Consider the following 224552-nt stretch of genomic DNA (forward strand, 5'->3'; position numbering starts at 1 on the left):
ACATCCGGGCGCTTTCTTCAGGTGTGGCCACCCCGGAATCGATGGTGTGGTAGTAGGTCCACAGACCATAGGAAGGATGGAGCTGCTGCGTGCCCAGGACGTCGCGGTATTCGGCAAAGGCGCCCTGGTCCGGCATCCACAGGTAGGCGCGCATGGCTTGCGCAATCAGGTCCGCTTCGCGCTCATATGGCGCTGGGTCCTTGCCGATCAGGCGCGCGATGCGGGCGGCGCTGCGGTTGGCGTAGACGTTGTAGGCGGACGAGTAGGCGACGCCGCCGCCGTTGTAGTAGATGTCGTCGCTGGCCCAGATGGTCGCGTAGGCTTCGTACAGCGGCAGCTTGCTGTCGCCGAATTCGCGGCGGAACAGGCGGCGCTCCCAGGCCAGGTGGCGCTCGATCACGGGCCATACCTCTCGCGCGTATCCGACGTCGCCGGTCCAGAGCAGATGACGGAACAGGGCGTCGATGAAGACCATGTTCATGTCGTAGTGGGAGTTGGAGAGGTCGCCATTGCTGTGCAGGGCGGCTTCGTGGCGTGCCAGATTGTTTGCCGCGTCGGCCGGCGGCAGCGATGGCGGAATGGGGCTGGTGTTCTGGCCTGTTGTCCAGTTGTCGAAGTTGCGGCGCGCGCGGTCGTGCCAGCCCAGCGCGTCCAGTGCGTAGGGACCGCGCCAGCCGAGCAGCCTGGCGCGCCAGGCGATGGCGCCGTGCATGATCGCTCTTGTTGTGCCGTCCCACAAGGCGTCGGCGGCAACGTTGAGCGCGCCGGCGGCGGCGTTTATATATGCGTCGGGCGTGTCGATGCGGACTTTGCTGCGCAGGGCGTCGAAATGCTGGCGTGTTTCAGCGAGCAGGGACGGCAGTTGGGCGCGCGTGTAGACGGCATCGCGCGTCATTTCGAGCGGACGGACGTCGCGCGGAGCCCCGGCGGTAACGGCGGAGTAGGTGTCCAGCTCGCGCGCGACGGCGGTGCTGCCTACGCGCTGGAGGGAGAGCAGAAGTGGCGCACCATTGCGCAGCGGGGCGCGGCCGACGAGGACCGGCGCGGCGGGTCCGGGCGCGACAGGCGCATCGGCGCGAAGCAGGGCGGGGAGGTCGTTCCACGATGCGGCGTCGGCGAGGTGCTGGGTGGCGCCGGCGGGGACGATGCCGGCGATGGTGGCGGCGCGGCTGGCGAGGACGAAGCCATCCTCGTGCGGCGCGATGACGTTCTGTTTTGCGAAATCGGAGCGGAACTGGAAGAACTGGGAGATGGGGACGCTCTCGGTGCCGATGTCGCCATCGCGGCGTCCGCGTTCGCCGTTCACGCCGCCGTAGACCCAGACCAGCTCAGTGCCTGCTGCGACGCCGCTCGCTTCGGCGCGCAGGATCAGGCCCTCGGTGCGCGCGTAGGCCAGCACCGCCAGGCGCAGCACGCCGCGCGGGCCAAGCGCAGGATCGCGGATCTCGTATTGCAGTTCGCCGGGACGATACCGGAAAACTGTATCGCGTGCGGAATGCAGCCATTGCACGCCGGCCGCGCTGCGCACTGCCAGGCGCAGATTGCCGCCGCGGCCGGGCAGGTAGAGCAGGAACTCGGGCTTGTCGCCGCCATCGACGCGAAAGGCCGTGTGGCCGCCATATAAAGAGCGGTTGAAGAACTCTGCACCATTGTGGTTCACGAAGTCCGCGCCATCGGGACGATAGCGCAAGGGCTGGCCTGCGTCGCTTGCGAGATTGGGGCGCAGCGCGACGGCGGCGGGAACGTACGGAGTAGGCGCGGACGGCGCGGCAGCACAGGCAGTGAAGGCAGCAAGAGCAGCGCATACAAGGCACACGGCGCGCGCAAGATTTTTCATCGCATTCCTCGAAAACGGGCAATGCGATTGATGATAGCGGGGGGAGGTGCAGCGGCATGCTCATCATGATGAGCAAAGAGAGGTGGTGCCCGAGGCCGGAATCGAACCGGCACGCCTTGCGGCGGCGGATTTTGAGTCCGCTGCGTCTACCAATTTCACCACTCGGGCAATTCAAATGCGCCGTGCATTATTACCGATTTGATCAGTGTGGGCAAGCCGGAGTGAATACCTTTCTAATAAAGGCACTTAACTCAGCGTCGTAACGCTATGAGGTGCAGTCGCCGCATTGAAAAAAATCAAGAGCCCAACGGCTAGCCAGTGCTCAATCGCGGGGGTAGATTGGAAGGGCTGTCCTGCACAAGAAGACGGCTCTCCCACGTGATGCAGATGCTGAATCGGAGGGTGAAAACATGAATCACGTAGTCCTGAAAGTGCTGGCACTGACTGTGCTGGCGGGCGTATCGACTGTCGCTGCAGCCCAAGACCAGGCAACCGTTCAGGTGCCTGCAAGCGCACAGCCTTCCTACCGTTTGGCCCCGCAAGAGTTCTACAACTATGAACAGCGGTACTTGCTGGATAACGGTCTGGCGCTTCAGATGTCCCAGAAACGCCATCGCTACTACACATCGCTGCGTAACCAGCAGCCTGTCGAAGTTTACCCGATCGCGCCGGGCGTATTTGTCTCGTCGCTGGGTACCAGGCTTGAGTTCAGGGACGAGGGCGACATGATCGTCATCACCCATCTTGATCGGCTGCCCTATGCCGGCACGCTGAACATCGATAAGGACCGTGTCTTCGTCGTGACGAGATAGGTCCCAAAGCCGATTGCAGTTCATCGACGCGCCGTGCGTTTATCCCCCGGAATTTGCGGTTCGTCGCTTCCAGCTGCATGCCTGCCGCATCGTTTGCTACCTTATCACTGTCCCCGCACAAAAGAAGAGGCGGGGTCGACCAGGCAACCATTCGGAGAAGATGATGAAAAAAGTACTGTTCAGCGCCCTGGCAGCGCTCGCCCTGACCGGCATGGGTTCCGCTTTCGCAGCAGATCCACAAGACGCAACGGTCCAGATCCGCGCAAGCGGCGACTACAAACTGGGCGTCAGTGAGTTCGACGACTACGCCTTCACCTATGGCCTGAGCACCGGCCAGAAAATCAAGTTCACGCGCTCCGGCGGCCAGCATTTCTATGCCCAGCTGAAGAACCAGACACGTGAACCCATGTATGCCGTATCCAAAGGCGTGTTCGTGACTGCGAGCGGCGCCCGTGTAGCATTTGGTGATGACGGCGACCTGGTCACGATCAACAACTTCGAACGCATGCCGATGGCAGGCGTATCGGGTACCAACGTGACTGTCGTCGCCAGCCGTTAAGGTTGATGGTGGCGCGGTCCGCCCGGCGGGCGGGCCGCACGCCCGCTATATTTATGCGGCCTGCTGCAGCGGAATGGGATCGAGGCGCTCTTCAAGCAGGACGAAGATTTCGTCCTTGGACAATACATAACGGTCCATCAGTTCACCTTTGATCGATTCCATCACCGCGCGGTAGTCGCCGATTGATTTCAGCGTCTGGCTGTACAGCTCATCGGCCTTCGCTTCGAGCTGGGACAGGCCGTGATCGGCTGCAGTCTCGCTCTTGAATTTGCTGTAATCGAGCTTGGAACGCGAGTACATCGACAGGCGGTTGACCATCGTGTCCAGCATATTGGTGGCCTTCTCGATATCGTTCTGGCTGCCCACCGAGATACCGCGTGCGCCGTAGAATAGTTCTTCCGCCGCCACGCCGCCGTACAGCTGCATCACATCGCGCTCCAGCTCTTCCAGCGTGCGCAGCGACATGTCGTCGCCGGCCGACAGCACATAGCCCAGCGCATTCAGCTTGGATACGGACTCGGTCGAGATCTTCAGCAGGTGCGACTTTTCCTTCACTTCGGCCAGCGGCATGCCTACGCGCAGATAGGGGTCGATCTGCATGAAGAAGTGACCCAGTTCGTGCAGGGCGATGCGCTCGCGCTGGCGGGTCTTCTCGGCGGTGGTGGCACGGTCGGTCAGGCCGATGGTGGCGCGTTCAAAGGCGCGGAACATCAGGTCGGTATTGATGACCTGCTTGTCCTGGATCGACAGCAGCGACGCGCGTTCCACCACGGTTTCCAGCAGCGCCGGGCTGAGGTTGTTGGTGATCTCGGCAACCTGTTCCAGGTCCATATCGTTCCAGTCGACCAGGCCCTTCTCCTTGCGTTCCAGGAAGGAGCGCAGCAGTTCGCGGCGCTCGGTCTTGTTCGGCAGGCGGAAGTTGATCTTCACGCTGAAGCGGCGCAGCATCGCTTCATCCATCTGGCTGTTCGAATCGTCGAAGTTGGAAGCGACGACCCAGATCACGCCGGCGCCTTCCTCGCTCTTCACGCCATCGAGCAGGCCAAGCAGGGTGTTGGCGGTATCGTCTTCCCACTTCTTTTCGCCGCGGCCGCGCGGCATGAACAGGGCTTGGGCTTCGTCCAGGAAGATGATGCAGTTGCCGCGTGCGCAAGCCTTGCGGTACAGAGCGTTCAGCGCTTTGGAGCCGCCGCCCACATAACCCGATTCCAGCGCCGAACCGGAGGCCTGGATCAGCGGATAGTTCAGGCGCTTGGCCAGGTAGCCGGCCAGCTTGGTCTTGCCGGTACCGGCAGGGCCGGTCAGCATTACGTTGAATGGCTTGTCAATATTGTGCTGCTTGTACACTTCGCGGTTGCGGATCATGTCTTCCAGGTGCAGCACTTCCTGCTTGATGTCGTCCATGCCGATCAGGTCATCCATTGAGCCTTTGAGCTTGTCCGGCGTGATCACGGAGGCGGACATGCCCATGCCCGGCAGGCCGAACTTCAGCACGAACAGCAGCAGGCCGATGACGAAGATGTCAAAGGCATGGCGCTTGACGAAGGTGGTCACGCCAGCCATGGCGCCGCCTTCATCCTCCAGCACGCCCTTGTGGGCGGCCAGGTACTCGTCCCTGGCAATCGCGTAAGGCAGGTTATTGCGCAGCAGCACTTCGCGTTCCAGGCTCAGGTGAGAGGTCGACGGCACCACCACCACATGCAGCTGCGGCGAATCCTTGTATTTATAGATATAGCGCGGCGCTTCAGACAGCGGGCGGGCGATCAGCAGGTAATCCAGGCGCTCGCGCTGGGCCACCAGGCCGGTGATCTCGGAAATATTCTGCGACCGCACCACCGGGCTGGCATCCTGCGCCGAGTCACCCCGCAGCAGGGCGAATGCAATGGCTGCAACCGTCAGCAGACCCAGGGTGATGCGCACCATAGGATTCTTGAGCGCAAGCTGAAGTTTGTAGATGTTGAACATGACTCGACCGAATAAAAACAGATGAATGGTCGCGCGGGAGATTGGGCGCGGAGAAGTGTGCATGCCGAACGGCAACGCGTCGTATATGTGGACTATACCGGTGTCCGCAAGCCTTGTGTCCAGTGCTTACGAAAAAAATTTTGCCCCGCAACAGGCAAAAATGTCATTTGTAATCAGTTATCTACGCAGAATGACAAGGACTATTTCTGCTCTGTCCAGTTTTCGTATTTGCGTTCCAGGCGGGCGAAGCTGCCGTCGCGGCGCATGGCGTCCAGCGTCGCGTTCATGCGCTCGATCATCGCATCCGGCACGCTGGTATTGCAAGCCAAATAGACTTTCACGCGGTTGAAAACGAGCACGGGGACGATGTCCGGCGCATAGCGCGCCAGCAGGCTGGCGCTGCTGGCGCTGCGCATGCTGACGGCCCACAGGTCGATGCGGTCGACCATCAGTTTCTTCGGGTTGGATTGATCATTCGGCACGGGATCGACATGGAAGCCGCGGGCGCGCAGGTATTCATCGCGCGAGTCGCCGTTGTAGGTGCCGATGCGCAGGTGGCGCGCATCCTCCAGCGTGTTGAGGTGAAACTTGTGGCCAGCGCGGCCAAGCAGCAGCCACTCCGCTTCGTCGGTCGGGCCGACCCATTTGAACTGCTTTTCCCGCTCCGGCGTGCGGGTGGTGGAATAGACGCAGGTATAGGCATCGCGCTGCGCCATCATATAGGCGCGTTTCCAGGGCAGGATGCCGATCGTATATGTGATGCCGGAACGCTGCAGCATTTCGCGGATCTTTTCGCCTTCGCGGCCGATGACTTCGTTGCCGGACCACAGTGCTGGAGGGCGGCGACAGTTCGGCCGTGATGGTCAGCGCGGGCATGGGCGGGGCGGACTGCGTGTGCGCCGTGATTGCCATTGCCAACAATATTGCAGATGTTGCCATACCGCCCTTATCGATTCCCTTGCGCAACAGAATAGCAGTTGCCCAGATGACCGGGCAACTGCGGACTGGTCAGGGCTGGCGGCGGTACAGGCGGAAACGCTCGACGCGATCCGAGGCGCGGCGGCCTTCCCACAGCAGTTGCCACTGCGGGCCGGGGGATGGCGGCTGGGCTTTTCCTTTGATGCTAAGTTGCAACAGTAGCAGCTTGCACTGGCCGCCCTGCACGCCGACGAAGGGGAAGCGGGCGTAATAGGCGAAGGAGGCGCGCTGCGGGGCGCCCATATTGCTTTCGACGCAATCGGTGTCGCCCGGCAGCACGGCTGCGGCCTGGCGCGCCACGGTCGCGTAGCTCTTGCTGTAGTTCACGTGCGGCAGGAACAGCGTCATCAGCAGGATCCAGATCAGGATCAGGCCGCCCGACGACAGGACGACGGCGCGCCACAGCACGGTGGGGCGGCGCGAGATGCGCCAGTGCACCAGCAGGAACCAGCCGGCGGTCGCGCACAGGGCGAGCAGCAGGCCGGGCAGGTTCAGCTCGGGCTCGTAGCCGGGGATCAGTTTCAGCACATTGTGCGCCAGCTTGGCCGGCCAGCCGGAGAGCTGGGCGTACCACATCAGCCACAGGAAGGCAGCGAGGAAGGTCAGCACCATCACGCTGAACCAGTCGATGGCGTTGATGGCGCCGCGCTTCATGGTCAGCAGGCCGAAGGCGGCCATGATGGCCAGCGGCGGCAGCAGCATCAGCAGCTGGCCCTGCTCGGGATTCGGATGCAGCAGCACCAGCACGGTGGCCACGGTGACGAAGGTGGTCGGCACCACGATATGCAGCAGGTTGCTCTGGCGGCGCCAGGCCCACACGGCCCACAGGGCGAAGGGCCAGGCGGGCCAGAAGAACCAGACGCCGACGCGGAAGAAGGTACGCAGCGATTCGGCTGTCGGGCTCAGCTGGGCCAGGTTCCAGGCTTGCCAGGCGGGCAGCGGCGACTGGCCGTAGGGCTGGGCCATATTGGCGGGCAGCAGCCATAGCAGGGCGATGGCGGCGGCAATGGCGGCCGTGCACAGCAGGTCGCGCAGCGAGCGGCCGGCGGGGAAGGCGAGGAAGCGGGTGCAGGCGTACAGGGCCACCAGCACGAAGGCGGGCATGACCCAGCCGCGCGCCAGCGTCATCAGGCCGAGTGCCAGGCCGATCAGGGCGGCGTTGCGCAGCGAGGGCAGCTCCATATAGCGCACGGAGCGGTACAGGGCCAGGCCCAGCAGGGCCGTCATCAGCGGCTCGGACGTGGTTTCGTGGCTGTGCACGAGCAGGCCCAGGCTGCCCAGGTAGATCAGCACGGCGGCGTCGGCCAGGGTGCGGCCGAAATCGTCCGGCTCGGGCTGGCCGCCGAAGGCCAGGCGCAGCGGCTGGGCTTCCGGGCGGCGGCCCAGGTTGAAGGTGGCGAACCACAGGGACAGCACGCCCAGCAGGAAGACGGCGATCGTCGCCACACGGGCGCCGCCCACGTCGCCGATCAGCCAGCCAAACAGCTTGATGCCGAGGGCGCCGAACCAGAAGGCCAGCGGGCCTTCCTCGGGCTGGGGCAGGCCGGCGATATTGGGCAGCAGCCAGTCCTGCCAGCCGCCATGGGCCATGGTCCACATGATGCCGAAACTGGCCGCGTCGTCATTCTTCCACGGTTCGCGCCCGATCAGTCCCGGCAGGATATAGAGCATGCCGAGGGCGAAAATGGCCCAGCGGGGCAGGGTGCGTGTGGCGGAGGCAGGTAGACGGACTGGCTTCATCGGTCTTGGTTTTTGTTATGAAAGCAGGAGTATGACTGCTAAACGGTTTGCGGGCGTAAAAAAAGGCAGCCGCAGCTGCCCTTTTTTCGGTGCGACGCGCTTAGGCGTTGGCAACGGCAGTCTTGGAACCGACTTTGCCGAACTTCTGGCGGAACTTTTCCACGCGACCGGCGGTGTCGACGATCTTGTGCTGGCCGGTGAAGAACGGGTGGGACTCGGACGAAACTTCAATCTTGACCAGCGGGTACTCTTTACCGTCGTGAGTGCCGGTTTCGCGGGTCTGGATGGTCGAACGGGTCACGAACTTGAAGTCGCACGATACGTCGTGGAACAGGACTTCGCGGTAATCTGGATGTGCGTCTGCTTTCATGCTTTTCTCTCAATTTTTGGTAGCCAAACAGCACTTCGGCGGTCTGTGTTGCCTCTTGACCCGATTGCTATCCACTTGCCAGGTTTAAATGAACCGGGGATTATACACGAAAACCCAGGGCGAAAGCAGGTGGCAGCCACGATGTGGCAGCCACCCGTTCCGCGCCGCGTGCCAGGATGGCAGTGGGTTTTAGCCGCCGCGGCGCATCATGTCGAAGAACTCGGTGTTGGTCTTCGTCGCCTTCATCTTGTCGAGGATGAACTCCATCGCTTCGATCTCGTCCATCGAGTACAGCAGCTTGCGCAGGATCCAGATCTTTTGCAGCTGGTCGGCCTTGATCAGCAGTTCTTCGCGGCGGGTGCCGGACTTGTTCAGGTTGATCGACGGGTAGGTGCGCTTTTCGGCCAGGCGGCGTTCCAGGTGCACTTCCATATTGCCGGTACCCTTGAACTCTTCGTAGATCACGTCGTCCATGCGGGAGCCGGTTTCGATCAGGGCGGTGGCGACGATGGTCAGCGAACCGCCTTCTTCCACATTACGCGCGGCGCCGAAGAAGCGCTTCGGGCGCTGCAGGGCGTTGGCGTCCACACCGCCGGTCAGCACCTTGCCGGAGGCAGGGATCACGGTGTTGTAGGCGCGCGCCAGGCGGGTGATGGAGTCCAGCAGGATCACCACGTCCTTCTTCATTTCGACCAGGCGCTTGGCCTTTTCCATCACCATCTCGGCGACCTGCACGTGGCGGGTGGCCGGTTCGTCGAAGGTCGAGGCCACCACTTCGCCGCGCACGGAGCGCTGCATCTCGGTCACTTCCTCGGGACGTTCGTCGATCAGCAGCACGATCAGGGTCACGTCCGGATGGTTGGCCGTGATGGCGTGGGCGATGTGCTGCAGCATGACGGACTTGCCGGACTTGGGCGAGGCCACCAGCAGGCCGCGCTGGCCTTTGCCGATCGGGGCGATCAGGTCGATGATGCGGCCGGTGATGTTCTCGGCGCCATTCATGTCGCGTTCCAGGCGCAGCGGCTCGTTCGGGTGCAGCGGCGTCAGGTTCTCAAACAGGATGCGGTGTTTGGAGGCTTCCGGCGATTCGCCGTTGACCTTGTCTACCTTGACCAGGGCGAAATAGCGTTCGCCGTCTTTCGGAGTGCGTACTTCGCCTTCGATGGAGTCGCCGGTGTGCAGGTTGAAGCGGCGGATCTGCGACGGGGAGATATAGATGTCGTCCGTCGATGCCATATAGGAGGCATCGGGCGAGCGCAGGAAGCCGAAGCCATCCGGCAGCACTTCCAGGGCGCCGTCGCCGAAAATCTGTTCGCCGGCTTTGGCGCGCTTCTTCAGGATGGCGAACATCAGCTCCTGCTTGCGCAGGCGGGCCGCATTGTCGATATCCAGGCTAATGGCCATTTCCAGCAGCGCCGAAACGTGCATGGCCTTGAGTTCAGATAGATGCATAAATGTTTGAGTGTCCCGCGACGGGAAAGTAAAGGTAGGGGAGGGAACTGCGTGGAAAAAATTATTAAAGAGGAAAGGTTTTTGGGCCTTTCCCCGCCATCCAGGCGGTACTGCGGGCGCAGTGCCGCCTATCTTACTTAAATATTGCTGTCAATGAAAGAGGTCAGCTGGCCTTTTGCCATCGCGCCGACTTTTTGTGCAGCAGGAACGCCGTTCTTGAACAGGATCAGGGTCGGGATGCCGCGGATGCCGAACTTGCCCGGCACGACCTGGTTGCTGTCCACGTCCAGCTTGGCGATGGTCAGCTTGCCGTCGTATTCCTTGGCCACTTCTTCCAGGATCGGGGCGATGCTCTTGCAAGGACCGCACCACTCGGCCCAGAAGTCCACCAGCACGGGGCGGTCCGCTTTCAGTACATCGGCTTCGAACGATGCATCGGTAATGTGTTTGATATTGTCGCTCATGTTAAGTCCTTAATAGTAGTTCGCCCGGGATTATCCCTTGCCGTTATCGCCCATCTGGAGATGAACTGCACTAATTCAATATTGGAATAAACAAGAGGGAATCAGGGCGGGTAATGGAACAAATAATAACCTATTTTTTCCATTTGTGTAGTTACCCCGCCACGGTCCGCACTCAAACGGTGCGCTGCGCCGCCGCCTGCACCAGCAAGTCGGCCAGCACCGAGGGCGGCACCGGCTTCTTGCAGGCGCCGATAATGCTCAGGCCCTGGGCCGAGGCCAGCGTTTCGGCGGCCTTCAGGATGCCGAGTCCATGCCGGACAGCAGGATCACGCAGCCGCCGAAGTGGCTGTCGGCCGCCAGGCGCAGGAATTCGATGCCGTCCATCTCGGGCATGGACAGGTCGCAGATCAGCAGGTCGGGGCGGAACTGCGGCAGGGTCTTCAGCGCCGCGCGCGCATCGCTTTCGCTGCGCACGTTGAGCTGGCCCAGGTCTTCCAGCATGTCGGCCAGCAGCGACAACATGAAGGGGTCGTCATCCAGTAGCAGGATGCGCAGCGGCGTGAGGGGAGTATGTTCAGTCGTCATCAGCAAAAGTGGTGTTATTCATGATGTGTTCGCTGACCCTGGCCAGCAGGGGCCACAGCTGCGCCAGCAGGGCGCGGGCGCTGGCCTGCTCCTCCTGCGGCGAGGCGCCGGCCAGCTGCTCCAGCGCCTGGCAGCGCTCGGCGATGCCGAAGGCGCCCACGGTGCGCGCCGAGGACTTGATGCGGTGGCCCAGCTCGCGCACCTTCTGCACGTCGCCGGCATCGAGCGCCGTTTCCATTTCGTTGAAGCCGTCCTCGGTGGTCTGCAGGAACTTGAAGGCGAACTTGCGGATCTTGTCCGGATGGTAGCCAAGCAGCTGGGCCAGCACGGACAGGTCGACAATCTCCGGATCGCCCGCCAGCATGGGACGGAAGCTGCGGTTTTTGCGCGGCGGGGCCGGGCGCGGCGCCTCGGCCGCGCTGCGTTCGGGCAGCCAGCTGGCGATGGTGCTGTACATCAGGGCCGGCTGGATCGGCTTGGTGATGAAATCGTCCATGCCGGCATCCAGGCAGCGCGCGCGGTCCTCGTTGGTGGCGGTGGCCGTCATGGCCAGCACGCGGGTTTCGGCCAGCTCGGGGTCGGCGCGGATGCGGCGCGTCGCCTCCAGGCCATCCATCAGCGGCATCTGCACGTCCATCAGCACGCAATCGAAGGACGCCTGGTGCAGCAGGTCGAGCGCTTCGGCGCCGTTGTTGGCCAGGCAGACGGAGGAACCGGCTTCCTCCAGCATTTCCAGCGCGATCTGCTGGTTGAAGGTATTGTCTTCCACCAGCAGGATGCGGGCATCCTTCAGCAGGCCCATGACGGTGGCCTTGCGGGTGGAGGCCATCAGCTCGGCGGCCGCGTCCTGCACCTCGCTGATCACTTCGGCCACGGGGCGCTGCGACACGCCCAGGCGCGCCGTGAACCAGAAGGTGGCGCCTTCGCCCGGCGCGCTCTGCACGCCCACCTCGCCGCCCATCAGCTGCGCCAGCTGCTTGCAGATGGCCAGGCCCAGGCCGGTGCCGCCATAGGCGCGCGTGGTGGAGGTATCGGCCTGCTGGAAGGACTGGAACAGGCGGTGCTGCTCCTGCTCCGACAGGCCGATGCCGTGGTCGCGCACTTCGAAGCGCAGCACGCAGTGCTGGTCGTCGCCCACCACCTTGCGGATGGCGATTTCGATCGCGCCATTCTCGCTGAACTTGATGGCGTTGTTGGTGTAGTTGATCAGCACCTGGCCCAGGCGCAGCGGGTCGCCGCGCAGCACCTTGGGCAGGGCCGGGTCGAGCTCGAATTCCAGCGTCAGGCCCTTGGTGCCGGCCTTGGGCGCGACCACCGTGGTCAGGGTCTGCACCACGTGCTCGATGGAGAAATCGGTCTGCTCGATTTCCAGCTTGCCGGCCTCGATCTTGGAAAAGTCGAGGATGTCGTCGATGATGCGCAGCAGGTGCTCGCCGGCGAAGCGGATCTTTTCCAGGTAGTCGCGCTGCTGGGGATCGAGCTCGGTCTTCAGCGCCAGGTAAGCCATGCCGATCACGCCATTCATCGGCGTGCGGATTTCGTGGCTCATATTGGCCAGGAACTGGCCCTTGGCCTGGCTGGCTTCCTCGGCGATCTTGCGCTGCTCCTCCAGCTGCGCGGTGCGCTGGGCCACGCGCTCTTCCAGGTGCTCGTTCAGCTCGCGCAGCTGCTGCTCGGTATGCTTGCTGTCCGTCACGTCCAGGCACATGCAGATCAGGTAGGCGGGCTGGCCCTGCTCGTCGTACACGGGTTTCTTGAAGGTGCGCAGGCGGCGCTGCTGGCCCAGCGTGGCATTCCACACCGTTTCCTCGTAATCGATCTGCACCCGGCCGGCAAAGGCTTGCCGGTCCTTCTCGTGGAATTCAGCCACGTCGGCCGGCGCGTGCAGGGCGCTGTAGTCGCCCCCGTTCAGCTCCGCGAAGCGGTAGCCGAACAGCTGCTCGCTGGCGGGGTTCATCAGGAGCATGCGGCTGTCCGGGTCCTTGATGAACAGGCCGATGGGCAGCATGTTGATGATCTCCTGCAGGCGCTGCTCGTTGCGCCGCAGCTCGTCCTCGATGCGCTTGCGGTAGCTGATGTCGGTCAGGCTGGCCACCACCATCAGGCTGGCGCCGTGCTCGTCGCGCATCGGTTCCGCGTTGACGGAAAGCCAGCTGGTGCGGCCATCGGGATGCGGCACGCCCATCACCACGTCGCGCACCGACTGGGCCGAGGCGAGCGCCTGCAGCACCGGATGCTCGGCCGGCGCGAAGGGCGTGCCATCCTCGTGGATGCCGGGCCACTGCGGCACGCCGCGCGCGGCGGCGCGGCCCAGCAGGCGGGCGGCGGCGGCGTTGCTTTCGACCACGGTGCCGGCGCTGTCCAGCACCACCAGGCCGTTGGTGACGGCATTGAAGACGGAGGCCAGGCGCTGGCTGGAATGGCGCAGCGCGATCTCGGCCAGGCGGCGGTCGGTAATGTCGGTGACCATGGCCAGGGTGCCGGCGTAGCTGCCGTTGTCGGCATTGATCTGGGTGGCCGAGAGCAGGCCCCACAGCGTCGAATGGTCCTTGCGGTGGAAGCGCACGTCGGCCTGCTCGGGCTGGCCGGCGTGGCGCTGCGGCTGGCCGATGCGGCCGTGGTGGTCGGGATCCATGAAGTCGCGCATGGGGCGGCCCAGCATTTCTTCCGGCTCGTAGCCCAGCATGCGCGCCATGGTCGGGTTGACAAAGCTGGTGCGGTCTTCCGCATCGGTCATCCAGATGCCTTCGGCGGCGGTCTGCACGATCAGGCGGTAGCGCTCGGAGCTGGCGTGCAGCGCTTCCTCGGCGCGCTGGCGCTGGGTCATGTCGCGCACCGACAGCACGGACAGGCCCTGGCCCGCCATCTGCATCGGCGCCAGGTGCACCATGGCGGGGAAGTAGGTGCCGTCGTGGCGGCGCGCGGTCAGCACGCGGCCCGGCATCTGCGGCCGCGAGAACAGCTCGCGCGGGCGGCCGGGCGCGCCGCGCATCACGTCCCGGCACCAGCAATTCCATCGACAGGCCGGCCATCTGCCCTTCCGGATAGACGAAGCAGCGCTCGCAGGCGGTGTTGGCCTGGTGCACGCGGCCGTTGCGGTCGGCCACCAGCATGGCGCCGGGCAGCGCTTCCAGGATGGCGGCCAGGCGCGCTTCCTCGGCCAGCACGCGGTAGGAAATGTCGCTGATGGTGCCGGACAGGCGCAGCGGCCGGCCCGCCGCATCGCGCGCCATCACCATGCCGCGCGCCAGCACCCATTTCCAGCTGCCGTCGCGGCAGGCCATGCGGAATTCCATCATGAACGGGCCCTGCTCGCTGGCCGGATCGTCCAGCCGGGCGGTATCGTCCAGCACGCGCTGGCGGTCGTCCGGGTGCACGTGCACCGACCATTCCTCGGGATTGCGCGGCGTCAGTTCCTCCGGGCGGTAGCCCAGGATTTCGCAGTAGCGCGGCGACAGGTGCAGCAGCGGCTTTTGCGGCTGCCAGTCCCACATGCCTTCGCCCGAGCCTTCCAGCGCGAAGTGGGCGATGCGCTCGGCATCGTCGACGCGGTCTTCGGCGCCGCGCAGCGCGCGGCTCAGCTTGCGCAAGCGCCAGGCGGCTGCCAGGGCCAGCGCGGCCAGCACGGCGCCCACCGCATATTCCCAGGGCGGGGTGGCGTTGCTGGCGCGGTAGAGGAAGCCGTCCAGCTGGAAGCCGGGCGGCAGCATGCCCAGGCTGGCGTAGGTGTCGGCAATGGCTTGCCAGCGCACGGGGTTGCTGTAGCCCAGCTCGATCAGGTTCTGCTCCAGCAGGGGCGCGGTCTGCTGCGCCTCGAAGATCAGGTGCTCGCGCGAGCTGCGGTCCGGGTAGCGGGCGCGGATCAGATCGGCGATCTCGCCCGGGTGGGCCATGGCGTAGCGCCAGCCTTTCAGGGTGGCGGCGCGCATGGCGCGCGCCCGCGCCGGGTGCTCGCGCAGTTCGCTTTCGGTGGTGTACAGCACGTCGCCGTAGAAATCGATGCCGGCGCTGCGCGGGCTCAGCATGTCGTAGCTGACGTTGGCGCGTTCCAGCACGAAGGGGGCGCTGGTGGTGTAGACGGACATGGCGTCCACTTTGCCCTGCAGCAGTTCATCATAGCTGTAGCTGTGCGCGCGGATGTCCAGCTGCTCCGGGCGCACGCCTTCGCGCTGCAGGTAGGCCAGCGCTTCATGGTCGCCGGGCGAGAGCATCAGGCGCGCGTGGTTCCACGGCACGCGCTTGCCGTCCGGGCCGCGCCGCACCGCCAGCGCGGCGGCCGAATGCTGGAAGATCGAGGCCAGCACCACCACCGGCTGGCCGGCCGCGCGCCGCAGCAGCAGGCCACTGGCGCCGACGCCGTATTGCGCCTTGCCGTCGAGGACGACCTGGGCCGGATCTTCGCCGGGCTTGGCTTCGAGCAAGGTGACGTCCAGGCCCGCTTCGCGGTAATACCCTTTATCCTGGGCGGCGTAATAGCCGGCAAACTGGAACTGGTGCTGCCACTTGAGCTGTATCGCGACCTGTTCTGCGCCATGGCCCGGGGCCGCGCTGCAGACGAGCACCAGCACAGCCAGCAGGCGACGGACAGGACGCAGTGTTGGGCAGCGGCGTGGCGACAAGGGCTAACCTTTTTCGGCTTGGTGCGGTCAACTATAGCATCGATGAAATGGCTTATGGCATTTCCCCGCGGATGGAGAAATTAAGTGAAATCATTCTGCTGAAAGGTGTCTCAATTTTAACACTTACGCCTGTTGTGGTTTGCAATCGGCCGGCTCAGGCCCCGTTGCCGGGGGCGAAACTACCGGCGAACTGGTAGCGGTGTCCCGGGTGCCACATAGTGGCGATCGAGGCCACCTTGCCGGCCGACTGGGTCTGGCGCTTGAGCACCAGGCAGGGCTGGCGCGCGTCCATCGACAGCATGTCGGCGATGTCGCGCGGGGGCATCAGCGCTTCCACACTGTAGCTTGCGCCCTGCAAGGGAGCGGCCGCCATCAGGTATTCATTCGGCGTGGTGTGGGTGAAATCCTGTTCCATGTAGCCGGGCGCGCACTGCGGGTTGACCCAACGGTCCTCGACCTGGATCGGCACGCCGTTCTCGAAGTGGACAATGATGGAGTGGAACAGCGGGTGGCCGGCCGGCAGGTCGAACTGCTTGGCCAGCAGCTCGTTGGCGCGCGCACGCTCGAGCTGCTGCAGGCTGGAACGGTGGGCGTGGCCGCGCGCCCGCACTTCGTCGGCAATGCTCTTGATTTCGAGCAGGGTAGCCTGATATTTTTGCTGCGCCACGAAGGTGCCCGAACCCTGGCGCCGCGTCAGCACGGCTTCGGCGGTCAGTTCGCGCACGGCGCGGTTGACGGTCATGCGCGAGACGCCGAATTGCTTGACCAGGGCCTGCTCGGAAGGGATCACATCGCCTTCTTTCCAATGGCCGGCGGCAATTTGCGCCAGCAGGTAGTCCTTGATGCGTTGAAAGATGGGAGTATTGTTGTCTTGCTGTGGTTGGTCGTCCAAACTTTTCTCCGGGCGTCTGTGCCTTGCAATTCTAGCATCGGGGGGCCGAATTCAAAAGCAAGAGCCGGAGTGCGGCGGCGGGACGGCCTGCCTATGATGGGCACATCGATTGACTACGCGGAGCAAGGCCATGAGCAAGTCCAAATACCTGAACGACGAGATGCGCTGGGCGGCGGTGCAGCGGCGCGATGCGGCCGCGGACGGGGAATTCTTCTATTCCGTGCGCAGCACCGGCGTGTACTGCCGCCCGTCCTGCGGGGCGCGGCCGGCGCTGCGCGCCAATGTCGCCTTCCACGCTTCCACCGCCGACGCCGAGGCGGCCGGCTTCCGCGCCTGCATGCGCTGCAAGCCGGACCAGCCGCCGCTGGCCGAGCGCCACGCGGCCATGGTGGGGGAGATGTGCCGCCTGATCGACGCTTCCGAGTCCGAGCCGGACCTGGCGGCGCTGGCCGAGGCGGCGGGCATGAGCCGCTTCCATTTCCACCGCATTTTCAAGTCGGTGACCGGCCTGACGCCGAAAGCCTATGCGGCCGCGTCGCGCAAGCAGCGCATGCAGACCGGGCTCGCTGCCGAGGCTTCGGTGACGGATGCGATCTATGCGGCGGGCTTCAATTCCTCCGGCCGCTTTTACGCGGCCACGCCGGGTGCGCTGGGCATGACGCCGTCCGCCTTCCGCGCCGGTGGCGCCGGCGCCCGGATCCGCTTCGCGATCGCCCAATGCTCGCTGGGCGCCATCCTGGTGGCGAGTACGGAGAAGGGGATATGCTCGATCCTGATGGGCGATGATCCTGAGGCTCTGGCGCGCGACCTGCAGGACCGTTTTCCCAAGGCGGAGCTGGTCGGCGCGGAGCCGGAATATGACCGCCTGGTGGCGCAGGTGATCGGCTTCGTCGAGGCGCCCGAGATCGGGCTCGATCTTCCTCTGGATGTGCGCGGGACGGCGTTCCAGCAGCGCGTCTGGCAGGCCTTACGCGAGATTCCGGCCGGGCGCACGGTCACCTACAGCGAACTGGCCGAGATCGTCGGCGCTCCCCGCGGCGCCCGCGCTGTGGCCGGCGCTTGTGCAGCCAACGCGATTGCCGTCGCCATCCCCTGTCACCGGGTAGTGCGCAATGACGGTTCGATTTCCGGCTACCGCTGGGGCGTCGAGCGCAAGGCCGCCCTGCTCGAGCGCGAGGGCGCCAAATGACGGCCCGCGCCGCCAGCCAGGTGCCTGCCACTTTCGTGGCTGGCACCAGCTTTTCGCCTTTGGTTTTCGACTGGCTGCAAATCGAGGCCGATCTGGACGCCTACGGCTGCGCGGTGGTGCGCAACGTGCTCTCGCCGGAGGAATGTGCCGTGCTCGCATCCTGCTACGCGGAGCCCGCCCTGTTCCGCAGCCGCGTCGTCATGGAACGCCACGGCTTCGGCCGCGGCGAATACCAATACTTCCGCTATCCGCTGCCCGACCTGATCGCCGAACTGCGCGAGCAAATGTACCCGCCACTGGCGCGCATCGCCAACCGCTGGTACGAAGCGATGGACCTGTCGCCGCGCTTTCCGCCGCACCACGCCGACTTCCTGCGCCGTTGCCACGAAGCGGGCCAGACGCGACCTACGCCTTTGCTGCTGCAATACGGCGCCGGCGACTACAACTGCCTCCATCAGGACTTGTACGGCGATCACGTCTTCCCGCTGCAGGCAGCCTTCCTGCTTTCGCGTCCAGGTGTCGACTTCGAAGGCGGCGAGTTCGTGCTGACCGAACAGCGCCCGCGCATGCAATCGCGCACCGAAGTCGTGCCGCTGGCGCAGGGCGATTGCGTGATCTTTCCTGTTTTCCACCGCCCCGTGAACGGGACGCGCGGCGTGTATCGCGTCAACATGCGCCACGGCGTCAGCCGGTTGCGCGCCGGCCACCGCCACACCCTCGGCATCATCTTCCATGACGCGGCCTGACGGGGAGTAGAGGGTGTATATCTCGATTTCGCGAAACTCCTTAAACGTCCTTATTCCTCCTCAAACCTCCATTTTTTTACTTATTTCTACTCAAATTGGAAGCGCGCACGCTGTCAGCGCTCAGCCATTCGGTCGTGCCTGGAAACAGCAACCAAATCGATTTCCATGCGTTGCAGCCATAGCCATGGGCGGCGCTCGCAAATCGCGCCGGCGTAGTGGCCTGCCCATCCGCAACGAGCGTGTCGCCATCCACTCGCGCGACAAATTGCTGTTTGCGAACCACGGTGCGCAGCACAGTCCCCGTTGGCAGAAACAACGATTTCCACTGATAACCGTGCAGTGATTCGAGAGGTTCTATGCTTCGCGCCGCCTGATCTGCCGCGATCCAGGCGTAGAGAGCCTGGCCGACAATCTCGGCCAGCGGCGTCTTGATGCCATGCTCGTCCATGTGCTTCGAGACATCCATGAAGGCCTGCATCGGTGCAGGCACGTTCCAAATGAAGTTATCCATGCTGGTCTCCCGGTTGGTTCTTCAGCTTGGATAAAAAAAAGGAGGAATAAGTTCAATCAAGGAGGTTTGAGGAGGTTTAAGGTCGTTTAAGGAGAATCCCGAAATCGAGACATACACCCCATATTCCCCGCAGCGCGCGCGAAAAAACGGCCCGCGCAGGCGGGCCGAAGGTGGTACAGGAGGAGGGGGCTCAGGCGCTCAGTCGCGCCAGCGTGAAGAGGGCGAGGGTGACGACGATCGCGCCGCCGATGCGGGTGGCGATCTGCGCGAACGGCATCAGTTGCATGCGGTTGGCCGCGGTCAGGATGGCGACATCGCCGGTGCCGCCCTGGCCGCTGTGGCAAGCGTTGATGATCGCCGCTTCGATCGGATACATCTTGAGCGCGCGTCCCACAAAGAAGCCCGTCACCATCAGCGTCGCCACGGTCGCCACAATCGTGACCAGATTGACGACGGTGAAAGCCGCAACCAGTTTTTCCCACGGCGTCATTGCGGCGCCGATCGCGAACAGCAGGGGATAGGTGACCGCCGTCGAGAAGAACTTGTAGACAACACTGGAAGCCTGCTGCAGTTGCGGCGACACCACGCGCCCCAGTTTCAGCAGCACCGCAATAAACAGCATCACCACCGGCGCAGGGAATTCAAACAGCTTGTGCGACATCACGCCGACCATGTACAGCGAAATCGCAGTCAGACCGGCGGACGCGATCTGGCCGATGTCCACCGAGCCGGCCGGCAGTTCGGCCACGCGCAACTCCTGCTCAACGCCCGGTTGCAGACGGCCTTCGCCGGTCAGGTGCGGGAAGCGCTTGCCGACGAAGTTCAGCGCTCCGGACATCAGGATCGCGCTCAGGCTGCCCAGCATCACCGGCGGCAGCACCTCGGCAAAGACATCGCCCTGCGCCACGCCGAGAATGCCAGCATAGCCGATCGACAGCGGAATCGCCCCTTCGCCCACGCCGCCCGCCATGATCGGGATGACGATGAAGAACAGCGTATGGTGCCAGCCCAGTCCAAGCGCGGTGCCGACGCCAGTGCCCACCAGCGCCGCCGCGACGGTGCCTGCCGCCAGCGGTGCGAAAATCTTCAGGAAGCCCTGCACCAGCACCGTGCGGTCCATGCTGAAAATGCTGCCCACGACGATGGACGCGATGAACAGGTAAAGGAAGTTGCTGTTCTTGGTGAATTCGGACACATTCTTCAGCAGCACCGGCGGAATCGCGTGCATGTACACCAGGAAGGACGGCACGAAGGTCGCGAAAATCGCCGCCGCGCCGATGTGGCGCAGCACCGGCAGGCGCTTGCCGAATTCTGCGCAGGTGAAGCCGCCGATCGCCAGCACGGCAATCGACACCGAAATATCGGTCGGCACCTTGCCCTGCACGACGAAGCCGGCGATCAGCGCCGCCAGCAGGAAATAAGATCGGCAGCGGTATAAGGCCGACGCGCATTTCCATCGCGCGCCATGCATACATATGCCAGGGCGTCTTACCACCGGCCTGGCGGGCGCTGTCTTCGAGGTTTGGGCCGGCGTCGGTGGATGCCGGCTGTTGGGGTTTGGCGGCGTACATTGCGTCTCCTGTTGCTATGTTCTGATGACGGCACTGTACTAAACCAAGCTTTCATTTCGCTTTCCCCTACGGCAGTTCGCGCGAAGAATATGGGTCAATCGAGTAGGGATAATGCTGGTCGAGGAAGCCTTCCTGTGCGCGCACACGTTCGATCCACGCGCAAACATGAGGGAAATCAATCAGCGGCAGGCCCGCTTCATCGGCGCGGTGCGTATAGGCAAACAGTGATATATCGGCAATCGTGTAGTTGCCGCCACAAATAAAGGGCCGCGCGGACAGCTCGCGATCGAGGATGTCCAGCGCCTTCAGCCCGCCTTCGCGGCGCATGTGTACCAGCGCCTCGGGGCGGCGCGCCAGCTTGCCCGTCATCGTCCAGTGCCGCAGCGATGCAATCGCGAGTACATAGTTCTGCTCAAAGGACATCCACTGCTGCACCCTGGCCGCCTCGAACGGATCGGATGGCAGGTAGCGCGTGCCATGCGCCAGATAAGTGAGAATTGCGTTCGATTCCGCCAGCACGCGCCCGTCATCGAGCCGCAGCGCCGGCACCGCGCCGGTCGGGTTCACGGCCAGGAATTCGGGACGCTGGCCGTCGCCCTCGAAGATGCTGACCAGCTCCGTTCGGTAGGGCAGCTGCAGGTGGTTGAGAAGCAGGCGCACCTTGTAGGCGTTCTGCGATGGGAGGTAGTCGTATAAGGTCATCATGGTGAATACATTGGACCACGCCCGCATTTTCGCTACACTCTGCTTCTTGCTTTCGAATTCCACAAGGAGACCACGACAATGCCCTTCCGCCGCACGCTGTTCGCCGCCGCCGCGATCGCCGCCACAAGCTGCGCCATCGCTGCCCATGCCGGAACCGTCATCGAAAACGCCAACGGTTACACGCTGAACGCCAACAACCAGCTGGTGCGCTTCACCGCGCTGGCCTTTGACGACAAGGGCCGCATCGTCGCCGTCGGCAGCGCCAGGGAGGTGGCAAGGAAAGCGATGGGCTACACGCGCATCGACCTGCACGGCAAGACCGTGCTGCCCGGCCTGATCGACGCGCACGGCCACGTGTTTGGCCTGGGCAGCATTGCCACGTCCGCGGAACTCTACAGCTCAACCTCGCTGCAAGGCGCGCTCGATGCGATCGGCAAGTTCGCGCAAGCCAATCCGGGCCGCGCCTGGGTGGTCGGCAATGGCTGGAACCAGGAAATCTGGAAGCTGGGCCGCTTCCCCACCGCCGCCGAACTGGATGCCGTGGTCGCCGACCGCCCGGCCGTGATGCACCGCGTGGACGGCCACGCCATGTGGGTCAACAGCAAGGCGCTGCAACTGGCCGGCATCGGCAAGGACACCAAGGACCCCGCCGGCGGCAAGATCGACCGCGACGCCAACGGCAACGCCACCGGCCTGCTGGTCGATAATGCGATGGAATTCATCGACAAGGTCATGCCGCCGCCCACCGAAGCCGAAGCGCGCGGCATGCTCGATGGCGCGCTGAAAGCTCTGTCCAGCGTCGGCCTGACCAGCGTGCACGATGCCGGCATCGACGCCAAGTCCGACCGCCTGTTCCGCGACTACGCCGACCACGGCAAACTGACCACGCGCGTCTACGCCATGATCATGGATACCGGCGCCGACTTCGACCAGCTCTCGAAAAACGGCCCGCTGAAATCCTACGCCAACGACTTGTATGCGCTGAGCGCCGTGAAGCTGGTCAGCGACGGCGCCCTCGGCAGCCGCGGCGCCGCCCTGATCGAGCCATACAGCGACGACCCGCACACGCGCGGCCTGCTGTTCTATACCGACGGCGACGTGCAGCAGAAGATCGCCAAGGCCGCGAAAGCCGGCTACCAGGTCAATGTGCACGCCATCGGCGACGCCGGCAACAAGCAGGTGCTGGACGGCTTCGCCAAACTGGGCGCCCAGCCTGAAATGCGCCACCGCATGGAGCACGCCCAGGTCGTGCAGCTGAAGGACATCCCGCGCTTCAGGCAGCTGGGCATCGTGCCCTCCATGCAGCCGACCCACGCCACCTCCGACCAGAACATGGCCGAACAGCGCGTCGGCCACGAACGCATCAAGGGCGCCTACGCCTGGCGCACCTTCCTCAAGCAGGGCTCGCGCATCGCCTGCGGCTCGGACTTCCCGATCGAGTCGCCCAATCCCTTCCAGGGCATCCACGCCGCCGTCACGCGCCAGGATATGTCCAACTTCCCGGCCGGCGGCTGGTACAGGGAACAGGCCATGACCCTGCAGGAAGCCTTCCGCTGCTTCACCATCGACGCCGCCTGGGCCGCCCACCAGGAAAAAGCCATCGGCTCCCTGGAAACGGGCAAATGGGCCGATTTCGTCGTCACCGACCGCGATTTGTTCACCGTCCCCGCTGCCGAAATTGGCAAAATAGGCGTACTGGAAACCTGGGTCAGCGGCAAGCAAGTCTACAAAAAGTAAAGCAACCCAAGGCCTAAACCAGGTGGCTGCCACATCGTGGCAGCCACCAGTCTCTGCCTTTGGTTTCAAAAAAATAACAGTTGACTCAGCTTGTCTATACAACTTATCCTGTCTGCATTGGCGGGCCTGCGCGCCCGCTTGTCCACACACGAGGAGATGACATGAGCAACCTGGAAAACGATCCCCGCTACGACGCCACCCGCGAAATCCGCGCCCCGCGCGGCTCCGGGCGCGTGTGCAAGACCTGGGGCGCCGAAGCCGCCTACCGCATGCTCCAGAACAACCTGGACGCGGAAGTGGCCGAAAACCCGAAGCACCTCGTCGTCTATGGCGGCATCGGCCGCGCCGCGCGCAACTGGGAATGCTTCGATCAGATCCTCGACTCGCTGAAAAAACTGGAAGCCAATGAAACCCTGCTGATCCAGTCCGGCAAGCCGGTGGGCGTGTTCCAGACCCACGAGGATGCGCCGCGCGTGCTGCTGGCGAATTCCAACCTGGTGCCGAAGTGGGCCAACTGGGAGCACTTCAATGAACTGGACCGCAAGGGCCTGTTTATGTACGGCCAGATGACGGCCGGCAGCTGGATCTATATCGGCACCCAGGGCATCGTGCAGGGCACCTACGAAACCTTCGCCGAAGCGGGCCGCCAGCACTTCGGCGGCGACATGAAGGGCCGCTGGATCCTGACCGCAGGCCTGGGCGGCATGGGCGGCGCGCAGCCGCTGGCCGCCACCTTCGCCGGCGCCGTGTCGCTGAACATCGAGTGCCAGCAATCGTCCATCGATTTCCGCCTGCGCACCAAATACCTGGACAAGCAGGCCGCCTCCATCGACGAAGCGCTGGACATGATCCGTTTCCACAAGGAGCGCGGCGACGCCATCTCCATCGGCCTGCTGGGCAACGCGGCCGAAGTGCTGCCCGAACTGGTCAAGCGTGCCCAGGCCGGCGGCATGGTGCCGGACCTGGTCACCGACCAGACCTCGGCGCATGACCTGATTAACGGCTACCTGCCGCGCGGCTGGAGCGTGACCGACTGGAAGGCCGCGCAGCAGGACGAGAAGCGCCACGCCCAGCTGAAAGCCGCCGCCGCCGATTCCTGCGCCGCCCACGTGCAGGCCATGCTGGCCTTCCAGCAGTTGGGCGCGAAGGTGGTCGACTACGGCAACAATATCCGCCAGGTCGCCTTCGACCAGGGCGTGCAGAACGCCTTCGATTTCCCGGGCTTCGTGCCGGCCTATATCCGCCCGCAGTTCTGCGAAGGCCGCGGCCCGTTCCGCTGGGTGGCGCTGTCCGGCGACCCGGAAGATATCTACAAGACCGACGCCAAGATCAAGGAACTGTTCCCGCACCACGCCAATGTGCACCGCTGGCTGGACATGGCGCGCGAGCGCATCGCCTTCCAGGGCCTGCCGGCGCGCATCTGCTGGCTGGGCCTGGGCGAGCGCCACATCGCCGGCCTGGCCTTCAACGAGATGGTGCGCAAGGGTGAGCTGAAGGCGCCGATCGTGATCGGCCGCGACCACCTGGACACCGGCTCCGTCGCCTCGCCCAACCGCGAGACCGAAGGCATGCGCGACGGCACCGACGCCGTGTCCGACTGGCCGTTGCTGAACGCCCTGCTGAACACTGCCGGCGGCGCGACCTGGGTCTCGCTGCACCACGGCGGCGGCGTCGGCATGGGCTATTCCCAGCACGCGGGCGTGGTCATCGTGGCTGACGGCACCGACGAAGCAGCGAAGCGCCTGGCGCGCGTGCTGGTCAACGACAGCGGCTCCGGCGTGATGCGCCACGCCGACGCCGGCTACGAATCCGCCATCGCCTGCGCCCAGCGCAACGGCCTGAACCTGCCAATGATCAAATAAAAACCATCGGCCCAAAGCAGGTGTCTGCCACGATGTGGCAGACACCAGGTTCACGCCCTTGGTTCTAAAGAGAGCTACCAATGACCCCAACCCTGACCCTCAAACCCGGCAAACTCGCGCTGACCGAGCTGCGCGCCGCCTGGACCGCCCACGGCAAGATCGCCCTGGCCGCCGAAGCCTACGGCGCCATTAACGCCTCGGCCCAGGCCGTGCAGGACATCGTCGCCAAAGGCGATGCCGCCTACGGCATCAACACCGGCTTCGGCCTGCTGGCCAAGACCCGCATCCCGGACGACAAGCTGGAACAGCTGCAGCGCAACCTGATCCTGTCGCACTCCGTCGGCACCGGCGACCTGATGCCAGACCACGTGGTTCGCCTGCTGATGCTGTCCAAGATCGGCAGCCTGGCGCGCGGCTTCTCCGGCATCCGCCAGCTCGTGATCGACACCCTGATCGCCCTGTACAACGCCAACATCATGCCCGCCATCCCGGTCAAGGGTTCGGTGGGCGCCTCCGGCGACCTGGCCCCGCTGTCGCACATGACGCTGGCCATCCTCGGCGTCGGCCCCGTGCGCGTGAACGGTGAGCTGATGCAGGCCGCCGACGCGCTGAAGGCCGCCGGCATTGCGCCCGTGGTGCTGGCCGCGAAAGAGGGCCTGGCCCTGATCAACGGCACCCAGGCCTCCACCGCGCTGGCCCTGCATGGGCTGTTCATGGCCGAACGCCTGCTCGAAGCGGGCATGGTCACCGGCTCGCTGTCGCTGGATGCGGCCAAGGGTTCCGATTCGCCCTTCGACGCGCGCATCCACGAAGTGCGCGGCCAGCCGGGCCAGATCGCCGCTGCCGGCATCTACCGCCAGCTGGTGTCCAACAGCGCCATTCGCGCCTCCCACCTGGTGGGCGACGAGCGCGTGCAGGACCCGTACTGCCTGCGTTGCCAGCCGCAAGTCATGGGCGCCTGCATGGACCTGATCAACAACGCCGGCCGCACCTTGCTGATCGAAGCAAATGCCGTTACCGACAATCCATTGTTGTTCCAGAACGATGATGGCCCCGTGGTCGTCTCCGGCGGCAATTTCCACGCCGAGCCGGTGGCCTTCGCGGCCGACACCCTGGCCCTGGCCATCGCCGAAATCGGCAGCATTTCCGAGCGCCGCATCTCGCTGCTGATCGACGCCACCCTGTCCGGCCTGCCGCCCTTCCTGGTGCGCGACCCGGGCGTCAATTCCGGATTCATGATCGCCCACGTGACGGCAGCCGCCCTCGCTTCAGAAAACAAGTCGCACGCGCATCCGGCCAGCGTGGACACCATTCCCACTTCCGCCAACCAGGAAGACCATGTGTCCATGGCCACCTTCGCGGCGCGCCGTTTGGACGAAATGGCGCACAATACCGCTGCCATCATCGGCATCGAACTGCTGGCCGCCGCCCAGGGCATCGATTTCCACCGCCCGCTGAAAACGTCGCCGCAGCTGGAACACGTGCACACGCAATTGCGCGCACAAGTGCCGTTCTACGACGCCGACCGCTTCTTCGCACCCGATATCGAAGCGGCCAAGCAGATGGTGCTAAAGGGTGAACTGAGCGCTACCTGCAAGAACCTGTTCACGGCGCTGCATCCGTAAAGAGGAGGGAAGGGCATGGACTATCACTTCAAGGCGGGCACCATCCCGCTGCTCGTGTCGATGCCCCATGTGGGCACCGGGATCCCGGAAGATATCGCCGCCACCATGACGCCCGCCGCCGGCGAGCGGGCGGACACGGACTGGCACCTGGTCCGGCTCTATGGCTTCCTGCAGGAGCTGGGCGCGTCCACCCTGTCGGCGCGCTGGTCGCGCTATGTGATTGACCTGAACCGCCCACCCGAAAACACCAACCTGTATCCGGGCCAGGACACGACCGGCCTGTGCCCGCTCGATACCTTCCACCGCGAGCCGCTCTACCTGCCCGGCAAGCAGCCCACCGAGGCCGAAGTCCAGCGCCGCCTGGCCGCCTACTGGCAGCCTTACCACACGCAGCTGCGCGAGGAGCTGGACCGCCTGTTGTCCGAGCATGGCAAGGTGGTGCTGTGGGATGCGCATTCGATCGCCTCCGTCGTGCCGCGCTTCTTCGACGGCAAGCTGCCGGACCTGAACTTCGGCAGCGCGGACGGCGCCAGCTGCGCCGCGGCGCTGACAAACGCCATCGCCGAATGCGCGCGCGCCGACGGCAATTTCACGGTGGCCGTCAACGGCCGCTTCAAGGGCGGCCATATCACGCGCTTCTATGGCCAGCCGGAGCAGGGCGTGCACGCGATCCAGCTGGAGATGTGCCAGTCCACCTATATGGACGAAACGGCGCCCTTCGGCTACCGCGAAGACCTCGCGGCCCAGGTCCAGCCGCTGTTGCGCCAGCTGCTGCGCACCGCCGCCGATTGGGTGAAACGATGAAGGCCCTGTTCGCGCGCCACGCGCTGCTGCCGGAAGGCTGGCGCAAGGATGTCCTGCTGCAGTGGAACGACCGCGGCAACCTGAGCGCCGTGCAGACGAACGCGGTGGCCGCCTCCGGCATCCCGTCCGTGGGCTACATCCTGCCCGGCATGATCAACCTGCATTCGCACAGCTTCCAGCGCGCGCTGGGTGGCCTGACCGAAAAGGCCGGCGACAGCAAGGATAGTTTCTGGACCTGGCGCGACCTGATGTACCGCTTCGCGCGCAATATCACGCCGGAGCAGATGGAAGCCATCGCGGCCCAGCTGTTTACCGAATGCCTGCGCCACGGCTACACCTCGGTGTGCGAATTCCATTATGTGCAGCGCGCGCCGGACGGCAGCATGTACCCGCGCGCCTCCGAAACGGCGCAGCGCGTGATTGACGCCGCGCGCCACACGGGCATCGGCATCACCATGCTGCCGGTGCTTTACAGCTATGCCGGTTTCGGCGCGCAGGCGCTCAGGCCCGAGCAGGCGCGCTTTCGCACCGATGCGCGCGATGTGCTGAAGATCATCGGCGAGTTGGAACCGCTGCGCGATGTGCAGGTGGAAGTGGGCGTGGCGCCGCACTCGCTGCGCGCGGCGTCCGTGGCGCAGATCCGCGACGTGCTGGAACATTTGCCGAAGGCGCGTCCCGTGCATATCCACATCGCCGAGCAGCAGGGCGAGGTGCAGCAGTCGCTGGAATACAGTCAGCGCCGGCCGGTGCAGCACCTGTTCGACCAGCTGCCGGTGGACCAGCGCTGGTGCCTGGTGCACGCCACCCACCTCAGCGAAGATGAAATTTCTTCAATCGCGCAAAGCGGCGCGGTCGCTGGCCTGTGCCCGACCACGGAAGCGAACCTGGGCGACGGCGTCTTCCCGCTCGAGCCTTTCCTCGCGCAAGGCGGACGGTTCGGCATCGGCAGCGACAGCCATATTTCGCAATCCGCAATCGAGGAATTGCGCTGGCTCGAATACGGGCAGCGCCTGGCGCAGCAGCGCCGCAATATCGCCGTATCCGAACAACAGCGTGATGTCGGCGACTTCTTGTGGCAATCGGCCCTGCAGGGCGGGGCCCAAGCATGCGGCCGGCCGGTGGGTGCGCTGGTCGCGGGCAAGCGCGCCGACCTTATTGTGTTGGATGATGACCACCCGAACCTGGACGGATTGCACGATTCCGAGCTTTTAGGGAGCCTCGTTTTCTGCGGAAATGATAATCTAGTCAAAGACGTAATGGTCGGCGGCCAGTGGGTGGTGCGCGACCAGAAGCACGTGGCGCAACCGGCCATCACCGCGCGCTTCAAGAAGACGCTGGCCGAATTGCGCGAGCTACGATCATGACCAAACTGATTCAGTACGCAAGCCTGCATGCCACGCCGTGGAAGAACGGCGGCGGCAGCACCACCGAAATCACCGTCTTCCCACCCGGCGCCACCTTTGACGATTTCGACTGGCGTATCAGCCTGGCCACCATTACGCAGTCCGGCCCCTTCTCCGTATTTCCCGGCATCGACCGTTCCCTGTCCCTGGTGGACGGCGCGGGCGTGGTACTGGATGTGGGCAACGAGCGCCGCGTTGCGCTCAGCGACCGTGAACCTATCGTCGCCTTCCCCGGCGAGATCGAGGTGCACGCCACCGTCGATGGCGGCATGACGACGGATTTCAATGTCATGACGCGCCGCGCGCAGTGCAACCACCAGCTGGAGCGCCGCGTGGTGCGCGATTTCTCCACCCTGGAGCGGCGCAGCGAAACGACCATCGTGTTCCTGGCCGAAGGCGAGAGCCTGACCCTGATCAGCGGCAGCGAACGTATCTCCATGGTACGCTATGATGCCGCCGTCCTCGAGAAAGAGGATGTGTGGACGCTGGAGTCGGGCCACGCCACGGTCTTCATCGTAGATATTTTCCCCAACGACGAGTAAGCAAAGCATGGCAGCAGCAGCCTGGGACCTTCTGATCACCAACATCCACCTGGCCACGATGGCCGCCCCGGGCGCTGCTCCCGGCGCAAGCTACGGTGAGCTGCGCGACGCCGCCATCGCCGTCAAGGATGGCCGTATCGCCTGGTTCGGCCCCGCTGCCGACGCTTCGGTCCACGGCGCCGCCGCTGAAGTGCGCGACGGCGAAGGCTGCTGGCTCACGCCCGGCCTGATCGACTGCCATACCCACATCGTCCACGCCGGCAACCGCAGCGACGAATTCGAGGCGCGCCTGAACGGCGCCACGTATGAAGATATTTCACGTGCCGGCGGCGGCATCATGTCCACCGTGCGCGCCACCCGCGCCGCGTCCGACGATGAACTGCTGCAGCAAAGCCTGCCGCGCATCGAAGCCTTGCTGGCCGAGGGCGTGACGACCATCGAGATCAAGTCCGGCTACGGGCTCACGCTCGAATCTGAAGCCAAGATGCTGCGCGTTGCGCGTCGCGTCTGCGAAGTGTTGCCGGTGCGCGTGCGCACCACCTTCCTCGGTGCTCACGCTCTGCCGCCCGAGTTCCGCGACCGCGCTGACGACTACGTCCAGCTGGTGTGCGACATGATCCCAACGCTGGCAGGAGAGGGCCTGGCCGATGCGGTGGACGCGTTCTGCGAGCGCATCGGCTTTAGCGCGGCGCAGACCGAGCGGGTGTTCGAGGCCGCACGCACGCATGGCCTGCCCGTGAAACTGCATGCCGAGCAGTTGTCCGACCAGGGCGGCGCTGCGCTCGTGGCGCGTTACGGCGGCCTCTCCGCCGACCACCTCGAGCACCTGAGCGACGATGGCATCGCCGCCATGGCCGCCGCCGGCACGGTCGCCGTGCTGCTGCCCGGCGCCTACTACTTCCTGCGCGACACCACGCCGCCTCCTGTCGCCGCGCTGCGCGCCGCCGGCGTGCCGTTGGCCGTCGCCACCGACAACAATCCCGGCACCTCGCCGATGACGTCGCTGCTGCTGGCGATGAATATGGTGTGCACCTTGTGGCGCCTGACGCCGCTGGAAGCGCTGGCCGGCTGCACCATCCACGCCGCCCGCGCCCTCGGTCTGCAGGACGAAGCCGGCTCTCTCGAAATCGGCAAGCGCGCCGACTTCGCGCTGTGGCGCATCGCGCGCCCCGCCGACCTGTCCTACGCCATCGGCTTCAACCCCTGCCACGCCGTCGTCAACGCCGGCGCCTGGCGCGCCCCCCACCTCGCATCCTCGACCCCCTGGTGACTCCGCCGCCATCCCCCGCCGCACTGTCCGCGCCATCCGGCCGCGCCGCACTGACCGCGCCCGCGTCTGCGCCGACGCCGCTGCACCGAGTAACGCCCACGTCCGCACATTGCGTCGCAATCGCCGCCGGCGCCGCGCTGCGCGCAATCCTCTCCTTGCTCGCCGCCTTCTGCCTGCTGACCCCAGCACACGCCGAAGACAATAAACTGCGTGTGGGATCGAAACGCTTCACCGAATCCTACATCCTGGGCGAGCTGATCGCCCAATCCGCTGGCCACGCCGGGCACAAGCAAGGCCTCGGCAACACAGCCATCGTGCTGGCAGCGCTGAAGTCGGGCAGCATCGACGTCTACCCCGAATACACCGGCACCATCGACCAGGAAATCCTGAAGCGCACCAGGCCCGGCACGCTCGAAGAGCTGCGGCAGGAACTGAGGCCGATGGGCCTCGGCGTCGCGATCCCGCTCGGCTTCAACAACACCTACGCCCTGGCCGTGCGCAACGAGCCCAATGCCCCGCGCACCCTGAGCGAACTCGCATCGCGAAAGGATATGCGCTTCGGTCTCTCCCACGAATTCATCGGCCGCGCCGACGGCTGGCCCGGCCTCGCAACCCGCTACGGCCTGCGCCAGCAACCGCGCGGCCTCGATCACGGCATCGCCTACGAAGCCCTCGCGCAAAAGCAGGTCGACGTCATCGACATTTACTCCACTGACGCCAAGATCAGCCAATACGGCTTGCGCGTCCTTGAAGACGACCGCCGCTACTTCCCCCGCTACGACGCTGTCCTGCTCTACCGGCTCGACGCCGCCGCCCGCTTCCCCCGCGAATGGCGCGCCATCCAGCAGCGCCTCGAAAACCGCATCAGCGCCGCCGACATGATCGCCATGAACGCCGCCGCCGAGCTCCAGTCGCAGCCCTTCGCCGCCATCGCCCGCACCTGGCTCGCCCAGCACCCCGCCGCCGCGCCGTCCACCGCCGCGTCCACGGCCGCTGACGACGCATCAGCCACCGCAACCAGCGCGTCAAACAACGCCGTCCCTGCCAAGCCCCCCGCAAACGACGCGCCGCAAGCACAGCCCTCCGCAAGTCCCACCAAGCCCACCTTGACCGCGAGACTCTTCGCAGAAGACCTCTGGCCGCTCACCCGCCAGCACATCACCCTGGTCGCCCTGTCAGTAGCATTGGCCTGCGCCGCCGGCATCCCCCTCGGCATCCTGGCCGCATACCAGCCAGCGCTGAAGCAACCGGTAATGGCCGCAACAGGCATCCTGCAAACCATCCCATCGCTTGCCCTGCTGGCCATCCTGATCCCGTTAATGGGCGCGATCGGCCCAGGCCCCGCGCTGGTCACGCTCTTCGTCTATGCACTGCTGCCGATCGTAAGAAACGCCTGCACCGGCATCGAAGCCGTGCCGAAGGGGTTGAAGCAGGCAGCCGAAGCGCTCGGCCTGAAGCCCGCGCAAAGACTGCTGCATATTGAATTGCCGCTGGCCGCCCCGGTAATCCTGGCCGGCGTAAAGACCGCAGCGGTAATGAGTGTAGGTACGGCGACGATCGCCGCCTTCATCGGCGCCGGCGGTTACGGCGAACGCATCACCACCGGACTCGCCCTGAATGACAACGACCTGCTGCTGGCCGGCGCCATCCCCGCCGCAGCATTGGCCCTGCTGACACAAGCCGTGTTCGAACTGCTGGAGCGCGCCGCGCAATTGCGTCGCAACAAGTTGTAAGCAACTCTCGGCGGCTGGTAAAAATTTGTAAGTGACGGGGTAGGCAGACTGATCAGCGACTATATTAAAGTCGTTGATTCATCTCCCCAATCCCAACTGACACCTGGGTTTTCCCCACCCACGCAACCACGAGCCGCGTGGGTTCTTTTTGCCCGCAATCAGGAACGCGCCAGTTTCGTCAGCGCATCGCCCGTCACGCGGCACACGCGCCAGTCCGGCAGCACGTCCGCGCCCATCGACTCGTAGAAATTGATCGCGTTCGAATTCCAGTCCAGCACCGACCACTCGAAGCGGCCGCACTTGCGCTCCACGGCCAGCTGGGCCAGCGCGATCAGCATCTGCTTGCCATAGCCGCTGCCGCGACGGTCCTGCTTCACGTAAAGGTCTTCCAGGTACAGGCCCTTCTTGCACAGGAAGGTGGAGAAATTGTGGAAGAACAGGGCGTAAGTCACGACCTCGCCGCCGGTTTCGCCGACGATGGCTTCGGCTACCGGCTTGTCGCAGAACAGCGCCTCTTGCAGCATGGCTTCATTTGCCACCACCAGGTGTTCCAGTTTCTCAAAGACGGCCAGCTCCTGGATCATGCCGAAAATGGCGGCGACATCGTCAGGGCGGGCAGGGCGGATATGCAGATTGCTCATGATGCTTTCTTCAAAGATAAAGTCGGGTTGGCGGCTGGTGCGGACGGCGTACGTAGCGCCCAGGCTACGCTGGCCAGGCACGTACCCATGCCCAGCCACTCCAGCGCGCCGGGACGGAAATTCTCAAGCCGGATAGACAGCAGCACGGAAATCACCGGCGTCACCACGCCGATGTAGACGGCCTTTTGCGTGCCGAGGCGGTGGATCAGCGTGAAATAGCAGGCGAAGGCGATCACCGAACCGAACAGGGACAGATAAAGCAAGCCCGCCCAATACTTCGGCGCCGTCGGCACCACAAAGGACGCGCCGCTGAGCGCAGCCCAGCCGGCCGCCGTCAGCGTGCCCCACAGCATGCCCCAGGCCATGACCAGCAGCACATTGGGCGTGTATTTGCGTACCTTCACGGCCAGCGTGTTGCCGACGGTGCTGAAAATGGTGGCCATCAGGGCCAGGCCGAGTCCCAGCAGGAAATGGCCTGTGCCGCCGGACATGATGTCCTGCAGCGAGGCGGCGATCGAGTGATAGAACAGGATGATCACGCCCAGCACCGCCACGCTGCCCGTGGCATAGGTGCGCAGGTTCAGCGGCGTGCCGAAAAAGAGGCGGCTGCAGATCGGATTCCAGAACACCATCAGCGCGAACAGGACGGCCACCAGGGCCGACACCAGATACTGCTCGGAACTATAGGTAAAGATGTAGCTGAGCCCGAACGTGGCGCAGCCGTGCAGGATGGTCCAGCCCTGCGCTTTCGCAGGCAGGCGCAGCTTGTCGCCGCGCAGCAGGCACCACGCGAACAGCACGGCGGACGCCAGCGCAAACCGGTAAACCACGGACACGACGGGCGCGATTTCGCCCAGTTGCAAGGTAATCGCGTAGAAAGTGGAACCCCAGATCAGGCAGGCAATAACAAAGAGAGCAGAGGAAGGCATCCGGCGAGTATACGTCCTTTCGCCGGAAATTGCCCAAGAGCTACTGTCAGTAAGCCAGGTTCAGGCGGCGGTACAGGACACCCAGCACGAACAGCGGTCCGATCAGCAGGAAACGCAAATCGTCGAAGAAGGAAGGCTTCTTGCCCTCGATCTTGTGGCCGATAAATTGTCCAATCCAGGCCAGCACGAAAATCAGAATACTTAGCGGCAGCACCGCTGGCCGCGGCAGCGCCGCCAGCACTACCAACATCAGCGCCGACATCAGCAGCATCCCGAACGCAAAGTTGCGCGACAGTTTGAAGTAATACACCAGCGCCGCCACCACCGCTGCCAGTGCGAGCAGCGGATGCACGGCCCAGATCAAGCCCAGCAGCGAAAACACGATCAGCGGCACGCACACGCAATGGATCGCTTCATTGGTCGGATTCAGGTGGCTTTCGCTGTATTTCTCCAGCAGGGTATCAATCGTGCGCGCGTCGGACATAGTGGAAGTCTCCGTGTGATTATTGGTATATAGCACTACCGTTCGATTCTACACCTGTACAATGGCCGCATGTCATCCGTTCAGCTCACCGGCCTGGCGCCGGTCATCGACGTCCACACCCGCATCCTTATTCTCGGCAGCTTCCCCGGCGCCGCCTCCCTCGCCGCGCAGCAGTACTACGCCCACCCGCGCAACCACGCCTGGCCGATCCTCGCCGCGCTCACCGGGGAACCGCTGGCAGATCTGCCCTACGCCGAGCGCTTGCCGCGCCTGCTCGCTCACCACATCGGCCTGTGGGACGTCCTCGATGCCTGCGAACGCGAAGGCAGCCTTGACTCAGCCATCCGCAAGCCCGCTGCCAACGACTTCGCCCGCCTGCGCCAGCTCTGCCCCGCCCTGCACACCGTCGGCTTCAATGGCCAGACCTCCGGCAAATTCGCCCCCCAGTTCGCCGCCCAGGGCTACCGCACCCACGTTCTTCCCTCGACCTCGCCGGCCCACGCCGCGTTGTCCTTTGAAGAGAAGTTGCGCTTGTGGCGCCAGCTAATTCCCTGACGGGGTTACGCTGGCTGGCGGCGCGCTAATTGATCGGCTGGACCGCCAGGCGAAGACCCATTGCATTCAAGACCGCGCGCAGGGTCTTCAGCGACGGATTGCCCTGTTTGGACAAGGTGCGGTACATGGTGTTGGGATTTGCGTCAGCCCGGCGCGCGACCTCCTGCACGCCTCCGAATGCATTGCTCAAATATCGTAATGCCATCATGAGGTCCACTTCGTCTCCGGTCGCGAGCACGTCGTTGAGATATTCTGCCGCCAGGGCCGGATCTTTCTGAAACATCTCGATGGTTGCTTCATCATGAGAGCGGTATGTCTTAGCCATTTCTACACTTCCAGTCTCGCAGCATATTGATAGCCGACGCGATATCGCGTTCCTGTGTTCCCTTTGTGCCTCCGCAAGCCAGGAGAATGATCGTCTTGCCGACGAACATTTTAGCTTATAGGCGAATGACTGCAAGACGATGCAATTAGAATCGCATGTGGACAAATGGGATGATTTGATCTGTGTCCCGCCACTGCCAAACAATGCGATGTCCTCGCGTAAGCAAGGTTGGAAGCGGTGGCACGGCAGGGCGCCTGAAAGCAGCGTGCTCGGTGCACGCGCGTCCGCCTACTAGATTGTGGAGCTGCCATCGTTTAGTCCAGCCGTATGCAGAGAAAGCCATGCGGCGGCGGCATCAGCTTCTCTTGATGTGGGCTGCCATGTAATCGAGCAGCAGCCGCACCGCCGGCAGCAGGCCGCGGCGCGATGGAAACACGGCGTGGACGACGCCTCCCTTGGGCTCCCAGCCCGGTATCACATCCAGCAACGTACCGTTTTGCAGATTATCTTCCACCACCATGCAGGGGAGTTGGACGATGCCCACGCCATTCAGGGCCGCCTGCCGCAAGGCGGTCATGTCATCCGTTATGTAGCGCGGACGGTGCCTGACTTGCGCCTCTTCGCCCTCGGGGCCGGCCAGTTGCCAACAGTGATCGCGGATCGGTCCCCAGTCCAGGCTGGGTAATCCCGCCAGGTCCGCCGGCACCACAGGGGGAACGCGGGTCTTCAGGAAATCGGGTGAGGCCACCAGCCGCTGTGGACTGTCGGACAGGACGCGCATCACCAGGTCGCTGTCCTCCAGCGGCGGGAAGCGCACCCTCAGTGCCAGGTCAAGGCCTTCGCCCAGGACATCGACGCGCCTGTTCGTCGCCTCCAGATGAATTTCGACCTTGGGATACTCGGCCATGAAGCTCGTCAGCAGGGGGCCGATACGGTACTCAAGCAAGGCCGTGGGACAGCTCATGCGGATAATGCCTTGCGGCGCTGCGCGCTTGCTTTCGATGACGGCGCGCGCCGCATCGGCTTCGACCAGCACGGCCACGCAGTGCCGGTAGAACTCATGGCCGGTCTCGGTGACCGAGAAGTGCCGCGTCGAACGCTGCAGCAGGCGCACGTCATAGCGCTCCTCGAGGGCGGCAATGCGCCGGCTGAGCTTGGACTTCGGCATGTTCAGGGCGCGGCCGGCCTGGGTGAAGCCGCCGTGCTCGACCACTTTTACAAAGTAGAAGAGATCATTCAGGTCGTCCATTTTCGTTCCGCGCAAAGAACAATGACTGAATTGTAAGCGACTGCGATTGGCTACGGTCCCGTCATTGTTCCTTAAATGGGACAGAGTCTCCAACGGATCGATCTACCTACCCTCACTTTCACTGTCCATACTGTGTTCGTACGGCTTCGGGCCGGAGTGCATGGAGATAGTCATGAAGAGAGTAATCAAGGTGGAAAGCGCAGCCCACCCGCACTGGGTCGGCGACGGTTTTCCGGTACGGTCGATGTTCTCCTACCAAAGCCATGGCAAGTCACTCAGTCCTTTCCTGCTGTTGGACCGTGCCGGTCCGGCCGAGTTCGCACCAACCGGCGGTGCCCGCGGCGTCGGCCAGCATCCGCACCGGGGCTTCGAGACCGTCACCATCGTCTATCAGGGCGAAGTTGCGCACAGCGACTCGACCGGCCAGAGCGGCGTGATCGGTCCGGGCGATGTGCAGTGGATGACGGCCGCCTCCGGCATCCTGCATGAGGAGTTTCACTCTCCCTCCTTCTCGCGCAAGGGCGGCACGCTCGACATGGTCCAGCTGTGGGTCAATCTGCCCGCGAAGGACAAGATGGCGGCGCCGGGCTATCAGGCCATTTCGAACGAGTCAATTCCTTCGGTGCCCCTGGCCGCCGATGCGGGAACGGTGCGCGTGATCGCCGGCAGCTATGCAGGACACCCGGGGCCTGCGCGCACTTTCACGCCCATGGATGTGTGGGATATCCGGCTCAAGGCTGGCGCCACTGTGGAATTGCCGGCCAAGGCAGGCTGGAATGCTGCCGTCATCGTGCTTCACGGAGCCGTGCAGGTCAACGGTGAGGCGCTTGTGGGCGAAGCCCAGATGGCCTTGCTGGATCCGGAAGGCAGCAGCTTTTCGCTGAAAGCGACCAGCGACGCCGTGCTGCTTTTCCTGAGCGGTGAACCGATCGATGAACCGATCGTCGGGCACGGTCCTTTCGTCATGAATACCCAGGAGCAGATTGGCCAGGCACTGGCCGACCTGAGAAGCGGCCGCTTTGGCGCGGCCGGGCTCTGACCGGAACCTTGAAAGGAGCGGACGATATGAACGAACTCCATCAAATTGCCGTGCTGTATGCGAAGCCGGGCAGGGAGGAAGCGCTACGCGACAACCTGATTGCGCTGGTCGCGCCCTCGCGGGACGAAGAAGGCAACCTGCGCTACGACCTTTATGGCGACGTGAACGACCCGCGCCGCTTTATCTTCATCGAAACCTGGGCCAGCGCCGCGGCCCAGCGCCGCCATCACGAGCATGGCCTGCATATTCGCCACTTCCACGAGAACGGCGATGCGGACGTTGAGCGGCGCGAAAGTTTTTACGTTATCGAACCGATAGCGTGATCCCGGGCGGCGGGCGCTATCCCGCCTGCCGCTCACTAAAACCCCTGAATTGAAGGAGACCAGCATGACCAGCGAAGCTATCCGTGATCCGCGCCAGGACCACTTGTTGACCCCGCAGAACGCCGCCTTTGTCATCATCGATTACCAGCCAGTCCAGGTGAATTCCATCGCCTCAATGGACCGCCAGCTTCTTATCAATAACATCGTCGGCACCTCCAAGGCGGCCGTGGCCTACGGCCTGCCGATCGTACACTCGACGGTCAACGTCAAGACCGGCCTGAACAAGCCGCCGATCAACCAGTTGCAAAAGGTCCTGGGCGACTTCCCCACCTACGACCGCACTTCCATCAATTCCTGGGAAGACATCGAATTCCGCAAGGCAGTGGAGGCAACGGGCCGCAAAAAGCTCATCATGACGGCGCTGTGGACCGAAGCCTGCCTGACCTTCCCGGCACTGGATGCACTCAAGGAAGGCTATGAAGTTTTCGTCGTCGCCGACGCGGTGGGCGGCACCTCGGTTGCCGCACACGAGATGGCGCTGCGGCGCATCGAGCAGGCCGGCGGCCAGATGATCAGCGTGGCCCAGCTGTTCTGCGAACTCCAGCGTGACTGGAAGCGCCAGGAAACCGTCCCTGCCTTCATCAACCTGTTCATCGAAACGGGCGGCACGGCAGGCATCCAGTTCAGCTACGACCGCACGGAATAATCGCCGTCCGGCGACCGCGGGCAGGGCGCTTCACCGGTTTGATGCGCCTGCCCGGAGGCTTTATGCAGCAATGATGCGGAACTCAGTCGCCCTGGCGACAGGGCGTACAAAATTGCGTTCGCGCTTCAGTTCCACGATTCCGTAATTGGACATGGTTTTAAGAGTGCGGGATAGGTTGCTGACTTTGCGGCCGGTGGCTTCGGCCAATGCTGAAATTGATTCCGGTTGCGTTTCCATGATCACCCGCAGTAAGGCGCGGTTGTCATCGCTGAGAACTTCCGCAAGAGATTTCATCGACGTGAACCAGACTTTGGGTTCGTCTGGCTTGGGCTTGTAGTCGCCGCGGGCGATTGCCAGAACGCGTTCGCGAATCCTCTCTTGCGGCATGATGCCAATCAGAATTGCTTTCATTACTTTCGTATCTCCAAAAGGATGCGGTCAGCGTCCGCGAAAAAATCGTTGAGCAGTTGCTGGGCATCCTTGAACTCATAAGGTACACCTAAGTCCGAAGCATGACGATGTTTATGATCGAATGGCAGCCTGCGGCCGGAGTATTTGAGTTTCCTGGGCGGTCGTATTGCGTGAGCATTGTCATATCCAAGAAGACGTCTGCCATCCGGGCCGTGCAACGTTAGCGAGTAACGAATGCCGTGCGGTATGGCCGGCGATACCTCGACCTGCCGTGCTTCGATTTTGATCCAGTAGCCATCGCCTTGGTCGAGGACCGAGTCATCCAGGTCCAGCAGCGTGTCGATGACAGGATCACCATTCATAAGTAGTTTATCATCAGCTGATATTATTTGCGCGCGTGGGATGCTAAGTCGGCTGACGAGCTACAAGGGGGCTTGGACCGTCCTCGGCGAAGTTCTTCAAAATTGCCGCCGTCGAACAGGTAGTAGCTTGTTTCGCCCCCTGTCCCGCGCTCATCGCGGCTTCCATGAACTACAAGCAGCCGGCTGTCGCGCCTGAATTCGAGTGGTTGAGAAACGTCAAAACCCCAGTTTGATACCGTGAATGGCAGCCAATAAACGTCGCCAGACTTGGCATCGATCGCCGCCCCCATCACGCAAGATGCACCGCATCCCCAACTCGCCAGCACAAAGTGTCCAGCAAAGTTCGCCCTTCGGCCATCGTACCGCGCAGCCGCATAGTCCTTGAATTGGGGAACAGCGCTGGCGCTGAGGCTCAGCCAGGAGATGCCAACCGCGATAAGTGAATGTGGCCGCATGAGTTAGTACCAATGAATCTTTTCCCAGAATCGCCTGGCAACGGACGCGGACCTGCGTCGACAACGCCTTCGAACTCTGCGCAATCAGCCAAAGTAAATGGCGATGTTGGTCAACCGGTGGTGTTCGATTTGGCGCTTGAGGCAGGATTAGGGCGAAGTATGACGGTCGGCATATGTCCTCCATGGTGGAGCTCTCATCGTAGATCGTCCAAGGCCGGGTCATTTCGAGATGCGGCATATTCAGGCATCTGCCGCATCAAATTTCAGACTATTACCGCGCGGCAGCGGTGTTACTATTGGCGCACATTCACAAGAGGAGCAAGCATGCCCGCCACCGATCCGCGCATCGACGAATACATCGCCAACGCCGCCGAATTCGCCCAGCCGATTCTGCAGCACCTGCGCGCCGTGATACACGAGGCGTGTCCAGAAGTGGAGGAGACGATGAAGTGGAGCATGCCGCACTTCATGTACAACGGCATCCTCGCGAACATGGCCGCGTTCAAGCAGCATTGCGCGTTTGGCTTCTGGAAGGGCGAGCTGCTGCTGTCGGAAGCGGATGACAAGGGCAAGGAAGCGATGGGCCAGTTTGGACGCATCACGTCCGTCAAGGACCTGCCATCGAAGAAGGCCTTAACAGGCTACGTGAAGCGGGCGATGGAGCTGAACGCGGAAGGCGTGAAAGTGCCGTCGCGCGCCAAGACCAAAACCCCGCGTCCGCTCACCGTGCCGGAATACTTCGCGAAGGCCCTGAAGGCGCAACCGGCGGCGAACAAGCACTTCGAAGCTTTCTCCACTAGTGCAAAACGCGAATACGTGGACTGGCTGGAAGAAGCGAAGACCGAGACAACGCGCCTGCGCCGCATGGACCAGGCCATCGAGTGGATCGCCGAAGGCAAGCAGCGCAACTGGAAATACATGAACTGCTAATTGCGGCGCAGCTTTTTCAGCCAGCTGTCCCAGGTTTCGAGCTGGATGAAGGGCTCGAAGGACATGTCAAAGGAAGGCTGTACGGCGCCATCGCCCGCGCGGCCGCCGATCACCACATAATTCACATTGATATCCCGCCCCGCATCGACCCGCAGCGGCAGCCGCGGTCCGCGGAATGAGTTGTAGGCGGGATGCCCCTGTTCGACGCGCTCGCGGATGCGATGCGCCATCGGCGCGGAATTGCGGATACTGCCGCACGATATAGCCCAGCCGCGACGAGATCTGCGCCCGCGCATCATCCAGCGCGAAATCGGTGCCCTTGACCTCGACCAGCGTTACATCCATCTGCGTGCGGCCCGAGAACAGGGCAAAGTCCACGAAGCCGCTGTCGACCGGGAACTGACTGAAGGCGATGTACTCCTCCTCCGGCCGCGCATACAGCTCCGCAATCAGCGACAGATCCTGCGCAATCAGCCGGTGCATTTCCAGCTCGGTCGCGCCATTCGTAATCACGGTGCGCAGCTGCTCCACAGGCACGCGGTGGCGCAGGATCTCATTGCGCCGGTTCAGCACCGCTATGCTTTCCTGGTAGGGACGGTCGATATACGGGTCGATCTGCACCCGCAGCTTTTCGATCTGCGCAGCCAGGCGCACATCGTCCAGCGTATGCCGGTTCAGCTCCGCATCCAGGCAACCCAGCATCGCCGTGACTTCGGCAAAGCTCATTTTCTCCCAGTGCGGCAGCCCATGCACCTCCGACACGCGCGCAAAGGTCGCCTCGCTCAGGTGCGTCGATTCGTAATGTTCGATCACGCGGGCATCATCGCTGATATGGCCCGCTTCGATCAGGTGCCTGCGCAGCGATTCAATCGAATTCGCCACCGACGAACCGGTATTGCGTTCACCGAGGTCGGTCAGCAGCGCAACCACGCGGTCCGCATGGAAGATGCGCACGCGGCAGATCGAATCGTGGACCGACTCCCGGTGCGCCTGGTAGCGAAAGATGAAATCGCTGATCTTCATCGCGGCATCACGAGCACCTGCAGGCCGGACGGCGTTTCAGGCGCATGGTAGACCCGCTGCGTGGCCTTCTGGAAGTCTTCCGGCTTTGCCTGCGGGATGTTCACAAAAGTTTGCGGATTCAAGTCGATCAGCGGGAACCACGAGCTTTGCACCTGCACCATGATGCGGTGGCCGCGGCGGAAGGTGTGGTTCACCTCGCCCAGGTGGTAGCTGACGCTTTCCACCTTGCCCGGCGTGAAGGGCTCCGGCTTCTCGAAGCTGTTGCGGAACTTGCCGCGGATCGGGTTGCCGCGCACCAGCTGCTGGTAGCCGGCCAGCTTCAGTGAAGGCGGTGGCGTGTCGGCCGGGCGCTCGCCTGTGCGCGCTGGCGCGGGCAGCTCGTGCGGATAGACGTCGATCAGCTTCACGACGAAGTCGCTGTCCGTGCCCGTGGTCGACACGAAAAGCTTGGGCGTGACCGGACCGGCGATAGTCACATCCTCTTCCAGCACCTCGCTCTGGTACACCAGGACGTCCGGCCGCGAGGAAGCAAAGCGCTGGTCAGAAACCATGTACTCGCGCGGCACGCCGGTCGCCGGATAGCCGATATACGGCACGGGCTTGCGCGGATCGCTCACGTATTCGTCAAACGCAGCAGCGCCGGACGCAGGCTGCGTCCACGTCAGCGTGCCGTTCGGGCCGAAGTACAGCGTACGTGTTTTGGCCTGCACCGGCGGCCATGCCGGCATACTGGCGCCAGACATTGGTGCCGGTCTCGAAGGCGTTCACCTCGGCGATGGCTTTGTCCGCCTTCTTGTCCTTCAGGTGCTGCTCGAAGAAGGGAAACAGCAGCTTCTTGTTGAAGTACTCGCTGGTCTTGCTGTCGAAGCGCACATGGCCCAGGCTCCTGCCTTCCTCGCCCGCCCAGCCGCCATGCGTCCACGGGCCGATCACCAGGCCGTTGAAGATGCTTGGATTCTGCTTGCGGATGGACTGGTAAGTGGTGAACGGTCCTTGCGGATCTTCCGCATCGAACCAGCCGCCCACGGTCAGCACGGCCGCCTTGATGTTCTTCAGGTGGGGCGCGATATTGCGCGACTTCCAGAATTCGTCATAGCTGTCGTGGTCGATGGTCGGCTTCAGGTAGGCCAGCTGCTTCGGCTGCAGTTCGCCGAGGATGCCGGACATCGTCATGCGCTTCAGGAAGTAGTCGTAACTGTCCGCCACGCCGTAATCGAAGCGCGAGCGCTCGCGCGCCGGCGGCGCAGGATTCACCTCCTCGGTAAAGGACGAGTAGAAGTCGAAATTCGCCGCCAGCATGAAGGCGCCGCCGTGATAGGAGTCGTCGCCCATGAACAGGTCCGTCACCGGCGCCTGCGGCGAGGCGGCCTTGATGGCCGGATGGGAATCGATGATCGAGGCGGAGGTATAAAAGCCCGGGTAACTGATGCCGTAGATGCCGGCCTTGCCGTTGTTATTGGCGACATGCTTCAGCAGCCACTCCACGGTGTCGTGCATGTCCTGGCTCTCATTGCCTTCGCCCGCAGCGCGCTGCGCCTTCACATGCGGCGTCATCTCCTGCCACTTCCCTTCGGACATATAGCGCCCGCGCACATCCTGCTTCACGAAGATATAGCCGCTGTCCGCGAAGTCCTGCGGCAGGCCGAAGCTCTTTGGATAGTAATCCACGCCATAGTGCGACTCGCCGTCCAGGTTCACACCCACGCTGTAAGGCGTGCGCTGGATCAGGAAGGGATAGGGTTTGGATGCATCCTTCGGCACATAGACCGCTGTGAACAGGCGCACCCCATCGCGCATGGGAATGCGGAATTCGTACTTGGTATAGGTGGCGCGCAGGTCGGGTTTGTCCTTCTCGTCAGGCGCCGCGTGGACGGCGCCTGCGAAGGCCAGGGCGAGGGAGAGGGCTAGTGGAGTGAGGTGGCGCTGCATGATTCCTTTATTTAGTTTGTTTCTGGTCGAAGACGGCCCTTATCATACAGGCGGAGGCGGTCCAGCTTCCCTGCATACAGATCGTGGTCGCCGCGCGTGGTGCTGTTGCTCATCGCGAGGCGCATATGCTTGTCGGCCGTTTTCAGGTCGCCCATCTCGAAGGCGGCTTTCGCCATCCAGAAATGGAACTCGTGGTAGTAGGGCGCCCGTTCCAGTTCGCGCGCGAACAGGCCGCGTGCGCGGCGGTAATCGCCTTTCGTCCATCGCCTTGCGGCCCAGGTTGAAGTAATCGAAGGGCGGCTGGGGCTCCAGGCGTTCCAGTTCCGCCTTCACGGCCAGCGCTTCTTCCTTGCGGCCCTGGTCGTTCAGCACCTGCACCAGGTTGAACAGGGTGACCGTGCTGCGCGGGTCGCGCTGCAGGGCGGCGCGCAGCACCGTTTCGGACTCGGTCAGCATGCCCTGGCGCTGATAGACGATGGCCAGCGTGTTATGCGAGTGGACGAAGCTGGGTTCATATTCCATCGCATTGCGCGCCCACCAGTAAGCAGCATCGAGCTTGCCCTGCACCAGCGCTTCGGCCGAGCGGTTGTTCATGAACATGGCGACGATGGTGCGCTCGTCGATCGGTTCCTTTTCCAGCTTTTCCGCGTCGGCCGGCGGCAGGAAGTCGATGGTCACGAACTGCGCGCGGTCATACGTGCCGGGGCGCACTTCGATACTCGGCTTGCCGAGCACCAGGTTGACGTGGCCGTTGTTCAGGTACAGGGTGCCGGAACGGCTCCAGGTATCTTCGCCGGTAATACGCTGGTACTGCACGGTGAGGCCAAGCTCGCGCGCCAGCGCGGCCGTCATGATCACGAGGGAGAGGCAATTGCCCATGCGCGCCTCGAAGGCCTGGGAGGCGGTGCGGGTGATTTCGGAATCGTATTCGATGCGCAGCATGTCGCGCCGGTACAGCGCTTCGAACAGGGCTTCATGGGCGTTGCGGCTGCTCATGTTCTGGCGCACCTTGGCGACGTATTCGCGCATCGCCGGCGTCAGCGCAAAAATATCCTGCGCCGCCAGTATGCCTTCCGGCCTGGCGAAGGCGCTGTCCTTGAACAGTTGGGCGACCGGCGGCCCGGCCGGTTTATCGAGGCTCGCGCAGCCGGACGTGAGCGCGGCCGCGAGAAGCAATATTGATAAATGTTTCATGGTGATTCTCCCCCATGAAACAAGTATCCTCGGCTATTTTGGCGATGTCAATTCGGCAGCAACGTCGCTCACACCCAGGGCGGACAGGGCGTCGCGCAGGTCTTCGATCTCCGCTTCCAGCTCGCCGGAGGCATCGTAGGGACGGTCGGCCGAGGCCGGCAACTGGTCGCCGCCAAACAGCTGCACGCGCAGCACCGGCTCGCCGCCTAGCTCGGCGCCGGTGACCACGGCGCGCGCCGGACCGCTATGCGCGCGCAGCGCCTGGCCGAACTGCGCCATCATGGCCAGGGTGGCGTGCTCGTTGCGGCCTTGCTGCAGTGCGCCGTAGAACAGGTCCTGGTACAGGAAGTTCAGGCGCAGGGACTGGGCTTTTTCGCCCCGCGCCAGGCAGCGTGCCGCCAGCGGCGCGGCCGTTTCGGTCCAGGCGCGGTAGCGCTCCATGCGGGCGGACCAGAACTCGTCCTGCGCCTCTTCGCCGGCAGGGACGCGGTAGAAGGCATCGTCGGCGCGCTTGTAGGCAAATCCCAGCAGGAAGCGCGGCTCGACGGCTTCATCGTCCGTGCCGAACGGCGAGGCCGCCCAGCCGGCAATGCTGCGCTGCAGGGCGGGCGCCTCGCGCACTTTCTTGTCGCTCAGGGAGGCGGCCGCCTCGCGCACCATGGCGTGCAGCTGGCCATAGGTGATGCCCTCCATCTCGCCCAGGTCATAGGCGTGCTGCACCAGCACCAGCCTGGCGTGCGGGCTTTCCAGGCCGCCGCTGCGGAAGCTCTCCAGCAGGGCTTCATAGGCTTGCTCGTCCTGGAAGCACTCGGCTTCGGACAGGCCGCCCTGGCTGTGCACGAAGAGGGGAATGGCGAAGGCGTTGACCTCCATCTCCGGACCGTTCTCGCGGTGCAGCAGCAGCGTGCCGGCATGCTCCTCGATGGCTTCGCGCAGCACGCGGTAGCCTTCGCTGTCCTCGAAGCGCGCCTGTTCCAGCGCGCCGTACAGGATCTCGTTCTTCTGCTGGTTCAGGTAGCGCTTGATCTGGCGGTTGAAGTCCAGCTCATCTCGCTCATGTCCTCGTATTCCTGCTCGGCCACGGTGAGCGCGAGTTCGGACAAGGCCTGGCTCAGGACTTCTTCCTTCTCCTGCGGCGGCGTGGAGGACTTGCGGGGGACGGGTTTCTTATTCTTGGGCATATTCCGGGCGGCGCCCGGGAGCGCCTCAATGTTCGATGTGGAAGGTTTCGTGCAGTTCGTCGAGCAGGTCGGCGGCTTCGTCCTCGCTCATGCCGAGGTGGCGGCAGGCCAGTTCGCCGCCTTTTTGCCACTCCAGCGATTCTGGGTTGCCATGGTAGCGCTGAATGGCGCGTTCCGCCAGCACCGAGCCTGCCACCAGGGAGCGGATGGCGTCATCGGTGGCATCGTCCGCCAGCACGGAATAATCGTGGTGGTGCAGGATGGCCCAGGAGACGTCCGGCGACAGTCCCCAGTTGCGTGCCAGCAGGCAGCCGATGGCGGCGTGGTTGGTGCTGTGGCGCACGTCTTCCACCTTGGTGAAACTGTGCGAGACGGAGCCGGAAGCCATGTCCAGCGTGGCCTGGTAGTCGCTGAAGCGGTTCAACAGGATGGGGATGCCGATATCGCAGAACAGGCCGAAGGTGTGGGCGATGTCCGGCGGCGCCAGGCGCAGGCGGCGCGAAATGAACACCAGGGCCAGTGCGCGGCGGGCGGACACGTCCCAGAACTGGTTCAGCGCCGTCTCGTTGCCATCGATGGCCTGGCGCGCCAGCAGGCCGGTGAGCAGGGCCGCGCAATTGGTAATGCCGAGGAAGTTGATGGCCTGCTCCACCGACTTGGCCTTGCGCGCCGCACCGTAGAAGGGCGAATTGGCCAGCTTGAGCAGCGCACCGGACATGCCGACGTCGTTCGCGATGATGCGCGCGATCATGCGCGGCGAAGGATCGTCCCTGCCCAGTTCCGCCTGCAGGTCCACCAGCAGGCTGGGACGCGGCGGAATGCGGATCGACCGCAGCAGGGCCTCCTCTGCGGTCTGTTCTTGCGCTGCTGCTGTTGTCATTTTTTAAACCGGGCTGCGAATTGAAGAATCCCGGCCATTATCGCCGCTGAAACCGGCCATGGCTCATTTACGTGAAGAAATATTTTGCCTTTGTGGCTAGCGGCGGCGTTTTTCTTGCCAAGGCTACAATTGCCTGCATGACCAGATTAATTGCAGGGATAGACTTCGAGCGCCCGGCCCATGAAGTGGCGCGCAAACTGATCGGCGCCGTGGTGCTGGTGAACGGCGTCGGCGGACGCATCGTCGAAACGGAAGCCTACGACCGCGAGGACCCGGCCTCGCATGCCTTTACCGGCCGCTCCGAACGCAACTTCGCCATGTTCGGTCCGCCGGGGCACGCCTACGTCTACCGCTCGCACGGCCTGCACTGGTGCCTGAACTTCGTCTGCATGGAAGAGGGCCACGGCGCCGGCGTGCTGCTGCGCGCGATCGAACCGCTGGAGGGCCTGGACGCCATGCACGAACGCCGTAAATTCGATGACGTGCGCCTGCTGTGCGCCGGCCCCGGACGCCTGTGCCAGGCCATGGCCGTCACCCGCGCCCACAACGCCCTGCCGCTCGACGCACCGCCCTTCGAACTGCGGCCGCGCCAGGGCAGGGTGCAGGTCGCCGTCGGCCCCCGCATCGGCATCAGCAAGGCGGTCGACGTGCCCTGGCGCTTCGGCCTCGCCAACTCGCCCTACGTCAGCAAGCCCTTCCGATAAGCACTTTGGGGTCAGGCACGTTTTGATACATGAGCTCGTGTTTCGTTTCGTGCCTGACCCCAGAATTGCCCCCAGAATCGAGCTCGAACACGGCCACCGACGTGGCCAGGTAGCTCGCCTGTTCCTGCAAGCTCGCCGCGGCGGCGGCTGCCTGCTCGACCAGCGCCGCATTCTGCTGCGTCACATCGTCGATCTGCACCACAGCCTTGTTGACCTCCGTGATGCCCTGCGCCTGCTCCGCGCTGGCCGCGTTGATGCGCTCGATGACGTCGTTCACCTGCCGCACGGAAGCCACGATATCGCCCATGCTGCCGCCGGCAACCGAGACCGAGGCCGCGCCCCGGTCCACGGTCGCAACGGATTCCGCGATCAGCGCCTTGATCTCGCGTGCCGCCGAAGCCGAGCGCTGCGCCAGCGTGCGCACCTCGGCCGCGACAACAGCGAAGCCGCGACCCTGCTCGCCGGCCCGCGCCGCTTCCACGGCAGCGTTGAGCGCCAGGATATTGGTCTGGAAGGAGATGCTGTCGATCACGCCGATGATCTCCACGATCTTGCGCGAACTGGCGCGAATCGAATCCATCGTGGCGACCGCCTGCGCCACCGCTTCGCCGCCCTTGGCCGCCAGTCCCGTCGCCACCGCCGCCAGCTGGCAGGCCTCGCGCGCGTTGTCGGCATTGGCGCGCACTGCGCTGGTCAGGCTGTCCATCGCGCTGGCTGTTTCCTCCAGCGACGTGGCCTGCATCTCGGTGCGCGTGGAAAGGTCCATATTCCCCGTCGCGATTTCGCTGGCCGCCGTATCGATGGACTGCACTGCCTCACGTATCGTGTGCAGCGTGCCGTTTCAGGTGGGCGATGGACTGGCCGAGCACGCGCGAGGTCTCGGCGATTTCATCGCGTCCCGTGCTGGGGGCCTGCGCCGTCAGCTTGCCGGCGGCCAGGCTGCGGACCGTGCCGCCGATCAGGGCGATATCGCGCAACAGCGCCGTGCGCACGCGCATGGAGACCAGCAGCGATAGCACCACCGACAGCACGGCGAACAGCGCCATCGTCACGCCCAGCGAGTGAAAGTCGCTGCGCGCCTGGGCGAAGGCCGTTTCGCTCAGCGTCTTCTCCAGTGCCGCCAGCCGCGCCAGCTGCCCATCCAGCGCCTCGAACTGCTTCTCGGCCTTGGCCATGGAATTGGTCGCAATCGACTGGTCCACCTGCGCCAGGTCGACCGTCTCCAGCACGCCGCGCCGGTAAGCGCTCAGCGCGGCCAGCGACGCTGCCACGATCGGCTTCTCTTCCGCCGTCGCGACTTCGGCAAGGCCGCGCAGCTGGCTGCCGATCGCAGCATGGCGCGCACGGATCTGTGCCACCAGTGCGTCCAGCCGTTCCTTGGCGAAGCTGCCGTTGATCCAGGCCAGCAGCTGGTAAATATTGGCGTGGGCGAAGCGTGCCTCGCCCGCGACGTCCGCCGCCGCCTTCAGTCGCGCCGCGCGCACCTGCACCAGGTTTTCCATCGACGCGTTCTGCCGCACCATGCCCATCCACGCCGAGCTGGTGGTCGCAAGCAGCAGCACCAGCACCACGCCGGGCGCCAGCAGCAGCTTGGGTCCGATCCGGAGTTTGCTCAGCATGGCGTCACTTCTTGTAGATGCCGGCTTCAAGGACCACGTCGCCTACGCGCAGGATGTAGGTGGTCTTGGGCTCGATCTTGCCCGTCTCCGGATTCTTGTACATATAGTCCACCCAGCCCTTGCCCTTCTTCGCGGCCAGCTCGATGATCTCGCGGCGGTATTTCTTGCCGCTGGCGTCCGGCACATCGGTCAGGTCCTTGCCGACGATGGTCGGATTAAAGGGATGGGCCAGCACGATGCCGGTATGGATGTCGCGCATATCGACGTAGAGCGATCCCTGCACGAAGTCCGGGTCTTTCGCTGCAATCTTCTTCATCATTTCATCCTTGCCGTGCGCCTTGACGAAGGAGGCGCCGCGTTCGGCCATCGCGATGGCGTCCTTCTCGGCGGGGGATTCAACGGCGTGCGCGCTCGCCAGGGCAAGCGCGATCAAAGGAGCGGACAGGATGCGTTTCATGATGGGCCTCCTTGCAGGGTTGGGAGTGCTCAATGTACGACGCTGTTGCCATGCGGAAGTTGCGATAGCGCAAGGCACTGGGGATTTTCGTGACTAGCATGGAACTTCCCCACACCGACAGGAGGCCAGCCATGAAGTTCAAGCCCTACACCCGCCAGACGATCCGCCAGGCACGCCAATGGGAGCTGCTCACGCCGGAGCAGCAGGAGGCCGTGCAGGTCGTGTCCCATGTGCTGCCTTTCCGCACCAACGAATATGTGCTGGAGCAGCTGATCGACTGGGACCGGGTGCCGGACGATCCGATCTACCGCCTGGTCTTTCCGCATCAGGACATGCTGCCCGAGCACGAGTACAGGCAGCTACGCGACCTGTTGCTGGTGCATCCCGATCACGTGGCGGCGGAACTCCTGATTCACGAGATACGCATGCGCATGAATCCTCATCCGGCGGGCCAGATGACGCATAACGTTCCGCGCGTAAACGATGCCCCTTTGCGCGGCCTGCAGCACAAGTACAACGAAACGGTGTTGTTCTTTCCCAGCGCGGGGCAGACCTGCCATGCCTACTGCACCTTCTGCTTCCGCTGGCCGCAGTTCGTCGGCATGGACGATATGAAGTTCGATGCGAAGGAGACGCACGAGCTGGTGTCCTACCTGCGCGATCACCGCGAGGTGACCGATGTGCTGATCACGGGCGGCGATCCGCTGATCATGAACACGCGCTCGCTGGCCGAATTCATCGAGCCCTTGCTGGCGCCGGAGCTGGCGCACATCCAGAACATCCGCATCGGCACCAAGTCGGTCGCATACTGGCCGCAGCGTTTCGTGACCGACCGCGATGCGGACGATCTGCTGCGCCTGTTCGAGAAGGTGGTTTCCTCCGGTCGCAATATGGCGATCATGGGGCACTACAACCATGCGGTGGAGCTGCGGCAGGAGATCGCGCAGCAGGCGGTCAAGCGGATTGTCGGCACGGGCGCGACCCTGCGCATGCAGGGACCGCTGATCCGGCATATCAACGAGGACCCGTTCTCCTGGGCGGAGCTGTGGCAGACGGGCGTGCGGCTGGGGGCCATTCCCTACTATATGTTCGTGGAACGCGATACCGGCCCGCGCGAGTACTTCGCCTTGCCGCTGGCGCGGGCGCACGAGATTTTCCAGACGGCTTACCAGATGGTGTCCGGACTCGCGCGCACGGTGCGCGGGCCTTCAATGAGCGCTTTCCCCGGCAAGGTTGTTATCGACGGCGTGGTCACCATCGGCGGCGAGAAGGTGTTCGCGCTGCAGTTCCTGCAGGCGCGCAATCCGGACTGGGTCCGCAAGCCTTTCTATGCCCGCTTCGATCCTGAGGCGACGTGGATGGATCATCTGAAACCCGCGTTCGGCAAGGAGAAGTTTTTCTTCGAGTCCGGCGATTTACCTGAGCCGCGCAAGGTGATTCCCATCGCCGCCGCAGCGCACGCCCGCGACGCGTCCTGCAGCGTCACCCACGCCGCCTGACCCGCGCCCGCCCACCTGCCGCTGCCCGCCGCCGCCAACGATCGCCGCCAACGATCGCCGCCACGGTCCCAACGCCACTCGCCCTATGCCAAGACGCCCCTGCCACCGCCGCTTGACCACGCACCGCCGGCACTCGGTCGGCGTGGCTCAACGCCAGGCGCGCTCGCCGTGGACGAAGCTGCGCCGGCAGCGGATGGCGCGGGCAGGGGCGAGCCGACGGCGGCCGTCCAGCGCGTCTATGGCGACTTCGGCCTCGCTGCCATGCCGGCGGCATCGGCGAACAGCGCGGTGGCAGCCGAGCGGCTGTCCCGGCACGCGGCATCGCTTAAGGGCCAGCGTGCATCGCCATCCTGGGCAACGCGGTTCTGGCGAGGGCGCGTGCGTGCGCCGGGCGAGCTGTCCGCCGTCGCGGTGCTGCTGCAAGTGTTCATTCCGTTCGCGCTGGGGCACTACCTCTCCTGGCTCCTGCGCACGGTGAATGCCATGCTCGCCCCGCAAATGCTGCAAGCAGTACAGCTGACGCCTGCCCAACTGGGCACGCTGACGAGCACCTACTTTCTCGCCTTCGCCTTCGCCCAGCTGCCAGTGGGACTTGCCCTCGACCGTCACGGCCCGCGCCGCGTGCAGGCAGTCATGCTGCTGATTGCCGCGGCAGGAACATACGCCTTCGCGCAAAGCCAGAGCTTCACGCAAATGGCCATCGCCCGCGGCATCATGGGGTTGGGACTCGCCGCCTGCTTCATGGCCGCGATGAAGGCCATCTCCACCTGGATCTCGCCGCAGAAGGCCCCGTCTGTGCAAGGCTACCTGATCGCGGCGGGAGGACTGGGCGCGGCTACGGCAACGCTGCCCGTCAGGCTCGCCTTGCACTACACCGACTGGCGCGGCATCCTCACGGCGCTTGCCATTTGCTGCGCCGCGCTTGCCGCCGCGATCATGCTGATAGCGCCCACCGAGCCGCCCGCGGCACCCAAGCCGCTAAGCCGCCGGGCGCTGAAGGAAATCTTCACGCACAAGGCCTTCCGCGACACAGCGGCCCTCGTGTTGATCCCGCACACCGTCTACTTCGGCATCCAGGGTCTGTGGATCAGCCGCTGGCTGGCCGACACGGCCTACCTCGACCAGCAAGCCATCGCCTGGCTGCTCTACCTGGGCATGGCCGGCGTGATCTTCGGCGCCATCGCTGTCGGCATGCTCACCGAATGGGCCGCCAGGCACGGACGCCAGCCGATCGACCTCGCCGCCCTCGGCATCGCAGCCTTCGTCATCATCCAGTGCGCGATGATAGTGGGCGCGCGGCCCGCCATGCCGATGGTGGCCGTGGCCTTCATGCTGGTCGGGACCATCACCGGCATCGAATACACCATCGTCGCCCAGTCCGTGCCGCCCGCGCTGATGGGGCGCACCTCCACCTGCCTCAATCTGCTGATCTTCACCGGGGCCTTTGCAGTGCAAGCCGGCTTCGGCGCCATCGTTGCCTGCTGGTCCGCGGGACCTGCGGGCAGGGCGCCGGCGCAAGCGTATCAATGCGCATTTGCCGTGCTGGTCCTGCTCCAATTGCCAGGCCTGCTGCACTACCTTCGCACACGCTATCGTGCACATCGGGAGGCATCTCGATCCATCCGGTAGAATAACGCCTTCACCAAGAAGGAAGATGTTATGAAACTGGTTCGTTACGGCCGCCCAGGCAAAGAAAAACCCGGTCTGATCGATGAGGAGGGCAAGCTGCGCGACCTCTCCGGCGTGATCAGCGGCGATATCGGCGGCGAAAACCTGTCGGACAAAGCACTGCGCAAGCTGTCGAAGATCCCGCACGACACGCTGCCCGTTGTGCGTGGCAATCCGCGCTTCGGCGTGCCGGTTGCGAAAGTCGGCAAGTTTATCGGCGTTGGCCTGAACTACAAGGACCACGCCAAGGAATCGGGCATGCCGATTCCGAAGGAACCGATCATCTTCCTGAAGGCGACCACCAGCCTGTCCGGCCCGGACGATTCCATCATGCTGCCCAAGGGTTCGAAGAAGACCGACTGGGAAGTGGAACTGGGCATCGTCATCGGCGAGCGCGCCCGCAATGTCAGCGCCGCCGACGCGGAAAAATACATCGCCGGCTACTGCGTGGTGAACGACGTCTCCGAACGCGAGTTCCAGCTTGAGCGCGGCGGCCAGTGGGACAAGGGCAAGGGCTGCGATACCTTCGGCCCTGTTGGCCCCTGGCTCGTCACGCGCGATGAAGTGTGGGACGTGAACAAGCTCGATCTCTACCTGGAAGTGAACGAGAAGCGCATGCAGACCGGCAGCACTTCGGACATGATCTTCAAGGTGCCGCAGCTGGTGGCCTATATCTCCCAGTTCATGACGCTGGAACCGGGCGACATCATCGCCACCGGCACGCCAGCCGGCGTTGGCCTGGCGCGCAAGCGCTACCTGAAGAAGGGCGATTTCGTCCGCCTCGGCATCGCCGGCCTCGGCGAGCAGCAGCAGGACGTTATCGGTTACCAGGAATTTTAATCCGCCCCCGCGGGGTGGACGCTGGCAATCGCCCGCGCCACTCCGTCCTGCAACCGCGACACGATCTCCGCCAAATCCCTCTCCGTCGCAATAAACGGCGGCGCCAGCAAAATATGGTCGCCCCGTTTCCCGTCGATGGTCCCGCCCATCGGATACACCATCAGGCCGCAAGCCATGCACTGCCGCTTCACGGCTGAATAAAGCCGCAGGTCCGGATCGAAGGGACGCCGCGTCTCGCGGTCCTGCACCAGCTCCAGCGCCACCAGCAAGCCGCGCCCCCGGATATCGCCCACGTGCGGATGATTGCCGAAGGCATCGCGCAGCATGCGCTTGAAAGCTGCTCCGCGCACCGTGACGGCTCCCAGCAGGCAATCGCGCCTGATCACCTTTTGCACCGCAAGCGCCGCTGCAGCAGCCACGGGATGACCGACATAGGTGTGCCCGTGCTGGAAGATGCCGCTGCCATTGCGCATGCGCTGTACGACATGTTCGCGCGCCATCACCGCGCCGATCGGCTGGTAGCCTGCGCCCAGTCCTTTGCCCAGCGCCACCAGGTCCGGCACCACGCCCTCCTGCTCGATCGCATACAGCGTGCCGGTCCGGCCCATGCCGCACATGACTTCATCGGCGATCAGCAGGATGCCGTACTTGTCGCACAGCGCACGCACGCCCCTGAAATAGCCTGGCGTCGGCGGCACCGCGCCGCTGGTCGCACCGACAACCGGTTCCGCGCAAAATCCGATCACGCTCTGCGGACCGATGTCGATGATGGTCGTCTCCAGCTCCTGCAGCAGGCCGGCCGTGTACTCGTGAACATCCTGTCCCGGACGCCGCTCGCGGTACTCGAAGCAGGGCGACACGCGCGCCACATCCATCAGCATCGGCTCGAAGTGGCGGCGGCGGTACTCGTTGCCGCCCAGGGCCAGTGCGCCCAGCGTGTTGCCGTGATAGCTCTGCCGGCGGGCGATGAACACGCGCCGCCCGGTCTCGCCGTTTTCCACGAAATACTGGCGCGCCATCTTCAGCGCCGCCTCGATTGCTTCCGAGCCGCCGGACACCAGGTAGGCCATGTCCAGGTCCCCCGGCGCATCCTCGGCCAGCCGCTCGCCCAGCTCCTCCGCCACATCGGTGGTAAAAAAGGACGTGTGAGCGTAAGCGGCCACCTTGAGCTGGGCCTGCATCGCCGCCAGCACATCCGGATGGCTGTGCCCCAGCGAGGACACGGCCGCGCCGCCGCTCGCATCCAGATAAGTATTGCCTTCCTTGTCGCGCACCTGCATGCCAAAGGCGACAACGGCGGTGGGCGGAGTGTGGCGCAGTTCGCGGTGGATCAGGTGGGTCATGCAAGCCTCGCGATGAGTTGGTCGTCAGGAGAAGTTAGCTCGCGCGCCGTTCGCGCGTTTTGATTTTTCTCCTGTCCTGTGCGAACATTTCCTCATCATGAAAGACCGCCTCGGCCCCATCCCCTCGTCCGAATGGACACCCGAACAGCGAGCCGCCGCGCAAGCGGTGATCGACGGCCCTCGCGGCTCACTGTACGGCCCCTTCGTGCCCCTGCTGCGCAGTCCTGAGTTGATGGGCTGTGCGCAGCGCATGGGTGAATACCTGCGCTACCGCAGCGCGATCGGCACCCGCCTGTCCGAGCTGGCCATCCTCGTCACCGCGCGCCAGTGGAACCAGCAGGTCGAATGGGCCATCCATGCGCCCATCGCCAGGGATGCAGGCATCGCGCAAGCCACCATCGACGCCATCGCGGAATGCCGCCCGCCATCGGCGCTGGCTGCGGACGAGCAGGCCGTCTTCGATTTCTGCACGGAGCTGCAGCGCGACAAGCGCGTCAGCGATGCCAGCTGGAACGCCGCGCTGGCGCAGTTCGGCGAGCATGGCGTCACGGACCTGATGGGCATCAACGGCTACTACACCTTCCTCGCCATGCTCATGAACGCCGCGCAATCGGAAGTGCCGCCCAGCACCGCGGCGCCGCTGCCCGATTGAGGCATGTGTTAGGGAGCTAACAGAAGGATTGGACGCAGCGGGGGATCATCGGTCGCGCACATTACGAAAGCGAAAAATGCCCGACCATTCCGATCCCCAAGATGCGGACGAGGCGAACCCACGCCTGTCGCGCCGCAATTTCCTGCAAGGCGCCCTTGCCGCCATGTCAGCCACACAAACCCCCGCGCCCGCCGCGCCCGCACCCCAACCCGCACCACCTGCTCCATCCGCGCCCGCCGCTCCGGCACGGCCGGTCACGCTGAATATCAACGGCAAGGAATACAGCCTGTCGCTGGAGCCGCGCGTGACCCTGCTCGATGCGCTGCGTGAACACATCGGCATGACCGGCACCAAGAAAGGCTGCGACCGCGGCCAGTGCGGCGCCTGCACCGTGCTGGTGGACGGGCGACGCATCAATTCCTGCCTTACGCTGGCTGTGATGCACGAGGGCGAGCGCATCACCACCATCGAAGGACTGGCCCAGGGCGGCGCGCTGTCGCCCATGCAGATGGCCTTCATCGAACACGACGCCTTCCAGTGCGGCTACTGCACGCCCGGCCAGATCTGCTCCGCCACCGCCCTGCTGGAGGAAGCGCGTGCCGGCACGGCCAGCGCCGTCACGCCGGACGTGCGCAAGGAAACGGTCTTCTTCACGGACGACGAAATCCGCGAACGCATGAGCGGGAACATCTGCCGCTGCGGCGCCTATCCCAACATCGTGGCCGCCATCCGCAGTGTGGCGCTGCGCAAGGGCTGAAACCATGCAAGCCATTTTCTATGACAGGGCGCGCGATGTGGCGGACGCCGTTCGTCTCGGCCAGCAGCCGGGAGCGCGCTTCATTGCGGGCGGCACCAATCTGCTGGACCTGATGAAGGGCGATGTCGAGCATGCGACAAGGCTGGTGGACGTCGGCCGCCTGGGGCTGGACGCGATCCATGAAATGCCCGGCGGCGGCCTGCGCATCGGCGCCACCGCCCGCAACAGCGACACGGCCAACCACAAGCTGGTGCGCGAGCGCTATCCCTTGTTGACGCAGGCGCTGCTGTCCGGCGCATCGGGCCAGTTGCGCAATATGGCCACCACCGGCGGCAACCTGTTGCAGCGCACGCGCTGCCCGTATTTCACGGACACCGCCTTCAACCAGTGCAACAAGCGCGAACCCGGTAGCGGCTGCGGCGCGCGCGACGGCTACCACCGCATGCACGCCATCCTCGGCGCCAGCCCGGCCTGCATTGCCGTCAATCCCTCGGACATGAATGTGGCCCTGGTCGCCCTGGACGCCATTGTGCTGGCGACCGGGCCCGATGGCGAGCGCCGCATTCCGCTTGCGGAATTCCACCGCCTGCCGGGCGATACGCCGCAAATCGACTGAGTGCTGCGCCCCGGCGAGCTGATAACGGCGGTCGAACTGCCGCCATCGCGTTTTGCGCGCAACAGCTACTACCTGAAGATCCGCGACCGTGCCAGCTACGCCTTTGCCCTGATCTCTGTGGCGGCGGCGCTGGAGATGGACGGCCGCAATGTGAAGCAGGCCCGCATCGTGCTGGGCGGCGTGGCGCACAAGCCCTGGCGCGTGCCGGCAGCCGAAGCCCTGCTGGTCGGCAAGCCGGTCAGCGATGGCGTGACGCGCGAAGCGGCGCTGCGCCTGGTAGAGGGCGCCCACCCGCTGGCCGAAAACCAGTACAAGGTCGAAATGGCCCAGCGCGCGATCGTGCGCGCGCTGCATATTGCAGGAGAAAGCGCATGAGCATCATCGGACAAGGCCTCGACCGCACGGACGGACCCGCCAAGGTTACCGGCACCGCCACTTTCTCCGCGGAGCACCAGATTCCGCGCCTGGCGCATGCCGTGATGGTACTGAGCACCGTGCCGAAAGGCCGCATCACGGCCATCGACACCGCGCGCGCCGCGCGCATGCCCGGCGTGCTGGCCGTGATGACGCACGAGAATGCGCCGCGGCTGCCGCGCACCAAGCCCGGCGAAAAGGATATGCCACCTCCGCCGAAACTCAACCTGCTGCAGGACAGCACGGTCCTGTACAACGCCCAGCCCATCGCGCTTGTGGTGGCGGACACGCTGGAGCAGGCAATGGATGCCTCGCGCGCAGTGCGCGTGAGCTACGCGCGCCAGACGGCGGTGCTGGACTTCCATGGCGCCAAATTCAATGCGCGCAAGCCGAAGGAAGACCCCGAGCGTCCTTCCTCCTTCAACCGCGGCAACGTGAACTCGGCCCTGGCCGGCGCGGCGCAGCGCATCGAAGCCACCTACACCACGCCCATCGAGAACCACAACCCGATGGAGCCGCACGCCACGATCGCGGCCTGGGAAGGCGACCGCCTCACGCTGTACGACGCCACGCAGAACATCTCGGGCGTGAAGAAGAATGCCGCGAAATGCCTCGGCATCCCGCCGGACAAGGTGCGTGTAGTGTCGCCCTTCGTCGGCGGAGGCTTTGGCTGCAAGGGCAATATGTGGTCGCATGTGGTGCTGGCGGCGATGGCGGCGAAAAAGGTTGGCCGTCCGGTCAAGCTGGTGCTGGAACGCACGCAGATGTTCGCACCTGTGGGCGCGCGCCCGCTGACCGAGCAGAAGTTCCGCCTGGGCGCCGCCGCCGATGGCCGCCTGACCGCCGTCTCGCACGACTCCATCTCGCATACCTCCTTCCAGGATGACTTCACCGAGCCGTGCACCACGCCCACGCGCATGCTGTACGCCAGCGAGAATATGCAGACTTCGCAAAAGCTGGCCACGCTCAATCTCGGCGTGCCGACCTATATGCGCGCGCCGGGCGAATCGTCCGGCAGCTTCGCGCTGGAGAGCGCACTGGATGAACTGGCCTATGCGCTGAACATGGACCCGCTGGCCCTGCGCCTGCGCAATTACGCCGAGCAGGACCCGGAAAAGAACCTTCCCTTCAGCAGCAAGAAGCTGCGCGAGTGCTACCAGGTGGCCGCCGAGCGTTTCGGCTGGTCGCGGCGCACGCCTGCGCCGGGCTCGATGAAGGCGGGGCGCATGCTGGTCGGCTGGGGCATGGCCACGGCCACCTATCCGGCACACCGCCTCCCCGCAAAAGCCTGGGCCAGCATCCAGCCGGATGGCACCGCCATCGTGCGCTGCGGCTCGCACGACCTGGGCACCGGCACCTACACCATCATGACCCAGGTCGCGGCGGACGCGCTGGGGCTGCCGGTGCAGAAAGTGAAATTCGAACTGGGCGACACGGCCATGCCGGAAGCGCCTGTGTCCGGCGGCTCGATGACGGCCGCCAGCATCGGCCCCGCCGTCAACCAGGCTTGCCTGGCTGCGCGCCGCAAGCTGGTCGAAATGGCGGTGGGCGATGAGGTGTCGCCGCTGAAGGACGCGGCGCCCGAGGAAGTCATTGCGGAGGATGGCTGGCTGCGCCTGCGCCAGGCGCCCGAACGGCGCGAGCCGATGGCGGCCATCATTGCCCGCCACGGCGGCGAACCGGTGGACGGCAGCGGCGAGGCCAAGCCGGGCGAGGAGAAGAAAAAATTCTCGTCCCATTCCTTCGGCGCTGTCTTCGTCGAGGTGCATGTGGACCCGGACCTGGGCATCGTGCGCGTGCCGCGCGTCGTGGCCGCCTACAACGTGGGCAAGTTGCTCAACGCGAAAACGGGACGCAGCCAGCTGATGGGCGGCATCGTGTGGGGACTGGGCATGGCGCTGACGGAGAAAACAGAAATGGACTGGCGTCACGGCAGAGCGGTGAACGCCAACCTGGCGGACTATCACGTGCCCGTGAACGCCGACGTACCGGACATGGATATCTTCGTCGTCGAGGACAGCGATACGAATTTCAATGAGCTGGGTGCGCGCGGCATCGGCGAGATCGGCATCACCGGCGTTGCGGCCGCCGTGGCGAACGCCGTCTACCACGCGACCGGCAAGCGCCTGCGCGACTTGCCGATCACGCCGGAGAAACTGCTGATCTAGAGCGGCTGGCAGTCCTTGTGACGCAGCAGCACGCGTTCGATCGCGTTCAGGCAGTCGAACGATTCCCTGAAGTCCCGCGAACAGCGTCGCATTATCCGGCGACGCTGCGCGGAATTCGCTGCGCACGATATCGAAGATTTCGCCGAAAGTGCGCTTGCCGTCGATATGGCGCAGGATGCGCGCCGAGTATTTGCCCGGATCGATTTCCACCTTCAGGCCGAGGAAGGGATGCGCCAGCGTGATGCGTTGCGCGCCATTGCGCGCGGTGAAGATCTGCTCCAGGGTTTGCGGCGGCAGTGGCTCATGGTAGATGAAGGGCACATAGTCCGCATTGCCGTAGGGCGCCCTGGCGCCGGGGCGCGTCAGGTAGAAGGAGTGGGTGATCAGGTCGCCCAGCATCAGTTCGGACATCGCCTGCTGCGCGCGCAGCGGCATATCCTTCAGCAGTGCACGTGAACGGGATGCATCCGCCACCAGCGTCATCGACGGCAGGTAGGGGAAGTGGCCGCGATGGACGTCGGTCAGCTCCAGGTGGAAGCCGCGCTGGTCCACCAGCCAGGCATACAATTCTTCGACGGTATAGGCGCGGTCCTGAGTGTGCAGCAGCAGGTCGAACAGGCCGGAATCGCTGTTCTGCCATTCGTGGCCGAACAGGTCTTCATAGCGCTTCAGCTGGTTGGTCGGCGGCAGCTGCTTCAGCATTTCGCGCGCGTGGGCGATCTGCTCGGGCGCCTCCAGCCCGCCATTGGCAAGGCGCAGCATTTTCTGGATGTGATAGATGCCGGTGCGGCCCACGGCGCCGTACACCATGATGCCCATCGCGCCGTCTTCCTTCAGCACGGAAGCCAGCGCCTGCAGGCCCGCATCCGGATCGGCCAGGTGGTGCAGCACGCCGCTGCAGTTGATGTAGTCGAAGCGGCCCAGGTCCAGCTCGGGCAGGCGCAGCAGGGATTCGTGCACCCAGCGGATGTTCTTCAGGCCGCGGATGGCGGCGCGCTCCTGCGCGATGGCGATGGACGCGGTGCTCAGGTCGAGGTGGACGATTTCCGCGTCCGTATGGCGCAGCTGTTCGGCGAGGTAGATGGTTGCGTCGCCCGTGCCGCCGCCCGCCACGAGGGCGCGGAAGCCCTGCCGGAAGCTCTGGCGGCCGCCGAAGCAATAGTGGTTCACCATCGGCAGCGATTCGGTCCACGTCTGCTGCAGACGTTTCTTTTCATCCTGAGGATCGACGGGCGGGTAGGGCAGCAGCTCGTACTGCGCCCTGACTTTGGGCAGAAACTGGCCGTCTTCCATCAGGCCAGCACGTGCTTTAGCCACCTGGAGATATGCTCCACTTCTTCCTGGCACAGCGAGTGCTGCATGTAGTACTCATGCCATTCGACCTGGTAGCCCAGCGATTGCAGCAGATCGCGCGAAGCGGTGGCGCGGCCGACCGGGATCACGGGGTCCATGCGGCCGTGCACCATGAAGATCGGCGTCTGCGTGCTGACGGCGCTGCGTTCGGCGGCGACCTTGTCGGCCAGCGGCACATAGCCGGAGAGGCACATCAGGCCGGCCAGGCGCTCGGGGTGGCGCAGACCGGTCTGCAGCGTCATCGCGCAGCCTTGCGAGAAGCCGGCCAGGATGATGCGGCTGGCCGGGATGCCACGCGCCTTTTCGCGGGCGATCAGGGCTTCCACCAGGATCTGCGATTCACGCAGGCCCTTCTCGTCTTCCTGGCGACCGAGGTCGGTGTGGATGATGTCGTACCAGGCGCGCATCACGTAGCCGCCGTTGATCGTCACCGGCATCGTGTTCGCATGCGGGAAGATGAAGCGGATGCCCGGCAGGCCGCCGAGGTCCAGTTCATCCACCAGCGGCACGAAGTCGTTGCCGTCGGCGCCCAGGCCGTGCATCCAGATGATGGAGACTTCGGGGTTGTCGGAGGTGGTGACTTCGATGCTTTCCAGTACGTGGGTCATTTGGTGTCCTCAAATAATGGCGTTCGTGGCGGAGCGCGGCGGATCAATGATCCGCCCTACGCGGAGTGGTCGGTCATGCGGTGGGGCCGGGCATGCGTCATTTGGCGCGGATGGCGGATTTGGGTCGGAAGGCTTTGCAGACCGCCGGATCGGTTTCCATGTAGGGGCCGCCGATCAGGTCCACGCAGTAGGGCACGGCGGCGAAGATGCCGCCTACCAGCTGCTTGCCGTCGGCATCCTTCAGGCCTTCCAGCGTTTCCTTGATGGCTTTCGGCTGGCCGGGAAGGTTCATGACCAGGGCCGCGTGATCGGAGGCTTCGCGGATTACGGCAGTCTGGCGCGACAGCACGGCGGTCGGCACGAAGTGCAGCGAAATGGCGCGCATCTGCTCGCCGAAGCCCGGCATTTCCTTGGTGCCGATGGCGACGGTCGCTTCAGGCGTCACGTCGCGGCGCGCGGGGCCGGTGCCGCCGGTGGTCAGCACCAGGTGGCAGCGCACGCTGTCCACCAGTTCGACCAGGGTGGCTTCGATCTGGGCACGTTCGTCCGGAATCAGGCGGGTTTCAACGCGGAAGGGCGTGGTCAGCGCGCTGCGCAGCCACTCTTCCAGCGCGGGAATGCCCTGGTCCTGGTAGACGCCGCCACTGGCGCGGTCGGAAACCGAGACCAGGCCGATCACCAGTTCCGCTTCACTCGTCATCTTCCTCGCCTTCCTCGTTTTCCGGCTCGGCTGCGGCAGCCGGGGCCTTGGACAGGTCCTTCAGGATCTGGAAGATCTCGCGGTAAGCCTTGGGCGGTTTGTTCTCGGCCTGCTCCTTGCGCGCATTGCGGATCAGGCCGCGCAGGTGCTGGGCGTCCAGGTCCGGGTGCTCAGCCAGCAGGGTGGTCAGGGCATTGTCGTCGGCCAGCAGCTTCTCGCGGCGGCGCTCCAGCGCGTGCAGGGCGGCCGTGTCGGCCTTGGAAGCGCCTTTCCAGCCCTCGATGGTGCGGCGGATGACGGCCACTTCCTCTTCCGTCAGGGTACGCATTTTCTTGCCCACGAACTGCAGCTGGCGGCGGCGGCCTTCGTGATTCTTGATGTTTTGACATTCCAGAATGGCATCGCGCACATCTTCCGGCATCGGCACGCGCTTGACGCGGTCGCGCGGCTGCTCAACCAGCTCGAGGCCGAGTTGCTGCAGCGCGTCAGACTGGCGCTTCATTTCGGTCTTGGAAGGGCGTTCGTATTCTTGTTCAAACTCGCTCGACTGGAAGCCGACGGAGCCGCGATTTGGATTTGGCATGGTGATGAGGGGCGCGCCGGTTAGGGCATGCCTGTAAAAACAGTAAACGGCTGCTATGATAACTGTTTTAACGCCCTGACCCCTAAAAACAACCCATGAGCGAATCCGCCTTCACCTACAGCCAGGACCAGTTGAAACAGCTTGCACGCGATGTTCTGGCATACGCGCGCGAGGCCGGCGGCACCGATGCCGCCGTTGAAATCAGCGAGGGCAGCGGCCTGTCGGTGTCGGTTCGAAAGAGCAAGATTGAAACGATCGAGCAGAACAAGGACAAGGGCATCGGCGTCACCGTCTTCGTCGGCAAGAAGCGCGGCAATGCCAGCACTTCCGACTTTTCCGCCAAGTCGCTGCGCGCGACGGTGGATGCTGCATACAATATTGCCCGTTTCACGGCGGAAGACCACTGCGCCGGCCTGGCCGACGAGGACATGCTGGAAAAGAACCCGCAGGACCTCAAGCTGTTTTATCCCTGGCAGATCAGCACCGAAGAAGCTGTTGCGCTGGCGCAGCGCGCCGAGCAGGCCGCTTTCGACGTCGACCCGCGCATCAGCAATAGCGAAGGCGCCGGTGTGCATGTGCAGCAATCGCATTTCGTGTCCGCCAATTCGCGCGGTTTCATCGGCGGCTACCCTTATTCGCGCCACACGCTGTCCGTAACCCCGATCGCGGGCAAGGGCGCCAGGATGCAGCGCGACGACTGGTACACCTCGGTGCGCGATCCGAAGAAGATGGCGTCGGCCGACGCGGTGGGGCGCTATGCCGCCGAGCGCGCGCTGGCCCGCCTGAACGCGCGCCAGCTGGAAACCCGCACCTGCCCGGTGCTGTTCGAAGCGCCACTGGCTGCCGGCCTGCTGGGCGCCTTCGTGCAGGCGACTTCCGGCGGTGCGCTGTATCGCAAGTCCACCTTCCTCCTCGATACCCTGGGCAAGAGCGTGTTCCCGTCCCATATCCAGGTCAAGGAAGACCCGCATGTGGTGGGCGGCATCGGTTCCGCGCCTTTCGATGAGGAAGGCGTGCGCACCTCCAAACGCGATGTGGTCAAGGACGGCGTGCTGCAGGGCTATTTCCTGTCCACCTATTCGGCGCGCAAGCTGGGCATGAAGACCACCGGCAATGCGGGCGGCTCGCACAACTTGTCCCTGACTTCGAAGCACACGAAGAAGGATGACGACTTCGCGGGCATGCTGCGCAAGATGGGCACCGGCCTGCTGGTGACCGAACTGATGGGCCAGGGCACCAACTACGTGACCGGCGACTACAGCCGCGGCGCCTCGGGCTACTGGGTCGAAAACGGGGTGATCCAATATCCGGTGGAAGAGATCACCATCGCCGGCAATATGAAGGAAATGTTACAGCAGATTATCGGCATCGGCACCGATGTCCTGGTGCGTGGCACCAAGCAGACGGGATCTATCCTGATTGAAAAAATGGTAGTTGCCGGAAACTAAATATTTCCATACACTCTCCTTAGAGCTGTAGCGTTTTCCGTGACGTAAAACACCTTTAAGGAGACAAGCACGTATGGAACGTCGTTCCTTCATCAAGAAGGCAGCAGCGGGCGCCGGTGCGGGCGTAATTGCCGCCCCGGCCCTGGCAGCAGAGCTGCCTGCCATCAACTGGCGCCTGGCGTCCAGCTTTCCGAAATCCCTGGATACCATCTTCGGCGCCGCCGATACTTTCACCAAACGTGTCTCCCAGCTGACTGGCGGTAAATTCAATATCCGCTCCTTTGCCGCCGGCGAAATCGTGCCCGGCCTGCAGGTGCTGGACGCGGTGTCCGCCGGGACGGTGGAATGCGGCCACAGCGCTTCGTACTACTACTATGGCAAGGACCCGACCTTCTCCTTCGACTGCGCCGTACCTTTCGGCCTGACCTCGCGCCAGCACACCGCCTGGTACGACCAGGGCGGCGGCCGCGAACTGCTGCGCGCCTTCTACAAGGACCACGGCATCATAAATTTCCTGGGCGGTAACTCGGGCACGCAGATGGGCGGCTGGTTCCGCAAGGAGATCAAGACCCTGGGCGACCTGAAGGGCACCAAGATGCGTATCGCGGGCTTCGCCGGCAAGGTCATGGAGCGCCTGGGCGCCGTGCCGCAGCAGCTGGCCGGCGGCGACATTTACCCGGCGCTGGAAAAAGGCACCATCGATGCGGCGGAATGGGTCGGTCCATACGACGACGAGAAGCTGGGCTTCTACAAGGTTGCGCCTTACTACTACTATCCGGGCTGGTGGGAGCCGGGTGCATCGTTCACTTTCTACGTCAGCATCAAGGAATGGGAAAAGCTGCCGAAGGAGTATCAGGCTGCGATCGAAGCTGCCACCTACGAAGCCCACGTGGTGATGCAGGCCGAATACGACTTCAAGAACCCGACTTCGCTGGGCCGCCTGATCAAGAACGGCGTGAAGCTGCGCAGCTATCCGACCGACATCATGGACGCCGCCTACAAGGCGTCGCACGAGCTGTATGCCGAGGAGTCCGCAAAGAACGCCAAGTTCGCCAAGATCTACGAGCCGTGGAAGCGCTTCCGCAACGACCAGAACCAGTGGGCGTCGGTGGCGGAATCGACGATGCAGAATTATTTGATCAAGGCCGGACGCGGCGGCAAGTAAACCGCGCGCCGTCCCCGCAAAGCCCGCCTCCCGGCGGGCTTTTTTATTGGTGCTTCACGGATTTCCGGGAAGGCCGGTCGTCCAATCAAGCGCAATATCGCCGCATTCCGCGCGGAACGGCAGATATCGGCAAGCAGCCATTCCTCGCTGCCGGGGAGACAGAGCCAGATGGCCTTCCACACGTTGCGATTGCCGCTGGCCTGCAGGTTGGCAAAGCGGGAAGTGACATCGCACCGTCCCAGAGGCTGCCGCTGGCTGCGCCTGGGTCGCCGGCGCCGGCCCCAGATAGTTAGGGATCGCCTCGCAAATGAAGGGCTCCAGTGCTAAAGAATCCGACCAGCATTGGCCGGTGAATTCGCCCAGGGATTCCAACAGGTCGCTGGGCACGCGGATCGAGTAGTGGAGCTTTGACATGATGGGTCTCCAAAAGTGCGTTTTTACTAAGCAGTACTACTTCCTTCTAAAACCTGCTAGAACGCCTTGGCTGTTACTAAAATTGCCCTTCAGAACGCGAATCGGTACTAAATGCGTGTGGCCTGTGTTCGTTGGAGTGGGCAGCGCGAATTAGTTCCCCTAATAGAGCAAACTCCGACAAAATAGCGACGACCCGCGCGAAGTAGTAAGGGATATCGCGTTTTAGTAAAAACCGAAAAATCAAGTCCCCCTCCCTATACACGCAATGCGGGCGTGGGTTGATGATGGGAGAGCCTGCAGGCGTTTCCCGGGCATCCGTGAAGAACCTTTTTGTATCCCAATGTACAGCGCGACATACGGCCGATACACGTGCGCGATTTAATTAGCGCATTAATCATTGGGAGAAAAATCATGATCTACACCGACCGCAAGATTCAATGCGAATGTGGCCATCTGCAGGGCGTGCTGTCCGGCGCCGCGAGCGGCGTGCGCCTGACCTGTTACTGCAAGGATTGCCAGGCCTACGCGCATGCCCTGAACAATGCCGACGAAGTGCTCGACAAGCTGGGCGGCACGAATGTCGTCACTACCCTGCAGCAGCACGTGCGGTTCACCAAGGGCACGGACAAGCTGGCCTGCCTGTCGCTGTCCGATAAAGGCTTGCTGCGCTGGTATGCCAGCTGCTGCAATACGCCGATCGGCAATACGGCGCGCGATCCGAAGATGTCCTTTGTAGCGCTGTCCCACAGCTGCCTGCGCGGCGCGATCGACAGCCACTTTGGCGGCGAAAGCGTGCATATCAACGTAAAATCAGCGAAAGCCAAGATCGCTTCGAGCGGCGCTGCCCAGTTCTTCGCCACCGCGCGCATCATCGGCGCCGTGCTGGGCGCGCGCGCCAACGGCAGCTGGAAGCACAGCGCCTTCTTCCGTCCCGGCACGCCAACGCCGGTCGCCAGGCCGCGTGTATTGAGCAGCGACGAACGTATCCGCTACACGCGCACCGCCGCGGCGATGTGATCGCGCAGCCATTGGTGGGCCGGGTCGCGGTGGCGCCGCTCGTGCCATAGCATCGTCATCTCGTAGCCGGGCACCGGCAACGGCGGCTCCATGATCTTCAGCGCCGCATTGCCGCGCACGATGCGCTCGGGGACCATGGCCACCATGTCCGTACCGGCGACGATGGCCAACATGGCAAGGAAGTGCGGTACCGAAAGCACCACGCGCCTGGACAGTCCGGCCGCTCCCAGCGTTTCATCGGTGATGCCCACAAACCCGCCGCCGTCCGGTGACACGATCACGTGTTCCAGCGCGCAGAATTGCGCCAGTGTAGGCCGGCGCTTCAGGTGCGGATGGCCGGCGCGCGCAGCCAGCACATAGCGCTCAACGAACAGGGGACGCGCGCGCAGGCCGGGCGGGGCAGCGTCCGTCGTGTGGAAGGCGAGGTCGATCTCGCCCTGTTCCGCCTGTCGTGGCATGCGCGGAGGCGAGGCTTCCAGCACCGCCAGCCGCGTGCCGGGCGCCAGCTTGCGCAAGCCGGCCAGTGCGGGCAGCAGGATGGCCGATTCGGCGTAATCGGTGGCGGCCACGTGCCAGGTATGTTCGGCGGCGGCGGGATCGAAAGGACTGGACGGAGCCACCGCCTGCGCCAGCCCCTCCAGCGCCTGCCGCAGGGGTTCGCGCAATTCCTCGGCGCGGGCTGTGGGGCGCATCCCGCGTGGGCCGGGCAGCAGCAGGGGATCGCCGAGGGCGTCCCGCAGCCGCGCAAGATGCACGCTTACCGCCGGCTGCGACAGGTGCATGCGCTGCGCCGCCCGGGTCACGTTCTGCTCCGCCAGCAGGGCGTCAAGCGTCAGCAGCAGGTTGAGGTCCAGCTTGCGTAAATTATCCATCGTAATACCTGCAATTTAAGGAATTCATTTCCAATATACCGCAGAGGACCTTACGATGCTTCGCATGAATACCTTACTTATCCATGCACATCCCGAGCCGCTGTCCCTGAACGGCTCCCTGAAAAACTTCATGGTCGGGCGCCTGCAGGCGGCCGGCCACACCGTGCAGGTGTCCGACCTGTACGCCATGGGCTGGAAGGCTGCCATCGATGCAGACGACAGTCTGGACGGCGCTGCCGGCGAGCGCTTCCTGCCGGACGCAGACTCGCGCCTGGCCTTCGCCAATGGCCGCCAGAGTGCGGACATCGCCGCCGAACAAGCAAAGCTGGAATGGGCGGACGCGGTGATCATCCAGTTTCCCCTGTGGTGGTTCTCCATGCCCGCCATTCTCAAAGGCTGGTTCGAGCGCGTGTACGCCAATGGCTTCGCTTATGGCGTGGGCGAACATTCGGACCACCACTGGGGCGACCGCTACGGCGAAGGCAGGCTGGCCGGCAAGCGCGCCATGCTGGTGGTGACCACCGGCGGCTGGGAATCGCACTACAGCCCGCGAGGCGTGAATGGCCCGATGGACGATATCCTTTTCCCCATCCACCACGGCATGCTGTGGTATCCCGGCTTCGATGTGCTGCCGCCTTTCGTCAGCTACCGCGTGAGCAGGATGGACGAGGTGCGCTTCGCCGCGACTTGCGCCGCGCTGGGCGAGCGTCTCGACACCTTGTTTGAGACGGCGCCGATCCCTTTCCGCCGCCAGAACGCGGGCGATTACGAGATTCCGTCGCTCACACTGAAACCGCACATTGCGCCGGGCGAGGAGGGCTTCGGCGTGCATCTGGCATGAGCAATCACGCGCGCAGGATCTTGGGGCGAATAGCTTGCCAGCACAACCGAGGTGGTGACCGCTCCGAAGCGGGCCAGCGCGTCGATGGCCGCTTCCAGCTGCGCCATCTCGGCGACGACGATACGGACCATGAAGCAGTCCTCGCCTGTGATGCGGTCGGCGGCGACGATTTCCGGCATGGCGGCAAACGCCTCCAGGCAGCGTTTGATTTCGGCATGCGTCGTACGCAGCCGCACCAGGGCAGAAATCGCCCGCCCCACCATGCCCGGATTGATGCGGGCGCCGTAACCTTCGATGACGCCTTGCTCCTCCAGGCGTTTGATGCGCGCGGTGACGGCCGGCTGCGACAAGCCGATCTGCTTGCCCAGTTCCGTATTGCTGATGCGCGCGTTCGCCTGCAGCGCTTCGAGGATGCGCCAGTCCAGGCGATCGAGATTTGGATTCATTTGCAACTCATGCTGATTTCAGTGAAATTCAACGCATATTGCCATGAATTCATTTGTTTCTGCATGGCTTCAGCCGCCAGCCAGCCTTACACTGCAGGCATGGACAAACTTATCTTGATTGTGCCCGGCATCGGGAATTCCGGCCCTTCGCACTGGCAAAGCCTGTGGCAGGCGGCCCGCCCGGACTGGCGGCGCCTGTCGGTGCCGGATTGGGAGCGCGTCGCATGCGCTGACTGGGTGGCGGCCATCGATAGCCAGGTGGCAGGCCCGGACACCGTGATCGTGGCCCATAGCCTGGGCTGTCTGGCCGTCGCGCACTGGGCGGCGGGGCGGCGCGCCGCGATCGCCGGTGCGCTGCTGGTGGCCGTGCCGGACCCGCATGGCGCAGCATTCCCATCCGCGGCAACAGGCTTCGCGCCGCTGCCCGCAGCGCGCCTGCCATTCCCGACCATCATCGCTGCCAGCAGCAACGACCCCTATGGCAGCGCGGCGCATGCCCGCGCCTGTGCCGCGGCCTGGGGCAGCGAATTAGTCCAGATGGGCGCGCATGGCCACCTTAATGCTGCAAGCAATCTTGGCGACTGGCCTGAGGGGATGCGCTTGCTGGAGCGGCTTGCAGCCGGCCGGGATGCAGCCGCCACGCCATATTGACCAGTGTGGCGATCGACCGGGCATGCATCTTTCGCATGACCTGTCCGCGATGCAGCTTCACTGTGACCTCACTGATGCCCAGTTCGCTGCTCACCTGCTTGCTCAGAAGACCGGACACCACCAGCGCCATGACCTGGCGTTCGCGTGGCGTGAGCGAGGCGTAGCGTCCCTGCAATGCGCTCACCTCCGCCCCCGCGCTTAGTGCCGCGCTGCTGCGGCCGATGGCTTCCCTGATCGCCTGCAGCAGGGCCTCGTCGTCGCACGGCTTGGTGAAGAAATCCGCGGCGCCGGCTTTCATGGCGCCTACCGTCGTCGGTATATCGTGGCGGCCGGTCAGGAAGATGATCGGCATATCGGGACGGTCGGCGGCGATGAGCTTTTGCAGGTCGAGGCCACAGAGATCCGGAAGACCCACATCCAGCACCAGGCAGTTTGGCCGCAGGGCGTGTGGATGCCTGAGAAAATCCTGGGCGGAGGTGAACAGTTCTACGTCAAAACCGGCGAAGCCGATCAGCCCCGCCAACGATTCGCGGACGGAGACATCGTCATCGACGATGAAGACGACCGGCCCGCGGTTCAGTGCATTTTCCATCTGGATCCCTCCTCCCGGCTGCAATTCCAGCACAAGCTTAGAACGACTTCCCACGGCTATCCATAGTACAAAGGTATCGCCGATACTTTAGTAGGAGGCGCGGCGCGCAGCCGGCCCGCCATCGCGACCAGGTCGGCGAGCGAGCCGGCATGCATTTTTCGCATGACCTTGCCGCGATGGGTCTTCACGGTGACCTCGCTGATCCCCAGTTCTCCACCCACCTGCTTGTTCAGCAGCCCGGAGACCACCAGTTCCATGACATCGCGTTCGCGCTGGCTGAGCGATGCATAACGCTCCTGCAGCGCCTTCACTTCAGTCCCGGCATGCACGGTGCGGCGGCTGCGCTCGATAGCCTGGTGGATCGCTTCCAGCAAGACGGTATCGTCGAAGGGCTTGGTGAGAAAGTCCGCCGCGCCTGCTTTCATGGCGCGCACCGTGGTCGGAATATCGCCGCAGCCGGTGATGAAGATGATGGGCGTGTCGCTGCGCTCGGCGGCAATCAGATGCTGCAGCTCCAGGCCGTTCAGGCCGGGAAGGTCAACGTCGAGCACCAGGCAGTTGGGCACCGTGGCGCGCGGGTGGCCGAGAAACTCCTGTGCGGAAGTGAAGGCCAGCGCGTTAAAGCCCGCAAAACTAATCATTGCTTCGAGCGACTCACGCACCGAAATGTCATCGTCGACAATGCAGACGACCGGCGTAACTTGTGTCGGCCCGGCCATTACGAGCTCACCGTATTGCAGGGGATGGAAAACGAGAATGTGGCGCCGAAATCCTGATTGGCGCTGGCCCACAGGCGGCCGCCGTGGCTATCGATGATGTTGCGGCTCACGGACAGGCCGATGCCCATGCCATCTCCTTTGGTGGTGTAGAAGGCGTCGAAAAGCTGGCCGGCTTTTTGCGGATCGAAGCCGGTGCCGGAATCCGCAACGGCCAGCTGCACATGGTCGCCCTCATCGACTTCCTGGCGCTCGATCATGACCAGTACTTCGCGCGCCCGGTTTTCGACACCTTCCATCGCTTCCATCGCGTTGAGCAGCAGGTTGAGTACCACTTGCTGGAGTTGCACCCTGTCTCCTGCGACAGCGGGCAGTCCATCGGCAACCCTCAGACGCGGCACAATGCGCCGCTTGCGCATTTCCCCGCGCAGCAGTTCGATCACTTCGCCGCAGGCTTCAGCCAGGTCGATGGCGGCTGTGGTGACGGCCTTTTTCTGGAACAGTGCGCGCAGGCGTGTCATTACCTCCGATGCACGGCGGCCATCACGGATCGTGCGCCGCACGGTCTCGATGGCGGATTCGATCCTGGGGGGATCCGCGCTGAGCATGCGCAGGCCTGTGGCGGCGTTGGTCATGATGCCGGCCAGCGGCTGGTTGATTTCGTGGGCAATCGACGCGGTCAGCGCACCCAGGCTATTGACCCTGCTCAGATGCGCCAGGTCTGCGCGCAGCGAACTGAGTGCCTCTTCGGCATGGCGGCGCTGGGTCACGTCCTGCACGGCGCCAATGTAGCCGCGCACGCCGAGCGGGCACAGGGCGGCATGCGCCCGCAGTGATACGTATTTGATCGTGCCGTCCGGAAGAAGCAGGCGATGGTCGCATTCCAGGTCCTTTCCTGCATTGGCCTGTTCGATCAGTTCATTCATCAGGTGGAGATCGCCAGGGTGGATGCGTTCCGCGATCTTGTCCATCGAGATTGGCGTTCCGGGCGCGATCCCAAAGATCGCGTAAAGCTGGTCCGACCATCTGTATTCCTCGCGCTCGGGGCGCCAGAAAAATCCCCCTGTCTGGGTGAGCTGCTCCACCTGGGCCATCAGCGCAGCGCCCTGATGCAGGCGCGCGTTGGTCCGCTCGCGTGCCGTCACATCACGCGTGACTGCCAGCTGCACGGTGGATCCGTCGCTGTTGCGCAATGGGGCTGCATGGGTTTCGAGGTGCCGGCGCGCGCCTTGCTGGTTGATGATGTCGAAGTTCAGATGGCCCTTGCTGCCGGAGCAGATGTTCCGGTTGAAGGCGATATAGCGCTCGCGGTGCTCGGGCACGACGAAGTCGTAGAAGGACTTTCCGAGCAGCGCTTCGGAAGATGCGACGCCGCCAATCTCGGCGCCGACCGAGTTGACGCGCAGGATGGCGCCGTCGCGGTCGATCACTTTCACGGATTCCGGCGTTGTCTCCACAATCGCGCGGAAGCTCTCTTCGCTGCGTTTCAGGGCCTGGTCGCTTTGGGCGCGGCCGATGGCGACACTGGCGATGCGAACGACATGCCCAATGAGCTCCTGGTGAAATGGCGTGGGGTCGCCGGGCACGGTCCGGTAGATGGTGACCGTGCCCTGGGTTTCATATGTGCGCGAGACAATCGGTGTGGCCCAGCATGAACGCAGGCCGTGCGCCAGGGTCTGCTCGTGCCAGGCGTGCGTCCAGCGCGAGTCGGAAGCGATATCCGGAACCAGGATTTGTTCCTGGAAGAAGGCGGCGGCGCCACACGGCCCGGTCTTGTCGCTGACAGGGCAACCCTTTAATGGATAGGTATAGCTGGCCCCGAGACTTGGGTTGCCCACCCAGCGGAAGCTCATGTCTTCCGTATCGAGCAGGGATATGCTGCAGAGACAATCGCTGGCAATTTCTTCGGCCAGCTTGCACAGGCTCTCCAGGACGGCAAACAAGGGCTGCCCCATGGCGACCATCTCAAGCAGGCGTTTTTCGCCGGCAAGCAGCGCCTCGGCCCGCTTGTGGTCGTCGATGTCCGTCTGCAGGAAGTACCAGAGCGCTATGCGGCCTTCGTTGTCCCGCAACGGAAAGCCCTGCACGCGAAACCAGCGATAAACACCGTCGGCGCGGCGGTGGCGGGACTCGAAGTCGTAGGGCTGGCCGCTTGCGATGGCGGCATAAAAGCGGGCGACTGTGGCCGGCTTATCGTCCGGGTGAGTAAAGTCCTTGCTCTCCCATTGCTTCAGTTGTTCGACCGTCGCGCCCGAATATTCCAGCGTGTAGCGGTTCGCATGCAATACCTTCCCTTCCGGCGAGAACAGGATCACGCGCGTCGGCAAACCATCCACAATCAGCCGGAAGCGCTCCTCGTGTGCGCGCACGGCAGCTTGCGACTGCTTCCAGTCCTCGATGTCCGAATTGATGCCGCACCACTTGACGACTTTGCCGCCGGCATCGGTGATCGGGCTGGCGCGGCACAGGAACCAGCGATACTCGCCATCCGAACGCCGCATGCGCGCTTCAATCTCGCACGCCGCACCGGAATCGACGACAGCGCGCCATTGCTGCAGCGCCATGGGCAGATCGTCAGGGTGGATCGCCGCTTGCCAGCCTCCCCCTGCTGCCTGTTCCACAGTCATCCCCGTAAATTCGCACCAGCGCTGGTTGACGAACTCGATGTGGCCGTCCGGCAGTGCGGTCCATACGAGACCCGGGAGTGCATCCACGGTACGACTGAGCTCATTGTCCATCGCAGGTCCTGCTAGTTTCGTGATGAAACCCACTATAGTCGATGAAGTTGCATCACGCAACTCGGCTTGCTAAGATGGTCATATGTACAGAAAAACATTTGAGGGCATGAACTGCTCCATCGCACGAGCGCTCGACCAGGTTGGCGAGTGGTGGAGCCTGCTCATCGTTCGCGAGTGCTCGCTGGGTACGTCCCGCTTCGATGACTTCCAGCGGCGCCTGGGTATTGCGCGCAATGTGCTGACGGTGCGGCTGAACAGCCTTGTGGAGCACGGCGTGCTCGAAAAGAAGCCGGTCGAGGGCAGCGAGCGGCTCTTCGAATACCGGCTGACGGAGAAGGGTGAAGCGCTCTATCCGGTGCTCATCGCCTTGATGCAGTGGGGCGACCAATGGTCCGGGCATGCGGCGCCCGTGCAGGTGGTCGAGCATCGCAGCGGCAAGCCGGTCGATCCTGTCGGGCTGCGCATCGGGGCGCGTGTGTTGACGCGCCACGATGTGCGGCTTGAGCCCGGCCCCGGAGCGTCGCGGGAAACGATTGCTGCCGTTAATGCACGCAACCGGCTCGTCTTCGGCGAAGAGTAGCCGGCTACCCACTCTTTACGCCGTGGTGACGCTGATAGCGACGTCGATGTTGCCGCGGACAGCTTTCGAATACGGGCAAATCTGGTCAGCCGCATGGGCGACAGTGAGGGCTGCGTCCTGGCTCAGGCCGGGCAGGTTCACGATCAGGCGGGCGCCGAGGAAGTAAGCATCGCCTGTCTGGCCCAGGTCGACCTCGATGTCGACCGACGTGTCGGCAGGCAGGGTGACCTTGTTCTGCGCGGCGGCCAGAGTCAGGGCCAGCGTGTAGCACGAGGACCATGCACCGGCAAACAGTTGCTCGGCAGACGGGTGGGCGACGATGTTGTCGAAGCTGATGTCGCGGCCGCCTGCTGCGGAGAGCTTGAGGTTCACATTGCTATGCACGCTGCTGGGAGTCACTGCGGTGGTGTGGGTTTTGCCGGTGGCCAGTACTTTTTCGATTTTGCTCATGATTTAATCCTATCGGTTACGTTTATGTAGTGCGCTATTAGACGGCTGCGGAAACGGTCACATCGATGTTGCCGCGTACTGCTTTCGAGTATGGGCAAATCTGGTCGGCCGCGTGGGCGAGGGCAGTGGCCACTTCCTGGTCCAGGCCTGGGGCGTTCACCGTCAGGCGCGCTTGCAGGAAATACTCGCTGCCCGGTCTGGCCCAGATCCACTTCGATGTCGACCGAGGTGCTTGCGGGCAGGGTAACCTTGCGCTCCGCCGCGGCAAGGCTCAGGGCCAGGGTGTAGCAGGACGACCAGGCGCCGGCGAACAGCTGTTCGGCGGTCGGATGGGCTGCGATATTGTCAAAGCTGATGTTTTTGCCGCCGGTGGCGCTCAGTTGCAGGTTGACGTTGCTGTGTGCGCTGCCCGGAGTCACTGCGGTGGTGTGGGTTTTGCCGGTGACCAGTACTTTTTCGATTTTGCTCATGATGTGATTTCCTTAGGTTGGTTTGATTCGCATGCGCTTAGATCGCATCCGATGTATGTATCTTCGTTGATGGACCATGCGAAGTCAAGCGCTTTTTTTGTGGCACACTCACGGCATGAGAGAATCAATGAAACTGACCAGTGTCATAGTTTTCGCACTCGCCGCTGGCGCAGCGGCCGCTCAGTCCGGCCCGCCGCCGACTGCCGCCCAGCGCGAGCACTTCAAGGCTTGCGTGGACGAGGAGGAAAGCCTGCAGGCGCAGCGCCTGTCGCTGATACGCCGTCACGACGAGCACAAGCTGGCGCTGAAAAGCGCGCAGGATGAGATCGCCGCGCATATGAAGTCCGCTTCCGGGGTAAACAAGGATGATGCCGCCGCGGTGGCCGCCTTCAACGCCCGCCAGGGCGAACTCGATGGGCGCGGCGCGGACTTGAACGCGCAGGGCGATCAGCTCAACCGCGAGCAGCTGCGCTTCAATGCCCGCATTGCCGATGCGAACAAGCGCTGCAATGGCATGATCTTTTCGCACAAGGAGCGCGACGCGATCCGCCGCGAGAACGCCGGCGGCGGCAAGTAGAACTAGGCTGCGGAGCAGGCTGGACACGCAATGCGCACGAGCCTACCATGGGCACATGAACATCAAGCGACAATCGGAGCTGTTCCCCGATCTCGGCGACGACCACGGTCACGGCCCCGTCCAGCACCAGCACAAGCAGCCCGGCCAGCCCGGTTACCCGCAAGCCCGCGCACTCGACAAGCTGCGTCGCCAGCAAGTGTCGCGCGTGCGCAAGCTCGGGAAAAAATAAGGCGGCTCAGCGCAGCTCAACCATACGCGCCTGCGGATCGGCGCGCAGGAAACGTTCGACCGCGTCCACGGTTATCGTATCGATCTCGCCGGCCATGCGCTGGCCGAAGGGATGATCGTCAAAGGCCACGTTGGCGCGGAACATGCGCGCGCCAAGGCGAGTGGCGGCGTCGACATGCACGCGTCCCGGTACAAAGCCCGCCTGGCGCAGCCAGCGCTGCGCATCTTCACGCGTTTCGACTTCGCCCGGCGCCGAGGCGGCAGCCAGCAGCTCCAGCAGCCACTGGTTGGAATTCTGGTAGCGCGTGGAGAAGGCGTAGGCCAACATGTTGTAGCGGGGCGTGTGCAATTGCAGCGGCTTGCGGGAAGCCAGCAGCTGCGCCAGTTGCTGCTGCGCCGGCGCCGGCGGATAAATGATCTCGGCCGAGAATTGATAGAGGTCCGTCAGGAAGAAACTGCCCAGGCCATCGTTGTACAGCGCGGATCGCGCCGAGCCGCATTCGTTCAGCAGATGCACGACGACCCAGCGCCCGGCAGGATGGTCGCGCCAGGCAAGCCCCGCATGGGAGTAGCGCACGCCATAGCGGGAGAGGTTCTGCCCGGCGCGGGCGATGATGGCGACCTGGGCGCCGCTGTTATCGAGTTCTTTCTGGCTGCGTTCCGCGAGGTCCAGCGACTTGCGGACTTCATCGACGGTGAGCGGCTTGTCCTCGCACTGCTGGCCCGCGTGCACGGCGGCCGAGCAGGCGAGCAGGAGGGCCAGGAGCAGGCGGCGCATCAGCTCACCTTGCTGTGGTGGAGCAGGGCCTTGCCCGCCTCGTTGGGGATGAAGGCCAGCACCTTGCCGGAGGCGACCAGCGCGTGGCCGGCGGACATCGCGACCACGCTGACCGTGGCGCCTGCTGCCAGCGACAGGCCCTCCGCTGCGGCGCCGCTGAAGCGCAGCGTGGCGCTGCTGGCGTCGGAAGCGCCCTTGAGCACGACTTCGACGCCGTCGCCGACTTTCTCCACGCTTTCCACGACCACGCTGCCCGCGACGGCAACGGTAAGGATGGAGCCTGCGATCACGCTGGCGGAGAGTTCGCCGGGACCGTGGATGGAGCCGGTTGAGCTGTCGCGCGCCTGTCCGGTAGCGCAGGCAAGGGCGAGCAGGGTTGCGAGGAGGACGTGTTTCATGTGAGGCTCCTTATGGGTGAGCCTTCATCATTGTGCGGCCCGGCAGATGTTGCAATGTTTGAAATCACCGTCTCGGTGGCAGGCGCTGCTGGTATCATCTTTCGATACTATTTGCCAGGGAGTGAGGAATGTCCAGTGTGGCGCGACTTGTCGATGCCCTGAAGCGGCAGCTGAAGGCAAAGGGGATTACGTATGCGGAACTGGGGCGGCAGATCGGCCTGTCCGAACCAAGCATCAAGCGCATGTTCGCTTCGCGCAATTTCACGCTGGACCGGCTGGAGCAGATGCTGAATGTGCTGGAGCTGGACCTGGCGGCGCTGGCGCAGGCAGCGTCCGATGCGCCGCAGCTGATTTCACGCCTCTCCTACGCGCAGGAGGAGGAAATCATCGGCGACGTGAAGCTGCTGTTCGTGGCCGTGCTGGCGCTGAATCAGGTGCCGGTGGAGGAGATTGTCTCCGGCTACCGGATCACCGCCGCCGAAGCGACCGCCTGCCTGCTCAAGCTGGATAGGATAGGCTTCCTGATCCTCAAGCCGAACAACAAGATCAAACTGCTGGTGTCGCGCACCTTCAGCTGGCTGCCGGACGGGCCGATCCAGTCGTGGTTCCGCAATGAGGCGTATGGGGATTATTTCGATAGCCGCTTCGATGGGCGGCACGAGATCATGCGGCTGGTGAGCGTGATGCTGTCCGAGTCGTCCTGCCGCGCCTTGCAGGAGCGGCTGCAGCAGGTGGCGGATGAGTTCTCGCTGCAGCATCAGGACGATGCGCGTTTGCCGTTTGACCAGCGGCGGTCGGTAACGTTCATGATGGCCGCGCGGCCGTGGATGCCGCGGGCGTTTCAGGCGTTGCAGCGGTAAGGTTTGGCGCCGCGGACGGCGCATGCACGGCGGATCGAATGATCCGCCCTACGCATCACGGATATTTTGGTTTTTCCCGGGCACACCCACTGGCGCGTAGGGCGGATCATTGATCCGCCGTGCATGATCAGCCGCGCAGCGAGCGGAGGACTGGCTGCAAAATCGCCGCGCCCAATTTCGCGCTGCGTGCGCCGTTCCAGCCATTCACCTCATCCGGATCATTGGCGTTGTCCTTGAACGGCATCTCCAAAGTCAGCGACAGGCACCCGAACAAATGGGTGATATGCGGCGACCCCATGGTCAGCACTTCCGGCGTATAAGGCGACTCGCCATAGCCGTGTTCCGACTGGAAGTCCGGCGACGCGATCTTGAAGTCCTCGATGAACTTCTCCTGCGCGGCCTTCTGCTCCTTGCTAAAGGTTGGCAGCGCATCGCTGCCGGCCACGAAGACGTAAGGCAGGCCCTCGTCGCCGTGGATGTCCAGGAACATATCGCAGCCGGTTTCCTGCATCTTCTGCTTGACCAGGTAGACCTCGGGGCTGAGCGCCATCGAAGGCTCGTTCCACTCGCGGTTCAGGTTCGCGCCGGCAGCGTTGGTGCGCAGATTGCCGCGCACGGAGCCGTCCGGATTCATGTTCGGCACGATGTAGAAGCAGGCTTCCTTCAGGCACTGGCTGGCGAAGGGATCGGCCGGGTCCAGCAGGGCTTCGACCATGCCTTCCACGAACCACTCGGCCATCGTTTCGCCCGGATGCTGGCGCGCGATGACCCAGACCTTCTTCTCGGCTTCCTGGTCGCCGATGATCAGCATGTTCAGGTCGCGGCCATCGACGGTGCTGCCGAGGTCCACCAGCTGGGTCAGCGGGGACAGCTGGGCGCTATCCAGCAGGGCCAGGTGACGCTCCCACGAATACGGTTCGAAGTAGGCGTAGTAGACGCTGTCGTGTTCCGGCGCGTGCTCGATGGTCATCACTTCGCCATCGAAGCTGGTCGGCACGCGGAACCAGGTATCGCGGTCGTAGGATGCCACGGCCTGATAGTCCTTCCAGCCATCCGGATAGGCGGCCTTGGAGGCGTTCAGGAAGCGGATCGCCAGCGGCACGGCCTGCGCGCCCTGCACGCGGAAGTAGAACCACTGGGTGATGTCGGCGGCGGAATCCTTGCGGATATTGAGGTCGATATCGCCAGCGGAGGTAACGCTGACCACATCGATGGCGCCAGCGTCGAACTGGCTGCTGATCTTGATAGACATTGTGTGTCCTGTTGGAAAATAACGCGCCGTTGCGCGGAGCCCGACATGATACTCCTTTCTAAAGCTACAATGTTTGCCAAAATCATCATAAGGAGAACGCTCCCATGGAACGTCGCAGCTTCCTGAAGAACACTGCCGCTGCAGCGGGCATTGGCGCACTGGCGGCGCCGGCCCTGGCCCAAGGCACCGTCAACTGGCGCATGGCCTCCAGCTTCCCCAAGACGCTGGACGCCATCTACGGCCCGGCCGAGCAATTCATCAAGCGCATCTCCCAGCTGACCGGCGGGCGTTTCGTGATCCGCCAGTACGCGGCGGGCGAGGTCGTGCCGGGGCTGCAAGTGATGGATGCGGTGCAGGCGGGCACGGTGGAAATCGGCCATACCCCGGCCTACTACTACTTCGGCAAGGATCCAACGTTTGCCTTCGATTGCGCGGTGCCGTTCGGGCTCACGTCGCGCCAGCAGACTGCGTGGATGGAAGCGGGCGGCGGGCGCGAACTGCTGCGCGAGTTCTACAAGGGTTACGGCATCATCAACTTCATGGGCGGGAATACGGGCACGCAAATGGGCGGCTGGTATCGCAAGGAGATCAAGACCGTGGCCGACATGAAGGGCCTGAAAATGCGCGTGGCCGGTTTTGCCGGGCGCGTGATGGAGCGCATGGGCGTGGTGCCGCAGCAGATTCCAGCGGCGGACGTGTATGGCGCGCTGGAAAAGGGCTCGATCGATGCGGCCGAATGGGTTGGTCCCTACGACGACGAAAAGCTCGGGCTGGCCAAGGTGGCGCCGCATTACTACTACCCGGGCTGGTGGGAAGCGGGGCCGCAGCTGTCGTTCTACGTGGGCATCGCCGCGTGGGAAAAGCTGCCGAAAGAGTTCCAGGCAGCGCTGGAAGTGGCCGCCTACGAATGCCACGTGGCGATGCAGGCCGAGTATGACGCCAAGAACCCGGCTGCGCTGGGGCGCCTGATCAAGAACGGCGCCAAGCTGCACGCCTTCTCCAAAGAAATCATGGACGCCGCCTACAAGGAATCGACGGCCGTGATGGAAGAAGAGTCCGCGAAAAATCCCAAGTTCCGCAAGATCTACGACCCCTGGCGCAAATTCCGTAACGACCAGAACCAATGGGCCTCGGTCGCCGAGGCCACCATGCAAACCTACCTCATCGCCGCCACCCGCCGCTAACTTGGGGTCAGGCACGAAATGTTACATGAGCCCGCTTCGCGAAGCGGGCTCATGTAACATTTCGTGCCTGACCCCAAAAATCAGCGGAGGCCGGTGAAGCGGTCGTAGAAGGCGGCAGCGGCGGTAGGGGCGTCGGGGTCTTCGCGGCGCAGGGTGGCGAGGATGTGTTGCTCGGCCGGTTCCCAAGTCACGCGGTAGAGCTCGCGGGCGAGTTCGTAGGCGGCGGCGCCGGGCCAGGGCGTGGGCAGCAGCTCGACCGGGAGCTGGGGGTCGTGCAGCTGTACGCGGCGGTAGGCGTGGATCACCAGAGTGCGGACGACGAAGGCTTGCTCAGGCGCGATCGGTTCCGGGGCGCTGCGCAGCTCTTCCAGCAGCGGCGTGAAGCGGGCGACGAATTTTGTATAGCCTTCGATGACGTCGGATAAATCCCAGCCTTCCGCAACCAGATCGGCCAAGGGCTTGCCACGCACGCCCGGCAACTCGCTGACCTGGCACACATATACTTTATTCAGCATGCCCATGCGCTGCAGCAGAGCTTCCAGTGCTTCGGCATCGCCGGCGGGGTGGCAGGCGATGCCCGGGGCGATCACGCTGTAGCCTTCCCACAACAACTCCTTGCGCATCGACGCTCGTTCGGCCGCATCCAGCCCATTCGTGCCGAGCACCAGCGTCCAGTTGCCGGACCAGTGCGTCGTCAGCGGCGAATAAACGCGGCGGTAGGCGCGGGCCAGGCGGCGCTGGGCGTCGGGCATGATGGAGTAATTGCTGCGGCGGCCGTCGCGCTGCGAGCCCAGCCAGCCCTCCTGGGCCAGGCGGAAGACGGAAGTCCTGAGCAGCCTGTCATTCACACCGAAGGGCGCCAGCATCTCGATCAGGCTGCCCAGCCACACCATGCCGCCGTGCGGCACTACCGAATCGCCGAAGATCGTCATCACCAGCGATTTGGACCGCGGCGGCTCTTCAGAGAGGAAAGCCGCAATCCAGTCATTGATTTTCTGATTATTTTGCATAGACCTGAGTTTATACACTGTCGATGATCTAGATACGGGATTTTTATATGATTCAAAAAAAGAGTATGCAAACGTGATTCTGTATCGTATGATGAAGTCATACCGTTAGGAGACCCCAGACATGTACGCACAAATGGTGGAAACCGGACTGAAAAATGTCCGCACACTGGACGACATGAGCGCCGAAGAGCGTGCCTTCCAGGACCGTATCGACGCCGGCATCAAGATTGAGCCCAAGGATTGGATGCCTGAGGCATATCGGAAAACCCTGATCCGCCAGATCTCCCAGCACGCCCACTCCGAAATCGTCGGCCAGCTGCCGGAAGGCAACTGGGTGACCCGCGCCCCGACCCTGAAACGCAAGTCCATCCTGCTGGCCAAGATCCAGGATGAAGCCGGTCACGGCCTCTATCTCTACAGCGCCGCCGAAACGCTGGGCGTGTCGCGCGACGAGTTGCTGCAGGCCCTGCACAGCGGCAAGGCCAAGTATTCGTCCATCTTCAATTACCCAACGCTGAGCTGGGCCGACATGGGCGCCATCGGCTGGCTGGTGGACGGCTCGGCCATCATCAACCAGATCCCGCTGTGCCGCTGCTCCTACGGCCCGTATTCGCGCGCCATGATCCGCGTCTGCAAGGAGGAATCCTTCCATGCGCGCCAGGGCTACGACATCATGATGTCCCTGGCCAAGGGGACTCCGGAACAGAAGGCGATGGCGCAGGATGCGCTGAACCGCTGGTGGTGGCCGTCGCTGATGATGTTCGGACCGTCCGATGCGGATTCGGTGAATTCGGCGCAGTCTTCCAAGTGGCGCATCAAGCTGTTTTCGAACGATGAACTGCGCCAACGCATGGTGGACCAGACCGTTCCCCAGGCAGAGTACCTGGGGCTGACGATTCCGGACCCGGACCTGAAATGGAACGAGGAACGCGGCTCCTATGACTTCGGCGAGATCGACTGGTCGGAGTTCCATGAAGTGCTGAAGGGGAATGGGCCCTGCAACCGCGAGCGCCTGCGCACCCGCGTGAAGGCATACGACGATGGCGAATGGTTCCGCGATGCGCTGGTGGCTTACGCGGACAAGCACAGTAAAGAACAGGCTGCGGCTTAGAACCCACGGCAAATGCTGGTGGCAGCCACGTCGTGGCAGCCACCTTTGCACGCGGCAGATGAGAGGTGGCTGCCACATCGTGGCTGCCACCAGGGTCACCCGCTTTTGAATAAAGGAGACGATATGAGCAAAGAATGGCCACTGTGGGAAGTATTCATCCGCAGCCAGCACGGCCTGGCCCACAAGCATGTGGGCAGCCTGCACGCGCCGGACGCGGAGATGGCAATCAATAACGCCCGCGATGTGTACACCCGCCGCAATGAGGGCGTGAGCATCTGGGTGGTGCGCGCCGCGGACATCGTGGCCAGCGCGCCGGCCGACAAGGGCCCGCTGTTCGAGCCGTCCAACAGCAAGGTCTATCGCCATCCGACTTTCTTCCCGATGCCGGAAGAAGTGAAGAACCTGTAAGGCCGCAGCCATGGACAACAAGGTTACCTATCTGCTGCGCCTGGGCGACAACGCCATGGTGCTGAGCCAGCGCCTGGCCGAATTGTGCGGCAAAGGTCCCGCACTGGAAGAGGACATGGCGCTGTCCAATGTCTCGCTGGACCTGCTGGGCCAGACCCGCATGTGGTACAGCTATGCCTCCGAACTGGAAGGCGCGGGCCGCGATGAGGACAAGATGGCCTTCCTGCGCGATGCGCACGACTACAAGAACGTGCTGCTGGTCGAGCAGCCGAACGGCAATTACGGTTTCACGATGATGCGCCAGTTCTTCTTCGACACCTGGCATTACTTCCTGATTGGCGCGCTGACCAAATCGTCCGACCCACGCATTGCGGAGATTGCGGAAAAATCGCTGAAGGAAGTGACCTACCACCTGCGCCGCAGCGGCGACCTGGTGGTGCGCTTGGGCGACGGCACGGAATTGAGCCACAAGTATATGCAGGCCGCGGCCGACGAACTGTGGATGTACACGGGCGAAGTCTTCAACTATGACGCAGTCGATGAAGCGATGGTTGCTGCCGGCGTGGCGCCGCCGGCCGCGATGTTGCGCGAGCAGTGGCTGGCCCACGTGTCCGACATCTTCGGCGAAGCCACGCTGACCATGCCGCCGGCCGACGCCTGGATGCAGAAGGGCGGCAAGCAAGGCCGCCACAGCGAGCACCTGGGCTACCTGCTGGCCGAGATGCAGTTCCTGCAGCGAGCCTATCCCGGCGCGGAGTGGTAATGGACGCCTCGCACGTTTGGTCCCTGCTGGCCGGCGTTTCCGATCCTGAAATCCCGGTGATTTCGGTGGTGGATCTCGGCATCGTGCGCGATGTGCAGGTGACCGGTCCTTCGGCCTGCGCGGTCACCATCACGCCGACGTATTCCGGCTGCCCGGCGATGCAGGTGATTGCCGACGATATCCAGCACGCGCTGCACGACGCGGGCATCCGCCAGGTGGACATCATCACGCGCCTGTCGCCGGCGTGGACCACCGACTGGATGAGCGATGCGGGAAAGGCCCGCCTCAAGGGCTACGGCATCGCGCCGCCGGCGCAGCGCGTGATCGACATCAGCGGGCTGCGTCGGGGCGGGGCGAGTGCGCCGGCCGATCCGCTGCGGGCGGGCGTGGCGCGCGGCGCGGTGCCGGCGCCGAAGGTCGTCTGCCCCCACTGCGGCTCCGCCCACACCGAAGTCACCAGCCAGTTCGGTTCCACGCCGTGCAAGGCGCTGTACAAGTGCCTGGACTGCAAAGAGCCTTTCGACTACTTCAAGTGCCACTGACATCATGAGCAAATTCTATCCGCTGTCCGTCTCGAAAGTGCAGCAGGAGACGCGTGACTGCATCGCCGTCACCTTCGCCGTGCCTGCCGAACTGCAGGAAAGCTTCAAGTACCAGCAAGGCCAGCACCTCACGCTGCGCACGCATATCGACGATGAGGACGTGCGCCGTTCCTACTCGATCTGCTCCGCCGTGCAGGACGGCAGCCTGCGCGTGGCCATCAAGCGTACCCCGGGCGGCACGTTCTCGTGCTGGGCCAACGATGCGTTGAAGCCCGGCGCCACCATCGAGGTTATGCCGCCGATGGGCCACTTCAACGTGCCGCTGGATGCGCAGAGCCATCGCAACTACATGGCCTTCGCGGCAGGCAGCGGCATCACGCCCATCCTGTCCATCATCAAGACCACGCTGCAGGCCGAGCCGCACAGCAGCTTCACCCTGTTCTACGGGAACCGCGCGTCGTCCTCCGTGATTTTCAAGAATGAGCTGATGGAGTTGAAGGATACTTACCTGGAACGCCTGAACATCGTCTACGTGATGAGCCGCGAGCAGCAGGACATCGAGTTGTTCAACGGCCGCATCACCAAGGAAAAGACCGAACAGTTCCTGCAGCACTGGGTCGATATCAAGGACTACGACGTGGCATTCATCTGCGGTCCCGAGGACATGATGCATGGCGTGTCGGCTGCGCTGCAGGAAGCGGGCATGCCGAAGTCGAATATCAAGATCGAGCTGTTTGCGGCCAGCATTCCTAAGCACCAGCACAAGCCGCGTGGGCAGGCTTCATCGGCGCCGCACCTGACCGAGGTCACCGTAATCATGGATGGCAGCGCGGCGACCTTCACGATGGAGAAGGACAAGGAGTCCATCCTGGACGCAGGCCTGCGCGCGGGACTGGATATGCGCTACTCCTGCAAGGGCGGCGTATGCTCGACGTGCCGCTGCAAGGTGCTGGAGGGGAAGGTGGATATGGACGTGAATTATGCGCTGGAGGATTATGAGATTGCGCGCGGCTTTGTGCTGAGCTGCCAGAGCTTCCCGACTACCGATACGGTGGTTGTGGACTACGATCAGGCTGAATAAAACCCACGGCCTAAAACAGGTGTCTGCCACATCGTGGCAGACACCAGGTTCAAGCCTTGGGTTCTAAAAAGGAGACAAGCAGTGAGCTACGAAAATATCCTGTTTGAGATCAAAGACGGCGTGGCACAGCTGACGCTGAACCGCCCCGATAAGCTGAACAGCTTCACGCAGGCGATGCACCTCGAAGTGCGCGAGGCACTGTCGCAGGTACGCACCGACAAATCCGTGCGCGTGCTGCTGCTGACGGGCGCAGGCCGCGGATTCTGCGCCGGCCAGGACCTGGGCGACCGCGCTGTCGCCCCCGGCGGCCAGGCTGTGGACCTGGGCGAGTCGGTCGAAAAATTCTATGCGCCGCTGGTGCTGGCGCTGCGCGAGCTGCCGATGCCGGTAATCTGCGCCGTGAACGGCGTGGCCGCCGGCGCCGGCGCCAACCTGGCGCTGGCTTGCGACATCGTGCTGGCTGCGAAGTCCGCCAGCTTCATCGAAGCCTTCTGCAAACTGGGCCTGATCCCGGACACCGGCGGCACCTGGCATCTGCCACGCCTGATCGGCCACGCCCGCGCAACGGGCCTTGCGATGCTGGGCGAGAAACTGTCCGCTGAACGCGCCGAGCAGTGGGGCCTGATCTGGAAGGCCGTGCCGGATGAAGAACTGATGTCGGAAGCGCTGGCCATGGCGAAGCACTTTGCCACCGCACCGACCAAGGGCCTGGCGTTCACCAAGCACGCGCTGCAGGAAAGCTGGCACAACACCCTGGCCGACCAGCTCAAGCTCGAAGGCGAAATGATGCGCGAGCTGGGCTACAGCCACGATTACCGCGAAGGCGTGGATGCCTTCATGGCCAAACGCAGCCCCAACTTCAAAGGAGAGTGAACATGGCGGCGCTCGCACAAGGCAGTGTGGTGGCAGTCATCGGCAGCGGCGCCATGGGCTCGGGCATCGCCCAGGTCGCGGCGGCCGCCGGTTACCAGGTCAGGCTGTTCGACACGCGTCCCGAAGCCGTCGACAAGGCGATCGCCGAAATCGGCAAGGTCTTCGGCAAGCTGGTAGAGAAGGGCAAGATCAGTGGCGACGCAGCCGCCGAGGCGCGCAGCCGCCTGCATGCCGTGGCCGCGCTGGAGCAAGTGGCTGATGCCGCGCTGGTGGTCGAGGCGATCGTCGAGAACCTGGACGTGAAGCGCGCACTGTTCGGCGAGCTGGAAGCCATCGTGGCAGACGACGCGATCCTTGCCACCAATACCTCCTCGATTTCCGTGACTGCGATTGCCGCGAAGCTGCGCCGTCCGCAGCGCCTGGTCGGCATGCATTTCTTCAATCCCGTGCCGCTGATGGCGCTGGTGGAAGTGATCAGCGGCCTGGCGACCGATGCCGGCGTGGCCGAAACCGTGTTCGACACCGCCGCAGCGTGGGGCAAAAATCCCGTGCACGCCAAGTCCACCCCGGGCTTCATCGTCAACCGCGTGGCGCGTCCCTACTACGCCGAGGGCTGGCGCTTGCTGAACGAACAGGCTGCCGACGCGGCCACCATCGACGCCGTGATGCGCGAAGCGGGCGGCTTCCGTATGGGCCCCTTCGAGCTGATGGACCTGATCGGGCACGACGTGAATTACTCCGTCACTGAATCCGTGTTCCGCGCCTACTATAACGACCCGCGCTTCACGCCGTCCGTGCTGCAGAATGAGCTGGTAAATGCCGGCTTCCTCGGCCGCAAATCGGGCCGCGGCGTGTACGCCTATGGCGAAGGCGCCGTGATACCGCAGCCTCAGGCCGAAGCGCCGCTGCCCAAGCCTGAATATGTGGGCTTCAGCCAGGAGCCGGGCGATTCCTCCGCCATCGCCGCTGCCATCGCCGAGCGCCTGAAGAAGCATGGCGTTGCCGTCACGCCGCGCAAATCGGCGGAAGGCCACCGCAAGCATGAAGCGCCGGCATTCCACTGCAATGGCGCCGCCATTTACCTGACCGACGGCCGCAGCGCCACTGCGCGCGCGCGCGACGATCACCATGCCGACACCGTGGTGTACGACCTCGCCTTCGACTACGCCAACGCGCCGCGCATCGCCGTCGCCAAGTCCGATCAGTGCAGCAAGGCCGCCTTCAATTCCGCCGTGGCGATGTTTCAGGCTGCCGGCTTCGCTGTCACCCGCCTGGACGACGTGCCCGGCCTGGCCGTGATGCGCACCGTTGCCATGCTGGCCAACGAAGCGGCGGACGCCGTCAACCAGGGCGTGTGCAGCCCCGCCGGCGCCGATATCGCCATGCAAAAGGGCGTGAATTACCCGCGCGGCCCGTTGGCCTGGGCCGACCTGGTGGGTGTGCGCCACATCGCGATGGTGCTGGAACACCTGGCGCAGGCCTATGGCGAGGACCGCTACCGCGTGTCGCCGCTGCTGCGCCGCAAACAGCAAAGCGGAGCGAAGATCCATGACTAATGCAAAGATCCACCCGCAAGCCCTGGCCGAAGCAGCCGGCGCCGAGATGTATGCGCGCGACGCCGCCAGCCAGGGACTGGGCATGAAACTGATCGAAATCCGTCCCGGTTATGCGCGCATGACCATGCCGATACGGGCCGATATGCTGAACGGGCACCAGACCTGCCACGGCGGCTTTATCTTCGCACTGGCGGACAGCGCCTTTGCGTTTGCGTGCAACAGCCATAACCACAACACGGTAGGCGCGGGGTGCACGATCGACTACCTGGCGCCCGGGCGCCTGGACGACCTGCTCACGGCGGAAGCCGTGGAGCGCACCATGTCCGGCAAGACCGGCATTTATGACGTGATGGTGACCGACCAGGAAGGGCGCATGATCGCCACCTTCCGCGGCAAGTCGCACCGTGTCAGCGGCCATCTGGTGCCGGTGCACGGCTGACGCAAAACATATTCGGAGGAGACACCCGATGGTTCAACGTAATCCCGCCCCGTCCGACCTGGAGCCGATCGAGCGCGCCAGCCGCGACGAACTGCAGGCCCTGCAACTGGAGCGCATGAAATGGTCGCTGAAGCACGCCTACGAGAACGTGCCTCACTACCGCAAGGCCTTCGATGAGAAGGGTGTACATCCGGACGATCTGAAAACCCTGGCCGACCTGGCCAAATTCCCCTTCACCGACAAGAAGACGCTGCGCGACAACTACCCCTTCGGGATGTTCGCCGTGCCGCGCGAGAAGGTGGTGCGCGTGCATGCCTCCAGCGGCACGACTGGCAAGGCGACCGTTGTCGGCTACACGCAGAACGATATCGACACCTGGGCCAATTGCGTGGCGCGTTCCATCCGCGCCGCCGGCGGCCGCGCGGGCGATATGGTGCATATCTCCTATGGCTACGGCCTGTTCACGGGCGGCCTGGGTGCGCACTATGGCGCCGAACGCCTGGGTTGCACGGTGGTGCCGATGTCCGGCGGGCAGACCGAGAAGCAGGTGCAGCTGATCCAGGACTTCCAGCCCTCGATCATCATGGTTACGCCATCCTATATGCTGAACATCATCGAGGAATTCCAGCGCCAGGGACTGGACGCTGCCAAGTCCTCGCTGAAGGTGGGCATCTTCGGCGCAGAACCGTGGACGGACGCGATGCGCGCCGAGATCCAGGAGCGTGCCGGCATCGACGCGGTCGATATCTACGGCCTGTCCGAAGTGATGGGCCCCGGCGTGGCAAGCGAATGCATCGAATCGAAGGATGGCCCGGTGATCTGGGAAGACCACTTCTACCCGGAGATCATCGATCCGGAAACGGGCGAAGTGCTGCCGGAAGGTTCGGAAGGCGAGCTGGTATTCACCTCGCTCACGAAGGAAGCGCTGCCGGTGATCCGCTACCGCACGCGCGACCTGACGCGCCTGTTGCCGCCCACTTCGCGCTCGATGCGCCGTATCGGCAAGATCACGGGCCGTTCGGACGATATGCTGATCATCCGCGGCGTGAATGTGTTCCCGACCCAGATCGAGGAACTGATCTGCAAGATGCACGAACTGGCGCCGCAATATCAGCTGGTGGTCACGCGCGACGGCCACCTGGACAAGTTGGAAGTGCTCGCCGAGCTGCGTCCCGGGGTGGATGCGGCGCAGGGCCCGGTGCTGGCAAAGGAACTGGAACACTGCATCAAGACCATGGTGGGCGTATCGACCCGGGTCAGCATGCTGCCGCCGGACGGTATCGAACGCACGCTGACCGGCAAGGCCAAACGCGTAATCGACAAGCGACCAAAGGAATAATATGACCGAAGCCTATATCTGCGATGCCGTTCGCACTCCCTTCGGCCGCTACGGCGGCGCCCTGGCCGCCGTGCGTGCCGACGACCTGGCCGCCGTGCCCATCGCCGCGCTGATGCAGCGCAATCCGGGCGTGGACTGGACGCAGGTCGACGACATTTACTACGGCTGCGCCAACGGCGCCGGCGAGGACAACCGCAACGTGGGCCGCATGGCCGCGCTGCTGGCAGGCCTGCCGGTCGAAGTGCCGGCCAACACGATCAACCGCCTGTGCGGCTCCAGCCTGGATGCCGTCGGCATCGCGGCGCGCTCCATCAAGGCCGGCGAAGCGCAGCTGGTGATCGCGGGTGGTGTGGAGAGCATGACCCGCGCGCCTTTCGTAATGGGCAAGGCGGACAGCGCCTTCTCGCGCAGTGCGAAAATCGAGGACACCACCATTGGCTGGCGCTTCGTCAATCCGCTGATGAAGGCCAAATATGGCATCGACTCGATGCCGGAGACGGCGGAGAACGTGGCCGAGGAATTCAAGGTCAGCCGCGCCGATCAGGATGCGTTTGCGTTGCGCAGCCAGCAGCGCTGGGCTGCCGCCCACGCGGCCGGCTTCTTCGGGAAGGAGATCGTGCCGGTCACAATCGCCCAAAAGAAAGGCGATCCGAAGGTGGTCGACACCGACGAGCATCCGCGTCCCGAGACCACGATCGAGCAGCTGGCCAAACTCAAGGGCGTGGTCAAGCCGGAAGGCTCGGTCACCGCGGGCAACGCCTCAGGCGTGAACGACGGCGCCTGCGCGTTGTTGCTGGCTTCCGCCGCGGCGGTGGACAAGTTCGGACTGAAGCCGCGCGCCAAGGTGCTGGGCATGGCCACGGCCGGCCTGGCGCCGCGCATCATGGGCTTCGGCCCGTCGCCCGCGTCGAAGAAGGTGCTGGCCCAGGTGGGACTGAGCATCGAACAGATGGACGTGATCGAGCTGAATGAAGCCTTTGCGGCGCAAGGCCTGGCCGTGACGCGCGACCTGGGCCTGCCGGACGATGCGGCCCACGTGAACCCGAACGGCGGCGCAATCGCCATTGGCCACCCGCTGGGTGCATCCGGTGCGCGCCTGGTGACGACGGCGCTGAACCAGCTGGAACGCACTGGCGGGCGCTATGCGCTGTGCACCATGTGCATCGGCGTGGGCCAGGGCATCGCGCTGGTCATCGAGCGAGTCTGATCATGCCGGTCTACGAGATCAATGGCGTGCGGCCGGTCGTGCATCCGACCGCCTATGTGCACCCAACGGCGGTGCTGATCGGCGATGTGATCGTCGGTCCGCGCTGCTATGTGGCGCCGCTGGCTTCCCTGCGCGGCGACTTCGGCCGCCTGATCCTGGAAGAGGGCGCCAACGTGCAGGACACCTGCGTGATGCACGGCTTCCCCGGCGCGGACACGGTGGTGGAAAAGGATGGCCACATCGGCCATGGCGCCGTGCTGCATGGCTGCCGCATCGGGCGGAACACGCTGGTCGGCATGAATGCGGTGGTGATGGACAACGCCGTGGTCGGCCCGGAGAGCATCGTCGCCGCCTGCGCTTTTGTGAAAGCCGGCATGGAAATCCCGGCACGCAGCATGGTCGTCGGCACGCCCGCCAAAGTCGTGCGCCAGGTGAGCGACCAGGAATTGAAGTGGAAAATAGGCGGCACCGAGCAATATCAGGAACTGTCCGTGCGCTCGATGCAAACGATGCGAGAGGTCGAGCCCGACACGGAAGCGGCGCCCGACCGCCCGCGCATGCAATGGGAAACCTCGCTCCCCATGCACCTGCATAAACAAGCTAACGATAAATCGGAGACCTGAGAAATGGCACAAACCCTGCAAAGCTTCATCGGCGGCCGCTGGCAAGGCAAGGAGGCGGCGACGCCGTTGTACAACGCGCTGACCAATGGCGTGATCTATCATACCCATGCCGAGCAGCTGGACTTCGAGGAGGCCGTCCGCTACGGGCGCAAGACCGGCGTGCCGTCGCTGATGAAGCTGGATTTCCAGCAGCGCGCGGCCTGCCTGAAGGCGCTGGCGTTGTACCTGATGGAGCGCAAGGAGGAGCTGTACAAGATTTCGCACCTGACCGGCGCAACGCGTCCGGACAGCTGGGTGGACGTGGAAGGCGGCATCGGCACGCTGTTCGCCTACGCCAGCATGGGCAGCCGAGAGCTGCCTTCGTCGAATGTGCTGCATGAAGGCCCGGCCATGGCGTTGGGCAAGCGCGGCGGCTTCTCCGGCACCCACATCCTGGTGCCGCGCGGCGGCATTGCGGTGCATATCAACGCTTTCAATTTCCCGATCTGGGGCCTGCTGGAGAAATTCGCGCCATCCTTCCTGGCGGCGATGCCCTGCATCGGCAAGCCGGCGTCGGCGACCAGCTATCTGACCGAGGCGCTGGTGCGCATGATGAACGGGTCCGGCCTGCTGCCGGAGGGTGCGCTGCAGCTGGTGATCGGTTCGACCGGCGACCTGCTGGACCGCCTGCAAGGCCCGGACGTGGTGACTTTCACCGGTTCGGCCGACACGGCCGCCAAGCTGCGCTCGAACCGCAATATCCTGAACAACTCGATCCCGTTCACGGCCGAAGCGGATTCGCTGAATTGCGCCATCCTGGCACCGGATGTGACGCCGGACGATCCGGAATTCGACCTGTTCGTGAAGGAAGTGGCGCGCGAGATGACGGGCAAGGCGGGCCAGAAGTGCACGGCCATCCGCCGCATTATCGTGCCGCAGAACCGTGTGGACGCGGTGGCCGAGCGGCTGCGCGAGCGCCTGTCGAAGATCGTGGTGGGCGATCCGTCGGTGGAAGGCGTGCGCATGGGCGCGCTGGCCTCGAAGGACCAGCAGCGCGACGTGGCCGAGCGCGTGGCGATGCTGGCGCGCGGCAATGAGATGGTGTTCGGCGGCGACGCATTGAAACTGGTGGGCGAAGGCGTGGCGGAAGGCGCGTTCTTCTCGCCGACGCTGCTGCTGTGCCGCGATGCACTACGCAACGATGCGGTGCATGATGTGGAAGCCTTCGGCCCGGTCAGCACGATGATGACGTATTCGGATATGGATGAAGCGCTGCAGCTGGCGGCGCGCGGCAAGGGCAGCCTGGTGTCCACGCTGGTCACCAAGGATCCGATGATCGCGGCGCACGCGGTACCGATCGCTGCCGCTTCGCACGGCCGCGTGCTGGTGCTGGAGCGCGAAGCATCCGTCGATTCGACCGGCCACGGTTCGCCGCTGCCGCAGCTGAAGCACGGCGGTCCCGGCCGCGCCGGTGGCGGCGAAGAACTGGGCGGCATCCGCGCGGTGCGCCACTTCCTGCAGCGCGCTGCGGTGCAGGGTTCGCCGACCATGCTGTCCGCCATCACGGGGGAGTATGTGCGCGGCGGCGCCGTGCGCGAGAGCGGGATCCATCCGTTCCGCAAGCACTTCGAGGACCTGCAGGTGGGCGATTCGCTGCTGACGCATCGCCGCACGGTGAGCGAGGCGGATATCGTCAACTTTGGCGGCGTTTCCGGCGACTACTTCTATATGCACTTCGACGAGATCGCGGCCAGGGACACGCAGTTCGGCAAGCGCATTGCGCACGGCTATTTCGTGCTGTCGGCAGCGGCGGGCCTGTTCGTGTCGCCGGCGCCGGGGCCTGTGCTGGCCAACTATGGCCTGGACAACCTGCGCTTCATCACGCCGGTGGCGATCGGCGATACGATCCGCGCGCGGTTGACCTGCAAGCGCAAGGTCGATCGCAACCGCAAGGACGACAAAGGCGTGGGACAGGGCGTGGTAGCATGGGACGTACAAGTCACCAACCAGAATGATGAACTGGTTGCCAGCTACGATATCCTGACGCTCGTCTCCAAGCACGCCTGACCCCGTTTCCCAGGTCGGCGCCTGCACGGCGGGCGCCGACATAATGGGAGACAGAATGCATTTCATCACCCTGGCGCTTGCCGCCACCGCGCTGACCGGCGCATCCCTCGCCAACGCTCATTCCGACCTGGCCGTGCCGCAGGCGCAGCCGGGGCCGGAAGTACGCAAGTTCCTGAAGTATGACGCACCGCTGCTGGCGCTCACGCATGTGCGGGTGATCGATGGCACGGGCGCGGCGCCGCTGGAAGATCGGACAGTTGTGCTGCGCGATGGACGCATCGAGGCGGTGACGCCGGCCAGCGTGGCGCCGCCGAAAGGCGCGCAGGTGGTGGAGCTGAAGGGCCGGACGGTGATGCCCGGACTGGTGGGCATGCACAATCACCTGATGTACACGGCTTCCCTGAACCAGGACGAGGAGGGCAAGCTGCCGCCGCCCGGCTTCTTCGTGACGGAGATCGCGTTCACGGCGCCGCGACTCTACCTTGCGTCCGGCGTGACGACGATCCGCACGACGGGCAGCATCGAGCCGTATAACGACCTGAATATCCGCAAGGCGGTCGACGCGATGCAGATCCCCGGCCCGCATATCGACGTGACGGGACCCTATCTGGAAGGGCGGGGCAGCCACTTTCCGCAAATGGCAGTGCTGGAAGAAGCCGCGCACGCGCGCAAGACGGTGGACTTCTGGGCCGGCGAGGGAGCGACCTCGTTCAAGGCCTATATGAATATCAGCGGGCCCGTGCTGGCGGCGGCAATCGAAGAGGCGCACAAGCACGGCGTCAGGATCACGGGGCATCTGTGCGCCGTCAGCTACCGCGAGGCGGCGGCGCTGGGCATCGACAACCTGGAGCACGGCCCGGTGTTCACCGACACTGGCTTCGTGCCGAACCGGCAGCCCGGTCGCTGCCCGAGCAGCGCAGACATCGCGGCCAGCTGGGAGAAACGCGACATCGACAGCCCCGAGGTGCAGGAACTGATCCGCGACCTGGTGCAGAAAAAGGTCGCGATCACGTCCACGCTGCCCGTGTTCGAGAACTTCGTGGCAAGCCGTCCGCTGCTATCGAAGAAGCAGATGGAGATGATGTCGGCCGAGTCCCTGCGCAGCCATCTTGCCGCGCGGGCGACGGCGGCACAGGCGCCGGACAAGGTGGCGCGCCAGGAAACGCTGCTGAAGAAGGAAATGGCCTTCGAGCTGGCCTTCGTCAAAGCCGGCGGCACGCTGCTGGCAGGGCCGGACCCCACCGGCAATGGCGGCACGCTGCCGGGCTTCGGCGACCAGCGCGGACTGGAACTATTGGTAGAAGCCGGATTTACACCGCTGGAAGCAATCCGCATCGCCACCTATAACGGCGCGCAGTTCATGGGGCAGCTGGAGCGCATCGGCACTATCGCCGCCGGCAAACACGCCGACCTGATTGTGATCGACGGTGATCCGTCGCGGCGCATTGGCGACATCCAGAACGTGGAGACGGTATTCAAGGATGGCCTGGGCTACGACAGCGCGAAGCTGCGGGCGTCGGTGCGCGGCATGGTGGGCATCCGCTGACTTTTTCGCCACAAGCCGCAAAAAGTCATTGAACTGTTGAGCACCGCGTACCACACTGTATTTTTGGCACGGGGGATAGATCATGGCAAAACTGCTGTGGGGATTCGTTGCGTGCCTGCTGCTGGCAGGGCAGGCTTCTGCATCGCCGGACGCGGCGCGCATGGCGCGCGGCAAGTACCTTGTAGAGGGCATCCTGGCCTGCGCCAACTGCCACGGTGTGCGCGACGAGAAGGGGCGCATCATACCGGAGAAAGGCATGGCGGGCGGCTTCCATTTTGTCGAACCCATGTTCGACGCCTATGCGCCCAATATCACCAATGACCCGGAAACGGGTGTGGGCAAATGGACCGATTCCCAACTGGCCAAGGCCATCCGCGAGGGTGTGCGGCCGGACGGCACCATCCTCTCGCCGCTGATGCCGGTGGAGTATTACCGCGTGCTGTCCGACGAGGACCTGGCCTCGGTCATCCTGTACCTGCGTACCCAGCCCGCGGTAAAAGCCGTGGTGCCGAAATCGACCTGGAACTTCCCGCTGCCGCCGACCTATGGGCCGCCGCTGGCCAAGGTCAAGGCGCCGTCGCCGAAGGATAAGGTGGCGTACGGCCGCTATATGGTCACGCTGGGGCACTGCATGGAATGCCATACGCCGCGCGGCGAGAAAGGCATGCTGGACGCGTCCCGCCTGGGCGCGGGCGGCCAGTCGATCAAGGGCCCGTGGGGCGAAAGCATCTCGCGCAATATCACGCCGCACGCGGATGGCCTCAAGGACTGGAGCGACGCCCAGATTTCCACCGCCGTACGCACCGGCATGGACCGCCAGGGCAACCGCTACCGGCCGCCCATGGCTTTCGACTGGTACCACAACATCAACGACGAGGACATGGCCGCCATCACCGCCTACCTGCGCACGCTGAAGCCCGTACCCAGCGTCGCCAAGCCCTGATTCCGGCGGGGGGCCTCGCACTCGACCTATTCGGGAAGCGTAGGGCGGATCATTGATCCGCCGTGCATCCGCTGCCTGCGAAGCCAAAAGGATCATCAATCGAATGCGCCGGCTGCGTGAACCAGCGCGGCCCCGACTCGGTCATATAAAAATGGTCCTCGTGGCGAATGCCGAATTCGCCGGGGACGCAAATCATCGGCTCATTCGAGAAGCACATGCCCGGCGCCAGAGGGGTCTTGTCGCCGCCGACCAGGTAAGGCCATTCGTGGATGTCGAGGCCGATGCCGTGGCCGGTGCGATGGGGCAGGCCGGGCAGCTTGTAGCCGGGTCCGAAGCCGTTTGCTTCGAGTGAGCGGCGTGCCGCCTTGTCCACTTCTTCGCAAGGGACGCCCAGCTGGGCGGCGTCGAAGGCTGCCTGCTGCGCGGCCTTTTCGGCATTCCACACGAAGCGCTGGCGCTCGGTCGGCTGGCCGAAGACGTAGCTGCGCGTGATGTCCGAAATATAGTTGTGCAGTTTGCAGCCGGTGTCGATCAGCACTGTATCGCCCAGCTTCAGCGTTTGCACATAGCTCACGCCGTGCGGGAAAGCGGTGGCTTCGCCGAACAGCACGATGACGAAATAGGAGCCGGCCGGGGCGCCGACCTTGCGGTGGGCGCGGTCGATGAACTCGGCCACCTCGGTGGTGGTGATGCCTTCGCGCAGGATGCTGGCGGTGGCGATGTGTACGGCCAGGGTCATGTCCTTGGCGCGCTGCATCAAGGCGATTTCGGCGGCGGACTTGCGCGTGCGGCAGTAGGCCGTGACGGTGCGCGCATTCTCCAGCGCGTAGCCGGCGGCCAGCGGACGGATGCCGTCGTAGATGAAGAAGGCGGCGCTTTCGCAGATGCCGATGCGCGGCGGCGTGGCGGCGTTTGGCGCGATGTCCATACGGGCCAGCACGTCCACGAACAGCTGGTAAGGGCTTTCATGCTCGTGCCAGCAGTTGACGCGGCCTTCGACCAGCATGAAGTCCTTCAGCGTGTCTTCCTCGAAGGCGGGAGCGATGTATTCAACCGGTCCGGTGGCGGGAAGGATGGCGCCGACCATGCGCTCGCTCGGGTGCCATTTGGTGCCGGTGAAGTAGAGCAGGTTGGCGCCTGCGTTGATGTAGATGGCGGCGATGCCCTGCTGCTGCATATAGGCTTGCGCTTTTGCGATGCGGGCCAGGTGTTCCTCCTTGCCGATGGGGATGGCGCCGGCCGTCATGTCGGACAGGGATGCCAGTGCTTCTTCGGCGGTTTTGCCGCCAATGCCAATGCTCATAGTGCCTCCGAAAATCGTGGGGCGAATCATAGCATCGGGCGGAGGGGGGAAATCGGATTGTGCAGCGATCGTCATGGGGGCTGCGTAGAGCTGCATACAAAAAAAACCAGAGGCGTAACCCTGGTGTCAGCCACATCGTGGCTGACACCTGCTTTACGCCTCGGGTTGCGGCTTACTGCGTCAACAGGCTGACGTTATCGAGGACAAAGGAGGTTTGCAGCGAAGAGTCTTCCGTCATGGCGAACGAGAGGCGCACCGTCTGGCCCTTGTAGGGCAGCAGGTTGAAGCTGCGGATCTGGTAGCCGCTGGCTGCGTTCACATTGGAATAGGTTGCCAGCGTGCCGAGGACGGCGCCGGCGGTGTTCTTCACGGTGACCACCAGCTTGTCGTAGGCGGTGCTGCCCGATTCCGCGGTGTCGATGTGCAGCGCGAAGGTCAGGTTGGCCGAGGTCGCGGTGGACGGAATCACCACATCCTGGGTAATGGTCTCGGAAGCGGTGGTGCCATTACCGCCCAGCCAGGCGAAGCGCGTGCCGGCGTAGGCGGTCTGGCCGCTGTAGCTGCCGATCACGCCGGTGGTGCCGGCCCATGGCGAAGTGCCGGACTCGAAGCCGCCATTGCCCACGCGCTCGGTCTGCGAGCCGCCCACGGTCAGGGTGGCGTTGGACGAAGTCACGGTGGCCGGCGTGGTAGCCGAATCGGTCACGCTGGCGTTGAACACGGCGCCGTTGTCCGCCGTCTGCGCGGTGAAGGAGTAGGTGGCCGAGGCGGCGCCGGAGATCAGCGCGCCGTTGCGGTACCACTTGTAGGTATAGGGCGCGGTGCCGCCGGAAGCGCCGACGGTGAAGCTGGCGGTGGCGCCGGCTGCGACGGAAACGCTGTTCGGCTGGGTGGCGATGGCCAGGCTGCCTGCTGCTTCGTCCACGTCCGTCCCCACATTGATGGCCGCATAGGCGCGCTTGACGGCGGTCGCTTCCTTCGAGCCTACGCCATACAGTTCCTCGGCTGCCGCCAGCACCTTGGTGCGCGCGTCCGAGTAATTGGTCGACGCGGTGAACTTGGTGGTGTTGGCCTTGAACCAGATGCGGAATGCCTTGTCGTTGCCGATGCCGGTCATGGCGCGCGGCGTCTTGACCAGGTAGGAGCTGTAGTACTCGCTGGCCGAATCCGAGCTGGAGCCCTGGGACAGGAAGTAGAACATGCGGTTGTTCGGGCCGGAGCTGTAGTGCACGTTCAACGTGCCGAGGGTGCTGCTCCAGGCGTTCGGGCTCTTGCCGTCCTTGCTTGGCTTGTACATCCAGCGCAGCGGCGTGCCGGTCTTGGAGATTTCGCGGCCCATCACCCAGTCGTTTCCGGTGGCCGGGATCACGGCGCCGGTGCCGCCGGCGCGGCCATAGGCCTCCACCATTTCGCCGTTGATGTCCGAGTTCGATTCATTCAGGCCGCCGGATTCGCCGGAGTAAGTGAGGTTGGACGTGGCGTCGGTTACGCCGTGGCCCATTTCGTGGCCGATCACGTCGATCGAGCCGAGGTTGTTGAAGGAGGTGCCGCCGTCGCCGATGTACATGCACTTGCAGCCCGGCTCGAAGAAGGCATTGTCGTACTGCGTGTCGACGTGCACCGCAATATAGGTAGCAGTATTGTTGCCGTCCAGGGATTGCCAGCCCAGCACATTCTTCAGCGTGTCGTAGGTGTTCATCAGGCCCCACAGCGCGTTGACCGCGGCGGTCTGGCCGTTGGCGTTGGTCGTGCTGCCGCCGTTCACGTATTGCAGACCGTCGCCCCAGGTGTTGCTGCTGTTGGTATAGATGGTGCCTGGCGTCGGATTCGATTCCGGCGCGTGGTTGGCGTTGGTGATGGCCATGCCGCCGAAGGTGCCGCCTACGCCGCGCGTGGCGTCCAGCATCTTGTAGGTCGAGCCGGACAGCGTGGTCTGGATCGGCACCTGTCCGTTGTACTGGCTGTTGCCGCTGCCGGTTACGGTCTGCAATGCATCCCACTGCTTGATGGTGGTGCCGGTGATGGCGCTGACCACGGTGTCGCGGTAGACCAGCTGCTTGTTCTGGCCCATGCGCGTTTTCACCAGGTAGGCCAGCTCGTAGTAGTCGACCACTTCTTCCACGTCCATCGCGTTCAGCTGGGCGTCGGACTTGCTGCCGGCCGAGGGCAGACGCACGGTTTTCATCACGGGCCAGATCAGCAGCTCGGCTTCCGGCTTCCAGCGGTGCTTGCCGTTGGGCGCCACGCGGCTGACCACCAGGTCGATTGCTTCCTGGGCGGAGATGGTCGGTGTGGTGTCCGGCGCGCCTTTGCCGCCGGTTTTTGCCGCGCGGGAGGCATCCAGTCCCTCGCGGCGGTCGGAAGCCGATTCGCTGACGATGTCGCCGTTCTCGTCGCTCACCACCACGGACTCGGAACCGAATACGCGCAGGCCGCGCCAGGTGTGGGCGGCGCGCGTGATGCGCGTGCCGTGCACGCCCGGGTGCTGGTTAGTCACCTTATAGCCATGGTCGTTATCGAGGCCGGCGGCGTGGCGGCGGTTATTCAGCTTGTCGAGAATGTTCGCCTTGTCTGCTTCGGTCAGGGCCTGGCCGGGGGCGGACATCAGCTGCTCCGGCAGCCCGCGCACCTGGGCGACAGCGGCGGCAAGGGGCAGGGCTGCGATGGCTGCGGCGAGGATGCTCTTGTGAAGGTTCATCGTCTCTCCATTGACGTGGTGGGTAGGAGAGCGCGAACTTAATCCTCTGCTTCGGGTGAAGTCAAAAAAGTTGAGAAATGAGTCAGCTTGCGCGACGTTGTTCAAAATTAGACATACTGTTTGGTGAATTCGCGCGCGTATAGCGTGGAATGCGCCACGATGGCGCACTCTTGGCCGAAGTTGTAGGGTGCGTGCAACAGACTAGACTTGTCTCTCTAATTTCGTGTTGGATGCAACGAAATATGTATCAAATTGTCGCGTCGTCGTTGCACTACTTGAATTTTGCGTTTTACACTAGCCCGTCACTGTTGAGGCATTTGTTCGTGAGGGCGCATCACTCATGCTGTCAATTTCAACCAAAGTAGAACGCATTGTTGCGGAGTCCCCCTTTCTCAGCGAAGGCTTGCGCCGGGGACTGATTAACCTGTCGGAACTGGCGCGCCAGCTGCAGCCGCAGCTCCAGGACGACCTGTGGAAGCCAGTCGGCCAGGCCGCCGTGGTCATGGCCTTGCGTCGCCTGTCCACCCGGTTGCCGGATTCGGACACACAGGAAATCGTGCTGGCGCAGAAGTCGGGCCAGCTTACGGCGCGCACCGATCTCGTGGAATTCACCTTCCGCCGCTCGGAGCTGACGGACGAATGCCACCGCCAACTGCTGGAGAAGTCCGGCGCGGGCCACGGGCTCTTCCTGACCATTACGCGCGGGAATAACGAGGTGATGGTGATTTGCAGCCGTCCCCTGATTCCCCTGGTCGAGGAAGTGTTCGGCGGCGAGCGTCTGCTTGCGCGGCTGGAGAACCTGAATGCCGTCACCTTGCAACTGACCGCCGATTCCTGGCGAACGCCGGGCATCTATCATGCAATCCTGAAGAAGCTTGCATGGGACAAGGTCAACCTCATCAACCTGATCTCGACCCGTACCGAGCTGACCCTGATCCTGGAGAAGGAGCACACCGGCGCGGCGTTCACCGTCCTTTCGACGATGATCACCCACTGATCCGCGGCGCTGCCAGTTCGCGGCCCGCGGCTGCCGGAGGCAGCTGCCGAAAATAGTACGAATAAGTAGAAATAAGCAGATTTGAGTTGATTTAAGGAGGTTTGAGGAGAATTCCGAAATCGAGACATGGACACTATACTCCCCGGCGTGCAGCCCGCGCCGGGGAGGGGAAACGACTACTTCTTATTCTCTTCTTCCGGCGTCGAGAAATTAAGCTCCGGCTGCTGCTCGTCCTTCTTCTCGCTATCCGGCGTTGAAGGCGGCGCATCGGTCTGGATCTGGAGGTCGCCGGATTGGACGGTGCCGCCGGTGTTCCTGTCGAGGAAGGCGGTCACGGTCTGGGGCAGGGCGGCGACCAGCAGGACCATGATCATCTGCAGGCCGACCCAGGGCAAGGCGCCCCAATAGATATCGGAGCTCTTGACCTCTTTCGGCGCCACGCCGCGCAGGTAGAACAGGGCGAAGCCGAACGGCGGGTGCATGAAGGAGGTTTGCATGTTCACGCACAGCATCACGCCAAACCACACCAGCGCGGCCGACGCCGCGGCCTCCGGACTGCCCATCATGCCTTCCAGTTGCGGCGCCAGCACCTTCTGCGCCACGGGCGCCAGCATCGGCACGACGATGAAGGCGATCTCGAAGAAGTCGAGGAAGAAGGCGAGGAAGAACACGAACAGGTTCACCACAAGCAGGAAGCCGATCCAGCCGCCCGGGATGCCGTTGAACAGATGCTCGACCCACAGGCCGCCGTCCACACCCTGGAACACCACGGAGAAGCAGGTGGACCCGATCAGGATGAACACCACCATTGCCGTCAGGCGCATCGTCGACTGGTAGCTCAGCACAATCAGCTCGCGCAGCGGACCAATCTGGGAGGCGCGCAGGATCAGCCACGCCACCGCCACATACAGCACGCCCAGCGCCGCCTGCACATAAGGCTTGGCGACATGCGCCAGCCCCGTCTCGCCTTCGTAGTAGAACGCGCCGATCAGTGCCGCCGCCAGGCCGGCAACCATGCCGATGCGGAAGAAGACGCGGTCGCGCTGATTGAATTCCGGGCGACGGATCACGGCCAGCACCACCGCGCCCAAAGCACCCATTGCACCGGACTCGGTCGGCGTGGCGATACCGAGCATCATCGTGCCCAGCACCATGAAGATCAGCACCGCCGCCGGAATGATGCCGCGCAGGCATTGCTTCCAAAGTTCCCAGCCGCGCTCACCGCGATCGCTTTCCGGCGAGGCAGGCAGCCATTCCGGGCGAAAGCGCGACAAGATAAAGGTATAGAGTGCGAACAGCGCAATCTGCACAACCGAAGGCCCCCAGGCGCCGAGGTAGATGCTGCCCACGTCCGCCGCCGCGGTCTGCGTTTTCAGCTGGTCGGCCAGCACCACCAGCACCAGCGAAGGCGGCACCAGCTGCGTGATCGTGCCGGACGCCGCCAGCACGCCCGTCGCGTAGCGCATGTGGTAACCGTAGCGCATCATCACCGGCAGCGAGATCATCGCCATCGCAATCACCTGCGCCGCCACGGTGCCGGTGATTGCGCCGAGGATGAAGCCGACGATAATCACCGAGTAGCCGAGGCCACCGCGGATGCCGCCGAACAGCTTGCCCATGGAATCGAGCATGTCCTCAGCGAGTCGGCACTTTTCCAGCACCGCGCCCATGAAGGTAAAGAAGGGAATCGCCAGTAGCAGGTCGTTGGCCAGCACGCTGCCGAAAATCCTTTGCGGCACGGCCTGCAGGAAAGGCACGCCGAAGAAGCCTTCGGATATGGCGATCCCGCCAAAGAACAGGCCAACGGCCAGCAGCGAGAACGCCACAGGGAAGCCGACCAGCATGAAGACAACCAGGCCGGCAAACATCAATGGCGGCATCCACTCGAGAGGAATCATTGCACGGGCCTTTCGTACTTGCTGTCCAGTTCAGTCTGGCCCATCAGGGCGGCGATCCGCTTGATCAGTTCGGAGATGCCCTGCAGCGTCAGCAACGCGAAGCCGACCGGCACCACCAGCTTGATCGGGTAGCGCGCGAGTCCGCCCGAATTGCTGGATTGCTCCAGGATTTGCCACGACGGCAGGAACAGCGAATACCAGGACAGCCATGCGAACAGGATGCAGGCCGGGAAGAGGAAGAAGATGATGCCGAAGATGTCGATCCACAGCTGTTTGCGTTCGCTGACATGGCCGTAGACCAGGTCAACGCGCACGTGTTCGTTGCGCTGGAAGGTGTAGCTTGCGCCCAGCATCACCGCAGCGCCGAACAGATACCATTGCAATTCCAGCAGCCAGTTATTGCTCCAGTCGAAACCGTAGCGGATCATGGCGTTGCTGGCGCTGATGACGCATGAGAACAGAATCATCAGGTTGGCGATCTGGCCGCATCTGTAGCCTATGCGGTCCAGCCAATGAGAGAACCGAAGAAATCCTTGCATTGCTTGTGTCTCCAGCGCATTGTCTAATTAAAAGGATTGTTGCAAGGATATTAGCTGATTATTGGTTTCTGGTCACAATAAAAAAGGCGGATCAATGATCCGCCCTACGCGTTCCGAATCGCACGCGCCGCCATGAATGACCGAGGTGCGTAGGGCGGATCGTTGATCCGCCGCTGCATGCGTTACAACAGCCCCCGCACGCGGGCAATCGCCGCCCGCACCTGGTTCGGCGCCGTGCCGCCCACGTGATCGCGCGCCGCCACCGAGCCTTCCAGCGTCAGCACCGCGAACACATCTTCGCCGATCAGCGGCGAGAACGCGCGCAACTGGTCCAGCGACATTTGCGCCAGGTCGATCTGCAAATCGTCGCAAGCGCGCACCGCATGCGCCACCGCTTCGTGTGCATCGCGGAACGGCAGGCCCTTCTTCACCAGGTAGTCGGCCAGGTCGGTCGCCGTCGCATAACCCTGCAGGGCCGCGGCGCGCATCGCTTCCGGCTTCACGGTGATGCCGCCCGCCATGTCGGCGAAGATGCGCAGCGTATCGACCACGGTATCGACGGTGTCGAACAATGGTTCCTTGTCTTCCTGGTTGTCCTTGTTATAGGCCAGTGGCTGGCCCTTCATCAGGGTCAGCAGGCCCATCAGGTGGCCGTAGACGCGGCCGGTCTTGCCGCGCGCCAGTTCCGGCACGTCCGGATTCTTCTTCTGCGGCATGATGGAGGAGCCGGTGCAGAAGCGATCGGCGATATCGATGAAGCCCACGCGCGGGCTCATCCAGATCACCAGTTCTTCGGACATGCGCGAGATATGCGTCATGATCAGCGAAGCGGCCGCCGTGAATTCGATCGCGAAGTCGCGGTCGGACACCGCATCCAGCGAGTTGTGGCACACATCGTCGAAGCCCAGCGTCTTCGCCACGCGCAGGCGGTCGATCGGGAAGGTGGTGCCGGCCAGCGCCGCGGCGCCCAGCGGCAGGCGGTTCACGCGCTTGCGGCAGTCGGCCATGCGCTCGGCATCGCGGCCGAACATTTCGACATAGGCCAGCATGTGGTGGCCGAAGGTGATCGGTTGCGCTACCTGCATGTGCGTGAAGCCGGGCAGGATGGTATCCGCATTTTTTTCAGCCAGGTCCACCAGCGCGCTGCGCAGCTGGGTCAGCAGGCCGCTGATATCGTCGATCGCGGAGCGCACATACAGGCGGATATCGGTCGCCACCTGGTCGTTGCGCGACCGGCCGGTGTGCAGGCGCTTGCCGGCGTCGCCCACCAGCTCGGTCAGGCGCTTCTCGATATTCAGGTGCACGTCTTCCAGGTCCAGCAGCCATTCGAACTGGCCTGCGTCGATTTCGCCGGAAATCTGCGCCATGCCCTTGCGGATGGCGTCCAGGTCGGCGGCCGGGATGATGCCCTGGGTCGCCAGCATTTCAGCGTGGGCCAGCGAGCCTTCGATATCGGCCTTGGCCATGCGCTTGTCAAAAAACACGGAGGCGGTGTAACGTTTCACGAGGTCGGACACGGGTTCCGAGAAGCGGGCCGACCAGGCTTCGGCCTTTTTGGAGAATTGGTCTGTCATGATTAATAGCTGCGGTTGGATTTCAACGATTATAACAGTGGAGATTTGATGAAAAAGTTAGCAGTTTTGCTATTTGCGCTGGCGGCAGCCGGCGTTGCGAGCGCCCAGCAGGCGCGTCCGGCCGATGTAGCCAGTGTCGACAGCGTGATCGCCGCCCTCTACGACACCATTTCCGGCCCCTCCGGCAAGGTGCGCGACTGGGATCGTTTACGCTCCCTGTTCCGTCCCGAAGGCCGCATGATCGTGCAGGGCGCGACCAAGACCACGGTGCTCACGGTGGACGATTACATCGGCCGCGTCACTCCCGTTTTCGCGAAAGACGGCTTCTTCGAATCGGAAGTCGCGCGCAGCACCGAGCAATTCGGCCAGATTGCCCACGTCTTCAGCACTTACCAGTCGCATCACGCCCAGGGCGACGCCAGGCCTTTCCAGCGCGGCATCAACAGCATCCAGCTGCTGAACGACGGCCAGCGCTGGTGGGTGCAGTCGCTCGTGTGGCAAGCGGAAACGGACAAATTCCCGTTGCCGGATCGCTATCTGAAGAATCAGTGAGCTAGCGCACATACTTGCACACTTTTTGGGCGCAGCGGTTTTACTCCGCCGTCGCGCCCGGCTACACTGATGGAAAAAGGAGTCCATCGTGAAGCTGCTCTCTCCAGCCAAACTGGCGCGTTTCGGGCTCGCGCTATTAGCCGCGCTTGGCTTGCCGACCCAAGGCAGGGAAGCGCCCAAACAGCCTGCGCCCACTCCCGGCCGCACCACGCCGCCGCCCATGCCTGCGCCTAATCCCGTCCCTGCGCCTACCCCGCCTCCAGCACCGGAAACCGTGCGCATTGTCGCGGGCGCGGCGAGCACGCTGCACGGCGGTTCCGCCGCCATTGCCACCACGCCCGTTGCGCAAACCCAGGGATCCCTGGTCATCATCGGCGGCGGCTTGCGCGGCGACAACGCCGACGTCTGGCAGCGCATCGTCAAGCTGGCCGGCGGCCGCGGCGCGCGCATCGCCGTCTTCCCCTCCGCCGCGGGCAATCCCGAACGCTCGGCCCAGACCATCATCGGCTACCTGCGCAAATGGGGCGCGGACGCTTTCCTGGTGCCGGTGGCGATCCGCCTGAACGGCAGCGACTACCGCAAGGCAGCCGAGGACCAGGCGCTGGCGGAAAAGATCCGCAAGGCCGATGGCATCTACTTTGCCGGTGGCGACCAGGGCCGCATCACCAAGGCCCTCGTGCGCGAGGATGGCACGCATACGGCGGTGCTGGAAGCCGTGTGGGCGGTCTACCGCCGCGGCGGCGTCGTGGCCGGTTCCTCGGCCGGCGCGGCTATCATGAGCAGCACCATGTTTTCCAATCCCAAGGCCATCCTCTCGATGTTGCAAACTGGTATCGCCGACGGCCGCGAACTGGCCCCGGGTCTGGGCTTCATCGGCGACGATATCTTTGTCGACCAGCACCTGCTGGTGCGCGGCCGCTTCGCGCGCATGATCCCCGCCATGATGGCCAAGGGCTACCAGATCGGCCTCGGCATCGATGAGGACAGCGCGATGGTGGTGAACGCGCAACGCGAAGTGGAAATCATCGGCTACAAGGGCGCCATGCTGATTGACCTCACTCGCGCCGAAACGGACAAAGAAAATCCCCTGTTCAATGTACAGAATGCGGTGATCAGTTACCTCGACCGTGGCGACAAGTTCAATATCGCCACGCGCATGTTCATTCCCTCCTCGGACAAGGCCGGCGGCCGCCTCGATCCCACCCGTCCGCTGGGCCGCGGCGCCGTGTTCAGCAATGATGTGCTGGGCAACAGCGCCGTGGTGGACCTGATGGAACGCCTGATCGACAGCGACCAGGCGGAAGCCATCGGCATCGCCAGTGGCAATCCGCGCACGGACAAGACGGAAACGGGATTCGAATTCCGCTTCACCAAGACGGCCGAGAGCGTGGGTTATGTCTCCGCCGTGGCGGACGCCTACTCCATCCTCAATATCCGGCTCGACATCCGTCCCATCGAACTCTACCGACCGCTCTACAAATATCGCTGAAAAAACCTGAATCCGGCCGCGCCCCGGCCGCGTATATAGCCATGCTGCACCTTCCTTTTACCAACCAAGGGGATGAACATGGCTACTTTGCTCAAGAGTGCGCTGGCGCTGGCTTTTGCCGCCGCCGCGCTGCCGCAGGCGATGGCGTCCAGCCACCGCGAAGCTCCATTCATTACAAAGAACCCGAAGGCTGATGCGACGGACTTTTATATGTTCCGCAGCTATGAGCCGGGACGCGAGCAGTTCGTCACGCTGATCGCGAACTACCAGCCTTTGCAGGAACCATACGGCGGTCCGAACTATTTCATGATGGACCCCGATGCCTTGTACGAAATTCATATCGACAATAACGGCGACGCGCGGGAAGACCTGACTTTCCAGTTCCGCTTTACCAATACCAACAAGAACAGCACCTTTACCGTGGGCGGGCAGAAGGTATCGATTCCGCTCATCATTAACGGTGGTCCGATTGACGACGTCAATCCGGCCGGACTGAATGTGCGCGAAACCTATTCTGTGACCATGGTGCGCGGCGACCGCCGCGGCGGCCAGCGCGCAGCCGTCACTCATGCCGGCGGCGCGGTGTTCGACAAGCCGGTCGACAATATCGGCGCGAAATCGATTCCCAACTACGCGGCATATGCCGCCAAGCATGTCTACACGGTCAATATCCCCGGCTGCTCCGTGCCGGCGCGCGTGTTTGTCGGCCAGCGCAAGGATCCCTTCGTGGTCAATCTCGGCGAAACCTTTGACCTGATCAATATCAAGGCGCCCGCCGTGGAGTTCCTGGCCAACGCCGAGAAAAATGCCCGCGATGACCTGGGCGATGCGAACGTGACTTCGCTGGAGATGGAAATTGCCGCGTCCTGCCTGACGGCCGGCGGCGATCCCGTCATCGGCGCCTGGACCACGGCCAGCCTGCGCCAGGGCCGCCTGCTCAGTCCTCTCGGCGGCTCGCGCGAGGGCGGGGCATGGACGCAGGTATCGCGCCTGGGCATGCCGCTGGTGAACGAAGTGGTGATCGGCTTGAAGGATAAGGACAGGTTCAATCACAGCAAGCCGTCCGGCGACGCGCAGTTCGCCTCCTACGTGACCAATCCCGCCTTGCCGGCGCTGGTGGAAGTCCTGTTCGGCAACGCCGGCGCCAAGGCGCCCACCAATTTCCCGCGCAACGATCTCGTCACCGCCTTCCTCACCGGCGTGCCGGGCCTGAACCAGCCGCGCAATGTGAAGGCTTCCGAGATGCTGCGGCTGAATACCTCGATTCCGGCCGTGCCGATGGGTGCTCAGAAGCGCCTGGGCGTGATCGACGGCGACAATGCCGGCTTCCCCAACGGCCGCCGTCCCGGCGATGACGTGGTCGATATCGAGCTGCGCGTGGCGATGGGCAAGCTGTGCACTCTCAACATTGGCTGCGCCCCGTCCGACGCGCCGGCGGGCGCCATCCGCTTCACCGACGGCGCCTATATCGACGACAGCTTCTTCACGGCCGGCTTCCCCTACCTGAAGACGCCGCTCGCCGGCTCGCCGCAACAGTAAGGAGGGCGCCATCATGACAAGCTTTGTCCCCACGCTCTCCCGCGCCGCGCTGGCGCTTTCGGCGGCGGCGCTGCTGTCGGCCTGCGGCGGCAGCGGCGGCTCGTCCGCCCCCATCGAGCCTGCCGCGCCACCGCCCATGACCGACGCCTTCACGGTCACGGTCCTGTCGCTGATCGCCAGCGCCCCCGACGACACCGAACCGTCCGACGCCGCCGATACCGTGGCCCTGACCACTCCTGACGACCGCGAACCATCCCCGGTCGACTAGGAGTCCGCCATGTCGCCGGTCATTCGTCTTCGCCAAAGCCGGCGGCCCCGAACCGGTGGCTGCCACATCGTGGCAGCCACCAGGGTTACGCTTTGGGTTTCCGGCCTGACACGATTAACCTGCGCACTCTGGCTGGCGCTTGCCGGCGCGAGGACGGGGCTGGCGGCGCCATACGTGCCGCAGTCCGGCGCGGAAGTGGTCGAAACGCTGCCGCGCCGGGCGGACGCGCTGCCGCCCGACCTGCTGGCGCTGCGCGCCCAGCTGCGCGCAGCGCCGAACGATGCCGCGCTGGCGTCCACGCTCGCGCAGCGCTACATCGCGGCCGGACGGAGAGAAAGCGACCCACGCTACTTCGGCTACGCGCAAGCCGCTCTCGCGCCGTGGTGGTCCTCGCCAAACCTGCCACCGCAGGTACGCCTTCTGCGCGCCACGCTCCTGCAAACGAACCATCAGTTCGGCCCCGCGCTGCAAGACCTGACCGTGCTCACGTCAACGCAACCGGATAACGCCCAGGCCTGGCTCACCCGCGCCACCGTACAAACCGTGCAAGGCGACTTCGCCGGCGCCACGGCCAGCTGCGGGCGCCTGCCGGCGCTGGCAGGCCAGCTGGTGGCGTTCACCTGCCTGGCCGCCGCGCGCGCCAACACTGGGCCTGTAGCACCAACCGCACGCCTGCTGCAAGCCGCGTTGGCGCAGGGCGGGGAAGAGGAACCAGCCGAAGTCCGCGCCTGGGCGCAAACCCTGCTCGCGGAACTCGCTGCCCGCGCCAACGATCCACGGGCGGACGCGTACTTCCGCGCAGCGCTGGCCTTGTCCCCGCGTGACAGCTATCTGCTCGGCGCCTATGCCGACTACCTGCTCGACCAGCACCGTGCCGCCGACGTAATACGGCTGCTGCAAGCCCACCACCGAGTGGACAGCCTGCTGCTGCGCCACGCGCTGGCCCTGCAACAGGCGGGCAGCACGGAGCTGCGAGCGGCCGTGACCGAGCTGCAGGCGCGTTTCAGTGAAGCTGCACGGCGCGGCAGCAGCGTTCACCAGCGCGAGCAGGCACGTTTCGTGCTGCATCTGCTGCACGACGCGCCAGCGGCCTTGAAGCTGGCAAAACAGAATTGGCAGGTGCAGAAGGAGGCCGCCGACTTGCGCCTGTTGCTCGAAGCTGCGCTGCTGGCGCGTGACGCAGCCGCGGCGCGCGAGGGAATCGCGTGGGCACGCCGCAACCGCACGGAAGACCAGAGCATCGCGGCCCTGATGCGACAGGCAGGAGAACTGAAATGAACAAATGGCTGATTGCGCTGGCACTATTTTGGTGCGCCGCCGTCCCGGCCTGGGCGCACAAGCCGAGTGACAGCTATCTGACCCTGCGCCTTGACGGGCGGGAACTGAGCGGCCAGTGGGACATATCGCTGCGCGACCTCGACTTCGTGCTGGCGCTGGACGCCAACCACGACAGCCAGCTCACGTGGGACGAGGTGCGCAGCCGTCACGACGAAATCGCGGCCTACGCCTTGTCTCGCCTGAAGTTGCAGGCGGATGGCGCGCCCTGCCAGCTGTCCGCCACACGCCAGCTTATCGACCGCCACACGGACGGCGCCTACACCATCATGCAACTGCGCGGCAGCTGTGCGGCCGCCAGCGCTGGCCCGCAGCGAATCGATATTGAATACAGCCTGTTCGCGGGCATCGATGCCAACCACCGCGGCCTGCTCCAACTCACGCACGACGGCATCACCGAGACGGGTGTGCTGGGGCGGCGACGAGCCGGTAATGCATGTGAACCTGACCCGGCCCACGCGGTGGACGCAATTCGCGGCTTACGTGCGGCACGGGGTCTGGCACATCTGGATCGGCTTCGACCACATCCTGTTCCTGATTTCCCTGCTGCTGCCGGCCGTGCTGGTCCGGCGCGATCGTCAATGGCACGAGGCCCCGGCCTTCCGCGGTGCCGCGATGGACGTGCTGAAAATCGTCAGCGCATTCACGCTCGCGCACTCGGTCACGCTCAGCCTCGCTGCGCTGCACGTAATGAGCCTGCCTTCGCGCTGGGTGGAATCGGCGATTGCCGCATCGGTGGCCGTGGCGGCGCTGAACAACATTGTGCCCGTCGTGCGCGGCAAGCGCTGGCTGGCTGCCTTCGTGTTCGGCCTCGTGCACGGCTTCGGTTTTGCCAGCGTGCTGGCCGACCTCGGCCTGCCACGCGACGCATTGGCGCTGGCCTTGGTGGGATTCAATGTGGGCGTGGAAATAGGGCAGATCGCCATCGTGGCAGCCTTCCTGCCCCTGGCTTACGCCGTGCGCGGAACATGGCTGTACCGGCGCGTAATGCTGGTCGGCGGCTCCTGTGCCATCGCCCTGCTGGCCGCGCTGTGGTTCGGAGAACGCGCTTTCGACCTGCTTATTTGACCATCCCACGCACTACATCCGCACCCATGGGCCTTTGTACAGCACCGGTCCGGTAGGACCGTTCGGATCGGGCGAGCCGCCGCGCTGCTCCAGGCTGATCGCCAGTACCACGACGTCGCTGCCCGCCGCCCGCTCGTTGAGCGTCAGGGTCGCCTGGCGCGCCGTGCCCAGCACGCCCAGCGAGCGCGGATTGCCCTGCTTCGGGATCGCCCACAATTGCAGCGCCTTATCCGGCGGCACCGGCGGGCCGCCGACTACCTTGACCTCCATCACCTGCCGGCGCGCATCGGCGGTCACCACCAGGGCCGGCTGGGATTGCGCATCCGTCAGCGTGGCGACCATATCGACCGAAGGCGCTTGCAGCGTGCGCACGCCGATCGTTGCCACCAGCAGCGCGGCAATGGCGGCGGACGCCAGCCCAAGCCCGCGCCACCAGCGCAGCGAATCCCACCAGCGCGCGGCGGCGGGCGCTTGCTCCGCTGCGTCCAGATGCAGCCTGTGCGCAATGTCGCGCCATACGCCCGGCGGCGGCGCCACGGCCGGCGCCAGCTCGGCCATCGGCACCAGGCGCTCCTGCCACTCGGCCACCATGCGTCGCAAGGCCGCATCGTGGAACATCCATCCCTCGAAGCGCCGCCGCGCGCCGCCGCGCAGAGTGCCCAGCACATATTCCGCGGCCAGCCGTTCGCGTAAAGCCTCGTTCCCGCGGATATTCATGCCTGCCCCCTTTTTGCGAGACAGGTCTTGAGCTTCTCCAGTCCCCTGCGTATCCAGGTTTTTACCGTGCCAATGGGAAGCGACATGCGTTGCGCCACCTCGCTGTGCGACAGATCATGAAAGAACGCCAGCCCGATCACCTGCCGGTGCATGCCCTCCAGCGTGGACAGGCAGGCGGCCAGCGCCTGCGCCTGCGCGCTGAGCGCCAGGCTATCGTCCGGGCGGGCAGTGGAATCGGCTAGCGTATTCATGAAATCGGCATCCATCTCAAGCGGTTCATCCAGGCGGCGCAGGATATCGAGCGCCTTGTTGCGCACGATGGTCGCCATCCACGTCATCGGAGCGGAGAGACCGGCCTGGTAGGTCGATGCCGAATGCCAGATCGACACGAAGCCTTCCTGCAAAGCCTCTTCGGCCAGCTCCTTCTTATGCAATATACGCAGCGCGAAGCCAAACAGTTTCGGCGCGGCCGCGTCGTAGAGGGCGCGGAAGGCTGACGCATCATGGCGTCCCGTGGCAAGAAGCCAGGCAAGCAGCTGCTGAGGATCGGAGGACATGGCGGAACTCCGTGAGGACAGGGGTTCCGGCCATGATAGCTGCCGCCCGGCCGCTGGTCTATATCATTGCTCAAGACAGGGCTACAATACGGCGCAACTTCCAACACATCCGGAGACTGCATGTCCACCACTGCCTTCCGCCGCCTGTTTGCCGCCGCCGCCATAAGCGCCGCCGGCCTGGCTGCCGCCGCCCAACCCGCCACCGTGCGCGTCGACTACATCCACAGCGGCAATGCCCTGAACGAAAGCTACGCCATGGAGCGCGTGGTGATCGAGCCTTTGCCCTGGCCGGGCGACATGAAGCGCACCATCGACACCACCAACCGCGGCACCAACAAGGTCGAAGTGGCCGATGCGAAAACCGGCGAAGTGCTCTACACCCGCACCTTTTCCACCGTATTCGGCGAGTGGCGCACCACTGAGGAAGCGGGCAAGGCCAGCCGCGCCTTCGGCGAATCCGTGCGCTTTCCCAAGCCCGACCGCCCCGTCAAGGTGCGCATCCTGAAGCGCGACGAGCGCAATGAATTCTCCGTGGTGTGGAGCGCCGAAGTCGATACCGACGGCCTGGATGTGGTGCGCAAGCAGGCCCCCGCGCCCGCAAAACCGATTCCGATCCGCGTCAGCGGGCCCTCCGAAAACAAGGTCGACCTGCTGATCCTGGGCGACGGCTACACCGCCGCCGAGATGGGCAAGTTCGAGCAGACCGCGAAGCGCCTGGCCGACTACCTGTTCACCGTGTCGCCGTTCAAGGAGCGCGCCAACGACTTCAACGTCTGGGGCATGGCCGTGCCTACCCAGGAATCCGGTATCAGCCGCCCATCGACCAAGACTCACCATGCATCCTCGCTCGGCACCCGCTACGATATCTTCGGCAGCGAGCGCTATGTGCTGACCACCGACAACCGCGCCCTGCGCGACATCGCCCAGTACGCGCCCTACGAGTTCATCGAAATCCTCGTCAACAACGATACCTACGGCGGCGGTGGCATCTATGGCCAGTTCAGCACCGCCGCGGCGAACAACGACTGGGCCAACTACCTGTTCGTGCACGAATTCGGCCACCACTTCGCCGGCCTGGCGGACGAGTACTACACCTCGCCCGTCGCCTACGCCACCGGTGGCGCGCGCATGGAGCCTTGGGAACCCAACGTCACTGCGCTGCTGGACCCGTCGAAACTGAAATGGAAGAAGCATGTGCATGCGGGCACGCCGCTGCCGACCCCCTGGCCGAAGAAGGAGTATGAGTCGCATTCGCGCGACTACCAGGCCATGCGCGCGAAGTTGCGCAAGGAAAACCGTCCCGAGTCCGATATGAGCAAGCTCTTCAACGACGATCTTGCCTGGACGAATCTGCTGTTCTCGAAATCGCCCAACACCAGGGGGGTTGGCGCCTTCGAGGGCGCGAATTACGAGGCGACCGGCTATTACCGTCCGCAGATGCAGTGCCTGATGTTCGACCGTAGCGAAGCCTTCTGCTCCGTGTGCGCCGAAGCCGTCAGTGAGACTATTGATCTGTATTCAAGGTAAGGATTTGTTACTGGGTGCGCCAGCGCACAGTAGCTATGGTTGGGCGAGCATATTCTGGTTTCACCTAATCACTAAGAGGTGGAATCATGAATAAACTGCTCGCAACCCTGATCGCTGGTGTGTTCGCAACCGCCGCCTATGCCCAAACCCCGGCGCCGGCTCCGGCTGTCACCACGACTCCGGCATCTCCGGCTGTGATGAAAGAGCAGGCTAAGGCGGACAAGGATGTCGCCAAGGCCCAGGAGAAAGAAGCCAAGAAGGCTGCCGAGGCCGACAAGGATGTCGCCAAGACCGCCAATAAGGCTGAAGAGAAGAAAGCCAAGGCCCACGCCAAGGCTCACAAGGAGCGTGTCAAGGCTGACGAGAAAGTCGCCAAGGCCGACGCCGACGACAAGATGAAGACCGAAGCCAAGGTAGAGAAGGACATCGCCAAAGCTGACATGAAAGCAGCCAAGGTCGATGCCAAGCAGGACGCCAAGGTAGCAAAGGAGCAGGCTGAAGCCAATAAGGAAAAAGGCATCGCCGCGGCGAAAACTGCTGAAGTCAAAGCCAAGGCAGCGGCCGATGTGAAGGAAGCTGCGGCCAAGCATTAAACCCAGGCAAGTGCTGGTGGCAGGCACAAAAGTGCCCGCCACCTGTTCAGCAGCTGTGGCCGCAGTCAGGTGGCGGGCACCTCAGTGCCTGCCACCAGCTTTTCCGGTTCAGGTATTCGGCGTCAATCCCGTCGGCTTGATCCGCGTCGGCATCGCCTTGCCCTTGCGCGCCCGCTTGCCGAAATGCGGTTCCAGCAGTGTCGGCCCCATGCGCTCCTCCTTGGCCTTCTGCGCATTGCCGATCCCCAGCACGGTCACGCCCTTCTGGGTAATCGCCCGTGCGGCCACCAGCTTCTCCTTATCCTCCAGCTCCATCAGGATCACGCCGCGTCCGCCGTTGGACAGGACCTTCATTTCGTCCATACCGAACACCAGCAGGCGCGCCTTCTCAGAGATGGCCGCCACCGCGCTCGCATCGGCGGTCACAATGGTCGGCGGCAGCGGCTTGGCGCCCTCGTCCAGCGTCATGAACGCCTTGCCGCCCTTCAGGCGCGACACCATATCGCCTGCCTTGGCGATAAAGCCATAGCCCGCATCGGACGCCATCAGCAGCTGGGTCGCGGCATTGCCCGCGAAGTAGTGCAGCAGGCGCGCGCCGCCCGACAGATCGACCAGCGTGGTAATCGGCACGCCATCGCCGCGCGCATTCGGCAGCGCGGACACCGGCACCGAATACACCTTGCCATTGTCGCCAAAGCCCAGCAGCGTATCCACCGTGCGGCACTCGAAGGCGCCGTACAGCGCATCGCCCGCCTTGAAGGCGAATTGCGCCGGATCGTGGCCGACGCCGGTGCGCGCGCGCACCCAGCCTTTCTCGGAAATGATCACGGTCACCGGCTCGTCCACCACCTTCTGCTCGACGACCGCCTTCTGCGCTTCCTCGATCACGGTGCGTCGGGCGTCGCCATACGTCTTCGCGTCCGTCTCGATTTCCTTGATGACCAGGCGCTTCATCGACGATGGATTGTCCAGCAGATCCTGCAGCGTCTGTTTTTCCTTGCGCAGGTCGGCCAGTTCCTGCTGGATCTTGATCGCTTCCAGTCGGGCCAATTGACGCAGGCGGATTTCCAGGATGTCTTCGGCCTGGCGGTCGGACAGCTTGAAGCGCTCGATCAGCGCCGCCTTCGGCTCGTCCGAATTGCGGATGATGTGGATGACTTCATCGATATTCAGCAGGATGGTCTCGCGGCCTTCCAGGATATGGATGCGGTCATCGACCTTATTCAGGCGGAACTGGGTGCGGCGCGTCACCGTGGAGAAGCGGAAGTCGATCCACTCCTGCAGGATTTCGGTCACGCCCTTCTGGCGCGGACGGCCATCGCCGCCGATCATCACCAGGTTCATGGACGCCGAGGTTTCCAGCGACGTATGCGCCAGCAGCATCAGCATGAATTCGGTCTGGTCGATATTCTTCGACTTCGGCTCGAACACCAGGCGCACCGCGGCTTCGCGGCCGGATTCGTCGCGCACCTTGTCCAGCTGGGACAGGAGCAGCTGCTTCAGCGTCAGCTGCTCAGGTGACAGCGCCTTCTTGCCCAGCTTGACCTTCGGATTGGTCAGCTCCTCGATCTCTTCCAGCACCTTCTGCGCCGAAGTGCCCGGCGGCAGTTCGTACACGACGGCCTGCCACTGGCCACGCGCCAGTTCTTCGATCTTCCAGCGTGCGCGCACCTTCATCGAGCCGCGGCCCGAGGCGTACATATCATCGATCTGCGCGCGCGGCGTGATCAGCTGGCCGCCGCCCGGGAAGTCCGGACCCGGCAGGATGCCCATCAGCTCCGCATGCGACAGTTTCGGATTACGGATCAGCGCCACGGTGGCCGCTGCCACTTCGGTCAGGTTGTGCGACGGGATTTCCGTCGCCAGGCCCACGGCGATACCGGAGGCGCCGTTCAGCAGCACCATCGGCAGGCGCGCCGGCAGCAGCGACGGTTCCTCATACGAGCCGTCATAGTTCGGGATGAAGTCCACCGTGCCCTGGTCGATTTCGTCCAGCAGCAGGCGCGAGATCGGCGTCAGGCGCGCTTCCGTGTATCGCATTGCCGCGGCGCCGTCGCCGTCGCGCGAGCCGAAGTTACCCTGGCCATCGATCAGCGGATAGCGCAGCGAAAAGTCCTGCGCCATGCGCACCAGCGCGTCGTACACCGACTGGTCGCCGTGCGGGTGCAGCTTACCCAGCACATCGCCCACCACGGTCGCGGACTTGCGCGGCTTCGCCGTCGGGCCCAGGCCCAGTTCATTCATCGAATACAGGATACGGCGCTGCACCGGCTTCTGGCCGTCGCACACATCCGGCAGGGCGCGGCCCTTCACCACCGAGATCGCATAATCCAGGTAGGCGCGTTCCGCGAAGGTGGACAGGGTCAGCGTCTCGCCGCCATCGCCGCCATCATTACCGCCCGGCTGTTCCGGGTTCGGATCTTCGTCAAAGAGATTTGCTTGAGTCATATTCGTTGTCTTTTACTAAAACCCGAGGCATAAACCTGGTGTCTGACACGATGTGTCAGACACCTGCTTTAGGCCGTTGGTTTAAATATCCGCTTCCACCTCATTGCCGTGTTCCTCGATCCAGGCCCGGCGTGCGGCGGCTTCGCCTTTGCCCATCAGCATATTGAAGCGCGACGAGGAGTAGCCATGGTCGAAATCGCCCAGCGCCACCGGCAGCAAGCGGCGCGTATCCGGATTCATGGTCGTTTCCCAGAGCTGTTCCGCATTCATCTCGCCCAGGCCCTTGAAGCGGGAAATGGTCCACGAGCCGTCCTTCAGACCATCCTTGCGCAGCTTGTCCTCGATCGCCACCAGCTCCCCATCATCCAGCGCGTACAGCTTCTGGATCGGCTTCTTGCCGCGGGCCGGCGCGTCCACGCGGTACAGCGGTGGACGGGCGATGCAGATATTTCCGTTCTCGATCAGCTTCGGGAAGTGGCGGAAGAAGAGGGTGAGCAGCAGTACCTGGATGTGGGAACCGTCGACGTCCGCATCGGAGAGGATGCAGATCTTGCCGTAGCGGAGACCCGAAAGGTCCGGCGAATCGCCGTAGTTGTGCGGATCCACGCCGATCGCCACCGCGATATCGTGGATCTCGTTGTTCGCGTACAGGCGGTCGCGGTCCGTCTCCCAGGAGTTCAGCACCTTGCCGCGCAGCGGCAGGATGGCCTGGAATTCCTTGTCGCGGCCCATCTTGGCCGAACCGCCCGCCGAATCGCCCTCGACCAGGAACAATTCGGTACGCGTCACGTCATCGGTTTCGCAATCGGTCAGCTTACCTGGCAGCACAGCCACGCCGGACGATTTCTTCTTCTCGACCTTCTGCGCCGAGCGCAGGCGGGACTGCGCCTGCTTGATCACCAGCTCCGCCAGCTTCTTGCCATAGTCGATGTGCTGGTTCAGCCACAGTTCCAGCGCAGGCTTGGAGAACGTGGACACCAGGCGCACCGCGTCGCGCGAATTCAGGCGTTCCTTGATCTGGCCCTGGAACTGCGGGTCCAGCACTTTTGCCGACAGCACGAAGGAAGCGCGTGCAAACACGTCTTCCGGCAGCAGCTTCACGCCCTTCGGCAGCAGCGAGTGCAGCTCGACGAAATTCTTCATCGCGCCGAACAGGCCTTCGCGCAGGCCGGATTCGTGGGTGCCGCCATTTGGCGTGGGAATCAGGTTCACGTAGGACTCGCGCACGACGGCGCCTTCCTCCGTCCACGCCACCACCCAGGAAGCGCCTTCGCCCTCGGCAAAGCCTTCTGCGTCCGGGGTGGCGAACTGCTCGCCCTCGAACAGGGGAATCAGCGTTTCGCCATTGGCGGTCTGCGCGATCTGTTCATTCAGGTAGCCGCGCAGGCCATCCTTGTACATCCAGGTCTGTTCGTCGCCCGTCTTGCCGTTCTTCAGCGTGACGGACACACCCGGCAGCAGCACTGCCTTGGAGCGCAGCAGGCGTTGCAGCTCGACCTGCGAGATCAGCGGCGAGTCGAAATATTTCGCATCCGGCCAGGCGGTCACGCGGGTGCCGGACTTCTTGCCATCCTTCGGCGCCGGCTGGGAGCTCAGGGGCTCGACCAGATCGCCGTTTTCGAAAGCGATGTTATGGAAGCCGTTGCCCGCTTCGTCTTTACGCCATACGGCGATTTCCAGGCGCTTGGACAGTGCATTGGTGACCGACACGCCTACGCCGTGCAGGCCGCCCGAGAAGGCGTAAGCGCCGCCCGAGCCCTTGTCGAATTTGCCGCCCGCGTGCAGGCGGGTGAACACGATTTCCACCGTCGGCACGTTTTCTTCCGGGTGCAGGCCGACCGGGATGCCGCGGCCGTCGTCTTCAACGGTGATGGAACCGTCCGCATTCTGCGTGACGATAATATTTTTGCAATGGCCGCCGAGCGCCTCGTCGGAGGCGTTGTCGATCACTTCCTGGATGATGTGCAGCGGATTCTCGGTGCGCGTATACATGCCGGGGCGCTGTTTGACAGGCTCCAGGCCTTTGAGGACGCGGATCGATGATTCGCTGTAGTCGGATACTGGTTTTTTAGTGGCCATACATGGAATTGCGGTTTGGTTAAACACGGACGCTCCGCATTCTATCCTCAACCGGCGGGTACTTAGCAAGTTTTATAGTGTGTTTTTATACAGTTATAGTTGCAATAATTGCCATTTTACGAAGTCTTTACCTGTGGCATGTCTCTTTTTAGACTGTTTTTGCGGTCCGATCGATAAAGTTCCCCGCATCCCGCAAATGCGGAAACCCGGAACCCAATCGATGAAAAAAATGCTTTTCGCCGCCACACTGTGTGCGGCTGTCACGGTCGCCCAGGCCGAAGAACTGAGCTTCAACGCCGGCGCCACCTCCGACTACCGTTACCGCGGCATTTCCCAGACCCGTCTTCAACCAGCGCTGCAGGGCGGGGTGGACTACGTCAACGATCCGACCGGCTTCTATGTCGGCGCCTGGGCGTCCACGATCAAGTGGACCAAAGACGCGGGCGGCGACGGCCACGTGGAGCTGGACATCTACGGCGGCAAGCGCGGCCAGATCACGGAAGACCTGAGCTACGACGTGGGCGTGCTGACCTATGTCTACGACGACAATGGACTGAAGAACGTGCCGGGCTTCGCCAACGCCGACACCACCGAGATCTATGGCCAGATCGGCTACGGCCCGGCCACGCTGAAGTATTCCCATTCCGTGACCAACCTGTTCGGCTTCGTGGACAGCAAGAACAGCGGCTACCTGGATTTCAGCGCCAACTTCGATATCGGCAACGGCTTCACCGCCAACCTGCACGCCGGCCACCAGAAAGTGAAGAACAACGGCGCTGCCGACTACACCGACTGGAAAGTGGGCTTGACCAAAGATCTCGGCTTTGCCAGCCTGCAGCTGGCCGGTGTTGGCACCAACGCGTCGAAGACGGCCTATGCTTCCCCTGCCAATGGCAAATTCCTGGGCAAGACCGCTCTGCAACTCACACTAAGCAAGACCTTCTAAGTGTGCGCTGGCCCTCGTGGCCCGGCGTACTTTTGCCCGGCCCGGCGCCGGGCTTTTTTTAGCTTCTTCACAGATTGCCGGGAAAATCGCTCGTCGCAAGGCGCCTGCGGTGGCGTGCGACCAGAGCCACTCTTGCGCTGATTGCCGTTGCCATTCATGGCGACCGTCGCGCCTGGCGCGCTACGTGACCGCCAAAGCTGGCGCGCAGCCGGGTTCCATCGGGAAGGAAGACCTGCTTCCATTGGTATCCGGTCCCGGAAGCTGCTGCTGGCTGCGCCTCGGCCGCCGCTGCCGGCCGTAGGTAGTTGCGTATCGCATCGCAAATAAACGGCTCCAGGGATAAAGAGTCCGACCAGCATTGGCCGGTGAATTCGCCCAGGGCTTCAAGCACGTCGCTGGGCACGCGAATCGGGTAATGGAGCTTAGACATGATGGGTCTTCAAAAGTCGGTTTTTACTAAGCAGTACTACTTCCTTCCAAAGCCTGCTAGAACGCACTGGCTGTTACTAAAATTTCCCTTCAGAACGCGAATCGGCACTAAATGCTTGTGGCCTGTGTTCATTGGAGCGGGGCAGCGCGAATTAGTTCCCCGGATAGCGAAGACTCCGACGAAATAGCGACGACCAGCACGGAGTAGTAAGGGATATCGCGTTTTAGTAACAGGCATGGCGGAGCACACCGCCGCCCCGGAGGATGAAAGAAACTAGACTGGGGAGAGAAAGCGGCGGATCGAGATCGTTGTGTTTTTTGGTGGTCAGACCCCGTTAGTAACATGATCCCTTGACCTGATCCGTACCCCGGATTGCTTCCTAGAGAGCGCACGCTAAAAAGGCCGTGGGCGCTTCGGTGCCCTCAGGCAGACTTCAGGCCACATCCGCCGCTTTCCTCCATCAGTGTAAAACAGCGGGAGGTCATGTGGAACTGCAAACACTCTACAAACGCGTGATTGGCCTGGATGTGCACCAGAGCCAAATCACTGCCTGCGCCTTAATTGAGGAAGCCGACGGTACGCAACGGATTGAGCAGCGGCAATTTGGTGCCTTCAAGCGACATCGCCAGGAGCTCGCAGCTTGGGCAGCCGCTCTGAAGCCTGACGAAGTCGTGATGGAAAGTACCGGCATTTACTGGAAGAGCCCTTATGCAGCGCTGGAAATGGTGGGCATTCAGGCCAAAGTGGTCAATGCGCGTCACGTCAAGAATGTCCCTGGGCGAAAAACCGATGTGGCAGACGCGCATTGGCTGGCCATGCTGGCGCGGGCAGGCCTGCTACGCGCCTCTTTCGTGCCACCCACTGCATTGCGCGAATTGCGTCTTATCGCGCGACAACGACAAAAACTGGTTGGCCAACTAGCTTCGGAAAAGAATCGCCTGCATAAAATACTGAGCGATGGCGGCATCCGCCTGAGTGTCGTCGTCAGCGATGTGTTTGGACAATCGGCCCGTGCCATGGTCAAAGCCATTATTGTAGGTAAGGCGCCCCATGAAATACTCGATCTGGCTGGGCGCCGCTTTAAAGCCAGCAGAGAAGAACTGTTCGACGCTGTGCAAGGAGACTTGAGCCGGAGTCACCGCTTTGTACTGGATGAGCTAATGCGACATATCGACGAAATTGAGGCACGCATCGCTCGCTTCGACGCACGCCTGCTCAGCGAACTGGCCAATGAGCAGCCCAAGCTAAAATTGCTGCAGACCATGCCCGGTATCGATCTAATAGGCGCAGCCATGCTGCTGGTAGAAATCGGTACTGACATGTCGCTGTTCAACAGCGCTGACCGCCTTGCCTCCTGGGTGGGTATCTGTCCGGGCAATAACGAATCTGCTGGTAAGCGGAAAACTGGCAAGGCCGGCAAAGGCAACAACTACATCCGTCGCCTGCTGTGCGAGTTTGCACATGCTGCCAGCCGCACCAAATGCGTCTTCAAATTGAAGTTCCAAGCCATGAAATTGCGACGAGGGTATAAGCGCGCTATCGTCGCCGTCGCTCACAAGATGCTGCGCACCATCTATTACATCCTCAGGCGCGAACAACCTTATCGCGATAGCAGTGCCGATTATGAGGCCATGTCGGTGCAGCGCAATGCCCCGCGCTGGTTCAAGGCGCTCAACAAATTTGGATACATCAAGCCAGTTCAAGCCTGATTGCCGTCCGAGTTAATACCACACTGGCCTTTGGTGAGTCAGGTACTAGCTCGCCCTGATACCTGATTCTTTCACGCTAAAAACCGGAAAAATCAGTACCCCTCCCTATACGGGCGCAGGATTGCTGACTCGGCAGCAGATATCTTTTGTGGATTGAGCGGTTTTTCTCAACAAAGAGCACAGGCATAGTGCAACTTTCAAGGAGAAAACCATGCACATTCCATCTTTCGGCCTCGGCACTTTCCGCCTGCAAGGGCAAGTTGTCATCGATTCGGTCCGCAACGGTCTGGATGTGGGATATCGCCACATCGATACTGCACAAATTTACGGCAATGAAGCTGAAGTCGGCCAGGCGCTGGCGGAAAGCGGTGTGCCACGCGGCGAGCTGTTCGTGACGACCAAGGTGTGGACCGAGGCGTTGGCGGCCGGCAAGCTGATTCCCAGCCTGAAGGAAAGCCTGCGCAAGCTGCGGCTGGAGCAGCTGGACCTGGCGCTGATCCACTGGCCATCGCCGGGCGACGCGGTGCCGGTCGCCGAATACATGGGCGAGCTGGCGCTGGCCCGCGAGCAGGGGCTGACGAAACTGATCGGCGTGTCCAACTTCACAGTGCGCCATATGGAGGAAGCCATCGCGGCCGTGGGCGCGGCGGCGATCGCGACCAACCAGGTCGAAATCCATCCCTTCCTGCAGAACCACAAGGTGGTCGATTTCGCCCGCCGCCACGGCATCCACCTGACCGCCTACATGCCCCTGGCCTACGGCAAGGTGATGCATGACCCGGTCATCGCGCGCATCGCCGAGCGCCACGTCGCCACACCGGCGCAGATCGCGCTGGCCTGGTCGCTGCAGCAAGGCTATGCGGTGATTCCATCGTCCACCAGGCGCACCAACCTGGAGGCGAACCTGGGCGCCCGGCGCATCACACTGAACGACGAGGAACTGGCAGCGATTGCCACCCTGGAGCGCGGCGAGCGCATCGCTAATCCGGAAGGCATCGCGCCTGCCTGGGATTAAGCGATGAGCGCCCTCGAACGCCTGCAGGCCGGCGGTTTCAGCATCGGCCTCGAACTGCCGCTGGACAATGACTGGTCCAGCACTGCCCACCACGCCAGGGGCGCCGCGGCGCGCCTGCCCGGTGAGCCGGACATGCAGCGCCACTTTGAACTGGCGCAGCTGGCCGACCGCCTTGGTTACCGCGCCTTGTGGCTGCGCGACGTGCCGCTGTACGACCCGTCCTTCGGCGACGCGGCCCAGGTGTTCGAGACTTTCAGCTACCTCGGCTACCTGGCCGCCGCCACGAAGAACATCCTGCTCGGCACCGCCGCCGTCGTGCTGCCCCTGCGGGAGCCACTGCTCACACTGAAATCCGCCGCCACGGTGGACCAGTTGAGCGGCGGACGATTGCTGCTCGGCGTGGCCAGCGGCGACCGCCCGGTCGAATACCCGATTTTCGGACGCGATTTCGCCAGCCGCGGCGCCAGCTTCCGCGAGCAGATCGCGCTGGCCCGCAGCTGGGCCGGGCAAGCGCTGCCACCCGGCGTGCAGCTGATCCCACGCCCCGCGCAGCAGCAGTTGCCATTGCTGGTCGCCGGCCTCGCGCAGCAGTCGCCGCAGTGGATAGGCGAGCACTTGGATGGTTGCCTGGCGTATCCCGGCGCGCCGCAGGACCACGCCGCCCGCAGTGCTGCGTGGCGCGCCGAGGCAGGAAACAAGCCCTACATCAGCTTCATCCACCTCGACCTCGCGGAAAACCCGGATGAACCCCTGCGCCGCCACCGCTTCGGTGGGAGGGGAGGGCGCAAGGCCCTGGCAGCCGAGTTGCAAGCGATGCAGGCAGCAGGTGTCGCTCATATCGGCCTGCACCTGCGCCGCAACGAGCGTCCCCTGGACGAAACCATGCAGGAGATCGCGGAGTTTGTGCTGCCCGGCTTCGCGCTCCCCCGTGCGGCATAGCGGAAAGCTATAATGGCCCAATGAACAATCCCTCGCATTCGGCCGCTCATTCTGCGCGGCATCACGTGCAGACGGCTGTCTGCATCGTCGGCAATGGCGCCATTGCCAAAACGGCAGCGCTGGCCTTCGCCCAGTCCGGACAGAGCGTGACCCTGCTGGGTCCGCCGCCCGCGCCGCAGCGAGAGGACCAGGCCAGCTGGGATGTGCGCGTGTTTGCCCTGAACCACACGGCCAATAAGCTGCTCGAGCGCCTGAAAGTATGGGGCGCGATGGACCAGGCGCGCATTGCGCCGGTCGATGCGATGCTGGTTAATGGCGACGGCAAGAACGGCGGCACCCTGAATTTCGACGCCTACGGCGCTCATACGGGCACGCTGGCCTGGATCGTTGAAGACCGCAACCTGAACCAGGCGCTGGACGCCGCCCTGCGCTTCGCCCAGAACGTGCACGTGGTGCACGGCCGCGCCACCGCGCTGCACACCGAAGGCGACTGCGCCACCATCACCCTGGATGACGGCAGCGTCCTGAAGTCTTCGTTGGTGGTCGGCGCGGACGGCGCCAATTCCTGGGTGCGCGGCCAGTGCGATATCGGGCTCGATTATCGTCCTTACAACCAGTGCGGCGTGGTATCCAACTTCGCCTGCGAAAAGCCGCATCACGGCGTGGCCCACCAATGGTTCACCTGCGACGAAGGCATCATCGCGCTGCTGCCGCTGCCGGGCAACCAGGTTTCGCTAGTGTGGTCGGCGCCGGAATCGCTGTCCGACACGCTGTGCCGCGAAGGCGCAGCACGCATCGCCGAGCGCCTGGCAACCTATGCCGCCGAAAAACTGGGCGCCCTGACCCCGCTGCAGCCGGAACTCGTGCGCGCCTATCCGCTGAAGCTGATGCGCCCGCACTCGATGGTGGCACCGCGCGTGGCCCTGGTCGGCGACGCCGCCCACGTGGTGCACCCGCTGGCCGGCCACGGCATGAACCTGGGCTTTGGCGACGTGGAAGACCTGGTCCAGGCCGTCGCCGAGCGCGAGGAACACCGCTCGATTGGCGACGAACGCGTACTGGCCCGCTATGCCCGCGCCCGCAAGGAAGAAGTACTGCTTATGCAAGTGACAACGGACGGACTGGAGCGTCTTTTTGGTGCAAATCTGGAACCTGTGCGCGTTGTCCGCAATTTCGGGCTAAACTTGCTGAATAAATTGCCGGGCGTAAAGCGCCGGCTGATTTCACATGCCCTAGGCAAGCAGTAAGCGGAGAATTTATGAAGATGAGAAAGCTCGCCCTGGCGGCAGCATCGATCATGCTGATGTCCTGTGCGGACGCACAAAACGCGACCGAAGCGAAGATCAAGAAAGTCCTGGAACCGAAACTTGGCGAAGGCGTCAAGATCGACTCCGTGCGCAAGACGCCGTACGCCGGCATGTACGAGATCCGGGTTGGCAACGAAATCCGTTACACGGACGAGTCGGGCAGCTACCTGATCGTGGGCCACGTGTTCGACCTGAAGACGTCCGAAGACCTGACCCAGGCGCGCATCGATGACCTGAACAAGATCAAGTTCGACGAGCTGCCGCTGGAACTGGCCATCAAGACCGTGAAAGGCAACGGCAAGCGCGTGATCGCCGTGTTCGAAGACCCGAACTGCGGCTACTGCAAGCGCTTCCGCCAGCAGACGCTGACCCAGGTGGACAATGTGACCGTATACACCTTCATGTACAACATCCTGTCGCCGGACTCGTTCACCAAGTCGACCAATATCTGGTGCTCGTCCGACCGCAACAAGGCCTGGGATGAATGGATGGTGAAGGGCAAACTGGCGCCGGCCGCTCCCGCCGGCTGCTCCACCCCGAACGACAAGGTGCTGGCCCTGGGCCAGAAGCTGAACATCAACGGCACGCCGGCGATCTTCTTCGCCGACGGCAGCCGCGTGCCGGGCGCGATCGACGCCCGCATGCTGGAATCGAAGCTGTCCGGTATCAAGCAGTAAAGAGCGGGCGATCCATCCGATCCGCAGCCTGGCGGCGTGCCTTTGCACGCCGTTTGAATTTGCACGACTCTAACAAGCTAGGGAGCATTCATGGTCACACTGAATATCAACGGGCGTGATGTGCAGGTCGATGCCGATCCATCGACCCCGATCCTGTGGGCACTGCGCGATAACCTCAATATGACGGGCACCAAGTTCGGCTGCGGCGCGGCACTGTGCGGCGCTTGCACGGTGCACCTGGAAGGGCAGGCCATCCGTTCCTGCATCACGCCGATTTCCGCTGCCGTAGGCCAGAAGATCACGACCATCGAAGCCATGTCCGCGGATAAGGTGGGCAAGGCGGTGCAGGATGCCTGGGTCAAGCACGACGTGCCGCAATGCGGCTACTGCCAGAGCGGCCAGGTGATGAGCGCCACGGCCCTGCTGCGCGCCAACAAGTCGCCCAGCGATACCGACATCGATAACGCCATGGCCGGCAATATCTGCCGCTGCGGCACCTACCAACGCATCCGCGCCGCGATCAAGGATGCGGCAAAAACCATCGCCTGAAGGAGGCCGCCATGCGTAAAGAATGGATGGAACCGTCCCGCGCGGCTGGTTTGTCGCGCCGCAGCTTCCTGAAAGCCGGCGCCGTTGCGGGCAGCGGCCTGGTGCTGGGCTTCGTGATCACCGGCGGCGGCCGTTTCGCCCGCGCGGCCGATGCGCCGGCAAAGCCGGTCTATGAGCCGAACGCCTTCCTTAATATCGCGCCGGACAACACCGTCACCGTGCAGGTAAACCGTCTCGAATTCGGCCAGGGCGTCCATACGGCGCTGCCGATGCTGATCGCCGAAGAACTGGATGTGGACTGGAAGCAGATGCGCGCGGCGCTGGCGCCGGAGGGCCAGGTCTACAAGGACCCGGCCTTCGGCATCCAGATGACGGGCGGTTCGGGCTCCGTCGCCCACTCCTGGGAGCAGTACCGCGAAGTAGGCGCCAAGGCGCGCCTGATGCTGATCGCCGCCGCTGCCGAGCAATGGAAGGTGAAGCCGGAACAGGTGAAGACTTCGAAGGGCATGCTGATCGGCCCGAACGGCCAGAAGGCGACCTATGGCGCGATGGCCGATGCGGCCATGAAGCAGCCGGTGCCCGCAACCGTAAAACTGAAGCCCGCCAAAGACTTCAAGATCATCGGCAAGCCGACGCCGCGCCTCGATGCGCGCGCCAAGTCGGATGGCAGCCAGCAGTTCGGCATGGACTTCAAGCCGGAAGGCACGAAGGTCGCCGTGGTGGCGCGTCCGCCGGTGTTTGGCGCCAAGGTCGCGAAGTTCGATGCAAGCGCCGCCAGGGCCATTCCGGGCGTGGTCGATGTGATCCAGGTGCCGACCGACCGTGGCGGCAGCGGCGTGGCGGTGATCGCCAACGGCTACTGGCCCGCCAGGCAGGGCCGCGAAGCGCTGAAGATCGACTGGGACACCAGCGGCCTGGAAAAAGTCAGCAGTACCGAACAGCTGGCGCAGTACAAGACGCTGGCCGCCCAGCCGGGCACGCCGGCCAAGAAAGCCGATACGTCCAGGCTGGCCGGCGCAGCGAAGAAGATCGACGCCGTCTACGAATTCCCTTACCTGGCGCACAGCCCGATGGAGCCGCTGAACTGCGTGGTGGACCTGAAGGGCGACGGCTGCACCATCTGGGCCGGCAGCCAGTTCCAGACGCTGGACGTGGTGGCCGCCGCCAAAGCGGCCGGCCTGAAGCCGGAGCAGGTGAAGCTGAACACAATGATGGCGGGCGGTGGTTTCGGCCGCCGCGCCGTGCCGACCTCGGACTACATCGTGGAAGCGGTCAATGTCGCCAAGACCTGGGGCAAGGGCCCGGTAAAAGTGATCTGGAGCCGCGAGGACGATATCAAGGGCGGCTACTACCGCCCGTCCCATGTGCATAGTGCCAAGCTGGGGCTGGACGCGCAGGGCAACATCGTGGGCTGGGATCACGTAATCGTCGGCCAGTCCATTCTGGCGGGCACGCCGTTCGAGCCGATGATGGTCAAGGACGGCATCGATGCCACGATGGTGGAAGGCATGGGCGAGCCTTACAAGGTGCCACTGAACCTGAGCGTGCATAACGTGAAGGCGAACGTGCCCGTGCTGTGGTGGCGCTCCGTGGGTTCAACCCATACCGCCTTTGTGATGGAAACGCTGATCGATGAAGCGGCGCATGCGGCGAAGATGGACCCGGTGGCTTACCGCAAGAAGCTGATCGATCCCAAGCACACGCGCCATCTGGCCGCGCTGGACCTGGCGGTCGCCAAGTCCGGCTACGGCAAGAAGAAGCTGCCGAAAGGGCAGGGCTGGGGCGTGGCCGTACACGAATCCTTCAACACCGTGGCGGCCTATGTGGTCACCGCGTCCGTCAAAGATGGCGTGCCCAAGCTGCATACGGTAACCGCGGCGATCCACTGCAACCAGCCGGTGAACCCGATGACCATCGAAGCCCAGGTGCAGGGCGCCATCCTGATGGCCGTCGGCACCACGCTGCCGGGCGCCGCCATCACGCTGAAGGATGGCGTGGTCGAGCAGAACCAGTTCAGCGACTACACGGTGGCGCGCATGCCGGACATGCCGAAAGTCGATGTGCACATCGTGCCCTCGCACGATGCGCCGACCGGCATGGGCGAACCGGGCCTGCCGCCATTGGCGCCGGCCTTTGCCAACGCAGTGTTCCAGGTGACGGGCAAGCGCTTGCGCAAGCTGCCGTTCGACCTGGCGACTGCCACAGCCTGAGGCGGGGCGGCCATGGCACATGCGGGCGCACGCGGCGGCATGACAGGCATCCTGCTGGCGGCGGGGCGCGGCACGCGCTTCGACCCCAGCGGCGTCCGCAACAAGCTGCTGGAACCGCTGGGCGACAGCACGGTGGTCGCCGCCAGTGCGCGCAATCTGCTGGCGGCGCTGCCGCGGGTGCTGGCCGTGGTCAAGCCGGGTGACACGGAAACTGCGTCTGCGTTGCGTGGCCTGGGCTGCGAAATCATCATCTGCGAGAATGCCGCCTGCGGCATGGCTACCTCGCTGGTGACTGGCTTGCACCACGCCCAGGATGCGCTGGGTTGGGTGGTGGCGCTGGGCGACATGCCGCATGTGCGGCCCGGCACCATCTCGGCCCTGGCGCGTGAGGTGGAGGAGGGCGCCGACATCGCGGTGCCGATGTATCATGGCCAGCGTGGCAATCCGGTCGCTTTTGGCCGGCGCCACCTGCCGCTGCTGCTGGCGCTGGAAGGAGACCAGGGGGCTCGCAGCATCGTGAAGAATTACCCCAACAAAGAAGTGGCGGTGGACGATCCGGGCATAATGCAGGATATCGACACGCCGTCCGACCTAAAATGAAAAATAACAAGCCAGGCATCAGCTATACCATCGCCGCGAAAGATCTCGCGGCCCACCTGTTCCACGTTACGCTGACGGTGGACAATCCCGCACCGGAAGGCCAGATCTTCGCACTGCCAGCGTGGATCCCCGGCAGCTACATGATCCGCGAATTCTCGCGCAACATCATCCGCATCAATGCTTCGGCCGGCGGCAAGCCGGTCGAGCTGACGAAGCTGGACAAGCATTCCTGGCGCGCCTTGCCGGCCAAGGGCAGGCTGACCGTTGAATACGAAGTCTATGCCTGGGACTTGTCCGTACGCGCCGCCCATCTGGACCAGAGCCACGGCTTCTTCAACGGCACCAGCGTGTTCCTGCGCGTGCCGGGCCAGGAAGACAGCCCGCACGTGGTCGATATCCAGAAGCCTGACGACGAGGCTGCACGCAACTGGCGCGTCGCCACCGCGCTGCCCGAACTGAAGGCCAGGCGCTACGGCTTCGGGACCTACATCGCCAAAAACTACGATGAGCTGATCGACAGCCCGGTGGAAATGGGCGATTTCGCGCTGGCGACCTTCAAGGCGCATGGCGTGCCGCACGATGTGGTGGTCACCGGCCGCGTGCCCAACCTGGACATGCCGCGCCTGTGCGCCGACCTGAAACAGATCTGCGAAGCGCAGATCGCTTTCTTCGAGCCGCGTTCGAAGAAGGCGCCGATGGACCGCTACGTCTTCATGACGATGGTTGTCGGCGACGGCTACGGCGGCTTGGAACACCGCGCCTCCACGGCCCTGATCTGTTCGCGCGCCGACCTGCCGACCACCGCAGCCAGGGACAAGGAACGCAGCGAAGGCTATATCAAGTTCCTGGGCCTGTGCAGCCACGAATACTTCCACACCTGGAACGTGAAGCGCATCAAGCCTGCCGTGTTTGCGCCGTACGATCTGCAGGTGGAAAACTACACGCCGCTGCTGTGGCTTTTCGAAGGCTTCACCAGTTATTACGATGACCTGTTCCTGGTCCGCTCGGGCATGATCGACGAGAAGGGCTACTACAAGCTGCTGGGCAAAGGCGTCGGCGGCGTACTGCGCGGCGCAGGCCGCAGCAAGCAGAGCGTGGCCGATTCCTCCTTCGATGCCTGGGGCAAGTACTACCGCCAGGACGAGAATGCGGCCAACGCCATCGTCAGCTACTACGCCAAGGGTTCGCTGATCGGCCTGGGGCTGGACCTGACGATCCGTGCGAAGACCGAAGGCAAGCGTTCGCTGGATGATGTGATGCGCGCGCTGTGGCAGCGCTATGGCCGCGACTTTTACAACGGCCGTCCGCGCGGCGTGACGCCGGCGGAAGTGGATGCGCTGCTGGATGAAATCGCCGGCACGAAGCTGAAGCCCTTCGTTGAAAAATACATCCGTGGCACGGAAGACGTGCCCTTGCAAAAGCTGCTGGCGCCCTTCGGCGTCGAGTACAAGGACGAGCGCAAATCGTCCAAGCCCAGCCTGGACGCCAACATCACGCGCGACGGCGCAGACAGCAAGGTCACCGTGGTCCATGAAGGTGGCGCCGCCCACCGCGCCGGCATCTCCGCCGGCGATGTGCTGGTCGCCATCGACAGCCTGCGCGCCGGCAATGTGGATGGACTGCTGTCCCGCTACAAGGTCGGCGACACGGTGAAAGTGCATGCCTTCCGCCGCGACGAGCTGATGACCTTCAGCGTGAAGCTGCAGGGCGAACGCATTCCCGGCATCACACTTACGCCGCAGCCGCGGCAGAAAGGCGAGTTGCGCCGCCCCAGCGCTGTCTGATCCACGGCGCCCCGCATGTTCGCGCTGGACGTAAAAACCATCCTGTTCATGACCACGCTGATGTGCGCGGCCATGAGCGTGGTGATGTATGCCATGCACCTGAGCTTTCGGCGCGAAGTGCAGGGCCTGGGGCACTGGGCCGCCGGCCTGGTGCTGATGGTCGGCTCCGGCATGCTGTTCGCGGCGCTGGCCGTGCTGCCGGCCTGGCTGGTGCTCCCGCTGGGGAACCTGTCCCTCGTGTGCGGGATCGGCATGAGCATGGTCGGCATTCGCGCCTTCTACGGACAGCCGCCCGGCTGGCGCATCTTCCATGCGATGTGGGCGCTGAACCTGGCGTCGATGGCGTGGTGGCTGTTCGTGCAGCCCAGCTTTGCCATGCGCGTGGCGGCGTTTTCCTTCATCGTTTCCGTGTTTTATATCGACCAGCTGCGCCAGCTGTGGCAGCGCGGCGAACGCCATTTCGCCAGCTGGTTCTTTGGCGCGCTGCTGGCCGTGCAAACGATGGTGGTGCTGACGCGTGGCGTGGCCGCGATGGCGAGCGGTGCGCAAACGGTGGATCTGATGCGCAACAGCAGTCTGGCCAATGTCTACCTGGCCGTATCCAATTTCATGGCGCTGCTGCTGACGGTGGGTTTCCTGGTCCTTGCCACGCGCCGCCTGCAGCGTGTGCTGGAAAAACGCTCCACGCATGATCCGCTGACGGAAGTATTGAACCGGCGCGGCTTCGGCGAGGCTTATACGCGGGCCCGCGCACGCCAGCGCCGCGGCGCCGGCGCGCTGGCGCTGATGGCCATCGATCTCGATCACTTCAAGGCGGTGAACGATCAGCACGGCCACGCGGAAGGCGACCGCGTGCTGGTCAAGGTGGCAACCGTCATCAAGCGCACGCTGCGCGAGAATGACAGCGTAGCCCGTTTCGGCGGTGAGGAATTTATCGTGCTGCTGCCGGATACTTCATTGCCCCGCGCGCAGCAGGCCGCAGCGCGCATCCAGGGTCTGCTAGCCGAAGTCGAGCGCCCTTGCTGCACCATCAGCATCGGCATCGCCAGTCAGGCCGCCGGCGACGAATCGCTCGACAGCGTTCTCGCCCGCGCCGACGCAGCCCTCTACCGCGCCAAAGAATCCGGCCGCAACCGCGTCGAAATCGCCGCCCTCGCCGCCGCCTGACCGCCGCACCGCCCGATCCGTCGCGCTGCGCCCGGCGAATCACGATCCGTCGGGCCGCGTAGGGCGGATCATTGATCCGCCGTGTCGGCTCAGTCGAACAGCTTCCGCAACTCCGCCCCCGGATCCGCCGCGCGCATGAACGCCTCCCCAACCAGGAATGCATGCACGTCCTGCTCGCGCATCCGTTCCACATCCGCCGGCCCCATGATCCCGGACTCGGTAATCACCATGCGTTCCTTCGGAATCCGCGGCAGCAGGTTGATGGTGGTATCCAGCGAAGTCTCAAACGTACGCAGATTACGGTTATTGATGCCAATCAGCCGGCTCCGCAGCTTAAGAGCCGCCTCCAGCTCATCCCCGTCATGCGACTCAATCAGCACATCCATGCCCAATTCATGCGCGCAGGCTTCCATCTCGGCCATCAGCCCATGATCCAGCGCGGACACGATCAGCAAAATGCAATCCGCCCCCATGTGCCGGGCCTCATAGATCTGATACAGATCGATCATGAAGTCCTTGCGCAGCACGGGCAACTCGCAGGCCGCGCGCGCCTGCTTCAGGTACTCGGTATCGCCCTGAAAGAAATGCACGTCCGTCAGCACGGACAGGCAGGCCGCGCCGCCGTTCGCATAGCTCTCCGCAATATTCGCAGGACGGAAATCGGCACGGATCACGCCTTTGGACGGCGAGGCCTTCTTCACCTCTGCGATCACGCCGGCGTTGCCGGCCGCAATCTGCTTGCGCAGGCTGGCTTCAAAGCCGCGCAGTTCCGCGCGCAGCACCTTGTCGCCCTCGACTTCTGCGCGCAGGCTTTGCAGGCTGCGGTACTTCTTGGCCGCAGCCACTTCATCGGCCTTGACGGCCAGGATCTTGTTCAGGATATCGGACATGATGCTTCTCAGTGTTGTTCGGACAGCGCAAGGCGCACGCCCAGTGCCAGGAACAGGCCGCCCGTCACGCGGTTCAGCCACAGCGACACCAGCGGTTTCAGTTTCAGCTTCGCGCTGGCAAAGGCGGTAAAAACGGCCAGGCCGTTACACCACAACATGCCGTTGAAGTTGAAGATGCAGCCCAGGATGACGAAGGCCAGCGCCTTGTTCGGCGAATCCGCCGAAATGAATTGCGGCACGAAGGCCAGGAAAAACAGCGCGACCTTCGGATTCAGTACATTGGTCAGGAAGCCCTGCGCAAAGATGCGACGGTACGTGAGCCGCGCCGCGCCAGCCGCCGCGTCGACGTCCGACACTGCGTGCGCATCGCTTGCCTCGTCGCCGCCGCGCATCCGCGCCCGCAGCATCCCGATCCCGCACCAGACGATATAAGCCGCGCCAACCCACTTGACGACCGTGAACGCCGTCGCCGACGTCGCCAGAAGTGCGGACAGGCCAAGCGCCGCCGCCAGCACGTGCACCATCGTCCCCGTGCCGATCCCCAGGGCCGCCGAGCAGCCCGCGCGCCAGCCCTGGGTCGCGCTGCGCGTCATGATCAGCAGGGAATCCGGTCCCGGCATGATATTCAGGAGGATGCCGGACACCACGAACAAAGCCAGGTCATGGATGCCGAACATGGTCATGCTCCCGCGCCGAGCGCCTGCGTGACCTGTACGAACTGCTCCAGCTTCGCCAGCGCCGCGCCGGACTGCACCGCCGCACGAGCGCGCGCCAGCCCATCCTCGATGGACGAAGCCACGCCCGCCGCATACAGCGCCGTGCCGGCATTCAGCGCCACGATATCGGAAGCCGGTCCCGGCTCGCCGCGCAAGGCTTCGAGCACGCGCGCCTTGGATTCCTCGGGATCGGCCACTTTCAGGTTGCGGCTCGCAATCATCTGCATGCCGAAGTCTTCCGGATGAATCTCGTACTCGCGGATCTCGCCGTTGACCAGCTCACCGATCATCGTGCCGGCACCCAGCGACACTTCATCCATATTGTCGCGGCCCCACACAACCAGGGCATGCTGCGCACCGAGGCGCTGCAGCACGCGCACCTGGATACCGACCAAGTCAGGGTGGAATACGCCCATCAGGATGTTCGGCGCGCCGGCCGGATTGGTCAGCGGGCCGAGAATATTGAAGATCGAGCGCACGCCCAGTTCGCGGCGCACCGGCGCCACGTGCTTCATGGCCGCGTGGTGATTCGGCGCGAACATGAAGCCGATGCCCGCCTGCGCGATCGACTGCGCGATCTGCTCCGGCTTCAGATTGATATTGACGCCCAGCGATTCGATCAGGTCTGCGCTGCCGGACGAAGACGACACGCTGCGGCCGCCATGCTTGGCCACGCGCGCGCCCGCCGCAGCGGCCACGAACATCGAAGCGGAAGAGATATTGAAAGTGTGCGCGCCGTCGCCGCCGGTGCCGACGATGTCGACCAGGTTGCTGGTGTCGGCCATCGGCACCTTGGTGGAAAACTCGCGCATCACCTGCGCGGCAGCGGTGATCTCGCCGATCGTTTCCTTCTTCACGCGCAGGCCCATCGTCAGCGCCGCCACCATGACGGGCGACATCTCGCCGGACATGATCTGGCGGAACAGATGAAGCATCTCGTCGTGGAAAATCTCGCGGTGCTCGATGCAGCGCACCAGAGCTTCTTGGTAAGTGATGGTCATGATGCGTCCTTCTCTTTAGCGTTCGAGGAAATTCTTCAGCAGGGCGTGGCCGTGTTCGGACAGGATGGACTCAGGGTGGAACTGCACACCCTCGATGTCGTACTCCTTGTGCCGCACGCCCATGATTTCGCCGTCGTCGGTCCATGCTGTCACTTCCAGGCAGGAAGGCAGGGAGGATCGCTCGATTGCCAAAGAATGGTAGCGAATGACGGTGAACGGGCTGGGTAAGCCCTGGAACACGCCAACGCCGGTATGCGCTATGAGAGAAGTTTTGCCATGCATGACTTGCTTGGCGCGGATGACTTTACCGCCAAAGGCTTCGCCGATGGCCTGGTGCCCCAGGCATACGCCCAGGAGTGGTTTCTTGCCGGCGAAGTGCTTCAGCACCTCGACGGAAATGCCTGCCTGCGCCGGCGCTTTCGGGCCGGGCGAAATGCAGATGCGGTCCGGATTCAGCGCCTCGATTTCCGCGATGGTGATTTCATCGTTGCGGTAGGTGCGCACGTCCTCGCCCAGTTCACCGAAATATTGCACGATGTTGTAGGTGAAGGAGTCGTAGTTGTCGATCATCAGCAGCATTTTCAGAACTCCCCATCCAGGCCATCTTGCACTTGCTCGGCGGCGCGCAGCACGGCGCGCGCCTTGTTTTCAGTTTCCTGCCATTCCATTTCCGGTATCGAATCGGCGACGATGCCTGCGGCGGCCTGCACGTAGAGCATGCCGTCCTTGATCACGCCGGTGCGGATCGCGATCGCCACGTCCATTTCGCCGCCGAAGGAGAGGTAGCCGCAGGCGCCGCCATAGATGCCGCGCTTGCTGATTTCCAGCTCGTCGATGATTTCCATCGCGCGCACTTTCGGGGCGCCGGTCAGGGTGCCGGCCGGGAAGGTGGCGCGCAGCACATCCAGGTTGGACATGCCTTTCACCAGCTTGCCCTCCACGTTGGAGACGATGTGCTGCACGTGCGAGTACTTTTCGATGACCATCTTGTCGGTCACCTTCACGCTGCCGATCTCCGAGATGCGGCCCAGGTCATTGCGTGCCAGGTCGATCAGCATCACGTGTTCGGCGATTTCCTTCGGATCGTTCAGCAGTTCTTCCGCCAGCTGGGCATCGCGCTCCGGCGTGGAGCCGCGCGGGCGGGTGCCGGCGATCGGGCGCAGCGTGACTTTCTTCTCGCCGTCCGGCAGGGTCTCGTTGCGCACCAGGATTTCCGGCGACGCGCCCACGATCTGCATGTCGCCGAAATTGTAGAAGTACATGTACGGCGAAGGATTCAGCGAGCGCAGCGCGCGGTAGAGGCTCAGCGGCGCATCGACATAAGGTTTGCGCAGGCGCTGGCCGATCTGCACCTGCATCAGGTCACCGGCCATCACGTATTCGTGGGCCTTGTCGACTGCTGCGAGGTAGTCTTCCTTCTTGAAGTCGCGGATGATTTCCGTGCGCACGGAAGGGGTGGTCACCGGCGCATCGACACCGCGGCGCAGCAGGGCGCGCAAGTCTTTCAGGCGCTGGCGGGCCTTGGCAAAGGCTTCCGGCTGCGACGGGTCGGCATACACGATCAGATAGAGCTTGCCGGAGATGTTGTCGATCACGGCCAGTTCTTCGGTCACCATCAGCTGGATGTCCGGCAGGCCCAGGTCATTCTTCGGCTGCGAGTGGGCCAGCTTCTTTTCGATGTGGCGCACGGTGTCGTAGCCGAAGTAGCCGGCCAGGCCGCCGCAGAAGCGCGGCATGCCGGGGCGCACGGCCACCTTGAAGCGGGCCTGGTATTGCTCGATGAATTCCAGCGGATTGCCTTCGTGGCTCTCGATCACCTGGCCATTCTTCACGACCTCGGTCAGCTGGCCATTCGTGCGCAGCAGCGTGGTGGCGGGCAGGCCGATGAAGGAGTAGCGGCCGAAACGTTCGCCGCCGACCACCGACTCCAGCAGGAAGGTGTTCTTGCCGTAGTTCTGGGTCTGCGCCAGCTTCAGGTACAGGGTGAGCGGGGTTTCGAGGTCGGCAAAGGCTTCCGCGATCAGTGGAATGCGGTTGAAGCCCTCGTTGGCCAGGGATTTGAATTCGAGTTCGGTCATGTTCTTCTCCATTCCGCCAGCTTGTATGAGTTGGTGGCGGTGCGGTTACAAAAAACCTGCCGGAGCGGAGGACACACGTGCGCCGGCAGCAATCAAGACTGCGTCAGGATTGCCAGCGTCGCCACAGCCAGGCCTCAATCGAGCCCCGGTGGGTTACATTGTGTCTTTTGCGAAGAAACATTTTCGGTTCAGATAGCGCTGTTTTGCGTACTAATAAGGTCTGCTGCGTGCAGAAGCGTGTCAACTATACCATCGGAATCCGTTTCGTGTATAGATACTCCGTGGTTATATCCATATGGCACGGTGAGCACCGGGCAGCCTGCGGCACGCGCTGCCTGGGCGTCGTTGGACGAATCGCCGATGGCCACGACCTGCGCCGGTTCCAGTCCGAAATAGCTGCAGGTTTCCAGCAGCGGCATGGGATGGGGCTTCTTCTTTGCGAAGGAATCGCCGCCGTACAGGACTTCGAAATAGCCGTCCAGGCCCTTGATCTTGAGCAGCGGCAGGGCAAAGGCGAGGGGCTTGTTGGTGACGCATGCCAGGCGCAGGCCCGAGTCGCGCATGGCGCGCAGGCCCGCTTCCACGTCTTCATACACGGCGCTGTGCTGGCCGTTGATATCGAGGTAGTGGCGCTGGTAGGACTCCATCGCCTGCGGGAAGCGTTCTTCCACGCCCGCTTCATCGAAATCGAGGGCGAGTACCTGGCGAATCAGGTTCTCGGAACCCTTGCCCACCATGAGTTCAATCTGCGCGATGGTCACCGGGCTGAGATCCAGCTCCGCGCGCATGCGGTTGATGGCGACCTCGAAGTCACCCATGGTATCGAGCATGGTGCCGTCGAGGTCAATAATGGCGGCCTTCACGCCGCGAAGGACCGCCACCATGGTCAGCCCACCTGGGCCAGTTGGGCGCGCATCGCGTCGATCACGGCCCTGTAGTCTGGCTGGCCGAAGATGGCGGAGCCGGCCACGAAGGTGTCCGCGCCCGCTTCGGCGGCGGCTTTGATATTGTCGACCTTGATGCCGCCATCCACTTCCAGCAGGATGTCGCGGCCCGATTCGTTGATGCGGCGGCGCGCTTCGGCGATCTTCTTCAGCGCCTGAGGGATGAAGGACTGGCCGCCGAAGCCCGGGTTGACGGACATGATCAGGATCATGTCGACCTTGTCCATCACGTGATCCAGGTAGCTCAGTGGGGTAGCCGGGTTGAACACCAGGCCGGCCTTGCAGCCGTTATCGCGGATCAGTTGCAGCGAGCGGTCGATGTGGTCGGAGGCTTCCGGGTGGAAGGTGATGATATTCGCGCCGGCCTTGGCGAAGTCCGGGATGATGCGGTCGACCGGCTTGACCATCAGGTGCACGTCGATCGGCACCTGCACGTGCGGGCGGATCGCCTGGCATACCAGCGGGCCGACGGTCAGGTTCGGCACATAGTGGTTGTCCATCACGTCGAAGTGGATGATGTCGGCGCCGGAGGCAACGACATTGCGCACTTCCTCGCCCAGGCGGGCAAAGTCGGCGGACAGGATGCTGGGGGCGATGCGGAAAGTAGTCATGGTAGGGTTTGCATAAAAAAGATGCGCTATTTTACGCTCTGGTGCGGTGGTTTGCGGAGCGTTGGACTAGAATGAGCAAACCATTACGCTTACATTCGGTGAATGTTTGCTGATTTAACAAGGAACGCCGATGTCCCAATACGAATTCTCTGTCGAGGTGAGAACCCAGTATCTGCCGGAGCAATCCGACCCCGACCGCACCAATTACGTGTTCACCTATTCGATCACGATCAAGAACACCGGCACTGTCGCCGCACAGCTGATCTCCCGCCATTGGGTCATCACGGACGCCAGCAACCACAAGGAAGAAGTGCGCGGCCTGGGCGTGGTGGGCCATCAGCCGTTGCTGCAGCCGGGCGAACAGTTCGAATACACCAGCGGCACGCAGCTGCGCACGCCGCAGGGTTCCATGTATGGGGAGTATTTCTGCGTGGCCGAGGATGGTCACCAGTTCGAAGCGAAGATTCCGGAGTTTGTGTTGTCGTTGCCGCGCACATTGCATTGACCCGCGGCGCGCGCCGCCCGGGTCAGTCCTTCTTTTTCTTCTTCTTCGAGGGCAGCGTCCACCAGACGATGAACACCAGCAGGAACAGCGCCACAAGCGCTTCAAGCATCAGATACCACATAGATAACCCTCATGTTTAAAGTACGCCGTAGTTTACCTCTTTCGGCTGGACACGTCGCGGCCGCCGTCGCCGCGCTGATCCTGAGCGCCTGTACCACGCAGCCGGTCCAGCCACCCGCGCCGCAACCGGCGCCCCAGCCCGTGCCGCCCGCCGCGCCAACCCCGCCCCAGCCGCCCGTCCAGCCGGCGCCGCCGCCCAAGCCCGCCAAGCCGGACTTTATCCCCGCCGCCTGGAGCGATCTGCCGGGCTGGGACCGCGACGACCTGCGTGCCGCCTGGCCGGCCTTCGTGCAGTCCTGCAGCAAGCTGGCCGCGCAGGCCGACTGGAAGGAGTCCTGCACGATCGCCCGCAATGTGGACGCCAATAATGAAGACAGCATCCGCCTCTTCTTCGAATCCTTCCTGCAGCCGCATAAGGTGGTGGCTCCCGATAGCGCGGACAGCGGCCTGATTACCGGCTACTACGAACCCCTGCTGCGCGGCTCGCGCAAGAAGGCCGGCGCCTATACCGCGCCGCTGTATAAGGTGCCGGATGATATGGTCATCGTCGACCTGGGCTCCGTCTACCCTGAACTGCAGGGCAAGCGTGTGCGCGGCAAATTGAAAGGCAAGCGCGTCACGCCGTATCCGGCGCGGGAGGAAATCGCGAAGAATGGCTTGCCCGGCAGTGAACTGCTGTGGGTGGACGATCCGGTGGAAGCCTTCTTCCTGGAGGTGCAGGGCTCCGGCCGTGTGCAGCTGGGCGACAATGAAACCGTGCGCGTGGCTTACGCCGACCAGAACGGCCGCGGCTACGAGTCCATCGGCAAATGGCTGGTGCAGCAGGGCGAGCTGACGGTAGAACAGGCTTCGGCGCAGGGCATCAAGGCCTGGATCGCCGGCCATCCCACGCGCATGCAGGAATTGTTCAATGTGAACCCGAGCTTTGTCTTCTTCAGGGAGGAAAAGCTGCCGGATCCAAAAGTGGGCCCGCGCGGCACGCTGAACGTGCCTCTCACGCCGCAGCGCTCAGTGGCGATCGACCGCAGCCAGATTCCGCTGGGCGTTCCGGTCTACCTGAGCACCACACAGCCGGCCAGCGATATTCCTTTCCAGCGCCTGATGCTGGCGCAGGATACGGGCGGCGCCATCAAGGGGCCGATCCGTATGGACATTTTCTTCGGCTTCGGCGCCGAAGCGGCGGAAAGCGCCGGCCGCATGAAGCAGCGCGGCAATATCTGGGTGCTGCTGCCGAAGCTCGCACGCTAAAACCCAAGGCAGAATCTAGTGGCTGCCACGATGTGGCAGCCACTTGGCATAAGCCCGCGGCCTAAAACAGGTGGCTGCCACATCGTGGCAGCCACCAGCCTTTCGTCCTTGGTTTCAGCGCAAAACCAGCACCGGCAAAGTCGTATGAGCCAGCACCTTCTGCGTCTCGCTCCCCAGGAACAGCTTATTCAGCCCCTTGCGTCCGTGCGACGCCATCATGATGATGTCGCAATGGTGCTGCTCCGCCGCCTTCACAATTTCCTCATAAGGCGTGGCCGACTGCGCCATCACCCCTTCGAACGGAATACCCACGGCCTGCGCTGCCGCCGCGACGCGGTCCAGGCAGTTGCGGGCATATTCATCTGCGTGCTTGTCGAACACCGTCGCATCCGGAATGATGACAGCTTCACTCATCGGCACCAGGGGGAAGGGCTGGACAACGGAAATGGCCACAAGCTTCGCCCCGTTCAGCTGCGCAAACTTCACAGCAGTTTCAGTAGCCCGCTCCGAAAGTTGCGACCCATCGGTGGGCAGGAGAATGGACTTGAACATGGCAACTCCACTGGGCAATAGGGATAAGCCCAGTGTAGAACCGCTGCGCCTTCAAGGGCGCACGCTTCGGATGGGATGAGATAAGCTCATCGCAACCGTCAGCAGCAGCCCGCCAGCCCCAATGCAAGCCAATGCGGTGCGCACTGACAGATGCTCGGCCAGATAGCCTGCCGCCAGCGCGCCCAGCGGGGCAGTCGCCACGGTAAGGAAGCGCATCGTGGACACCATGCGGCCGAGGTACTCATCCGGCGTGACTTTCTGTCGCAGGCTCAGATAAGGCAGGAAGAACAGCATCACGCCGCAGTCGAACACAAAGGCGATCACGGCTGCCGCCGCCGTGCTGCCATAAGGACTGCCGAAGAGCATGGGCGGCACGCAGGGCATCAGCACAAAACCCGCCGTGGTCGCAGCGGTGCCGATCAGAATGGTCTTGCCGGCGCCGAAGCGGGCGTTAAGCGGCCTCACAATAAAAGAGCTGAGCAAAACGCCGCAGCCGCCCAGCACCTGCGCGGCGCCCATCATGCCTGCGGACATGCCCAGGTCGCGCGTGACGAAAATCGCGTTCAGCGCACCGTAGCCATAGAACAGCATATGCCAGCAGGCTGCACCCCAGGCCAGGGAGCGCAGCAGCGGTTGGCGCCAGATAAAGCGGAAGCCATCATGCATTTCCTGCAGCGGGTGACGGCCGCTCGGCGCCGGCTGCGGCTCGGTGGCCTTCACTTTGCTCAGCGTCCAGCCGGAAGCCAGCAGGCCGACGGCGTCCACCGCCAGCGCGAAGGGCGCGGTCAGCCACTGCACCAGCAGGCCGCCAAGGCCGGGGCCGACCAGCCGTGAGATCGAATCGGTGGTGGTCAGCCGCGCCTGTGCCTCGATCATGCGCTCGCGTCCCACGAGGAAGGTCAGGAAAATCTGCTCGGCGCCGCCGCCTACTACCGAGCAGGCGCCCTGCACGATGGCGACGGCATACATCCAGGGCATGGCCAGCCATCCCATCCACCACGCCAGCGGAATGCTGGCCAGGGACAAGCCTTGCAGCAGCTTGCTTGCCAAAAGAATGGGCAGCTTGCGCCGGCGGTCCAGCCAGACGCCTGCAGGAAGTGCCAGCACAGCGAAGGGAATGGCCTGGCAGGCGGTCAGCAAGCCCATTTGAGCCGGCGTCGCATGCAGCAGCATGATGGAGCAGAGCGGCATGCCGAGGGCGCCGATGTGGGTGCCGAAGCTGGTCAGGATGCTGCTGACCCAGTAGTGGATGAATCCAGCTTGCGCGAGCAGCGGGTCGCTGGCTAATTTGTCGGCAAGGGATCGGCGCAGGGAGGAAAGCATCGGCGCAAATCATAACAGCGGAGAGTGCGGAGCAGATACAATCGACGGGTACTTTTCACTCCTGGAGGGGATAACAAATGCAATATGAAGACCTGATCGTCGAAGTCCATGACAAAGTGGCCCTGATCCGCCTGAACCGTCCAAAAGCGCTGAATGCGCTGAACGACCGCATGATGAATGAGCTGGGCGACGCCTTCGCCAAATTCGATGCCGATCCCAATATCAACGTGATGATCCTGACGGGCAGCGAAAAAGCCTTCGCCGCCGGCGCCGATATCGCCGCCATGGTGGACTACACCTATCAGGACACCTACCGCGACAACTACATTGGCCGCAACTGGGAGCACATCCTGAAAGTGCGCAAGCCGGTCATCGGCGCCGTCGCAGGCTTTGCGCTGGGTGGCGGCTGCGAGCTGGCCATGATGTGCGACTTCCTCGTCGCAGCAGATAGCGCGAAGTTCGGCCAGCCCGAGATCAAGGTTGGCGTCACCCCTGGCGCGGGCGGCACGCAGCGCCTGCCGCGCGCGATCGGCAAGTCCAAGTCGATGGACCTGCTGCTGACCACTCGCATGATTGACGCCGCCGAAGCCGAGCGCACCGGGCTGGTGTCCCGCGTGGTCCCGGCGGACAAGCTGATGGAAGAAGTGCTGGCCATCGCCAGGCAGATCGCCGCGATGCCGGTTTCGGTCGCCATGCAAATCAAGGATTGCGTGAACCGCGCCTTCGAATCGCCGCTGACCGAAGGCGTAGCCTACGAACGCCGCCTGTTCCACGCAGGCTTCGGCACCCCCGCCCAGCGCGAAGGCATGCGCGCATTCCTCGACAAGCGCCCGCCCAACTTCGACGGCCTCTAACCAAACCCACGGCGTAACCCTGGTGTCTGCCACATCGTGGCAGACACCTGTTTTTTGCCGTGGGTTCTAAAAAGCCCTTGCGGCCCTTCAAGTGCTTTGTTATAGTTCTGTCCCTCGCAACGACGCACACGCAACGAAGCGAGATGTTCGAAGCGCGAAGCGCTGAAAACGAAGGGGTTGACGAGTTGCACGCTGTACCGCATAATCTCGCTTCTCTGCTGCTGACAAACACAACGATTTGTCGCTAAACGCAGCGATCTTTAAAAATCAACAGTCGATAAGTGTGGGCGTTTGACGATGTGCAACGCGCCGAATGGCGCGATGCTCAAATTATTAGTTTCAAACGCTCGCACAAAATTAAACGTAAATCTCTTTATCGAGATTTCGTCAGTATTTTGAGTGAGTGACCCGCTAGAAATAGCGAAAACAGAGATTGAACTGAAGAGTTTGATCCTGGCTCAGATTGAACGCTGGCGGCATGCTTTACACATGCAAGTCGAACGGCAGCGCGGGCTTCGGCCTGGCGGCGAGTGGCGAACGGGTGAGTAATATATCGGAACGTACCCAAGAGTGGGGGATAACGTAGCGAAAGTTACGCTAATACCGCATACGATCTCAGGATGAAAGCAGGGGACCGCAAGGCCTTGTGCTCCTGGAGCGGCCGATATCTGATTAGCTAGTTGGTGAGGTAAAGGCTCACCAAGGCAACGATCAGTAGCTGGTCTGAGAGGACGACCAGCCACACTGGAACTGAGACACGGTCCAGACTCCTACGGGAGGCAGCAGTGGGGAATTTTGGACAATGGGGGCAACCCTGATCCAGCAATGCCGCGTGAGTGAAGAAGGCCTTCGGGTTGTAAAGCTCTTTTGTCAGGGAAGAAAAGGGAGTGGCTAATATCCATTCCTGCTGACGGTACCTGAAGAATAAGCACCGGCTAACTACGTGCCAGCAGCCGCGGTAATACGTAGGGTGCAAGCGTTAATCGGAATTACTGGGCGTAAAGCGTGCGCAGGCGGTTTCGTAAGTCTGTCGTGAAATCCCCGGGCTTAACCTGGGAATGGCGATGGAGACTGCGAGGCTAGAGTTTGGCAGAGGGGGGTAAGAATTCCACGTGTAGCAGTGAAATGCGTAGAGATGTGGAGGAACACCGATGGCGAAGGCAGCCCCCTGGGTCAAAACTGACGCTCATGCACGAAAGCGTGGGGAGCAAACAGGATTAGATACCCTGGTAGTCCACGCCCTAAACGATGTCTACTAGTTGTTGGGTCTTAATTGACTTAGTAACGCAGCTAACGCGTGAAGTAGACCGCCTGGGGAGTACGGTCGCAAGATTAAAACTCAAAGGAATTGACGGGGACCCGCACAAGCGGTGGATGATGTGGATTAATTCGATGCAACGCGAAAAACCTTACCTACCCTTGACATGGCAGGAATCCCGGAGAGATCTGGGAGTGCTCGAAAGAGAACCTGCACACAGGTGCTGCATGGCTGTCGTCAGCTCGTGTCGTGAGATGTTGGGTTAAGTCCCGCAACGAGCGCAACCCTTGTCATTAGTTGCTACGCAAGAGCACTCTAATGAGACTGCCGGTGACAAACCGGAGGAAGGTGGGGATGACGTCAAGTCCTCATGGCCCTTATGGGTAGGGCTTCACACGTCATACAATGGTACATACAGAGGGCCGCCAACCCGCGAGGGGGAGCTAATCCCAGAAAGTGTATCGTAGTCCGGATTGTAGTCTGCAACTCGACTACATGAAGTTGGAATCGCTAGTAATCGCGGATCAGCATGTCGCGGTGAATACGTTCCCGGGTCTTGTACACACCGCCCGTCACACCATGGGAGCGGGTTTTACCAGAAGTAGGTAGCTTAACCGCAAGGAGGGCGCTTACCACGGTAGGATTCGTGACTGGGGTGAAGTCGTAACAAGGTAGCCGTATCGGAAGGTGCGGCTGGATCACCTCCTTTCTAGAGTCTGCACGGACTCAAACGTTCACACTTATCGGCTGTTAGATCAAAAGAAACGAGCGCGGGTCTGTAGCTCAGCTGGTTAGAGCACCGTGTTGATAACGCGGGGGTCGTTGGTTCGAGCCCAACCAGACCCACCAAGTATCGTGTTGTACCACGGGGGATTAGCTCAGCTGGGAGAGCACCTGCTTTGCAAGCAGGGGGTCGTCGGTTCGATCCCGTCATCCTCCACCACTGCCTTTACGTAAGCCACGCAGGTTTAGGTAAGAGTAGTACTCGTTCTTTAACAATCTGGAAGAAGTAAAGTTTTATTAAGCGTGAATCGAAAGATTCACACTTAGGGTAGTGTTCCGAAAGGAACGCATACAAAAACTCATCAAACACAGTAGTAAGTGCTTAGAACTATAGCCGTCAAGGTTATAGGGACAAGTGACTAAGTGCACATGGCGGATGCCTTGGCGATTACAGGCGATGAAGGACGTAGAAGTCTGCGATAAGCTTCGGGGAGCTGACAAACAAGCCTTGATCCGAAGATTTCCGAATGGGGAAACCCGGCCTTTTAGGTCATCGTATTCTGAATACATAGGAATACGAAGCGAACGCGGCGAACTGAAACATCTAAGTAGCTGCAGGAAAAGAAATCAACCGAGATTCCCAAAGTAGTGGCGAGCGAAATGGGAAGAGCCTGTACGTGATAGTCGTTTGGATAGTGGAAGCCTCTGGAAATAGGCGCCATAGCGGGTGATAGCCCCGTACACGAAATTCAAGCGGTGGTACTAAGCGTACGACAAGTAGGGCGGGACACGAGAAATCCTGTCTGAAGATGGGGGGACCATCCTCCAAGGCTAAATACTCGTAATCGACCGATAGTGAACCAGTACCGTGAGGGAAAGGCGAAAAGAACCCCGGGAGGGGAGTGAAATAGATCCTGAAACCGTGTGCATACAAACAGTCGGAGCCTCGTAAGGGGTGACGGCGTACCTTTTGTATAATGGGTCAGCGACTTACATTCAGTGGCGAGGTTAACCAGATAGGGGAGCCGTAGAGAAATCGAGTCCGAACAGGGCGCCAGTCGCTGGGTGTAGACCCGAAACCAAGTGATCTATCCATGGCCAGGTTGAAGGTGCGGTAACACGCACTGGAGGACCGAACCCACTAATGTTGAAAAATTAGGGGATGAGCTGTGGATAGGGGTGAAAGGCTAAACAAACTTGGAAATAGCTGGTTCTCTCCGAAAACTATTTAGGTAGTGCCTCAAGTATCACCACCGGGGGTAGAGCACTGTTATGGCTAGGGGGTCATCGCGACTTACCAAACCATTGCAAACTCCGAATACCGGTGAGTGCGAGCTTGGGAGACAGACGTCGGGTGCTAACGTCCGGCGTCAAGAGGGAAACAACCCAGACCGCCAGCTAAGGTCCCAAAGATTGGCTAAGTGGAAAACGAAGTGGGAAGGCTAAAACAGTCAGGATGTTGGCTTAGAAGCAGCCATCATTTAAAGAAAGCGTAATAGCTCACTGATCGAGTCGTCCTGCGCGGAAGATGTAACGGGGCTAAGCCAGTCACCGAAGCTGCGGATATCCGCAAGGATATGGTAGGAGAGCGTTCTGTAAGCCTGCGAAGGTGGCTTGTAAAGGCTGCTGGAGGTATCAGAAGTGCGAATGCTGACATGAGTAGCGATAATGCGGGTGAAAAGCCCGCACGCCGTAAGCCCAAGGTTTCCTGTTCAACGTTCATCGGAGCAGGGTGAGTCGGCCCCTAAGGCGAGGCAGAGATGCGTAGCTGATGGGAAGCAGGTTAATATTCCTGCACCGTCGTATGATGCGATGGGGGGACGGATCGCGGAAGGTTGTCTAGCTGTTGGAATAGCTAGTTTCTGGTTCATAGAAGGTGCTTAGGCAAATCCGGGCACATAATTCAAGGGACTGGGACGAGCGCTCTTGTAGCGCGAAGCAATCGGAAGTGGTTCCAAGAAAAGCCTCTAAGCTTCAGTCATACGAGACCGTACCGCAAACCGACACAGGTGGGCGAGATGAGTATTCTAAGGCGCTTGAGAGAACTCGGGAGAAGGAACTCGGCAAATTGGTACCGTAACTTCGGGAAAAGGTACGCCCCGGTAGCTTGACCACTTTACTGTGGAAGGGCGAAAGGGTTGCAATAAACTGGTGGCTGCGACTGTTTAATAAAAACACAGCACTCTGCAAACACGAAAGTGGACGTATAGGGTGTGACGCCTGCCCGGTGCTGGAAGATTAAATGATGGGGTGCAAGCTCTTGATTGAAGTCCCAGTAAACGGCGGCCGTAACTATAACGGTCCTAAGGTAGCGAAATTCCTTGTCGGGTAAGTTCCGACCTGCACGAATGGCGTAACGATGGCCACACTGTCTCCTCCCGAGACTCAGCGAAGTTGAAGTGTTTGTGATGATGCAATCTACCCGCGGCTAGACGGAAAGACCCCATGAACCTTTACTGTAGCTTTGCATTGGACTTTGAACCAATCTGTGTAGGATAGGTGGGAGGCTTTGAAGCGGGGACGCCAGTTCTCGTGGAGCCAACCTTGAAATACCACCCTGGTTTGTTTGAGGTTCTAACCTTGGCCCGTGATCCGGGTCGGGGACAGTGCATGGTAGGCAGTTTGACTGGGGCGGTCTCCTCCTAAAGTGTAACGGAGGAGTTCGAAGGTACGCTAGGTACGGTCGGACATCGTGCTAATAGTGCAATGGCATAAGCGTGCTTAACTGCGAGACCGACAAGTCGAGCAGGTACGAAAGTAGGACATAGTGATCCGGTGGTTCTGTATGGAAGGGCCATCGCTCAACGGATAAAAGGTACTCTGGGGATAACAGGCTGATTCCTCCCAAGAGTTCATATCGACGGGGGAGTTTGGCACCTCGATGTCGGCTCATCACATCCTGGGGCTGTAGCCGGTCCCAAGGGTATGGCTGTTCGCCATTTAAAGTGGTACGTGAGCTGGGTTTAAAACGTCGTGAGACAGTTTGGTCCCTATCTGCCGTGGGCGTTGGAAATTTGAAGGGGGCTGCTCCTAGTACGAGAGGACCGGAGTGGACGAACCTCTGGTGTACCGGTTGTCACGCCAGTGGCATTGCCGGGTAGCTAAGTTCGGAAGAGATAACCGCTGAAAGCATCTAAGCGGGAAACTTGCCTTAAGATGAGATTTCCCGGAGCCTTGAGCTCCTTGAAGGGTCGTTCGAGACCAGGACGTTGATAGGTCAGGTGTGGAAGTGCAGTAATGCATTAAGCTAACTGATACTAATTGCCCGTACGGCTTGTCCCTATAACCTTGCCGGTTATACGCACTTACCGTGTTTGAGATACCCAACTTACTTCTTCCAGATTCAGTGTGGCGCCGCAGTGAGCGGCGACATACGTACAAGTTATGCCTGATGACCATAGCAAGTCGGTCCCACCCCTTCCCATCCCGAACAGGACCGTGAAACGACTTTGCGCCGATGATAGTGCTGCAACCAGTGTGAAAGTAGGTTATCGTCAGGCTAGTTATTAGAAAAGCCCGCCAGGGCTTTCCGAGATAGGGTCTCGGAAAGTGCTCGGCGGGCTTTTTGCATTCTCAGAACCCAAGGCGTAACCCAGGTGTCTGCCACATCGTGGCAGACACCAGTTTTATGCCGTGGGTTTTAATTAGCGCAGCAACGCTTCAAATAAGGGCTGCGCTGCATCGGCCAGCCGCTCAATGCTGGCCTCGCGCAGGGCGGAGGTATCCACGGTATGCTCGCTGCGCAGTCCCGCCCACTCCAGCAGCGCGCGGCCTGCGGCCGGGTTGTCGAACAGCCCGTGCAGATAGGTACCCAGCACTTGCTCCTCCAGCGCTCCCTCCGCACGTCCATCGATAAGGAATGCCGGCTGCGCCAACGCCGGGCCGGACGATACCCCCATATGAATCTCGTAGCCGCTAACGTCGGCCTGCGCGAATGCGCAGCGGCCTGACACCTGCTCCAGCCGCTTCTCCTGCGTAAGCACGGTCGACATATCCAGCACGCCAAGCGCCGCCGAAAGACCGCGCGCACCTTCAACGCCGTGCGGGTCCTCGACGCTACGTCCCAGCATCTGGAAGCCGCCGCAAATCCCGATCACCTTCCCGCCAAAGCGCAGATGGCGCGCAATGCGCTCCGGCCAGCCATACTGCTGCAGCCAGGCCAGATCCCCGCGCGTGTTCTTGCTGCCCGGGAGGATGATCAGATCCGCCGGCGGCACTGGCTCGCCCTGTCGGATGAATTGAAGGTCCACGTCCGGATGCGCGCGGAGCGCATCGAAGTCCGTGTGATTGCTCATGCGCGGCAGGCTGGGAACGACAATGCGGAAGGCGCCGCGTTCGGCCTGCACCGGTTGCACCGCGTCTTCCGCATCGAGATAAAGCCCGTGTAGATAAGGGAGAACGGCCAGCACCGGTTTGCCCGTCTGCTGTTCCAGCCATTCCAGTCCCGGCTCCAGCAGCTTGATATCGCCGCGGAAGCGGTTGATCACGAAACCGATGATGCGATCGCGCTCGCTCTGCGACAGGCAGGACAAGGTCCCGACGATATGCGCGAACACGCCGCCGCGGTCGATGTCCGCAACCAGGATCACTGGGCAGTCGACCGCCTCCGCGAAGCCCATGTTCGCAATATCGCGATCGCGCAGGTTGATTTCGGCCGGGCTGCCCGCGCCTTCAACAACCACCGCATCGTATTGCGACAGCAGCCGCTGGTGCGATTCGAGCACGGCGGCCATCGCCACCGTCTTGTATTGATGGTAGTCGCGCGCATTCATCTCTGCGCGCACCTTGCCGTGGATGATGACCTGGGCGCCGATGTCGCTGGAAGGCTTGAGCAGCACAGGATTCATATCCGTATGCGGCGGCACGCCGGCGGCGATTGCCTGCAGCGCCTGGGCGCGTCCGATCTCGCCGCCGTCGCTGGTGACAGCGCTGTTGAGCGCCATGTTCTGCGGCTTGAACGGCGCCACGCGCACGCCTTGCCGCTTCAGCAGGCGGCACAGTGCTGCAACGATCGTGCTCTTGCCTGCGTCCGACGTAGTGCCCTGAACCATCAGGGTGCGATATGGGAAATTCATTTGCGGTGCTGTCGTGCTTCTTCGAGTTTTTCGCACAGCACGGCGGTGCCGGCGATCATGCGCGGGCCCGCGCGATTCAGCAGGTTGCCGTTCACTGTGAACAGATTGCCATTCTTCGTAGCCTTCAACATGCCGTAAGGACGCCACAGGTTCACGCCGCCGTAGTCCTTCTCCGCTGTGGCGAACACCGCTTCCGGGTCTGCCTGCAGCACGGCTTCCACGCTGACCACCGGTGCGGTGACTTTCTGGTCCGCGAAGATGTTCACGCCGCCGCAGACTTTCAGCGAATCGCTGACAATATGCTCGCCGTTCAGCGTGTAGAGCGGCTTGTCCCATACCTGGTAGAAGACCTTTACCGGCGGGCGGCTTGCGTATTGCGTACGCAGCGCAGCGAGCTTTGTCCGCAGCTCCGTTGCAGCGGCGCTGGCCACGGCCTCGGTGCCGAGCAGCTTGCCCATGGCTTCCAGGTTGTCCGCGATATTGTCCAGCTTTTTCGGCTCGCTGTGATAAAGCGGGATGCCCAGCTTGCGCAGCTGGTCGATCTGGCGCTCGGAGCTGCCGTGCATCCAGACCACGATCAGGTCGGGCTTCATCGCGAGCACGCGTTCCATGTCCACCTGGCGGTTGTCGCCTACACGCGGGATCTTCTTCGCCTCTTCAGGGTAGTCGCTGTAATTGACTGCGCCGACAATTTTGTCGCCGCCGCCGGCTGCGAACAGCAGTTCGGTGACGTGGGGCGCCATCGCGATCACGCGCTGCGCGGGCTTCTGCAGGGTGACCACATTGCCATCGTCATCGCGCACGGTGATCGCGGCGTTTGCTTGCGCGGCGAGCAGCGCGCTTGCCAGGAGAAGGTATTTCATTGGCTTTCCTTTGTCCATTCGTTCAGTGCTGCTTCGAGACGCCGCCAGCCCGCTTCGTCTGGCGGAAGTCCCAGACGGATGCCTCGCGCGGCGTTGCGGAACAGGCGCACCCATATGCCGCGCCGGGCCATGTGCTCGTGGAAGGCTTCGGCGTGCTGCTCGGGCCACCATTGGAACAGGTCTGTGCCATTTGCCTCGATGCCGTGCAGCTGCAACATTGTGTGCAGCCTGTCGCCGGCGCTGGACAGACTCGCACGCATGGCTTCCTGCCAGTGCGCATCTTCCAGTGCGGCGCAGCCGATCTGCTGTGCGGGGCCACTGACGGACCAGGGGCCGATCATGTCGGCCAGCGCGTCCAGCAGGGCGGGCGCGGCGGCGACGAATCCTAGACGCAGGCCGGCCAGTCCGAAAAATTTGCCGACGGAGCGCAGCACGATGATTCCCTCGCGCGCCGATTCGGCGGCGATGCTGTTGCTGTTGTCCGTGTCGGCGAAAGCTTCGTCGACGATTAGCCACCCGCCTTTCGTGCGCAGCACTTCAGCCCAGCGCAGCAGGTCTTCACGGGCCACGCGCGCACCGGTCGGATTGTTCGGGTTGCAGATGACCATCACGTCGCTGTGCGCGACTGCATCGGCGAGCGCTTCGTACGGTACTTCGCTCGCCTTGTGGCCGTGCTGGGACCAGTGGTGGGCGTGTTCAGCGTAGCTTGGCGCGGCAATCGTTATGCGCGATGCTGGCCGCAGGCGAGGCAGGGCCTGGATTGCCGCCTGTGTGCCTGCGACGGGTAGCATATACGGTGCGTCGTAGTAGCGCTGGGCGGCGGCGGCCAGCGCGGGATCGTCTTCGGGCAAGCGGTGCCAGACGTTTGGCGCGAGCGCAGGCACGGGGTAATGCTGCGGGTTGATGCCGGTGGAGAGGTCCAGCCAGTCGTGTTGTCCGTAGCGTTGCGCGGCGTCGCGCAGTTTGCCGCCGTGTTCAAGCATATTGTGCTCCTGCGATGGCCAGCGCGGTGACTATCCACAGCCAGCAGGTGGCGTGGACAAGGCGCCAGGCGCGCTTGATGTCTTTCTGGCTTGCCGGGACGCCGGCGCCGAGGGGAGGACGCTGTTCGATTTCGCCGTCGTAAACTGCGGCGCCGCCAAGTTGCAATCCAAGTGCGCCCGCGCCGGCCGACATCACCGGGCCGGCATTCGGACTGCTCCATGCCGGGGCTTGCTCGCGCCAGCAGCGGATTGCCTGCTGCTTGGCCTGCAATGTCGGGGCGAGCAGGGCGTAGCTCATGGCGGTCATGCGGGCGGGGATGAAGTTCAGCGCGTCGTCGATACGGGCGGCGACGCGTCCGAAGTGATTGTAGCGTGGCGTGCGGTAGCCCCACATGGCGTCCAGCGTATTCGCGAGGCGGAACAGCAGGGCGCCTGGGCCGCCTGCGATTGCGAACCAGAATAGCGCACCGAAGACGGCATCGTTGCCGTTTTCGAGCAGGGATTCGGTGCTCGCCTTGGCTAGGTCTTCTTCGGTGGCATTGCTCGTGTCGCGGCTGACGATGCGCGCGGTCAGCTCTCGCGCCTTCTGCAGCGCGCCGGCCTGCAGCGCTTCGCCGATCGGCAGGTTGTGGTCGCGCAGGCTGCGCAGGCCTAGCGCGAAATAAAGCAGCAGGGCATGGAGCGCCCAGCCGGCCGCCGTTGTCGTGTCTGACGCCAGCCCTGTGCACGCCGCCGCGAGGGCGATCAGCGGCAGTACCACCAGCGCCCATCCCAGCGCGCCGCGCGCAATTCCCGCTGCGGTTGAGGGGCCTCCTGCAGCCGCCGGCGCCGCCGCGGCAAATCCGTCCGACAATCGCGGCGCAGCAATCGCATCCGGCGAGACCGCCGCCGCCACAATCGGCGCGCGCGCGTCAGCCGATCCAGCCAACGTCGCCAACGCCCCCCGTTGCCGCCGACGCGCCCCACGCACCCGACATCGCCGATGCCTCCGAACCGTCCGACGCTCCCGTCGCGGCCGACGCGGCTGAGTCGGCTGGCGCGGACGATGCGGATTGTGGGTTTTCTGCGCGCAGCGGTGCGGACGTCGTCGGAGGCGCGGAGGCGGCGGGGACAACTTGGGCGCCCGAGTCAGCCGGCGCTGGCGACGAGTTGGAAGCGGGGTGCGCGGAAGATACCGCGTGTGCGCGCAAGTTCAGGCGGCGCTCAAGGGCGGCGGCGAGGCGTCCGAAGCCGATGAGGGGATGGAAGCGGCGAGGTTCGCCGAGCAGCAGGTCGAGCAGGACGCCGCACAACATCAGCAGCGCGGTTGCCGTCCAGTCGAGCCCTGCTAGCACGGCGCGCCTTTCAGCGTGAGTGGCAAGCCGGCGGCGACGAAGACAACCTCGTCGCACAGGGCGGCAACGGCCTGGTTGAGGCGCCCGGCTTCGTCGGTGAAGGCGCGCGACACGGCGCCATAAGGCACGATGCCCATGCCGACTTCGTTAGAGACAAAGATGACCGCGCCGGCATCGGAACGGGATAGTTCGTCCAGCAGCGCCGCGCGTTCGGTATGGAAGCGTTCGGGCAGGGTGAGCGCGCCAATGTCGGGATACTGCGCTCCATCGCAGAACAGCAGATTGGTGAGCCAAAGCGTGAGGCAATCGACCAGCACAACACGCTGCGGCGCGCGCCAGGTGCGTAACGCGGCGGCCAGCGCAAGGCCTTCTTCGACCGTCGTCCAGTGCGCGGGACGCTGCTTGCGGTGATGCGCGATGCGTTCGGCCATCTCACTGTCGCCGGCGGTCGCGGTGGCGATGTAGACGACTTCCTTGCCGGACTGCATAGCCAGGCGTTCCGCGTAGCCGCTTTTGCCGGAGCGGGCGCCGCCGAGAATGAGGGTGCGGTTCATGCAGCGCCCCGCGTGAACAATGCCGCGACCGCGTCCGGATTGGAAGCGAAGTAGGCGTGGAAATAGGATGCGTGCAAGGAGCCGACCTGGTAGACGGCTTCTCCCTGCACGCCGCTTGGATGCTTGATTGTGCTCGCTGCCGCCGGCTCGCTCGTTTCGAGAAGCGAGTAGTGGAAAGTGTGCCCGCGCAGGGGGCCTGCGGAGGTCGGCAGGGCCTGCGGACCAAGACCCGCGAGACGGGACTGCATGGCGACACGGCCCGGCAACAGGCCGGCCATCTGCCAGGTCGTGCCATCCGGCGCGGTGAGCGACTCGGCAATGGCCATCATGCCGCCACATTCGGCGACGATAGGCTTGCTCTCTTCATGCGCGGCCCGGATGGACGCTTGCCATTGCGATGCCTGGGACAATTGCGCTGCGTGCAGTTCCGGATAGCCGCCGGGCAGGTAGACCGCGTCCGCTTCGGCGGGCACAGGTTCGTCGGCCAATGGTGAGAACCAGGCGATGCGCGCGCCGAGGGCAGTCAGCGTATCGATATTGGCAGGGTAGATGAAGGCAAATGCCGCGTCGCGCGCGACGGCGATGGTGCGGCCGGCCAGCGTTGACACGTGCGCGGCCTCGGTGGAAGCGACGCGCGTCGTGGCATCGAAAAAGGTGACCGGCAGCGCATCCCAGGCGGCCGCATCGAGCGCCAACTGGTCGGCCAGCGTATCGAGAAGGCCTTCGATGGCTGGCTGCTCGTCGGGCAGCACAAGACCCAGATGACGCTCGGGCAGGGACTGCGGCTGCTTGGCCAGGCTGCCAAGCAATGGGATATCGCGTAACGAAGACGCGACCATCTCAGCGTGCCGCGCACTCGCCACACGATTGGCGATCACGCCGGCCATGCGCACCGGCCCATAATCGCGCAAGCCCATCACCAGCGCACCGGCCGTCTGCGCCATCGCGCCGGCATCGATAACCGCCAGCACAGGCAGCCCGAACTCGTTTGCGAGATCGGCGGCGGAAGGCGTGCCGTCGTAGAGTCCCATCACTCCTTCGATCAGGATCGCATCGGCCTCGCGCGCTGCCTCGGCCAGCAGCCGGCGCGACTCTTCGCGGCCGACCATCCACAAGTCCAGCGTCTGCACCGGCGCGCCGCTGGCTCGGGCGAGAATCATGGGATCGATGAAATCCGGCCCACACTTGAACACGCGGACGCGCTGCCCCATGCCGCGCAGCTTGCGCGCGAGCGCGGCGGTAACGGTCGTTTTGCCCTGGCCGGACGCCGCCGCGGCCACCAGCACCGCGCGTGCCATTACCACTCCGTTCCTGGTTGCGCCGCAATGCCGGCCTTGAAGGCATGCTTGACGACGTTCATTTCAGTGACGGTGTCCGCCGCTTCAATCAGCTCCGGCGGCGCCGCGCGTCCGGTGACTACCGCGTGCTGCATCGGCGGACGATCCAGCAGGTCCGCAATTACCGTGTGCACGTCAAGATACTTGTACTTCAGCGCGATATTGAGTTCATCCAGGATGACCATGCCATAGGAAGGATCACGCAGGAAGACGCGCGCCTGCTCCCAGGCGGCGACAGCCTTTTCGACATCGCGTTCGCGATTCTGGGTCTCCCAGGTATAGCCTTCGCCCATGGCGTGGAAATGGCACTCCTCCGGGAAGCGGCGCAGGAAAATCTCTTCGCCGGTCGACATGGCGCCTTTGATGAATTGCACTACGCCGACCTTCATGCCGTGGCCCATCGCGCGCATGGCCATGCCGAAGCCGCTCGAGCTTTTGCCCTTGCCATTGCCGGTATTGACGATCAGGACGCCGATGTCCTTGTCCGCCGCCGCGATCTTGGCGTCGATGATGGCTTTCTTGCGCTCCATGCGCTCGCGGTGGCGTTCGTTGATATCGCTCATGCGGATCTCTCCATGGGGATGAAAATCGTGCGGCTGCCGTGGCGTACGACATCGATCGGATGTTGCAGGTATTCGCTCAGAACCGCCGGTTGCATGACTTCGGACACGGGCCCGGCCAGCCAACGTCCATCGCCCATCAGCAGCAGCGCGTGGGTGGAAACGCTGTGCGCCAGCGTCAGGTCATGGCCGACCATGACTACCGTCTTTTTCTGCTCGCGGCACAGCTTCGCCAGCAGGGCCATCACGCTGACCTGATGCGCCAGGTCGAGGGCATTGGCCGGCTCGTCCAGCAGCAGCAGGGGCGTATCCTGCGCCAGCAAGGCCGCGATCGCGACGCGCTGCCGTTCGCCACCGGACAGGGTTCGCACATCGCGCTCGGCAAGGTCCGCCACCTCCATCGCTTCCAGCGCCTTCAGCGCTGCGTGGTGGTCGTCGGTGTCTTCCCAATAGCGGTTGGCGTGGTAGGGATGGCGTGCGGACAGCACAGTCTCGATCACCGAGTAAGCAAATGCGTCGTTGCGCGACTGGGCCAGGAAGGCGCGCTTGCGCGCCAGATCGGCCAGCGGCCACTCGGCCAGCGGGCGCTGACCGATCAGCACGCGGCCGTATTCCGGCTGGCGCAAGCCGGCCAGGGTGCGCAGCAAGGTGCTCTTGCCGGCGCCATTGCGGCCGATCACGCTCCAGCATTCGCCGTCGCCCACGCGCCAGTCCAGCGCTTCGACCAGCGTGCGCCGGCCGATATCCAGGCGCAGTTGTTCGGTTGCGATCATCTTATTTCCTCAGCCGGTGCAACTGGTACAGGAAGACCGGCGTGCCGACCAGCGCCGTGACCACCCCCACAGGAAGTTGCTGCGGCGCGATGATGGTGCGCGCCAGCGTGTCGGCCAGCACCAGGTAAGCGCCGCCCACCAGCGTGGCGGCTGGGACCAGCACGCGGTGGTCCGGACCGAAGGCAAAACGGCAGGCATGCGGCACGATCAGGCCGACAAAGCCCACGCTGCCGGCATTGGTTACCGCGCTCGCCGTCAGCAGCGCGGATACGAAGAACAGTCCCTTGCGCAGCGCGCCAACGCGGATACCCAGCGTGGCTGCCGCTTCCGCGTGCAGGGCCATCACGTTCAGCGAGCGGGCGCTGCGCAGGGCGAAGATCAGCGAGCCGGCGAGGACGAACCACGGCAGCCAGCGCATGGGAGCGCCGGAAAGGTCGCCGATCAGCCAGAACACCATGGTGCGCAGGCGGCTGTCCGGCGCGATGGAAAGCATCAGCGTCACCAGCGCGATACAGGCCGAGGACAGAATCACACCTGTCAACAGCAGCAGCGCCGTGCCGCCCTCCGCCGCCGTGCCGCCGCGCAGGTCGCGCCGCGCCAGTATATACAGCAGCATGGACACAGCGACTGCGCCAGCGAAAGCCGCCGCGTCCACCACCCATGCTGCGCACATGAACAGCAGGGCCGCCAGCGCGCCTACCGATGCGCCGGACGAAACGCCCAGTACATAAGGGTCGGCCAGCGGATTGCGCAGCAGGGCCTGCATCATCATGCCCGCCAGTGACAGCGAAGCGCCAGTAACGAAAGCTGTCACAGCACGGCCGGCGCGCAAATCCAGCAGCGTGGCTGCCAGCGAGGACGGCTGGCCATTCAGCAATTCCCGCAAGGCGCCCGGCATATCCGCCAACGGAATCGATACCGAGCCAGTCATGCCGGCAATCACCAGGCTGGCGATGGAAAGGACGACCAGGCCTACGGTAATCAGGCCGGCTCGGTTGCGCAATTGGGCGGAGAATGGATGCATTGCGGGAGCTTAACCGATTTAGTGGAAGCCGTAACGCAGGGCGGCGAACACAGTGGAACCGGCCGTTGCGTAATTGCGGGCCAGCTCATACTGTTTGTCGGCCACGTTGTTCCAGCGGACCAGGGCGGACCAGTCGCGCGAGAACTGCCAGGTCGCGTACAGGTTCACCAGGCCATAGCCGCCCAGGCGGTTGACGTTGGAGGCGTCGTCAAAGCGGTACGAGGACACCTGCCATTCCACGCCGGTGTGCAGAGGGCCTGCTTCATAGTCGACGCCCACGTTGCCATGGCGCCGGGCACGGCGCACCAGCGATTTGCCGGTCGTGTCATCCTTCGGGTCCTGGAAGTCAGCGTCCGCGCGCAGCGTGAAGCTGCCCAGGCGCTGGCGGGCCGACATGGTCAAGCCTTCCAGCGTGGCCTTGTTGACGTTATACGCGCAACCGAACTTGAAGCCGGGCTTGGGGCAGGGCGTCGTATTGACCAGCAGGTCGGTCAGCTTGTTGTGATAGTAGGCGGCAGTGAGGGCAGTGCTGCCGTTGTCGAAGTTCAGGCCTACCTCGCCGTTGCGGCCGCGCTCAGGCTTGTTGCCGTCGAAGCCGAAGCCCGGGTAGTAGAGTTCATTGAAGGTCGGCGCGCGGAAGCTGGTGCCGTAGCTGGCGTTCAGGCGCAGCGCGCTGGACAGGCGGTAGCCATAACCCAGCGAGCCGGTGGCCTTGTTGCCGTACTGCGAGCTGTCGTCGTTGCGGGCGCCGATGCTGAGCAGGTGCGGGCCGCGGTTCAACTGATAGCTGCCGGCGACGGACGTCGTGCTGCGGTCGCGCGAAACGGCCGTGGTGGTGGCTTCCACTTCTTCCTTGCGGTGCTCGACCAGCAGCTGCAGCATATCGTCGCCCAGGCGGTAGTCGTTCTGCCAGTTGAAGGTGGTCTGCTTGGTGTTGATCTGGCTGTCGGTGGCGGTGAAGCTGCCGGACTTGTCGCGGCTTTGCGCCGCCTGGGCCAGCATCGACCATTCGGAAGTGATCTTGTTGCGCGAGTAGACCGCATAGTTATCCAGCACCTGCACGCTGTCGGCGCGCGCCTTGCCGCTGTCGAATTGTGCGTCGAGGCGGCTGTGCAGGAAGAGCAGGCCCAGTTCATGGCCGGGGGCCAGCTGCCATGCGACCTGGCCGGCGGCATTTTCGCGCTTGTAGCCGTCGTCGTCCGGGTTATAGGAACTGTTGGCCGGCTTGGTGGCCGAGAAGCCGTCCGAGCGCTCTTTCGCTGCGCTCAGCGCATAGCTGACGGCGCCGCTGCTGCCGGATACGGCAGCCTGGTAGGCACGCGTATTGTCGGTGCCGCCGCCGACCGAGGCGCTGATGCTGGGCGCACCCTGGCCTTTCTTCGTGAAGATCTGGATCACGCCGCCGATGGCGTCCGCGCCGTACAGGGTGCTGAGCGGGCCGTAGACGACTTCGATATGGTCGATGGCTTCCATCGGGATCGCGTTCCAGGCGGCGGTGCCGCTGGTGGCGGAGCCGATGCGCACGCCGTCCACCAGCACGATGACCTGGTTGCCGTTGGCGCCGCGAATCAGCACGCCGGAGTTGGTGCCCGGGCCGCCGTTGCGGGTGACTTCAATGCCGCGCTGGCGTTGCAGCAGTTCCGTGATGGAGCCGGCGCCGGCGTTGGCAATTTCTTCCGCGCCGATAGTCAGCGTGTCGGCGACAACATCGCGCGCAGCTTGCGGAGTGCGGGTGGCGGTCACGATGACCGCGTTCAGGGCAGTGGTTTGGGCTTGCACGCTTGGCGCAGCAATAGCCAGGGCGAACGACGCGAGGGCCGCTTGCCGGGTGACGGGAGAGGTCATGACAAGTTTTCGATATTGAGCAACCAGCCCACGTCCCCGTAGACTGGAATCACACGAAAGCGCATTGCGCTTCCACCTGATTTGGCCGGTATCCGGGCTGGCATGCCTGGCTGTCTTGCCTTCCCATGCTTGCGCACAGTGGCGGAGGAGACAGCTGCCGCTTTATGGAGCGGCACATGCTTACCGTTGCGGGGGCAGCACACGTTGACCGTCGTGGACGGTGTCGTGTTTCCCGTTTAACTGCGTTCGAGGACTCGAACGCGGGCACCAAAACTATTCAATTATAACCCGGTGTATGCTGCCGTAGGCGATGGCGTGTGGTTTTGCAGCCGCTTGCAGCGCGGCTTCATGCAGGGCGGCGCCGCCGGCAAGCGCTTGCAGCAGGCGGATCGTGCCGGCGTGACATACCACAATGGCAGTGCCGTCCAGCGCTTTCAGGAAGGCTTGCACGCGGCGTGCCGCATCCAGTACGGATTCGCCGCCGCCGGGGCGGTAGTTCAGCAGGTCGGCGACCCAGGCATCGACTTCGGCGCGGGGGATGTCGTCCCAGGCACGCAGTTCCCAGGCGCCGAAATCCAGTTCGGCGAGGCGGGCGTCCACGATCGGCGCGCGCGGGGTAGCGAGTTGCGTGGCCAGGGCGGCGCAGCGCTGCAGTGGGCTGGTGCGGATGGGCGCCGTGCGCAGCAGCTCTGGCGGCAGCTCGGCGCGAACGCCCGTGACGCACGCGGCCAGCGCGGCGGGATCTGCCGACAGGTCGCTGCTGCCGTAGCATATGCCCGGCGCGGCAAGCGGCGCCGGGTGGCGGATGAGGATCAGCTCCACGCAGCCAGCGCGCCGAGGTAGAACACAGCCTCCGTCAGCTGCTGCACGGCGCCCAGGCAGTCGCCCGTATAGCCGCCCAGGCGCTGCGCGCATTTACGGGCAAGCCAGGCGGCGGCGAGGACCATGGCAAGCAGGCCACAGGCCAACGCAACCGGCGCGATCCAGCCACGCGCGGCGACAAGCGCCACCGGCAGTGCCGCGGTGCAGGCTGCGATGGCGAATTCGCCGCTGCGCATTTCCTGCGCCATCGGCTTGGCCTTGCCTTCCGCGCGGGCATATTCCATGCGCCAGATCAGGGCCGTCGCCATCAGGCGGGAAGCAGGATGGGCGACGAACAGCGCCGCCAGCACCCCGGTGTACGGCAGCGAAGACAGAGCCGCAACCTTGGTCGCCAGCAGGAGCAGGATGCCGATCGCGCCGTAAGCGCCGATACGCGAGTCCTTCATGATCTCCAGCACGCGCTCGCGCGTGTGGCCGCCGCCGAAGCCGTCGCACATATCGGCAAAGCCGTCTTCATGGAAGGCGCCGGTGGCATAGATGCCGGCGGCGGTGGAGAGCAGGACGGCGACCGCGGGCGGCAGTACGAGCGCAGTCAGCGCATACACGCCGGCGGCAATCGCCGCGACCACCAGGCCGACCAGCGGAAAATAACGGGAAGCGTGATGCAGCCAGGCCGCCTCGAAGCCGACCCAGCGCGGGATCGGCAGCCGCGTAAAGAATTGCAGCGCGATGAAGAAGAGGCGGACCTGCTGCATGAATCAGGCGGACTTTTCGCTGACCTGGGCGGAGTCGAACGTCGCCATCTGGTTCAGGAAGTTCACGGCCGACTGCAGCAGCGGCATGGCCAGCGCGCTGCCCGTACCTTCGCCCAGGCGCAGGCCCAGATTCAGCAGGGGACGTGCGCCAAGATGTTCCAGCATGCGCTTGTGGCCACTCTCGTCCGAGCAGTGCGAGAACACGCAGTATTCCAGCACTTCCGGCTTGATGCGGGCCGCCACCAGCAGGGCGCTGGTGACGATGAAACCGTCGATCACCAGGACCATGCGGCGCTCGGCCGCCTTCAGCATGGCGCCGGCCATCATGGCGATTTCGAAGCCGCCGAATGCGGATAGCACCGGCAGGCCGCCGTTGACGTCGTGCAGCTGCACCGCCGCTTCGATTACGCGCTGCTTGCGTAGCACGCCTTCGGCATCCAGGCCCGTGCCCGCGCCCACGCAGTCGGCCACCGGAATGCCGGTTAGCTTGTGCATCAGGGCCGCAGCTGCCGTCGTATTGCCGATGCCCATTTCGCCAAAGCCCAGCACATTGCCCGGCAGCGCTTCGACCAGCTCCATGCCGGCCTCGATCGCTTCCATGCACTCCTGGGCGGACATGGCCTTCTCCTGCGCGAAATTGCGCGTACCGGGAGCGATCTTGCGGTTCAACAGGCCTTCGCGCGGCCCGAAGTCGTGGTTCACGCCGGCGTCCACCACGCTCAGGGAGCAGCCGTTCTGGCGTGCGAACACATTGATGGCGGCGCCGCCGGCCAGGAAGTTCTCGACCATTTGCCAGGTCACGTCCTGCGGATAGGCGGACACGCCCTCGGCCACGACACCGTGGTCGCCCGCGAAGACCAGAATGGCAGGTTCGCGCAGCTCGGGCGACGTGGTCTGCTGGATCATGCCGATCTGCTTTGCCAGCGTCTCCAGTGCGCCCAGGCTGCCCAGCGGCTTGGTCTTGTTGTTGATCGCGCGATCCAGCTGTCCCGCGAGCGTTTCGTTAGAAATTGGGGTGATGTGTGGGATAGTCATCAGAGAATTATAATGCCCGCATGCGCATTCTCATCATTGAAGACAATCCGGACATTGTCGCCAACCTGTACGGCTTCCTGGAGCCCAAGGGTTACGTGCTCGATTCCGCCGCCAATGGCTACGGCGGACTGGGGCTGGCTGCGCAGAACGATTACGACGCGGTTGTGCTGGACGTGATGCTGCCCGGGCTGAATGGCCTGGAGCTGTGCCAGAAGCTGCGCGGGGAGCTGGGCAAGTCCACGCCCGTGCTGATGCTGACCGCGCGCGACACCTTGGAAGACAAGGTGGCTGGCTTCGACAGCGGCGCCGACGATTACCTCGTCAAACCGTTCTCCCTGGTCGAACTGGAAGTGCGCCTGCGCGCCCTGGTGCGGCGCGCGCGCGGCGCCCAGACGGCCAGCCCCATGCTGACCGTGGGCGAGCTGACATTCGATACCGCGAACTTCGAGGCGCGCCGCGCCGGCCGTCCGCTGGCGCTGACCCGCACTGGCTTCACCATCCTGCGCCTGCTGATGAAAGAGGCGCCCAATGTGGTCACGCGCGAAGCGCTGGAGCAGGAGCTGTGGGGTGAGGACCGGCCGGACAGCGATGCCCTGCGCACCCACATCCACGCACTGCGCCAGGCGCTGGACAAGCCCCATCCCTTCGCCATGCTGCGCACCATTCCAGGGATCGGCTACAAACTGGTGAGCGAAGCAGATGAATAAGGTCCATTCGCTGCGGCGGAGCATCATCGCCGCCTATATGACCTTCGCGATGGTGGTGTCCGTCGTGTTTGCGGTCGTGGCGATGATCGCCGTCGAAGGCATCGAAGACCGCCTGGTGGACGACCGACTGGAGGAGATCGCCAAATGGGCTTCGCCGCGCGACGCCGGCCACCTGCCGGTGGAAATGCCCTCCGGCGTGAGCTTCCATCATGACAATGACATTCCGTTGTCGCTGCGCGGGCTGTCTCCCGGCGTGCATGACCGGATCGTGGATGGCGTGTACCTGCAAGTGCTGGCGGGGCGCGATGCCATCGGCGATTTCGTGGTGGTGGATCACAGCACCGAGTATGAGCACATCGAGCAGGTCGTGTACTCGATGTTCCTTGCCGTGCTGCTGGCCTTCATCGGCTGTTCGGTGGTGCTGGGCCGCTTCCTGGCCAACCGCTTTGTCACGCCGATGATGGAACTGGCGCAGGCGGTCGAACAACGCAAGGACGATTTGCCGCACCAGGAGCGCAAGGATGAACTGGGCGTGCTCGCGCGCGCCTTCGCCGGCCACACGTCGGAGCTGACCCGCTTCCTCGACCGTGAGCGCTTCTTTACGGGAGACGTGAGCCACGAGCTGCGCACGCCGCTGACCGTGATCAGCGGGGCCGCCGAAGTGCTGATGGAGCGCACCAAGGACGATCCGGCGCTGCATGCCCCGTCCGAGCGGATTTACCGCGCAGCACGCGAAGCGAGCGAAGTGACGGCCGTGCTGCTGCGCCTGGCCCGCTCGCCCGAAGTGCTGGAGTGGGACAAGCTTTCCGCAGCCGCAGTAGCGCAGACGGAAGTTGCGCGCTATCAGCCGCTGGTCAACAATCGTCCGATTACCCTGCGCTTTGGCGGCGGCGGCGACTTCGAAGTGGCCGGGCCGCGCGAGCTGATTGTGGCGGCTGTCGGCAACCTGGTGCGCAACGCCTGCCAATACACAGCAATGGGCATGGTGGAAGTCCGACTCGAACCCGGTCGCCTGATCGTAGAAGATACCGGGCCTGGCCTCCCCGCCTCCGCATTCGCCCGGTTGCGCGGTGAGCCGGCACCGGGGGGCGAAACGGGCTCCGCCGGCTCCGGGCTGGGACTGAGCCTGGTCCAGCGTATTTGTAGTTACCTTGGTGCAACTTTGTTCGTCTTGCCGCGAGAGGGCGGCGGAACCCGCTGCGAACTGCACTTTCCTTGATTTAACGCAAATTTAACGCCGCCTTCACGACTACTTCACTTGCCTCCCGTTATCTTTTGTGGCTAATTGCCGGGAGTCTTTGTGAAGTTGAAATCCTTACCACCTGTTCAGGCGCCACTATTGACTGTGGCGGCGTCTGCCTTCCTCGTTCTGGCATGCAACGCCAGCTTCTGGAAAAGTTTTGTTAGCGCTACGGGCGGTGTCCAGTTCGGCAATGTCCCACTTTATCTCGGCGCCGTCCTGGTGCTGGTGCTGGTCTTCAATCTATTCCTCACTCTGGTAAATTTCCGGCCGCTCATCAAGCCGGTGCTGATTTTCCTATTCCTGCTGACGTCGGCATCCAGTTACTTCATGAACAAGTACGGCGTCGTGATCGACGCGTCCATGGTTCAGAACGTGGTCGAAACCGATGTGCGGGAAGCCAATGAGCTGCTGAGCTGGCACCTGGTGCAGACGGTGCTGCTGCTGGGCGTACTGCCGTCTTTAATAGTATGGCGCCTGCCGCTGCGCTTCCCGTCGCTGCGCCGCGACCTGCTGATCAAGCTGGGAACGATTGCCGGTTCCGTCGTGGTCATGGTTGGCGTGCTGATGCTGCTGTTTAAGACTCTGGCGCCGGCCGTGCGGGAGCACCGTGAAATGCGCCTGCTGCTCACGCCGACCAATGTATTCCAGGCTACCAGCAGCTACCTGAAACACCGTTGGGCAACGCCGACCACCATTGCACCTCTGGGAACGGACGCGAGCAAGGGCCGCCTTTGGGCCGCTGCTGCCGCTGCCGGTATCGAGCGGCGAACCGTGACGGTGCTCGTCGTTGGCGAAACGGCACGGGCCATGAATTTTTCGCTGAATGGGTATTCCCGGGCGACGAATCCGCGTCTGGCGCAAGAGGAGGGCTTGATCAATTTCAGCGATGTCAGTTCCTGCGGCACGGCGACGGCCGTTTCCGTTCCCTGCGTGTTCTCCGCCATGGGACGCGAGGATTATTCGGAGGCGAAGGCGCGCTCCCAGGAAGGGTTGCTGGATGTGTTGAGCCATGCCGGCTTCGATGTATTGTGGCTCGACAATAATTCCGGATGCAAAGGCGCCTGCGATCGCGTGCGTTTCGAGGACCTGTCGAAACCCGTGGCCGGCAACAAGCTGTGCAACGAAGAGGAATGCTTCGACGAGCATTTGCTGGAAGGCTTGCCGGAGCTTATCCGCAACGCCAAGAAGGACCTTGTCATCGTGTTGCATCAGAAGGGCAGCCACGGTCCTGCTTACTGGCGCCGTTATCCGGCGGAGTTCAATAAGTTCGGCCCCGTGTGCCAGACCAACGAGCTGGAAAAATGCTCGCGTGAGTCCATTATTGCAGCGTATGACAACACCATTCTTTATACGGACTACTTCCTGAGCCGGACCATCGACCTGTTGCGCAAAGTGGCGGCTGAGGATGGGGTGGATACCTCGATGCTGTACTTCTCGGACCATGGCGAATCGCTGGGTGAGAAGAATATGTACCTGCATGGCGCGCCATATATGTTCTCGCCGGCGGAGCAGCGCAAGGTGCCGATGATGCTGTGGCTGTCGGACAGTTTCCGTGGCCGCTTCAATATCGACCGCTCCTGCCTGGCGGCACGCAGCGGACAAGAGTTCTCCCACGACAACGTCTTCCACTCCACCCTGGGGATGCTGAACGTGAACACGGCTGTTTACAACCCACAACTGGATCTCTTCCATGCATGCGTCCACGGCGTATAAATCAGGTATCGGCCCAGCCACGCTCGCTGTTTCGGTGCTGGGTATTTCCGCACTGTTCATTTTGTGGCTCGGGCAGGCGACGAATATCGATCTGCAGCTGGCGGATGCAGCCTATGATCAGGCCCGTCAGCTATTCCCCCTGCAGCATGCCTGGTTTGCCGAGCAGTTCAACCACGAAATCCTGAAGAAAATCATGACGGTGGCGGCCGTCGGCGCAGTGCTGCTGGCGCTTTACGACAGCTGGCGTCCATTCAAGGGTTGGGACTGGTCGCACCGTATCGGCGTGCGCGTCCTGGGAATGTCGGCATTGTTCGTGCCGCTGCTCACCAGTTTGCTGAAGCGGTCCAGCAGTTCGCACTGCCCGTGGGACTTGCAGCGCTATGGCGGTGACGCACCTTATATACGTATTCTTGAGCTGATGCCGCATGGCGTGTCGGCCGGACACTGCCTGCCTGGCGGACATGCGTCGAGCACGCTATGGCTGATCGCACTGTCCGCATTCTGGTGGCCGAAGGCGCCGCGCAAGGCGCTGGCTGTCGGGCTGGCAGCGCTGGTGCTGGGCTTTGGCGTCGGCTGGGTGCAGCAGCTGCGTGGCGCGCACTTCCTGACGCACACACTGTGGTCGTGCTGGGTGGCTTGCGCTGTCGTGTTCGCCGTCTATCAGCTCAACACAAAAGTACTTGCCAAGGTGCCTTCCATTAGCTATAGTTCTGTCCCTCGCAACGCTGCTACGGCAGCTGAGTGAAGCGAGTAGAGGGGTTGACGGATAGAGCGAAACGCTGCATAATCTCACTTCTCTGCTGACGAACAAAACGCTTCGTCAAAGCAAGCAGGATCTTTAAAAATCAACAGTCGATAAGTGTGGGCGTTTGACGATGTGCAACGCGCCGAATGGCGCGATGCTCAAATTATTAGTTTCAAACGCTCGCACAAAATTAAACGTAAATCTCTTTATCGAGATTTCGTCAGTATTTTGAGTGAGTGACCCGCTAGAAATAGCGAAAACAGAGATTGAACTGAAGAGTTTGATCCTGGCTCAGATTGAACGCTGGCGGCATGCTTTACACATGCAAGTCGAACGGCAGCGCGGGCTTCGGCCTGGCGGCGAGTGGCGAACGGGTGAGTAATATATCGGAACGTACCCAAGAGTGGGGGATAACGTAGCGAAAGTTACGCTAATACCGCATACGATCTCAGGATGAAAGCAGGGGACCGCAAGGCCTTGTGCTCCTGGAGCGGCCGATATCTGATTAGCTAGTTGGTGAGGTAAAGGCTCACCAAGGCAACGATCAGTAGCTGGTCTGAGAGGACGACCAGCCACACTGGAACTGAGACACGGTCCAGACTCCTACGGGAGGCAGCAGTGGGGAATTTTGGACAATGGGGGCAACCCTGATCCAGCAATGCCGCGTGAGTGAAGAAGGCCTTCGGGTTGTAAAGCTCTTTTGTCAGGGAAGAAAAGGGAGTGGCTAATATCCATTCCTGCTGACGGTACCTGAAGAATAAGCACCGGCTAACTACGTGCCAGCAGCCGCGGTAATACGTAGGGTGCAAGCGTTAATCGGAATTACTGGGCGTAAAGCGTGCGCAGGCGGTTTCGTAAGTCTGTCGTGAAATCCCCGGGCTTAACCTGGGAATGGCGATGGAGACTGCGAGGCTAGAGTTTGGCAGAGGGGGGTAGAATTCCACGTGTAGCAGTGAAATGCGTAGAGATGTGGAGGAACACCGATGGCGAAGGCAGCCCCCTGGGTCAAAACTGACGCTCATGCACGAAAGCGTGGGGAGCAAACAGGATTAGATACCCTGGTAGTCCACGCCCTAAACGATGTCTACTAGTTGTTGGGTCTTAATTGACTTAGTAACGCAGCTAACGCGTGAAGTAGACCGCCTGGGGAGTACGGTCGCAAGATTAAAACTCAAAGGAATTGACGGGGACCCGCACAAGCGGTGGATGATGTGGATTAATTCGATGCAACGCGAAAAACCTTACCTACCCTTGACATGGCAGGAATCCCGGAGAGATCTGGGAGTGCTCGAAAAGAGAACCTGCACACAGGTGCTGCATGGCTGTCGTCAGCTCGTGTCGTGAGATGTTGGGTTAAGTCCCGCAACGAGCGCAACCCTTGTCATTAGTTGCTACGCAAGAGCACTCTAATGAGACTGCCGGTGACAAACCGGAGGAAGGTGGGGATGACGTCAAGTCCTCATGGCCCTTATGGGTAGGGCTTCACACGTCATACAATGGTACATACAGAGGGCCGCCAACCCGCGAGGGGGAGCTAATCCCAGAAAGTGTATCGTAGTCCGGATTGTAGTCTGCAACTCGACTACATGAAGTTGGAATCGCTAGTAATCGCGGATCAGCATGTCGCGGTGAATACGTTCCCGGGTCTTGTACACACCGCCCGTCACACCATGGGAGCGGGTTTTACCAGAAGTAGGTAGCTTAACCGCAAGGAGGGCGCTTACCACGGTAGGATTCGTGACTGGGGTGAAGTCGTAACAAGGTAGCCGTATCGGAAGGTGCGGCTGGATCACCTCCTTTCTAGAGTCTGCACGGACTCAAACGTTCACACTTATCGGCTGTTAGATCAAAAGAAACGAGCGCGGGTCTGTAGCTCAGCTGGTTAGAGCACCGTGTTGATAACGCGGGGGTCGTTGGTTCGAGCCCAACCAGACCCACCAAGTATCGTGTTGTACCACGGGGGATTAGCTCAGCTGGGAGAGCACCTGCTTTGCAAGCAGGGGGTCGTCGGTTCGATCCCGTCATCCTCCACCACTGCCTTTATGTGTGCGATAGACGCAGACATAAGAGTAGTACTCGTTCTTTAACAATCTGGAAGAAGTAAAGTTTTATTAAGCGTGAATCGAAAGATTCACACTTAGGGTAGTGTTCCGAAAGGAACGCATACAAAAACTCATCAAACACAGTAGTAAGTGCTTAGAACTATAGCCGTCAAGGTTATAGGGACAAGTGACTAAGTGCACATGGCGGATGCCTTGGCGATTACAGGCGATGAAGGACGTAGAAGTCTGCGATAAGCTTCGGGGAGCTGACAAACAAGCCTTGATCCGAAGATTTCCGAATGGGGAAACCCGGCCTTTTAGGTCATCGTATTCTGAATACATAGGAATACGAAGCGAACGCGGCGAACTGAAACATCTAAGTAGCTGCAGGAAAAGAAATCAACCGAGATTCCCAAAGTAGTGGCGAGCGAAATGGGAAGAGCCTGTACGTGATAGTCGTTTGGATAGTGGAAGCCTCTGGAAATAGGCGCCATAGCGGGTGATAGCCCCGTACACGAAATTCAAGCGGTGGTACTAAGCGTACGACAAGTAGGGCGGGACACGAGAAATCCTGTCTGAAGATGGGGGGACCATCCTCCAAGGCTAAATACTCGTAATCGACCGATAGTGAACCAGTACCGTGAGGGAAAGGCGAAAAGAACCCCGGGAGGGGAGTGAAATAGATCCTGAAACCGTGTGCATACAAACAGTCGGAGCCTCGTAAGGGGTGACGGCGTACCTTTTGTATAATGGGTCAGCGACTTACATTCAGTGGCGAGGTTAACCAGATAGGGGAGCCGTAGAGAAATCGAGTCCGAACAGGGCGCCAGTCGCTGGGTGTAGACCCGAAACCAAGTGATCTATCCATGGCCAGGTTGAAGGTGCGGTAACACGCACTGGAGGACCGAACCCACTAATGTTGAAAAATTAGGGGATGAGCTGTGGATAGGGGTGAAAGGCTAAACAAACTTGGAAATAGCTGGTTCTCTCCGAAAACTATTTAGGTAGTGCCTCAAGTATCACCACCGGGGGTAGAGCACTGTTATGGCTAGGGGGTCATCGCGACTTACCAAACCATTGCAAACTCCGAATACCGGTGAGTGCGAGCTTGGGAGACAGACGTCGGGTGCTAACGTCCGGCGTCAAGAGGGAAACAACCCAGACCGCCAGCTAAGGTCCCAAAGATTGGCTAAGTGGAAAACGAAGTGGGAAGGCTAAAACAGTCAGGATGTTGGCTTAGAAGCAGCCATCATTTAAAGAAAGCGTAATAGCTCACTGATCGAGTCGTCCTGCGCGGAAGATGTAACGGGGCTAAGCCAGTCACCGAAGCTGCGGATATCCGCAAGGATATGGTAGGAGAGCGTTCTGTAAGCCTGCGAAGGTGGCTTGTAAAGGCTGCTGGAGGTATCAGAAGTGCGAATGCTGACATGAGTAGCGATAATGCGGGTGAAAAGCCCGCACGCCGTAAGCCCAAGGTTTCCTGTTCAACGTTCATCGGAGCAGGGTGAGTCGGCCCCTAAGGCGAGGCAGAGATGCGTAGCTGATGGGAAGCAGGTTAATATTCCTGCACCGTCGTATGATGCGATGGGGGGACGGATCGCGGAAGGTTGTCTAGCTGTTGGAATAGCTAGTTTCTGGTTCATAGAAGGTGCTTAGGCAAATCCGGGCACATAATTCAAGGGACTGGGACGAGCGCTCTTGTAGCGCGAAGCAATCGGAAGTGGTTCCAAGAAAAGCCTCTAAGCTTCAGTCATACGAGACCGTACCGCAAACCGACACAGGTGGGCGAGATGAGTATTCTAAGGCGCTTGAGAGAACTCGGGAGAAGGAACTCGGCAAATTGGTACGTAACTTCGGGAAAAGGTACGCCCCGGTAGCTTGACCACTTTACTGTGGAAGGGCGAAAGGGTTGCAATAAACTGGTGGCTGCGACTGTTTAATAAAAACACAGCACTCTGCAAACACGAAAGTGGACGTATAGGGTGTGACGCCTGCCCGGTGCTGGAAGATTAAATGATGGGGTGCAAGCTCTTGATTGAAGTCCCAGTAAACGGCGGCCGTAACTATAACGGTCCTAAGGTAGCGAAATTCCTTGTCGGGTAAGTTCCGACCTGCACGAATGGCGTAACGATGGCCACACTGTCTCCTCCCGAGACTCAGCGAAGTTGAAGTGTTTGTGATGATGCAATCTACCCGCGGCTAGACGGAAAGACCCCATGAACCTTTACTGTAGCTTTGCATTGGACTTTGAACCAATCTGTGTAGGATAGGTGGGAGGCTTTGAAGCGGGGACGCCAGTTCTCGTGGAGCCAACCTTGAAATACCACCCTGGTTTGTTTGAGGTTCTAACCTTGGCCCGTGATCCGGGTCGGGGACAGTGCATGGTAGGCAGTTTGACTGGGGCGGTCTCCTCCTAAAGTGTAACGGAGGAGTTCGAAGGTACGCTAGGTACGGTCGGACATCGTGCTAATAGTGCAATGGCATAAGCGTGCTTAACTGCGAGACCGACAAGTCGAGCAGGTACGAAAGTAGGACATAGTGATCCGGTGGTTCTGTATGGAAGGGCCATCGCTCAACGGATAAAAGGTACTCTGGGGATAACAGGCTGATTCCTCCCAAGAGTTCATATCGACGGGGGAGTTTGGCACCTCGATGTCGGCTCATCACATCCTGGGGCTGTAGCCGGTCCCAAGGGTATGGCTGTTCGCCATTTAAAGTGGTACGTGAGCTGGGTTTAAAACGTCGTGAGACAGTTTGGTCCCTATCTGCCGTGGGCGTTGGAAATTTGAAGGGGGCTGCTCCTAGTACGAGAGGACCGGAGTGGACGAACCTCTGGTGTACCGGTTGTCACGCCAGTGGCATTGCCGGGTAGCTAAGTTCGGAAGAGATAACCGCTGAAAGCATCTAAGCGGGAAACTTGCCTTAAGATGAGATTTCCCGGAGCCTTGAGCTCCTTGAAGGGTCGTTCGAGACCAGGACGTTGATAGGTCAGGTGTGGAAGTGCAGTAATGCATTAAGCTAACTGATACTAATTGCCCGTACGGCTTGTCCCTATAACCTTGCCGGTTATACGCACTTACCGTGTTTGAGATACCCAACTTACTTCTTCCAGATTCAGTGTGGCGCCGCAGTGAGCGGCGACATGCGTACAAGTTATGCCTGATGACCATAGCAAGTCGGTCCCACCCCTTCCCATCCCGAACAGGACCGTGAAACGACTTTGCGCCGATGATAGTGCTGCAACCAGTGTGAAAGTAGGTTATCGTCAGGCTAGTTATTAGAAAAGCCCGCCAGGGCTTTCCGAGATGGGGTCTCGGAAAGCGCTCGGCGGGCTTTTTGCATTCTCAGAACCCAAGGCGTGAACCTGGTGTCTGCCACGATGTGGCAGACACCTGTTTTAGGCCGTGGGTTTTAATTAGCGCGCCAGCTGGTCACCGACGTAGGCGCGGAAGTGCTTGATGCGTCCGGTCACGTCATCCTTGCCCTGGCGCGGCGTGTAGCGCAGGCCCGCCACTTCAACATCCTTGCCCAGATCGATGATCAGGCGGTGCGGGTGCTTCGGCTTCAATCCCGTACCGCTCCACGCGCTGTGCCAGTAGTCGGTAACCTGGCCATTGATCGCATTCAGCGCGCCGCCATCTTCCTTGCTCGCTTCCTCGCTGCTCACGTAGGCGATCGTCCAGTTGGACTGGTCGATGGTTTCGCCTTTGGCATTGAGCAGCGAGATCTCTGCGATGGCGGCGAACTGCTTGCCGTCATGTGCATCCAGCGACTCGAGGCAAAACTGCCGTCCGCGCGCCGGCTGCGAGAACCGGACATCCTGCGTCGCCGAACCCGCGGCGAATTCGCCTTCATGCACCGGCGTCACCCCATCGAGATGCGGCTTGATCTTGCTCGGCGGACGCGCCAGGTCGCGCTCGGGACGCAGCTGATCGAGGATCGGCTTTTTCAGGCCGCTGATGCGCGCAGTCTGCGGGCCAGTGAGGTCGAGCACCACCACTTCGTTGGCGCCGTCGCGAATCCACGGACCGGGCAGGTACATGGTCTGCGTCGGGCCGATGCTCCAGTAGCGCCCCAGGCAGCGGCCATTAATCCACACGATGCCCTGGCCCCAGCTCGACATATCGAGGAAGGTGTCGGCCTGGCGCGATGCGTTGAAGCTGCCGCGCCAGAACGCGGCGCCTTTTGCGCGGCCGGGCTTCCAGGACAGCGGTGGCAATATGCCATCCGCATCGAAGTCGATAGCGCGAATCTCCCAGTTCTCCACCGTCTGCGCCGTGCCGCCTGTCGGCGTAAAGCGCACCGGCCCATGCAGGCCCTTGCGGTCGTGGATCTCCACGCCGAAGTTCACGCGCGCGATCGTGTACAGCATGATCTCCAGCGTGACCGGCTTCGAGCGTGCGGGCAGGTCGACACTGAAGCGCCGATAGCGCGTGTCCATCGTGCCGACCTGTTTGCCGTCCATGAAGACCCACGCCAGATCGCGCACCTTGGCCGCTTCCAGCACGCCCGCCGGACCGGCAGGTAGCGTAACGCGGTAAGCGACGATGCCGCGGCTGATGTCGTACTCCTCCAGCGGACGCGGCGAAACATCGCGGATCACTTTCGGCGGCAGGTTTGCAAACACCGAGGCCGACTCCTTCAGCGCAAACGGCGCAATTTCCAACAGCGGATTCTGCGCCGGCGCCACCGGCAGCGTTTCGCCCGCAGCGAGGAAAGGCTTGATGCCCTCGCGGTAGGCGTCGAACTTCTCGCCCATCCAGCCCGCCTCGCTGATCGGCGCATCGTAATCGTAGCTGCTGGTATCGGGGCGGAAGGGGCGGTCGCAGCCGCCCCACAGGCCGAAGGTCGTGCCGCCGTGCGCCATATAAAGGCTGAAGGAGCCGTTCATCTTCAGCATGGCCTGGATATCTTCGACCGCTTTCGTTGCCGCGCCGCGGCGGTGCGGTGCACCCCAGGTGTCGAACCAGCCGGAGTAGTATTCGCCGCACATCTTCGGCCCCTGCTGCACGGCGGCCAGCGCCTTGAAGCCGGTGGCGGGATCGCTGCCGAAGTTCGCGACCGAGAACAGTTCGGGAATATGGGTACGCGACACCGCATTGGTCGGATTGCACTGGAACAGCGGCACGTCGAACTTCGCATCGAGCAGGGCCTGGCGCATGATGCGCATGTATTCCTTGTCGTCGCTGAAGAAGCCGTATTCGTTCTCGACCTGCACCATCAGGATAGGGCCGCCATGGGTGACCTGCTGCGGACCGAGGACGCGGCCCACTTCCGCCAGCCAGCGCCGCGCCGGATTGATGTAGTTCGGATCGCGCGTACGCAGGAAGGCATCGCCGGGACTCTTGAGCAGCCACCACGGCAGTCCGCCCATCTCCCACTCGGCGCAGGCATAGGGACCGGGACGCAGGATGACCCACAGGCCTTCCTGCTGCGCGAGGCGGCAGAACTCCGCCGCGTCGCGCTGGCCGCTCCAGTCATAGCGGCCTTCGCGCCACTCGTGATAATTCCAGAACAGATAGGCGCAGACGGTGTTCAGGCCCATGGCCTTGATGGCCTTCAGGCGGTGCTGCCAGTATTCGCGCGGCACGCGGGCAAAGTGCATCTCGCCGCAGCGAATCTGCAGCGGTTTGCCGTCCAGCAGGAAGTCGTCGGTGCCGATGGTGAAGCGCGGCGTGGCCGCGTGCAGCGGCAGGAAAATGGTGCCAATGGCAGCCGCCGTGCCTTGCAGGACGCGGCGGCGGAGTGGGTTGCTCGTCATCTGTGGGCTCAGTAGTTGACCGGGTAGTCTTTCGGGAAGCGGCGGCTGGCGAAGGCTTTTTTCTGCGTCCAGTCCTGTGCCGGCGCAGTCCAGTAGCTGTCCGACTCGGGCAGGCCGAGTGGCAGGAAGCTGGCCGACGCGATGTACATGCTGCCGTTGTTCGAGTACCAGTCGCCCAGTTCGGGCTGGTGGCCGGCGAAGCCGATGGTCAGGTAGCCGTCCTTGGTGAAGTTGCTGGGCTCAGTCCAGATGGCCTTGTGGACGGCGTTCATGGCCGCGCGCACCTGGCCCTCCGGCAGGCTTTGCGGCAGTTGCTTGCGCCAGGCCAGCAGGGCCAATGGCTGGAAAGCTGCCGTGCGGTAAGTCAGCGATCGGCCGATAGGTGGATAAGTGCCTTCCGGTGAAATGAACCGCTCCAGGTGTTCGCTAAAGCGCTGCATGCGTTTGAAGGCCTGGGCGCGCAGTTCGGCCGGTTTGCCATTCCAGAACGGGGCGTTGTGGCGCTCCACGACTTCCAGGATCTCCGCCAGCATGGGGTAGATGACGTAAGAGTTGTAGTAATCGAAGTGGAAGGATTCGCCGTCGCTGATCCAGCCGTCGCCCGCATACCATTCATTCATCTTGCGCACGGCCAGGTTCAGTCGCATCGGATCGTATTGCTCGCCGATGGACAGCAGCCAGGCTTCATTCATCGCCGCGAACAGGAGCCAGTTGGTGTATGGCGGGTCGATGCGGCGCAGGGATTTGATCTCGGTGATGATGCGCTGTTTGGTCGCGTTATCCAGCGGTTCCCACAGCGCCTTGGGGGCGCGCATCAGGGCATTGGTGAAGTAGGCGGAATCGACCAGCGTCTGGCCGGGGCCGGACCACAGCAGGTAATCCGGCTCTTCGGATCGACAGAGTTGGCATAGCTTTGCAGGGCCAGTTGCTGCAGGCGCTTGCGCGCGCGGCCTTCCGCGCTGCCTTCATCCGGCAGCGCAAGCCAGGGTGCGGCGCCGGCGATCAGGCGGCCGAAGCATTCGAGATAACTCACGCGCTTGTCGCGGCCATCCCAGGTGGGGCTGACTTCGATCGGGAAGCGCTTCTGCATCGTGCCGGCGGCCATATTGCTGAGGACCGGTTCGCACATCTTCTGCAACAGGCCGGCCATGTAGGCGCGGTCCGCGCTGGCGCCCTGCTGGGTTGCTGCCAGCGCGGGGGCGGCGGCACCGGCCAGGCTGCCCACGGCCGATCCGGCGGCGACAGCTCTCAGGAAGCTGCGTCGTTCCATTTTCGTCTCCTTATGCTTTTGGTATTCATTGATTCTAAGTACTGGAGAAATATGCAATCTATAGTTTATTTATTCCTATCTATGCCATATTGATATACGAACTGTTGCGGGCGCACGTCTTGAAAGCCGCTTGGCATGGGCATACGATGAGTCAATGGACCTACCCCTTGCCAGCCCGCCGGCGCTGCTGTTCATCGAAGGTGAACTGACCTTGCGGCGCGCGTGCGAGTTGAAGGAACGCCTGCTCGCGCGGCTGGCGCGGGCGCAGGTGCTGGAAGTGGATCTGGCCGACGTAACCGCGATCGACTCGGCCGGCCTGCAGCTGCTGTTGATGGTCCGCCGCGAGGCGCGGGCCAGTAGACGGGAGGTTCGGCTGGTGTCGCCGTCGCCCGCGGTTCTCTCTATGTTTTCTTTGCTGCGTATGGAGTCTTCCCTGGAAGGATGCTCCCATGAACCTGGATGAGGGTTTGCAGACTTTTGTAGCCGAAGCGGGCGAACTGTTGTCCGAGATGGAGGATAGTTTGCTCAAGCTGGGGCAGGGCGAGTCTTCCGAGCCGCTGGTTCATGCCGTGTTCCGCGCGGCGCATACGATCAAGGGCACGGCCGGCTTGTTCAGCCTCGATCCCATCGTGGCGTTTACCCATGCAGTGGAGAGTGTGCTGGATGGGGTACGCGACGGGAGCCTGCTGCTCGACGAGCGGCTGGTGGCGCTGCTGCTTTCCTGCGCTGACCATATCGGGGCGATGGTTGCGGACGTCGCCCGCGGCGGGCAGGGAGATCTCGGTTCGGCCGGGGCGCCGCTGCTGGAGAATTTGCATCGCTTGCTGGGGCGTCCGGCGCCCGCTGTTGCCGACAGCGACGCTACCGTTGATGCTGTTGGCGCCGGTGCGTACTGGCATGTGTCAATCCGCTTCGGCGCGGACGCTTTCAGGCAGGGCATGGATCCCGTGGCCTTCATCAGCTATCTTGCGCGGCTGGGCGAGATTGTGGCGATTTCCGTGGTCGAAGAGGCATTGCCGCCGGCTTCGGAGCTGGATGCGGAGAATTGCTATCTGGGCTTTGAGATTGCGCTGCGCAGTGGCGCGATTGGCCAGGCGGATATCGAGAAGGTGTTCGAATTTGCGGAGGGTCATTGCGCGGTGCGCGTCTTGCCGCCGGGGACGCCGCCGCTCGACTTATTGCGGCTTGCGCAGGAACAGCCCCTTCATGCGCGCGCCATCGCCGACGTTCTTCGCGCGACTGGCGGTGCGGTGCCGCCTACTCTGGCGTCCATGGCGCTCCCGCCCGCCGCGGCCATCGTTGCCGCGCCCACCGCTGCAGACGCGTCAACGATGGGCGACGCCGAGCCCAGTGCCGCAGCGCTGGACAAGGCGCCGCCGGACCAGGCAAGCGCGCGAACTATCCGCGTCGATGCCGACCGCCTCGGGCACCTGATCACGCTGGTCGGTGAACTGATTATCGCCAGCGCGCGCACGTCCCTGGCGGGCACCCGCCCGCGCGATCCGGAGCTGCGTGACAGCACCGAGTTGCTGGCCAGTCTGGTCGAAGAGGTGCGGGACAGCGCGTTGCAGTTGCGTATGGTCCGCATCGGCACAACCTTCCGCCGCTTCCAGCGCCTGGTGCATGACGCTGCGCGTGAGCGCAACAAGGAAATCCGCCTGCAAATCAGCGGCGAAGAGGTGGAGCTGGACAAAACCCTGGTCGAGCGCATAGCCGACCCACTGACCCACCTGGTGCGCAATGCGATCGACCATGGCATCGAGTCCACGTCCGAACGGCTGGCGCGCGGCAAGCCGGCCGCCGGCAGGATCACGCTGAACGCCCATCACGATGCCGGCACCATTGTCATCGAAGTCAGCGACGACGGCGCCGGGCTGGCGCGCGGGAAGATACTGGAAAAGGCGATCGCGCAGGGGCTGGCCACTCCAGGCGTGCGGCTGCCGGACAGTGAAGTGCACGCCCTCATCTTCGAACCCGGCTTTTCCACCGCCAGCGAAATCACGGACTTGTCCGGCCGCGGTGTCGGCATGGACGTGGTGAAGCGGAACATCGAAGCCCTGCGCGGCAGCATCGCCATCGACAGCAAGGAAGGCGAGGGCACGACGATCCGCGTGCGGCTGCCGCTCACGCTGGCCATCGTCGACTGCCTGCTGGTGCGCGTGGGCGCCTCCAGTTTCGCCCTGCCATTGAGCATGGTGGACGAATGCGTCGCCAGTTCGCCCGAGGAAGCCGGCGGCCTGCACCAGCTGCGGGGCGAGGTGCTGCCGGTGCTGGTGCTGCGCGAGCTGTTCCATCTGAGCGGTCCGGCGCCGCGCCGCATGAGCATTGTCGTCGTGCGTCACGCGGGACAGAAAGCGGGCCTGGTGGTGGATGCGCTGCTGGGGCAGATCCAGGCCGTCATGAAGCCGCTCAGCCCTTTGCTGGCCGGCGTGCGCTGCATCAGCGGTTCGACCATCCTGGGCAGCGGTGAAGTGGCGTTGGTGCTGGACTTGCCTACGCTGCTCAAGCAAAACAAGGAGACAACGCCATGCTGAGTAGATTGCCTGCTGTGGTAAGGCTTGGTGCACTGGTTGGCACGCTGGTCCTCGTGATGATGGCCATCGGATATGTCGGGTTGCGGGGCATGGAGTTCAGCAATTCACGCCTGAAAATGGTTTACGAAGACCGCACTGTCGCACTGGTGGAGCTGTCCAAGGTCAACGAAGCGATGCTGCGCATGCGCCACCGCATGGTGATGGCGGCTGCAGCGTCCACGGTTCCCGAGGTGGAGAAGGTGATCCAGGGCGGCTCCCACCTGGACGAGCTGTTTCGCAAGAATTGGACGGGCTATCTGGCCACCGCCATGACGCAGGAAGAACGCAAGATCGTCGCGGAGTTCAATGCCTCGTGGAGCGACTGGCAGGAGATGCGCAAGGACGTGCTGGCGCTGGCCACGGCCGGCAAGCATAAGGAGTCGCTGGCTGCGGCCTATGCAGCCGATCCGCAGATGCGGCAAACGCTGGACCTGATGAATCGCCTGCTGGATGTGCAGGAAAACGCGGCGCGCGATGACTACGCGAGCGCCACGGCGACGACGATGACCTATATGCGTTTGAACCTGGCGCTGATTATTGTGGGCGTCACGGGCGGCACGTTGCTGTCCTGGATCCTGATCCACAGTATGCGGCGGCAGCTGGGCGGAGAGGCGTACTACGTGACGGAAATCGTGCACCAGGTCGCGCAAGGCAAGCTGCAGATCGATATCCGCCTGCGCGAGGGCGATAAAACCAGCTTGCTGGCGTCCATGAAAAATATGGTGGAAAAGCTGCGCGGCGTGGTCACGGAGGTCGGCAATGGCGCGCTGGCGCTGGCGGCCGCCGCGGAACAGGTGAGCGCCACGGCGCAGTCGCTGTCGCAGACGGCCAACCAGCAGGCCGCCAGCGTGGAGGAGACCAGCGCCTCGGTGGAGCAAATGAATGCCTCCGTCAGCCAGAATACGGACAATGCGCGCGTGACCGACACGATTGCCCGCAAGGCCGCGGAGGAAGCCGGCGAAAGCGGCGCGGCCGTCGGCAGCACGGTTGCCGCCATGCGCGAGATCGCCAAGAAGATCGTGATCATCGACGATATCGCCTACCAGACCAACCTGCTGGCCCTGAATGCCGCCATCGAGGCCGCGCGTGCGGGCGAACATGGCAAAGGCTTTGCCGTGGTTGCGGCCGAGGTGCGCAAACTGGCCGAGCGCAGCCAGATAGCGGCCCAGGAGATCGGCGACGTGGCCACCAATAGCGTGGACCTGGCGCAGCGCGCGGGCGATCTGCTGAATGCGATGGTGCCGAATATCCAGAAGACGTCCGGCCTCGTGCAGGAAATCACGGCGGCATCGGCCGAGCAGGCGTCGGGACTGGGCCAGATCAGCAGCGCGATGGGGCAACTCAGCCAGGTCACGCAGCAGAACGCGGCCGGCTCCGAGGAGCTGGCGGCAACGGCGGAAGAAATGAGCACCCAGGCGGAGCACCTGCAGCACCTGATCGGTTTCTTCGAGGTCGGTGGCCTGAAGGCGGCTGCCAGGGCGCCCGAAGCGCCGCCACGTGCGTCCGGCCACCGCATCAAGGGCGGCGAAGGGCCGGACGAAGCCCACTTCACCCGCTTCTGAGGCCGCGATGACGCAGCAATATCTGAGTTTCATGCTGGGCGGCGAAATGTTCGCGATGAACATACTCTCCGTGCGCGAGATCATCGAGTACGCGGGTGAGACCGAGGTGCCGATGATGCCGCCCTGTGTACGCGGCGTGATCAACCTGCGCGGCGCCGTGGTGCCGGTACTCGACCTCGGGATGCGTTTCGGCCGTCCGCCCAGCCAGATCGGGCGCCGCAGCTGCACCGTGATCGTTGAGGCGGAGGGGATCATCATCGGTGTGCTGGTGGATGCCGTCAACGCCGTGCTGGACATCGACCCGGCCGACGTGGAGCCGGCGCCCAGCTTCGGCGCCCGTTTGCGCAACGACTTTATCGCTGGCGTCGGCAAATCGAACGGCCGCCTGGTCATCCTGCTCAATATGGAGGCGGTGCTGGCGCTGGAGGAAATCGTGGGGCTATCATGAGCGGCATGGAGAGCCCTATTACACCGCTGACGGACCGCGAATTCGGCCTGTTCCAGCGTTTCATCGAGAAGTCCGCGGGCATTGCACTGTCGGCGGCCAAGAAGCCCCTGGTGGCGGGCCGGCTGGCGAAGCGCCTGCATCACCACCGGATTGTCAGCTTCAGCGACTACTATGAGCTGATCACAAACGGCAAGGCGCCGGATGAAACCCAGCTGGCGATCGACCTGCTCACCACCAATGAAACCTATTTCTTCCGCGAGATGCAGCATTTCGACCTGCTGCGCAAGCTGGCCGCCGCGCCGCGCACCGCGCGCCGTCCCTGGCGGGCCTGGAGCGCGGCCTGCGCCACCGGCGAGGAAGCCTACAGCATCGCCATGGTGCTGGCGGACGCGCGGCCGGGCGAGGAGTGGGAAGTGGTGGCCAGCGATATCAGCGCGCGCGTGCTGGCGACGGCGCGCCACGGCCATTATCCGATGGTGCGCGCCCAGCACATTCCACCCTTGTACTTGCAGCGCTATTGCCTGAAGGGCTTCGGCCCGGAGGAGGGCACGATGCTGGTCAGCCGCCTGCTGCGCGAACGGGTCGATTTCCTGCGCATAAACCTGAACGCGCCGGCCTTGCCGTCGCTGGACCGCTTCGACGTCATTTTCCTGCGCAATGTGCTGATCTACTTCAGTCCCGCGGTGCGGCGCCACGTCGTCAGCCGCGTGCTTGAGCTGCTGCGGCCGGGCGGCTATCTGTTCATCGGCCATGCGGAAAGCCTGCATGACTGCCTGGGACCGATCCAGGTCGTGCAACCGTCCGTGTATCGCAAGGTGTAAGCCATGCTGACTGATACGATCATCGACATCTATCTGCTTCCGGGCGAGTGCTTTGTCGGTGATGCGCGCCACCGCATCCGCACTGTGCTCGGTTCATGCGTGTCGATCACCCTGTGGCATCCGCAGCGGCGCATCGGAGCCATGTCGCATTTCCTGCTGTCGCAGCGCGGCAAGCGGGGCTTGGCGGAGCTGAGCGGGCGCTATGGGGAGGACGCCATGGTGCTGATGGCCGGCCAGCTGCAATCGCACGGTGTGCAGCCGCACGACTGCCAGGCCAAGATTTTCGGCGGCAGCATGATGTTTCCCAAGATCGAGCGGCGCGGCTTGCAGGCGATTGGACGGCGCAATGGCGAAGAGGCGGAAAAGCTGCTGCAGAAGTATGGGGTGCCGGTGGTCTCGCGCTCGCTGTTCGGCGTGGGCCATCGGCAGATCGTCTTTGAAGTCGCCACGGGCGACGTCTGGGTCAGGCAGGGGGAAGCATGAAGCAGGTACGCGTGATGGTGGTCGATGATTCCGCAGTGGTGCGGCAGGTGCTTTCCGGCCTGCTGAACCGGGAGCCGGACATCACGGTCATGCACGCGGTGGCCGATCCTATCCTGGCTTCCGAGCGCATGCGCCTGCAATGGCCGGATGTGATCGTGCTCGATATCGAGATGCCGCGCATGGATGGCATCACTTTCCTGCGCAAGATCATGGGGGAGCGGCCCACGCCCGTCGTCATCTGTTCCTCGTTGACGGAAAAAGGCGCACGCGTTTCGATGGATGCCCTGGCGGCGGGTGCGGTATCGGTGGTCAGCAAGCCGCGGCTGGATCTGCACCAGGGCGCAAGCGAAAGCGGCGATGAATTGATTGCCGCGGTGCGCAGCGCGGCCCAGGCCAATGTGCAGCGGCTGGCCCAGCGCGCCGCGGCGCCGCTTGCCCTGCCGGCCGAAAGGCTGAGCGCGGATGCCGTGCTGCCGCCGGCGGCGGAAGGCGGCCGCACGCCGCCTGCCACGGGCCGTATCGTCGCGCTGGGCACTTCCACCGGCGGCACGCAGGCGCTGGAGCGCATCCTGGCCGCGCTGCCGCCCCAATCTCCGGGCATTGTGGTCGTGCAGCACATGCCCGAGCAATTCACGGCTGCTTTTGCACAAAGGCTGGATAAGCTGTGTGAAGTCACGGTGCGCGAGGCATGCAGATAACGATACGCTGATCCCCGGCCTGGTGCTGATCGCGCCGGGTGGCAAGCACATGGTGCTTCGGCGCACCGGCACGCGCTACCATGTGGAGGTCGTGGATGGGCCGCTGGTGAACCGGCACCGGCCCTCGGTCGATGTGCTGTTCCGCTCCGTCGCAAAAAGCGCCGGGCCGAATGCGCTCGGCGTTATCATGACCGGCATGGGCGACGATGGCGCCGCCGGCCTGCTGGAGATGCGCCAGTCCGGCGCCCGCACGCTGGCGCAGGATGAGCCCAGCTGCGTGGTGTATGGCATGCCGCGCGAGGCGGTGCGGCGCGGCGCGGTGGAGCGCAGCGTGGCACTGGACGCCATCGCCCGTGAAATCCTGCAGCACCATGCGTCTGCATGAAGGGGAGGCCGAATGAAGGATCTGAGCGGATGCACTGCGCTGATCGTGGAAGACAGCCCGGTGCAGCGTGACCACGTGGCAGGCCTGCTGCGTGAAACAGGCTTTGGTTCCGTCCTGCTAGCCGAAGACGGCATTGCCGCATTGCGCGCGCTGGAGCTGCAATCCGGCCCCGTCGATCTCGTGCTGACCGATATGGACATGCCCGGCATGGACGGCCTTGAGCTGATCCAGCATCTCGCCCAGCGGCGCCTCGCGGCAAACCTGATTGCAGCCAGCGCCAACGCCGGGCGCCTGTCCGAAGCCGTACAAGGCATGCCGGCCGACACGCCAACCCGCCTGCTCGCCACCATTCCCAAACCGATTCGCCTCGAAGGCCTGCGCACCATCCTGGAAAACCATGAGTTGTTGCCGCGCGCCCAGCTGGAGGCGGCACAGGAGGCTTCGGCCTCCGAAGTGGAAGAGGGCCTGCGCCACGGCCAGTTCGTCGCCTGGTACAAGCCGCGTGTGGCACTGGATAGCGGAAGGCTGGCTGGCGTTGCGGTCGAAGCGCGCTGGCACCATCCGCAGCGCGGTCCGCTGGCGCCGAGTGCCTTCATCGAAAGCATCGACAACGGGCCGCTGGCGGCGGCCCTGCTGCTCGCCGTGGTGCAGCAGGCGACAGCGCAGCTTCGCGAATGGGAGGAAATGGGCCTGACGCTGAAACTCTGCCTGCCAATGCCGCCGCCCGTCCTGTTCGACATGCCGCACCTGAACGAGATTGCCGCCACGCTGACCGAGGCGGGCATCAAACCCGCCAACGTCAGCTTCGAAGTCAGCGAGGCCGTGGTCGCGGCGAGCGAGCCGGTCTTCCTCCATAACCTCGATCGACTCAGCCTGCGCGGCTTTGCGATCGGTGCGCGCCATTGCGGCCGTTATGAGGCGGGCCTGCGGCAGTATGCCTGCTTCCCGCTCAGTGAGCTGGTGCTGGACAGCCTGTTCGTCAACGAGGCGGCGCGCCGCAGCAATCGTCGCCCCTTGCTGGAAGGGCTGCTGGACATCGCGGCCCAGCTGGATCTGGCGACCTGCTGCGACGGCATCGAGCAGGCGGAGGACTGGCTGCTGCTGCGCGACCTGGGATGCGCAACAGGCCAGGGCCCTCTGATCGCCGCGCCGATGCAGGCGGCAGACTTCGTGGTCTGGTACAAGGAAAGCCGCCAGCGCCTGCGCACGCAGGCAGCGGTCAGTGGTGCGGCGCCACCAGCGGCAGGGACAGCGTAAAGCAGGTTCCCTTCCCAGGCTCGCTGCTGACGTCGATGCGGCCGCCGAGGATGTCGGTCACGATATTGTGGACGATGTGCAGGCCGAGGCCCGAACCGCCCACGCCCATCTTGGTGGTAAAGAAGGGATCGAAGATGCGCTGCAGGTTGGAAGCGTCGATCCCGTTCCCGTCGTCGCGCACGTGGAGGGCGATCCATTCGTCCTGCTCATATTCGGCCGCCAGCTCCACCTGGCCCGTCTTGCGCCCGTCGAAACCGTGCACCAGGGCGTTGTTCACCAGGTTGGCGATGACCTGGCCAAGTGGACCGGGGAAGCTGTCCATCATCAGCTCGGGCGGAATGTTCTGCACCACCTGGTAGGGCGTGCGTTTGATGGTCGGCATCAGCGTCAGCACATTTCCCGACACGACTTCGGATAACAGGAAGGTGCGACGCTGGGTGCTGGTCTGGTCTACTGCGACCTGCTTGAAGTTGGTGACCATGTCCGCCGCGCGCTGCAGGTTGCGCATCAGGATCTCGGTGGTTGTCTGCGCGTTCTCCAGATAGTGCTGGAGTTCCGACCGGCGCAGTGGTTCGCCCGGCTTGAAGTGCCCCAGAATTTCACCGGTCTGCGCTTCGAAGGTGCTGGCCACCATCAGGCTGTTGCCGATCGGCGTATTCAGTTCGTGCGCGATGCCGGCGACCAGGGCGCCCAGCGCGGCCAGCTTCTCGTTGTGGACGAGATCTTCCTTGGCGCGGGTCAGGGTTTCGTACATCTGCTGCAGGTCCCGGTTGGCCTTGCGCAGCGCCAGGTGGGTATTGATGCGGGCCAGGACTTCTTCGACCTGGAAGGGCTTCGTAATGTAATCGACGCCGCCGGCGCCGAAACCACTGACGATCTGCTTGGCGTCGCTCAGGCCTGTCATGAAGATCACGGGGATGTCATGGGTGGCCGTATCGGCTTTCAGGCGGCGGCAGGCTTCGAAGCCGTCCAGGCCGGGCATCACGATGTCGAGCAGGATCAGGTCGGGCTGGGCCAGCACCGCGCGCATCATGCCTTCGCGCGCGTCGTGGGCGAGCACGACGAGGAAGCCATGGCGGCTCAGGTGATCGAGCAGCGCCAATAGCAGGGTAGGTGAGTCGTCGACCACCAAAATAGTGGGCGGACGGGAGGCACTTGTCATATGCCAGTCACTTTGCTATAGTTCGGTCCCTCGCAACGCAACGCAGCGTCAACGACGCAGCGAAACGAAGCGAAGAAAACGAGGGGTTGACGAGTTGCACGCTGTACCGCATAATCTCGCTTCTCTGCTGCCGACAAACACAACGCTTTGTCAACATAACGCAGCGATCTTTAAAAATCAACAGTCGATAAGTGTGGGCGTTTGATGATGTGCAACGCGCCGAATGGCGCGATGCTCAAAATATTAGTTTCAAACGCTCGCACAAAATAAACGTAAATCTCTTTATCGAGATTTCGTCAGTATTTTGAGTGAGTGACCCGCTAGAAATAGCGAAAACAGAGATTGAACTGAAGAGTTTGATCCTGGCTCAGATTGAACGCTGGCGGCATGCTTTACACATGCAAGTCGAACGGCAGCGCGGGCTTCGGCCTGGCGGCGAGTGGCGAACGGGTGAGTAATATATCGGAACGTACCCAAGAGTGGGGGATAACGTAGCGAAAGTTACGCTAATACCGCATACGATCTCAGGATGAAAGCAGGGGACCGCAAGGCCTTGTGCTCCTGGAGCGGCCGATATCTGATTAGCTAGTTGGTGAGGTAAAGGCTCACCAAGGCAACGATCAGTAGCTGGTCTGAGAGGACGACCAGCCACACTGGAACTGAGACACGGTCCAGACTCCTACGGGAGGCAGCAGTGGGGAATTTTGGACAATGGGGGCAACCCTGATCCAGCAATGCCGCGTGAGTGAAGAAGGCCTTCGGGTTGTAAAGCTCTTTTGTCAGGGAAGAAAAGGGAGTGGCTAATATCCATTCCTGCTGACGGTACCTGAAGAATAAGCACCGGCTAACTACGTGCCAGCAGCCGCGGTAATACGTAGGGTGCAAGCGTTAATCGGAATTACTGGGCGTAAAGCGTGCGCAGGCGGTTTCGTAAGTCTGTCGTGAAATCCCCGGGCTTAACCTGGGAATGGCGATGGAGACTGCGAGGCTAGAGTTTGGCAGAGGGGGGTAGAATTCCACGTGTAGCAGTGAAATGCGTAGAGATGTGGAGGAACACCGATGGCGAAGGCAGCCCCCTGGGTCAAAACTGACGCTCATGCACGAAAGCGTGGGGAGCAAACAGGATTAGATACCCTGGTAGTCCACGCCCTAAACGATGTCTACTAGTTGTTGGGTCTTAATTGACTTAGTAACGCAGCTAACGCGTGAAGTAGACCGCCTGGGGAGTACGGTCGCAAGATTAAAACTCAAAGGAATTGACGGGGACCCGCACAAGCGGTGGATGATGTGGATTAATTCGATGCAACGCGAAAAACCTTACCTACCCTTGACATGGCAGGAATCCCGGAGAGATTTGGGAGTGCTCGAAAGAGAACCTGCACACAGGTGCTGCATGGCTGTCGTCAGCTCGTGTCGTGAGATGTTGGGTTAAGTCCCGCAACGAGCGCAACCCTTGTCATTAGTTGCTACGCAAGAGCACTCTAATGAGACTGCCGGTGACAAACCGGAGGAAGGTGGGGATGACGTCAAGTCCTCATGGCCCTTATGGGTAGGGCTTCACACGTCATACAATGGTACATACAGAGGGCCGCCAACCCGCGAGGGGGAGCTAATCCCAGAAAGTGTATCGTAGTCCGGATTGTAGTCTGCAACTCGACTACATGAAGTTGGAATCGCTAGTAATCGCGGATCAGCATGTCGCGGTGAATACGTTCCCGGGTCTTGTACACACCGCCCGTCACACCATGGGAGCGGGTTTTACCAGAAGTAGGTAGCTTAACCGCAAGGAGGGCGCTTACCACGGTAGGATTCGTGACTGGGGTGAAGTCGTAACAAGGTAGCCGTATCGGAAGGTGCGGCTGGATCACCTCCTTTCTAGAGTCTGCACGGACTCAAACGTCCACACTTATCGGCTGTTAGATCAAAAGAAACGAGCGCGGGTCTGTAGCTCAGCTGGTTAGAGCACCGTGTTGATAACGCGGGGGTCGTTGGTTCGAGCCCAACCAGACCCACCAGGTATCGTGTTGTACCACGGGGGATTAGCTCAGCTGGGAGAGCACCTGCTTTGCAAGCAGGGGGTCGTCGGTTCGATCCCGTCATCCTCCACCACTGCCTTTATGTGTGCGATAGACGCAGACATAAGAGTAGTACTCGTTCTTTAACAATCTGGAAGAAGTAAAGTTTTATTAAGCGTGAATCGAAAGATTTACACTTAGGGTAGTGTTCCGAAAGGAACGCATACAAAAACTCATCAAACACAGTAGTAAGTGCTTAGAACTATAGCCGTCAAGGTTATAGGGACAAGTGACTAAGTGCACATGGCGGATGCCTTGGCGATTACAGGCGATGAAGGACGTAGAAGTCTGCGATAAGCTTCGGGGAGCTGACAAACAAGCTTTGATCCGAAGATTTCCGAATGGGGAAACCCGGCCTTATAGGTCATCGTATTCTGAATACATAGGAATACGAAGCGAACGCGGCGAACTGAAACATCTAAGTAGCTGCAGGAAAAGAAATCAACCGAGATTCCCAAAGTAGTGGCGAGCGAAATGGGAAGAGCCTGTACGTGATAGTCGTTTGGATAGTGGAAGCCTCTGGAAATAGGCGCCATAGCGGGTGATAGCCCCGTACACGAAATTCAAGCGGTGGTACTAAGCGTACGACAAGTAGGGCGGGACACGAGAAATCCTGTCTGAAGATGGGGGGACCATCCTCCAAGGCTAAATACTCGTAATCGACCGATAGTGAACCAGTACCGTGAGGGAAAGGCGAAAAGAACCCCGGGAGGGGAGTGAAATAGATCCTGAAACCGTGTGCATACAAACAGTCGGAGCCTCGTAAGGGGTGACGGCGTACCTTTTGTATAATGGGTCAGCGACTTACATTCAGTGGCGAGGTTAACCAGATAGGGGAGCCGTAGAGAAATCGAGTCCGAACAGGGCGCCAGTCGCTGGGTGTAGACCCGAAACCAAGTGATCTATCCATGGCCAGGTTGAAGGTGCGGTAACACGCACTGGAGGACCGAACCCACTAATGTTGAAAAATTAGGGGATGAGCTGTGGATAGGGGTGAAAGGCTAAACAAACTTGGAAATAGCTGGTTCTCTCCGAAAACTATTTAGGTAGTGCCTCAAGTATCACCACCGGGGGTAGAGCACTGTTATGGCTAGGGGGTCATCGCGACTTACCAAACCATTGCAAACTCCGAATACCGGTGAGTGCGAGCTTGGGAGACAGACGTCGGGTGCTAACGTCCGGCGTCAAGAGGGAAACAACCCAGACCGCCAGCTAAGGTCCCAAAGATTGGCTAAGTGGAAAACGAAGTGGGAAGGCTAAAACAGTCAGGATGTTGGCTTAGAAGCAGCCATCATTTAAAGAAAGCGTAATAGCTCACTGATCGAGTCGTCCTGCGCGGAAGATGTAACGGGGCTAAGCCAGTCACCGAAGCTGCGGATATCCGCAAGGATATGGTAGGAGAGCGTTCTGTAAGCCTGCGAAGGTGGCTTGTAAAGGCTGCTGGAGGTATCAGAAGTGCGAATGCTGACATGAGTAGCGATAATGCGGGTGAAAAGCCCGCACGCCGTAAGCCCAAGGTTTCCTGTTCAACGTTCATCGGAGCAGGGTGAGTCGGCCCCTAAGGCGAGGCAGAGATGCGTAGCTGATGGGAAGCAGGTTAATATTCCTGCACCGTCGTATGATGCGATGGGGGGACGGATCGCGGAAGGTTGTCTAGCTGTTGGAATAGCTAGTTTCTGGTTCATAGGAGGTACTTAGGCAAATCCGGGTACGTAATCCAAGGGACTGGGACGAGCGCTCTTGTAGCGCGAAGCAATCGGAAGTGGTTCCAAGAAAAGCCTCTAAGCTTCAGTCATACGAGACCGTACCGCAAACCGACACAGGTGGGCGAGATGAGTATTCTAAGGCGCTTGAGAGAACTCGGGAGAAGGAACTCGGCAAATTGGTACCGTAACTTCGGGAAAAGGTACGCCCCGGTAGCTTGACCACTTTACTGTGGAAGGGCGAAAGGGTTGCAATAAACTGGTGGCTGCGACTGTTTAATAAAAACACAGCACTCTGCAAACACGAAAGTGGACGTATAGGGTGTGACGCCTGCCCGGTGCTGGAAGATTAAATGATGGGGTGCAAGCTCTTGATTGAAGTCCCAGTAAACGGCGGCCGTAACTATAACGGTCCTAAGGTAGCGAAATTCCTTGTCGGGTAAGTTCCGACCTGCACGAATGGCGTAACGATGGCCACACTGTCTCCTCCCGAGACTCAGCGAAGTTGAAGTGTTTGTGATGATGCAATCTACCCGCGGCTAGACGGAAAGACCCCATGAACCTTTACTGTAGCTTTGCATTGGACTTTGAACCAATCTGTGTAGGATAGGTGGGAGGCTTTGAAGCGGGGACGCCAGTTCTCGTGGAGCCAACCTTGAAATACCACCCTGGTTTGTTTGAGGTTCTAACCTTGGCCCGTGATCCGGGTCGGGAACAGTGCATGGTAGGCAGTTTGACTGGGGCGGTCTCCTCCTAAAGTGTAACGGAGGAGTTCGAAGGTACGCTAGGTACGGTCGGACATCGTGCTAATAGTGCAATGGCATAAGCGTGCTTAACTGCGAGACCGACAAGTCGAGCAGGTACGAAAGTAGGACATAGTGATCCGGTGGTTCTGTATGGAAGGGCCATCGCTCAACGGATAAAAGGTACTCTGGGGATAACAGGCTGATTCCTCCCAAGAGTTCATATCGACGGGGGAGTTTGGCACCTCGATGTCGGCTCATCACATCCTGGGGCTGTAGCCGGTCCCAAGGGTATGGCTGTTCGCCATTTAAAGTGGTACGTGAGCTGGGTTTAAAACGTCGTGAGACAGTTTGGTCCCTATCTGCCGTGGGCGTTGGAAATTTGAAGGGGGCTGCTCCTAGTACGAGAGGACCGGAGTGGACGAACCTCTGGTGTACCGGTTGTCACGCCAGTGGCATTGCCGGGTAGCTAAGTTCGGAAGAGATAACCGCTGAAAGCATCTAAGCGGGAAACTTGCCTTAAGATAAGATTTCCCGGAGCCTTGAGCTCCTTGAAGGGTCGTTCGAGACCAGGACGTTGATAGGTCAGGTGTGGAAGTGCAGTAATGCATTAAGCTAACTGATACTAATTGCCCGTACGGCTTGTCCCTATAACCTTGCCGGTTATACGCACTTACCGTGTTTGAGATACCCACTTACTTCTTCCAGATTCAGTGTGGCGCCGCAGTGAGCGGCGACATACGTACAAGTTATGCCTGATGACCATAGCAAGTCGGTCCCACCCCTTCCCATCCCGAACAGGACCGTGAAACGACTTTGCGCCGATGATAGTGCTGCAACCAGTGTGAAAGTAGGTTATCGTCAGGCTAGTTATTAGAAAAGCCCGCCAGGCATCAATGCCGGCGGGCTTTTTGCTTTCTTAGCACCCACGGCCTAAAACTGGTGTCTGCCACGATGTGGCAGACACCTGGTTCACGCCGTGGGTTTTCTCAGACGCCCCAGACGATATCGTGTCCCCCGGACTTCGCTGCGCGGAGCATTTCGAGCAACGGGAATGCGCGCTGCGCGAAACCGACTTTTTGCGATTCCGCCATGTCGCTATCCTCCCCTTCTTCGGGCAGGGCGTGGGTCGGCAAATGTTGGGCGTTGTTGGAGTCGACTTCCGGGTGAAGTTTGCTGAGCGCCACCTCTTTTCCAGCAGAAGCAGCGCTGAGCCCACTTCGGCTGCGGTGATCACACCCCGGGTGGGGCTCTTCTGCAGCAGGTCCATGATGCGTTCCACATGCTCATGAGCCATCATGACTTGCGGCGATGATATGGAGTTAAATTTGATCAACATGGCGCGCTTCCCGTAATGTGTTGATGTGTTAGTACGATATCACTTTCTGCCCTTTGGCACATGCGTGCACCGTGCTATTTAATTCAATTTAAACGAACTAATGAAGGTATCAACTACCTCGTCATTGATTTCCTTCGACCGGCCCACCACCACCACCTGGTAAGCCCGTTTTCCCTGGGATAGGAAGCGCGCATGCATGCGCATCGGGGGTGCCGTTCTGTACGCCGCTGGCGTCCACCAGGAAAGCGCCGTCTTTCGTGCTTTCCTTATTCACGGTAGCACCAATATTCCGCACCATTTGCGCTTTCATCGCTTGCACCGCCTGGGCGGCCTTATCCGCATCCGGCAATTCCACGCTGCCGACCGCGAACATCGTGCCCTCGACTTCGGCGGCGGCCATGCTCATATTCACTTGCTGCCCATCAAGATTGATAACGCGGCTGTGAGTGGCAGGCTTGCCCGGGAACAGCACGGAGAAGGGCGCATCGCTACTGCGGAAGTCGCGCCAGTCGTATTTCGGGCTGCAGGCCATCAGGGCGGCAGCGGCTGCCAGCACTGCGAGAGTGCGTTTCGTTTTCAAAATCTTCATTGTGTGATGGTAGCAGGGCGGCGCGTTGCGCGGTATCGCTCCAGCCCTTCGAACACTGCCATGCCGATGAGCATGGAGACCGTGAAAATCAGCGCGGCACTGCTGCCCCGGCCCAGCGAGTTGATGGCCGGACCGGGACAATAGCCGGCCAGTCCCCAGCCGACGCCGAAAGCGAGGCTGCCGATAAGCAGGCGCCGGTCGATTTTCGTACTCGCAGGCAGCTGCACAGGTGTGCCGAGCACGCTGGCACGACGACGCTTTGCCAGGGCGAATCCGGGCGCGGCTGCCGCGACGGCGCCCAGCATGACGAAGGCGAGCGAGGGGTCCCAGTCGCCGGCAAGATCGAGGAAGGCGGTGACTTTGGCTGGATCGGTCATGCCTGAAAGGATCAGTCCGATGCCGAACACCAGGCCACAAATGAGTGCGATCAGGGTTTGCATGGCTTCAGGCGATCAGGTGGCGGAGAACGAAAACGGTGGCAAAGCCGGCCAGCATAAAGGCAGCCGTGGCGACAAGCGACCTGGGCGACATGCGGGAGACGCCGCAGACGCCGTGTCCGCTGGTGCAGCCGGAGCCATAGCGTGTGCCGATGCCGACCAGCAGCCCGGCTGCGACCAGCCCGGCCGGGCCGGCGGCAACGCGCACTTCCGGCAGCGGCAGGAACAGCGCATACACCAGCGGCGCGCCGATCAGGCCGGCAAGGAAGGCCAGCCGCCAGCTGACATCGCCTTTGCGCGGTACCAGCAGGCCGCCCACGATGCCACTGACGCCGGCAACGCGTCCATTCATCAATATCAGTACGGTGGCGCTGAGTCCGATCAGGATGCCGCCCGCCAGCGAAGTCCAGGGCGTGAAGTTGCTCATGATTTCTCCTTCGGACAGAATTGTTCATACAACGTTTGCAGCACGGCCAGCGCCGCCGGACTGGCGATGCTGTAATAGATCTGCTTACCCTCGCGGCGCGTGTTTACCAGCTCTTCATTTCGCAGCACGGTCAGCTGCTGCGATAAGGTAGGCTGGCGGATGCCGGTGCTTTCCTCCAGTTCGCTGACGCAGTGCGCGCCTTCCGTCAGCTGGCAAAGCAGCATCAGGCGGTCCTGGTTGGCCAGCGCTTTCAGCAGGGAGGTGGCGGCGCCGGCGGCGGCGCGCAGTTCTTCTGTCGAGGTCATTCCTTATCCATCGAAATATCTTTTTATAGTATATCAAAAAATATATTGATGAGTCAGAATGGCCGTAAGCCCCGCCGCATCTGAATGGCTTCACTGACGTGATGCGGCGCGACCGTGCGCTCTCCTGCCAGGTCGGCAATGGTGCGCGCGACGCGCAACACGCGGTGGTAGGAGCGGGCGGACCAGTCGAACTTGGCCATTGCAGCGCGCAGGACGTCGATGCCGGCCGCGTTCGGCTTGCAGTAGCGGTCGATTTCGCGCGGGGTGAGCTCCTGGTTGCTCTTTTGCTGGCGCATCAGCTGCCGCTTGAAGGCCGCTTCGACACGGTTGGCGATCCGGTCTGACGTCTCGCCGCTGGCGTCCGCTTCCAGCACTGTCGCTGGAACAGGACCGACTTCGATCTGCATGTCGATGCGGTCGAGTAGCGGCCCGGAAACGCGGCCCTGGTAGCGCAGGATAGCGTCCGGCGTGCAGCGACACTGGCCACCGGGATGGCCGAGGTAGCCGCAGGGACAAGGGTTCATGGCGGCGACCAGCTGGAAGCGCGCCGGGAAGTCGGCGTGCCGTGCCGCGCGCGAGATCGTCACGTGGCCCGATTCCAGCGGTTCGCGCAGCACTTCCAGTACGCGGCGGTCGAATTCCGGCAGTTCATCGAGGAAGAGCACGCCGCAATGGGCGAGCGAGATCTCGCCGGGGCGCGGCACGCTGCCGCCGCCCACCAGCGCCGCGCCGGAGGAAGTGTGGTGGGGCGCACGGAAGGGCCTGGTTTTCCAGCCAGTCAGCGAAAAGCCGCCGATCAGGGATTGGACGGCGGCGGCCTCCAGCGCTTCGTCATCGGTCATCGCGGGCAGGACGCCGGCGAAACGGCTGGCCAGCATCGTCTTGCCGGCGCCGGGCGGGCCGATCAGCAAGATCGAATGGCGGCCTGCCGCGGCGACTTCCAGTGCGCGCTTGGCGTGCTGCTGGCCTTTGACGTCGGCGAAGTCGAGGTAGGGGGAGGCCAGCGGCAGCGGCGATGCCTGGTAGCGCTCCAGCGCAAATACGGGCTCATCCGGCACGCGCCGTTTGCGCGGGCGGGCAGGGGCGACGCAGTCCGAGCCGACGCCGGAACCGTCCAGCGGCGGTCGCTCGCCATCGCTCCAGCCGCGTCCGGCATCTTCCGGATTGGCGAGCGTAGGTGTGCCGCCGAAGTGGGCGCAGACCTGGAGCAGGGTGGCGGCGGGATAAATGGCAGCGTCGTGCACCAGCGCGGCTTCCTCGGCATTGGCATGGGGCAGGATGAAGGCGCGTCCGCTGCGGGTGGAATCGCGGTGCATGGCGTAAGTCATGGCCAGAGCGCCGCGGATGGGGCGCAGCTCGCCCGTCAGCGACAGTTCGCCGGCAAACTCATAGCGCTCCAGGGCTTCGCAGGGCACCTGTCCGGAGGCGGCGAGGATGCCGAGCGCGATCGGCAAGTCGAAGCGGCCGGACTCCTTCGGCAGGTCGGCCGGCGCCAGGCTGACGGTGATGCGCTGGGCCGGCATGTCGTAGCCCGTGTTGATGATGGCCGCGCGCACGCGGTCGCGCGACTCTTTGACCTCAGTGTCGGCGAGGCCGACGATATGGAAAGCCGGCAAGCCGTTAGCCAAGTGCACTTCCACCGAAACTTCCGGCGCCTGCATTCCGGCCAGGGCGCGGCTTTTCAGGACTGCAATACTCATCGCTTCCTCCCATGGATGGAGGAATCGTAGAGCTTTCCGCCTCAGTGGGATTGAGGCGTCACAAGAGCCGGCTTACTTGTTGTCGGCGACCAGCTTGGCTTCTAGCTCGGCCAGGCGCTGTTCAACCAGTTCCAGCTTGGCGCGGGTCTTTTCCAGCATCTGGCGCTGGATGTCGAATTCCTCGCGCGTCACCAGGTCCAGCTTGGCGAAGCCCTGGGTCATCATCGCTTTGACGTTCTTTTCGATGTCCTTGGCCGGCGAATTTTCGATGACCTGGTTGACCTTGCTCTGCAGATCATTAAAGAAACTATTCATGTCCATAAGACTTTTTTCCTGGTGATTGTGATGTGACTGCACCACACTGGTGCGCCTACGGCTTGATTTGGTGCGGCTGCTTGCCGAGTTAACAGTTTACGCACTAATAACGCGGCCGCAAGTTGCTGGCACGTATTCTGCTAATACTTGGGAAAGCTAGCCCATTAAGCCTGAATTTTAAACCGCAATAAAAATTCACTCAAAAGGAATCGCCATGAAACAAACGACCAAGATCCTGACTCTGTCCGCCGCCGTTGCCCTGGCAATGGCCACGATGGGCGCAGGCCTGGCCCAAGCGCAGGAAACTGCCGCTGCAGCACCGGAAGCAAAACCGGATCATGAGATCTCCTTCAACGCCGCACTGACCAGCGACTACCGCTACCGCGGTATCTCGCAAACCCGCCTGAAGCCCGCCCTGCAAGGCGGCGCAGACTATGTCAACAACCCGACTGGTCTGTATGTGGGTACCTGGGCCTCCACTATCAAGTGGATCGATGATGCCGGCGGCGATGCAAAAGTCGAATGGGACATCTACTTCGGCAAACGCGGTGAGATCGTTCCCGATGTTTCGTACGATGTGGGCTTCCTGGCCTATATCTACCCCGACCACGGCCTGACCCCGGCCCCGACCACGAAAGAACTCTACGCACAGGTCGGCTACGGCCCGTTCGCCCTGAAATATTCTCACTCGATCAGCAATCTGTTCGGTTTCGCGGATTCGAAGAACAGCGGCTACGTTGACGCCATGTTCAACTACGAGATCAAGGATGGCTACATCTTCAATGCCCACGTTGGCCATCAGAAGGTGAAGCACAACAGCGCAGTCAGCTACACCGACTGGAAACTCGGCGTGACCAAGGACTTCGGCATTGCAACCGTTTCCCTGGCTTACGTGGACACCAATACCGACGCCTATGTCGGCCCTTACGGCAAGGATCTCGGCAAGAAATCCGCCGTGCTGATGATCTCCAAGACTTTCTAAGCGAGGCCAAAATGAAGATGATTACCGCCATTATCAAGCCGTTCAAGCTCGACGAGGTGCGTGAAGCCCTGTCGGCGATCAACGTGCAAGGTATCACGGTGACCGAAGTGAAAGGCTTCGGTCGCCAGAAGGGCCACACCGAGCTGTACCGCGGCGCGGAATATGTGGTCGATTTCCTGCCCAAGACCAAGATCGAGGCGGCTGTCGACGACGCCATCGTCGAGCAGGCCATCGAAGCGATCGAAGGTGCCGCGCGCACCGGCAAGATCGGCGATGGCAAGATCTTCGTCACCAGCCTGGAACAAGTCATCCGTATCCGTACCGGCGAAACCGGCAACGACGCTCTTTAAGGGGAACCTGGAATGAAAAACACGATTAGCAAATGGCTGGCCGGGCTCGCCCTGGTATTGGCCGCCGCAGCGCCGGCATGGGCGCAGGACGCCAAGCCGGCCGAGCAGCCAGCCGCAGCAGCTGCCGCAGCCGCGCCTGCGGCGAGCGCTCCGGCGGACGCGGCAGCGGCGCCCGCCGCCGCCACGGCCGCCGCGCCTGCCGCCGCCGCTGCCCCGGCAGCAGCACCGGTCCCACAGAAGGGCGACTCGGCCTGGATGTTCGTCGCCACCCTGCTGGTGATTCTGATGACCATCCCTGGCCTGGCCCTGTTCTACGGCGGCCTGGTGCGTTCGAAGAACATGCTGTCCGTGCTGCTGCAGGTCTTCCTGATCTTCGCGCTGATCATCGTGCTGTGGTGCGTGTATGGCTACTCGCTCGCCTTCACCGAGGGTAACGCGTTCTACGGCGGCTTCGGACGTGCACTGCTGAGCGGCATCTATGATCCGGCCAAGGGCGCCTTCGCGGCAGCTGCGACCTTCAGCAAGGGCGTGGTGATTCCTGAGTTCATCTACGTGGCCTTCCAGGGCACCTTTGCGGCCATTACCTGCGGCCTGATCGTGGGCGCCTTCGCCGAGCGCGCCAAGTTCAGCGCCGTGCTGGCCTTCATCGTGCTGTGGTTCACCTTCGCTTATCTGCCGATCGCCCACATGGTCTGGTTCTGGACCGGCCCGGACGCGATCACCGACGCCGCTACCGCCGCGTCTGAAACCGCGAAAGCCGGCTTCGTCTTCCAGAAGGGCGCGCTGGACTTCGCCGGCGGCACCGTGGTTCACATCAACGCCGCCGTGGCAGGCCTGGTCGGCGCCATCCTGATCGGCAAGCGCGTCGGTTACGGCCGCGATTCCATGGCTCCGCACTCGCTGACCATGACCATGATCGGTGCATCCCTGCTGTGGGTGGGCTGGTTCGGCTTCAACGCCGGTTCCGCGCTGGAAGCGGGCGACATTGCTGCGCTGGCCTTCATCAACACCCTGCTGGCAACCGCCTGCGCCACCCTGTCGTGGGTGTTCGGCGAGTGGATCGTCAAAGGCAAGCCTTCCATGCTGGGCGGTGCTTCCGGCGCCGTGGCCGGCCTGGTGGCGATCACCCCGGCCTGCGGCTTCGTCGGTCCGATGGGCGCGTTGGTCATCGGCCTGCTGGCTGGTATCATCTGCCTGTGGGGCGTTAATGGCCTGAAGCGCATGATCGGCGCTGACGACTCGCTGGATGTGTTCGGCGTGCACGGCGTGGGCGGTATCCTGGGCGCCATCCTGACCGGTGTGTTCGCTGCACCGTCGCTGGGCGGCCAGGGCATCTTCGACTATGTTGCCAACAAGGCATCGGCTGACTATTCGATCAGCGGCCAGGTCATGATCCAGGCAACCGCTGTCGGCATCACCATCCTGTGGTCCGGCGTCGTCTCCGTCATCGCGTACAAGCTGGTGGACATCGTCATCGGCCTGCGTGTCTCGGAAGAGGAAGAACGCGAAGGCCTGGACATCACCAGTCACGGCGAGCAGGCATATCACGCCTGATCCAGCCGAAGCTGGCCGAAACGCCCCCGCGGGGGCGTTTTTTTATTTTAGCCATGCCCCAAAATGCTAGTGTCAGGCACGCCGTGCCTGACACTTGGTTTCTGGTGCTGGTTTTTTTTGCTTTGCGGACTTTTTTTTAACTGGTTTGCCCCAATCTGGTGAGTTCGCCCGTCCCTATTAACAAGGAAGTAACATGGTTCCCCACCTCGTGACGGCCCTGACCGGACCGCTGCTCGACCTCGAAGAGAAAATCATCGCCGCCACGCCGGCCATCGAGCGCTGGTTCCGTCTGGAGTGGCAGGAGCATACGCCGCCGTTCTACGCCTCGGTGGACCTGCGCAACGCCGGCTACAAGCTGGCGCCGGTGGATACCAATCTCTTCCCGGGCGGCTTCAATCACCTGGCGACGGAAATGCTGCCGCTGACGGTGCAGGCGGCCATGGCGGCGATCGACAAATACTGTCCCGATGCGCGCAACCTGCTGGTGATCCCCGAAGTGGTGCCGCGCCACCCGACTTACCTGGAAAACGTGGCCCGCCTGATGCAGATCTTCCGCCAGACCGGCCTGCACGTGCGCTTCGGCACGCTGGACCCGAGCATCACCCAGCCGACCCCGCTGGCGCTGCCGGATGGCAATATGCTGGTGGTGGAACCGCTGGTGCGCTCGCCGAATGGGCGCCGCCTGGGCCTGAAGGATTTCGATCCCTGCACCATCCTGCTGAACAATGACCTGTCGGCCGGCATCCCCTCGATCCTGGAGAATATCCATGAGCAGAGCCTGCTGCCGCCGCTGCACGCGGGCTGGGCCCTGCGCCGCAAATCCAACCACTTCACCGCCTACGACGAGGTGGCCAAGAAGTTCGGCAAGCTGATCGGCGTCGACCCGTGGATGGTCAATCCTTTCCACGCCAAGTGCGGCGAGGTCGACCTGGCCACGGGCGAGGGCCAGGAGTGCCTGGCCTCGAATGTGGACGCGGTGCTGGCCAAGATCCGCAAGAAGTACAAGGAATACGGCATCAAGGAAAAGCCTTTCGTCATCATCAAGCCGGGATGCGGGCACGTACGGCAAGGGCATCATCAGCATCCGCGACGCGTCCGAGCTGAAAGACCTGTCGCCGGCCCAGCGCGAGAAAATGTCGGTCATCAAGGACGGCAAGGCGGTGACCGACCTGAACATCCAGGAAGGCGTGCCGACCTTTGAACACATCAAGGAAGCGGTGGCCGAGCCGGTGGTCTATATGATCGACCGCTACGTGGTGGGCGGCTTCTACCGCATCCATTCCGAGCGCGGCGTGGACCAGAACCTGAACGCGCCGGGCCAGGAATATGTGCCTCTCGCGTTTGCCCAGCAGCATGCAGTGCCGGATGTGAAGGCCAAGCCGGGCACGGCGGCGCCGAACCGTTTCTATGTGTATGGCGTGGTGGCGCGACTGGGGCTGCTCGCGGCCTCGCTGGAAATGGAGCGCACGGACCCGAATCCGGAAGTGTACTAAGGCCAAACCGGGTGACCCAGGTGGCAGCCACGCTGTGGCTGCCACCAGCTCTTGCCCTGGGTTTGGAGCGCGCGGCACGGGCCCGCCAGCACTCGGCTACAATTAGCCATTAACCAACACGGATGTGCCCATGAAAATCGCGTTCCTCGCCGACCCGCTCTCCACCTTCAAGATCTACAAGGATTCCACCTACGCCATGATGGTCGAGGCCAACCGCCGCGGCCACGAGGTGTATGCCTTCCAGCAGCGTCACATGGCGCTGAAAGAGGGCGTGGTGACGGCGTATGCGTCGCGCCTGGAACTGACGGGCGGTGGCCAGGAGCACTGGTACAACGCGGCGCCGTCCGAAGACACCAATCTCGGCCTGTTCGACGCCGTCATCCAGCGCAAGGACCCGCCTTTCGACATGGAATACGTCTACGGCACCTACCTGCTGGAACTGGCCGAAAAGCAGGGCACGAAGGTCTTCAACAAGCCTTCCGCCATCCGCGACCACAATGAAAAGCTGGCCATTTCCCAGTTCAGCCAGTTCACCGCCCCCACGCTGGTGACTTCGGATGAAATGCGCATCCGCGACTTCCAGGCCGAGCACAGCGACATCATCCTGAAGCCGCTGGACGGCATGGGTGGCGCCGGCATCTTCCGCGTCAGGTCCGATGGCCTGAACCTCGGTTCCATTATCGAAACCCTGACCCAGCATGGCGCGCGCACCATTATGGTGCAACGCTATATCCCGGAGATCGTGAAGGGCGACAAGCGCATCCTGCTAATCGGCGGCAAACCGGTGCCATACTCGCTGGCGCGCATCCCCCAGGCCGGCGAAGTGCGCGGCAACCTGGCGGCTGGCGGCACGGGCGTGGCCCAGCCGCTTTCCGCGCGCGACCGCGAAATTGCTGAGTCGCTTGGCCCGGAATTGGCGGCGCGCGGCTTGTTGCTGGTAGGATTAGACGTGATCGGCGATTACCTCACCGAGGTAAACGTTACCAGTCCGACCTGCTTCCAGGAGATCACCCAGCAAACCGGCTTCCAGGTGGCGTCCATGTTCATCGACGCGGTGGAAGCTCAGGTGCAGGCGGCGGGATAACAGGGATAACCATGGTAGGAATTTTGCTTATGACTCATGCCCCCCTGGGGCAGGCTTTTCTGGCGGCGGTGGCCCACGTGTTCCGCGGTCCGGTGGAAAGGCTGGAAGCAATTGATGTAGTGGCTGACCAGGACCTGAATGAAGTGCAGAAACTGGCCGGCGATGCGATCCGGCGTCTGAATGATGGATCGGGCGTGCTGGTGATCACGGATGTGAAGGGTGGCACGCCCGCCAATTGCTGTAACAAGCTGGCCGATGCGGGCCAGGTGGAAGTCATTGCGGGCATCAGCTTGCCGATGCTGCTGCGCGCGATCACCTACCGGACCGATACGCTGGATGTCGTTGTTGAAATGGCCCTGGCCGGCGCGCAAAGCGGCGCCGTGCGGGTCGATAACCGTATCCGGGTCACCTGACCGGATGCAAGTCCTGATTGAGATAAAACTAAAACAATGATTCAGCAAGAACTCGAAATTATCAATAAGCTGGGACTGCATGCCCGTGCTTCCGCCAAATTCACCCAGCTTGCCGCCAAGTTCCAGAGCGATGTCTGGCTTACCCGCAATGGACGCCGTATCAACGCCAAATCCATTATGGGCGTGATGATGCTGGCCGCGGGTAAGGGCGCCAAGGTGCTGCTCGAGGCGGACGGCGGGGACGAACAGGAATGCATCAACGCCCTGACCGCCCTCGTCAACGATAAATTCGGCGAAGGCGAGTAATGCGGGACGGCGCTCCGATGGCCTCCTTCTCCCTCCACGGCATCCCCGTTTCGCGCGGTATTGCAATCGGCCGCGCCCACATCCTGACGCCCGCGGCCCTCGATGTGAAGCATTACCTGATCGCCGAGGAACGCGTGGAAGCGGAAGTGCAGCGCCTGCAGCAGGCGCTGGGCGCCGTGCACCGCGAACTGCAAACGCTGTGGAACGAATTGCCGAAGGATGCGCCCACCGAGCTGGGCGCCTTCATCGACGTGCATGCCCTGATCCTGTCGGACCCCATGATTTCGGAGGCGCCGCTGGACATCATCCGCACGCGCCACTACAACGCCGAGTGGGCGCTGCTGACCCAGATCGACGAGCTGTCCGCCCAGTTCGACGAAATCGAAGACCCCTACCTGCGCGAGCGCAAGGCCGATATCCAGCAGGTGGCCGAGCGGGTGCTGAAGGTACTGATGGGCACCGAGCCCCTGCTGCCCAAGCAGGCCGAGCTCGAAGGCGATGAATTCCTGGCCCAGATGATCGTGGTGGCCCACGATATCTCCCCGGCCGACATGCTGAAGTTCCGCGACCGCTCCTTCATCGGCTTCGTGACCGATGTCGGTGGCCAGAACTCGCACACCGCCATCGTGGCGCGCTCGCTGGATATCCCGGCGGCCGTGGGCATGTCCCAGGCTTCGCAGCTGATCGAGCAGGATGACTGGGTCATCATCGACGGCGACGCCGGCGTGGTCATCGTCACGCCGTCGGCCCAGGTGCTGGAGCAGTACCGCGAGCGCCAGATGGCCGCCATGCGCGCCCGCAAGAAACTGGGCAAGCTGAAAAAGACGCCCGCCATCACCAAAGACGGCACGCCGATCACGCTGCTGGCCAATATCGAGCTGCCGGACGATTGCGGTCCCGCGCTGGAATCCGGCGCCAGCGGCGTGGGCCTGTTCCGCTCCGAATTCCTGTTCATGGGCCGCGATGGCAATATGCCTTCCGAAGATGAGCAGTACGAGCAGTACAAGCTGTCCGTGGAGGCCATGAAGGGCCGCCACGTCACCATCCGCACGCTGGACATCGGCGCCGACAAGCCGCTCGACCAGGTCGAGCACACGGCCATGAATCCGGCCCTGGGTTTGCGCGCCATCCGCTTCTGCCTGGCCGAGCCGCAGATCTTCCTGACCCAGCTGCGCGCCATCCTGCGCGCCTCCGTCCATGGCAAGGTGCGCATCCTGATCCCGATGATGGCGCACGCCTTCGAGATCGACCAGTCGCTCGCCATGATCGAGCAGGCCAAGGCGCAGTTGCGCGAGGCCGGCCAGAAGTACGACCCCGACGTGGAAGTCGGCGCCATGATCGAGATCCCGGCCGCCGCACTGTCGCTGCCGATGTTCGTGAAGAAGATGGACTTCCTCTCCATCGGCACCAACGACCTGATCCAGTACACGCTGGCCATCGACCGGGTTGATTATGAGGTGGCCCACCTTTACAATCCCCTGCATCCCGCCGTGCTGCAGCTGATTGCCATGACCATCGCCGCTGGCCACAAGGCCGGCATCGACGTGGCCGTGTGCGGCGAAATGGCGGGCGATGCCAAGCTGACCCGCCTGTTGCTGGGCATGGGCCTGCGCTCATTCTCGATGCACCCGGCCCAGTTGCTGTCCGTGAAGCAGGAAATCCTGAACACGGACCTGGAGCAGATCGCACCGTACACCCGGCGCATCATGCGCTCGATGGACCCGGAAGCGATCGCGGATGCGGTCATCGCCCTGCAAGCCCTGTAGTACCCACCAAACAATTCGCATACAACTCGGACTCACATGCCTTCGATCGGAATCGTCTCGCCGCAGACCATGCATTTTGCGGAACCCCTTCAGCTACAGAGCGGAGCGTCCCTGCGCGACTATATGCTGATGTACGAGACCTATGGCACGCTGAACGCCGACAAGTCCAACGCCGTGCTGGTATGCCACGCGCTGAACGCTTCCCACCACGTGGCCGGCTACTACGCGGACAATCCGAAAAGCGTGGGCTGGTGGGACAATATGGTCGGTCCCGGCAAGCCGCTGGATACGGACAAGTTCTTCGTCATCGGCGTCAACAACCTGGGCTCCTGCTTCGGTTCCACCGGTCCGATGCACACCAATCCGGAAACCGGCAAGCCTTATGGCGCCGGCTTCCCCGTGGTGACAGTGGAGGACTGGGTGGCCGCGCAGGCGCGCCTGGCCGACCAGCTGGGCATCCGGCAGTTCGCCGCCGTGATGGGCGGCTCGCTGGGCGGCATGCAGGCGCTGGCCTGGTCCATCATGTACCCGGACCGCCTGCGCCATTGCCTGGTGATCGCGTCCACGCCGAAGCTGTCGGCACAGAACATCGCCTTCAACGACGTGGCGCGCACGGCCATCCTGTCCGACCCCGACTACCGCGAAGGCAATTTCTACGAACATGGCGTAGTGCCGAGGAATGGCCTGAAGGTCGCGCGCATGGTGGGCCACATCACCTACCTGTCCGACGACGACATGGCCGAGAAGTTCGGCCGCAAGCTGCGCGATATCGCCACCAACGGAGGCGACTACAAGTTCGGCTTCGGCATCGATTTCGAGATCGAGTCCTACCTGCGCTACCAGGGCGACAAGTTCGCCGAGTACTTCGACGCCAACACCTATCTGCTGATCACCAAGGCGCTCGACTACTTCGACCCGGCGCGCAAGTACGATGGCGACCTGACCAAAACCCTGGAGGGCACCAAGGCCAAGTTCTTCCTGGCCTCCTTCAGCACCGACTGGCGCTTCTCGCCGGAGCGCAGCCGCGAAATCGTCCAGGCCCTGCTGGCGAACCGCCGCGAAGTGACCTATGCCGAAATCGATGCGCCGCATGGCCACGACGCCTTCCTGCTGGAGGATGCGCGCTACCTGAACCTGGTGCGCGCCTACTACGAACAGGTATGGAAAGAAAATAACAAGGAATCCGCAGCATGACTTTCGATGAGCTGAGCAACGCCCGTCCCGACCTCGCCTTCATTGCCCACTGGATCAAGCCCGGCTCCCACGTGCTGGACGTGGGCTGCGGCGACGGCGTGATGATGGATTATCTGCAGACCGGCAAGGAGTGCACCGGCTACGGCCTGGAGCTGGCCGATGAGCAGGTGCTGAAGTCCACCCAGCGCGGTGTGCGCGTGATCCAGCAGGACTTCGAGCGCGGCCTGGGCATCTTCGGCGACAACTCCTTCGATACGGTGATGTGCCTGTCCTCGCTGCAGATGATGAAGCACGTGGAAGACTTGCTGCGCGACATCGTGCGCGTGGGCCGCGAAGCCATCGTGTCCTTCCCCCAACTTTGCCCACTGGCCGCACCGCGTTGCGCTGCTGCGCGGACGCATGCCGGTGTCCAAGTCCCTGCCTTACCAGTGGTACGACACGCCCAACGTGCGCTGCGCCACCATCAAGGATTTCCAGGAACTGGCCGAGGAAGTGGGGCTGGAAGTGATCGAGTGCGTGGCGCTGAGCGAAGGCAAGATCGTGAATGTGATGCCCAACCTGCGCGGCGACCTTGCGGTATTTCGTTTGAGAAAGCGCACGTCACACTAAAACCGAGTGTGCTATCGTTATTTTCATGAAGATCAAACACTCTCTCGCATTGCTGGCGCTGGCGGGTTTCACGAGCCTGGCGCCGGCCGAGCCGCCCGCTCAGCAGGGCGCCCAACAGCAGGACGGCATCCCCGTCACCAAGCTGTCGCGCTTGCGCATCTTTGCGGACGAAGAGTACGGTTAACGAACAGTCGAAACTGCAATACACGCAGCTGCTGACGGAAGCCAAGCAAAAGAATGCCCTGGTGCCGCCCAGCGATCCGCGCGTGCAGCGACTGCGCGCCATTGCCAGCCGCATCGTCCCGTACGCGGCACGCTGGAACCCGGCGGCGGCGGACTGGAAATGGGAAGTCAACCTGCTCAATTCCGACCAGGTCAACGCCTTCTGCATGCCGGGCGGGCGCATCGCCTTCTTCTCGGGCATCCTGACCAAACTGAATCTGACGGACGATGAAGTGGCCATGGTCATGGGCCATGAAATCTCGCACGCCCTGCGCGAGCACGCGCGCAAGCGCATGGTCGAGTCCTCGGCCACGTCGGCGGTGGGCAAGCTGCTGGGCGCGGGCGTTTCCGCCTACTTCGGCATCGATCCGCGCCTGACCGATACGGTGGCCGGCATCGGCGCCCAGATGATCAGCCTGAAATTCTCGCGCGGCGAGGAAACGGAAGCCGATATCGTCGGCCTCGACCTGGCGGCACGCGCCGGTTTCGATCCCCGTGCCGGTATCACGCTGTGGCAGAAAATGGGCGCGGCCGGCTCGCGCCAGCCGCTGGAAATCCTGTCCACCCACCCGGGCGGCGAGTCGCGCATCAACGAGATGAATAGGAATATGCCGCTGGTGCTGCCGGTCTACGCGCGCACCAAGGGCACGACCGTGGACAAGCTGCCTCCATACCAGTCCATGCCGCTGCCGCCCAAAGCCTGAAGATGTCCTCCACCGTGAAGTTCCACGGCAAGGCGCCGCTGCCCATGCGCGACGGCGTTACGCCCAGCTTTCTCTGGCTACCCGAGGGGCAATGGCCGGACATGCTCACCTTCATGGCGTCGAATTACCCTGCAGTGACGGCAGCGCAGTGGCGCGAACGCATGGAGCGCGGCGATGTGGTGGACGGGCAGGGCGCGCCACTGATGCCGGATGCGCGCTACAAGCAGGGCATGCGCATCTGGTACTACCGCGAGCTGGAGCACGAAACGCCGATCCCCTTCCACGAAGAGATCCTGTACCAGGACGAGCACATCGTCGTCGCGGACAAACCCCACTTCCTGCCCACCATCCCCACCGGCCGCTTCCTCAAGGAGACGCTGCTGGTGCGTCTGCGCCAGAAGCTGGGCATCGAGGAGCTGGTGCCGATCCACCGCCTGGATCGCGAAACGGCGGGCGTGGTGATTTTCTCCTCCAACCTGGACAGCCGCGGCGCCTACCAGTCCCTGTTCCAGAAGCGGCTGGTGCAAAAGGAATACGAAGCGCTGGCCGGTCCGCTGCCGGGTCGCGAATTCCCCTTTGTCTACCGCAGCCGCATGGTGGAGGGCGACAAATTCTTCACGATGAAGGAAGAACCGGGCGAGCCGAATTCGGAAACCATGATCGACGTGATCGCGCAGCGCGGCGAGCATGTGCTGTACCGCCTGTGGCCGCACACGGGGCGGCAGCATCAGCTACGCGTGCACCTGTCATCGCTGGGCATTCCGATCGTGAACGATGTTTTCTATCCGGTGGCGCTGCCGTGCAAGCAGGATGACGTGTCGTCGCCCCTGAAGCTGCTGGCGCGCGCCATCGGCTTCCCCGATCCGCTGACCGGGGAATGGCGCTACTTCGAGAGCCGGCAGCAGCTCTGATTCAGTGTTTGATGCTCTTCACGAAAGCCTTGCCCTCAGCCGACAGATAAGGCGCCAGCCTGGCGTAGCTGACCTGGATGTCTTCGTTGCAGGCGCGGCCGGCGTGCGGGTAGGACGTCGAAAACGTCAGGCCCGTGGTAGTGGGGAAGGGAGCGTTGAAGTCGTAGCTCATGCCTTTGCAATCGTCGCTGCGGTTCAGCTTTTCCAGCAGCTTGCGCAGGGCCGGTTTCGGTTTGCCTTCGGCCGGCTCCGTCAGGCTTGCTTCGCCGTTCGCCAGCCATGCGTAGGTATTGACCTTCTGGCCGGTGCGCAAATCAAACAGCAGCGTGGCGTGGGCGGAATTGCCGTGCGCGCCGCCGCAGGAATTATCCAGCCCGTTCTCCTGCACCAGCAGGTAGTGATTGAAGACTGATCCCGCGGTCAGATCGCTTTCCCAGCCGTCGCCGCCATTCAGCTTGCAGCTGAAAGCATGGATGGCCTGGTTTTCGCGCCATTGGCGCGAGAAGAAATTGAACTGCCGGATGGCCGGCGTTGTGCCCTTCATTTCGAAGGACATGCCAAGCGGGGACTTCAGCAGCCGCAGCGGCAGACCACTGATATGGCCATCGCTGAACTCATACTTGACCCCGTTGACCACGGGGGCGTAGTAGGCGGCGCTGCATTCGCCGTCCTGCAGCGGCCCCAGACGAGTCATCCTGATGGTCAGGCGCTTGCCGTCGCCCAGCCACACGCCTTCCATTTCCGTGGCGGTAACGCGGCTGATCTTCCAGGCGCCTTCGGGGTCGCGCCAGCTGTCGTCCTTCTCTTCCGGCGCGGTCAGCACGATTCCCTCCAGCTGGCGCTGGTAGAAATACTGTCCTTCGGATTTGCTGAAGCAGGCGTTGATGGCGCTGTTGCCGATCCGGCCGGTCCATGCGCCCTCGAGTGGCTGGGCCTCTTGCGCCATGGCGGTGTTGGCGACCAGGGCCGCCGCGAGCAGGATGCGTTTCAAATCGGACCTATTGGGCAGGGGAGGATTTCGGCTTGTAGCTGGTGCCCGGCGGCGCCCAGAACAGCGGGCCCTTCGGCGAGATTTCCAGGTGCGTGGACAGGCCATGCTTCTTCAATTCCTTGCGCAGCCCTTCGATGCCGTCTTCGCTCTCGAGGATGAAGGCTTCATCGATCACGTCGCCATAGTGCTTGTTGGTGTTTTCGACCGCCAGTTCAACCAGGTCTTCCGGCGCTTCGATCGACCACAGGTGCACGTCTTCGTCGTCGGCAAAGGTCTTGATGCGCCAGGTGCCTTTTTCGTTCTGGACGAACTGTACGGTGTCGAACAGTTCGTCCGTTGCTTCCGATTCTTCGTCGTTGACGTAGCTGCTGCGTATGCTCAGCAGAAAAAGAATGAGCTTCATTATGGGTGGTAGTCGATGATCAGCGGAGCGTGGTCCGAGAATTTTACTTCCTTATACACTGAAACGGCGTGCGCCTTGGCAGCGATGCCCGGGGTCGCGACGTGATAGTCGATGCGCCAGCCAACGTTCTTCGCGTAAGCCTGGCCGCGGTTGCTCCACCAGGTGTACTGCTCGGGGCGCGGATCGAGGCCGCGGTGCACGTCCACATAGCCGACTTCATCGAACAGCTTCGTCATCCAGGCGCGTTCCTCGGGCAGGAAGCCGGAGTTCTTCAGGTTGCCCTTCCAGTTCTTCAGGTCGATTTCCTTGTGGGCGATATTCCAGTCGCCGCAGATCACGAACTCGCGGCCTTCGGCGCGCAGCTCCAGCAGGTGGGGCAGGAACAGGTCCATGAAGCGGAACTTGGCTTGCTGGCGCTCTTCGGACGACGAGCCGGATGGGCAGTACACGGAAATCACGGTCAGGTTGCCGAAGTCGGCGCGCACATAGCGGCCTTCCGCATCGAACTCGGGCGCGCCGAAGCCGATCTTCACCGAGTCCGGCTCGATCTTGCTGTAGATGCCAGTGCCGGAGTAGCCCTTCTTCTCCGCGTAGTGGAAATGGCCGTGGTAGCCGTGCGGGTTGAGGAGGTCCGGCGTCATGTCGCCAGCCTGGGCTTTCAGCTCCTGCACACAGAGGATGTCGGCATCTACAGCGCCCATCCAGTCAAAGAAACCCTTCTTGGCGGCGGAGCGGATGCCGTTCAGGTTGGCGGAAATGATTTTTGGCATAGGGGGTACGAAAGATTAAAATACAGGCACTTTGAACAAAGATGGGTGCACTAATGAGTAATTTGAGGCAAGAGTTTATCGCGTTTTCCGTTCAGGCGGGAGTGCTGAAGTTCGGCGAGTTTTACGACCAAAGCAGGGCGGCAATCGCCCTATTTCTTTAACGCCGGCCTGTTCCACGACGGCGCGACCCTGGCAAAACTGTCAGACTTCTACGCCCAGACCCTGCTGGACTCCGGCATCGAGTTCGATATGCTGTTCGGCCCTGCGTACAAGGGCATCACGCTCGCTTCCGCCACCGCGATGGCTCTCGCCGGCAAGGGACGCAACACCTCCTTCGCCTACAACCGCAAGGAAGCCAAGGACCACGGCGAAGGCGGCACCCTGGTGGGCGCAAAGCTGACTGGCAAGGTTGTCATCATTGATGATGTGATCTCGGCCGGCACCTCGGTGCGCGAGTCGGTGGACATGATCCGCGCCGCCGGCGCCGAGCCATGCGCCGTACTGATCGCGCTGGACCGCATGGAGCGCGGCGCCAGGGACGGCGTGATGTCCGAGCTGTCTGCCGTGCAGGAAGTGAGCAAGAACTACGGCATCCCGGTGATTTCGATCGGCAGCCTGGCCGACCTGTTCACCTTCCTGTCCGCCGACCCGGCGATGGCGCAGCACAAGGATGCTGTTGCAGCGTACCGCAGCAAATACGGCGTCGCCTAATTTTCAGCCGAAACGTGTGCTATATTGGCAATATGAATATTGCCACGTTGAAAGTATATGGCGACGAAACCGCACTGGCCGATGTGCGGGATGGGCTGCCGAGCGAGCCGGAACGCGCCTGGACCAAGGGCGATCCCGGATCGTCCGGGCATGCCCATATCGATGCCGGCTTCTACGTCACCCTGGGCACCGATCCCAGCGCGGATGAGCTGCTGAAGCAGGTCCGCGCCTACCTCAATGAATGCCAGGCGCGCGGCATTTCCTTCGACGCGGCCAATATCGCCGCTGAACTGCGCCTGGTTTTCGCGACCGGTAGCAGTCTCGATCTCTCTCTCGCCGACCTGGAGCTGCTGCTGCAGATGGGCATCACCATCGGCATCCAGGCCTGATGGCTATCCTGCTGCGCATTTTCCTGACGCTGGTCCTGGCCTTCGGCCTGATCGGCTTCGGCAGTTGCAGCCTGCTGGGGCTGGGCGTCTCCATCGAAAATCCGGAACCGGGGATCGTGATCCTGGCGGTGATCGGCGCCATGATCACACTGGCCTGCGGTTACGGCATCTACTCGGTCTGGTTTAAAAACAAGCGCTGATGAAAGCCCCGGTCCTGACGACGGACGCGGCCCACACCGTGCATCTGGTGCTGGAATGGGCAGCACTGGCGGCCGGCTTGCAGCTCTACCGCTGGCAACGGCGGCGCGCGGGGCAGGGCGGCATGCTGCAGCCCGGCTCTTTTGCCGTGGTTGTCGGTTGCGTGCTGGGCGCGGCAATCGGCAACAAACTCGTGTTCTGGATAGAGTGGCCGCATTTGTGGGCGCAGTATGGCCATGACATGCAAGCCTGGGCGCGCGGGCAGTCGATTGTCGGCGGCCTGCTGGGCGGCCTGATTGGCGTGGAGCTGGCGAAGCTGCTGGCGGGCATCCGCCATTCGACGGGCGATCAGTTCATTCTGCCGCTGATCGCAGGCACCGTCGTCGGCCGCATCGGCTGCTTTCTGGCGGGGCTGAATGACGGCACTTACGGCGTGTCAAGCAGCCTGCCCTGGGCAGTCGATTTCGGCGACGGCATCCCGCGCCATCCGACGCAGGTCTACGACATGCTCTTCGTGCTGGTCTGGGGCGGCCTGCTTCTTCACCTGCGATCGGGCCTCGCGCACAAGCCAGGCCTGGCCTTCAAGCTTTACCTGGCCGGCTACCTCGTGTGGCGCCTGCTGGTCGACGCCATCAAGCCCGTGCCTTATGAATATGCCGGTGGCTTAAGCGGCATCCAGCTGGTCTGCATGGCTGCGCTGGTCTGCTATCTGCCGCTGCTGTTCAGGCAAGCCTTGTCACAACCAGCCTTTGCCGAGGGATGCAAATGAGCCGCAAGATCCGCCCCTATCTGTTCTACGACACGACGACCTCGGTGTGCTCGCAGTGCCTGCATCCGGCGGAGGCAAAGATCGTCTTCAAGGACGGCAAGGTGTATATGGACAAGTGGTGCGGCGCGCATGGCGCCGAGCGGGTGCTGGTCAGCGACGATGTCGAATATTACCGGCTGTGCCGCGAAGTCTTCGTCAAGCATCCGGAGATGCCGCAGCAGTTCAACACGAAGATGGAGTATGGCTGTCCTTACGATTGCGGCTTGTGCCCCGATCATATGCAGCACTCCTGCCTGTCCGTGGTTGAGATCACGGACAACTGCAACTTGAATTGCCCTGTGTGCTACGCGGAGAGCGGCACGCATCGCGAGCGCCACAAGCCGCTGGAAGAAGTGCTGCGCATGCTGGACGCGGTCGTCGCCAACGAGGGGGAGGCCGATGTGATGCAGCTCTCCGGCGGCGAGCCGACGCTGCATCCGCAATTCTGGGAGATCATGGAGGCGGCCAAGGCGCGTCCCATCCGCCACGTGATGGTGAATACAAATGGGATCGTGCTGGCGCAGGACAAGGCATTCGTGCGCCGCCTGGCCTCGTACGCGCCGGGCGTGGAAGTCTACCTGCAGTTTGATTCGCTGCGCGCCGAAGTGCACAGGCAACTGCGCGGCGCCGACCTGCGGCGCATTCGCCAGCAGGCGCTGGAGAACCTGAATGAAGCCGGGCTGTCGACGACGCTGGTGGTCACACTGAAGAAGGGCCTGAACGATGATGAAATCGGCAGCATCATCGATTTCGCGCTGGCGCAGCCTTGCGTCCGCGGCGTTACCCTGCAGCCGATCCAGGACGCCGGCCGGGTCGAGAACTACGACCCGCGTGTGCACCGGTTGACCGTGTCCGAGATCCGCCGCAAGGTCGCGGAGCAGAGCAATCTGTTCACCTTGCAGGATGTCGTCCCCGTGCCCTGCAACCCGGACACGCTGGCCATGGCCTATGCGATCAAGACGCCGGAGCGCACGGTGCCGCTGACGCGCTATCTCGACCCGCAAACCCTGGTGGAAGGCAGCGGCAATACCATCGTCTTCGAACGCGACGAAACGCTGCGCAGCACAGTCAAGGACCAGGTCTTCAAGCTGTTCTCGACCAATCATTCGCCGGAGTCGCAGGCCAATTGCCTGTCCGAGTTGATGTGCTGCCTGCCGCTGGTGAGCGCGCCGTCCGAACTGAAATATGACAATGTGTTCCGCGTGCTGATCGTGCAGTTCATGGATGCCTATTCGCTCGATGTGCGCGCGCTGAAGAAGTCCTGCATCCACTTCGCGCAGCCGGACGGCAAGCTGGTTCCGTTCGAGAGCTTCAACCTGCTGTACCGCGACAGCCGCAGGCTTGAGGCGATCCGCAGCAGCATCGCGGGCCAGTTCGCACAACGCCTGCCGGGCCGCGTTATACTGGCCCGATGATAAATCGATATCAGGAAGACCGGTTCGCCCGGTTCAAAGGCCGACGCGGCGCGGAACGCATGATCCACATCTGGGAACCGGCGCAGCCGCGCGCCGTGCTGCTGGCCATTCACGGCGGCATGGCGCATGCGGGCGATTACGTAACGCCGGCGCTGTGGTTCAAGCGGCATGGCATTGCGACCGTTTCATTTGACCTGTGCGGGCACGAGAAGCAGCACCGCGTCGATATCCCTGATTTCGATATCTTTGTCGACGAGGTGGAGTTGTTCCTGCACTGGACCAAGCAGCACTATCCGGGGCTGCCGGTTTTCATCATGGGCCATTCGATGGGCGGGCTGATTGCCACGCGCTTCGGGCTGGAGCGGCTGGCACGCGATGAGGAAGTGAGGGGATTCATCCTGTCCTCGCCGTATTACGTGAATGCGATCAAGGTGCCGGCAGTGCTGCAGGGCCTGGCGGGCGCGCTGGCGCGCCTTGCGCCTGGCATGAAGGTGCCGATGGCATCTGTAACCGATATGCTCACGCACGACAAGGCAATCACGGAGCGGCATCGTCGCGATGAAGCCGATGGTATCCGAGCTTCAGAATGCACGGTGCGCTTCGGGCATGCGCTGCAGCAGGCGCAGAAGGGCCTGGCATCGCAGATGCCGACCTGGCGCTGGCCGCTGTATGTTGTCGTTGCGGGGGAGGACAAGCTCGCCGATGCGCAGGCCACGATGGCCATGCTGGCGACTGTGAATCCGAAGCTGGTGGAGATTAACCACCAGGCTTCGAATTATCACGAGAATTTCAATGAGGTGAACCGCGAGGAGATTTTCGCGGACATCCTCAAGTGGCTGGAGGCGCGGGCCGGGAATGCCGCCGCTGCCCGGGACGCAACGGCGAATCAATGATCCGCCGCACCCGAGGCTCAACCGCCAGCTAATTTCTTCTTGAGCAGCTCCGTCAACTGCGCCGGATTCGCCTTGCCCTTCGACGCCTTCATCGCCTGACCAATCAGTGCATTGATCGCCGCTTCCTTGCCCGCGCGATACTGCTCAACCGATTTCTCGTTATTGGCGATCACTTCGTTGACGATCGCCTCCAGCGCGCCGGTGTCGGAAATCTGCTTCAGGCCCTTCTGCTCGATGATCACGTCAACCAGGTTCGGGTCTTGCGACTTCGCTTCCCACATCGCGCCAAACACTTCCTTGGCGATCTTGTTGGAGATGGTGCCGTCGGCGATGCGCTTCAGCATGCCGGCCAGTTGCGCCGGCAGCACCGGCGCGTCCACGATCTCGACGCCTTCGCGGTTCAGGGTCGAAGACACATCGCCCATCAGCCAGTTCGCAGCAACCTTCGCATTCTCCTTGCCCGCGGCGGCAACCACGCTTTCGAAGTAGTTGGCCATGCCCTTGGACGCGGTCAGCACCAGCGCATCGTACTCCGGCAGCTTGTACTCTTCGATGAAGCGGGTGCGCATCACGGCTGGCAGTTCCGGCATCTCGCCCTTCACGCGCTTGATCCAGTCTTCCGAAATCATCAGCGGCGGCAGGTCCGGGTCAGGGAAATAGCGGTAATCCTGCGCGTCTTCCTTGGTGCGCATGGCGCGGGTTTCCTTGCGGTCCGGGTCGTACAGGCGGGTGGCTTGCTCCACCTTGCCGCCGTCTTCGATCAGCTCGATCTGGCGGCGCACTTCCACGTGCACGGCTTCCTCGATGAAGCGGAAGGAGTTCAGGTTCTTGATCTCGCAGCGGGTGCCGAATTCCTTCTGGCCTTTCGGACGCACGGACACGTTCACGTCGCAGCGGAAGGAGCCTTCCTGCATATTGCCGTCGCAGATGCCCAGCCAGACGACCAGGCCGTGCAAGGCCTTGCAGTACGCCACGGCTTCAGCGGCGCTGCGCATTTCCGGCTCGGACACGATCTCCAGCAGCGGCGTGCCGGCGCGGTTCAGGTCAATGCCGGACATGCCGTGATAATCCTCGTGCAGCGACTTGCCTGCGTCCTCTTCCAGGTGGGCGCGGGTCAGGTTCACGGTCCTGGTGACGAACTGGCCATCCTTCTCGTAGCCGAAAGTCAGCTGGCCGCCTTGCACGACCGGATCTTCGAACTGCGAAATTTGGTAGCCCTTCGGCAGGTCCGGATAGAAGTAATTCTTGCGCGCGAACTGCGACTGCGGCGCGATTTTCGCGTCCACCGCCAGACCGAAGCGGATCGCCTTCTCGACGGCCGACTTGTTCATCACCGGCAGCACGCCCGGCAGCGCCAGGTCAACCGGGCTGGCCTGCGTATTCGGCTCGGCGCCGAACTTCGTCGGCGAGCCGCTGAAAATTTTGGAGTCGGTCGTGAGCTGAACGTGGTTCTCAAGACCGATAACGACTTCCCATTCCATATTCTTCTCTCTTATCAAATGCCTGCGGGCGTGCGTTTATGCCAGTCGGTGGCTTGCTGGAACTGGTGGGCGATGTTCAGCAGCTTCGCTTCGGCGAAGTAGTTGCCGATGATCTGCAGGCCCACGGGGCGGTTGGCGTTCTTGTCGCCTTCGCCAAAGCCGACAGGAATGGACATGCCCGGCAGGCCGGCCAGGCTGGTGGACAGCGTGAAGATGTCGGCCAGGTAGTTGGCAACCGGATCGTCCGCCTTCGAGCCCAGGTCCCAGGCCACGGTCGGGGCGACAGGGCCCATGATCACGTCGCACTGCTCGCCCAGGGCTTTCGCGAAGTCCTCGGTGATCTTGCGGCGGATCTTTTGCGCCTTCAGGTAGTAGGCGTCGTAGTAACCGTGGCAAAGGATGTAAGTGCCGACCATGATGCGGCGCTGTACTTCAGGGCCGAAGCCTTGCGCGCGGGTCTTCTTGTACATGTCCTGCAGGTCCTTGTAGCCCTCGGCGCGGAAGCCGTAGCGCACGCCGTCGAAGCGGGACAGGTTGGACGATGCCTCGGCCGGCGCCACCATATAGTAGGCCGGGATGGACAGCGCGGTATTCGGCAGCGAGATATCGACCAGGGTCGCGCCCAGTTTCACGAACTGGTCCAGCGCGGCGCGCACGGCTTTTTCCACGTCGGCCGCCAGGCCTTCGCCGAAGTACTCTTTCGGCACGCCGATGCGCAGGCCGGTCAGCGGCTTGTTAAGGTCGCGCGTGTAGTCTTCGGCGACATTGCCCTGCTCGGGCGACAGACTGGTGGAATCGCGCTCGTCGAAGCCGGTCATCGCGGACAGCAGCAGCGCGCAGTCTTCCGCGGTCTGCGCCATCGGGCCTGCCTGGTCCAGCGAGGAGGCGAAGGCGATCATGCCGAAGCGCGAGGCGCGGCCGTAGGTCGGCTTGATGCCGGTGATGCCGCAGAACGATGCCGGCTGGCGAATCGAGCCGCCGGTGTCGGTGCCGGTCACGCCAGGCGCCAGGCGCGCAGCCACGGCGGCAGCGGAACCACCGGAGGAGCCGCCCGGAATGGCAGCCTTGTCCCACGGGTTCTTCACGGCGCCGAAGGCCGAGTTCTCATTGGACGAGCCCATCGCGAATTCGTCGCAATTCAGCTTGCCCAGGGTGACCATGCCGGCCGCCTTCATTTTTTCGACTACGGTGGCGTCGAAGGGGCTCACATAGTTGGCCAGCATTTTCGAGCCGGCGGTCGAGCGCCAGTTCCTGGTGACGAAGATGTCCTTGTGGGCGATCGGCACGCCGGTCAGCGGCGTGGCGGTGCCGGCGGCGATGCGGCGGTCCGCTTCCTCGGCTTCGGCCAGCGTCAGCGCGCGGTCCACGTGCAGAAAGGCATTCAGGTCGCTTTTCTCGATGCGGTCGAGGAAGTGGTTCGCCAGCTGGACGGCGCTGACTTCTTTCTTTTGCAGGAGCTCGGACAGTTCCTTGATGGTTTTAGTATGCATGAGTATGTACTTTGTGTGTCGTTGGGCTAATTAAAACCCAAGGCCGGAACCTGGTGCCTGTCACGATGTGGCAGGGCACTAGCCACAGTGTGGCTGGTGCCGGTTTTATGCCGTTGGTTCTTCAGTCGATCACTTTCGGCACCAGGTACAGGCCGTCTTCAGTCTTCGGCGCTACTTTCTGGTAGTCGTCGCGGCGGTTCGGCTCGGTCGGCGCGTCCTCGCGCAGGCGCAGGGCGACTTGCATGTGTGCAGCCAGCGGATGGCTCAGCGGCGCAACGCCTTCGGTATCGACAGCTTGCATCTGTTCGGCCAGTGCGAAGATGCCGTTCAGCTTGTCCAGCATCGTGGCGGACTGCTCTTCACCCATTTCCAGTTGCGCCAGATGGGCGATGCGTTTTACATCGGATAGTGTCAGGGACATGGCTGTGCGGCGGGCAAGCCCGCGTGTTTAATTGTTGTATTGATAATTTACGTGGTTATTCGCCTATCGGGCATTAAATTGGCGCAAACACCGGTTAATTCAACGGTTGCAAGCACGCACAATAGAGTGGATTTAGGGCAAATATCCCGCAAATTATAAGGTACAATCGCGGGTTAATGCGTTTCCGGCGCTGAAGACTCGCCCGGCCGCATCCGAACCGGATTCTCTATATAACGAATTAATGCGCGACTTCGCGCCACAGGACACACATGTTTGGTTTTTTACGTCGCTATATTTCGTCTGACCTGGCCATCGACCTGGGTACGGCGAACACCCTGATTTACGTGCGCGGTTCCGGCATCGTGCTGGACGAGCCATCGGTCGTTGCGATCCGCCAGGAGGGCGGCCCGAACGGCAAGAAAACAATCCAGGCGGTTGGCAAGGAAGCAAAGCAGATGCTGGGCAAGGTTCCCGGCAATATCGAAGCCATTCGCCCGATGAAGGACGGCGTGATCGCCGACTTCACCGTCACCGAGCAGATGCTGAAGCAGTTCATCCGCATGGTGCACGACTCCAAATTCTTCCGCCCATCCCCGCGCATCATTATTTGCGTGCCTTGCGGCTCGACCCAGGTGGAACGCCGCGCGATCCGTGAATCGGCCTTGGGCGCCGGCGCATCGCAGGTGTACCTGATCGAGGAACCGATGGCAGCAGCGATCGGCGCCGGCTTGCCGGTCTCCGATGCAACCGGTTCGATGGTCGTCGACATCGGTGGCGGCACCACCGAAGTGGGCATCATCTCGCTGGGCGGCATGGTGTACAAGGGTTCCGTGCGCGTGGGTGGCGACAAGTTCGATGAAGCGATCGTCAACTACATCCGCCGCAACTACGGCATGCTGATCGGCGAACAGACCGCGGAAGCAATCAAGAAGGCCATCGGTTCCGCCTTCCCGGGTTCTGAAGTCAAGGAAATGGAAGTCAAGGGCCGCAACCTGTCCGAAGGTATTCCGCGTTCCTTCACCATCTCGTCCAACGAGATCCTGGAAGCGCTGACCGATCCTCTGAATAACATCGTTTCCGCCGTGAAGAACGCGCTGGAACAGACCCCGCCGGAACTGGGTGCCGACATCGCCGAAAAAGGCATGATGCTGACCGGCGGCGGCGCGCTGCTGCGCGACCTGGACCGCCTGCTGATGGAAGAAACGGGCCTGCCGGTACTGGTGGCGGAAGATCCGCTGACCTGCGTGGTACGAGGGTCGGGCATGGCGCTGGAGCGCATGGACCAGCTGGGATCCATCTTCTCCTACGAGTAAGGACCGAAAGGGCGGCACTAGCCGCCCTTGTTAATTGGAAGACATGGACTACAGCCCACCGCCCCTGTTCAAACAAGGCGCGTCCGCCCGTTTCAAAGTGATGGTGTTCGCGTGCATCTCGATTGCACTGCTGTTCACCGACTCGCGTGTTGGTGCACTCTCGGTAGTGCGCCAGGGCGCCGCCATCGTGCTATATCCGCTGCAGCAGGCTGCCTTGCTGCCGCGTGACGCGATCTATGGCGTGGGGAGCTACTTCTCCACGCTCTCCTCCATGCAGAAGCAGGTGAATGAACTGAGGCAGCAGCAGATCGCATCGTCGATGCTGATGCAGCAGGCGCAGCTCCACCAGGCCGAGAACAACCAGTTGCGCAAGCTGCTGGACGCCAAGGAGCGCGTGCCGGCCAAGAGCATGCTGGCCGAGATCCTGTACGACGCGCGCGATGTATTTACCCGCAAGGTCATTCTCAATCGCGGCACCCAGCACGGGATTACGCTTGGCCTGCCCGTCATCGATAACCAGGGCGTGGTGGGGCAGATTACGCGCGTGTTCCCCTTCACGGCCGAAGTCACGCTCCTGACGGACAAGGAGCAGGCGATTCCAGTGCAGGTGCTGCGCAATGGCCTGCGCTCCGTGGCCTATGGCCGTGGACAGTCCGGCAACCTGGACCTGCGCTTCATGGCGCCGAACGCGGATGTGCAGGTCGGCGATATCCTGATCACCTCCGGCATCGATGGCGTGTACCCGGCCGGCCTGGCCGTGGCGCGCGTGGTGCAGGTCGAAAGCAATGCCACTGGCGCGTTCGGGCGCGTGGTGTGCCAGCCGCTGGCGGGGATTGAGCGCAATACGCAGCTGCTGGTGCTGATGTCCCTGCCCGAGATGCCGCCGCGGCCACCGGAAGAGGAAGTCGTGAAGCCCGCCAAGAAGAAAAAGGACGCTGCAGCGGCCAAGGACGCTAAGGATGCAGCGCCTGCACCGGCCGCACCGGCAGCGGCTCCGGCAGCGGCTCCGGCGCCGGCCAACAAGGAACCTGCACGATGAACCGTCCACAATACATCCTGCTGCCTGTCAGCCCGCTGTTCATCGGCGTCAGCCTGTTCTGCGCGGTCCTGCTCAACCTGCTGCCCTGGGGCCGCATGGAAGGCGTGCCGGACTTCGTGGCGCTGGTGCTGGTGTTCTGGGGCGTGCACCAGCCGCGCAAGGTCGGCATCGGCACCGCCTTCTTCCTCGGCCTGCTGATGGACGTGCACGACGCCACGCTGCTGGGCGAGAATGCCCTGGCCTACACGCTGCTGTCCTATTTCGCGATCATGATGCACCGCCGGGTGCTGTGGTTCAAGTTGTGGACCCAGGCCATGCACGTGCTGCCCCTGCTGCTGCTGGCGCAAGGCATACAGCTGCTGGTGCGCTTTATCGTCTCGGGCAAGTTCCCGGGCTGGCTGTTCTTCAGCGAGAGCATCGTGGCGGCGCTGCTGTGGCCCGTGGTCACGATCGTCCTGCTGGCGCCGCAGCGCCGCGCGGTGGATAAAGACCACACCCGTCCGATCTGAGCATGACCGAGTTCAAGAACACAGAACGCGACCTGTACCGGTTCCGGCTGCGCCTTTCGGCGATTGCCGCCATGGTGTTCGTCTGCTTTGGCCTGCTGCTGGCGCGCTTCATCTGGCTGCAGGTGATCAAGCACAGCGACTACGCCGCGCAGGCGGAAGATAACCGCATCGCCGTCGTGCCCATCGTGCCGAACCGCGGCCTGATCCTGGACCGCAACGGCGTCGTCCTGGCGCGCAACTACTCGGCTTTCACGTTGGAGATCACGCCGTCCAAGCTGCGCATCCCGCTGGAAGACATGATCGACGAACTGTCGAAAGTGGTCGAGATCACGCACAAGGACCGGCGCCGCTTCAAGAAGCTGATGGAAGACTCCAAGCACTTCGCCAGCGTGCCGCTGCGCACCCGCCTTACCGACGAGGAAGTGGCGCGCTTCACCGTGAACCGCTTCCGCTATCCGGGCGTGGAAATCCAGGCGCGCCTGTTCCGCCAGTATCCGCTGGGTGAAACGGCTTCGCACGTGATCGGCTTCATCGGCCGCATTAACCAGAATGAAGCGAAGGCGCTGGAAGCCTCCGACGATGCCGCCAACTACAACGGCACCGAGCATATCGGCAAGGAAGGCCTGGAAAAGAGCTACGAAAAATATCTGCACGGCCAGACCGGCTACGAAGAAGTGGAAGTGACGGCCTGGGGCCGCGCCATCCGCACGCTGTCGCGCACGCCGGCAACGCCGGGCAGCAACCTGATTCTGTCGGTCGATATCGAACTGCAGAAGGTGGCCGAAGAGGCCTTCGGCGAATGGCGCGGCGCGCTGGTGGCGATCGAACCGGAAACGGGCGACGTGCTGGCCTATGTTTCGCGTCCCGGCTATGACCCGAACCTGTTCGTGGATGGCATCGATGCGCAAAGCTGGAGTGAGCTGAATACCTCGCTGGACAAGCCGATGGTGAACCGTCCGCTGTCCGGCACTTATGCGCCGGGTTCCACCTTCAAGCCTTTCATGGCGCTGGCCGCGCTGGAGACGGGCAAGCGCACCCCCAGTTCTGCGATCGCCGACCCGGGCTTCTTCTTCCTCGGCACGCACAAGTTCCGCGACGACGTGGTAGGCGGCCACGGCATGGTGGACCTGCGCAAATCCATCGTCGTCTCCTGCAATACCTATTACTACATCCTGGGCCGCGACATGGGCATCGACGCCATCCATGATTTCATGGCGCCGTTCGGCTTCGGCCGTCCTACCGGCATCGACCTGGAAAACGAAAAGTCCGGCGTGCTGCCTTCGCAGGAATGGAAGCGCGCCCGCTTCAAGAAGAATCCGGCGGCCGGCAAGTGGGTGGGCGGCGACACGATTTCCGTCTCCAACGGTTCCGGCTACAACTCCTATACGCCGCTGCAGGTGGCGCACGCCGTGGCCAACCTGGCCAACAACGGCATCGTGATGAAGCCTCACCTGGTGAAGATCATCGAGGACGGCGCCACGCGCCAGCGCAAGCTGACCGTGCCGAAGGAGAGCTACCGCATTCCGCTGAAGCAGTCGAACATCGATTTCATCAAGGATGCGATGGTCGGCGTGACCAGCGAGCCAGGCGGCACGGCCTACCGCGCCTTCGTCAACGCCGGCTACACGGTGGGCGGCAAGACCGGTACCGCGCAGGTGGTGGCGATCAAGGCGAACGAGAAATACAACGCGGCGCGCATTGATGAGCGTTTGCGCGATAATGCGTGGTTCACCGCTTTCGCCCCGGCCGACAAGCCAAAGATCGTGCTGGCGATGATCGTGGAGAACGCAGGCTTCGGCGGCGCGGCGGCAGCGCCGATCGCGCGCAAGGTGCTGGATTACTGGCTGCTGGGCAAGCGCTCCGGCGAGAAGGACAACACGCCGGTGCCGAAGGAAGATGCGGAAACCGTGCCGGTGGAATCGCTGCCGGCGGAAGATGTGGAGGCTGCGGCGGCGGCCATCGAGCGCCGCCAGGCGGCAGGCGAACAGGCGGCTCCGGCGCCTGCGCCGCAGCAGGCGCCGGCCCAGCAGGCGCCCGTGGCGCCCGCGCCGACCGCGCCGCAGCCGTCCAAAGAGCAGAAACCGGCGTTGCAACCGCCGCGCAGGAAAGAGTAAGGAGGCGCCATGCCTATCAATGAAAGACGCTCGCTGTGGCGCCGCATGCGTCCCTACCTGACCGTGTTCGACGGTCCGCTGACCATGATCCTGGTCTTCCTGCTGGCGACCAGCCTGGTCACGCTGTATTCGGCCAGTATCGGCATTCCCGGCAAGATCGAGGACCAGATCCGCAATATCTTCATGTCCTTCTTCGTGATGTGGGTGGTGGCGAACATCTCGCCGCAAAACATGATGCGCGTCGCCTTGCCGGCCTATGCGATCACGATCGCGCTGCTGCTGGCGGTGGCGCTGTTCGGCACCATCAAACTGGGCGCACGGCGCTGGCTTAACCTGGGTATTGCGCAGATCCAGCCTTCCGAATTCGCCAAGATCGCCGTGCCGCTGATGCTGGCCTGGTTCTTCCAGCAGCGCCAGGGGCAATTGCGCTGGACCGCCTACGCGGTGGCGGCCGTGCTGCTGCTGCTTCCCGTCGGCCTGATCGCAAGGCAGCCGGACCTCGGCACTGCGCTGCTGGTGGTGGGCGCGGGCTTCGCCGTGATCTTCCTGGCCGGCCTGTCGTGGAAGGCCATCGTAGCGCTGGGCGTGATGGGCGCCGCCAGCATGCCGGTGGCGTGGTCGATGATGCACGACTACCAGCGCGAGCGCGTGATGACGCTGATCGATCCGACTTCCGACCCGCTGGGCAAGGGCTTCCACATCATCCAGTCCACCATTGCCGTGGGTTCGGGCGGCATCTTCGGCAAGGGCTGGACCAACGGCACGCAGGCCCACCTGGAATTCATCCCCGAGCGCACCACGGACTTCATTTTCGCCGTCTACTCCGAAGAATTCGGCCTGGTCGGCAACCTGTTCCTGATGTTCCTCTACCTCTTGCTGATCGGCCGCGGCCTGATGATCGCCAATGGCGCGCCGAACTTCTTCACGCGCCTGCTGGCTGGCGCGATCACGATGATCTTCTTCACCTACGCCTTCGTGAACATGGGCATGGTGAGCGGCATTCTTCCGGTGGTGGGTGTTCCGCTGCCGTTCATGAGTTATGGCGGCACTGCGCTGCTGACGCTGGGACTTGGCTCGGGCATCCTGATGAGCATCCAGCGCCACCGTAAGCTGGTGCAGACATGAGGCGCCTGCTTTCCTGTTCGCCGCTGCTGGCGGCGCTGCTGCTGGCTGCCTGTGGCACGACAACGACCACGCCGACGCGCACGCCCACGCCGGGCAAGCCGTCCATCCGCGAACCGGGCATGCCGGTGCTGCCGCCGGCCGGTTCGGGTCGCGGCGGCTATTACATGGACGATGGCCCCGGCGAGAATCCGCCGCCGGGCCTGATGGATGTGCCGGACGCCGAGGTGCGCAAAGACCCGCTGCTGCCGCGCTCGAATCGCCCATACGCGGTATTCGGCAAGAGCTATACGCCGGTCCCGCTGGACAAGCCTTTCACCCAGCGCGGCCTGGGCACCTGGTATGGCAAGAAATTCCACGGCCAGCGCACGTCGTCCGGTGAGCTCTACGACATGTACAAGATGACGGCGGCCCATCCTGTGCTGCCGATTCCGTCCTATGCCCGCGTGACCAATCTGAGCTCGGGCAAGACGGTCGTGGTGCGCATCAATGACCGCGGGCCTTTCCATTCGACGCGCGTGATCGACGTGTCCTTTACGGCGGCGTTGAAACTGGGCCTGCTGGCAAACGGCAGCAGCCAGCTGCAAGTGGACTTGCTGATGCCGGACGAGATCGATCAGATGATCGCGGCGCGCAAGAATCGGCACGCCGGCCGTGGCGTCGACCGCGACCACGCCGGCCACCGCTGCAACTGCGGCGACGCCGATGCCGAAGGCGGCGCCGATGCTGGCCTCCGCCAAGGCACCCGGTGACGTGGAAGCGATGATGCTGGGAGGCGCGGACGGCGCATCCATGCAGAGCGGCTTCTATCTGCAGTTGGGCGCCTACACGCGCGCCGAAGCGGCGGAAGCGGTGCGCGACAAATTGTCGGCTGCCGCGCCGGACGATAACTTCGAGGTGATGCAGGTGGGCGCGGTCTATCGCCTGTACGGCGGTCCGCATGCGACGCGCAAGGATGCGCAGCAGGCAAGCAAGCGCATTCCTTCGGCGCTGCGGCTCAAGCCACTCGTGATCCAGCGCTGACCGGCCAGCCGGTCACTTGCTGCAGGCGCGGGTTTCCTGGTCGGGGAACCTGGCGGCGATCTTTTCCAGGCGGGCCTTGGTGTCCGCGCTGATATCGCGGAACTGGTACAGCAGCTGCTTGCTGCCCGTGTAGCGCGGCACGACTTTCGCGTTGTGCACGCCTTGCTTGACCAGCGTCGCCAGTTGCGACTGGGCTGCCGTTTCGCTGCGGAACACGCCCAGCGAAATGCCCCAGCGCAGGGGCGAACTCTCGTTCATGATGAAGTAATTGGTCACGCCCAGCGCGCGCAGTTCGGCCGCTTTCTTGTCCGCCGCTTCCTTGCTGCCCTGCGGCGGGATATGCACGATGTAGCTGGAAATCTCCTGGCCCGGAAGGTTCTTGCGCACCTGGCGGTCGCCCAGTTCCAGCGGCGCCACGCGTTCTTCGAAGCGGCGCGCGTCCGCCATCACGAAGTTGCCCACTTCAAGACAGGCAGTGGCCGCCGCCTCGTTGCGCGGCACGGGCGCAGGCGGCGCGGCTGCCGCGACGGCAGCGTTGGCCTGTTCGGCGGTAATGATGTGCAGCTTGTCCGCGTTCTGCTGGTTCTTTACGCGGGCGGGTTCGTGTTCATTGCCGCTGTAGTTGCCGAGGTATCCCTTGCCATAGGCGAAAAGGGCCGCATTGGCGGCGAGCAGCAGGAGGAAGATCAGTTTCAGCACGGTCTTTCCTTGATCAGGACGGCCTGCAGGCCAATCAGCACAATGTTCTCAACGTGGCGGTGCGGTACGGGCACTTGCGGTGCGATGTAGGGCGCGGCGCCGCCGGAAATAATACATTCTACGGCCTGGTGCAGCTCATACGCACGTTCGATGGCGCCTGACTGGGCGGCCAGGCAGCCGGTCAGGATGGCGTCGTCGGTATTGTCGGCGAAGCCTTCCGGCAGTTGGGTGCCCGGGGCGATCTGCGGCAGCTGGGCGGTGTTCCTGGCCAGGGAGCTGGCCATCAGGCCGAGTCCCGGCAGGATCATGCCACCCAGGAAGGTACCGTCTTTCGTGATCGCGTCGATGGTAGTGGCGGTGCCGCAGTTGGCAACCACGATATCCTTGCCGGGACAGAGCGCATGGGCGCCGATGGCGGCGGCGAAACGGTCGCAGCCCAGTTGCGCAGGATTGCGGTAGGCGTTGCGCACGCCGGCGCGGCTGGGCACGGAGGCGAACCATTCGATGGCGTCCGGTGCGATGGCCAGCGCCTGATCGGATAGCGCGGCGCTCAGCAGGTCGCGCACTTGCAGGCCGGCGACGTTGGCGATCAGGACGCGCGCAATCCGGTTCGGCGGCGCGGCGAGCGAGCGCGCGATGGCCG

At 62.9% G+C, this 224552-nt stretch carries 201 protein-coding genes, 7 tRNA genes, 9 rRNA genes, 11 pseudogenes and 1 riboswitch (2 of these 229 only partly in view); of the genes and pseudogenes, 126 read left to right on the forward strand and 102 right to left on the reverse strand.

Going from position 1 to position 224552, the window contains the following annotated elements:
* Positions 1 to 1837: the 5' portion of a DUF4450 domain-containing protein gene (locus ACHMW6_RS02330; protein WP_395405212.1), read on the reverse strand. The gene continues 1466 nt to the left of window position 1, outside the view; only the first 1837 of its 3303 coding nucleotides appear in the window; the start codon lies at positions 1835 to 1837; its stop codon lies off the left edge, out of view.
* A gap of 83 nt (positions 1838 to 1920) precedes the next feature.
* A tRNA-Leu gene (locus ACHMW6_RS02335) sits at positions 1921 to 2005 on the reverse strand.
* A gap of 242 nt (positions 2006 to 2247) precedes the next feature.
* On the opposite strand from ACHMW6_RS02335, the gene ACHMW6_RS02340 reads away from it, so the two are divergent.
* Positions 2248 to 2649, forward strand: a complete 402-nt coding sequence (locus ACHMW6_RS02340) for a hypothetical protein (protein ID WP_395405214.1) — start codon at positions 2248 to 2250, stop codon at positions 2647 to 2649.
* A gap of 163 nt (positions 2650 to 2812) precedes the next feature.
* Entirely contained in the window at positions 2813 to 3208 is a 396-nt protein-coding gene (locus ACHMW6_RS02345) for a hypothetical protein (RefSeq protein ID WP_395405216.1), read from the forward strand.
* A gap of 51 nt (positions 3209 to 3259) precedes the next feature.
* Here the strand turns inward: ACHMW6_RS02345 and ACHMW6_RS02350 are convergent, their stop codons facing one another.
* The 10 genes and pseudogenes from ACHMW6_RS02350 to hutC form a co-directional block, all read right to left on the reverse strand.
* Positions 3260 to 5173 (reverse strand): AAA family ATPase, encoded by a 1914-nt coding sequence (locus tag ACHMW6_RS02350; protein WP_395405218.1) that lies wholly within the window; start codon positions 5171 to 5173, stop codon positions 3260 to 3262.
* A 200-nt stretch (positions 5174 to 5373) separates the two neighbouring features.
* Positions 5374 to 5952 (reverse strand): substrate-binding periplasmic protein, encoded by a 579-nt coding sequence (locus ACHMW6_RS02355; protein ID WP_395405220.1) that lies wholly within the window; start codon positions 5950 to 5952, stop codon positions 5374 to 5376.
* A 229-nt stretch (positions 5953 to 6181) separates the two neighbouring features.
* Positions 6182 to 7891: an ArnT family glycosyltransferase gene (locus ACHMW6_RS02360; protein WP_395405222.1), complete on the reverse strand. Its 1710-nt coding sequence runs from the start codon at positions 7889 to 7891 to the stop codon at positions 6182 to 6184.
* Positions 7892 to 7991: 100 nt separating this feature from the next.
* Positions 7992 to 8261 (reverse strand): type B 50S ribosomal protein L31, encoded by a 270-nt coding sequence (locus ACHMW6_RS02365; RefSeq protein WP_395405224.1) that lies wholly within the window; start codon positions 8259 to 8261, stop codon positions 7992 to 7994.
* A gap of 189 nt (positions 8262 to 8450) precedes the next feature.
* Positions 8451 to 9713, reverse strand: a complete 1263-nt coding sequence (gene rho / locus ACHMW6_RS02370) for a transcription termination factor Rho (RefSeq protein ID WP_395405226.1) — start codon at positions 9711 to 9713, stop codon at positions 8451 to 8453.
* A gap of 137 nt (positions 9714 to 9850) precedes the next feature.
* Entirely contained in the window at positions 9851 to 10177 is a 327-nt protein-coding gene (gene trxA, locus ACHMW6_RS02375; protein ID WP_395405228.1) for a thioredoxin TrxA, read from the reverse strand.
* 294 nt (positions 10178 to 10471) lie between these two features.
* Complete coding sequence (locus tag ACHMW6_RS02380) at positions 10472 to 10762, reverse strand: response regulator (RefSeq protein WP_395405230.1); 291 nt, start codon at positions 10760 to 10762, stop codon at positions 10472 to 10474.
* Positions 10752 to 13589, reverse strand: coding sequence for a PAS domain S-box protein (locus ACHMW6_RS02385; RefSeq protein ID WP_395405232.1), 2838 nt, complete (start codon positions 13587 to 13589; stop codon positions 10752 to 10754). The genes ACHMW6_RS02380 and ACHMW6_RS02385 overlap by 11 nt, the downstream gene beginning before the upstream one ends.
* A 175-nt stretch (positions 13590 to 13764) precedes the next feature.
* Positions 13765 to 15330, reverse strand: a pseudogene (locus ACHMW6_RS02390) (ABC transporter substrate-binding protein); the annotation flags it as partial.
* 205 nt (positions 15331 to 15535) lie between these two features.
* Positions 15536 to 16273 (reverse strand): histidine utilization repressor, encoded by a 738-nt coding sequence (gene hutC / locus ACHMW6_RS02395; protein ID WP_395405233.1) that lies wholly within the window; start codon positions 16271 to 16273, stop codon positions 15536 to 15538.
* 130 nt (positions 16274 to 16403) lie between these two features.
* On the opposite strand from hutC, the gene ada reads away from it, so the two are divergent.
* Together ada and ACHMW6_RS02405 are read left to right on the forward strand one after the other, a co-directional pair.
* Complete coding sequence (ada, locus tag ACHMW6_RS02400) at positions 16404 to 17462, forward strand: bifunctional DNA-binding transcriptional regulator/O6-methylguanine-DNA methyltransferase Ada (RefSeq protein ID WP_395405235.1); 1059 nt, start codon at positions 16404 to 16406, stop codon at positions 17460 to 17462.
* Positions 17459 to 18208, forward strand: coding sequence for a 2OG-Fe(II) oxygenase (locus tag ACHMW6_RS02405; RefSeq protein ID WP_395405237.1), 750 nt, complete (start codon positions 17459 to 17461; stop codon positions 18206 to 18208). The genes ada and ACHMW6_RS02405 overlap by 4 nt, the downstream gene beginning before the upstream one ends.
* A gap of 76 nt (positions 18209 to 18284) precedes the next feature.
* Here the strand turns inward: ACHMW6_RS02405 and ACHMW6_RS02410 are convergent, their stop codons facing one another.
* The 3 genes and pseudogenes from ACHMW6_RS02410 to ACHMW6_RS02420 form a co-directional block, all read right to left on the reverse strand.
* On the reverse strand, positions 18285 to 18719 hold the full coding sequence (locus ACHMW6_RS02410; protein WP_395405239.1) for a hypothetical protein: 435 nt from the start codon (positions 18717 to 18719) through the stop codon (positions 18285 to 18287).
* A gap of 190 nt (positions 18720 to 18909) precedes the next feature.
* Positions 18910 to 20290, reverse strand: a pseudogene (locus ACHMW6_RS02415) (2-hydroxycarboxylate transporter family protein).
* A gap of 66 nt (positions 20291 to 20356) precedes the next feature.
* The gene (locus tag ACHMW6_RS02420; protein ID WP_395405241.1) at positions 20357 to 20995 is read right to left on the reverse strand and encodes a glutathione S-transferase family protein; all 639 of its coding nucleotides are present in this window, start codon (positions 20993 to 20995) and stop codon (positions 20357 to 20359) included.
* Positions 20996 to 21073: 78 nt separating this feature from the next.
* On the opposite strand from ACHMW6_RS02420, the gene ACHMW6_RS02425 reads away from it, so the two are divergent.
* The 8 genes from ACHMW6_RS02425 to ACHMW6_RS02460 all read left to right on the forward strand — a co-directional run bounded on the left by ACHMW6_RS02425 (position 21074) and on the right by ACHMW6_RS02460 (position 31971).
* On the forward strand, positions 21074 to 22732 hold the full coding sequence (locus ACHMW6_RS02425; protein ID WP_395405243.1) for an amidohydrolase: 1659 nt from the start codon (positions 21074 to 21076) through the stop codon (positions 22730 to 22732).
* A 161-nt stretch (positions 22733 to 22893) separates the two neighbouring features.
* Positions 22894 to 24594 (forward strand): urocanate hydratase, encoded by a 1701-nt coding sequence (hutU, locus tag ACHMW6_RS02430; protein WP_395405245.1) that lies wholly within the window; start codon positions 22894 to 22896, stop codon positions 24592 to 24594.
* 80 nt (positions 24595 to 24674) lie between these two features.
* On the forward strand, positions 24675 to 26219 hold the full coding sequence (gene hutH / locus ACHMW6_RS02435) for a histidine ammonia-lyase (RefSeq protein WP_395405247.1): 1545 nt from the start codon (positions 24675 to 24677) through the stop codon (positions 26217 to 26219).
* A gap of 15 nt (positions 26220 to 26234) precedes the next feature.
* Positions 26235 to 27023, forward strand: a complete 789-nt coding sequence (gene hutG, locus ACHMW6_RS02440) for an N-formylglutamate deformylase (protein WP_395405249.1) — start codon at positions 26235 to 26237, stop codon at positions 27021 to 27023.
* Complete coding sequence (locus tag ACHMW6_RS02445; RefSeq protein ID WP_395405251.1) at positions 27020 to 28387, forward strand: formimidoylglutamate deiminase; 1368 nt, start codon at positions 27020 to 27022, stop codon at positions 28385 to 28387. The genes hutG and ACHMW6_RS02445 overlap by 4 nt, the downstream gene beginning before the upstream one ends.
* A complete protein-coding gene (locus tag ACHMW6_RS02450; RefSeq protein WP_395405253.1) occupies positions 28384 to 28968 on the forward strand; it encodes a HutD family protein in 585 nt (194 codons plus the stop codon). The genes ACHMW6_RS02445 and ACHMW6_RS02450 overlap by 4 nt, the downstream gene beginning before the upstream one ends.
* Before the next feature lie 7 nt (positions 28969 to 28975).
* The gene (gene hutI / locus ACHMW6_RS02455; protein WP_395405255.1) at positions 28976 to 30238 is read left to right on the forward strand and encodes an imidazolonepropionase; all 1263 of its coding nucleotides are present in this window, start codon (positions 28976 to 28978) and stop codon (positions 30236 to 30238) included.
* Positions 30239 to 30393: 155 nt separating this feature from the next.
* Positions 30394 to 31971, forward strand: coding sequence for a glycine betaine ABC transporter substrate-binding protein (locus tag ACHMW6_RS02460; RefSeq protein WP_395408514.1), 1578 nt, complete (start codon positions 30394 to 30396; stop codon positions 31969 to 31971).
* A gap of 158 nt (positions 31972 to 32129) precedes the next feature.
* On the opposite strand, the gene ACHMW6_RS02465 is transcribed toward ACHMW6_RS02460, so the two are convergent.
* The 3 genes from ACHMW6_RS02465 to ACHMW6_RS02475 are packed head-to-tail and all read right to left on the reverse strand — an operon-like array spanning position 32130 to position 34025.
* Positions 32130 to 32612, reverse strand: a complete 483-nt coding sequence (locus ACHMW6_RS02465; RefSeq protein ID WP_395405257.1) for a GNAT family N-acetyltransferase — start codon at positions 32610 to 32612, stop codon at positions 32130 to 32132.
* Positions 32609 to 33541, reverse strand: a complete 933-nt coding sequence (locus ACHMW6_RS02470) for a DMT family transporter (protein WP_395405259.1) — start codon at positions 33539 to 33541, stop codon at positions 32609 to 32611. Before ACHMW6_RS02470 ends, ACHMW6_RS02465 begins: the two co-directional genes overlap by 4 nt.
* A gap of 46 nt (positions 33542 to 33587) precedes the next feature.
* Positions 33588 to 34025 (reverse strand): DUF962 domain-containing protein, encoded by a 438-nt coding sequence (locus ACHMW6_RS02475; RefSeq protein WP_395405261.1) that lies wholly within the window; start codon positions 34023 to 34025, stop codon positions 33588 to 33590.
* Between the two features lie 69 nt (positions 34026 to 34094).
* Here ACHMW6_RS02475 and ACHMW6_RS02480 point away from each other — a divergent pair, with 69 nt between their 5' ends.
* A complete protein-coding gene (locus tag ACHMW6_RS02480; RefSeq protein ID WP_395405263.1) occupies positions 34095 to 34580 on the forward strand; it encodes a DNA-deoxyinosine glycosylase in 486 nt (161 codons plus the stop codon).
* A 25-nt stretch (positions 34581 to 34605) separates the two neighbouring features.
* Here ACHMW6_RS02480 and ACHMW6_RS02485 read toward each other — a convergent pair whose 3' ends face one another.
* Positions 34606 to 34905 carry a DNA-binding protein gene (locus ACHMW6_RS02485; protein ID WP_395405265.1) on the reverse strand — a complete coding sequence of 100 codons (300 nt, stop codon included), beginning with the start codon at positions 34903 to 34905 and terminating at the stop codon, positions 34606 to 34608.
* A 355-nt stretch (positions 34906 to 35260) separates the two neighbouring features.
* Positions 35261 to 36154, reverse strand: a complete 894-nt coding sequence (locus tag ACHMW6_RS02490) for a LysR family transcriptional regulator (RefSeq protein WP_395405267.1) — start codon at positions 36152 to 36154, stop codon at positions 35261 to 35263.
* 172 nt (positions 36155 to 36326) lie between these two features.
* On the opposite strand from ACHMW6_RS02490, the gene ACHMW6_RS02495 reads away from it, so the two are divergent.
* From ACHMW6_RS02495 to ACHMW6_RS02505, 3 genes are all read left to right on the forward strand, one after another.
* Positions 36327 to 37193: a pirin family protein gene (locus ACHMW6_RS02495; protein WP_395405269.1), complete on the forward strand. Its 867-nt coding sequence runs from the start codon at positions 36327 to 36329 to the stop codon at positions 37191 to 37193.
* Between the two features lie 26 nt (positions 37194 to 37219).
* Entirely contained in the window at positions 37220 to 37516 is a 297-nt protein-coding gene (locus ACHMW6_RS02500) for a putative quinol monooxygenase (protein ID WP_395405271.1), read from the forward strand.
* A 64-nt stretch (positions 37517 to 37580) separates the two neighbouring features.
* Positions 37581 to 38222: a hydrolase gene (locus tag ACHMW6_RS02505; RefSeq protein ID WP_395405273.1), complete on the forward strand. Its 642-nt coding sequence runs from the start codon at positions 37581 to 37583 to the stop codon at positions 38220 to 38222.
* Between the two features lie 60 nt (positions 38223 to 38282).
* On the opposite strand, the gene ACHMW6_RS02510 is transcribed toward ACHMW6_RS02505, so the two are convergent.
* Both ACHMW6_RS02510 and ACHMW6_RS02515 read right to left on the reverse strand, forming a co-directional pair.
* Complete coding sequence (locus ACHMW6_RS02510) at positions 38283 to 38633, reverse strand: helix-turn-helix domain-containing protein (protein WP_395405275.1); 351 nt, start codon at positions 38631 to 38633, stop codon at positions 38283 to 38285.
* Positions 38633 to 38995 (reverse strand): DUF6516 family protein, encoded by a 363-nt coding sequence (locus ACHMW6_RS02515; protein WP_395405277.1) that lies wholly within the window; start codon positions 38993 to 38995, stop codon positions 38633 to 38635. The genes ACHMW6_RS02510 and ACHMW6_RS02515 overlap by 1 nt, the downstream gene beginning before the upstream one ends.
* Before the next feature lie 779 nt (positions 38996 to 39774).
* On the opposite strand from ACHMW6_RS02515, the gene ACHMW6_RS02520 reads away from it, so the two are divergent.
* The gene (locus ACHMW6_RS02520) at positions 39775 to 40380 is read left to right on the forward strand and encodes a YdeI family protein (RefSeq protein ID WP_395405279.1); all 606 of its coding nucleotides are present in this window, start codon (positions 39775 to 39777) and stop codon (positions 40378 to 40380) included.
* Between the two features lie 66 nt (positions 40381 to 40446).
* Here ACHMW6_RS02520 and ACHMW6_RS02525 read toward each other — a convergent pair whose 3' ends face one another.
* The 7 genes from ACHMW6_RS02525 to ACHMW6_RS02555 form a co-directional block, all read right to left on the reverse strand.
* A complete protein-coding gene (locus tag ACHMW6_RS02525; RefSeq protein WP_395405281.1) occupies positions 40447 to 41403 on the reverse strand; it encodes a hypothetical protein in 957 nt (318 codons plus the stop codon).
* A complete protein-coding gene (locus tag ACHMW6_RS02530) occupies positions 41400 to 42113 on the reverse strand; it encodes a CocE/NonD family hydrolase (protein WP_395405283.1) in 714 nt (237 codons plus the stop codon). Before ACHMW6_RS02530 ends, ACHMW6_RS02525 begins: the two co-directional genes overlap by 4 nt.
* Positions 42028 to 43332 (reverse strand): CocE/NonD family hydrolase, encoded by a 1305-nt coding sequence (locus ACHMW6_RS02535; protein ID WP_395405285.1) that lies wholly within the window; start codon positions 43330 to 43332, stop codon positions 42028 to 42030. The genes ACHMW6_RS02530 and ACHMW6_RS02535 overlap by 86 nt, the downstream gene beginning before the upstream one ends.
* A gap of 42 nt (positions 43333 to 43374) precedes the next feature.
* On the reverse strand, positions 43375 to 44526 hold the full coding sequence (locus tag ACHMW6_RS02540; RefSeq protein WP_395405287.1) for a hypothetical protein: 1152 nt from the start codon (positions 44524 to 44526) through the stop codon (positions 43375 to 43377).
* Positions 44527 to 44559: 33 nt separating this feature from the next.
* Positions 44560 to 45465: a hypothetical protein gene (locus tag ACHMW6_RS02545; RefSeq protein WP_395405289.1), complete on the reverse strand. Its 906-nt coding sequence runs from the start codon at positions 45463 to 45465 to the stop codon at positions 44560 to 44562.
* A gap of 71 nt (positions 45466 to 45536) precedes the next feature.
* Positions 45537 to 45707, reverse strand: coding sequence for a hypothetical protein (locus ACHMW6_RS02550; RefSeq protein ID WP_395405291.1), 171 nt, complete (start codon positions 45705 to 45707; stop codon positions 45537 to 45539).
* 25 nt (positions 45708 to 45732) lie between these two features.
* Positions 45733 to 46587, reverse strand: coding sequence for an HDOD domain-containing protein (locus ACHMW6_RS02555; RefSeq protein WP_395405293.1), 855 nt, complete (start codon positions 46585 to 46587; stop codon positions 45733 to 45735).
* Between the two features lie 137 nt (positions 46588 to 46724).
* Here ACHMW6_RS02555 and ACHMW6_RS02560 point away from each other — a divergent pair, with 137 nt between their 5' ends.
* On the forward strand, positions 46725 to 47291 hold the full coding sequence (locus tag ACHMW6_RS02560; protein WP_395405295.1) for a DNA-3-methyladenine glycosylase: 567 nt from the start codon (positions 46725 to 46727) through the stop codon (positions 47289 to 47291).
* Here ACHMW6_RS02560 and ACHMW6_RS02565 read toward each other — a convergent pair.
* The 3 genes from ACHMW6_RS02565 to ACHMW6_RS02575 are packed head-to-tail and all read right to left on the reverse strand — an operon-like array spanning position 47272 to position 49367.
* Complete coding sequence (locus ACHMW6_RS02565; RefSeq protein ID WP_395405297.1) at positions 47272 to 48102, reverse strand: methyl-accepting chemotaxis protein; 831 nt, start codon at positions 48100 to 48102, stop codon at positions 47272 to 47274. The genes ACHMW6_RS02560 and ACHMW6_RS02565 overlap by 20 nt on opposite strands.
* A 4-nt stretch (positions 48103 to 48106) precedes the next feature.
* Positions 48107 to 48910 carry an MCP four helix bundle domain-containing protein gene (locus ACHMW6_RS02570; protein WP_395405299.1) on the reverse strand — a complete coding sequence of 268 codons (804 nt, stop codon included), beginning with the start codon at positions 48908 to 48910 and terminating at the stop codon, positions 48107 to 48109.
* A 4-nt stretch (positions 48911 to 48914) separates the two neighbouring features.
* The gene (locus tag ACHMW6_RS02575) at positions 48915 to 49367 is read right to left on the reverse strand and encodes a cache domain-containing protein (protein WP_395405301.1); all 453 of its coding nucleotides are present in this window, start codon (positions 49365 to 49367) and stop codon (positions 48915 to 48917) included.
* Between the two features lie 131 nt (positions 49368 to 49498).
* Here ACHMW6_RS02575 and ACHMW6_RS02580 point away from each other — a divergent pair, with 131 nt between their 5' ends.
* The 3 genes from ACHMW6_RS02580 to ACHMW6_RS02590 all read left to right on the forward strand — a co-directional run bounded on the left by ACHMW6_RS02580 (position 49499) and on the right by ACHMW6_RS02590 (position 53374).
* Positions 49499 to 50866, forward strand: coding sequence for a KamA family radical SAM protein (locus tag ACHMW6_RS02580; RefSeq protein WP_395405303.1), 1368 nt, complete (start codon positions 49499 to 49501; stop codon positions 50864 to 50866).
* A 168-nt stretch (positions 50867 to 51034) separates the two neighbouring features.
* Positions 51035 to 52495 carry an MFS transporter gene (locus tag ACHMW6_RS02585; RefSeq protein WP_395405305.1) on the forward strand — a complete coding sequence of 487 codons (1461 nt, stop codon included), beginning with the start codon at positions 51035 to 51037 and terminating at the stop codon, positions 52493 to 52495.
* Between the two features lie 30 nt (positions 52496 to 52525).
* On the forward strand, positions 52526 to 53374 hold the full coding sequence (locus ACHMW6_RS02590) for a fumarylacetoacetate hydrolase family protein (protein ID WP_395405307.1): 849 nt from the start codon (positions 52526 to 52528) through the stop codon (positions 53372 to 53374).
* On the opposite strand, the gene ACHMW6_RS02595 is transcribed toward ACHMW6_RS02590, so the two are convergent.
* The gene (locus tag ACHMW6_RS02595; protein ID WP_395405309.1) at positions 53371 to 54717 is read right to left on the reverse strand and encodes an aspartate aminotransferase family protein; all 1347 of its coding nucleotides are present in this window, start codon (positions 54715 to 54717) and stop codon (positions 53371 to 53373) included. The genes ACHMW6_RS02590 and ACHMW6_RS02595 overlap by 4 nt on opposite strands.
* 97 nt (positions 54718 to 54814) lie before the next feature.
* Here ACHMW6_RS02595 and ACHMW6_RS02600 point away from each other — a divergent pair, with 97 nt between their 5' ends.
* From ACHMW6_RS02600 to ACHMW6_RS02620, 5 genes and pseudogenes are all read left to right on the forward strand, one after another.
* Positions 54815 to 55369 carry a carboxymuconolactone decarboxylase family protein gene (locus tag ACHMW6_RS02600; RefSeq protein ID WP_395405311.1) on the forward strand — a complete coding sequence of 185 codons (555 nt, stop codon included), beginning with the start codon at positions 54815 to 54817 and terminating at the stop codon, positions 55367 to 55369.
* Between the two features lie 76 nt (positions 55370 to 55445).
* On the forward strand, positions 55446 to 56126 hold the full coding sequence (locus tag ACHMW6_RS02605) for a 2Fe-2S iron-sulfur cluster-binding protein (RefSeq protein ID WP_395405313.1): 681 nt from the start codon (positions 55446 to 55448) through the stop codon (positions 56124 to 56126).
* 4 nt (positions 56127 to 56130) lie between these two features.
* Positions 56131 to 57117: pseudogene (locus ACHMW6_RS02610) on the forward strand (FAD binding domain-containing protein).
* A complete protein-coding gene (locus ACHMW6_RS02615) occupies positions 57114 to 59324 on the forward strand; it encodes a xanthine dehydrogenase family protein molybdopterin-binding subunit (protein WP_395405315.1) in 2211 nt (736 codons plus the stop codon). Before ACHMW6_RS02610 ends, ACHMW6_RS02615 begins: the two are co-directional and overlap by 4 nt.
* Before the next feature lie 165 nt (positions 59325 to 59489).
* Positions 59490 to 59780 (forward strand): hypothetical protein, encoded by a 291-nt coding sequence (locus ACHMW6_RS02620; protein WP_395405317.1) that lies wholly within the window; start codon positions 59490 to 59492, stop codon positions 59778 to 59780.
* A gap of 399 nt (positions 59781 to 60179) precedes the next feature.
* Here the strand turns inward: ACHMW6_RS02620 and ACHMW6_RS02625 are convergent.
* From ACHMW6_RS02625 to yjgA, 4 genes and pseudogenes are all read right to left on the reverse strand, one after another.
* Positions 60180 to 60617, reverse strand: a pseudogene (locus ACHMW6_RS02625) (class I SAM-dependent methyltransferase); the annotation flags it as partial.
* The gene (locus ACHMW6_RS02630; protein WP_395405319.1) at positions 60617 to 61285 is read right to left on the reverse strand and encodes an alpha/beta hydrolase; all 669 of its coding nucleotides are present in this window, start codon (positions 61283 to 61285) and stop codon (positions 60617 to 60619) included. The pseudogene ACHMW6_RS02625 and the gene ACHMW6_RS02630, both read right to left, overlap by 1 nt.
* A 97-nt stretch (positions 61286 to 61382) precedes the next feature.
* Entirely contained in the window at positions 61383 to 61985 is a 603-nt protein-coding gene (gene mog / locus ACHMW6_RS02635; protein ID WP_395405321.1) for a molybdopterin adenylyltransferase, read from the reverse strand.
* Positions 61975 to 62568, reverse strand: a complete 594-nt coding sequence (gene yjgA, locus ACHMW6_RS02640) for a ribosome biogenesis factor YjgA (RefSeq protein WP_395405323.1) — start codon at positions 62566 to 62568, stop codon at positions 61975 to 61977. Before yjgA ends, mog begins: the two co-directional genes overlap by 11 nt.
* 95 nt (positions 62569 to 62663) lie before the next feature.
* Between yjgA and pmbA the strand changes: the two genes are divergently transcribed.
* Together pmbA and ACHMW6_RS02650 are read left to right on the forward strand one after the other, a co-directional pair.
* Positions 62664 to 64016 (forward strand): metalloprotease PmbA, encoded by a 1353-nt coding sequence (gene pmbA / locus ACHMW6_RS02645; protein WP_395405325.1) that lies wholly within the window; start codon positions 62664 to 62666, stop codon positions 64014 to 64016.
* A 73-nt stretch (positions 64017 to 64089) separates the two neighbouring features.
* Positions 64090 to 65181 carry a TRAP transporter substrate-binding protein gene (locus ACHMW6_RS02650; RefSeq protein WP_395405327.1) on the forward strand — a complete coding sequence of 364 codons (1092 nt, stop codon included), beginning with the start codon at positions 64090 to 64092 and terminating at the stop codon, positions 65179 to 65181.
* A 54-nt stretch (positions 65182 to 65235) separates the two neighbouring features.
* Here ACHMW6_RS02650 and ACHMW6_RS02655 read toward each other — a convergent pair whose 3' ends face one another.
* A complete protein-coding gene (locus ACHMW6_RS02655) occupies positions 65236 to 65595 on the reverse strand; it encodes a hypothetical protein (protein WP_395405329.1) in 360 nt (119 codons plus the stop codon).
* A gap of 411 nt (positions 65596 to 66006) precedes the next feature.
* Here ACHMW6_RS02655 and ACHMW6_RS02660 point away from each other — a divergent pair, with 411 nt between their 5' ends.
* Positions 66007 to 66612 (forward strand): DUF6151 family protein, encoded by a 606-nt coding sequence (locus tag ACHMW6_RS02660; protein ID WP_395405331.1) that lies wholly within the window; start codon positions 66007 to 66009, stop codon positions 66610 to 66612.
* On the opposite strand, the gene ACHMW6_RS02665 is transcribed toward ACHMW6_RS02660, so the two are convergent.
* A complete protein-coding gene (locus tag ACHMW6_RS02665; RefSeq protein ID WP_395405333.1) occupies positions 66585 to 67484 on the reverse strand; it encodes a LysR family transcriptional regulator in 900 nt (299 codons plus the stop codon). The genes ACHMW6_RS02660 and ACHMW6_RS02665 overlap by 28 nt on opposite strands.
* Positions 67485 to 67548: 64 nt before the next feature.
* On the opposite strand from ACHMW6_RS02665, the gene ACHMW6_RS02670 reads away from it, so the two are divergent.
* Positions 67549 to 68325: an NAD(P)H-dependent oxidoreductase gene (locus ACHMW6_RS02670; RefSeq protein WP_395405335.1), complete on the forward strand. Its 777-nt coding sequence runs from the start codon at positions 67549 to 67551 to the stop codon at positions 68323 to 68325.
* On the opposite strand, the gene ACHMW6_RS02675 is transcribed toward ACHMW6_RS02670, so the two are convergent.
* Positions 68250 to 68771, reverse strand: a complete 522-nt coding sequence (locus ACHMW6_RS02675) for an Lrp/AsnC family transcriptional regulator (RefSeq protein ID WP_395405337.1) — start codon at positions 68769 to 68771, stop codon at positions 68250 to 68252. The two genes, ACHMW6_RS02670 and ACHMW6_RS02675, sit on opposite strands and share 76 nt — an antisense overlap.
* A 99-nt stretch (positions 68772 to 68870) precedes the next feature.
* Here ACHMW6_RS02675 and ACHMW6_RS02680 point away from each other — a divergent pair, with 99 nt between their 5' ends.
* A complete protein-coding gene (locus tag ACHMW6_RS02680) occupies positions 68871 to 69422 on the forward strand; it encodes an RBBP9/YdeN family alpha/beta hydrolase (RefSeq protein ID WP_395405339.1) in 552 nt (183 codons plus the stop codon).
* Here ACHMW6_RS02680 and ACHMW6_RS02685 read toward each other — a convergent pair.
* Genes ACHMW6_RS02685 through ACHMW6_RS02695 form a run of 3 tightly spaced genes read right to left on the reverse strand, consistent with a single transcriptional unit; the run spans position 69328 to position 73468 of the window.
* The gene (locus tag ACHMW6_RS02685; protein ID WP_395405341.1) at positions 69328 to 70014 is read right to left on the reverse strand and encodes a response regulator transcription factor; all 687 of its coding nucleotides are present in this window, start codon (positions 70012 to 70014) and stop codon (positions 69328 to 69330) included. The two genes, ACHMW6_RS02680 and ACHMW6_RS02685, sit on opposite strands and share 95 nt — an antisense overlap.
* A 56-nt stretch (positions 70015 to 70070) precedes the next feature.
* On the reverse strand, positions 70071 to 70733 hold the full coding sequence (locus ACHMW6_RS02690; protein WP_395405343.1) for a response regulator transcription factor: 663 nt from the start codon (positions 70731 to 70733) through the stop codon (positions 70071 to 70073).
* Positions 70733 to 73468 (reverse strand): PAS domain S-box protein, encoded by a 2736-nt coding sequence (locus ACHMW6_RS02695; protein WP_395405345.1) that lies wholly within the window; start codon positions 73466 to 73468, stop codon positions 70733 to 70735. Before ACHMW6_RS02695 ends, ACHMW6_RS02690 begins: the two co-directional genes overlap by 1 nt.
* Positions 73469 to 73550: 82 nt before the next feature.
* On the opposite strand from ACHMW6_RS02695, the gene ACHMW6_RS02700 reads away from it, so the two are divergent.
* Complete coding sequence (locus tag ACHMW6_RS02700) at positions 73551 to 74048, forward strand: winged helix-turn-helix transcriptional regulator (RefSeq protein WP_395405347.1); 498 nt, start codon at positions 73551 to 73553, stop codon at positions 74046 to 74048.
* A gap of 15 nt (positions 74049 to 74063) precedes the next feature.
* Here the strand turns inward: ACHMW6_RS02700 and ACHMW6_RS02705 are convergent, their stop codons facing one another.
* Positions 74064 to 74498 (reverse strand): Ohr family peroxiredoxin, encoded by a 435-nt coding sequence (locus ACHMW6_RS02705; RefSeq protein WP_395405349.1) that lies wholly within the window; start codon positions 74496 to 74498, stop codon positions 74064 to 74066.
* Between the two features lie 37 nt (positions 74499 to 74535).
* A pseudogene (locus ACHMW6_RS02710) lies at positions 74536 to 74968 on the reverse strand (Ohr family peroxiredoxin).
* 127 nt (positions 74969 to 75095) lie between these two features.
* On the opposite strand from ACHMW6_RS02710, the gene ACHMW6_RS02715 reads away from it, so the two are divergent.
* Entirely contained in the window at positions 75096 to 75545 is a 450-nt protein-coding gene (locus ACHMW6_RS02715; protein ID WP_395405351.1) for a hypothetical protein, read from the forward strand.
* 55 nt (positions 75546 to 75600) lie between these two features.
* Positions 75601 to 75774: a hypothetical protein gene (locus tag ACHMW6_RS02720; protein WP_395405353.1), complete on the forward strand. Its 174-nt coding sequence runs from the start codon at positions 75601 to 75603 to the stop codon at positions 75772 to 75774.
* Between the two features lie 6 nt (positions 75775 to 75780).
* On the opposite strand, the gene ACHMW6_RS02725 is transcribed toward ACHMW6_RS02720, so the two are convergent.
* Positions 75781 to 76551, reverse strand: coding sequence for a DUF2145 domain-containing protein (locus tag ACHMW6_RS02725; protein ID WP_395405355.1), 771 nt, complete (start codon positions 76549 to 76551; stop codon positions 75781 to 75783).
* Positions 76551 to 76949, reverse strand: coding sequence for a hypothetical protein (locus ACHMW6_RS02730; RefSeq protein WP_395405357.1), 399 nt, complete (start codon positions 76947 to 76949; stop codon positions 76551 to 76553). The genes ACHMW6_RS02725 and ACHMW6_RS02730 overlap by 1 nt, the downstream gene beginning before the upstream one ends.
* 128 nt (positions 76950 to 77077) lie before the next feature.
* Here ACHMW6_RS02730 and ACHMW6_RS02735 point away from each other — a divergent pair, with 128 nt between their 5' ends.
* Complete coding sequence (locus tag ACHMW6_RS02735; protein ID WP_395405359.1) at positions 77078 to 77809, forward strand: helix-turn-helix domain-containing protein; 732 nt, start codon at positions 77078 to 77080, stop codon at positions 77807 to 77809.
* A 127-nt stretch (positions 77810 to 77936) separates the two neighbouring features.
* Here the strand turns inward: ACHMW6_RS02735 and ACHMW6_RS02740 are convergent, their stop codons facing one another.
* A complete protein-coding gene (locus ACHMW6_RS02740; RefSeq protein WP_395405361.1) occupies positions 77937 to 79061 on the reverse strand; it encodes a M14-type cytosolic carboxypeptidase in 1125 nt (374 codons plus the stop codon).
* Positions 79062 to 79165: 104 nt separating this feature from the next.
* On the opposite strand from ACHMW6_RS02740, the gene ACHMW6_RS02745 reads away from it, so the two are divergent.
* The gene (locus ACHMW6_RS02745; protein WP_395405363.1) at positions 79166 to 80245 is read left to right on the forward strand and encodes a TRAP transporter substrate-binding protein; all 1080 of its coding nucleotides are present in this window, start codon (positions 79166 to 79168) and stop codon (positions 80243 to 80245) included.
* 80 nt (positions 80246 to 80325) lie between these two features.
* Here the strand turns inward: ACHMW6_RS02745 and paaX are convergent, their stop codons facing one another.
* The gene (paaX, locus tag ACHMW6_RS02750; protein ID WP_395405365.1) at positions 80326 to 81255 is read right to left on the reverse strand and encodes a phenylacetic acid degradation operon negative regulatory protein PaaX; all 930 of its coding nucleotides are present in this window, start codon (positions 81253 to 81255) and stop codon (positions 80326 to 80328) included.
* 121 nt (positions 81256 to 81376) lie between these two features.
* On the opposite strand from paaX, the gene paaA reads away from it, so the two are divergent.
* The 14 genes from paaA (at position 81377) to ACHMW6_RS02820 (ending at position 95732) form a co-directional block, all read left to right on the forward strand.
* Positions 81377 to 82366, forward strand: a complete 990-nt coding sequence (paaA, locus tag ACHMW6_RS02755; RefSeq protein ID WP_395405367.1) for a 1,2-phenylacetyl-CoA epoxidase subunit PaaA — start codon at positions 81377 to 81379, stop codon at positions 82364 to 82366.
* 123 nt (positions 82367 to 82489) lie between these two features.
* Positions 82490 to 82774: a 1,2-phenylacetyl-CoA epoxidase subunit PaaB gene (gene paaB / locus ACHMW6_RS02760; RefSeq protein WP_055929062.1), complete on the forward strand. Its 285-nt coding sequence runs from the start codon at positions 82490 to 82492 to the stop codon at positions 82772 to 82774.
* Between the two features lie 10 nt (positions 82775 to 82784).
* Positions 82785 to 83537, forward strand: coding sequence for a 1,2-phenylacetyl-CoA epoxidase subunit PaaC (paaC, locus tag ACHMW6_RS02765; protein WP_395405370.1), 753 nt, complete (start codon positions 82785 to 82787; stop codon positions 83535 to 83537).
* Positions 83537 to 84079: a 1,2-phenylacetyl-CoA epoxidase subunit PaaD gene (gene paaD / locus ACHMW6_RS02770; protein ID WP_395405372.1), complete on the forward strand. Its 543-nt coding sequence runs from the start codon at positions 83537 to 83539 to the stop codon at positions 84077 to 84079. Before paaC ends, paaD begins: the two co-directional genes overlap by 1 nt.
* A 4-nt stretch (positions 84080 to 84083) precedes the next feature.
* A complete protein-coding gene (paaE, locus tag ACHMW6_RS02775; protein WP_395405374.1) occupies positions 84084 to 85160 on the forward strand; it encodes a 1,2-phenylacetyl-CoA epoxidase subunit PaaE in 1077 nt (358 codons plus the stop codon).
* Between the two features lie 81 nt (positions 85161 to 85241).
* A complete protein-coding gene (paaG, locus tag ACHMW6_RS02780; RefSeq protein ID WP_395405376.1) occupies positions 85242 to 86033 on the forward strand; it encodes a 2-(1,2-epoxy-1,2-dihydrophenyl)acetyl-CoA isomerase PaaG in 792 nt (263 codons plus the stop codon).
* Between the two features lie 2 nt (positions 86034 to 86035).
* Positions 86036 to 87589 carry a 3-hydroxyacyl-CoA dehydrogenase PaaH gene (gene paaH, locus ACHMW6_RS02785; RefSeq protein WP_395405378.1) on the forward strand — a complete coding sequence of 518 codons (1554 nt, stop codon included), beginning with the start codon at positions 86036 to 86038 and terminating at the stop codon, positions 87587 to 87589.
* On the forward strand, positions 87582 to 88028 hold the full coding sequence (gene paaI, locus ACHMW6_RS02790) for a hydroxyphenylacetyl-CoA thioesterase PaaI (RefSeq protein WP_395405380.1): 447 nt from the start codon (positions 87582 to 87584) through the stop codon (positions 88026 to 88028). Before paaH ends, paaI begins: the two co-directional genes overlap by 8 nt.
* A gap of 28 nt (positions 88029 to 88056) precedes the next feature.
* Complete coding sequence (gene paaK / locus ACHMW6_RS02795) at positions 88057 to 89367, forward strand: phenylacetate--CoA ligase PaaK (RefSeq protein ID WP_395405382.1); 1311 nt, start codon at positions 88057 to 88059, stop codon at positions 89365 to 89367.
* A gap of 1 nt (position 89368) precedes the next feature.
* Positions 89369 to 90574, forward strand: coding sequence for a 3-oxoadipyl-CoA thiolase (gene pcaF / locus ACHMW6_RS02800; protein ID WP_395405384.1), 1206 nt, complete (start codon positions 89369 to 89371; stop codon positions 90572 to 90574).
* 2 nt (positions 90575 to 90576) lie between these two features.
* Positions 90577 to 91197 (forward strand): phenylacetic acid degradation protein PaaY, encoded by a 621-nt coding sequence (gene paaY / locus ACHMW6_RS02805; protein WP_395405386.1) that lies wholly within the window; start codon positions 90577 to 90579, stop codon positions 91195 to 91197.
* A gap of 3 nt (positions 91198 to 91200) precedes the next feature.
* Complete coding sequence (gene paaZ / locus ACHMW6_RS02810; protein WP_395405388.1) at positions 91201 to 93243, forward strand: phenylacetic acid degradation bifunctional protein PaaZ; 2043 nt, start codon at positions 91201 to 91203, stop codon at positions 93241 to 93243.
* A 55-nt stretch (positions 93244 to 93298) separates the two neighbouring features.
* A complete protein-coding gene (locus tag ACHMW6_RS02815; RefSeq protein ID WP_395405390.1) occupies positions 93299 to 94789 on the forward strand; it encodes an amidohydrolase family protein in 1491 nt (496 codons plus the stop codon).
* Between the two features lie 82 nt (positions 94790 to 94871).
* Positions 94872 to 95732 (forward strand): cytochrome c, encoded by an 861-nt coding sequence (locus tag ACHMW6_RS02820; protein WP_395405392.1) that lies wholly within the window; start codon positions 94872 to 94874, stop codon positions 95730 to 95732.
* A gap of 49 nt (positions 95733 to 95781) precedes the next feature.
* Here ACHMW6_RS02820 and ACHMW6_RS02825 read toward each other — a convergent pair whose 3' ends face one another.
* Positions 95782 to 97029 carry a M24 family metallopeptidase gene (locus ACHMW6_RS02825; RefSeq protein ID WP_395408515.1) on the reverse strand — a complete coding sequence of 416 codons (1248 nt, stop codon included), beginning with the start codon at positions 97027 to 97029 and terminating at the stop codon, positions 95782 to 95784.
* 178 nt (positions 97030 to 97207) lie between these two features.
* Entirely contained in the window at positions 97208 to 99733 is a 2526-nt protein-coding gene (locus tag ACHMW6_RS02830; RefSeq protein ID WP_395405394.1) for a M4 family metallopeptidase, read from the reverse strand.
* Positions 99734 to 100073: 340 nt separating this feature from the next.
* Here ACHMW6_RS02830 and ACHMW6_RS02835 point away from each other — a divergent pair, with 340 nt between their 5' ends.
* Positions 100074 to 100730, forward strand: coding sequence for a hypothetical protein (locus tag ACHMW6_RS02835; RefSeq protein WP_395405396.1), 657 nt, complete (start codon positions 100074 to 100076; stop codon positions 100728 to 100730).
* A gap of 176 nt (positions 100731 to 100906) precedes the next feature.
* Here the strand turns inward: ACHMW6_RS02835 and ACHMW6_RS02840 are convergent, their stop codons facing one another.
* From ACHMW6_RS02840 to argH, 3 genes are all read right to left on the reverse strand, one after another.
* Entirely contained in the window at positions 100907 to 102628 is a 1722-nt protein-coding gene (locus ACHMW6_RS02840; protein ID WP_395405398.1) for a TRAP transporter large permease subunit, read from the reverse strand.
* On the reverse strand, positions 102625 to 103167 hold the full coding sequence (locus ACHMW6_RS02845; protein WP_395405400.1) for a TRAP transporter small permease subunit: 543 nt from the start codon (positions 103165 to 103167) through the stop codon (positions 102625 to 102627). The genes ACHMW6_RS02840 and ACHMW6_RS02845 overlap by 4 nt, the downstream gene beginning before the upstream one ends.
* A gap of 182 nt (positions 103168 to 103349) precedes the next feature.
* Entirely contained in the window at positions 103350 to 104741 is a 1392-nt protein-coding gene (gene argH, locus ACHMW6_RS02850) for an argininosuccinate lyase (RefSeq protein WP_395405401.1), read from the reverse strand.
* A gap of 48 nt (positions 104742 to 104789) precedes the next feature.
* Between argH and ACHMW6_RS02855 the strand changes: the two genes are divergently transcribed.
* The 5 genes from ACHMW6_RS02855 (at position 104790) to ACHMW6_RS02875 (ending at position 109867) form a co-directional block, all read left to right on the forward strand.
* Positions 104790 to 105293 (forward strand): hypothetical protein, encoded by a 504-nt coding sequence (locus ACHMW6_RS02855; RefSeq protein ID WP_395405402.1) that lies wholly within the window; start codon positions 104790 to 104792, stop codon positions 105291 to 105293.
* A gap of 88 nt (positions 105294 to 105381) precedes the next feature.
* Positions 105382 to 106782 (forward strand): cyanophycinase, encoded by a 1401-nt coding sequence (locus ACHMW6_RS02860; protein WP_395405403.1) that lies wholly within the window; start codon positions 105382 to 105384, stop codon positions 106780 to 106782.
* Positions 106783 to 106860: 78 nt separating this feature from the next.
* A complete protein-coding gene (locus tag ACHMW6_RS02865; protein ID WP_395405404.1) occupies positions 106861 to 108321 on the forward strand; it encodes a DUF4331 domain-containing protein in 1461 nt (486 codons plus the stop codon).
* A gap of 13 nt (positions 108322 to 108334) precedes the next feature.
* Complete coding sequence (locus ACHMW6_RS02870) at positions 108335 to 108589, forward strand: hypothetical protein (RefSeq protein WP_395405405.1); 255 nt, start codon at positions 108335 to 108337, stop codon at positions 108587 to 108589.
* A 9-nt stretch (positions 108590 to 108598) separates the two neighbouring features.
* Positions 108599 to 109867 (forward strand): hypothetical protein, encoded by a 1269-nt coding sequence (locus ACHMW6_RS02875; RefSeq protein ID WP_395405406.1) that lies wholly within the window; start codon positions 108599 to 108601, stop codon positions 109865 to 109867.
* 23 nt (positions 109868 to 109890) lie between these two features.
* On the opposite strand, the gene ACHMW6_RS02880 is transcribed toward ACHMW6_RS02875, so the two are convergent.
* On the reverse strand, positions 109891 to 110310 hold the full coding sequence (locus ACHMW6_RS02880) for a hypothetical protein (RefSeq protein WP_395405407.1): 420 nt from the start codon (positions 110308 to 110310) through the stop codon (positions 109891 to 109893).
* 46 nt (positions 110311 to 110356) lie between these two features.
* Between ACHMW6_RS02880 and ACHMW6_RS02885 the strand changes: the two genes are divergently transcribed.
* Positions 110357 to 110992, forward strand: a complete 636-nt coding sequence (locus tag ACHMW6_RS02885; RefSeq protein ID WP_395405408.1) for a HupE/UreJ family protein — start codon at positions 110357 to 110359, stop codon at positions 110990 to 110992.
* Positions 110993 to 111004: 12 nt separating this feature from the next.
* On the opposite strand, the gene ACHMW6_RS02890 is transcribed toward ACHMW6_RS02885, so the two are convergent.
* Positions 111005 to 111709 carry an anti-sigma factor domain-containing protein gene (locus ACHMW6_RS02890; protein ID WP_395405409.1) on the reverse strand — a complete coding sequence of 235 codons (705 nt, stop codon included), beginning with the start codon at positions 111707 to 111709 and terminating at the stop codon, positions 111005 to 111007.
* A complete protein-coding gene (locus ACHMW6_RS02895) occupies positions 111706 to 112266 on the reverse strand; it encodes a sigma-70 family RNA polymerase sigma factor (protein ID WP_395405410.1) in 561 nt (186 codons plus the stop codon). The genes ACHMW6_RS02890 and ACHMW6_RS02895 overlap by 4 nt, the downstream gene beginning before the upstream one ends.
* Positions 112267 to 112386: 120 nt before the next feature.
* On the opposite strand from ACHMW6_RS02895, the gene ACHMW6_RS02900 reads away from it, so the two are divergent.
* Together ACHMW6_RS02900 and ACHMW6_RS02905 are read left to right on the forward strand one after the other, a co-directional pair.
* Positions 112387 to 113793 carry a M64 family metallopeptidase gene (locus ACHMW6_RS02900; RefSeq protein ID WP_395405411.1) on the forward strand — a complete coding sequence of 469 codons (1407 nt, stop codon included), beginning with the start codon at positions 112387 to 112389 and terminating at the stop codon, positions 113791 to 113793.
* Between the two features lie 86 nt (positions 113794 to 113879).
* Positions 113880 to 114386, forward strand: coding sequence for a hypothetical protein (locus ACHMW6_RS02905; protein ID WP_395405412.1), 507 nt, complete (start codon positions 113880 to 113882; stop codon positions 114384 to 114386).
* 108 nt (positions 114387 to 114494) lie between these two features.
* Here ACHMW6_RS02905 and parC read toward each other — a convergent pair whose 3' ends face one another.
* Together parC and ACHMW6_RS02915 are read right to left on the reverse strand one after the other, a co-directional pair.
* Positions 114495 to 116834, reverse strand: coding sequence for a DNA topoisomerase IV subunit A (gene parC, locus ACHMW6_RS02910; protein WP_395405413.1), 2340 nt, complete (start codon positions 116832 to 116834; stop codon positions 114495 to 114497).
* Between the two features lie 81 nt (positions 116835 to 116915).
* On the reverse strand, positions 116916 to 118913 hold the full coding sequence (locus ACHMW6_RS02915; RefSeq protein ID WP_395405414.1) for a DNA topoisomerase IV subunit B: 1998 nt from the start codon (positions 118911 to 118913) through the stop codon (positions 116916 to 116918).
* Positions 118914 to 119133: 220 nt separating this feature from the next.
* Here ACHMW6_RS02915 and ACHMW6_RS02920 point away from each other — a divergent pair, with 220 nt between their 5' ends.
* Positions 119134 to 119859, forward strand: coding sequence for a TorF family putative porin (locus ACHMW6_RS02920; protein WP_395405415.1), 726 nt, complete (start codon positions 119134 to 119136; stop codon positions 119857 to 119859).
* Between the two features lie 154 nt (positions 119860 to 120013).
* On the opposite strand, the gene ACHMW6_RS02925 is transcribed toward ACHMW6_RS02920, so the two are convergent.
* Positions 120014 to 120289 carry a hypothetical protein gene (locus ACHMW6_RS02925; protein WP_395405416.1) on the reverse strand — a complete coding sequence of 92 codons (276 nt, stop codon included), beginning with the start codon at positions 120287 to 120289 and terminating at the stop codon, positions 120014 to 120016.
* A 485-nt stretch (positions 120290 to 120774) separates the two neighbouring features.
* On the opposite strand from ACHMW6_RS02925, the gene ACHMW6_RS02930 reads away from it, so the two are divergent.
* From ACHMW6_RS02930 to ACHMW6_RS02975, 10 genes are all read left to right on the forward strand, one after another.
* A complete protein-coding gene (locus ACHMW6_RS02930) occupies positions 120775 to 121998 on the forward strand; it encodes an IS110 family transposase (protein WP_395402598.1) in 1224 nt (407 codons plus the stop codon).
* Between the two features lie 211 nt (positions 121999 to 122209).
* Entirely contained in the window at positions 122210 to 123013 is an 804-nt protein-coding gene (gene dkgB, locus ACHMW6_RS02935; protein WP_395405417.1) for a 2,5-didehydrogluconate reductase DkgB, read from the forward strand.
* Positions 123014 to 123016: 3 nt separating this feature from the next.
* Positions 123017 to 123952 (forward strand): TIGR03571 family LLM class oxidoreductase, encoded by a 936-nt coding sequence (locus tag ACHMW6_RS02940; protein WP_395405418.1) that lies wholly within the window; start codon positions 123017 to 123019, stop codon positions 123950 to 123952.
* A gap of 20 nt (positions 123953 to 123972) precedes the next feature.
* Positions 123973 to 125199: a UbiH/UbiF family hydroxylase gene (locus ACHMW6_RS02945; RefSeq protein ID WP_395405419.1), complete on the forward strand. Its 1227-nt coding sequence runs from the start codon at positions 123973 to 123975 to the stop codon at positions 125197 to 125199.
* Positions 125200 to 125210: 11 nt separating this feature from the next.
* A complete protein-coding gene (locus ACHMW6_RS02950) occupies positions 125211 to 125936 on the forward strand; it encodes a DsbC family protein (RefSeq protein ID WP_395405420.1) in 726 nt (241 codons plus the stop codon).
* A gap of 90 nt (positions 125937 to 126026) precedes the next feature.
* Entirely contained in the window at positions 126027 to 126485 is a 459-nt protein-coding gene (locus ACHMW6_RS02955) for a (2Fe-2S)-binding protein (protein WP_395405421.1), read from the forward strand.
* Positions 126486 to 126496: 11 nt separating this feature from the next.
* Complete coding sequence (locus ACHMW6_RS02960; RefSeq protein WP_395405422.1) at positions 126497 to 128695, forward strand: molybdopterin cofactor-binding domain-containing protein; 2199 nt, start codon at positions 126497 to 126499, stop codon at positions 128693 to 128695.
* 12 nt (positions 128696 to 128707) lie between these two features.
* A complete protein-coding gene (locus ACHMW6_RS02965; protein WP_395405423.1) occupies positions 128708 to 129295 on the forward strand; it encodes an NTP transferase domain-containing protein in 588 nt (195 codons plus the stop codon).
* Positions 129292 to 131079 (forward strand): M61 family metallopeptidase, encoded by a 1788-nt coding sequence (locus tag ACHMW6_RS02970; RefSeq protein ID WP_395405425.1) that lies wholly within the window; start codon positions 129292 to 129294, stop codon positions 131077 to 131079. Before ACHMW6_RS02965 ends, ACHMW6_RS02970 begins: the two co-directional genes overlap by 4 nt.
* Before the next feature lie 15 nt (positions 131080 to 131094).
* Positions 131095 to 132246 carry a GGDEF domain-containing protein gene (locus tag ACHMW6_RS02975; RefSeq protein ID WP_395405427.1) on the forward strand — a complete coding sequence of 384 codons (1152 nt, stop codon included), beginning with the start codon at positions 131095 to 131097 and terminating at the stop codon, positions 132244 to 132246.
* 89 nt (positions 132247 to 132335) lie between these two features.
* Here the strand turns inward: ACHMW6_RS02975 and trpC are convergent, their stop codons facing one another.
* The 7 genes from trpC to rpe form a co-directional block, all read right to left on the reverse strand.
* The gene (gene trpC, locus ACHMW6_RS02980; RefSeq protein ID WP_395405429.1) at positions 132336 to 133136 is read right to left on the reverse strand and encodes an indole-3-glycerol phosphate synthase TrpC; all 801 of its coding nucleotides are present in this window, start codon (positions 133134 to 133136) and stop codon (positions 132336 to 132338) included.
* An 8-nt stretch (positions 133137 to 133144) separates the two neighbouring features.
* Entirely contained in the window at positions 133145 to 133813 is a 669-nt protein-coding gene (locus tag ACHMW6_RS02985) for a LysE family translocator (RefSeq protein WP_395405431.1), read from the reverse strand.
* A gap of 2 nt (positions 133814 to 133815) precedes the next feature.
* Positions 133816 to 134853: an anthranilate phosphoribosyltransferase gene (gene trpD, locus ACHMW6_RS02990; RefSeq protein ID WP_395405433.1), complete on the reverse strand. Its 1038-nt coding sequence runs from the start codon at positions 134851 to 134853 to the stop codon at positions 133816 to 133818.
* Between the two features lie 15 nt (positions 134854 to 134868).
* Positions 134869 to 135432, reverse strand: coding sequence for an aminodeoxychorismate/anthranilate synthase component II (locus ACHMW6_RS02995; protein ID WP_395405435.1), 564 nt, complete (start codon positions 135430 to 135432; stop codon positions 134869 to 134871).
* Between the two features lie 2 nt (positions 135433 to 135434).
* Positions 135435 to 136931 carry an anthranilate synthase component I gene (gene trpE, locus ACHMW6_RS03000; RefSeq protein WP_395405437.1) on the reverse strand — a complete coding sequence of 499 codons (1497 nt, stop codon included), beginning with the start codon at positions 136929 to 136931 and terminating at the stop codon, positions 135435 to 135437.
* 188 nt (positions 136932 to 137119) lie between these two features.
* Positions 137120 to 137812 carry a phosphoglycolate phosphatase gene (locus ACHMW6_RS03005; protein WP_395408516.1) on the reverse strand — a complete coding sequence of 231 codons (693 nt, stop codon included), beginning with the start codon at positions 137810 to 137812 and terminating at the stop codon, positions 137120 to 137122.
* A 5-nt stretch (positions 137813 to 137817) separates the two neighbouring features.
* Positions 137818 to 138486, reverse strand: coding sequence for a ribulose-phosphate 3-epimerase (gene rpe, locus ACHMW6_RS03010; RefSeq protein ID WP_395405439.1), 669 nt, complete (start codon positions 138484 to 138486; stop codon positions 137818 to 137820).
* A gap of 130 nt (positions 138487 to 138616) precedes the next feature.
* On the opposite strand from rpe, the gene apaG reads away from it, so the two are divergent.
* Entirely contained in the window at positions 138617 to 138991 is a 375-nt protein-coding gene (apaG, locus tag ACHMW6_RS03015; protein WP_395405441.1) for a Co2+/Mg2+ efflux protein ApaG, read from the forward strand.
* Positions 138992 to 139123: 132 nt separating this feature from the next.
* Positions 139124 to 140359 (forward strand): murein transglycosylase A, encoded by a 1236-nt coding sequence (locus tag ACHMW6_RS03020; protein ID WP_395405443.1) that lies wholly within the window; start codon positions 139124 to 139126, stop codon positions 140357 to 140359.
* A 114-nt stretch (positions 140360 to 140473) separates the two neighbouring features.
* Here ACHMW6_RS03020 and ACHMW6_RS03025 read toward each other — a convergent pair whose 3' ends face one another.
* Positions 140474 to 140911: a universal stress protein gene (locus ACHMW6_RS03025; protein ID WP_395405445.1), complete on the reverse strand. Its 438-nt coding sequence runs from the start codon at positions 140909 to 140911 to the stop codon at positions 140474 to 140476.
* Between the two features lie 51 nt (positions 140912 to 140962).
* Positions 140963 to 142234 carry an MFS transporter gene (locus tag ACHMW6_RS03030; protein ID WP_395405447.1) on the reverse strand — a complete coding sequence of 424 codons (1272 nt, stop codon included), beginning with the start codon at positions 142232 to 142234 and terminating at the stop codon, positions 140963 to 140965.
* 77 nt (positions 142235 to 142311) lie between these two features.
* Here ACHMW6_RS03030 and ACHMW6_RS03035 point away from each other — a divergent pair, with 77 nt between their 5' ends.
* From ACHMW6_RS03035 to rrf (ACHMW6_RS03060), 6 genes are all read left to right on the forward strand, one after another.
* Entirely contained in the window at positions 142312 to 143088 is a 777-nt protein-coding gene (locus ACHMW6_RS03035; protein WP_395405449.1) for an enoyl-CoA hydratase, read from the forward strand.
* Positions 143089 to 143523: 435 nt separating this feature from the next.
* A 16S ribosomal RNA gene (locus ACHMW6_RS03040) occupies positions 143524 to 145055 on the forward strand.
* Between the two features lie 63 nt (positions 145056 to 145118).
* Positions 145119 to 145195 (forward strand) — tRNA-Ile (locus ACHMW6_RS03045).
* 18 nt (positions 145196 to 145213) lie between these two features.
* Positions 145214 to 145289, forward strand: a tRNA-Ala gene (locus ACHMW6_RS03050).
* 189 nt (positions 145290 to 145478) lie between these two features.
* A 23S ribosomal RNA gene (locus ACHMW6_RS03055) occupies positions 145479 to 148351 on the forward strand.
* 105 nt (positions 148352 to 148456) lie between these two features.
* A 5S ribosomal RNA gene (gene rrf / locus ACHMW6_RS03060) occupies positions 148457 to 148569 on the forward strand.
* Together the 16S, 23S and 5S rRNA genes with 2 tRNA genes alongside form the textbook arrangement of a ribosomal RNA operon.
* A 144-nt stretch (positions 148570 to 148713) precedes the next feature.
* Here the strand turns inward: rrf (ACHMW6_RS03060) and ACHMW6_RS03065 are convergent.
* Genes ACHMW6_RS03065 through ACHMW6_RS03080 form a run of 4 tightly spaced genes read right to left on the reverse strand, consistent with a single transcriptional unit; the run spans position 148714 to position 152918 of the window.
* Entirely contained in the window at positions 148714 to 150144 is a 1431-nt protein-coding gene (locus ACHMW6_RS03065) for a cobyric acid synthase (RefSeq protein ID WP_395405451.1), read from the reverse strand.
* Complete coding sequence (locus ACHMW6_RS03070; protein WP_395405453.1) at positions 150141 to 151007, reverse strand: cobalamin-binding protein; 867 nt, start codon at positions 151005 to 151007, stop codon at positions 150141 to 150143. The genes ACHMW6_RS03065 and ACHMW6_RS03070 overlap by 4 nt, the downstream gene beginning before the upstream one ends.
* A complete protein-coding gene (gene cobD / locus ACHMW6_RS03075) occupies positions 151004 to 151990 on the reverse strand; it encodes a threonine-phosphate decarboxylase CobD (protein WP_395405455.1) in 987 nt (328 codons plus the stop codon). The genes ACHMW6_RS03070 and cobD overlap by 4 nt, the downstream gene beginning before the upstream one ends.
* Positions 151983 to 152918 carry a CobD/CbiB family cobalamin biosynthesis protein gene (locus ACHMW6_RS03080; protein ID WP_395405457.1) on the reverse strand — a complete coding sequence of 312 codons (936 nt, stop codon included), beginning with the start codon at positions 152916 to 152918 and terminating at the stop codon, positions 151983 to 151985. The genes cobD and ACHMW6_RS03080 overlap by 8 nt, the downstream gene beginning before the upstream one ends.
* Positions 152919 to 153168: 250 nt before the next feature.
* Between ACHMW6_RS03080 and ACHMW6_RS03085 the strand changes: the two genes are divergently transcribed.
* Positions 153169 to 153321, forward strand: coding sequence for a hypothetical protein (locus ACHMW6_RS03085; RefSeq protein WP_395405459.1), 153 nt, complete (start codon positions 153169 to 153171; stop codon positions 153319 to 153321).
* Here ACHMW6_RS03085 and cobU read toward each other — a convergent pair.
* The 9 genes from cobU to cobT form a co-directional block, all read right to left on the reverse strand.
* Complete coding sequence (gene cobU / locus ACHMW6_RS03090; RefSeq protein WP_395405461.1) at positions 153318 to 153878, reverse strand: bifunctional adenosylcobinamide kinase/adenosylcobinamide-phosphate guanylyltransferase; 561 nt, start codon at positions 153876 to 153878, stop codon at positions 153318 to 153320. The genes ACHMW6_RS03085 and cobU overlap by 4 nt on opposite strands.
* Complete coding sequence (locus ACHMW6_RS03095; RefSeq protein ID WP_395405463.1) at positions 153875 to 155176, reverse strand: cobyrinate a,c-diamide synthase; 1302 nt, start codon at positions 155174 to 155176, stop codon at positions 153875 to 153877. Before ACHMW6_RS03095 ends, cobU begins: the two co-directional genes overlap by 4 nt.
* A complete protein-coding gene (cobO, locus tag ACHMW6_RS03100) occupies positions 155176 to 155778 on the reverse strand; it encodes a cob(I)yrinic acid a,c-diamide adenosyltransferase (RefSeq protein ID WP_395405465.1) in 603 nt (200 codons plus the stop codon). The genes ACHMW6_RS03095 and cobO overlap by 1 nt, the downstream gene beginning before the upstream one ends.
* Positions 155775 to 156548 carry an ABC transporter ATP-binding protein gene (locus ACHMW6_RS03105; RefSeq protein ID WP_395405467.1) on the reverse strand — a complete coding sequence of 258 codons (774 nt, stop codon included), beginning with the start codon at positions 156546 to 156548 and terminating at the stop codon, positions 155775 to 155777. Before ACHMW6_RS03105 ends, cobO begins: the two co-directional genes overlap by 4 nt.
* A 1-nt stretch (position 156549) precedes the next feature.
* A complete protein-coding gene (locus ACHMW6_RS03110) occupies positions 156550 to 157572 on the reverse strand; it encodes a FecCD family ABC transporter permease (RefSeq protein ID WP_395405469.1) in 1023 nt (340 codons plus the stop codon).
* Positions 157573 to 157590: 18 nt separating this feature from the next.
* On the reverse strand, positions 157591 to 159417 hold the full coding sequence (locus ACHMW6_RS03115) for a TonB-dependent receptor domain-containing protein (RefSeq protein ID WP_395405471.1): 1827 nt from the start codon (positions 159415 to 159417) through the stop codon (positions 157591 to 157593).
* Between the two features lie 65 nt (positions 159418 to 159482).
* Positions 159483 to 159704: riboswitch (cobalamin riboswitch) on the reverse strand.
* Positions 159691 to 160239: a histidine phosphatase family protein gene (locus ACHMW6_RS03120; protein WP_395405473.1), complete on the reverse strand. Its 549-nt coding sequence runs from the start codon at positions 160237 to 160239 to the stop codon at positions 159691 to 159693. It overlaps the preceding riboswitch by 14 nt.
* Positions 160230 to 160994 (reverse strand): adenosylcobinamide-GDP ribazoletransferase, encoded by a 765-nt coding sequence (locus ACHMW6_RS03125; protein ID WP_395405475.1) that lies wholly within the window; start codon positions 160992 to 160994, stop codon positions 160230 to 160232. The genes ACHMW6_RS03120 and ACHMW6_RS03125 overlap by 10 nt, the downstream gene beginning before the upstream one ends.
* Positions 160995 to 160997: 3 nt before the next feature.
* Positions 160998 to 162029 carry a nicotinate-nucleotide--dimethylbenzimidazole phosphoribosyltransferase gene (gene cobT / locus ACHMW6_RS03130; protein WP_395405477.1) on the reverse strand — a complete coding sequence of 344 codons (1032 nt, stop codon included), beginning with the start codon at positions 162027 to 162029 and terminating at the stop codon, positions 160998 to 161000.
* Positions 162030 to 162049: 20 nt separating this feature from the next.
* Here cobT and ACHMW6_RS03135 point away from each other — a divergent pair, with 20 nt between their 5' ends.
* The 9 genes from ACHMW6_RS03135 to rrf (ACHMW6_RS03175) all read left to right on the forward strand — a co-directional run bounded on the left by ACHMW6_RS03135 (position 162050) and on the right by rrf (ACHMW6_RS03175) (position 171750).
* Complete coding sequence (locus ACHMW6_RS03135) at positions 162050 to 162736, forward strand: response regulator transcription factor (protein ID WP_395405479.1); 687 nt, start codon at positions 162050 to 162052, stop codon at positions 162734 to 162736.
* Positions 162729 to 163955, forward strand: coding sequence for a sensor histidine kinase (locus ACHMW6_RS03140; RefSeq protein WP_395405481.1), 1227 nt, complete (start codon positions 162729 to 162731; stop codon positions 163953 to 163955). The genes ACHMW6_RS03135 and ACHMW6_RS03140 overlap by 8 nt, the downstream gene beginning before the upstream one ends.
* Positions 163956 to 164036: 81 nt before the next feature.
* The gene (locus tag ACHMW6_RS03145; RefSeq protein ID WP_395405483.1) at positions 164037 to 165692 is read left to right on the forward strand and encodes a phosphoethanolamine transferase; all 1656 of its coding nucleotides are present in this window, start codon (positions 164037 to 164039) and stop codon (positions 165690 to 165692) included.
* Positions 165670 to 166437 carry a phosphatase PAP2 family protein gene (locus ACHMW6_RS03150; RefSeq protein WP_395405485.1) on the forward strand — a complete coding sequence of 256 codons (768 nt, stop codon included), beginning with the start codon at positions 165670 to 165672 and terminating at the stop codon, positions 166435 to 166437. The genes ACHMW6_RS03145 and ACHMW6_RS03150 overlap by 23 nt, the downstream gene beginning before the upstream one ends.
* A gap of 268 nt (positions 166438 to 166705) precedes the next feature.
* Positions 166706 to 168237, forward strand: a 16S ribosomal RNA gene (locus tag ACHMW6_RS03155).
* A 63-nt stretch (positions 168238 to 168300) separates the two neighbouring features.
* A tRNA-Ile gene (locus ACHMW6_RS03160) sits at positions 168301 to 168377 on the forward strand.
* 18 nt (positions 168378 to 168395) lie between these two features.
* Positions 168396 to 168471: transfer RNA gene (locus ACHMW6_RS03165), tRNA-Ala, on the forward strand.
* 189 nt (positions 168472 to 168660) lie between these two features.
* Positions 168661 to 171532, forward strand: a 23S ribosomal RNA gene (locus ACHMW6_RS03170).
* Between the two features lie 105 nt (positions 171533 to 171637).
* Positions 171638 to 171750 (forward strand): 5S ribosomal RNA (rrf, locus tag ACHMW6_RS03175).
* Between the two features lie 144 nt (positions 171751 to 171894).
* Here the strand turns inward: rrf (ACHMW6_RS03175) and ACHMW6_RS03180 are convergent.
* Entirely contained in the window at positions 171895 to 174240 is a 2346-nt protein-coding gene (locus tag ACHMW6_RS03180; protein WP_395405487.1) for a beta-galactosidase, read from the reverse strand.
* Between the two features lie 8 nt (positions 174241 to 174248).
* Positions 174249 to 175510, reverse strand: a pseudogene (locus tag ACHMW6_RS03185) (DUF2264 domain-containing protein).
* A 154-nt stretch (positions 175511 to 175664) separates the two neighbouring features.
* Between ACHMW6_RS03185 and ACHMW6_RS03190 the strand changes: the two are divergent.
* From ACHMW6_RS03190 to ACHMW6_RS03225, 8 genes and pseudogenes are all read left to right on the forward strand, one after another.
* The gene (locus tag ACHMW6_RS03190; protein ID WP_395405489.1) at positions 175665 to 175973 is read left to right on the forward strand and encodes an STAS domain-containing protein; all 309 of its coding nucleotides are present in this window, start codon (positions 175665 to 175667) and stop codon (positions 175971 to 175973) included.
* Positions 175960 to 178044: a chemotaxis protein CheA gene (locus tag ACHMW6_RS03195; RefSeq protein WP_395405491.1), complete on the forward strand. Its 2085-nt coding sequence runs from the start codon at positions 175960 to 175962 to the stop codon at positions 178042 to 178044. The genes ACHMW6_RS03190 and ACHMW6_RS03195 overlap by 14 nt, the downstream gene beginning before the upstream one ends.
* Complete coding sequence (locus ACHMW6_RS03200; protein ID WP_395405493.1) at positions 178038 to 179645, forward strand: methyl-accepting chemotaxis protein; 1608 nt, start codon at positions 178038 to 178040, stop codon at positions 179643 to 179645. The genes ACHMW6_RS03195 and ACHMW6_RS03200 overlap by 7 nt, the downstream gene beginning before the upstream one ends.
* A gap of 7 nt (positions 179646 to 179652) precedes the next feature.
* The gene (locus ACHMW6_RS03205) at positions 179653 to 180093 is read left to right on the forward strand and encodes a chemotaxis protein CheW (protein ID WP_395405495.1); all 441 of its coding nucleotides are present in this window, start codon (positions 179653 to 179655) and stop codon (positions 180091 to 180093) included.
* Complete coding sequence (locus tag ACHMW6_RS03210) at positions 180090 to 180914, forward strand: CheR family methyltransferase (protein WP_395405497.1); 825 nt, start codon at positions 180090 to 180092, stop codon at positions 180912 to 180914. The genes ACHMW6_RS03205 and ACHMW6_RS03210 overlap by 4 nt, the downstream gene beginning before the upstream one ends.
* 3 nt (positions 180915 to 180917) lie before the next feature.
* The gene (locus ACHMW6_RS03215; RefSeq protein WP_395405499.1) at positions 180918 to 181397 is read left to right on the forward strand and encodes a chemotaxis protein CheD; all 480 of its coding nucleotides are present in this window, start codon (positions 180918 to 180920) and stop codon (positions 181395 to 181397) included.
* A pseudogene (locus ACHMW6_RS03220) lies at positions 181394 to 182480 on the forward strand (chemotaxis response regulator protein-glutamate methylesterase). The gene ACHMW6_RS03215 and the pseudogene ACHMW6_RS03220 overlap by 4 nt, the downstream one beginning before the upstream one ends.
* Before the next feature lie 12 nt (positions 182481 to 182492).
* Complete coding sequence (locus ACHMW6_RS03225) at positions 182493 to 183737, forward strand: EAL domain-containing protein (RefSeq protein ID WP_395405501.1); 1245 nt, start codon at positions 182493 to 182495, stop codon at positions 183735 to 183737.
* Here ACHMW6_RS03225 and ACHMW6_RS03230 read toward each other — a convergent pair.
* Positions 183700 to 184899 (reverse strand): sensor histidine kinase, encoded by a 1200-nt coding sequence (locus ACHMW6_RS03230; protein WP_395405503.1) that lies wholly within the window; start codon positions 184897 to 184899, stop codon positions 183700 to 183702. The two genes, ACHMW6_RS03225 and ACHMW6_RS03230, sit on opposite strands and share 38 nt — an antisense overlap.
* Positions 184900 to 185243: 344 nt before the next feature.
* Between ACHMW6_RS03230 and ACHMW6_RS03235 the strand changes: the two genes are divergently transcribed.
* The 5 genes from ACHMW6_RS03235 (at position 185244) to rrf (ACHMW6_RS03255) (ending at position 190287) form a co-directional block, all read left to right on the forward strand.
* A 16S ribosomal RNA gene (locus ACHMW6_RS03235) occupies positions 185244 to 186774 on the forward strand.
* A gap of 63 nt (positions 186775 to 186837) precedes the next feature.
* Positions 186838 to 186914: transfer RNA gene (locus tag ACHMW6_RS03240), tRNA-Ile, on the forward strand.
* Between the two features lie 18 nt (positions 186915 to 186932).
* Positions 186933 to 187008, forward strand: a tRNA-Ala gene (locus tag ACHMW6_RS03245).
* 189 nt (positions 187009 to 187197) lie between these two features.
* Positions 187198 to 190070: ribosomal RNA gene (locus tag ACHMW6_RS03250) — 23S ribosomal RNA — on the forward strand.
* Positions 190071 to 190174: 104 nt separating this feature from the next.
* A 5S ribosomal RNA gene (gene rrf / locus ACHMW6_RS03255) occupies positions 190175 to 190287 on the forward strand.
* A 122-nt stretch (positions 190288 to 190409) separates the two neighbouring features.
* Here rrf (ACHMW6_RS03255) and ACHMW6_RS03260 read toward each other — a convergent pair.
* From ACHMW6_RS03260 to ACHMW6_RS03295, 8 genes and pseudogenes are all read right to left on the reverse strand, one after another.
* Entirely contained in the window at positions 190410 to 190607 is a 198-nt protein-coding gene (locus ACHMW6_RS03260; RefSeq protein WP_395405505.1) for a DUF1840 family protein, read from the reverse strand.
* A 44-nt stretch (positions 190608 to 190651) separates the two neighbouring features.
* A pseudogene (locus ACHMW6_RS03265) lies at positions 190652 to 190759 on the reverse strand (DUF1840 domain-containing protein); the annotation flags it as partial.
* Between the two features lie 121 nt (positions 190760 to 190880).
* Positions 190881 to 191348 carry a hypothetical protein gene (locus ACHMW6_RS03270; RefSeq protein WP_395405507.1) on the reverse strand — a complete coding sequence of 156 codons (468 nt, stop codon included), beginning with the start codon at positions 191346 to 191348 and terminating at the stop codon, positions 190881 to 190883.
* Complete coding sequence (locus ACHMW6_RS03275) at positions 191345 to 191788, reverse strand: DUF6691 family protein (RefSeq protein WP_395405509.1); 444 nt, start codon at positions 191786 to 191788, stop codon at positions 191345 to 191347. Before ACHMW6_RS03275 ends, ACHMW6_RS03270 begins: the two co-directional genes overlap by 4 nt.
* 4 nt (positions 191789 to 191792) lie before the next feature.
* On the reverse strand, positions 191793 to 192212 hold the full coding sequence (locus ACHMW6_RS03280; RefSeq protein WP_395405511.1) for a YeeE/YedE family protein: 420 nt from the start codon (positions 192210 to 192212) through the stop codon (positions 191793 to 191795).
* A complete protein-coding gene (locus ACHMW6_RS03285; protein WP_395405513.1) occupies positions 192209 to 192517 on the reverse strand; it encodes an ArsR/SmtB family transcription factor in 309 nt (102 codons plus the stop codon). Before ACHMW6_RS03285 ends, ACHMW6_RS03280 begins: the two co-directional genes overlap by 4 nt.
* A 53-nt stretch (positions 192518 to 192570) precedes the next feature.
* Positions 192571 to 194217, reverse strand: a complete 1647-nt coding sequence (locus tag ACHMW6_RS03290; RefSeq protein ID WP_395405516.1) for a YifB family Mg chelatase-like AAA ATPase — start codon at positions 194215 to 194217, stop codon at positions 192571 to 192573.
* Between the two features lie 72 nt (positions 194218 to 194289).
* A complete protein-coding gene (locus ACHMW6_RS03295) occupies positions 194290 to 194538 on the reverse strand; it encodes an accessory factor UbiK family protein (protein WP_395405518.1) in 249 nt (82 codons plus the stop codon).
* A gap of 208 nt (positions 194539 to 194746) precedes the next feature.
* Here ACHMW6_RS03295 and ACHMW6_RS03300 point away from each other — a divergent pair, with 208 nt between their 5' ends.
* The 13 genes and pseudogenes from ACHMW6_RS03300 to ACHMW6_RS03360 all read left to right on the forward strand — a co-directional run bounded on the left by ACHMW6_RS03300 (position 194747) and on the right by ACHMW6_RS03360 (position 206120).
* Positions 194747 to 195514, forward strand: a complete 768-nt coding sequence (locus ACHMW6_RS03300) for a TorF family putative porin (protein ID WP_395405520.1) — start codon at positions 194747 to 194749, stop codon at positions 195512 to 195514.
* Between the two features lie 11 nt (positions 195515 to 195525).
* Positions 195526 to 195864 (forward strand): P-II family nitrogen regulator, encoded by a 339-nt coding sequence (locus ACHMW6_RS03305; protein WP_395405522.1) that lies wholly within the window; start codon positions 195526 to 195528, stop codon positions 195862 to 195864.
* 12 nt (positions 195865 to 195876) lie between these two features.
* Entirely contained in the window at positions 195877 to 197418 is a 1542-nt protein-coding gene (locus tag ACHMW6_RS03310) for an ammonium transporter (RefSeq protein WP_395405524.1), read from the forward strand.
* Between the two features lie 193 nt (positions 197419 to 197611).
* A pseudogene (gene gshA / locus ACHMW6_RS03315) lies at positions 197612 to 198911 on the forward strand (glutamate--cysteine ligase).
* A 130-nt stretch (positions 198912 to 199041) separates the two neighbouring features.
* The gene (gene gshB / locus ACHMW6_RS03320) at positions 199042 to 199995 is read left to right on the forward strand and encodes a glutathione synthase (RefSeq protein ID WP_395405526.1); all 954 of its coding nucleotides are present in this window, start codon (positions 199042 to 199044) and stop codon (positions 199993 to 199995) included.
* Between the two features lie 11 nt (positions 199996 to 200006).
* Positions 200007 to 200408, forward strand: coding sequence for a PTS sugar transporter subunit IIA (locus tag ACHMW6_RS03325; protein ID WP_395405528.1), 402 nt, complete (start codon positions 200007 to 200009; stop codon positions 200406 to 200408).
* A 36-nt stretch (positions 200409 to 200444) separates the two neighbouring features.
* Positions 200445 to 200714 (forward strand): HPr family phosphocarrier protein, encoded by a 270-nt coding sequence (locus ACHMW6_RS03330; protein ID WP_395405530.1) that lies wholly within the window; start codon positions 200445 to 200447, stop codon positions 200712 to 200714.
* Between the two features lie 17 nt (positions 200715 to 200731).
* Positions 200732 to 202480: a phosphoenolpyruvate--protein phosphotransferase gene (ptsP, locus tag ACHMW6_RS03335; RefSeq protein ID WP_395408517.1), complete on the forward strand. Its 1749-nt coding sequence runs from the start codon at positions 200732 to 200734 to the stop codon at positions 202478 to 202480.
* 36 nt (positions 202481 to 202516) lie between these two features.
* Positions 202517 to 203674 carry a homoserine O-acetyltransferase gene (locus ACHMW6_RS03340; RefSeq protein ID WP_395405532.1) on the forward strand — a complete coding sequence of 386 codons (1158 nt, stop codon included), beginning with the start codon at positions 202517 to 202519 and terminating at the stop codon, positions 203672 to 203674.
* Positions 203671 to 204283 (forward strand): annotated as a pseudogene (gene metW / locus ACHMW6_RS03345) (methionine biosynthesis protein MetW). The gene ACHMW6_RS03340 and the pseudogene metW overlap by 4 nt, the downstream one beginning before the upstream one ends.
* A gap of 25 nt (positions 204284 to 204308) precedes the next feature.
* A complete protein-coding gene (locus ACHMW6_RS03350) occupies positions 204309 to 204467 on the forward strand; it encodes a hypothetical protein (RefSeq protein ID WP_395405534.1) in 159 nt (52 codons plus the stop codon).
* Positions 204445 to 205209: a M48 family metallopeptidase gene (locus ACHMW6_RS03355; protein WP_395405536.1), complete on the forward strand. Its 765-nt coding sequence runs from the start codon at positions 204445 to 204447 to the stop codon at positions 205207 to 205209. The genes ACHMW6_RS03350 and ACHMW6_RS03355 overlap by 23 nt, the downstream gene beginning before the upstream one ends.
* A 2-nt stretch (positions 205210 to 205211) precedes the next feature.
* Complete coding sequence (locus ACHMW6_RS03360) at positions 205212 to 206120, forward strand: pseudouridine synthase (RefSeq protein ID WP_395405538.1); 909 nt, start codon at positions 205212 to 205214, stop codon at positions 206118 to 206120.
* Position 206121: 1 nt separating this feature from the next.
* Here ACHMW6_RS03360 and ACHMW6_RS03365 read toward each other — a convergent pair whose 3' ends face one another.
* Genes ACHMW6_RS03365 through ACHMW6_RS03375 form a run of 3 tightly spaced genes read right to left on the reverse strand, consistent with a single transcriptional unit; the run spans position 206122 to position 208284 of the window.
* Positions 206122 to 207111: a hypothetical protein gene (locus ACHMW6_RS03365; protein WP_395405540.1), complete on the reverse strand. Its 990-nt coding sequence runs from the start codon at positions 207109 to 207111 to the stop codon at positions 206122 to 206124.
* A gap of 7 nt (positions 207112 to 207118) precedes the next feature.
* Complete coding sequence (locus ACHMW6_RS03370; protein WP_395405542.1) at positions 207119 to 207514, reverse strand: hypothetical protein; 396 nt, start codon at positions 207512 to 207514, stop codon at positions 207119 to 207121.
* The gene (locus tag ACHMW6_RS03375) at positions 207514 to 208284 is read right to left on the reverse strand and encodes an exodeoxyribonuclease III (RefSeq protein ID WP_395405544.1); all 771 of its coding nucleotides are present in this window, start codon (positions 208282 to 208284) and stop codon (positions 207514 to 207516) included. Before ACHMW6_RS03375 ends, ACHMW6_RS03370 begins: the two co-directional genes overlap by 1 nt.
* Before the next feature lie 53 nt (positions 208285 to 208337).
* Between ACHMW6_RS03375 and pyrE the strand changes: the two are divergent.
* Together pyrE and ACHMW6_RS03385 are read left to right on the forward strand one after the other, a co-directional pair.
* A pseudogene (gene pyrE / locus ACHMW6_RS03380) lies at positions 208338 to 208995 on the forward strand (orotate phosphoribosyltransferase).
* A 32-nt stretch (positions 208996 to 209027) separates the two neighbouring features.
* Positions 209028 to 209384, forward strand: a complete 357-nt coding sequence (locus tag ACHMW6_RS03385; RefSeq protein ID WP_395405547.1) for a hypothetical protein — start codon at positions 209028 to 209030, stop codon at positions 209382 to 209384.
* Here the strand turns inward: ACHMW6_RS03385 and ACHMW6_RS03390 are convergent.
* On the reverse strand, positions 209362 to 209436 hold the full coding sequence (locus tag ACHMW6_RS03390) for a hypothetical protein (RefSeq protein WP_395408518.1): 75 nt from the start codon (positions 209434 to 209436) through the stop codon (positions 209362 to 209364). The genes ACHMW6_RS03385 and ACHMW6_RS03390 overlap by 23 nt on opposite strands.
* A gap of 147 nt (positions 209437 to 209583) precedes the next feature.
* Here ACHMW6_RS03390 and ACHMW6_RS03395 point away from each other — a divergent pair, with 147 nt between their 5' ends.
* Genes ACHMW6_RS03395 through ACHMW6_RS03405 form a run of 3 tightly spaced genes read left to right on the forward strand, consistent with a single transcriptional unit; the run spans position 209584 to position 212698 of the window.
* Positions 209584 to 210351: a prolipoprotein diacylglyceryl transferase family protein gene (locus tag ACHMW6_RS03395; RefSeq protein WP_395405549.1), complete on the forward strand. Its 768-nt coding sequence runs from the start codon at positions 209584 to 209586 to the stop codon at positions 210349 to 210351.
* Entirely contained in the window at positions 210348 to 211805 is a 1458-nt protein-coding gene (locus tag ACHMW6_RS03400; protein ID WP_395405551.1) for a radical SAM protein, read from the forward strand. Before ACHMW6_RS03395 ends, ACHMW6_RS03400 begins: the two co-directional genes overlap by 4 nt.
* A gap of 59 nt (positions 211806 to 211864) precedes the next feature.
* A complete protein-coding gene (locus tag ACHMW6_RS03405; protein WP_395405553.1) occupies positions 211865 to 212698 on the forward strand; it encodes an alpha/beta fold hydrolase in 834 nt (277 codons plus the stop codon).
* 17 nt (positions 212699 to 212715) lie between these two features.
* Here the strand turns inward: ACHMW6_RS03405 and gatB are convergent, their stop codons facing one another.
* The 3 genes from gatB to gatC all read right to left on the reverse strand — a co-directional run bounded on the left by gatB (position 212716) and on the right by gatC (position 216090).
* Positions 212716 to 214179: an Asp-tRNA(Asn)/Glu-tRNA(Gln) amidotransferase subunit GatB gene (gatB, locus tag ACHMW6_RS03410; RefSeq protein ID WP_395405555.1), complete on the reverse strand. Its 1464-nt coding sequence runs from the start codon at positions 214177 to 214179 to the stop codon at positions 212716 to 212718.
* A 14-nt stretch (positions 214180 to 214193) separates the two neighbouring features.
* Entirely contained in the window at positions 214194 to 215669 is a 1476-nt protein-coding gene (gatA, locus tag ACHMW6_RS03415) for an Asp-tRNA(Asn)/Glu-tRNA(Gln) amidotransferase subunit GatA (RefSeq protein ID WP_395405558.1), read from the reverse strand.
* Positions 215670 to 215790: 121 nt separating this feature from the next.
* Entirely contained in the window at positions 215791 to 216090 is a 300-nt protein-coding gene (gene gatC, locus ACHMW6_RS03420; RefSeq protein ID WP_395405560.1) for an Asp-tRNA(Asn)/Glu-tRNA(Gln) amidotransferase subunit GatC, read from the reverse strand.
* Positions 216091 to 216359: 269 nt separating this feature from the next.
* On the opposite strand from gatC, the gene ACHMW6_RS03425 reads away from it, so the two are divergent.
* Genes ACHMW6_RS03425 through ACHMW6_RS03455 form a run of 7 tightly spaced genes read left to right on the forward strand, consistent with a single transcriptional unit; the run spans position 216360 to position 223210 of the window.
* Entirely contained in the window at positions 216360 to 217403 is a 1044-nt protein-coding gene (locus tag ACHMW6_RS03425) for a rod shape-determining protein (RefSeq protein ID WP_050409489.1), read from the forward strand.
* 43 nt (positions 217404 to 217446) lie between these two features.
* Positions 217447 to 218442 (forward strand): rod shape-determining protein MreC, encoded by a 996-nt coding sequence (mreC, locus tag ACHMW6_RS03430; protein ID WP_395405563.1) that lies wholly within the window; start codon positions 217447 to 217449, stop codon positions 218440 to 218442.
* Entirely contained in the window at positions 218439 to 218951 is a 513-nt protein-coding gene (gene mreD / locus ACHMW6_RS03435) for a rod shape-determining protein MreD (RefSeq protein WP_395405565.1), read from the forward strand. Before mreC ends, mreD begins: the two co-directional genes overlap by 4 nt.
* A 2-nt stretch (positions 218952 to 218953) precedes the next feature.
* Entirely contained in the window at positions 218954 to 221065 is a 2112-nt protein-coding gene (gene mrdA / locus ACHMW6_RS03440; protein WP_395405567.1) for a penicillin-binding protein 2, read from the forward strand.
* Positions 221066 to 221074: 9 nt separating this feature from the next.
* Entirely contained in the window at positions 221075 to 222190 is a 1116-nt protein-coding gene (rodA, locus tag ACHMW6_RS03445) for a rod shape-determining protein RodA (RefSeq protein ID WP_395405569.1), read from the forward strand.
* Positions 222187 to 222939, forward strand: coding sequence for a septal ring lytic transglycosylase RlpA family protein (locus tag ACHMW6_RS03450; protein ID WP_395405571.1), 753 nt, complete (start codon positions 222187 to 222189; stop codon positions 222937 to 222939). Before rodA ends, ACHMW6_RS03450 begins: the two co-directional genes overlap by 4 nt.
* Entirely contained in the window at positions 222911 to 223210 is a 300-nt protein-coding gene (locus ACHMW6_RS03455) for an SPOR domain-containing protein (protein WP_395405573.1), read from the forward strand. The genes ACHMW6_RS03450 and ACHMW6_RS03455 overlap by 29 nt, the downstream gene beginning before the upstream one ends.
* 12 nt (positions 223211 to 223222) lie before the next feature.
* Here the strand turns inward: ACHMW6_RS03455 and ACHMW6_RS03460 are convergent, their stop codons facing one another.
* Together ACHMW6_RS03460 and ACHMW6_RS03465 are read right to left on the reverse strand one after the other, a co-directional pair.
* On the reverse strand, positions 223223 to 223909 hold the full coding sequence (locus ACHMW6_RS03460; RefSeq protein ID WP_395405575.1) for an SPOR domain-containing protein: 687 nt from the start codon (positions 223907 to 223909) through the stop codon (positions 223223 to 223225).
* Positions 223903 to 224552: the 3' portion of a type III pantothenate kinase gene (locus ACHMW6_RS03465; protein WP_395405578.1), read on the reverse strand. Its footprint extends 163 nt past the window's final position; 650 of the gene's 813 nt are visible here — the last part of the coding sequence; its start codon lies off the right edge, out of view; it ends in the stop codon at positions 223903 to 223905. The genes ACHMW6_RS03460 and ACHMW6_RS03465 overlap by 7 nt, the downstream gene beginning before the upstream one ends.

It is taken from the genome of Pseudoduganella sp. UC29_106 (assembly GCF_044055365.1).
Taxonomy (GTDB): Bacteria; Pseudomonadota; Gammaproteobacteria; order Burkholderiales; family Burkholderiaceae_D; genus Rugamonas.

What these genes read in the sequence shown, in the direction of transcription:
- ptsP (WP_395408517.1), top strand. Translation starts at nt 200,732, where the DNA reads ATGGCCTCCTTCTCCCTCCACGGCATCCCCGTTTCGCGCGGTATTGCA.
- ACHMW6_RS02595 (WP_395405309.1), bottom strand. Translation starts at nt 54,717, where the DNA reads ATGACCCACCTGATCCACCGCGAACTGCGCCACACTCCGCCCACCGCC.
- ACHMW6_RS03125 (WP_395405475.1), bottom strand. Translation starts at nt 160,994, where the DNA reads ATGCAGCAGGTCCGCCTCTTCTTCATCGCGCTGCAATTCTTTACGCGG.
- cobO (WP_395405465.1), bottom strand. Translation starts at nt 155,778, where the DNA reads ATGAGCGATATCAACGAACGCCACCGCGAGCGCATGGAGCGCAAGAAA.
- ACHMW6_RS02500 (WP_395405271.1), top strand. Translation starts at nt 37,220, where the DNA reads ATGAACGAACTCCATCAAATTGCCGTGCTGTATGCGAAGCCGGGCAGG.
- ACHMW6_RS03070 (WP_395405453.1), bottom strand. Translation starts at nt 151,007, where the DNA reads ATGAAATACCTTCTCCTGGCAAGCGCGCTGCTCGCCGCGCAAGCAAAC.
- ACHMW6_RS02920 (WP_395405415.1), top strand. Translation starts at nt 119,134, where the DNA reads ATGAAAAAAATGCTTTTCGCCGCCACACTGTGTGCGGCTGTCACGGTC.
- ACHMW6_RS03200 (WP_395405493.1), top strand. Translation starts at nt 178,038, where the DNA reads ATGCTGAGTAGATTGCCTGCTGTGGTAAGGCTTGGTGCACTGGTTGGC.
- ACHMW6_RS02615 (WP_395405315.1), top strand. Translation starts at nt 57,114, where the DNA reads ATGAGCATCATCGGACAAGGCCTCGACCGCACGGACGGACCCGCCAAG.
- rodA (WP_395405569.1), top strand. Translation starts at nt 221,075, where the DNA reads ATGCCTATCAATGAAAGACGCTCGCTGTGGCGCCGCATGCGTCCCTAC.
- ACHMW6_RS02665 (WP_395405333.1), bottom strand. Translation starts at nt 67,484, where the DNA reads ATGGATAATTTACGCAAGCTGGACCTCAACCTGCTGCTGACGCTTGAC.
- ACHMW6_RS02620 (WP_395405317.1), top strand. Translation starts at nt 59,490, where the DNA reads ATGGCGCAGGATGCGCGCCGAGTATTTGCCCGGATCGATTTCCACCTT.
- ACHMW6_RS02465 (WP_395405257.1), bottom strand. Translation starts at nt 32,612, where the DNA reads ATGAGCAATCTGCATATCCGCCCTGCCCGCCCTGACGATGTCGCCGCC.
- ACHMW6_RS02690 (WP_395405343.1), bottom strand. Translation starts at nt 70,733, where the DNA reads ATGGCCGGGCCGACACAAGTTACGCCGGTCGTCTGCATTGTCGACGAT.
- paaH (WP_395405378.1), top strand. Translation starts at nt 86,036, where the DNA reads ATGGCGGCGCTCGCACAAGGCAGTGTGGTGGCAGTCATCGGCAGCGGC.
- ACHMW6_RS03450 (WP_395405571.1), top strand. Translation starts at nt 222,187, where the DNA reads ATGAGGCGCCTGCTTTCCTGTTCGCCGCTGCTGGCGGCGCTGCTGCTG.
- cobU (WP_395405461.1), bottom strand. Translation starts at nt 153,878, where the DNA reads ATGAACCGCACCCTCATTCTCGGCGGCGCCCGCTCCGGCAAAAGCGGC.
- ACHMW6_RS03270 (WP_395405507.1), bottom strand. Translation starts at nt 191,348, where the DNA reads ATGAAGATTTTGAAAACGAAACGCACTCTCGCAGTGCTGGCAGCCGCT.
- paaI (WP_395405380.1), top strand. Translation starts at nt 87,582, where the DNA reads ATGACTAATGCAAAGATCCACCCGCAAGCCCTGGCCGAAGCAGCCGGC.
- ACHMW6_RS02445 (WP_395405251.1), top strand. Translation starts at nt 27,020, where the DNA reads ATGAAGGCCCTGTTCGCGCGCCACGCGCTGCTGCCGGAAGGCTGGCGC.
- ACHMW6_RS02960 (WP_395405422.1), top strand. Translation starts at nt 126,497, where the DNA reads ATGCGTAAAGAATGGATGGAACCGTCCCGCGCGGCTGGTTTGTCGCGC.
- pmbA (WP_395405325.1), top strand. Translation starts at nt 62,664, where the DNA reads ATGAGCGAATCCGCCTTCACCTACAGCCAGGACCAGTTGAAACAGCTT.
- ACHMW6_RS03105 (WP_395405467.1), bottom strand. Translation starts at nt 156,548, where the DNA reads ATGATCGCAACCGAACAACTGCGCCTGGATATCGGCCGGCGCACGCTG.
- pcaF (WP_395405384.1), top strand. Translation starts at nt 89,369, where the DNA reads ATGACCGAAGCCTATATCTGCGATGCCGTTCGCACTCCCTTCGGCCGC.
- ACHMW6_RS02820 (WP_395405392.1), top strand. Translation starts at nt 94,872, where the DNA reads ATGGCAAAACTGCTGTGGGGATTCGTTGCGTGCCTGCTGCTGGCAGGG.
- ACHMW6_RS02680 (WP_395405339.1), top strand. Translation starts at nt 68,871, where the DNA reads ATGGACAAACTTATCTTGATTGTGCCCGGCATCGGGAATTCCGGCCCT.
- gatB (WP_395405555.1), bottom strand. Translation starts at nt 214,179, where the DNA reads ATGGAATGGGAAGTCGTTATCGGTCTTGAGAACCACGTTCAGCTCACG.
- ACHMW6_RS02970 (WP_395405425.1), top strand. Translation starts at nt 129,292, where the DNA reads ATGAAAAATAACAAGCCAGGCATCAGCTATACCATCGCCGCGAAAGAT.
- ACHMW6_RS02915 (WP_395405414.1), bottom strand. Translation starts at nt 118,913, where the DNA reads ATGGCCACTAAAAAACCAGTATCCGACTACAGCGAATCATCGATCCGC.
- ACHMW6_RS02695 (WP_395405345.1), bottom strand. Translation starts at nt 73,468, where the DNA reads ATGGACAATGAGCTCAGTCGTACCGTGGATGCACTCCCGGGTCTCGTA.
- ACHMW6_RS03095 (WP_395405463.1), bottom strand. Translation starts at nt 155,176, where the DNA reads ATGGCACGCGCGGTGCTGGTGGCCGCGGCGGCGTCCGGCCAGGGCAAA.
- ACHMW6_RS03340 (WP_395405532.1), top strand. Translation starts at nt 202,517, where the DNA reads ATGCCTTCGATCGGAATCGTCTCGCCGCAGACCATGCATTTTGCGGAA.
- ACHMW6_RS03110 (WP_395405469.1), bottom strand. Translation starts at nt 157,572, where the DNA reads ATGCATCCATTCTCCGCCCAATTGCGCAACCGAGCCGGCCTGATTACC.
- ACHMW6_RS02490 (WP_395405267.1), bottom strand. Translation starts at nt 36,154, where the DNA reads ATGGACGACCTGAATGATCTCTTCTACTTTGTAAAAGTGGTCGAGCAC.
- trpC (WP_395405429.1), bottom strand. Translation starts at nt 133,136, where the DNA reads ATGTCCGATATCCTGAACAAGATCCTGGCCGTCAAGGCCGATGAAGTG.
- ACHMW6_RS02725 (WP_395405355.1), bottom strand. Translation starts at nt 76,551, where the DNA reads ATGCGCCGCCTGCTCCTGGCCCTCCTGCTCGCCTGCTCGGCCGCCGTG.
- ACHMW6_RS02905 (WP_395405412.1), top strand. Translation starts at nt 113,880, where the DNA reads ATGAATAAACTGCTCGCAACCCTGATCGCTGGTGTGTTCGCAACCGCC.
- apaG (WP_395405441.1), top strand. Translation starts at nt 138,617, where the DNA reads ATGTCCCAATACGAATTCTCTGTCGAGGTGAGAACCCAGTATCTGCCG.
- gshB (WP_395405526.1), top strand. Translation starts at nt 199,042, where the DNA reads ATGAAAATCGCGTTCCTCGCCGACCCGCTCTCCACCTTCAAGATCTAC.
- ACHMW6_RS02560 (WP_395405295.1), top strand. Translation starts at nt 46,725, where the DNA reads ATGACCAGATTAATTGCAGGGATAGACTTCGAGCGCCCGGCCCATGAA.
- ACHMW6_RS03295 (WP_395405518.1), bottom strand. Translation starts at nt 194,538, where the DNA reads ATGGACATGAATAGTTTCTTTAATGATCTGCAGAGCAAGGTCAACCAG.
- ACHMW6_RS03350 (WP_395405534.1), top strand. Translation starts at nt 204,309, where the DNA reads ATGAAGATCAAACACTCTCTCGCATTGCTGGCGCTGGCGGGTTTCACG.
- paaK (WP_395405382.1), top strand. Translation starts at nt 88,057, where the DNA reads ATGGTTCAACGTAATCCCGCCCCGTCCGACCTGGAGCCGATCGAGCGC.
- ACHMW6_RS02495 (WP_395405269.1), top strand. Translation starts at nt 36,327, where the DNA reads ATGAAGAGAGTAATCAAGGTGGAAAGCGCAGCCCACCCGCACTGGGTC.
- ACHMW6_RS02700 (WP_395405347.1), top strand. Translation starts at nt 73,551, where the DNA reads ATGTACAGAAAAACATTTGAGGGCATGAACTGCTCCATCGCACGAGCG.
- ACHMW6_RS02450 (WP_395405253.1), top strand. Translation starts at nt 28,384, where the DNA reads ATGACCAAACTGATTCAGTACGCAAGCCTGCATGCCACGCCGTGGAAG.
- mreC (WP_395405563.1), top strand. Translation starts at nt 217,447, where the DNA reads ATGGACTACAGCCCACCGCCCCTGTTCAAACAAGGCGCGTCCGCCCGT.
- ACHMW6_RS02355 (WP_395405220.1), bottom strand. Translation starts at nt 5,952, where the DNA reads ATGCTGCAGCGTTCCGGCATCACATATACGATCGGCATCCTGCCCTGG.
- ACHMW6_RS02835 (WP_395405396.1), top strand. Translation starts at nt 100,074, where the DNA reads ATGCTGTCAATTTCAACCAAAGTAGAACGCATTGTTGCGGAGTCCCCC.
- ACHMW6_RS02720 (WP_395405353.1), top strand. Translation starts at nt 75,601, where the DNA reads ATGAACATCAAGCGACAATCGGAGCTGTTCCCCGATCTCGGCGACGAC.
- mrdA (WP_395405567.1), top strand. Translation starts at nt 218,954, where the DNA reads ATGACCGAGTTCAAGAACACAGAACGCGACCTGTACCGGTTCCGGCTG.
- ACHMW6_RS03330 (WP_395405530.1), top strand. Translation starts at nt 200,445, where the DNA reads ATGATTCAGCAAGAACTCGAAATTATCAATAAGCTGGGACTGCATGCC.
- ACHMW6_RS02950 (WP_395405420.1), top strand. Translation starts at nt 125,211, where the DNA reads ATGAAGATGAGAAAGCTCGCCCTGGCGGCAGCATCGATCATGCTGATG.
- ACHMW6_RS02505 (WP_395405273.1), top strand. Translation starts at nt 37,581, where the DNA reads ATGACCAGCGAAGCTATCCGTGATCCGCGCCAGGACCACTTGTTGACC.
- ACHMW6_RS02985 (WP_395405431.1), bottom strand. Translation starts at nt 133,813, where the DNA reads ATGTTCGGCATCCATGACCTGGCTTTGTTCGTGGTGTCCGGCATCCTC.
- ACHMW6_RS03280 (WP_395405511.1), bottom strand. Translation starts at nt 192,212, where the DNA reads ATGAGCAACTTCACGCCCTGGACTTCGCTGGCGGGCGGCATCCTGATC.
- ACHMW6_RS02705 (WP_395405349.1), bottom strand. Translation starts at nt 74,498, where the DNA reads ATGAGCAAAATCGAAAAAGTACTGGCCACCGGCAAAACCCACACCACC.
- ACHMW6_RS02650 (WP_395405327.1), top strand. Translation starts at nt 64,090, where the DNA reads ATGGAACGTCGTTCCTTCATCAAGAAGGCAGCAGCGGGCGCCGGTGCG.
- ACHMW6_RS03300 (WP_395405520.1), top strand. Translation starts at nt 194,747, where the DNA reads ATGAAACAAACGACCAAGATCCTGACTCTGTCCGCCGCCGTTGCCCTG.
- ACHMW6_RS02535 (WP_395405285.1), bottom strand. Translation starts at nt 43,332, where the DNA reads ATGCAGCGCCACCTCACTCCACTAGCCCTCTCCCTCGCCCTGGCCTTC.
- ACHMW6_RS02510 (WP_395405275.1), bottom strand. Translation starts at nt 38,633, where the DNA reads ATGAAAGCAATTCTGATTGGCATCATGCCGCAAGAGAGGATTCGCGAA.
- ACHMW6_RS03370 (WP_395405542.1), bottom strand. Translation starts at nt 207,514, where the DNA reads ATGAAGCTCATTCTTTTTCTGCTGAGCATACGCAGCAGCTACGTCAAC.
- ACHMW6_RS03205 (WP_395405495.1), top strand. Translation starts at nt 179,653, where the DNA reads ATGACGCAGCAATATCTGAGTTTCATGCTGGGCGGCGAAATGTTCGCG.
- ACHMW6_RS02895 (WP_395405410.1), bottom strand. Translation starts at nt 112,266, where the DNA reads ATGTCCTCCGATCCTCAGCAGCTGCTTGCCTGGCTTCTTGCCACGGGA.
- ACHMW6_RS02590 (WP_395405307.1), top strand. Translation starts at nt 52,526, where the DNA reads ATGAAACTGGTTCGTTACGGCCGCCCAGGCAAAGAAAAACCCGGTCTG.
- ACHMW6_RS02475 (WP_395405261.1), bottom strand. Translation starts at nt 34,025, where the DNA reads ATGTCCGACGCGCGCACGATTGATACCCTGCTGGAGAAATACAGCGAA.
- ACHMW6_RS02580 (WP_395405303.1), top strand. Translation starts at nt 49,499, where the DNA reads ATGAAGTTCAAGCCCTACACCCGCCAGACGATCCGCCAGGCACGCCAA.
- ACHMW6_RS02945 (WP_395405419.1), top strand. Translation starts at nt 123,973, where the DNA reads ATGAACAATCCCTCGCATTCGGCCGCTCATTCTGCGCGGCATCACGTG.
- ACHMW6_RS02480 (WP_395405263.1), top strand. Translation starts at nt 34,095, where the DNA reads ATGTCATCCGTTCAGCTCACCGGCCTGGCGCCGGTCATCGACGTCCAC.
- ACHMW6_RS02885 (WP_395405408.1), top strand. Translation starts at nt 110,357, where the DNA reads ATGCATGTGAACCTGACCCGGCCCACGCGGTGGACGCAATTCGCGGCT.
- ACHMW6_RS02655 (WP_395405329.1), bottom strand. Translation starts at nt 65,595, where the DNA reads ATGTCAAAGCTCCACTACTCGATCCGCGTGCCCAGCGACCTGTTGGAA.
- ACHMW6_RS02340 (WP_395405214.1), top strand. Translation starts at nt 2,248, where the DNA reads ATGAATCACGTAGTCCTGAAAGTGCTGGCACTGACTGTGCTGGCGGGC.
- ACHMW6_RS02570 (WP_395405299.1), bottom strand. Translation starts at nt 48,910, where the DNA reads ATGCTGAGCAAACTCCGGATCGGACCCAAGCTGCTGCTGGCGCCCGGC.
- ACHMW6_RS02515 (WP_395405277.1), bottom strand. Translation starts at nt 38,995, where the DNA reads ATGAATGGTGATCCTGTCATCGACACGCTGCTGGACCTGGATGACTCG.
- trpD (WP_395405433.1), bottom strand. Translation starts at nt 134,853, where the DNA reads ATGACCATCACTTACCAAGAAGCTCTGGTGCGCTGCATCGAGCACCGC.
- ACHMW6_RS02630 (WP_395405319.1), bottom strand. Translation starts at nt 61,285, where the DNA reads ATGACCCACGTACTGGAAAGCATCGAAGTCACCACCTCCGACAACCCC.
- ACHMW6_RS03190 (WP_395405489.1), top strand. Translation starts at nt 175,665, where the DNA reads ATGGACCTACCCCTTGCCAGCCCGCCGGCGCTGCTGTTCATCGAAGGT.
- ACHMW6_RS03360 (WP_395405538.1), top strand. Translation starts at nt 205,212, where the DNA reads ATGTCCTCCACCGTGAAGTTCCACGGCAAGGCGCCGCTGCCCATGCGC.
- ACHMW6_RS02730 (WP_395405357.1), bottom strand. Translation starts at nt 76,949, where the DNA reads ATGAAACACGTCCTCCTCGCAACCCTGCTCGCCCTTGCCTGCGCTACC.
- ACHMW6_RS02540 (WP_395405287.1), bottom strand. Translation starts at nt 44,526, where the DNA reads ATGAAACATTTATCAATATTGCTTCTCGCGGCCGCGCTCACGTCCGGC.
- ACHMW6_RS03425 (WP_050409489.1), top strand. Translation starts at nt 216,360, where the DNA reads ATGTTTGGTTTTTTACGTCGCTATATTTCGTCTGACCTGGCCATCGAC.
- paaC (WP_395405370.1), top strand. Translation starts at nt 82,785, where the DNA reads ATGGACAACAAGGTTACCTATCTGCTGCGCCTGGGCGACAACGCCATG.
- ACHMW6_RS02555 (WP_395405293.1), bottom strand. Translation starts at nt 46,587, where the DNA reads ATGACAACAGCAGCAGCGCAAGAACAGACCGCAGAGGAGGCCCTGCTG.
- ACHMW6_RS02605 (WP_395405313.1), top strand. Translation starts at nt 55,446, where the DNA reads ATGCCCGACCATTCCGATCCCCAAGATGCGGACGAGGCGAACCCACGC.
- ACHMW6_RS02900 (WP_395405411.1), top strand. Translation starts at nt 112,387, where the DNA reads ATGTCCACCACTGCCTTCCGCCGCCTGTTTGCCGCCGCCGCCATAAGC.
- ACHMW6_RS03230 (WP_395405503.1), bottom strand. Translation starts at nt 184,899, where the DNA reads ATGACAAGTGCCTCCCGTCCGCCCACTATTTTGGTGGTCGACGACTCA.
- hutI (WP_395405255.1), top strand. Translation starts at nt 28,976, where the DNA reads ATGGCAGCAGCAGCCTGGGACCTTCTGATCACCAACATCCACCTGGCC.
- ACHMW6_RS02830 (WP_395405394.1), bottom strand. Translation starts at nt 99,733, where the DNA reads ATGAACCTTCACAAGAGCATCCTCGCCGCAGCCATCGCAGCCCTGCCC.
- ACHMW6_RS03140 (WP_395405481.1), top strand. Translation starts at nt 162,729, where the DNA reads ATGAATAAGGTCCATTCGCTGCGGCGGAGCATCATCGCCGCCTATATG.
- trxA (WP_395405228.1), bottom strand. Translation starts at nt 10,177, where the DNA reads ATGAGCGACAATATCAAACACATTACCGATGCATCGTTCGAAGCCGAT.
- ada (WP_395405235.1), top strand. Translation starts at nt 16,404, where the DNA reads ATGAGCAAGTCCAAATACCTGAACGACGAGATGCGCTGGGCGGCGGTG.
- ACHMW6_RS03305 (WP_395405522.1), top strand. Translation starts at nt 195,526, where the DNA reads ATGAAGATGATTACCGCCATTATCAAGCCGTTCAAGCTCGACGAGGTG.
- ACHMW6_RS03375 (WP_395405544.1), bottom strand. Translation starts at nt 208,284, where the DNA reads ATGCCAAAAATCATTTCCGCCAACCTGAACGGCATCCGCTCCGCCGCC.
- ACHMW6_RS02600 (WP_395405311.1), top strand. Translation starts at nt 54,815, where the DNA reads ATGAAAGACCGCCTCGGCCCCATCCCCTCGTCCGAATGGACACCCGAA.
- ACHMW6_RS02845 (WP_395405400.1), bottom strand. Translation starts at nt 103,167, where the DNA reads ATGCAAGGATTTCTTCGGTTCTCTCATTGGCTGGACCGCATAGGCTAC.
- ACHMW6_RS02955 (WP_395405421.1), top strand. Translation starts at nt 126,027, where the DNA reads ATGGTCACACTGAATATCAACGGGCGTGATGTGCAGGTCGATGCCGAT.
- ACHMW6_RS03285 (WP_395405513.1), bottom strand. Translation starts at nt 192,517, where the DNA reads ATGACCTCGACAGAAGAACTGCGCGCCGCCGCCGGCGCCGCCACCTCC.
- cobD (WP_395405455.1), bottom strand. Translation starts at nt 151,990, where the DNA reads ATGCTTGAACACGGCGGCAAACTGCGCGACGCCGCGCAACGCTACGGA.
- ACHMW6_RS02470 (WP_395405259.1), bottom strand. Translation starts at nt 33,541, where the DNA reads ATGCCTTCCTCTGCTCTCTTTGTTATTGCCTGCCTGATCTGGGGTTCC.
- ACHMW6_RS02675 (WP_395405337.1), bottom strand. Translation starts at nt 68,771, where the DNA reads ATGAATCCAAATCTCGATCGCCTGGACTGGCGCATCCTCGAAGCGCTG.
- ACHMW6_RS03290 (WP_395405516.1), bottom strand. Translation starts at nt 194,217, where the DNA reads ATGAGTATTGCAGTCCTGAAAAGCCGCGCCCTGGCCGGAATGCAGGCG.
- ACHMW6_RS03215 (WP_395405499.1), top strand. Translation starts at nt 180,918, where the DNA reads ATGCTGACTGATACGATCATCGACATCTATCTGCTTCCGGGCGAGTGC.
- ACHMW6_RS02670 (WP_395405335.1), top strand. Translation starts at nt 67,549, where the DNA reads ATGAATACCTTACTTATCCATGCACATCCCGAGCCGCTGTCCCTGAAC.
- ACHMW6_RS03180 (WP_395405487.1), bottom strand. Translation starts at nt 174,240, where the DNA reads ATGACGAGCAACCCACTCCGCCGCCGCGTCCTGCAAGGCACGGCGGCT.
- hutU (WP_395405245.1), top strand. Translation starts at nt 22,894, where the DNA reads ATGAGCAACCTGGAAAACGATCCCCGCTACGACGCCACCCGCGAAATC.
- ACHMW6_RS02995 (WP_395405435.1), bottom strand. Translation starts at nt 135,432, where the DNA reads ATGCTGCTGATGATCGACAACTACGACTCCTTCACCTACAACATCGTG.
- ACHMW6_RS03115 (WP_395405471.1), bottom strand. Translation starts at nt 159,417, where the DNA reads ATGACCTCTCCCGTCACCCGGCAAGCGGCCCTCGCGTCGTTCGCCCTG.
- ACHMW6_RS02385 (WP_395405232.1), bottom strand. Translation starts at nt 13,589, where the DNA reads ATGACCCAGCGCCAGCGCGCCGAGGAAGCGCTGCACGCCAGCTCCGAG.
- paaD (WP_395405372.1), top strand. Translation starts at nt 83,537, where the DNA reads ATGGACGCCTCGCACGTTTGGTCCCTGCTGGCCGGCGTTTCCGATCCT.
- yjgA (WP_395405323.1), bottom strand. Translation starts at nt 62,568, where the DNA reads ATGCCAAATCCAAATCGCGGCTCCGTCGGCTTCCAGTCGAGCGAGTTT.
- paaX (WP_395405365.1), bottom strand. Translation starts at nt 81,255, where the DNA reads ATGCAAAATAATCAGAAAATCAATGACTGGATTGCGGCTTTCCTCTCT.
- ACHMW6_RS03020 (WP_395405443.1), top strand. Translation starts at nt 139,124, where the DNA reads ATGTTTAAAGTACGCCGTAGTTTACCTCTTTCGGCTGGACACGTCGCG.
- ACHMW6_RS02940 (WP_395405418.1), top strand. Translation starts at nt 123,017, where the DNA reads ATGAGCGCCCTCGAACGCCTGCAGGCCGGCGGTTTCAGCATCGGCCTC.
- gatA (WP_395405558.1), bottom strand. Translation starts at nt 215,669, where the DNA reads ATGCATACTAAAACCATCAAGGAACTGTCCGAGCTCCTGCAAAAGAAA.
- ACHMW6_RS03030 (WP_395405447.1), bottom strand. Translation starts at nt 142,234, where the DNA reads ATGCTTTCCTCCCTGCGCCGATCCCTTGCCGACAAATTAGCCAGCGAC.
- mog (WP_395405321.1), bottom strand. Translation starts at nt 61,985, where the DNA reads ATGACGAGTGAAGCGGAACTGGTGATCGGCCTGGTCTCGGTTTCCGAC.
- ACHMW6_RS02575 (WP_395405301.1), bottom strand. Translation starts at nt 49,367, where the DNA reads ATGAAACGCATCCTGTCCGCTCCTTTGATCGCGCTTGCCCTGGCGAGC.
- dkgB (WP_395405417.1), top strand. Translation starts at nt 122,210, where the DNA reads ATGCACATTCCATCTTTCGGCCTCGGCACTTTCCGCCTGCAAGGGCAA.
- ACHMW6_RS02410 (WP_395405239.1), bottom strand. Translation starts at nt 18,719, where the DNA reads ATGGATAACTTCATTTGGAACGTGCCTGCACCGATGCAGGCCTTCATG.
- ACHMW6_RS02890 (WP_395405409.1), bottom strand. Translation starts at nt 111,709, where the DNA reads ATGAATATCCGCGGGAACGAGGCTTTACGCGAACGGCTGGCCGCGGAA.
- paaE (WP_395405374.1), top strand. Translation starts at nt 84,084, where the DNA reads ATGAGCAAATTCTATCCGCTGTCCGTCTCGAAAGTGCAGCAGGAGACG.
- ACHMW6_RS02870 (WP_395405405.1), top strand. Translation starts at nt 108,335, where the DNA reads ATGACAAGCTTTGTCCCCACGCTCTCCCGCGCCGCGCTGGCGCTTTCG.
- ACHMW6_RS03065 (WP_395405451.1), bottom strand. Translation starts at nt 150,144, where the DNA reads ATGAATTTCCCATATCGCACCCTGATGGTTCAGGGCACTACGTCGGAC.
- ACHMW6_RS03150 (WP_395405485.1), top strand. Translation starts at nt 165,670, where the DNA reads ATGCATGCGTCCACGGCGTATAAATCAGGTATCGGCCCAGCCACGCTC.
- paaZ (WP_395405388.1), top strand. Translation starts at nt 91,201, where the DNA reads ATGGCACAAACCCTGCAAAGCTTCATCGGCGGCCGCTGGCAAGGCAAG.
- ACHMW6_RS02350 (WP_395405218.1), bottom strand. Translation starts at nt 5,173, where the DNA reads ATGTTCAACATCTACAAACTTCAGCTTGCGCTCAAGAATCCTATGGTG.
- ACHMW6_RS02425 (WP_395405243.1), top strand. Translation starts at nt 21,074, where the DNA reads ATGCCCTTCCGCCGCACGCTGTTCGCCGCCGCCGCGATCGCCGCCACA.
- parC (WP_395405413.1), bottom strand. Translation starts at nt 116,834, where the DNA reads ATGACTCAAGCAAATCTCTTTGACGAAGATCCGAACCCGGAACAGCCG.
- ACHMW6_RS03135 (WP_395405479.1), top strand. Translation starts at nt 162,050, where the DNA reads ATGCGCATTCTCATCATTGAAGACAATCCGGACATTGTCGCCAACCTG.
- ACHMW6_RS02405 (WP_395405237.1), top strand. Translation starts at nt 17,459, where the DNA reads ATGACGGCCCGCGCCGCCAGCCAGGTGCCTGCCACTTTCGTGGCTGGC.
- ACHMW6_RS02745 (WP_395405363.1), top strand. Translation starts at nt 79,166, where the DNA reads ATGGAACGTCGCAGCTTCCTGAAGAACACTGCCGCTGCAGCGGGCATT.
- ACHMW6_RS03310 (WP_395405524.1), top strand. Translation starts at nt 195,877, where the DNA reads ATGAAAAACACGATTAGCAAATGGCTGGCCGGGCTCGCCCTGGTATTG.
- ACHMW6_RS02715 (WP_395405351.1), top strand. Translation starts at nt 75,096, where the DNA reads ATGAAACTGACCAGTGTCATAGTTTTCGCACTCGCCGCTGGCGCAGCG.
- argH (WP_395405401.1), bottom strand. Translation starts at nt 104,741, where the DNA reads ATGACAGACCAATTCTCCAAAAAGGCCGAAGCCTGGTCGGCCCGCTTC.
- ACHMW6_RS02365 (WP_395405224.1), bottom strand. Translation starts at nt 8,261, where the DNA reads ATGAAAGCAGACGCACATCCAGATTACCGCGAAGTCCTGTTCCACGAC.
- gatC (WP_395405560.1), bottom strand. Translation starts at nt 216,090, where the DNA reads ATGTCCCTGACACTATCCGATGTAAAACGCATCGCCCATCTGGCGCAA.
- cobT (WP_395405477.1), bottom strand. Translation starts at nt 162,029, where the DNA reads ATGACTATCCCACACATCACCCCAATTTCTAACGAAACGCTCGCGGGA.
- ACHMW6_RS03405 (WP_395405553.1), top strand. Translation starts at nt 211,865, where the DNA reads ATGATCCACATCTGGGAACCGGCGCAGCCGCGCGCCGTGCTGCTGGCC.
- ACHMW6_RS03210 (WP_395405497.1), top strand. Translation starts at nt 180,090, where the DNA reads ATGAGCGGCATGGAGAGCCCTATTACACCGCTGACGGACCGCGAATTC.
- rho (WP_395405226.1), bottom strand. Translation starts at nt 9,713, where the DNA reads ATGCATCTATCTGAACTCAAGGCCATGCACGTTTCGGCGCTGCTGGAA.
- ACHMW6_RS02735 (WP_395405359.1), top strand. Translation starts at nt 77,078, where the DNA reads ATGTCCAGTGTGGCGCGACTTGTCGATGCCCTGAAGCGGCAGCTGAAG.
- ACHMW6_RS03195 (WP_395405491.1), top strand. Translation starts at nt 175,960, where the DNA reads ATGAACCTGGATGAGGGTTTGCAGACTTTTGTAGCCGAAGCGGGCGAA.
- ACHMW6_RS02485 (WP_395405265.1), bottom strand. Translation starts at nt 34,905, where the DNA reads ATGGCTAAGACATACCGCTCTCATGATGAAGCAACCATCGAGATGTTT.
- ACHMW6_RS02855 (WP_395405402.1), top strand. Translation starts at nt 104,790, where the DNA reads ATGAAAAAGTTAGCAGTTTTGCTATTTGCGCTGGCGGCAGCCGGCGTT.
- paaB (WP_055929062.1), top strand. Translation starts at nt 82,490, where the DNA reads ATGAGCAAAGAATGGCCACTGTGGGAAGTATTCATCCGCAGCCAGCAC.
- ACHMW6_RS03455 (WP_395405573.1), top strand. Translation starts at nt 222,911, where the DNA reads ATGCTGGCCTCCGCCAAGGCACCCGGTGACGTGGAAGCGATGATGCTG.
- ACHMW6_RS02740 (WP_395405361.1), bottom strand. Translation starts at nt 79,061, where the DNA reads ATGTCTATCAAGATCAGCAGCCAGTTCGACGCTGGCGCCATCGATGTG.
- ACHMW6_RS02420 (WP_395405241.1), bottom strand. Translation starts at nt 20,995, where the DNA reads ATGATGACCTTATACGACTACCTCCCATCGCAGAACGCCTACAAGGTG.
- ACHMW6_RS02975 (WP_395405427.1), top strand. Translation starts at nt 131,095, where the DNA reads ATGTTCGCGCTGGACGTAAAAACCATCCTGTTCATGACCACGCTGATG.
- ACHMW6_RS02345 (WP_395405216.1), top strand. Translation starts at nt 2,813, where the DNA reads ATGAAAAAAGTACTGTTCAGCGCCCTGGCAGCGCTCGCCCTGACCGGC.
- ACHMW6_RS03275 (WP_395405509.1), bottom strand. Translation starts at nt 191,788, where the DNA reads ATGCAAACCCTGATCGCACTCATTTGTGGCCTGGTGTTCGGCATCGGA.
- ACHMW6_RS02815 (WP_395405390.1), top strand. Translation starts at nt 93,299, where the DNA reads ATGCATTTCATCACCCTGGCGCTTGCCGCCACCGCGCTGACCGGCGCA.
- hutH (WP_395405247.1), top strand. Translation starts at nt 24,675, where the DNA reads ATGACCCCAACCCTGACCCTCAAACCCGGCAAACTCGCGCTGACCGAG.
- ACHMW6_RS03395 (WP_395405549.1), top strand. Translation starts at nt 209,584, where the DNA reads ATGAAAGCCCCGGTCCTGACGACGGACGCGGCCCACACCGTGCATCTG.
- rpe (WP_395405439.1), bottom strand. Translation starts at nt 138,486, where the DNA reads ATGACTACTTTCCGCATCGCCCCCAGCATCCTGTCCGCCGACTTTGCC.
- ACHMW6_RS02865 (WP_395405404.1), top strand. Translation starts at nt 106,861, where the DNA reads ATGGCTACTTTGCTCAAGAGTGCGCTGGCGCTGGCTTTTGCCGCCGCC.
- ACHMW6_RS02550 (WP_395405291.1), bottom strand. Translation starts at nt 45,707, where the DNA reads ATGCCCAAGAATAAGAAACCCGTCCCCCGCAAGTCCTCCACGCCGCCG.
- mreD (WP_395405565.1), top strand. Translation starts at nt 218,439, where the DNA reads ATGAACCGTCCACAATACATCCTGCTGCCTGTCAGCCCGCTGTTCATC.
- ACHMW6_RS02925 (WP_395405416.1), bottom strand. Translation starts at nt 120,289, where the DNA reads ATGTCTAAGCTCCATTACCCGATTCGCGTGCCCAGCGACGTGCTTGAA.
- paaY (WP_395405386.1), top strand. Translation starts at nt 90,577, where the DNA reads ATGCCGGTCTACGAGATCAATGGCGTGCGGCCGGTCGTGCATCCGACC.
- ACHMW6_RS03385 (WP_395405547.1), top strand. Translation starts at nt 209,028, where the DNA reads ATGAATATTGCCACGTTGAAAGTATATGGCGACGAAACCGCACTGGCC.
- ACHMW6_RS02525 (WP_395405281.1), bottom strand. Translation starts at nt 41,403, where the DNA reads ATGAAGATCAGCGATTTCATCTTTCGCTACCAGGCGCACCGGGAGTCG.
- ACHMW6_RS03325 (WP_395405528.1), top strand. Translation starts at nt 200,007, where the DNA reads ATGGTAGGAATTTTGCTTATGACTCATGCCCCCCTGGGGCAGGCTTTT.
- ACHMW6_RS02875 (WP_395405406.1), top strand. Translation starts at nt 108,599, where the DNA reads ATGTCGCCGGTCATTCGTCTTCGCCAAAGCCGGCGGCCCCGAACCGGT.
- hutG (WP_395405249.1), top strand. Translation starts at nt 26,235, where the DNA reads ATGGACTATCACTTCAAGGCGGGCACCATCCCGCTGCTCGTGTCGATG.
- ACHMW6_RS02660 (WP_395405331.1), top strand. Translation starts at nt 66,007, where the DNA reads ATGATCTACACCGACCGCAAGATTCAATGCGAATGTGGCCATCTGCAG.
- trpE (WP_395405437.1), bottom strand. Translation starts at nt 136,931, where the DNA reads ATGACCGAACTCGAATTCAAATCCCTGGCCAACGAGGGCTTCAACCGC.
- ACHMW6_RS02685 (WP_395405341.1), bottom strand. Translation starts at nt 70,014, where the DNA reads ATGGAAAATGCACTGAACCGCGGGCCGGTCGTCTTCATCGTCGATGAC.
- ACHMW6_RS02380 (WP_395405230.1), bottom strand. Translation starts at nt 10,762, where the DNA reads ATGACGACTGAACATACTCCCCTCACGCCGCTGCGCATCCTGCTACTG.
- ACHMW6_RS02840 (WP_395405398.1), bottom strand. Translation starts at nt 102,628, where the DNA reads ATGATTCCTCTCGAGTGGATGCCGCCATTGATGTTTGCCGGCCTGGTT.
- paaA (WP_395405367.1), top strand. Translation starts at nt 81,377, where the DNA reads ATGTACGCACAAATGGTGGAAACCGGACTGAAAAATGTCCGCACACTG.
- ACHMW6_RS02965 (WP_395405423.1), top strand. Translation starts at nt 128,708, where the DNA reads ATGGCACATGCGGGCGCACGCGGCGGCATGACAGGCATCCTGCTGGCG.
- ACHMW6_RS02520 (WP_395405279.1), top strand. Translation starts at nt 39,775, where the DNA reads ATGCCCGCCACCGATCCGCGCATCGACGAATACATCGCCAACGCCGCC.
- ACHMW6_RS03025 (WP_395405445.1), bottom strand. Translation starts at nt 140,911, where the DNA reads ATGTTCAAGTCCATTCTCCTGCCCACCGATGGGTCGCAACTTTCGGAG.
- ACHMW6_RS03225 (WP_395405501.1), top strand. Translation starts at nt 182,493, where the DNA reads ATGAAGGATCTGAGCGGATGCACTGCGCTGATCGTGGAAGACAGCCCG.
- ACHMW6_RS03035 (WP_395405449.1), top strand. Translation starts at nt 142,312, where the DNA reads ATGCAATATGAAGACCTGATCGTCGAAGTCCATGACAAAGTGGCCCTG.
- ACHMW6_RS03400 (WP_395405551.1), top strand. Translation starts at nt 210,348, where the DNA reads ATGAGCCGCAAGATCCGCCCCTATCTGTTCTACGACACGACGACCTCG.
- ACHMW6_RS02360 (WP_395405222.1), bottom strand. Translation starts at nt 7,891, where the DNA reads ATGAAGCCAGTCCGTCTACCTGCCTCCGCCACACGCACCCTGCCCCGC.